The organism is Nonomuraea sp. NPDC050404 (assembly GCF_040655495.1).
Classification (GTDB): Bacteria; Actinomycetota; Actinomycetes; order Streptosporangiales; family Streptosporangiaceae; genus Nonomuraea.
Genome location: NZ_JBFAKB010000024.1, coordinates 1 through 196,585 on the forward strand (window position 1 = coordinate 1; position 196,585 = coordinate 196,585).

The 196,585-nt window shown below is 70.1% G+C and carries 176 protein-coding genes and 1 pseudogene; 94 read left to right on the forward strand and 83 right to left on the reverse strand.

Annotated elements, in window-relative coordinates; all coding sequences use genetic code 11:
• The first annotated feature begins 167 nt into the window (after positions 1–167).
• The 5 genes from AB0I81_RS46350 (at position 168) to AB0I81_RS46370 (ending at position 7,546) form a co-directional block, all read left to right on the forward strand.
• A complete protein-coding gene (locus tag AB0I81_RS46350; RefSeq protein WP_360672021.1) occupies positions 168–2,390 on the forward strand; it encodes a glycoside hydrolase family 6 protein in 2,223 nt (740 codons plus the stop codon).
• Positions 2,391–2,501: 111 nt separating this feature from the next.
• Positions 2,502–3,977: a sulfatase gene (locus tag AB0I81_RS46355; protein ID WP_360672024.1), complete on the forward strand. Its 1,476-nt coding sequence runs from the start codon at positions 2,502–2,504 to the stop codon at positions 3,975–3,977.
• Between the two features lie 141 nt (positions 3,978–4,118).
• Positions 4,119–5,432: an MFS transporter gene (locus tag AB0I81_RS46360; RefSeq protein ID WP_360672027.1), complete on the forward strand. Its 1,314-nt coding sequence runs from the start codon at positions 4,119–4,121 to the stop codon at positions 5,430–5,432.
• 9 nt (positions 5,433–5,441) lie between these two features.
• Complete coding sequence (locus AB0I81_RS46365; protein ID WP_360672030.1) at positions 5,442–6,107, forward strand: response regulator transcription factor; 666 nt, start codon at positions 5,442–5,444, stop codon at positions 6,105–6,107.
• Between the two features lie 116 nt (positions 6,108–6,223).
• Positions 6,224–7,546 carry a HAMP domain-containing sensor histidine kinase gene (locus tag AB0I81_RS46370; protein ID WP_360672033.1) on the forward strand — a complete coding sequence of 441 codons (1,323 nt, stop codon included), beginning with the start codon at positions 6,224–6,226 and terminating at the stop codon, positions 7,544–7,546.
• On the opposite strand, the gene AB0I81_RS46375 is transcribed toward AB0I81_RS46370, so the two are convergent.
• Entirely contained in the window at positions 7,537–8,445 is a 909-nt protein-coding gene (locus AB0I81_RS46375; RefSeq protein WP_360672035.1) for a TAXI family TRAP transporter solute-binding subunit, read from the reverse strand. The two genes, AB0I81_RS46370 and AB0I81_RS46375, sit on opposite strands and share 10 nt — an antisense overlap.
• 35 nt (positions 8,446–8,480) lie before the next feature.
• Here AB0I81_RS46375 and AB0I81_RS46380 point away from each other — a divergent pair, with 35 nt between their 5' ends.
• Positions 8,481–9,191 (forward strand): Mut7-C RNAse domain-containing protein, encoded by a 711-nt coding sequence (locus AB0I81_RS46380; RefSeq protein WP_360672038.1) that lies wholly within the window; start codon positions 8,481–8,483, stop codon positions 9,189–9,191.
• Here AB0I81_RS46380 and urtE read toward each other — a convergent pair.
• The 5 genes from urtE to urtA are packed head-to-tail and all read right to left on the reverse strand — an operon-like array spanning position 9,188 to position 13,666.
• On the reverse strand, positions 9,188–9,877 hold the full coding sequence (gene urtE / locus AB0I81_RS46385; protein WP_360672041.1) for an urea ABC transporter ATP-binding subunit UrtE: 690 nt from the start codon (positions 9,875–9,877) through the stop codon (positions 9,188–9,190). The genes AB0I81_RS46380 and urtE overlap by 4 nt on opposite strands.
• On the reverse strand, positions 9,855–10,607 hold the full coding sequence (urtD, locus tag AB0I81_RS46390; protein WP_360672044.1) for an urea ABC transporter ATP-binding protein UrtD: 753 nt from the start codon (positions 10,605–10,607) through the stop codon (positions 9,855–9,857). The genes urtE and urtD overlap by 23 nt, the downstream gene beginning before the upstream one ends.
• Positions 10,591–11,616, reverse strand: a complete 1,026-nt coding sequence (urtC, locus tag AB0I81_RS46395; RefSeq protein WP_360672047.1) for an urea ABC transporter permease subunit UrtC — start codon at positions 11,614–11,616, stop codon at positions 10,591–10,593. Before urtC ends, urtD begins: the two co-directional genes overlap by 17 nt.
• Complete coding sequence (gene urtB, locus AB0I81_RS46400) at positions 11,613–12,461, reverse strand: urea ABC transporter permease subunit UrtB (RefSeq protein ID WP_360672049.1); 849 nt, start codon at positions 12,459–12,461, stop codon at positions 11,613–11,615. Before urtB ends, urtC begins: the two co-directional genes overlap by 4 nt.
• The gene (urtA, locus tag AB0I81_RS46405; RefSeq protein WP_360672052.1) at positions 12,461–13,666 is read right to left on the reverse strand and encodes an urea ABC transporter substrate-binding protein; all 1,206 of its coding nucleotides are present in this window, start codon (positions 13,664–13,666) and stop codon (positions 12,461–12,463) included. The genes urtB and urtA overlap by 1 nt, the downstream gene beginning before the upstream one ends.
• A gap of 189 nt (positions 13,667–13,855) precedes the next feature.
• Here urtA and AB0I81_RS46410 point away from each other — a divergent pair, with 189 nt between their 5' ends.
• The 7 genes from AB0I81_RS46410 to AB0I81_RS46440 are packed head-to-tail and all read left to right on the forward strand — an operon-like array spanning position 13,856 to position 18,908.
• Positions 13,856–14,158 carry an urease subunit gamma gene (locus tag AB0I81_RS46410; protein ID WP_360672055.1) on the forward strand — a complete coding sequence of 101 codons (303 nt, stop codon included), beginning with the start codon at positions 13,856–13,858 and terminating at the stop codon, positions 14,156–14,158.
• The gene (locus AB0I81_RS46415) at positions 14,155–14,466 is read left to right on the forward strand and encodes an urease subunit beta (RefSeq protein WP_360672058.1); all 312 of its coding nucleotides are present in this window, start codon (positions 14,155–14,157) and stop codon (positions 14,464–14,466) included. Before AB0I81_RS46410 ends, AB0I81_RS46415 begins: the two co-directional genes overlap by 4 nt.
• On the forward strand, positions 14,459–16,156 hold the full coding sequence (locus tag AB0I81_RS46420) for an urease subunit alpha (RefSeq protein ID WP_360672061.1): 1,698 nt from the start codon (positions 14,459–14,461) through the stop codon (positions 16,154–16,156). The genes AB0I81_RS46415 and AB0I81_RS46420 overlap by 8 nt, the downstream gene beginning before the upstream one ends.
• Positions 16,156–16,863 (forward strand): urease accessory UreF family protein, encoded by a 708-nt coding sequence (locus AB0I81_RS46425; RefSeq protein WP_360672064.1) that lies wholly within the window; start codon positions 16,156–16,158, stop codon positions 16,861–16,863. Before AB0I81_RS46420 ends, AB0I81_RS46425 begins: the two co-directional genes overlap by 1 nt.
• A gap of 26 nt (positions 16,864–16,889) precedes the next feature.
• Positions 16,890–17,564, forward strand: coding sequence for an urease accessory protein UreG (ureG, locus tag AB0I81_RS46430; RefSeq protein ID WP_360672066.1), 675 nt, complete (start codon positions 16,890–16,892; stop codon positions 17,562–17,564).
• Between the two features lie 11 nt (positions 17,565–17,575).
• Positions 17,576–18,412: an urease accessory protein UreD gene (locus tag AB0I81_RS46435; RefSeq protein ID WP_360672069.1), complete on the forward strand. Its 837-nt coding sequence runs from the start codon at positions 17,576–17,578 to the stop codon at positions 18,410–18,412.
• Positions 18,413–18,416: 4 nt separating this feature from the next.
• On the forward strand, positions 18,417–18,908 hold the full coding sequence (locus tag AB0I81_RS46440; RefSeq protein ID WP_360672072.1) for a hypothetical protein: 492 nt from the start codon (positions 18,417–18,419) through the stop codon (positions 18,906–18,908).
• Here the strand turns inward: AB0I81_RS46440 and era are convergent.
• The 8 genes from era to AB0I81_RS46480 all read right to left on the reverse strand — a co-directional run bounded on the left by era (position 18,899) and on the right by AB0I81_RS46480 (position 24,851).
• Positions 18,899–19,807, reverse strand: coding sequence for a GTPase Era (gene era, locus AB0I81_RS46445; RefSeq protein ID WP_360672075.1), 909 nt, complete (start codon positions 19,805–19,807; stop codon positions 18,899–18,901). The two genes, AB0I81_RS46440 and era, sit on opposite strands and share 10 nt — an antisense overlap.
• A gap of 17 nt (positions 19,808–19,824) precedes the next feature.
• Positions 19,825–20,301 carry an NUDIX domain-containing protein gene (locus AB0I81_RS46450; protein WP_360672077.1) on the reverse strand — a complete coding sequence of 159 codons (477 nt, stop codon included), beginning with the start codon at positions 20,299–20,301 and terminating at the stop codon, positions 19,825–19,827.
• Positions 20,302–20,309: 8 nt separating this feature from the next.
• Positions 20,310–20,630, reverse strand: coding sequence for a cytidine deaminase (locus tag AB0I81_RS46455; RefSeq protein ID WP_360672502.1), 321 nt, complete (start codon positions 20,628–20,630; stop codon positions 20,310–20,312).
• 1 nt (position 20,631) lies between these two features.
• Positions 20,632–21,276: a hypothetical protein gene (locus tag AB0I81_RS46460; protein WP_360672080.1), complete on the reverse strand. Its 645-nt coding sequence runs from the start codon at positions 21,274–21,276 to the stop codon at positions 20,632–20,634.
• Positions 21,277–21,596: 320 nt separating this feature from the next.
• The gene (locus tag AB0I81_RS46465; RefSeq protein ID WP_360672083.1) at positions 21,597–22,892 is read right to left on the reverse strand and encodes a hemolysin family protein; all 1,296 of its coding nucleotides are present in this window, start codon (positions 22,890–22,892) and stop codon (positions 21,597–21,599) included.
• Positions 22,889–23,365, reverse strand: coding sequence for an rRNA maturation RNase YbeY (gene ybeY, locus AB0I81_RS46470; protein WP_360672086.1), 477 nt, complete (start codon positions 23,363–23,365; stop codon positions 22,889–22,891). Before ybeY ends, AB0I81_RS46465 begins: the two co-directional genes overlap by 4 nt.
• On the reverse strand, positions 23,362–24,402 hold the full coding sequence (locus AB0I81_RS46475; RefSeq protein ID WP_360672089.1) for a PhoH family protein: 1,041 nt from the start codon (positions 24,400–24,402) through the stop codon (positions 23,362–23,364). Before AB0I81_RS46475 ends, ybeY begins: the two co-directional genes overlap by 4 nt.
• Before the next feature lie 104 nt (positions 24,403–24,506).
• Positions 24,507–24,851, reverse strand: coding sequence for a histidine triad nucleotide-binding protein (locus AB0I81_RS46480; protein ID WP_360672092.1), 345 nt, complete (start codon positions 24,849–24,851; stop codon positions 24,507–24,509).
• A 277-nt stretch (positions 24,852–25,128) separates the two neighbouring features.
• On the opposite strand from AB0I81_RS46480, the gene AB0I81_RS46485 reads away from it, so the two are divergent.
• Together AB0I81_RS46485 and AB0I81_RS46490 are read left to right on the forward strand one after the other, a co-directional pair.
• Positions 25,129–25,641 (forward strand): SigE family RNA polymerase sigma factor, encoded by a 513-nt coding sequence (locus AB0I81_RS46485; protein WP_125633878.1) that lies wholly within the window; start codon positions 25,129–25,131, stop codon positions 25,639–25,641.
• The gene (locus AB0I81_RS46490) at positions 25,638–26,297 is read left to right on the forward strand and encodes a hypothetical protein (protein WP_360672094.1); all 660 of its coding nucleotides are present in this window, start codon (positions 25,638–25,640) and stop codon (positions 26,295–26,297) included. The genes AB0I81_RS46485 and AB0I81_RS46490 overlap by 4 nt, the downstream gene beginning before the upstream one ends.
• Before the next feature lie 33 nt (positions 26,298–26,330).
• On the opposite strand, the gene AB0I81_RS46495 is transcribed toward AB0I81_RS46490, so the two are convergent.
• The 3 genes from AB0I81_RS46495 to hrcA are packed head-to-tail and all read right to left on the reverse strand — an operon-like array spanning position 26,331 to position 29,223.
• Positions 26,331–27,056: a 16S rRNA (uracil(1498)-N(3))-methyltransferase gene (locus AB0I81_RS46495; RefSeq protein ID WP_360672097.1), complete on the reverse strand. Its 726-nt coding sequence runs from the start codon at positions 27,054–27,056 to the stop codon at positions 26,331–26,333.
• Positions 27,053–28,198, reverse strand: a complete 1,146-nt coding sequence (gene dnaJ, locus AB0I81_RS46500) for a molecular chaperone DnaJ (RefSeq protein ID WP_360672099.1) — start codon at positions 28,196–28,198, stop codon at positions 27,053–27,055. Before dnaJ ends, AB0I81_RS46495 begins: the two co-directional genes overlap by 4 nt.
• Positions 28,199–28,209: 11 nt before the next feature.
• A complete protein-coding gene (gene hrcA, locus AB0I81_RS46505; protein ID WP_360672102.1) occupies positions 28,210–29,223 on the reverse strand; it encodes a heat-inducible transcriptional repressor HrcA in 1,014 nt (337 codons plus the stop codon).
• Between the two features lie 495 nt (positions 29,224–29,718).
• On the opposite strand from hrcA, the gene AB0I81_RS46510 reads away from it, so the two are divergent.
• Genes AB0I81_RS46510 through AB0I81_RS46520 form a run of 3 tightly spaced genes read left to right on the forward strand, consistent with a single transcriptional unit; the run spans position 29,719 to position 31,747 of the window.
• A complete protein-coding gene (locus tag AB0I81_RS46510; protein WP_360672104.1) occupies positions 29,719–30,207 on the forward strand; it encodes a hypothetical protein in 489 nt (162 codons plus the stop codon).
• A 17-nt stretch (positions 30,208–30,224) separates the two neighbouring features.
• Positions 30,225–31,031 carry a DUF3097 domain-containing protein gene (locus AB0I81_RS46515; RefSeq protein ID WP_360672106.1) on the forward strand — a complete coding sequence of 269 codons (807 nt, stop codon included), beginning with the start codon at positions 30,225–30,227 and terminating at the stop codon, positions 31,029–31,031.
• Positions 31,028–31,747, forward strand: a complete 720-nt coding sequence (locus AB0I81_RS46520; protein WP_360672108.1) for a DUF4870 domain-containing protein — start codon at positions 31,028–31,030, stop codon at positions 31,745–31,747. Before AB0I81_RS46515 ends, AB0I81_RS46520 begins: the two co-directional genes overlap by 4 nt.
• A 26-nt stretch (positions 31,748–31,773) precedes the next feature.
• On the opposite strand, the gene hemW is transcribed toward AB0I81_RS46520, so the two are convergent.
• Positions 31,774–32,994: a radical SAM family heme chaperone HemW gene (gene hemW / locus AB0I81_RS46525; protein ID WP_360672111.1), complete on the reverse strand. Its 1,221-nt coding sequence runs from the start codon at positions 32,992–32,994 to the stop codon at positions 31,774–31,776.
• 89 nt (positions 32,995–33,083) lie between these two features.
• On the opposite strand from hemW, the gene AB0I81_RS46530 reads away from it, so the two are divergent.
• Positions 33,084–34,310: a styrene monooxygenase/indole monooxygenase family protein gene (locus AB0I81_RS46530; RefSeq protein ID WP_360672114.1), complete on the forward strand. Its 1,227-nt coding sequence runs from the start codon at positions 33,084–33,086 to the stop codon at positions 34,308–34,310.
• Positions 34,311–34,357: 47 nt separating this feature from the next.
• Positions 34,358–35,617: a glycoside hydrolase family 18 protein gene (locus AB0I81_RS46535; protein ID WP_360672117.1), complete on the forward strand. Its 1,260-nt coding sequence runs from the start codon at positions 34,358–34,360 to the stop codon at positions 35,615–35,617.
• Positions 35,618–35,789: 172 nt separating this feature from the next.
• Here AB0I81_RS46535 and AB0I81_RS46540 read toward each other — a convergent pair whose 3' ends face one another.
• Positions 35,790–36,413, reverse strand: coding sequence for an MOSC domain-containing protein (locus AB0I81_RS46540; RefSeq protein WP_360672119.1), 624 nt, complete (start codon positions 36,411–36,413; stop codon positions 35,790–35,792).
• A gap of 77 nt (positions 36,414–36,490) precedes the next feature.
• The gene (locus AB0I81_RS46545) at positions 36,491–36,763 is read right to left on the reverse strand and encodes a hypothetical protein (RefSeq protein ID WP_360672122.1); all 273 of its coding nucleotides are present in this window, start codon (positions 36,761–36,763) and stop codon (positions 36,491–36,493) included.
• Positions 36,764–37,154: 391 nt separating this feature from the next.
• On the opposite strand from AB0I81_RS46545, the gene ccmA reads away from it, so the two are divergent.
• The 3 genes from ccmA to AB0I81_RS46560 are packed head-to-tail and all read left to right on the forward strand — an operon-like array spanning position 37,155 to position 39,411.
• Positions 37,155–37,778: a heme ABC exporter ATP-binding protein CcmA gene (gene ccmA, locus AB0I81_RS46550; protein WP_360672125.1), complete on the forward strand. Its 624-nt coding sequence runs from the start codon at positions 37,155–37,157 to the stop codon at positions 37,776–37,778.
• Positions 37,775–37,915 carry a hypothetical protein gene (locus AB0I81_RS46555; RefSeq protein ID WP_360672128.1) on the forward strand — a complete coding sequence of 47 codons (141 nt, stop codon included), beginning with the start codon at positions 37,775–37,777 and terminating at the stop codon, positions 37,913–37,915. Before ccmA ends, AB0I81_RS46555 begins: the two co-directional genes overlap by 4 nt.
• Positions 37,912–39,411: a DUF6297 family protein gene (locus AB0I81_RS46560; RefSeq protein WP_360672131.1), complete on the forward strand. Its 1,500-nt coding sequence runs from the start codon at positions 37,912–37,914 to the stop codon at positions 39,409–39,411. Before AB0I81_RS46555 ends, AB0I81_RS46560 begins: the two co-directional genes overlap by 4 nt.
• Before the next feature lie 123 nt (positions 39,412–39,534).
• Here AB0I81_RS46560 and AB0I81_RS46565 read toward each other — a convergent pair whose 3' ends face one another.
• Positions 39,535–40,026, reverse strand: a complete 492-nt coding sequence (locus AB0I81_RS46565; RefSeq protein WP_360672134.1) for a GNAT family N-acetyltransferase — start codon at positions 40,024–40,026, stop codon at positions 39,535–39,537.
• A 40-nt stretch (positions 40,027–40,066) separates the two neighbouring features.
• On the reverse strand, positions 40,067–41,899 hold the full coding sequence (gene lepA / locus AB0I81_RS46570) for a translation elongation factor 4 (protein WP_360672137.1): 1,833 nt from the start codon (positions 41,897–41,899) through the stop codon (positions 40,067–40,069).
• A gap of 56 nt (positions 41,900–41,955) precedes the next feature.
• Between lepA and AB0I81_RS46575 the strand changes: the two genes are divergently transcribed.
• The 6 genes from AB0I81_RS46575 (at position 41,956) to AB0I81_RS46600 (ending at position 50,744) form a co-directional block, all read left to right on the forward strand.
• Positions 41,956–42,942: a hypothetical protein gene (locus tag AB0I81_RS46575; protein WP_360672139.1), complete on the forward strand. Its 987-nt coding sequence runs from the start codon at positions 41,956–41,958 to the stop codon at positions 42,940–42,942.
• Positions 42,943–43,050: 108 nt separating this feature from the next.
• Entirely contained in the window at positions 43,051–43,323 is a 273-nt protein-coding gene (gene rpsT / locus AB0I81_RS46580; protein WP_360672142.1) for a 30S ribosomal protein S20, read from the forward strand.
• 183 nt (positions 43,324–43,506) lie between these two features.
• Positions 43,507–46,560: an ABC transporter permease gene (locus AB0I81_RS46585; protein WP_360672145.1), complete on the forward strand. Its 3,054-nt coding sequence runs from the start codon at positions 43,507–43,509 to the stop codon at positions 46,558–46,560.
• A complete protein-coding gene (locus tag AB0I81_RS46590) occupies positions 46,557–49,136 on the forward strand; it encodes an FtsX-like permease family protein (RefSeq protein WP_360672148.1) in 2,580 nt (859 codons plus the stop codon). Before AB0I81_RS46585 ends, AB0I81_RS46590 begins: the two co-directional genes overlap by 4 nt.
• Positions 49,133–50,059 carry an ABC transporter ATP-binding protein gene (locus tag AB0I81_RS46595; protein WP_360672151.1) on the forward strand — a complete coding sequence of 309 codons (927 nt, stop codon included), beginning with the start codon at positions 49,133–49,135 and terminating at the stop codon, positions 50,057–50,059. The genes AB0I81_RS46590 and AB0I81_RS46595 overlap by 4 nt, the downstream gene beginning before the upstream one ends.
• A complete protein-coding gene (locus AB0I81_RS46600) occupies positions 50,052–50,744 on the forward strand; it encodes an ABC transporter ATP-binding protein (RefSeq protein ID WP_360672154.1) in 693 nt (230 codons plus the stop codon). The genes AB0I81_RS46595 and AB0I81_RS46600 overlap by 8 nt, the downstream gene beginning before the upstream one ends.
• Positions 50,745–51,073: 329 nt before the next feature.
• Here AB0I81_RS46600 and holA read toward each other — a convergent pair whose 3' ends face one another.
• Complete coding sequence (gene holA / locus AB0I81_RS46605) at positions 51,074–52,057, reverse strand: DNA polymerase III subunit delta (protein WP_360672157.1); 984 nt, start codon at positions 52,055–52,057, stop codon at positions 51,074–51,076.
• Between the two features lie 511 nt (positions 52,058–52,568).
• The gene (locus AB0I81_RS46610) at positions 52,569–53,165 is read right to left on the reverse strand and encodes a flavodoxin family protein (protein WP_360672160.1); all 597 of its coding nucleotides are present in this window, start codon (positions 53,163–53,165) and stop codon (positions 52,569–52,571) included.
• A gap of 131 nt (positions 53,166–53,296) precedes the next feature.
• Between AB0I81_RS46610 and AB0I81_RS46615 the strand changes: the two genes are divergently transcribed.
• Positions 53,297–54,559: a LuxR C-terminal-related transcriptional regulator gene (locus AB0I81_RS46615; RefSeq protein ID WP_360672162.1), complete on the forward strand. Its 1,263-nt coding sequence runs from the start codon at positions 53,297–53,299 to the stop codon at positions 54,557–54,559.
• A 195-nt stretch (positions 54,560–54,754) separates the two neighbouring features.
• Here AB0I81_RS46615 and AB0I81_RS46620 read toward each other — a convergent pair whose 3' ends face one another.
• Positions 54,755–57,073 carry a ComEC/Rec2 family competence protein gene (locus tag AB0I81_RS46620; protein WP_360672165.1) on the reverse strand — a complete coding sequence of 773 codons (2,319 nt, stop codon included), beginning with the start codon at positions 57,071–57,073 and terminating at the stop codon, positions 54,755–54,757.
• A 380-nt stretch (positions 57,074–57,453) separates the two neighbouring features.
• Here AB0I81_RS46620 and AB0I81_RS46625 point away from each other — a divergent pair, with 380 nt between their 5' ends.
• Entirely contained in the window at positions 57,454–57,585 is a 132-nt protein-coding gene (locus AB0I81_RS46625) for a hypothetical protein (RefSeq protein WP_360672168.1), read from the forward strand.
• Between the two features lie 506 nt (positions 57,586–58,091).
• Here the strand turns inward: AB0I81_RS46625 and AB0I81_RS46630 are convergent.
• From AB0I81_RS46630 to AB0I81_RS46640, 3 genes are all read right to left on the reverse strand, one after another.
• Positions 58,092–58,505, reverse strand: a complete 414-nt coding sequence (locus tag AB0I81_RS46630) for a ComEA family DNA-binding protein (protein ID WP_360672171.1) — start codon at positions 58,503–58,505, stop codon at positions 58,092–58,094.
• 1,029 nt (positions 58,506–59,534) lie between these two features.
• Entirely contained in the window at positions 59,535–62,294 is a 2,760-nt protein-coding gene (locus AB0I81_RS46635; RefSeq protein WP_360672174.1) for an FtsX-like permease family protein, read from the reverse strand.
• Entirely contained in the window at positions 62,294–63,112 is an 819-nt protein-coding gene (locus tag AB0I81_RS46640) for an ABC transporter ATP-binding protein (RefSeq protein ID WP_360672176.1), read from the reverse strand. Before AB0I81_RS46640 ends, AB0I81_RS46635 begins: the two co-directional genes overlap by 1 nt.
• A 111-nt stretch (positions 63,113–63,223) precedes the next feature.
• Between AB0I81_RS46640 and AB0I81_RS46645 the strand changes: the two genes are divergently transcribed.
• Together AB0I81_RS46645 and AB0I81_RS46650 are read left to right on the forward strand one after the other, a co-directional pair.
• Complete coding sequence (locus tag AB0I81_RS46645) at positions 63,224–64,432, forward strand: sensor domain-containing protein (RefSeq protein ID WP_360672179.1); 1,209 nt, start codon at positions 63,224–63,226, stop codon at positions 64,430–64,432.
• A complete protein-coding gene (locus AB0I81_RS46650) occupies positions 64,414–65,124 on the forward strand; it encodes a response regulator transcription factor (protein ID WP_360672182.1) in 711 nt (236 codons plus the stop codon). The genes AB0I81_RS46645 and AB0I81_RS46650 overlap by 19 nt, the downstream gene beginning before the upstream one ends.
• A gap of 40 nt (positions 65,125–65,164) precedes the next feature.
• Here the strand turns inward: AB0I81_RS46650 and AB0I81_RS46655 are convergent, their stop codons facing one another.
• The 4 genes from AB0I81_RS46655 to AB0I81_RS46670 form a co-directional block, all read right to left on the reverse strand.
• Positions 65,165–65,959, reverse strand: coding sequence for a DegV family protein (locus tag AB0I81_RS46655; RefSeq protein ID WP_360672185.1), 795 nt, complete (start codon positions 65,957–65,959; stop codon positions 65,165–65,167).
• 13 nt (positions 65,960–65,972) lie between these two features.
• Complete coding sequence (gene hutI / locus AB0I81_RS46660; RefSeq protein WP_360672188.1) at positions 65,973–67,181, reverse strand: imidazolonepropionase; 1,209 nt, start codon at positions 67,179–67,181, stop codon at positions 65,973–65,975.
• A gap of 548 nt (positions 67,182–67,729) precedes the next feature.
• Positions 67,730–69,151: a GTPase HflX gene (gene hflX / locus AB0I81_RS46665; protein WP_360672191.1), complete on the reverse strand. Its 1,422-nt coding sequence runs from the start codon at positions 69,149–69,151 to the stop codon at positions 67,730–67,732.
• 99 nt (positions 69,152–69,250) lie between these two features.
• Entirely contained in the window at positions 69,251–69,943 is a 693-nt protein-coding gene (locus AB0I81_RS46670; protein ID WP_360672193.1) for a DUF4097 family beta strand repeat-containing protein, read from the reverse strand.
• A gap of 149 nt (positions 69,944–70,092) precedes the next feature.
• Here AB0I81_RS46670 and aceB point away from each other — a divergent pair, with 149 nt between their 5' ends.
• The 8 genes from aceB (at position 70,093) to AB0I81_RS46710 (ending at position 79,217) form a co-directional block, all read left to right on the forward strand.
• Entirely contained in the window at positions 70,093–71,670 is a 1,578-nt protein-coding gene (gene aceB, locus AB0I81_RS46675) for a malate synthase A (RefSeq protein ID WP_360672196.1), read from the forward strand.
• Between the two features lie 9 nt (positions 71,671–71,679).
• Positions 71,680–73,116 (forward strand): FAD-linked oxidase C-terminal domain-containing protein, encoded by a 1,437-nt coding sequence (locus AB0I81_RS46680; RefSeq protein ID WP_360672199.1) that lies wholly within the window; start codon positions 71,680–71,682, stop codon positions 73,114–73,116.
• Positions 73,113–74,267, forward strand: a complete 1,155-nt coding sequence (locus AB0I81_RS46685) for an FAD-binding oxidoreductase (protein WP_360672202.1) — start codon at positions 73,113–73,115, stop codon at positions 74,265–74,267. The genes AB0I81_RS46680 and AB0I81_RS46685 overlap by 4 nt, the downstream gene beginning before the upstream one ends.
• Position 74,268: 1 nt before the next feature.
• On the forward strand, positions 74,269–75,471 hold the full coding sequence (locus AB0I81_RS46690) for a heterodisulfide reductase-related iron-sulfur binding cluster (protein ID WP_360672205.1): 1,203 nt from the start codon (positions 74,269–74,271) through the stop codon (positions 75,469–75,471).
• 64 nt (positions 75,472–75,535) lie between these two features.
• Positions 75,536–76,279 (forward strand): IclR family transcriptional regulator, encoded by a 744-nt coding sequence (locus AB0I81_RS46695; RefSeq protein ID WP_360672208.1) that lies wholly within the window; start codon positions 75,536–75,538, stop codon positions 76,277–76,279.
• A gap of 16 nt (positions 76,280–76,295) precedes the next feature.
• Complete coding sequence (locus AB0I81_RS46700) at positions 76,296–77,039, forward strand: IclR family transcriptional regulator (RefSeq protein ID WP_360672211.1); 744 nt, start codon at positions 76,296–76,298, stop codon at positions 77,037–77,039.
• Positions 77,040–77,042: 3 nt separating this feature from the next.
• Complete coding sequence (locus AB0I81_RS46705; protein ID WP_360672214.1) at positions 77,043–77,255, forward strand: DUF2277 domain-containing protein; 213 nt, start codon at positions 77,043–77,045, stop codon at positions 77,253–77,255.
• A 54-nt stretch (positions 77,256–77,309) separates the two neighbouring features.
• Positions 77,310–79,217, forward strand: coding sequence for a hypothetical protein (locus AB0I81_RS46710; protein WP_360672217.1), 1,908 nt, complete (start codon positions 77,310–77,312; stop codon positions 79,215–79,217).
• A 219-nt stretch (positions 79,218–79,436) separates the two neighbouring features.
• On the opposite strand, the gene AB0I81_RS46715 is transcribed toward AB0I81_RS46710, so the two are convergent.
• The gene (locus AB0I81_RS46715; RefSeq protein WP_360672220.1) at positions 79,437–79,808 is read right to left on the reverse strand and encodes a hypothetical protein; all 372 of its coding nucleotides are present in this window, start codon (positions 79,806–79,808) and stop codon (positions 79,437–79,439) included.
• An 86-nt stretch (positions 79,809–79,894) separates the two neighbouring features.
• Here AB0I81_RS46715 and AB0I81_RS46720 point away from each other — a divergent pair.
• From AB0I81_RS46720 to AB0I81_RS46750, 7 genes and pseudogenes are all read left to right on the forward strand, one after another.
• A pseudogene (locus tag AB0I81_RS46720) lies at positions 79,895–80,050 on the forward strand (GntR family transcriptional regulator); the annotation flags it as partial.
• Between the two features lie 207 nt (positions 80,051–80,257).
• Positions 80,258–80,659, forward strand: coding sequence for a UTRA domain-containing protein (locus AB0I81_RS46725; RefSeq protein ID WP_360672505.1), 402 nt, complete (start codon positions 80,258–80,260; stop codon positions 80,657–80,659).
• 75 nt (positions 80,660–80,734) lie between these two features.
• Positions 80,735–81,991 carry an ATP-binding protein gene (locus AB0I81_RS46730; RefSeq protein WP_360672223.1) on the forward strand — a complete coding sequence of 419 codons (1,257 nt, stop codon included), beginning with the start codon at positions 80,735–80,737 and terminating at the stop codon, positions 81,989–81,991.
• Positions 81,992–82,062: 71 nt separating this feature from the next.
• Positions 82,063–82,662 carry an RloB family protein gene (locus tag AB0I81_RS46735; RefSeq protein WP_360672226.1) on the forward strand — a complete coding sequence of 200 codons (600 nt, stop codon included), beginning with the start codon at positions 82,063–82,065 and terminating at the stop codon, positions 82,660–82,662.
• Between the two features lie 23 nt (positions 82,663–82,685).
• Complete coding sequence (locus AB0I81_RS46740) at positions 82,686–83,492, forward strand: endonuclease/exonuclease/phosphatase family protein (RefSeq protein ID WP_360672229.1); 807 nt, start codon at positions 82,686–82,688, stop codon at positions 83,490–83,492.
• A 59-nt stretch (positions 83,493–83,551) separates the two neighbouring features.
• Complete coding sequence (locus AB0I81_RS46745) at positions 83,552–84,370, forward strand: NAD(P)-binding domain-containing protein (RefSeq protein ID WP_360672232.1); 819 nt, start codon at positions 83,552–83,554, stop codon at positions 84,368–84,370.
• Positions 84,371–84,401: 31 nt separating this feature from the next.
• Positions 84,402–84,746, forward strand: a complete 345-nt coding sequence (locus AB0I81_RS46750) for a helix-turn-helix domain-containing protein (RefSeq protein WP_360672235.1) — start codon at positions 84,402–84,404, stop codon at positions 84,744–84,746.
• 43 nt (positions 84,747–84,789) lie between these two features.
• Here the strand turns inward: AB0I81_RS46750 and thpD are convergent, their stop codons facing one another.
• The 5 genes from thpD to AB0I81_RS46775 form a co-directional block, all read right to left on the reverse strand.
• The gene (gene thpD / locus AB0I81_RS46755; protein WP_360672238.1) at positions 84,790–85,698 is read right to left on the reverse strand and encodes an ectoine hydroxylase; all 909 of its coding nucleotides are present in this window, start codon (positions 85,696–85,698) and stop codon (positions 84,790–84,792) included.
• 2 nt (positions 85,699–85,700) lie between these two features.
• A complete protein-coding gene (locus AB0I81_RS46760) occupies positions 85,701–86,093 on the reverse strand; it encodes an ectoine synthase (protein WP_360672240.1) in 393 nt (130 codons plus the stop codon).
• Between the two features lie 19 nt (positions 86,094–86,112).
• Positions 86,113–87,360 carry a diaminobutyrate--2-oxoglutarate transaminase gene (gene ectB / locus AB0I81_RS46765; RefSeq protein WP_360672243.1) on the reverse strand — a complete coding sequence of 416 codons (1,248 nt, stop codon included), beginning with the start codon at positions 87,358–87,360 and terminating at the stop codon, positions 86,113–86,115.
• Positions 87,361–87,364: 4 nt separating this feature from the next.
• Positions 87,365–87,877: a diaminobutyrate acetyltransferase gene (ectA, locus tag AB0I81_RS46770; protein WP_360672246.1), complete on the reverse strand. Its 513-nt coding sequence runs from the start codon at positions 87,875–87,877 to the stop codon at positions 87,365–87,367.
• Positions 87,878–88,217: 340 nt separating this feature from the next.
• Positions 88,218–88,637, reverse strand: a complete 420-nt coding sequence (locus AB0I81_RS46775) for a hypothetical protein (protein ID WP_360672248.1) — start codon at positions 88,635–88,637, stop codon at positions 88,218–88,220.
• 92 nt (positions 88,638–88,729) lie between these two features.
• Between AB0I81_RS46775 and AB0I81_RS46780 the strand changes: the two genes are divergently transcribed.
• Genes AB0I81_RS46780 through AB0I81_RS46790 form a run of 3 tightly spaced genes read left to right on the forward strand, consistent with a single transcriptional unit; the run spans position 88,730 to position 91,069 of the window.
• Positions 88,730–89,410, forward strand: coding sequence for a response regulator transcription factor (locus tag AB0I81_RS46780; RefSeq protein ID WP_360672251.1), 681 nt, complete (start codon positions 88,730–88,732; stop codon positions 89,408–89,410).
• Positions 89,407–90,654, forward strand: a complete 1,248-nt coding sequence (locus AB0I81_RS46785; RefSeq protein ID WP_360672254.1) for a HAMP domain-containing sensor histidine kinase — start codon at positions 89,407–89,409, stop codon at positions 90,652–90,654. The genes AB0I81_RS46780 and AB0I81_RS46785 overlap by 4 nt, the downstream gene beginning before the upstream one ends.
• 46 nt (positions 90,655–90,700) lie before the next feature.
• Positions 90,701–91,069: a PepSY domain-containing protein gene (locus AB0I81_RS46790; protein ID WP_360672257.1), complete on the forward strand. Its 369-nt coding sequence runs from the start codon at positions 90,701–90,703 to the stop codon at positions 91,067–91,069.
• Positions 91,070–91,121: 52 nt separating this feature from the next.
• On the opposite strand, the gene AB0I81_RS46795 is transcribed toward AB0I81_RS46790, so the two are convergent.
• From AB0I81_RS46795 to AB0I81_RS46825, 7 genes are all read right to left on the reverse strand, one after another.
• On the reverse strand, positions 91,122–91,892 hold the full coding sequence (locus AB0I81_RS46795) for an endonuclease/exonuclease/phosphatase family protein (RefSeq protein ID WP_360672260.1): 771 nt from the start codon (positions 91,890–91,892) through the stop codon (positions 91,122–91,124).
• Between the two features lie 16 nt (positions 91,893–91,908).
• Positions 91,909–92,583 (reverse strand): HNH endonuclease family protein, encoded by a 675-nt coding sequence (locus AB0I81_RS46800; protein ID WP_360672263.1) that lies wholly within the window; start codon positions 92,581–92,583, stop codon positions 91,909–91,911.
• 52 nt (positions 92,584–92,635) lie between these two features.
• A complete protein-coding gene (locus tag AB0I81_RS46805; protein ID WP_360672265.1) occupies positions 92,636–95,701 on the reverse strand; it encodes a 2Fe-2S iron-sulfur cluster-binding protein in 3,066 nt (1,021 codons plus the stop codon).
• Entirely contained in the window at positions 95,698–95,988 is a 291-nt protein-coding gene (locus tag AB0I81_RS46810) for a sarcosine oxidase subunit delta (protein ID WP_360672268.1), read from the reverse strand. Before AB0I81_RS46810 ends, AB0I81_RS46805 begins: the two co-directional genes overlap by 4 nt.
• On the reverse strand, positions 95,988–97,190 hold the full coding sequence (locus tag AB0I81_RS46815; protein ID WP_360672271.1) for a sarcosine oxidase subunit beta family protein: 1,203 nt from the start codon (positions 97,188–97,190) through the stop codon (positions 95,988–95,990). The genes AB0I81_RS46810 and AB0I81_RS46815 overlap by 1 nt, the downstream gene beginning before the upstream one ends.
• A complete protein-coding gene (locus AB0I81_RS46820; RefSeq protein WP_360672273.1) occupies positions 97,187–99,574 on the reverse strand; it encodes an FAD-dependent oxidoreductase in 2,388 nt (795 codons plus the stop codon). Before AB0I81_RS46820 ends, AB0I81_RS46815 begins: the two co-directional genes overlap by 4 nt.
• Before the next feature lie 83 nt (positions 99,575–99,657).
• Positions 99,658–100,275 carry a GNAT family N-acetyltransferase gene (locus tag AB0I81_RS46825; RefSeq protein WP_360672276.1) on the reverse strand — a complete coding sequence of 206 codons (618 nt, stop codon included), beginning with the start codon at positions 100,273–100,275 and terminating at the stop codon, positions 99,658–99,660.
• Between the two features lie 52 nt (positions 100,276–100,327).
• Between AB0I81_RS46825 and AB0I81_RS46830 the strand changes: the two genes are divergently transcribed.
• Positions 100,328–101,329, forward strand: coding sequence for a helix-turn-helix domain-containing protein (locus AB0I81_RS46830; protein WP_360672279.1), 1,002 nt, complete (start codon positions 100,328–100,330; stop codon positions 101,327–101,329).
• Between the two features lie 44 nt (positions 101,330–101,373).
• Here the strand turns inward: AB0I81_RS46830 and AB0I81_RS46835 are convergent, their stop codons facing one another.
• The 8 genes from AB0I81_RS46835 to AB0I81_RS46870 form a co-directional block, all read right to left on the reverse strand.
• On the reverse strand, positions 101,374–101,670 hold the full coding sequence (locus AB0I81_RS46835) for a type II toxin-antitoxin system RelE/ParE family toxin (protein WP_360672282.1): 297 nt from the start codon (positions 101,668–101,670) through the stop codon (positions 101,374–101,376).
• Positions 101,667–101,969 carry a hypothetical protein gene (locus AB0I81_RS46840; protein ID WP_360672284.1) on the reverse strand — a complete coding sequence of 101 codons (303 nt, stop codon included), beginning with the start codon at positions 101,967–101,969 and terminating at the stop codon, positions 101,667–101,669. The genes AB0I81_RS46835 and AB0I81_RS46840 overlap by 4 nt, the downstream gene beginning before the upstream one ends.
• 40 nt (positions 101,970–102,009) lie before the next feature.
• A complete protein-coding gene (locus tag AB0I81_RS46845; protein WP_360672287.1) occupies positions 102,010–102,933 on the reverse strand; it encodes a glucose 1-dehydrogenase in 924 nt (307 codons plus the stop codon).
• Positions 102,934–103,213: 280 nt separating this feature from the next.
• Complete coding sequence (locus AB0I81_RS46850) at positions 103,214–105,490, reverse strand: tetratricopeptide repeat protein (protein ID WP_360672290.1); 2,277 nt, start codon at positions 105,488–105,490, stop codon at positions 103,214–103,216.
• Positions 105,491–105,509: 19 nt separating this feature from the next.
• Entirely contained in the window at positions 105,510–106,265 is a 756-nt protein-coding gene (locus tag AB0I81_RS46855) for a hypothetical protein (RefSeq protein WP_360672293.1), read from the reverse strand.
• Positions 106,266–106,313: 48 nt separating this feature from the next.
• On the reverse strand, positions 106,314–107,126 hold the full coding sequence (dapF, locus tag AB0I81_RS46860; protein WP_360672296.1) for a diaminopimelate epimerase: 813 nt from the start codon (positions 107,124–107,126) through the stop codon (positions 106,314–106,316).
• A 9-nt stretch (positions 107,127–107,135) separates the two neighbouring features.
• A complete protein-coding gene (gene miaA, locus AB0I81_RS46865; RefSeq protein WP_360672299.1) occupies positions 107,136–108,041 on the reverse strand; it encodes a tRNA (adenosine(37)-N6)-dimethylallyltransferase MiaA in 906 nt (301 codons plus the stop codon).
• A gap of 12 nt (positions 108,042–108,053) precedes the next feature.
• Positions 108,054–108,581, reverse strand: a complete 528-nt coding sequence (locus AB0I81_RS46870; RefSeq protein ID WP_360672301.1) for a methylated-DNA--[protein]-cysteine S-methyltransferase — start codon at positions 108,579–108,581, stop codon at positions 108,054–108,056.
• Between AB0I81_RS46870 and AB0I81_RS46875 the strand changes: the two genes are divergently transcribed.
• On the forward strand, positions 108,580–109,509 hold the full coding sequence (locus AB0I81_RS46875; RefSeq protein ID WP_360672304.1) for a ribonuclease Z: 930 nt from the start codon (positions 108,580–108,582) through the stop codon (positions 109,507–109,509). The two genes, AB0I81_RS46870 and AB0I81_RS46875, sit on opposite strands and share 2 nt — an antisense overlap.
• On the opposite strand, the gene AB0I81_RS46880 is transcribed toward AB0I81_RS46875, so the two are convergent.
• The 3 genes from AB0I81_RS46880 to AB0I81_RS46890 all read right to left on the reverse strand — a co-directional run bounded on the left by AB0I81_RS46880 (position 109,470) and on the right by AB0I81_RS46890 (position 111,804).
• Complete coding sequence (locus AB0I81_RS46880; protein WP_360672307.1) at positions 109,470–110,162, reverse strand: hypothetical protein; 693 nt, start codon at positions 110,160–110,162, stop codon at positions 109,470–109,472. The two genes, AB0I81_RS46875 and AB0I81_RS46880, sit on opposite strands and share 40 nt — an antisense overlap.
• 91 nt (positions 110,163–110,253) lie before the next feature.
• Positions 110,254–110,994 (reverse strand): isocitrate lyase/phosphoenolpyruvate mutase family protein, encoded by a 741-nt coding sequence (locus tag AB0I81_RS46885; protein ID WP_360672310.1) that lies wholly within the window; start codon positions 110,992–110,994, stop codon positions 110,254–110,256.
• A 252-nt stretch (positions 110,995–111,246) separates the two neighbouring features.
• Positions 111,247–111,804: a hypothetical protein gene (locus tag AB0I81_RS46890; RefSeq protein WP_360672313.1), complete on the reverse strand. Its 558-nt coding sequence runs from the start codon at positions 111,802–111,804 to the stop codon at positions 111,247–111,249.
• 425 nt (positions 111,805–112,229) lie between these two features.
• Here AB0I81_RS46890 and AB0I81_RS46895 point away from each other — a divergent pair, with 425 nt between their 5' ends.
• Positions 112,230–112,676 (forward strand): hypothetical protein, encoded by a 447-nt coding sequence (locus AB0I81_RS46895; protein WP_360672316.1) that lies wholly within the window; start codon positions 112,230–112,232, stop codon positions 112,674–112,676.
• A gap of 64 nt (positions 112,677–112,740) precedes the next feature.
• Here the strand turns inward: AB0I81_RS46895 and miaB are convergent, their stop codons facing one another.
• Positions 112,741–114,240 (reverse strand): tRNA (N6-isopentenyl adenosine(37)-C2)-methylthiotransferase MiaB, encoded by a 1,500-nt coding sequence (gene miaB / locus AB0I81_RS46900; protein ID WP_360672319.1) that lies wholly within the window; start codon positions 114,238–114,240, stop codon positions 112,741–112,743.
• A 164-nt stretch (positions 114,241–114,404) separates the two neighbouring features.
• Here miaB and AB0I81_RS46905 point away from each other — a divergent pair, with 164 nt between their 5' ends.
• The 6 genes from AB0I81_RS46905 (at position 114,405) to AB0I81_RS46930 (ending at position 120,734) form a co-directional block, all read left to right on the forward strand.
• On the forward strand, positions 114,405–115,133 hold the full coding sequence (locus tag AB0I81_RS46905; RefSeq protein ID WP_360672508.1) for an amino acid ABC transporter ATP-binding protein: 729 nt from the start codon (positions 114,405–114,407) through the stop codon (positions 115,131–115,133).
• 21 nt (positions 115,134–115,154) lie between these two features.
• A complete protein-coding gene (locus AB0I81_RS46910) occupies positions 115,155–116,033 on the forward strand; it encodes a glutamate ABC transporter substrate-binding protein (RefSeq protein ID WP_360672322.1) in 879 nt (292 codons plus the stop codon).
• Positions 116,034–116,091: 58 nt separating this feature from the next.
• Positions 116,092–116,760, forward strand: a complete 669-nt coding sequence (locus tag AB0I81_RS46915) for an amino acid ABC transporter permease (RefSeq protein WP_360672325.1) — start codon at positions 116,092–116,094, stop codon at positions 116,758–116,760.
• Entirely contained in the window at positions 116,757–117,674 is a 918-nt protein-coding gene (locus tag AB0I81_RS46920) for an amino acid ABC transporter permease (RefSeq protein WP_360672327.1), read from the forward strand. The genes AB0I81_RS46915 and AB0I81_RS46920 overlap by 4 nt, the downstream gene beginning before the upstream one ends.
• 118 nt (positions 117,675–117,792) lie before the next feature.
• Positions 117,793–118,644, forward strand: coding sequence for a glutamate ABC transporter substrate-binding protein (locus tag AB0I81_RS46925; protein WP_360672330.1), 852 nt, complete (start codon positions 117,793–117,795; stop codon positions 118,642–118,644).
• 338 nt (positions 118,645–118,982) lie between these two features.
• Positions 118,983–120,734, forward strand: a complete 1,752-nt coding sequence (locus tag AB0I81_RS46930; protein ID WP_360672333.1) for a prolyl oligopeptidase family serine peptidase — start codon at positions 118,983–118,985, stop codon at positions 120,732–120,734.
• A gap of 32 nt (positions 120,735–120,766) precedes the next feature.
• Here the strand turns inward: AB0I81_RS46930 and rny are convergent, their stop codons facing one another.
• The gene (gene rny / locus AB0I81_RS46935) at positions 120,767–122,383 is read right to left on the reverse strand and encodes a ribonuclease Y (RefSeq protein ID WP_360672336.1); all 1,617 of its coding nucleotides are present in this window, start codon (positions 122,381–122,383) and stop codon (positions 120,767–120,769) included.
• Positions 122,384–123,002: 619 nt separating this feature from the next.
• On the opposite strand from rny, the gene AB0I81_RS46940 reads away from it, so the two are divergent.
• Genes AB0I81_RS46940 through folE form a run of 3 tightly spaced genes read left to right on the forward strand, consistent with a single transcriptional unit; the run spans position 123,003 to position 124,871 of the window.
• Positions 123,003–123,734 (forward strand): 7-cyano-7-deazaguanine synthase, encoded by a 732-nt coding sequence (locus AB0I81_RS46940; protein WP_360672339.1) that lies wholly within the window; start codon positions 123,003–123,005, stop codon positions 123,732–123,734.
• On the forward strand, positions 123,706–124,215 hold the full coding sequence (locus AB0I81_RS46945; protein WP_360672342.1) for a 6-carboxytetrahydropterin synthase: 510 nt from the start codon (positions 123,706–123,708) through the stop codon (positions 124,213–124,215). Before AB0I81_RS46940 ends, AB0I81_RS46945 begins: the two co-directional genes overlap by 29 nt.
• Entirely contained in the window at positions 124,212–124,871 is a 660-nt protein-coding gene (folE, locus tag AB0I81_RS46950) for a GTP cyclohydrolase I (RefSeq protein ID WP_360672345.1), read from the forward strand. Before AB0I81_RS46945 ends, folE begins: the two co-directional genes overlap by 4 nt.
• 159 nt (positions 124,872–125,030) lie before the next feature.
• Here folE and AB0I81_RS46955 read toward each other — a convergent pair whose 3' ends face one another.
• Positions 125,031–126,509, reverse strand: coding sequence for an FAD-binding protein (locus AB0I81_RS46955; protein ID WP_360672348.1), 1,479 nt, complete (start codon positions 126,507–126,509; stop codon positions 125,031–125,033).
• A gap of 87 nt (positions 126,510–126,596) precedes the next feature.
• Here AB0I81_RS46955 and AB0I81_RS46960 point away from each other — a divergent pair, with 87 nt between their 5' ends.
• From AB0I81_RS46960 to AB0I81_RS46970, 3 genes are all read left to right on the forward strand, one after another.
• The gene (locus AB0I81_RS46960; protein ID WP_360672352.1) at positions 126,597–127,628 is read left to right on the forward strand and encodes a methyltransferase; all 1,032 of its coding nucleotides are present in this window, start codon (positions 126,597–126,599) and stop codon (positions 127,626–127,628) included.
• Entirely contained in the window at positions 127,625–128,392 is a 768-nt protein-coding gene (locus tag AB0I81_RS46965) for a hypothetical protein (protein ID WP_360672355.1), read from the forward strand. Before AB0I81_RS46960 ends, AB0I81_RS46965 begins: the two co-directional genes overlap by 4 nt.
• Before the next feature lie 157 nt (positions 128,393–128,549).
• Complete coding sequence (locus AB0I81_RS46970; protein WP_360672358.1) at positions 128,550–129,668, forward strand: cytochrome P450; 1,119 nt, start codon at positions 128,550–128,552, stop codon at positions 129,666–129,668.
• 299 nt (positions 129,669–129,967) lie between these two features.
• On the opposite strand, the gene AB0I81_RS46975 is transcribed toward AB0I81_RS46970, so the two are convergent.
• The 3 genes from AB0I81_RS46975 to AB0I81_RS46985 form a co-directional block, all read right to left on the reverse strand.
• Positions 129,968–130,411, reverse strand: a complete 444-nt coding sequence (locus AB0I81_RS46975; RefSeq protein ID WP_360672361.1) for a regulatory protein RecX — start codon at positions 130,409–130,411, stop codon at positions 129,968–129,970.
• 1,016 nt (positions 130,412–131,427) lie between these two features.
• Positions 131,428–132,525 carry a recombinase RecA gene (recA, locus tag AB0I81_RS46980; protein ID WP_360672364.1) on the reverse strand — a complete coding sequence of 366 codons (1,098 nt, stop codon included), beginning with the start codon at positions 132,523–132,525 and terminating at the stop codon, positions 131,428–131,430.
• A gap of 155 nt (positions 132,526–132,680) precedes the next feature.
• Positions 132,681–133,292, reverse strand: coding sequence for a helix-turn-helix domain-containing protein (locus AB0I81_RS46985; RefSeq protein ID WP_360672367.1), 612 nt, complete (start codon positions 133,290–133,292; stop codon positions 132,681–132,683).
• A gap of 94 nt (positions 133,293–133,386) precedes the next feature.
• On the opposite strand from AB0I81_RS46985, the gene AB0I81_RS46990 reads away from it, so the two are divergent.
• Both AB0I81_RS46990 and AB0I81_RS46995 read left to right on the forward strand, forming a co-directional pair.
• Complete coding sequence (locus AB0I81_RS46990) at positions 133,387–134,667, forward strand: retropepsin-like aspartic protease (protein WP_360672370.1); 1,281 nt, start codon at positions 133,387–133,389, stop codon at positions 134,665–134,667.
• Between the two features lie 39 nt (positions 134,668–134,706).
• Positions 134,707–135,036 (forward strand): hypothetical protein, encoded by a 330-nt coding sequence (locus AB0I81_RS46995; protein WP_360672372.1) that lies wholly within the window; start codon positions 134,707–134,709, stop codon positions 135,034–135,036.
• Positions 135,037–135,057: 21 nt separating this feature from the next.
• On the opposite strand, the gene AB0I81_RS47000 is transcribed toward AB0I81_RS46995, so the two are convergent.
• Both AB0I81_RS47000 and AB0I81_RS47005 read right to left on the reverse strand, forming a co-directional pair.
• Positions 135,058–135,252, reverse strand: coding sequence for a DUF3046 domain-containing protein (locus AB0I81_RS47000; RefSeq protein ID WP_360672375.1), 195 nt, complete (start codon positions 135,250–135,252; stop codon positions 135,058–135,060).
• A gap of 257 nt (positions 135,253–135,509) precedes the next feature.
• Positions 135,510–135,896: a VOC family protein gene (locus AB0I81_RS47005; protein WP_360672378.1), complete on the reverse strand. Its 387-nt coding sequence runs from the start codon at positions 135,894–135,896 to the stop codon at positions 135,510–135,512.
• A 192-nt stretch (positions 135,897–136,088) separates the two neighbouring features.
• On the opposite strand from AB0I81_RS47005, the gene AB0I81_RS47010 reads away from it, so the two are divergent.
• From AB0I81_RS47010 to AB0I81_RS47070, 13 genes are all read left to right on the forward strand, one after another.
• A complete protein-coding gene (locus AB0I81_RS47010; RefSeq protein ID WP_360672381.1) occupies positions 136,089–140,918 on the forward strand; it encodes a DEAD/DEAH box helicase in 4,830 nt (1,609 codons plus the stop codon).
• 193 nt (positions 140,919–141,111) lie between these two features.
• On the forward strand, positions 141,112–141,717 hold the full coding sequence (locus tag AB0I81_RS47015; RefSeq protein ID WP_360672384.1) for a TetR/AcrR family transcriptional regulator: 606 nt from the start codon (positions 141,112–141,114) through the stop codon (positions 141,715–141,717).
• Positions 141,714–142,463, forward strand: coding sequence for an ABC transporter ATP-binding protein (locus AB0I81_RS47020; RefSeq protein WP_360672387.1), 750 nt, complete (start codon positions 141,714–141,716; stop codon positions 142,461–142,463). The genes AB0I81_RS47015 and AB0I81_RS47020 overlap by 4 nt, the downstream gene beginning before the upstream one ends.
• Positions 142,464–142,513: 50 nt before the next feature.
• A complete protein-coding gene (locus AB0I81_RS47025) occupies positions 142,514–144,262 on the forward strand; it encodes a hypothetical protein (protein WP_360672390.1) in 1,749 nt (582 codons plus the stop codon).
• Positions 144,263–144,272: 10 nt separating this feature from the next.
• On the forward strand, positions 144,273–145,061 hold the full coding sequence (locus AB0I81_RS47030) for a hypothetical protein (protein ID WP_360672393.1): 789 nt from the start codon (positions 144,273–144,275) through the stop codon (positions 145,059–145,061).
• 25 nt (positions 145,062–145,086) lie between these two features.
• Positions 145,087–145,764: a GntR family transcriptional regulator gene (locus tag AB0I81_RS47035; RefSeq protein ID WP_360672396.1), complete on the forward strand. Its 678-nt coding sequence runs from the start codon at positions 145,087–145,089 to the stop codon at positions 145,762–145,764.
• A gap of 92 nt (positions 145,765–145,856) precedes the next feature.
• Positions 145,857–147,473 carry an ABC transporter substrate-binding protein gene (locus AB0I81_RS47040; protein WP_360672399.1) on the forward strand — a complete coding sequence of 539 codons (1,617 nt, stop codon included), beginning with the start codon at positions 145,857–145,859 and terminating at the stop codon, positions 147,471–147,473.
• A complete protein-coding gene (locus tag AB0I81_RS47045; RefSeq protein ID WP_360672402.1) occupies positions 147,473–148,432 on the forward strand; it encodes an ABC transporter permease in 960 nt (319 codons plus the stop codon). Before AB0I81_RS47040 ends, AB0I81_RS47045 begins: the two co-directional genes overlap by 1 nt.
• Positions 148,425–149,276 (forward strand): ABC transporter permease, encoded by an 852-nt coding sequence (locus tag AB0I81_RS47050; protein WP_360672405.1) that lies wholly within the window; start codon positions 148,425–148,427, stop codon positions 149,274–149,276. The genes AB0I81_RS47045 and AB0I81_RS47050 overlap by 8 nt, the downstream gene beginning before the upstream one ends.
• Positions 149,273–150,238, forward strand: coding sequence for an ABC transporter ATP-binding protein (locus tag AB0I81_RS47055; protein ID WP_360672407.1), 966 nt, complete (start codon positions 149,273–149,275; stop codon positions 150,236–150,238). Before AB0I81_RS47050 ends, AB0I81_RS47055 begins: the two co-directional genes overlap by 4 nt.
• Entirely contained in the window at positions 150,235–151,197 is a 963-nt protein-coding gene (locus tag AB0I81_RS47060; RefSeq protein WP_360672410.1) for an oligopeptide/dipeptide ABC transporter ATP-binding protein, read from the forward strand. Before AB0I81_RS47055 ends, AB0I81_RS47060 begins: the two co-directional genes overlap by 4 nt.
• A 49-nt stretch (positions 151,198–151,246) precedes the next feature.
• A complete protein-coding gene (locus AB0I81_RS47065; protein ID WP_360672511.1) occupies positions 151,247–153,061 on the forward strand; it encodes a gamma-glutamyltransferase family protein in 1,815 nt (604 codons plus the stop codon).
• The gene (locus AB0I81_RS47070) at positions 153,058–153,804 is read left to right on the forward strand and encodes a sulfite exporter TauE/SafE family protein (RefSeq protein WP_360672413.1); all 747 of its coding nucleotides are present in this window, start codon (positions 153,058–153,060) and stop codon (positions 153,802–153,804) included. The genes AB0I81_RS47065 and AB0I81_RS47070 overlap by 4 nt, the downstream gene beginning before the upstream one ends.
• Here AB0I81_RS47070 and AB0I81_RS47075 read toward each other — a convergent pair.
• The 3 genes from AB0I81_RS47075 to AB0I81_RS47085 form a co-directional block, all read right to left on the reverse strand.
• Positions 153,801–154,886 carry a glutamate--cysteine ligase gene (locus AB0I81_RS47075; RefSeq protein WP_360672416.1) on the reverse strand — a complete coding sequence of 362 codons (1,086 nt, stop codon included), beginning with the start codon at positions 154,884–154,886 and terminating at the stop codon, positions 153,801–153,803. The two genes, AB0I81_RS47070 and AB0I81_RS47075, sit on opposite strands and share 4 nt — an antisense overlap.
• 75 nt (positions 154,887–154,961) lie before the next feature.
• Positions 154,962–155,612 (reverse strand): M15 family metallopeptidase, encoded by a 651-nt coding sequence (locus AB0I81_RS47080; protein WP_360672419.1) that lies wholly within the window; start codon positions 155,610–155,612, stop codon positions 154,962–154,964.
• Between the two features lie 12 nt (positions 155,613–155,624).
• Positions 155,625–156,773, reverse strand: coding sequence for an ROK family transcriptional regulator (locus tag AB0I81_RS47085; protein WP_360672422.1), 1,149 nt, complete (start codon positions 156,771–156,773; stop codon positions 155,625–155,627).
• Between the two features lie 136 nt (positions 156,774–156,909).
• Between AB0I81_RS47085 and AB0I81_RS47090 the strand changes: the two genes are divergently transcribed.
• The 4 genes from AB0I81_RS47090 (at position 156,910) to AB0I81_RS47105 (ending at position 161,598) form a co-directional block, all read left to right on the forward strand.
• Positions 156,910–158,220: an extracellular solute-binding protein gene (locus tag AB0I81_RS47090; RefSeq protein ID WP_360672425.1), complete on the forward strand. Its 1,311-nt coding sequence runs from the start codon at positions 156,910–156,912 to the stop codon at positions 158,218–158,220.
• 2 nt (positions 158,221–158,222) lie between these two features.
• Entirely contained in the window at positions 158,223–159,233 is a 1,011-nt protein-coding gene (locus tag AB0I81_RS47095) for a sugar ABC transporter permease (RefSeq protein WP_360672428.1), read from the forward strand.
• Positions 159,230–160,081 carry a carbohydrate ABC transporter permease gene (locus AB0I81_RS47100; protein WP_360672431.1) on the forward strand — a complete coding sequence of 284 codons (852 nt, stop codon included), beginning with the start codon at positions 159,230–159,232 and terminating at the stop codon, positions 160,079–160,081. Before AB0I81_RS47095 ends, AB0I81_RS47100 begins: the two co-directional genes overlap by 4 nt.
• Positions 160,082–160,143: 62 nt before the next feature.
• Entirely contained in the window at positions 160,144–161,598 is a 1,455-nt protein-coding gene (locus AB0I81_RS47105) for a glycoside hydrolase family 3 protein (RefSeq protein ID WP_360672434.1), read from the forward strand.
• A gap of 117 nt (positions 161,599–161,715) precedes the next feature.
• Here AB0I81_RS47105 and AB0I81_RS47110 read toward each other — a convergent pair whose 3' ends face one another.
• Positions 161,716–162,897, reverse strand: coding sequence for an ROK family transcriptional regulator (locus AB0I81_RS47110; RefSeq protein ID WP_360672436.1), 1,182 nt, complete (start codon positions 162,895–162,897; stop codon positions 161,716–161,718).
• A 145-nt stretch (positions 162,898–163,042) separates the two neighbouring features.
• Here AB0I81_RS47110 and AB0I81_RS47115 point away from each other — a divergent pair, with 145 nt between their 5' ends.
• Complete coding sequence (locus tag AB0I81_RS47115; protein WP_360672438.1) at positions 163,043–163,492, forward strand: Rrf2 family transcriptional regulator; 450 nt, start codon at positions 163,043–163,045, stop codon at positions 163,490–163,492.
• 34 nt (positions 163,493–163,526) lie between these two features.
• Here AB0I81_RS47115 and AB0I81_RS47120 read toward each other — a convergent pair whose 3' ends face one another.
• Positions 163,527–165,611 carry an AAA family ATPase gene (locus AB0I81_RS47120; RefSeq protein ID WP_360672441.1) on the reverse strand — a complete coding sequence of 695 codons (2,085 nt, stop codon included), beginning with the start codon at positions 165,609–165,611 and terminating at the stop codon, positions 163,527–163,529.
• A gap of 176 nt (positions 165,612–165,787) precedes the next feature.
• Here AB0I81_RS47120 and AB0I81_RS47125 point away from each other — a divergent pair, with 176 nt between their 5' ends.
• Positions 165,788–166,819, forward strand: a complete 1,032-nt coding sequence (locus AB0I81_RS47125) for a PP2C family protein-serine/threonine phosphatase (protein WP_360672444.1) — start codon at positions 165,788–165,790, stop codon at positions 166,817–166,819.
• A 192-nt stretch (positions 166,820–167,011) separates the two neighbouring features.
• Here AB0I81_RS47125 and AB0I81_RS47130 read toward each other — a convergent pair whose 3' ends face one another.
• The 3 genes from AB0I81_RS47130 to AB0I81_RS47140 form a co-directional block, all read right to left on the reverse strand.
• On the reverse strand, positions 167,012–168,910 hold the full coding sequence (locus AB0I81_RS47130) for a serine/threonine-protein kinase (RefSeq protein ID WP_360672447.1): 1,899 nt from the start codon (positions 168,908–168,910) through the stop codon (positions 167,012–167,014).
• 98 nt (positions 168,911–169,008) lie between these two features.
• Positions 169,009–170,961 carry a serine/threonine-protein kinase gene (locus tag AB0I81_RS47135; RefSeq protein WP_360672449.1) on the reverse strand — a complete coding sequence of 651 codons (1,953 nt, stop codon included), beginning with the start codon at positions 170,959–170,961 and terminating at the stop codon, positions 169,009–169,011.
• Positions 170,958–172,901: a WD40 repeat domain-containing serine/threonine protein kinase gene (locus AB0I81_RS47140; RefSeq protein ID WP_360672452.1), complete on the reverse strand. Its 1,944-nt coding sequence runs from the start codon at positions 172,899–172,901 to the stop codon at positions 170,958–170,960. Before AB0I81_RS47140 ends, AB0I81_RS47135 begins: the two co-directional genes overlap by 4 nt.
• A gap of 189 nt (positions 172,902–173,090) precedes the next feature.
• On the opposite strand from AB0I81_RS47140, the gene AB0I81_RS47145 reads away from it, so the two are divergent.
• Positions 173,091–173,870: a DNA-formamidopyrimidine glycosylase family protein gene (locus AB0I81_RS47145; protein ID WP_360672454.1), complete on the forward strand. Its 780-nt coding sequence runs from the start codon at positions 173,091–173,093 to the stop codon at positions 173,868–173,870.
• Here AB0I81_RS47145 and AB0I81_RS47150 read toward each other — a convergent pair.
• The 8 genes from AB0I81_RS47150 to AB0I81_RS47185 all read right to left on the reverse strand — a co-directional run bounded on the left by AB0I81_RS47150 (position 173,867) and on the right by AB0I81_RS47185 (position 185,126).
• A complete protein-coding gene (locus AB0I81_RS47150) occupies positions 173,867–174,223 on the reverse strand; it encodes a helix-turn-helix transcriptional regulator (protein WP_360672514.1) in 357 nt (118 codons plus the stop codon). The genes AB0I81_RS47145 and AB0I81_RS47150 overlap by 4 nt on opposite strands.
• Before the next feature lie 286 nt (positions 174,224–174,509).
• The gene (locus AB0I81_RS47155) at positions 174,510–175,001 is read right to left on the reverse strand and encodes a nicotinamide-nucleotide amidohydrolase family protein (RefSeq protein ID WP_360672457.1); all 492 of its coding nucleotides are present in this window, start codon (positions 174,999–175,001) and stop codon (positions 174,510–174,512) included.
• Between the two features lie 3 nt (positions 175,002–175,004).
• Positions 175,005–175,577 (reverse strand): CDP-diacylglycerol--glycerol-3-phosphate 3-phosphatidyltransferase, encoded by a 573-nt coding sequence (gene pgsA / locus AB0I81_RS47160; protein ID WP_360672460.1) that lies wholly within the window; start codon positions 175,575–175,577, stop codon positions 175,005–175,007.
• Positions 175,574–176,983 (reverse strand): 30S ribosomal protein S12 methylthiotransferase RimO, encoded by a 1,410-nt coding sequence (gene rimO, locus AB0I81_RS47165; protein ID WP_360672463.1) that lies wholly within the window; start codon positions 176,981–176,983, stop codon positions 175,574–175,576. The genes pgsA and rimO overlap by 4 nt, the downstream gene beginning before the upstream one ends.
• Before the next feature lie 59 nt (positions 176,984–177,042).
• A complete protein-coding gene (locus AB0I81_RS47170) occupies positions 177,043–177,804 on the reverse strand; it encodes a helix-turn-helix domain-containing protein (RefSeq protein WP_360672466.1) in 762 nt (253 codons plus the stop codon).
• 84 nt (positions 177,805–177,888) lie between these two features.
• Positions 177,889–180,405, reverse strand: a complete 2,517-nt coding sequence (locus AB0I81_RS47175) for a DNA translocase FtsK (protein ID WP_360672469.1) — start codon at positions 180,403–180,405, stop codon at positions 177,889–177,891.
• 84 nt (positions 180,406–180,489) lie between these two features.
• Positions 180,490–181,104: a response regulator gene (locus AB0I81_RS47180; RefSeq protein WP_360672471.1), complete on the reverse strand. Its 615-nt coding sequence runs from the start codon at positions 181,102–181,104 to the stop codon at positions 180,490–180,492.
• The gene (locus AB0I81_RS47185; protein WP_360672474.1) at positions 181,101–185,126 is read right to left on the reverse strand and encodes a HAMP domain-containing protein; all 4,026 of its coding nucleotides are present in this window, start codon (positions 185,124–185,126) and stop codon (positions 181,101–181,103) included. The genes AB0I81_RS47180 and AB0I81_RS47185 overlap by 4 nt, the downstream gene beginning before the upstream one ends.
• A 95-nt stretch (positions 185,127–185,221) precedes the next feature.
• Between AB0I81_RS47185 and AB0I81_RS47190 the strand changes: the two genes are divergently transcribed.
• Entirely contained in the window at positions 185,222–187,693 is a 2,472-nt protein-coding gene (locus AB0I81_RS47190; protein WP_360672477.1) for a SpoIIE family protein phosphatase, read from the forward strand.
• Positions 187,694–187,863: 170 nt separating this feature from the next.
• Here the strand turns inward: AB0I81_RS47190 and AB0I81_RS47195 are convergent, their stop codons facing one another.
• The 3 genes from AB0I81_RS47195 to AB0I81_RS47205 form a co-directional block, all read right to left on the reverse strand.
• Positions 187,864–188,805: an aldose epimerase family protein gene (locus tag AB0I81_RS47195; RefSeq protein WP_360672480.1), complete on the reverse strand. Its 942-nt coding sequence runs from the start codon at positions 188,803–188,805 to the stop codon at positions 187,864–187,866.
• The gene (locus AB0I81_RS47200; protein WP_360672482.1) at positions 188,802–189,764 is read right to left on the reverse strand and encodes a LacI family DNA-binding transcriptional regulator; all 963 of its coding nucleotides are present in this window, start codon (positions 189,762–189,764) and stop codon (positions 188,802–188,804) included. The genes AB0I81_RS47195 and AB0I81_RS47200 overlap by 4 nt, the downstream gene beginning before the upstream one ends.
• A 97-nt stretch (positions 189,765–189,861) precedes the next feature.
• A complete protein-coding gene (locus tag AB0I81_RS47205; RefSeq protein ID WP_360672485.1) occupies positions 189,862–190,656 on the reverse strand; it encodes an NAD(P)-dependent oxidoreductase in 795 nt (264 codons plus the stop codon).
• 136 nt (positions 190,657–190,792) lie between these two features.
• On the opposite strand from AB0I81_RS47205, the gene AB0I81_RS47210 reads away from it, so the two are divergent.
• From AB0I81_RS47210 to AB0I81_RS47230, 5 genes are all read left to right on the forward strand, one after another.
• Positions 190,793–192,106 (forward strand): sugar ABC transporter substrate-binding protein, encoded by a 1,314-nt coding sequence (locus AB0I81_RS47210; RefSeq protein ID WP_360672487.1) that lies wholly within the window; start codon positions 190,793–190,795, stop codon positions 192,104–192,106.
• Positions 192,103–193,032: a sugar ABC transporter permease gene (locus AB0I81_RS47215; RefSeq protein WP_360672490.1), complete on the forward strand. Its 930-nt coding sequence runs from the start codon at positions 192,103–192,105 to the stop codon at positions 193,030–193,032. The genes AB0I81_RS47210 and AB0I81_RS47215 overlap by 4 nt, the downstream gene beginning before the upstream one ends.
• Positions 193,033–193,936: 904 nt before the next feature.
• Positions 193,937–194,716, forward strand: a complete 780-nt coding sequence (locus AB0I81_RS47220) for a carbohydrate ABC transporter permease (RefSeq protein ID WP_360672493.1) — start codon at positions 193,937–193,939, stop codon at positions 194,714–194,716.
• 66 nt (positions 194,717–194,782) lie between these two features.
• Complete coding sequence (locus tag AB0I81_RS47225) at positions 194,783–195,553, forward strand: IclR family transcriptional regulator (RefSeq protein WP_360672496.1); 771 nt, start codon at positions 194,783–194,785, stop codon at positions 195,551–195,553.
• A gap of 13 nt (positions 195,554–195,566) precedes the next feature.
• Positions 195,567–196,475 carry a 5-dehydro-4-deoxyglucarate dehydratase gene (locus AB0I81_RS47230; RefSeq protein ID WP_360672499.1) on the forward strand — a complete coding sequence of 303 codons (909 nt, stop codon included), beginning with the start codon at positions 195,567–195,569 and terminating at the stop codon, positions 196,473–196,475.
• Positions 196,476–196,585: the final 110 nt, after the last annotated feature.

Here is a 196,585-nt window from a genome sequence, read left to right on the forward strand (position 1 = left end):
GACGCGCTGGCCGGCATCCGGTTGATCCCAGGCACCGGCCAGTCACCCCCGGCCATCCCGCAACCCACCGACCTCCAACTCCACCTCCTGGATCTTCTTGACATCGATCCACGAGACCTCCGCTGAAGATCACTCACATGCGGAAAACGGGGCTAGCCTGGATCTCTATGACCTTGGAGTCGCTGAGAGACGGGGATCCTCGTCAGGTGGGGCCCTACACCCTGTTCGGGCGGCTGGGCGAGGGCGGCATGGGGGTCGTCTACCTGGGACAGGGCCCCGACGGCACGCGGGTGGCCGTCAAGCTGATCCGCGCCAGGCTGGGCGCGCAGGCGGACTTCAGGCGGCGTTTCGCCCGCGAGGTGGCCGCCGCCAAGCGGGTCGCCAGGTTCTGCACCGCTCCCGTGCTGGACGCCGACGTGGAGGGGGACGTCGCGTACCTGGTCACGGAGTACGTCGAGGGCCCCAGCCTCAGGGACGTCGTGCAGACGTCGGGACCGCTGAAGGGCTCGGCCCTGGACGGGCTGGCGGCGGCGATGGCGATGGCGCTGCGGGCCATCCACGGGGCCGGGGTGGTGCACCGGGACCTCAAGCCGTCCAACGTGCTGCTGTCGCAGGTGGGCCCGAAGGTGATCGACTTCGGGATCGCGCAGTTCGCCGACGCGGAGATGAGCAGCGAGGTCCTGGGGACGCCCCTGTACATGTCGCCCGAGCAGGTGTCGGAGGGCGCGATCGGGCCGGCCTCGGACATCTTCTCGTGGGGCGGCACGCTGGCCTTCGCCGCCGGTGGGAAGCCGCCGTTCGGTACGGGCTCCGTCCCCGCGGTCCTGATGCGCATCGTGAGCGACCCTCCGGACCTGGGCGGGTTGTCCGGCCCGCTGCGCGACCTGGTGGCGGCGTCCCTGGCCAAGGACCCGGCCGCCCGGCCGACGGCACAGGAGCTGATGGACCACCTGAGCACGGGCGACACGGGCACGGCCGCCCTCGCCGGCCTCCGCCAGGACACCCCGTCGCCGATCCCGGGCCTGACCTCAGGCACGGACACGGGCGGACGGATGGAGCCAGTCACGGACACGGGCGGACGGGCAGAGCCAGTCGCGGCCCCAAACGGACGAGTAGAGCCAGTCGCGGCCACCCACGGACGGGCAGAACCGATCGCGGCCACGCACGGACGGCCGGAACCGGTCGCGGACACCGACGGCAAGGCCCGCGGCGCGGCGCACGCCAACCGGCGGCGCAAACTCCTGACCGCCGCCGTGGCCGTGGTCGTGGCGATCGCCGGCGTTTCGGCCGCCGTCTATCTCCGCGCCCGGACGACCAGCGCGGCGAACACCGGCACCACCGCTACCACCGGCACCACCGGCACCACTGTCCCTGGCCAGAACCCCTTGAGATCCGCCCAGAACGTACGCTTCTACGGCCCGAAAGAGCCAGGCGCCGCCCGCCAGCAACAACTCTGGCGGCAGACCCGCCCCCAGGACGCCGAGCTCATGCGCGCACTGGCCGAGACCCCCCACGCCATCCGGCTCAACCAGCCGGAGATCAGGCCGAGGGTGCGGAACATGGTCGCGGCGGCGAAGCAGGCGGGCGGCGTCCCGGTGTTCCTGGTCAACTACCTGCCCGGCGACGGCTGCCGGCCGTTCACCCCCTCAGAGACGACCGCCTACCACCAGTGGATCGAGGGCATCGCCGCCGAGCTGGGCCGGAGCAAGGCGGTGGTCATCCTGGAGCCCGGCACCCTGGTCAAGGTCCCCGGCCTCGGGGACTGCGCCACGGGCACGCCGGACCAGCGCTACCGCGAACTGCGCCGGGCCGTACAGCTCCTCAAGGCCAATCCGGACACGGCCGTCTATCTCGACGGCAGCCAGAGGCACTGGCCCGGTACGGAGGCCATGGCCGAACGCCTGATCAGCGCCGGGATCGCCGAGGCGGACGGCTTCTTCGTCAACGTCGCCGGCTACCACGGCACGGACTCCAGCGTCGAGTACGGCAAGGCCGTGTCCGCCTGCGTCAGCGTACGGATGAGGACGGGCACGTCGGACTGCCCCGAGGGCCTCACGGCGGACCCGGCGGCCATGCCGCACTTCGTGGTGGACACCAGCAGGAGCGGCGTCCCGGAGCCGTGGAAACCGGCGAAGCAGTACAAGGACCCGCAGACGTGGTGCAACCCGCCGGGCAGGGGCGTCGGCGAACGGCCCACGACCGAGACGGGCGAAGAGCTGGTCGACGCGTACCTGTGGATCGCCCGCGCGGGCACCTCCAGCGGCCGTTGCAGGCGCGGCACTCAGGGCGAGAAGGACCCCGAGCGCGGCGTCGTGTCCCCGTCCATCGGACAGTGGTGGGGTGAGCTGGCGCTGGAAAGGGCGAAGAACGCCGGCCCGCCGCTGCGGTGAGGCCGTTCAGGCGGGGAAACTGACTGAAGCATGTTGCCGATCTTTGCCATGAATGTTTAGCTCTGTGTGTTTGTGCATGGTCACGGCTGCTCCTCCTGGGGAAGGAACCGCATGTCCGCACGTCCGCACTTATTCCGGCTGCTCACGATCCTGCTCGCCCTGACCGTCACGGCCTCCCTCACCGGCGGCACCGTGCGCGCCGGCGCACAGGCCAAGCCCAACGTGGTCGTCATCATGGTCGACGACATGAACACCTACGCCCTGCAGTACCTGGACAACGTGCGCTCGCTGCTGGCGGAACCCGGCACGACCTTCGACAACAGCGTCGTGTCGTACTCGTTGTGCTGCCCGTCCCGTGCGACCTTCATGACCGGCCAGTACGCCCACAACCACGGGGTGCTGAGCAACGCGCTCCCCGACGGCGGCTACCCGAAGTTGCCCGCCGCCGAGACGCTGCCGGTCTGGCTGACCAGGGGCGGCTACGACACGGGGCACATCGGCAAGTTCCTCAACGGCTATGGCCGGGCCAACCCGACGGAGATCCCGCCCGGCTGGGCCGAGTGGTACGGCTCGGTCGATCCCAGCACGTACCGGATGTGGGGGTACACGCTCAACGAGAACGGCGTGCTGCGCACCTACGGCAGCGCCGACGTGGAGGACCCCGCGCTCTACCAGACCGATGTCTACGCCGGGAAGGCCGTGGACTATATCCGGCGCAAGGCGCCCGCCGACAAGCCGTTCTTCCTGTCCTTCGCGCCGCTGTCCCCGCACGGTGAGGGCGCGGGCGGAGACCGGTCGCAGCGCAATCCGCGCCCGGCGCCCAGGCATCTCGGCGCGCTCGACGACGTGACGCTGCCCAAGCCGCCCAGCTTCGACGAGGCCAACGTCTCCGACAAGCCGGCGGCCGTACGCAACCGGCCCAGGATCGACGCCGCGGCCGAGGCGCGCATGCAGAACGTCGCGCTCAAGGGCCGCCTGGAGTCGCTGCTCTCGGTGGACGAGGCGGTGGCCGGCATCGTGGCGGCGCTGCGCGAGTCGGGTGAGCTCGACAACACGCTGATCGTGTTCACCTCGGACAACGGCTGGATGCAGGGTGAGCACCGGATCAGGAACGGCAAGATAGTGCCGTACGAGGAGTCGATCAGGGTGCCGCTGATCATGCGCGGGCCCGGCCTGCCCGCGGGCCGGCACGTCAAGACGCTGGCCTCCAACGTCGACCTCGTGCCGACCATCCTCGACGTCACCGACGCCACCCCCGCCATCACGCTCGACGGCCGCTCACTGCTCCCGATCGTCGCCGACCCCGCCATGATTCCGCGCGGCATCGTGATCGAGAACGGCCCCAGGACCGACGGCGCGAGGTGGTACGCCGGCCTGCGCGCACCGCGATGGAAGTACGTCGAGCACTCGACGGGCGAGCTGGAGCTGTACGACCTGCAGCGCGACCCGTACGAGCTGACCAGCGTGCACGCCGACCCGAGCTACGACGCCACGCGCCAGGCGCTGGCCTCCCGGCTGGCCGCTCTGCGCACCTGCGCGGGCGACGCCTGCCGCCAATGGACCCCGGTCCCCGGCCCCCGTCCCTAGCCGAAAACCCCGCGTACCACTCGATCAATGACCCGAGGTAAAGCGGACGTTAAATCTCCGCTTGCCTCCCTTGTCCGAACATCCTTCTGGCGCGAGGCTCTGACCAGCAATAACCCCCCAAGCGCCCCAGGAGGTTGGTTCGTGAGCAAGGCACGCGTGCCGTGGAAGGCCGTCATCGGCGGCTCCATCGGCAACATGGTCGAGTGGTACGACTGGTTCGTCTACAGCAGTTTCGCCATCTATTTCGCCGCCTCCTTCTTCCCTGAGGGCAACGACACGGCGAAGCTGCTCAACACCGCGGCCATCTTCGCCGTCGGCTTCTTCATGCGCCCGCTGGGCGGCTGGCTGCTCGGCCGCTACGCCGACAGGAAGGGCCGCAAGGCCGCGCTCACGCTCACCGTCACGCTGATGTCGGCCAGCGCCCTGCTGATCGCCATCGCCCCGACCTACGAGGCGGTCGGCTACTTCGGCGCGCTGGTCCTGGTGGTGGCGCGCCTGCTGCAGGGCCTGTCCGTCGGTGGCGAGTACGCGGCCAGCGCCACGTACCTGACCGAGGCCACCCCGCGCGGCCGGCGCGGCTTCGCCTCCAGCTTCCAGTACGTCTCCATGACCGCCGGCCAGCTCGTCGGCCTCGGCCTGCAGATCATCCTGCAGAACACGATGTCCTCCGAGGCGCTGCACTCCTACGGCTGGCGCATCCCGTTCGTGGTCGGCGCGCTGGCCGCCGCGGTCGTGTTCTACCTGCGCCGCAACCTGCTGGAGACGGAGGCGTACGACGAGGAGGAGCGCGAGACGGGCGACGCCCGGCGCGGCACGATCAAGTCGCTGCTCGCCCACAAGAAGGAGGCGCTGCTGGTCATCGCCCTGACGATGGGCGGCACGGTCGCGTACTACACCTACACCACCTACCTCACCAAATACCTCTCCAACACCGCGAACCTCCCCAAGGAGACCGCCACGCTGGTGAGTTTCTGCGCGCTGTTCATCTTCATGTGCCTGCAGCCGCTGGCCGGCGGGCTGTCGGACCGGATCGGGCGCAGGCCGCTGCTGATCACGTTCGGGATCGGGTCGATGGTCGGCACGGTGCCGCTGATGACGGCGCTCGGCGGCGTCTCGGGCTTCGGCGGCGCGCTGCTGCTCTCGCTGATCGGCCTGATCATCGTCACCGGCTACACCTCGATCAACGCGGTGGTCAAGGCCGAGCTGTTCCCGACGCACGTGCGCGCGCTCGGCGTGGCGCTCCCCTACGCGATCGCCAACGCCCTGTTCGGCGGCACCGCCGAGTACGTGGCGCTGTGGTTCAAGGACAGCGGCATCGAGTCCGGCTTCTTCTGGTACGTCTCCGGTTGCGCCGCCGTGTCCCTCATCGTCTACCTGTTCATGCGTGAGACCAGGGACATCGCACTCTCGCGTGCCGAGCAGGCCACCGAGAAGACGCCGGCCGCCCGCGTCTAACCTGGCGTTATGCGAGTTCTGCTGGTCGAGGACGACGATCGGCTCGCCGCCGCGCTCACCACGGCCCTCGCCCGGCACGGCCACCAGGTCACCCGGGCGGGGCTGGCCGTGGACGCCCTGCGCCTGTCGGGGGCGGCCGACTTCGTCCTGCTCGACCTGGGGCTGCCCGACATGGACGGGCTGGACGTGCTGCGCCGCCTGCGCCGGGTCTCGGCGGTGCCGCTGATCGTGGTCACGGCGCGTACGGAGGAGCGCGAGGTGCTGCGCGGCCTGCGGTCAGGGGCCGACGACTACCTGGTCAAGCCGTTCCGCACGGTCGAGTTGATGGCCAGGATGGAGGCGGTGGTGCGGCGCGGCACGCGTCCGCGCCCACTGCGCGACGACGTGGTGAACGTCGGCGACGTGCGCATCGACCTGGAGTCCAGGCAGGTCACGGTGGCCGGGGAGCCGGTGACGCTGACGCGGCGGGAGTTCGACCTGCTGGCGCTGCTGGCTCGGGAGCCCGGCGTGGTGCGCGGCAGGGAGGAGATCCTCGACGAGGTCTGGGGCGACCCGCTGCTGTCGGCCTCTCGTTCGCTGGACGTGCACGTGGCCAACCTGCGTTCCAAGACCGGCAGGCCGGGCCTGGTGGAGACACTGCGCGGCACCGGCTACCGGCTGGGCTCCACGACGTGAACCCGGGCAGGGCCAGGTGAACGCGCGGCTGATGGTCACGTTCACCGTGAACCCGGGCAGGGCCGCGTGAACGCGCGGCTGGTGGTCACGTTCACTGTGAACCCGGGCAGGGCCGGGTGAACGCGCGGCTGGTGGTCACGTTCACCACGCTGATCGCGATCATGGTGGCGGCGCTCGCGGTGCCGCTGGGCTTCGCCTACGCCTCGCACCGCACGAACCGCCTCCTCCTCGACCGCCGCGCCGACGCCACCCGCTTCGCGGAGCTGGCCGACCAGGCCGCGCGCGACGACGACCGCACGGGCCTGGTCGCCGAGATCACCCGCTACGCCGACCTGTACGGCGCCGCCGTCCGCGTACGCGACCGCGACGGCTCCATCCTGCTCACGGCGGGCCGCTTCGACACCGACGAACGCGACGCGCTCCGCCTGGCCCTGTCCGGCCGCACGACCGAGGATCTGCCCACGATCAGCCCGTTCGGCCCGGCCACGGTACTGCTGGCCGAACCGGCGGGCCGGGACGCACAGTTGTCGGGCGTGGTGCTGCTCCAGGCTCCGGCGGACAGCGCCCGGCTGGATGTGACGCTGGTGTGGAGCGCGCTGGCGCTCGGCGCGCTGGTCGCGCTGGCCTACTCCGTCCTGGCCGCCAGGAGGCTGGCCCGCTGGATCCTGCGGCCGGTCACCGAACTGGACCGCACGACGCGGGCCATCGCCCAGGGCCGTCTGGACGCGCGGGCGCATCCGGGAGTGGGTCCGTCGGAGCTGCGACGGCTGGAGGAGCGCTTCAACACGATGGCGGACGCGGTGGCCGGGGCGATGGAGCGGCAGCGGGCGTTCGTGGCCGACGCCTCGCACGAACTGCGCACCCCGCTGACGGTGCTCGGGCTGCGGCTGGAGAACCTGGAGCCGCACCTGCGCGAGGAGGGCACGGCCGAGTACGACGAGGCGATGGCTGAGCTGGACCGGCTGGCACTGCTGGTGGAGGACCTGCTGGCGCTGGCTCGCGTGGAGGCCGGGGCGGGGGTGGCGGGCAAGGAGATCCCGCTGGAGCCACGGCTGGCGGCCTGGCGGGAGGTGTACGCGGCGGCCGGCGTGCACCTCGTAACCGACATTTCAGGAAGCGTCCCCGAGGCCGCGGCCAGGATCGCGGACATCGCCCTCGACAACGCCCAGAAATTCGTCCCTGCGGGCGGCACAGTCACCGTCACGCTGGCCAACGGGATCCTGCGGGTGGCCGACGACGGTCCGGGACTGAGCGCGGAGGAACGCATGGAGGCGCAAGGCCGCTTCTGGCGCTCCAGCGAGCACGCGAACGTCCCGGGCAGCGGCCTGGGCCTGGCCATCGCCGCCGAACTGGCCAGATCCTGCGGCGCCACACTCCACCTCCTGCCCGCCGTACCGCACGGGCTGGTGGTGGAACTGCGTCTCAAAGATCAGCCATAGACCGACCGGTAGTAGCGGGCCGCGCCCGGGTGCAGCGGCACGACTCCGGTGCCGATGGCGTACCGCTCGTCCAGCCTCCCGCCCGGCGCGGACGGGGCCTGGAGCCGGTCACGGGCACGGAAGAGCGTCTCCGTGATCGTGTACGACAGATCGTCCGGCAGCGAGTTCCGGCACATCAGGTAGCTGGGAGTGCCCACGGTCGGCACCGACGCCGGGCCGCCGTACGTACCGGCGGGCACGGAGGCGTGCTCGTACACGGGCCCGAACTCCCGCCGCAACACCGGCACCAGCGGATCCAGCGGCAACAACCGCACGTCGTCGCGGGCCGCCAGCGCGGGCGTCGGCGCCCCGCCCGACCAGAAGAACGCCTCGATCCGCCCGGCCCGCAGCGCCTCGATCGAGGCGTCCAGCTCCAGCCTCGAAATGACCGGCGGCCGTTTCAGCCCGGCGGCGGCCAGCACGCGGGCGGCGGTCACCGCCGTACCCGACCCCTCCACCCCGATCGACACGGCCCGCCCCGCCAGCTGGCCGACCTCGGTGACCTGCGACTCGGTCAGCACGACCAGATGCACGTAGTTCATGTACATCCTGGCCAGGGCGGAGACGGGCTGATGCCGTATGCGCACGGCATCGGCGGCGCTGTCGGCCAGCGCGAACCCGGCGTCGGCCCGCCCATCCGTCATCATCGTCAGATTCTGCACGCTGGCCGCCGTAGCCAGCACCCGCACCCTCATCCCGCCCCGCCGCAACTCCTCGGCCAGCCGATCCCCCAGCGGCCGGTACGGCCCCCCGGCCAGCCCGGTCGCCAGCCGCAGTTCCCTCCCGCCCTCGCCACCTTCCGAGCACCCGGCCGGGACGGCGAGCCCCCCGAGAAGGAGAGAACGGCGAGATATCGACATGAATTCACGTTAGCCGGTGGAACAGAATGAACCTTGTGACGACAGCACGCCTGCGCATCGCCCCCGAACTGCGACTGTTCCTGCCCGCGAGTCGCCGCCAAGAGTGGCAGGAAGTGGCCCCCGACAACACCTCCACCCTGGGCCACCACGTCGAGTCGATCGGTGTCCCGCTGACGGAGGTGGGTCCCATGCTGGTCGCCGGCCGGGGCGTGCCGCCCTCGTACCAGCTCACCCCCGGCGACGTGGTGGACGTGCACCCGATCCCCCGCCCCCAGCAACTGCCCGAGGAGCCGCGTTTCCTGCTGGACGTGCACCTGGGCACGCTGGCGCGCCGCCTGCGCCTGCTGGGCATCGACACCGCCTACCACAACGACATGGACGACCCGGCGCTGGTGGTGCAGGCCAACGAGGAGCGGCGGGTGCTCCTCACCCAGGACCGGGGCCTGCTGCGCCGCCGCGCGCTGTGGCTGGGCGCGTACGTACGCGGCTCCGCCCCGGCCGACCAGCTCCGCGACCTGCTGGAACGCTTCGCCCCGCCCCTACGCCCGTGGACCCGCTGCACGGCCTGCAACGGCGTGCTGGTGCTGGTCGCGAAGGACGAGGTGGAGCCCCAGCTGGAGGACGGCACCCGGCGCAACTACGACGCCTACGGCCGCTGCGCGTCCTGCGGCCAGGTCTACTGGCACGGCGCGCACAGCGGCCATCTGGAGGAGATCGTCAGGACCGCCCAAGCCTGGGCGGGCTAAACGGCCAGCAGGCGCCGTACCTCCTCCTGCTGGAGGTCGTCGGCGACGCCGGTCCTGACCACGTGGCCGCCGTCCAGGATGACGAACGTGTCGGCCAGGCGCAGGGCGATGTCCAGGTACTGCTCCACGAGCAGCACGGCCAGGCCGGCGGCGTGCAGGCGTTCGATGGCCTCCTCGATCTCCAGGATGATCGACGGCTGGATGCCCTCGGTTGGCTCGTCGAGGATGAGCATTCTGGGGCGGGTCACCAGGGCTCGGGCCATGGCGAGTTGTTGTTGCTGGCCGCCCGACAGGTGTCCGGCGCTGCGCTTGAGCAGGGGTTTGAGGGCGGGGAAGATGTCGAGGGCTTCGTCGATGGCGGTCCTGGGCTGTTTGGCGGCCTCCACCGTGACCAGGAGGTTGCCCTGGACGGAGAGCTGGGGGAAGCACTGGTGGCCCTGGGGGACGTAGCCCATGCCGAGCCGTACGCGTTCGTGTGGTTTGAGTTTGGTGATGTCCCGGCCGTCGAAGGTGACCGTGCCCGCCGTGGCGGGGATGACACCCATGACGGTGTTGAGCAGTGTGGTCTTGCCTACGCCGTTGCGTCCCATCACGCACACGAGCTGCCCGGGGCCCACTTCGAGTGACACCCCGAACAGCACGCGCGCGCGACCGTACCCTGACTCAAGGCCGGTTACCGACAGCATCGCCAGCCTTCCTCCTCCCCAGATAGACCTCCTGCACGCGAGGGTCGGCGCTGACCTCGTCCACCGACCCCTCCACGAGCACCCTGCCCTCGTGCAGCACGGTCACCGTCGAGGCGTGCCGCCGCAGGAACTCCATGTCGTGCTCCACCACGATCACCGTGTGGTCGTCGGCGATCTGCGTGAGCAGTTCGCCCGTGCGCTCGCGTTCGTCCTTGGACATGCCCGCCACCGGCTCGTCCAGGAGCAGCAGCCTGGGCCGCTGCGCCAGCAGCATGCCGATCTCCAGCCACTGGCGCTGGCCGTGTGAGAGAACGCCCGCTGAACGCTCGGCGAGGTCTTCCAGACCCGTCCTGGTCAGGGCCTCGGCGACGGCGTCCGAGACACCCTTGCGGCGTCTGGCGAGCGACCACAGCGGCATGCGGAAGCTGGCGGCCAGGTCGAGGTTCTCGATCACGGTGAGCTCCTCGAACACCACCGAGGTCTGGAACGTGCGGCCGACGCCCAGCCGGACGATCTGGTGTTCCTTCCTGCCGATCAGGTCGAGGCCGCCGAAGCGTACGCTGCCGGCCGCCGGCCTGGTCAGGCCGGTGATCACGTCGATGAGCGTGGTTTTGCCGGCGCCGTTGGGCCCGATGAGGAAGCGCAGCTCGCCCTCGGGCACGGTCAGGTCCACGCCGTCGAGGGCGCGGAAGCCGTCGAACACCACCTGTACGTCACGTAGTTCGAGCACGGCGCAACCTCCCGACGACGCCCAGGATGCCCTTCGGGGCCAGCGTCATGACCAGGATGAACAGGGCTCCTTGCAGGTAGAGCCAGCCCTCGGCGAACTGCTCGCTGAAGGCCGTCTTGGCGTACCCCATGACGATCGCGCCCAGCACCGCCCCGGCCAGCGCGTGCCGCCCGCCCACGGCGACGGCGACGACCAGCTCCAGGGAGGGCACGATGCCGAGCAGCGCGGGCGAGATGATGCCGACGACGGGCACGAACAGGGCGCCGGCCAGCCCGGCCATGCCCGCCGAGATGGCGAAGGTGACGGTCTTGACCAGGGCGGGGTCGTAGCCGAGGAAACGTACCCGGTCCTCGCCGTCGCGGACGGCGACGAGCAGGCGGCCGTAGCGGCTGTTGACGAGCTGGCGGGTGGCCAGGTAGAGCACTCCGAGCACGCTCGCGACGACGAGGTAGAGGCCGCGCTGCGTGGAGTCCTCGGCGAGGTCCTGGCCGAACAGCTCGAAGAAGTTGGTCATGCCGTTGGTGCCGCCGGTCAGGCCCTGCTGGCCGACCAGCAGGATGACCATGGCGGCGGCCAGTGCCTGGGTGAGGATCGCGAAGTACGCGCCCCGTACCCGCTGCCTGAACACCAGTGTGCCCAGGACGACGGCGACCAGCACCGGCCCGAGCACCGCCATCCCGAGCGCGAAGACCGGGTTGCCGAACGGCACCCACAGGGCGGGCAGCACCTCCACCCCGCTCCAGCTCATGAAGTCGGGCAGGCCACCCTCGGCCTCGGTGAGTTTGAGGTACATGGCCATCGAGTAGCCGCCGAGCCCGAAGAAGACGCCCTGGCCGAGCGTGAGCATGCCGCCCTTGCCCCAGGCCAGCCCGATCCCGAGCGCGACGATCGCGAAGCACAGGTACTTGGCCAGCAGTCCCAGCCGGAACGGTTCCAGCAGCAGCGGCGCGGCCACCAGCAGGGCCACGGCCACGGCGGCGAAGGGCAGGTGTCGTCTGATCGCGCTCATGTGAGCACCCTCGATCTGAGCACGAACATGCCCTGCGGCCTGATCTGCAGGAACGCGATGATGACGGCGAAGACGATCACCTTGGCCAGCGAGGCGTCCGACCAGAACTCGGCGTAGGAGTTCAGCAGTCCGAGGCCGACGGCCGCGAGCACCGCCCCGCGCAGTTGCCCGAGCCCGCCCGCGACGACCACGAGGAAGGCGTCCACGATGTAGACCTCGCCGAGCGCGGGGCCGACGGGCCCGATGAGCGTCACCGCCACGCCCGCCACCCCGGCCAGCCCGGAGCCGATGAAGAACGTCAGCATGTCCACCCGGCCGGTGTCGATCCCGCTGGTGGCGGCGAGCTGCCGGTTCTGCACGACGGCCTGTGTCCTGCGGCCCAGCCCGGTACGGTTCAGGTACAGCCAGATCGCCACCACGCCCGCCAGCGCGAGCCCCATGATGAACAGCCGGTTGTAGGGCAGCATGCCGATCCCGCCCGACAACCAGGCCGGGGCCGCCACCTGCACGTTCGGCGCGCCGAACAGGTCGCGGGCGAGTTGTTGCAGCACCAGGCTGACGCCCCAGGTGAGCAGCAGCGTGTCCAGCGGCCTGGCGTACAGGTGCCTGATCGCCAGCCGCTCCAGGACCAGCCCCATCAGCCCGGCGACCAGGAACGCCGCCGGGAGCGCCAGGAGGAGGTCCTGCATCAGGTACGCGGTGTAGGCCCCGACCATGATGAACGAGCCGTGCGCCATGTTGATCACGCCCATCTGGCCGAACGTGAACGTCAGCCCGAGCGCGATCAGCAGCAGCACCGCCCCGATGGACAACCCGATGGGAAGCTGGTTGACGAAGGCCGACATCACTTGCCCGCCGCCAGGCCGGCCGCCCACGGGTAGCCCTTGAGGTAGGGGTCGGGCTTGATCGGCTCACCCGAGTCCCACACCTGCTTGATCAGGCCGTCCGGCTGGATGATGCCGATACGGGCGGTCTTGTACATGTGCTGGTTCTCGCCGTCGATGGTGACCAGGCCCTCGGGGCGTTCGAGCTTGATGCCGGGCGCGGCCTTCTTGACCGCCTCGACCTCGGTCGAGCCCGCCTTCTTGACCGCCTCGGCCCAGAGGTAGACGGCGTTGTAGCCGGCCTCCATGGGGTCGGAGGTGACCTTGTTCTGGCCGTACTTGGCCTTGTACGCCTTCACGAACGCCTCGTTGGCCGGCGTCTCGGTGGTCTGGTAGTAGTTCCAGGCGACCGGATGGCCCGCGATGTTGTCCACGCCGATGCCGGTGACCTCCTCCTCCGCGATGCTCACCGACAACACCGGCAGGCTCTCGGCCGTCGCGCCCGCGCTCTTGAGCTGCTTGAAGAAGGCGACGTTGCTGTCACCGTTGAGGGTGTTGAAGACCGCGTCCGGCTTGGCCCCGGTGACCTTGTTGACCAGCGTGGAGTACTCGGTGTGGCCCAGCGGCGTGTACTCCTCGCCGAGGATCTCCATCCCGTTCGCGGCCGCGTACGCCTTGATGATCTTGTTCGCGGTGCGCGGGAAGACGTAGTCGCTGCCCACCAGGAACACCTTCTTCTTGCCCTGCTCCTTCAGGTAGTCGAGCCCGGGGATGATCTGCTGGTTGGTGGTGGCGCCGGTGTAGAAGATGTTCGGCGAGCTCTCCAGCCCCTCGTACTGCACCGGATACCAGAGCAGGCCCTTGTAGCGTTCGAAGACCGGCAACATCGCCTTTCTGCTGGCGGAGGTCCAGCCGCCGAAGACGGTGGCCACCTTGTCCTGTCTGATCAGCTTGGTGGCCTTCTCGGCGAACGTGGGCCAGTCGGAGGCGCCGTCCTCCACGACCGGCACGAGTTTCTTGCCGAGCACGCCCCCGGCCTTGTTGATCTCTTCGATGGCGAGCAGTTCGGCGTCGCGCACGGTGACCTCGCTGATCGCCATCGTGCCGCTGAGGGAGTGCAGGAGGCCGACCTTGATCTCATTGGACTGGGCGGCGGGTTGAGCATCGGTTCCGCAGGCCGCTAGGGCCAGAAGAAGCATCGCGGAGACAATCGGGCGGATGGGCACAGGAGGGTCCTTCCTGGCGACCGGTTCTGGGAGAACGGTGACTCTGCGGCATTTCGCCGGAAGATCCCGAAGGTTAATTGGCGATTGCCAAACGTTCACTTGTTCACAGATGGTTCATCCGCGCGCGGCGAAACCGGGCCGACATGTCACGGCAACAGCTCGGAAACGGCCGGTTCTTAGGGTCCGGCCATGCGGCTTACCTCACACGAGCAGGAGCGGCTGCTCATCCACGTCGCCGCCGGGGTGGCGCGCGAGCGGCAGGCCAGGGGCCTGCGGCTCAACCACCCCGAGGCTACCGCCATCATCGCCTCGTTCCTCATGGAGGGCGCCAGGGACGGGCGCAGTGTGGCCGACCTGATGGAGGCCGGGCGGTCGGTGCTCGGCCGGACCGATGTCATGGAGGGCGTGCCGGAAATGCTGGACAGCGTGCAGATCGAGGCGACCTTCCCGGACGGCACGAAGCTGGTCACCGTACACAGGCCGATCCCGTGATCCCGGGCGAATACGTGCACCCGGAAGGGACGATCGCGCTCAACCCGGGACGCGAGCGGATCACCGTGCGCGTGGTCAACACGGCCGACCGGCCGGTGCAGGTGGGTTCGCACTACCACTTCGCCGCCGCCAACCCCGGGCTGGAGTTCGACAGGAAGGCGGCCTGGGGAATGCGGCTCGACGTGCCCGCCGGGACCGCGATCAGGTTCGAGCCGGGTGTCGAACGCGACGTGACGCTGGTGCCCCTGGCCGGCGCCCGCGTCGTGCCGGGCCTGCGGCCCGAGTGGGCGGGGCCGCTGGATGACTGACATCTCACGCGCCCGATACGCGGCACTGTACGGTCCCACCACCGGCGACCGGATCCGCCTGGCCGACACCGACCTGTTCGTGGAGGTCACCGAAGACCGCTGCGCCGGGTACGGCGACGAGGCCGTCTTCGGCGGCGGCAAGGTCATCCGCGAGTCCATGGGCCAGGCCAGGACCACCCGCGCGGAGGGCGCCGCCGACCTGGTCATCACCGGCGCGGTGATCCTCGACCACTGGGGCGTGATCAAGGCCGACGTCGGCATCCGCGACGGCCGCGTGCACACCATCGGCAAGGCCGGCAACCCCGACACCATGGACGGCGTGGACATCGTCATCGGCCCGTCCACGGAGATCCTGGCCGGCAACGGCAAGATCCTCACCGCCGGCGCCGTCGACTCCCACGTCCACCTCATCTGCCCGCAACTCCTCGACGAGGCCATCGGCTCCGGCGTCACCACGATCGTCGGCGGCGGCACCGGACCCGTCGAGGGCACCAAGGCCACGACCGTCACCGGCACCTGGTACCTCGGCCGCATGCTGGAGTCCCTGGACGCCTACCCGCTGAACTTCGCCCTGCTCGGCAAGGGCAACACCGTCTCCACCGAGGGCCTGCTCGAACAACTCCGCGCCGGCGCCTCCGGCTTCAAGCTGCACGAGGACTGGGGCACCACGCCCGCCGCCATCGACGCCTGCCTGAGCGTGGCCGACGCCACCGGCGTGCAGGTCACGATCCACACCGACACGCTGAACGAGGCCGGCTTCGTGGAGTCGACGCTCAAGGCCATCGGCGAGCGGATGATCCACGCGTACCACACGGAAGGGGCGGGCGGCGGGCACGCGCCCGACATCATCCGTGTCGCCGCCCACCCCAACGTGCTGCCCTCCTCCACCAACCCCACCAGGCCGCACACCGTCAACACGCTCGACGAGCACCTCGACATGCTGATGGTCTGCCACCACCTCAACCCCTCCATCCCCGAGGACCTGGCCTTCGCCGAGTCGCGCATCCGGCCGACGACGATGGCCGCCGAGGACGTGCTGCACGACCTCGGGGCGATCTCGATGATCGGCTCGGACTCGCAGGCCATGGGACGGATCGGCGAGACGATCATCCGTACGTGGCAGACCGCCCACGTCATGAAGGCCCGCCGCGGCTCGCTGGGCGGCCCCGCCGACAACCTGCGCGCCCGCCGCTACATCGCCAAATACACCATCTGCCCCGCCATCGCCCACGGCCTGGACTCCGAGGTCGGCTCCGTCGAACACGGCAAGCTCGCCGACCTCGTCCTGTGGGACCCGGCCTTCTTCGGCGTCAAACCGGACCTGGTGCTCAAGGGCGGCGTGGTGGCCTGGGCGCAGATGGGCGACGCCAACGCCTCGATCCCGACGCCGCAGCCGGTGCTGCCCCGTCCCATGTTCGGCGCCTCGCCGGTCACCGCCGCCGCCACCTCGCTGCACTTCGTCTCGCCCCTCGCCCTGGAGTCGGGGCTCGCGGACTCCCTGGCGGTACGGCGTCGCCTGGCGCCGGTCGCGGACGTACGGCGCAGAGGAAAGTCGTCGATGCCGCTCAACGACGCCCTGCCACGGATCGAGGTGGCCCCGGACACCTTCGAGGTACGCGTCGACGGCGACCTCATCGAACCCGCCCCCGCCACCACCCTGCCCATGTCCCAGCGCTACTTCCTGTTCTGATGCACCCGTCCCTGCTCCTGCTCACCGACTCCCGCCTGCCGGCCGGCGGCCACGCCCACTCCGGCGGCACCGAGCGCGCCATCGCGGCGGGAGCGGTGCACGACGTGCCCTCGCTGGCCTCCTTCCTGCGCGGCCGCCTCCACACGACCGGCACCCTCACAGCCGCCCTGACCGCCGCCGCTTGCACGCATGCGGATGCCGGGAGCTCGTGGCGGGTGCTGGACGCCGAGGTGGACGCCAGGACCGCCTCCCCCGCCCAGCGGGACGCCTCCCGCACCCAGGGCAGGCTGCTCCTGCGGGTGGCCCGCCGGGTGTGGCCGTCACCCGTCCTGGACGAACTCGCCGAAATCCTCCCGAGCCCGCACCACCCCATCGCCCTCGGCGCCACCGCGCACGCCGCGGGCGCGACCCCCGAGGAGGCGGCACTGGCGGCGGCCTACCACGCCGTCACCGGCCCCGCCACGGCCGCGGTCCGGCTCCTCGGCCTCGACCCGGTGGCCGTGCACGCCCTGCTGGCCGCCCTCACCCCGGACCTCACCGCCGTCGCCACCCAGGCCGCCCTGTCCGCCGCCCCGCCCCCGACCTGCGAGAACGCCCTCGGCGCGGAGACCTCCGGCTGGGAGACGCTGCCCGCATACTCCGCGCCGGCCCTGGACCTCCTCGCCGAGCAACACGCACAGGCCGAGGTCCGGCTGTTCATCTCATGACATATCCCGACTGGAAGGACTCCACCATGGGCGCCAATCACGACGACCACCACCACGCCCCCGACGGCCGCGGCCGCGCACTGCGGCTCGGCGTCGGCGGCCCGGTCGGCAGCGGCAAGACGGCCCTGGTGGCCGCCCTGTGCCGCACGCTGGGCCCGTCGCTGTCCCTCGGCGTGGTGACCAACGACATCTACACCACCGAGGACGCCGACTTCCTGCGCCGGGCGGGCGTGCTCGACGAGGAGCGCATCCTGGCCGTGGAGACCGGCTGCTGCCCGCACACCGCCATCCGCGACGACATCGCCGCCAACCTCGACGCCGTGGAGACCCTGGAGTACCGGTTCGGCCCCCTCGACCTGGTCATCGTGGAGAGCGGCGGCGACAACCTGACGGCCACGTTCAGCCGTGGGCTGGCCGACCGGCAGATCTTCGTGCTGGACGTGTCGGGCGGCGACAAGGTGCCGCGCAAGGGCGGCCCCGGTGTCACGACGGCCGACCTGCTGGTGGTCAACAAGACCGACCTGGCCCCGATGGTGGGCGCGGACCTGGGCGTCATGGACCGCGACGCGGCGGCCGTACGCGGCGACCGTCCTGTGCTGTTCACCTCGATCCGCCAGGACCCCACGGCGGCCACGATCGCCGCCTGGGTCTCCGAGCAGGTGCACGCCTGGTCCCACGCCCACGCGACCCCCATCTCGTAGTGCTCCGCCGGATGGACGGACGCCGGGCGATGCGGGCGAGCGCCGCCGTGGCGACCGCGCGGGGCGCGGACGGCCGTACCGTGATGAGCCGCCTGGCCTCCGCGCCCCCGCTGACGCTGCGCCAGACCGGCCCGCACACCGTCCACCTCGTCTCCACCGCGGCGGGCCCGCTCGGCGGCGACAGACTGACCCTGGACCTGTACGTGGCCCCGCGCACCACCCTGGAACTGGGCTCGGTCGCCGCCACGCTGGTCCTACCGGGCCAGGGCGAGTCGGAGTTGCTCGTCACCGCCCGGGTGGGGGCGGGCGCCACCCTGCGCTTCATGCCGGAGCCCACGGTGCTGGCCGCCGGCTGCCGGCACCGCCTCCTGGTACGGCTCGCCCTGGAGGCGGACGCGGACGTGCGGTGGCGCGAGGAGATCGTCTTCGGCCGCCACGGCGAGGAGCCGGGCCGCTGCCACGCCCGCTTCGACGCCACCCGCGACGGCCTGCCGCTGCTGCGCCAGGAGTTCACGGTCGGCGACCCGGCCCTCGACAACTCCCCGGCGGTGTACGGCGGGGCCCGCTGCGTCGGCACCACGTTCCTGACCGCCGCCGCCAAGGAGACCGCGGTGGCCGAGGGCGTCGCGGTCCTGCCCCTGGCCGTCTCCGGCACCCTGGTCTCCGCCCTGGCGGCCGACGCGGTTCAGCTCCGCTCCCGCCTGGAATGGGGCGAACGCACGGCCATCGCGACCGACCCCTGGAAAACCTCCGGAGCCCCGATGGCACGGCTGTCACAGCCCTTACCGCGCCTTGGTGACGACTCCGTTGCGTACGGTGGTGAGCCGCCCGCCCCCGTCATACAGTGATCGTGTGGCCGACGACCTCATGCCCACGCCCGCCCGCCCCAGAACCCGCCGTGGGTACGCCCTGGCCGTCACCGCCGCGGGAGCCCTGCTCGTGTTCTGCGCCGTCCTGCCGTGGGCCGGTCTGCAGGCGACGAGCAGCCTCATCGGCGGCGGCGTGGCCAATGACGTACGCGGCATCGACGACCCGTTCGGCGTCTACACGCTGATGGCCGGAATGGTGACGCTGGGCTGCGGCCTGGCCGGCATGGTGGCGCGCCCCCGGCTCGCCGCCCTGGCCGTCATCCCGGGCGGGCTGGCCCTGGTGGTGCTGGTGATGTTCATCTCCGGGGACGGCGGCGGCCTGCGCGACCGGATCTCGCTCAACCTCGGCGAGTTGCTGTCGATCGAGCCGGTGATCAGGTTCGGCTGGTTCGGCGCGCTGGCCTGCGCGCTGGCCATCGTCCTGCTGTCGGTCCTGGCGTTGTTCCGCCGCCCTGAGGCCGGGGATCAGTCGTAGAAGCCCAGCCGCCGCAGCTGCTTGGGGTCGCGCTGCCAGTCCTTGGCCACGCTGATGCGCAGGTCCAGGTAGACGCGCGTGCCCATCAGCGCCTCGATCTGCTTGCGGGCCTTGGTGCCCACGTCGCGCAGCCGCTCCCCCTTGTGCCCGATGACGATCGCCTTCTGCGAGGGCCGCTCCACGAACATGTGCGCGTAGATGTCCAGCAGGTCGTCACGCCCCTCGCGGGGCAACATCTCGTCCACGACGACGGCGATCGAGTGCGGCAGCTCGTCGCGTACCCCCTCCAGCGCCGCCTCCCTGATCAGCTCGCCGACCATCACCTGCTCGGGCTCGTCGGTGAGCCGGCCGCCCTCGTACAGCGGCGGGGACTCGGGCAGGTGCTCGATCAGCACGTCGGCCACCACGTCGAGCTGCTCGCCCGACTGCGCCGACACCGGCACGATCGCCGCGAACTCCGCCACCTGCGACACCGCCAGCAACTGCGCGGCGATCTGGTCCCTGGTGGCCAGGTCGCACTTGGTCACCACCGCGACGACCGGCGTCTTCTTCACCGCCGCCAGCTTGTCGGCGATGAACCGGTCGCCCTTGCCGATGGGCTCGTTGGCCGGCACGCAGAAGCCGATCGCGTCCACCTCGGTCAGCGTGGACAACACCAGGCTGTCGAGCCGCTCGCCGAGCAGCGTGCGCGGGCGGTGCAGGCCGGGCGTGTCGACGATGATGAGCTGGGCGTCGGGGCGGTGCACGATGCCCCTGATGACGCGCCTGGTCGTCTGCGGTTTGGACGAGGTGATCGCCACTTTCGCGCCGACCAGGGCGTTCATCAGCGTGGACTTGCCGACGTTCGGCCTCCCCACGAAGCAGGCGAATCCGGCGCGATGGTTGTCTGGCGAAGTCACATGTGCATTGTGTCCCATCAGCGGGCGTGTTCACGCCACCAGGCGAACGCCTGGGGCGCCACGTCGGGGGTCCAGGCGGTCGTGTCCAGTGCGGGCACCTCCCGCTCCGTGACCCACCGGAAGTCGTTGATCTCGACGCCGTCGGGCTCGGGCTCGGGGGAGCCGGGGGCGATCACGCAGCCGTAGGCGGCGATCACGTAGGCGACCTGGTGACCGTTGGGGTAGAGGGTGCGGAACTCGGGGCCGCCGTACACGCCGATGAGGCCCTTGACCTCGATGTCGATGCCGAGCTCCTCGCGCATCTCCCTGATCACCGCGTCCTCGGGCCGCTCGTCCGGGTCCACGCCGCCGCCGGGCGCCGCCCACAACCCGACGTCACCGTGCCGGGCCAGCAACATGCGCCCCTCGTCGTCGAACACGAAGGCCGTCACCGACGGCAACATCAGCAGATCGTTGCCGATTTTCTCCCGTAGTCTCGCCAGAAACGGCGACATCGGCATGCTCAGCCTCGCAGGGTGCCGTCGGGGCCGGCCACGAGCAGCTTGCCCGCGCCCAGCTCTGCCGCCACGGCCTCGTCGCCGGGGCTGGGGTCGCCCTCGCTCACCAGCGCCGCCGCCTCCAGGGACCGCGCGCCGCTGGAGATGGCCATGGCCGCCGCCACCTGCACCGCCGACAACGTCAGCGCGGACAGGGCCACGTTCGTCGCCGAGTAGGTGCGGCCGGTCTCGTCACGCACGGCCGCCCCCTCGGCGGATCCGTTGCGCGCCCGCGCGGCGCGGGCGAGCGTGATGATCTTGCTGTCTTCTGGGTTCACACGTTCCAGGTTAGGTGCTGACCATGGATATCGCGGCCTCGACCACCTTTCTGGTACGGGCGCCGTCCACCTCGTTCATCCCCGTGTGCACCACCGACACCAGCGTGTCCCCGACGCGCGACAACACGACGTCCATCGAGTACGGGTAGCCGTTCAGCTGCCCGCGCAGCCGCGCGCCGACCGCCTCGTCCACCGTCTCATACATGGCCTCGCGCACCGCGAGCCTGTCCAGGCGCAGGTCGGTGCCGCTGGAGGTGCGCACTCCCCGGCACTCCTCCATGGCCTCGGCCAGGGCGTCGAGGTGTCCCGCCGCCTCCTCGTTCGCGTACCGGGCGAGTCCCACCCCGGCCTGCTCGCCCAGCCCGTCCCCGTGGTAGCTGACGGCGGCCTGCGCGGTCAGCGCCTGACCCGGCGCCCGCCCGCCGGCCGGCTCCAGCACGGCCCGGCAGTTCCTGTCCGCCTGCCCGAACGGCATCCGCCACGCCTGCTCCGGCCGGACCGTGAATCCGTCGGGCAGGGGTGGCTCCTTGGTGAGCATCTCGCGCAACTGCGCCATGGCCTGCGCGTCGAGGTAGCTCTCCGCTCCCCCGCCCCCGCATCCCGCCAGGAGGCCGGTCACCAGCGCACAGGCGATGATCCCAGGTTTGGCTTTCATGATCCCCCCTTGGATCGCAGCCTCCCCCACCGACGAATGCGGCAATCCACCGGAGTAACCACCTATACGCAAAAAGGGTGCCCCCATCCGGTTTTCCGGACGAGAACACCCTTTACGCCGACCAGCGTCCGACCTTTTGCAGGCCGGGACGCTGTCGTCCCCCCAGGAACACCCTCCGACCGCGAACCCCACCCGGTCTTCGGATGCCTCCCCTTTGGACACCCACCGCACTGGATGTCGTGGTTAGAGAGTGGCGGATCCGGGTTGCAGATGACTTGTAGAACACTTGCGACATGTCCCCACAAGGGGGAAACGGGAGCCTATTCCCGTTCGGCGGCCGCCGGGACGACCTCGTCCTCGGGAGGCTTCACCCGCCGCACCACCACCGTACTGATCCGGTTACGACGCCCCGCCAGGGTCTCCGCCGTCAGCGACAACCCCTCCACCTCCGCCTGCGACCCGGCGATCGGCACCCGGCCCAGCGCATGCGCCAGCAACCCGCCGACGGTCTCCACGTCGTCCACGTCGATCTCGGTGTCGAACAATTCGGCCAGCTCATCCACCGGCATGCGCGCCGTCACCCGCATCCCGCCGTCCGCGATGTCCTCCACCCGGGGCGCCTCCTGGTCATACTCGTCGGTGATCTCCCCGACGATCTCCTCCAGGACGTCCTCGATCGTGACCAGACCCGCCGTGCCGCCGTACTCGTCGATGACGATCGCGATGTGGATCTGACGGGCCTGCATCTCCCGCATGAGCTGGTCGATGGGCTTGCTCTCCGGCACATAGGCGGCCGGACGCATGATCGACTCGATCGACTCCTTGCCACCGCCCTCACCCGACTCGTGGATCCGGCGGGCGATGTCCTTCAGATAGGCGATCCCGACGACGTCGTCCTCGTTCTCCCCCACCACCGGAATCCGGGAGAAACCACTGCGCAACGCGAGCGACAACGCCTGACTGATCGTCTTGGCGCGCTCGATGAACACCATGTCCGTACGCGGCACCATGACCTCGCGCACCAGAGTGTCACCCAGCTCGAACACCGAGTGGATCATCTCGCGCTCGTCCGGCTCGATCATCCGCCGTTCCTCGGCCAGATCCACCAGATCACGCAACTCGGCCTCGGAGGTGAACGGCCCGTCACGGAAACCCTTGCCGGGCGTCAGCGCGTTGCCGAGCAGGATGAGCAGCTTGGGCAGCGGGCCGAAGATGCGGGTCAGGCCGTACACGATCGGCGCGCTGGCCAGCGCCACCGGCTCCGCGTGCTGACGCCCCAGCGTACGCGGCATCACCCCGACCACCACATAACTGATCAGGATCATCACGACCGCGGCCCAGACATAGGCCCAGCCCTGATCGTGCATCAGATCGATGAACAGCAGCGTCGCGATCACCGTCGCGACCAGCTCACAACTCAGCCGCAACAGCAGCAGCAGGTTCAGGTAGTGCGGCGGATCCGTCACGATCGCCTGCAACCGCACCGCACCCCGCCGGCCATCGCGCACGTACTCCTCGGCACGCACCCTGGAGATGCGCGTCAGTGCCGTCTCCGCACTGGCGATCAGGCCACCGATGACCACAAGGGCGATGGCCGACAGCAACCAGCCGTTCACCGCGGGTTGCGCACCCCCTGCCACGACTCGAGGAGCCGGGACTGCAGACCGAACATCTCCTTGTGCTCCTCCGGCTCGGCGTGATCATAGCCGAGCAGATGCAGGATGCCGTGCGTACACAGCAGCTCAAGCTCGTCCGCGGCGCTGTGACCGGCCTCCTCCGCCTGCCTGGCGGCGATGTGCGGGCACAACACGACATCCCCGAGCAGCGCCGGATCGGCCGGTCCCTCGGACTCGCCACGCGCCCCGCCACCCGGACGCAACTCGTCCATCGGGAAGGCCAGCACATCGGTCGGCCCCGGCTCACCCATCCACTTCTCGTGCAACTCGGCCATCGCGTCCTCGTCGACCACCACGATGGACAACTCGGCGAGCGGGTTGATGCCCAGCTCGCCGAGCACATGACCGGCCAGGCCGACGAGGCTCTCCTCGTCGACCCCCACGCCGGACTCGTTGTTGATCTCGATGCTCATGGCCGCCGCTTCCCCCGCTGCTGGATGCCCTTCGGTTCCTGGGCCGCCTGAGTGGCGTCGTAGCGCCCGTACGCGTCCACGATCTCGCTGACCAGCTTGTGCCGCACGACGTCGGCGCTGCTCAGCCGGGAGAAGTGGATGTCCGGAATGCCATCCAGGATTTCCTGCACCACCCGCAGCCCACTGACCGTGCCCGAAGGCAGGTCAACCTGCGTCACGTCACCCGTGACCACGATCTTGGAGTTGAACCCGAGCCGCGTCAGGAACATCTTCATCTGCTCGGCCGAGGAGTTCTGCGCCTCATCAAGGATGATAAATGCATCATTAAGGGTTCTACCGCGCATATATGCGAGGGGCGCCACCTCGATCGTCCCCGCCGCCATCAGCTTGGGGATCGAGTCGGGGTCGACCATGTCGTGCAGGGCGTCGTAGAGCGGCCGCAGGTAGGGGTCGATCTTCTCGTACAGGGTGCCGGGCAGGAAGCCGAGCCGTTCGCCCGCCTCGACCGCCGGCCGGGTCAGGATGATGCGGTTGACCCGCTTCTCCTGCAGCGCCCGCACGGCCTTGGCCATGGCGAGGTAGGTCTTGCCGGTGCCCGCGGGGCCGATGCCGAAGACGACCGTGTGCTGGTCGATGGCGTCGACGTAGCGCTTCTGGTTGACGGTCTTGGGCCGGATCGTGCGGCCTCGTGAGGAGAGGATGTCGAGCGACAGCACTTCGGCGGGGCGGTCGGAGGTCATGCGGAGCATGGCGATGCTGCGCTCGACCGCGTCGGGCGTGAGCTCTCCGCCGCTGCGCAGCACTTCGACCAGTTCCTCGAACAGGCGGACCACGGTGCCGCTCTCGTCGGGGCTGCCGGTGACGGTGATCTCGTTGCCGCGCACGTGGATGTCGGCCCGGAAGGCGCCCTCGATGACGCGTAGCAGCTCGTCGCGGGAGCCCAGGAGGCTGACCATCGGGTATTCATCCGGTATCAGCACCTTCGCTTGAGTCCGCGAGGGAGGTGCTGTGCGTCGGGATTCGTGTAGTTCGGACATGGGCAGGCCAGCGGCCTGATGCCTCCCGGTCTCTTTCGGAGTTCTTCTCCGCCCATCGTATCCGGGAGCAGGCCGATTGCTCGCGCCAATATCACCGCGTCCGGTTATCCGGGCGGCCAGGTGAGGTCGCGCCCGCCGAGTACGTGGGCGTGCACGTGGGCGACGGTCTGGCCGGCGGCGGGTCCGGTGTTGAAGACGATGCGATAGCCGCTGTCGGACACTCCGTCGATGACGGCCACCTCGTGGGCGGTCTTGAGCACTTCGTCGGCGAGCCCGTCGTCGGCCTTGGCGAGGGTGGCGGCGTCGGCGTGGTGGGTCTTGGGGATGACCAGCACGTGGGTGGGCGCCTGGGGCGTGATGTCGCGGAAGGCCAGGGTCCTGCCGGTCTCGTGGACGATCTCGGCGGGGATCTCCTTGGCGACGATTTTGCAGAAGAGGCATTCGCTCACCTGATCACCCTATCGAGCCTGTGCCGTTGGGGAGTCCGTTGTGAATCGGTAATCACCTGTGTCGTGCGGAGTAAGATCAACACGGTTAGGGTGAGTGTGCGAGACTTCAGGTAAAAAGACGATTCAGGGTCGGGCGAGCGCCACCTGGCGAGGACACGACTGGGTAATGCACCCTAAGGAACCGGGGAACCCTCTAGAACCGGAAGAGCGTAAACCCATTGGTAAGGCCGTGCGTCCCACTGATGTGACCACCGAAACCCTACTGGCCGACAGGTCGATGGGGGCGGTGCCGGTCGGGTGGGATGCCGACATGGCCGTTACCGCGCTCTACAGTGCGCACTTTCGGTCGCTGGTGCGTCTCGCCGTACTGCTGGTGCGTGACATTGCAACAGCCGAGGAAGTCGTGCAGGATGCGTTCGTCGCCATCCATGGTGCCTGGCGCAGGCTGCGTGACCCCGACAAGGCGCTAGCCTACCTGCGTCAGTCTGTCGTCAACCGGTCCCGGTCCGTGCTGCGTCACCGCGCGGTCGTCGAGAAGTACGCTCCCAAGGGACTTCCTGATGCCCCGAGCGCCGAGAACGGCGCGATCGGCGAGCTGGAGCGCTCCGCCGTCATCGAGGCGCTACGTGCACTGCCAACCAGGCAGAGAGAGGCGTTGGTCCTACGCTACTACGGTGACTTGTCCGAAGCTGAGATCGCCCACGCCATGGGCATCAGCAAGGGCGCGGTCAAGAGCCACACGGCACGTGGCATGGCCGCGCTGCGATCGGTCCTGGAGACGATGTCATGACCCAGCCGCCCGACGAGTACGGCGATCTGCTGCGCCGTGCGCTCCGCACGGAGGCGGACGCGGTCGTGCCCTCGCCGGAAGGACTGGAGATCATCCGTGCCCGCATCGAGCGGCGGGGTGTGCGCAATCTGTTCTGGTGGCGAGCGGGCGCGGCGGCTGTCAGCGCGGTGCTGGTGGCGGGTGCGATCGTGATGGCGGTGCCTGAGCTGCGTTCGCAGGTGATCGATCAGGCTCCCGTCGCGCCCGCGGGCAACGAGAGCAGTGAGCTGCCGTCCAATTCCTCCACGACCCGCTCGCACCAGCCGCCGTCGAGGGAGCCGGAGCCGCAGCCGCTGCACTCCCAGCCGGTTCTGCTGCCCGACAGTCCCGAGCCGTCGTCGCCGCGTGCGACGAGGAAGGCCGAGTCGACCAGCAAGCCTTCCCCGTCGCCGAGCCCGTCCCCCACCGAGTGCGACTCCTCGCTGAGCGAGACGGCCGAGCCGCCGGCGGACTGCCCGTCGGGGTCGCCCACTCCCACGCCGACGCCGACCATGGAGGAGACGAGCGCGCCGCCGTCCTCCTGTCCTCCCGAGGAGTGCCCGCCGTCCGACGAGGTGACGGAGTCTCCCGTGCAGGCGCCCGGCCCGGCGTCCGAAGTCCCCGTGCCCACGCCCTAGCGGCCGTTCCGGCTCAGGGGTTTCTTCAGGGGTTCACCAGCGTCCCGTACGGCTGAGCAGGACCGCCGCCGCGGCCACGCCCGCCGTGGACGTACGCAGGACGGTCGGCCCCAGCAGCACCGGCGTCGCCTTGGCCGCGTTGAAGGCGGCCAGTTCCTGTTCGGAGACGCCTCCTTCGGGCCCCACGACCATCACGATGTCGCCGTCGGCCGGCAGCGTCACGGTGGACAGCGGCTCGGTGGCCTCCTCGTGCAGCACCAGCCCGAGCGCGGCCTCCGACAGCAGCCGTTCGACCTGCGCCGTGGTGGCGAGGTCGGCCACTTCCGGCAGGTGGAAGCGGCGGGCCTGCTTGCCGGCCTCACGGGCTGTGGAGCGCCAGCGGCCCAGCGCCTTGGCAACCTTGTCGCCCTTCCACTGGGTGATGCTGCGCGCGGCCTGCCAGGGGACGATCAGGTCCACGCCGGCCTCGGTCATCATCTCGACGGCCAGTTCGCCCCTGTCGCCCTTGGGCAGCCCCTGGACGACGACGAGCCGGGGCCGGGGGGCCTCGATCCGGTAGCGGCGCAGCACGTCGAGCCTGAGCGCGTCTTTCAGCGTCTCGCGTACGACGCATTCGGCCACCGTGCCTGCGCCGTCGGTGAGATCGACCCGCTCGCCGGCCCGCAGGCGGCGCACGGAGGCCGCGTGCCGCCCTTCGGGGCCGTCAAGCGTGAGCTCGGCGCCGTCGAGGTGCCGAGCCAGGAAGACGGGTACGGTCACCGGCCGTTGAAGGCGTCGCGCAGCCGGGAGAAGAAGCCCTGCTGCCCGGGGGCGAACTTGCCGGGCGGCCGCTCCTCGCCGCGCAGCCTGGCCAGCTCCTTCAGCAGGTCTTCCTGGGCGGTGTCGAGGCGGTTGGGGGTCTCGACGTTGACGTGGATGAGCAGGTCACCCCTGCCGGACTCGTTGAGCCGCTGCACGCCGCGCCCGTACATGGTGATGACCTGGCCCGACTGGGTGCCGGGCCGGACGTCGATCTCCTCGGAGCCGTCGAGGGTCTCCACGGCGAGGATGGTGCCGAGCGCGGCGGCCGTCATGGGGATCTGCACGGTGCAGTGCAGGTCGTCGCCGCGGCGCTCGAAGATCTCGTGGGGCCGTTCGACGATCTCCAGGAAGAGGTCTCCGGGCGGGCCGCCGCCGGGGCCGACCTCGCCCTCGCCGGCGAGCTGGATGTGGGTGCCGTCCTCGACGCCCGCGGGGATGCGGACCTTGATGGTACGGCGGGTGCGTACGCGGCCGTCGCCGGAGCACTCCTGGCACGGGTTGCGGATGATCGTGCCGAAGCCGCCGCACTGCGGGCACGGCCTGGAGGTCATGACCTGGCCCAGGAAGGAGCGGGTGACCTGGGAGATCTCGCCGCGGCCGTTGCACATGTCGCAGCTGTCGGGATGGGTGCCGGGCGCCGCGCCGGCGCCGTGGCAGACCTCGCAGAGCACGGCCGTGTCGACGACCAGCTCGCGGGTGGTGCCGAACGCCGTCTCGCGCAGGTCGAGCTCGACCCGGATGGTGGCGTTGCGGCCCCTGCGGGCGCGCGAGCGCGGACCGCGGGTGCCGGCCGCCGTGCCGAAGAAGGCGTCCATGATGTCGCTGAACGGGAAGCCCGCCCCGAAGCCTCCGGCGCCCGCGCCCGCGCCTGCCCCGGCGCCGCCGAAGGGGTCGCCACCCAGGTCGTACATCTGGCGCTTGCTCGGATCTGACAGCACCTCGTAGGCCTGCGTGATCTCTTTGAACCGGTCCTGGGTCTCAGGATCGGGGTTCACGTCGGGGTGCAGCTCGCGGGCGAGGCGGCGGTAGGCCTTCTTGATCTCGTCCTGACTTGCGTCACGGCGCACCCCGAGGGTGGCGTAGTAGTCGCTGTTTGCCACTTATCGACCTCTTATGATGCAGCCAGGATCTGGCTGACGTAGCGTGCCACCGCGCGCACGGCGCCCATCGTCACGGGATAGTCCATCCTGGTCGGCCCCAGCACTCCGAGCCGGGCCAGTTGGTTGTCGCCAGAACCGTATCCGGTCGCGACGACGGATGTCCCACGCAGGTAGGGGTTTTCCGAGCCGATGCGCACGGTGAGCGCGGACGGGGTGTCTGTGGAAGTCTCGCCGAGCAGCCGCATGAGGACGACCTGCTCTTCCAGCGCCTCCAGCACATCGCGCAGGCCGACGGAGAAGTCGGCGCCTGCGAGGTTGGCCGCGCCGGCGAACACGATCTTCTCGTCGTGCCGCTCGACCAGCGTTTCGAGCAGCACCGACAGGATCGTCACCGCGGCGGGCCGGTCTTCGGGAGCCAGCCGCTCGGGCAGGTCGGCGACCAGGTCGGGCACGCTGGTCAGGCCGCAGCCGTCGAGGCAGGCGTTGAGCACGGCGCGCAGGTGGGCTACGCGGGCGTCCTCCACCGCTTCCGGGAGTTCGACCACGCGTTGTTCGACGCGGCCGGTGTTGGTGATGAGCACGAGCATGACCCGCCGGTCGTTCAGCGGGACCAGTTCGACGTGCCTGACGGTCGAACGCGTGAGCGTCGGGTACTGCACGACCGCCACCTGCCTGGTCAGCTGCGCCAGCAGGCGGACCGTGCGGGTGACCACGTCGTCGAGGTCGACCGCGCCGGCGAGGAACGTCTCGATCGCCCTGCGCTCGGCCGACGACAGCGGCTTGACCTGTGAGAGCCGGTCGACGAACAGGCGGTAGCCCTTGTCCGTCGGCACGCGGCCCGCGCTGGTGTGCGGCTGGGTGATGTAGCCCTCCTCCTCCAGCGCGGCCATGTCGTTCCTGACCGTCGCCGGGGAGACCTTCAGATTGTGGCGCTCGGCGAGCGCCTTGGAGCCCACCGGTTCGTTGGTGGACACGTAGTCTTCGACAATGGCGCGGAGCACCGCCAGTTTACGATCGTCGAGCACGTGCTCACCTCCTGCCTCTGTCTCTATCAGGAACGCACCTCTTGAAGAAACGAGGTGTCTAGCACTCTGTGTTCCCGAGTGCCAAGTGTACGGCTCTCGCCCACAAGGTGCGATAACACCGCGTCCCATCCTGCTTCTAGCTTCTTGGAAGCGACAGGCCTCAGACTTGCCCACATGACCGACGATTCCCAGCCCCCGCCGTACGGCCCGCCGCCTGGGCAGGGTCCCCACCAAGGTCAGCCGCGTCCCGCTCAGTATGGCCCGCATCCGGAGTCCCAGCCCGGTTACGGTCCGCAATCAGGATCCCAGCCCGGTCCGTGGCCGCCGCCGCATCAGCAACGACCGCCGCGGCACGGCGAGGCCACGCAGTTCGATTTGCCTCCTCAGTACGGACAATACGGCCAGCAAGCCCAATTCCCACCTCCAGCCGCCACAAATGTCATAAAACCCAGCCTGTGGTGGCTCGCGGCCCCCTGGGGCGTGTTCCTGGCGTGTGTGGCGGTCGGCGTGTACTTCCTCGTGGACGGCATGGCGGGCATGACGGGCGTGGCCCCGACGAGGACGTTCGCATCCGGCGAAAGCGTCACGGTACGGATCGACCCGGCGGACCGACCCGGAGTGTTCATCACCGGTGACACTGCGGTCACCTATGACTGCTCGATCAGCGGCGGCCCGGGCCAGGCCAGGCTCGCCAGGACCACGGACGCCCAGACGATCACGGCGGGAGGCGCCGAGTGGGAGCAGTTCCTCGTGATCAACGCGCCGGCCAAGGGTGAGTACCAGCTCACCTGCAGCAACCAGGGGCAGGCCACCGTACGGTACGGCGTGGGCGGCGACCTGTCGGCCGCCGTGGGCAGGGCCGCCGGCGGCATGTTCACACTGATCTTCGTCCCCGCCGGGGGCCTGCTCGTCGCGATCGGCGGCACGGTCACCGTCCTGCTGCTCCGCAAACGCTCCCGAAGGCGCCTTGCGGTCGGCGGGTGATTTGCTACGGTCCCCGTGTGTACGAGGGCGATGTTCTGGCGGGAAATTGGCGGCGGCCGGGCAAGGGCAAGATCCCGAAAGTGCCCGCCGAACTGGAGCTGGTCGTGGAGGACGCCGACAGCGGCTTCTGCGGTGCGGTGGTGGCCTGTGACAAGGAGGCCGTCACGCTGGAGGACCGGTTCGGCAAGCGCCGCCTGTTCCCGCTCGCACCCGCCGCCTTCCTGCTGGAGGGCAAACCCGTGACCCTGGTACGCCCCGCGGCGGCCCCCGCCGGGCCCAGGCGCAGCGCGTCGGGTTCGATCGCCGTGGAGGGGCTGCGGGCCAAGGTGGCCAGGCAGAGCCGGATCTACGTGGAGGGCGTGCACGACGCCGCGCTGGTGGAGAAGATCTGGGGTCACGACCTTCGGGTCGAGGGGGTCGTCGTCGAATACCTGGAAGGTGTGGACGACCTGCCGGCCATCGTCGCCGAGTTCGACCCCGAGCCGGGCCGCCGGCTGGGCGTGCTGGTCGACCACCTGGTGCCCGGTTCCAAGGAGAGCAGGATCGCGGCCGAGATCACCTCGCCGCACGTGCTCGTGGTGGGGCATCCGTACATCGACATCTGGCAGGCGGTCAAACCGTCCGTGCTGCGCATTCCCGCCTGGCCGGACGTGCCGCGCGGGGTGCCGTGGAAGGAGGGCGTCATCGCGGCGCTCGGCTGGCGCATGGAGCCCGCGCAGGCGTGGCGGCGCATCCTCGGTGCCGTCTCGACATACACCGACCTGGAGCCTGAGCTGCTCGGCCGGGTCGAGGAACTGATCGACTTCGTTACGGAGGCACCATGAGCCAGGACCCGCCCGCACCGCCGCCCGACGACGACGCCACGCGCCGAGTCTCCCCCGCCGACCTGCCGCCGAACCCCGGCTACGGGCAGCAGCCCGGCTCTCAGCCCGGGTACGGCTCTCAGCCTGGTTACGGGCCTGGTTACGGTTCTCAGCCTGGCTACGGCCAGCCCACCCCGTACGGCCAGCAGCCCGGTTCCGCGCCGAACTACGGACAGCAGCCGCCCTCCGGCTACGGCCAGCCCGGCGGCTACGGCCAGCCCTACGGTCAACCGGGGAGCTACGGCCCGCCGCCGGGCGGCCAGGGATACCCGCAGCACCAGCCGCCGCCCGGCCACGGCTACGGTTACGCGCAGGGTCACGGCGAGCCGTACATCCCGGGCAGGTACGGCCCCCGCCCCGGCTCCGACGACACCACGATGGCCATGCTGTCGCACCTGCTGGGCCTGCTGGTCTCCTGGATCGGCCCGCTGATCATCTACCTGATGAAGAAGGACGAGTCCCCCTACGTCAGGGACCAGTCGGCCGAGGCACTGAACTTCCAGCTCACGATGTTCATCGGCTACCTCGTCTCGGGCATCCTGATGATCATCTTCATCGGCGCCCTGCTGCTGCCGGTCATTTGGGTCCTGTCCCTGATCTTCCACATCCAGGCCGCCATGGCCGCACAAAAAGGACTGCCGTACCGCTACCCGTTCGCCATCCGCATGATCACCTAGACGCGCCTGGACGCATCCAGACGCGTCTAGACCAGCAGGTCGCGGATCAGGGCGTCTGCCAGCAGGCGCCCTTGGAGGGTCAGCACCATCCGGCCCGACTTGAACGGCTCGGGCTCCAGCAGCCCGCGGGCCAGGGCGGCGGCCACGACCGTACGCGCGCCCGGCGCCACCTCGGCCAGCGGGTAGCCGGTGTCCAGCCGCAGCTCCAGCATCAGCCGCTCGGCGTCGCGGTCCTCCTGTTCGAGCACCTCGCGCGCGTGGGCGGGCGAGGCGCCGGCGGCCAGCCGCTGGGCGTAGGCGGCCGGGTGCTTGACGTTCCACCAGCGGGTGCCGCCGACGTGGGAGTGCGCCCCCGGACCGGCCGCCCACCAGTCGCCGCCGGTCCAGTAGAGCAGGTTGTGCCGGCAGCGCGCCCGGTCGGAGACGGCCCAGTTGGACACCTCGTACCAGCGGAAACCGGCCTCGGCCAGCAGTTCGTCGGCGATCAGGTAGCGGTCGGCGGCCACGTCGTCGTCGGGCATGGGCAACTCGCCGCGCCGGATCCTGGCCGCCAGCCTGGTGCCCTCCTCGACGATCAGCGAGTACGCCGACACGTGGTCGGGCCCGGCCTCGATCGCCGCGGTGAGGGAGGCCCGCCAGTCGTCGTCGGACTCGCCCGGCGTGCTGTAGATCAGGTCCAGGTTGACGTGCTCGAACCCGGCCTGCCTGGCCTCGCGCACGGCCGCGGCCGGCCGGCCCGGCGTGTGCTTGCGATCGAGCACCTGGAGCACGTGCTCGCGGGCGCTCTGCATGCCGAAGCTGATCCTGTTGAACCCGCCGTGACGCAGTTTCTCCAGGTAGGACGGGTCCACGGACTCGGGGTTGGCCTCCGTGGTGACCTCGGCCCCCGGCCGCAGCCCGAACTCGGAGTCGATCGCGGCCAGGATCCTGGCCAGGTCCTCAGGGGGCAGCAGGGTGGGGGTGCCACCACCGAAGAACACCGTCTCCACCGGCAGGCCGGCGTCGCCCAGCACGCGGCGGGCGAGGCGTATCTCCGCCACGACCGTGTCGGCGTAGTCGTGGTGGGAGGCGCCGGGGCCCAGCTCGGCGGCGGTATAGGTGTTGAAGTCGCAGTAGCCGCAGCGGGTCACGCAGAATGGCACGTGGACGTAGAAGCCGAACGGGCGCTCGCCGAGGCCCTTCAGGGCGCTCTCTGGCAGTTCGCCCGAGGTGGGCGCGGGATCGCCGTCAGGCAGGGTGGATGGCACGCCTCCCAGTGTGCCCGGCTCCCAAGAGTGCTCCAATTCGACTGCAAGTACGGCGAGGTCCACTGAATCCCTGACCAAGGGGGAATCGCATGGCAGGCATCGGCATCGTCGGGGCGGGGATCTCGGGGCTCACCCTCGCTCTGCGATTACAGCAGCTCGGCGTCGAGACGACGCTCTACTGCGAGAGCGACGCGGAATCCGTGCGCAAGGGGCGGCTGCCCAACACGGTGGGCCGGTCGGGCCATACGGCGGCGCGGGAGCGGGAGCTGGGCTCCGAGCACTTCCGGGATCCCGGCTCGCTGCTGGGCTACGCCACGCTCTCGATCGCGGGGGATCCGCCGGTGGAGTTCACGGGCAGTTTCGGCGAGCCGTTCCACGTGGCCGACTTCCGGCTGCTGCTGCCCGCGTTCATGGACGACTTCGCCGTACGCGGTGGCGAGATCGTCGTGACCGGTACGGCGCCCGACGCGGCGCAGGTGGAGCGCTGGTCGCGCGGGCACGAACTGATGGTGGTGGCCTCGGGGCGGCGCTCGCTGACCGAGTTGTTCCCGCGCGATCCCGGGCGTTCCCCCTACGATCGGCCGCAGCGCCTGGTGACCGCCGCGCTGTGCCGCGGCTTCGCCTCCGAGACGCTCTTCCGCTACAACATCTCCGGCGGGGCGGGCGAGATCTTCCGTGCGCCGATCGTGACGCGCGAGGGCGTGGTCTCGGCCGTGCTCGTCGAGGCCGTCCCCGGGGGCCCGCTGGAGCCGATCTACCGGACGCCCTGGGACGAGTTGCCCGCCGCGCTGCTCCCTGCCTTCCGTGAGCACGCGCCGCGCCTGGCCGAGCTGGTGGAGCCGGCGGAGTTCGAGATGCTGGGGCCCGACGATCTGCTGCAGGGCGCGATCACTCCCATGGTGCGCCGGCCGGTGGCCCAACTGCCTGATGGCAAGATCGCGCTGGCCATCGGGGACGCCTGGATCACCAACGACCCGATCACCGGGCAGGGCGCGAACCTGGGTTCCAGGTGCGCGTGGATCGCGGCCGAGGCCATCGCGGCGGGCGGCCCGTACGACGCCGCCTTCGGGCGTACCACGGCGGAGCGGATGTGGGAGGCGGGGGCTCCGGTCACCGACTGGACGAACGCGTTCCTGCGGCCGCCGGCCGTGCACGTCATGAGCCTGCTCATGACGGCCGGCACCAGGCAGGACGTCGCCGATCTCGTGGTGTCGCTGTTCTCCGATCCCGCCCACGCCTGGGGGCTGCTGTCGAGCCCCGAGGAGGTCGCGCGGATCATTGACGACGAGGAGCGGCGAGCCTACGATCGCGTCTAACTTATAGGAAAGTTTCCTATATAAGTGCGCAGTTCCGGGAGCCGCTCGTGAAGAAGAAGATCCTGATCGCACTGTCGCTCTTACTCGGCCTCTCGGCGGTCTCCCTGCCCGCCGAGGCGCACGGCGTCTCCGAGACACGCTTCAAACGGGTCGCGTACTTCATCCAGTGGGGCGTCTACGGGCGCAACTATCACGTCAGGGACGTGGACGTCTCGGGCGCCGCGGCCAAGCTCACGCACCTGAACTACGCCTTCGGGTTCGTCAACGCCGAAGGCGCCTGCTACTCCTCCGACCCCTGGGCGGACTGGCAGCGGCCGGTGCCGGCGGAGCAGAGCGTGGACGGGGTCGCCGACGCGCCCGGCCAGGCGCTCAACGGCAACCTCAACCAGTTGCGCAAGCTCAAGGCCAAGCACCCCGGTCTCAAGGTGATGATCTCCCTCGGCGGCTGGACCGGCTCGAAGTACTTCTCCGACGCCGTACTCACCCCCGAATCCCGGGCCGCGCTCGCCGAATCGTGCGTCGACCTGTGGCTGCGCGGCAACCTGCCGGGCCTCGAACCCGGCGCGGGCGCGGGCGTGTTCGACGGGATCGACCTGGACTGGGAGTGGCCGGGCTCATCCGGGGCCGAGGGCAACATCATCAGGCCCGAGGACAAGCGGAACTTCACCCTGTTCGTGGCCGAACTGCGCGCGCGGCTGCGGGCGCACTCCTCCGCGGCGCAACTGTCCGCCTTCCTGCCCGCCGCCGCGGCCAAGATCGATGCCGGGTTCGAGGTGCGCCAGGTGTTCAGGCAGCTCGACTTCGCCACCTTGCAGGGGTACGACCTGCGCGGCTCGTGGGAACCGCAGACCGGCCACAACGGGAACCTGTTCACCGACCGGCGGGATCCGAACCCGGTTCGGTACAGCGTGGACCAGACCGTGCGCGACTACCTCACGCGCGGGGCGCCCGCCCGCAAGCTCGTGGTCGGCGTGCCCGCGTACGGCCAGGGCTGGACGGGCGTGACGGGCGGCGGCAACGGCCTGTACAAGCCCGCCACGGGCCCGGCGCCCGGCAAGTGGGCCCCCGGCACGGAGGACTACAAGGACCTGGTGTCCAAGCCCGGCAAGCGGCACCGCGACCTGCGCACCGGGGCCGTGTGGCTCTATGACGGGAACGAGTTCTGGTCCTACGACGATCCGGCGGTGCTGGTTCAGAAGGCGGCCTACATCCGGCTCAAGGGGCTCGGCGGGTCGATGATGTGGTCCATCGACCAGGACGACGCCCGCGCCTCCCTCACCTCGGCGCTGTACTCGGTCCTGCGCTGAGACGACACCTGACCCGCGCAGCCGTCCGCACGGCCTCATCCCACGCGGACGGCTGCGCACGCCCCTGGGCTGGACGCACGCGATGCGGCTGCGCGCAGGACGTTCGTGATCCCGCACTGACGACATGGCCGGACGCGGCACCTCTCAGCGGCACCTCTCAGTTGAGGACCCGTCAGCCGAGGGCGCGCTCGGCCAGCTTGTCCCACTTGGGGTCGCGTCCGGGTACGGCCAGGATGCGGCGCAGCGCGTCCTGGTCCCCGTGCTTGGCCAGGAATGCGTCGGCCACGCTCACGCCCGTCTCCGGCCGCGAGAGAACCTCCACCTCATCCCCCGGCCCCAGTTCGCCAAGCTCAATCACCCGCAGGTACGCCCCGGGCCGCCCCGCCCGCGTGAAGCGCTTGAGCCAGCCGGGCTCGTCCAGCCAGTTGCGGAACACCACGCACGGCGTCCTCGGCCCGGTGACCTCCAGCACCGCGCCGCCCACCCGCCACCGCTCACCGACCAGGGCCCCGTTGACGTCGAGCCCCGACATGGTCAGATTCTCGCCGAATCGGCCGTCACGCAGTTCCCTGCCCAGCTCCCCCTCCCACCAGTCGTAGTCCTCCCTGGCGTAGGAGTAGACGGCCTGATCCGACGAGCCGTGGTGTTTCCTGTCGGCCCGCTCGTCCCCGGCCAGCCCATTGGCCAGCACCGCGACCCGCTGCGTGATCGGCCGCTTGTCGATCGCCGTACGCCGCAGCTCACCGGCCCATTCGGCGTCAACCGCCGCGCCGGTGTTCACGGAGAGGATGCGCATAGCTGGAGGTTAACCGAGGGCCCCCGACGCCGGCACCTCCATTTCTCCACATCTGGTCATGGTCCGCGCACAGGCCGTCACCCACGCCTGTCGTCGCGGCGGTTGAGTTGGGACTCCTCATCGAAGTCGGCAAGCTTCAGCAAAGTCTCCAGAGCCGCCTGCCGGGTCTCCTCCACCGAGGAGCCCCGCTCGCCGAAACATTCGGCCGCCACGTCCAGCAGGGCCGTCACCACGGCCGCGTCGGGGTAGGGCACGTCGACGAGGACCGTGCCGTCCGCGTCCTCCTCCTCGGTACCCACGTGGAGCCGCAGCAGCCGCCGGGTCTCCTCCGCCACAGCGACCCCCAGCACCGCGGCACGCTCAAATCGCTCAGAAGCAATCACGCCACCCTCCAGTAGCACAGGTGTTCGGTTATAGAAGGTAGACGGTGGCACCGACAGAAACCCTTACGCCGTCGGGGATCCCGAGCCGAAGGCGCACTCAGCAATGCACCTTCAGGACCGATTCGCGACCCGATTCGGGCTCAGATGGGGCTCGGTTCGCAGCCCGATTTACGGCCCCGGTTCGCGGTCCGGTTCGGGGGCCTGGTTCGCGGCCTGGTTCGCGGTCCGATTCGGGGCCTCGTTCGCGGCCCGTTTTGGGGCCTGGTTCAGGGCTCGGTTCGAGGTGCAATTCGAGGTCGGGTTCGGGTGCTGGGGCAGGCGCGCGCGGGGCACGGTCGGCGGTGGATACGCTCGAACGGTGTCCGACTCGATCATCAGTGCGTACGCCCTCACCGTGGAACTCGGCGGCAACCCCGTGCTCCGCGACATGAGCCTGACCGTGGCACCGGGCGAAATCGTGGCCGTGGTAGGCCCGAACGGCTCCGGAAAGTCCACCCTGCTGCGCTGCCTGGCCGGCCTGCAGCCCCTCACCTCCGGGAAGGTCCACGTGTTCGGCAGGCCCCCGGCCGACGACGCCGCCTTCTGGCGCGAGGTGGCCCTGCTCGGCGACGAACCGGCCTGGTATCCGGGCCTCACCACGCGCGAGCACCTGGAGCTGATGGGAGCCGTACACGCCAGGGCCAGGATGACGGTGGAGACGGCCCTGGAGTTGTTCGCTCTCGACGAGCGGGCCGACGCGCCGCCGCTGAACCTGTCCACCGGCCAGCGCCAGCGCCTCTGCCTGGCCTCCACGCTGCTGCGGCCCAGCGAGTTGCTGCTCCTCGACGAGCCGGAGCGCGGCCTGGACAGCGATTTCCGCGCCACCCTCGCCGACCTGCTCGAAGAGTACGCCGAAGAGGGCGGCACCGTCGTCATGGCCACCCACGACCAGGACCTGGCCACCATCGGCCGCCAGGTCGCCCCATCAGGAGTGCCCGCATGACCGGGGCAAGCACCGATGATCGGCCCGAACCCGCCGCCGAAGGTGGCCGCAATACCCGCCGCCACGAACTCGCCGATGGAGATGGCCACATGACCGGGCCGGGCGCCGCGAACCCGCCGTCGGAGGTGGCCGCATGACCGAGCCCAACATACGTACGGTGCGGGCATATCTGCGTTCGCGTGGCCGCGTCCGCGCGGGCCTCATGGATCGCTACGTCACCCTCTTCTGCATGGCCATGTTCATCGCCGTGGCGGGTCAGCCCCTGTCCGTGGCGGTCGGTGAGCTGGCCGTGCCCGGTGACCCCGCCCGTATGGGAGCGGGCGTGGCGCTGCTCGCGCTCGCCCTGTCCGGATTCCTGGCGACGGCCCGCACGGCAGGCCCCGTCCTGCTGCCCAGCTCCGACGCCTCCTGGTTGCTGCTGTCACCGCTGAATCGGCGGCAGGTGCTCAGCCGTACGGCGCGCCTGCTGCTCGGCGTCGCGGTGCTGGCGGGCGTGGTGCTCGGGATTGGGCTGCTGGCCGTGCTGGGCGCGCCCGACCCGCTCGTGTGGCGGGTGCTCGGCGTGCTGGTCGTGAGCGTGGCCGCGACCGTGGGCGGGATGGCGCTGGCCGTGCTCGGACAGGCGTCCCAGTCGTGGAAGTTGTGGCTGACCGGCGCGATCGCCGTACTGCTCGTGCTGGCGGCGGTGGCGGTGACCGGCCAGCTGCGCACGGTGCTGGCCATCGCCGCGAGCGCTCCCCTGCCGGTCCTGGCCACCGCCGCGTCCGGCGCCGCCGTACTCTCAGGACTGCTGGTACGGCAGGCGTGGGCGTCCCTCGACCGCATCCCCACCCACGCCCTCCTGACCTCCTCGACCCGGGCGGGACACGTCGCCGGCGCGGCCGTGTCCCTCGATCCCGGGATGTTGTCCTGGATCGCCGAGGACAACCACTGGCGGACCAGGAAGCTCGGCTCCCGGCGCTGGCCGCCGCTGCCCGCGCCGTTCGCGCTGGCCTGGCAGGACTGGCGGCGCCTGGCTCGCAGGCCCGGCCGCCTGTTGGCCATCGCCGCCACCGCGGCGCTGCCCGCGGTCGTGGGCCAGACGGGCGCCTCTCCAGCGGTGGTCGGGCTGGCCGTGCTGGCGGGCGCGCTGGCCGTGGCGGCGCTGAGCACGTCCGGCGCGCGCAGGGACGCCGACAATCCGGCCCTGGCCAGGATGATCGGCGTGGGCCTGCGACCGGCGCTCGCGGCCCGCGCGGTGTTGCCGGCGCTGCTGAGCGGGGTGTGGGCGGCCGGGGCTGCGGCCGGGATGGCGATCGGGGCCGGGCTTGGCGGTGGGGGGTCGTGGTTGCTCGGGCTGCTGGCCGCGCCCGCGCTGGCCGCCGCCGCGCTGCGGATGGCCAGGCGCGAGCCGGTCGATCATTCCATGCCGGTCCTCGACACCCCGATGGGCAGCATTCCCACGGGACCGTTCATCTGGGCGAGCAAGGGGCCTGACCTGGCCCTGCTCGGATGCCTCCCGACAGCGGTGGCGCTGGCCACCCCGTCGGCCGCCCTGGCCCCGTTCCTCGTGGCCCAGGGGATGATGAGCGCCGTGGTGCTGGTGGCGTACGTGTGGCGAGCGCACGCGAACGGCGGCAGCGCGAAGCGGTAGACGCGGTGTGGCGGGGGCGCGGCCGGCCAAGCGCGCGGAGGTCGGCGGGGGTTGCGGTAGGCCGAGCGGGCGGAAGGCGGCGGGGGTGTGGGAGGCGCGGAAGGTTCGGGCGGCGGGTGCGGGTCAGGCGACGTATACGTCGCTGGGCACGCCGCCGTACGGGATCGTCCGGTCCTTACGCATCCCCGCCCGCTCCGCCACCCGATGTGACGGCACGTTGACGTCCCTGATCACGGCCACCACGGTCCCCCGCCCCTTGCCCATGCGCAGGGCGGCCCTGGCGAGTTCGACCGCGTACCCGTGCCCCCAGGCCGACGGACGGAACCGGTAGTAGAGGTTCAGGACCTCCTCGTCCTCCACGAGCGCGGGACGCAGCCCGCCGAAGCCGAGCACGTACCTCTCCCCCGGCCGCCGTGCCGCCCAGTAGCCGATGCCGCGCTCCTCCCAGTCGGCCAGCCACAGGTCGAGCATGGCGCGGCTCGACTCCAGGTCGGTGACGGGGCCGCTGGGGTGGTACTCGCTCGTACGCGGATCGGAGTGGATCTCGTGAACGGCGTCGAGGTCATCGGCCGTCACCCGGGACAGGACCATTCGCGCCGTCTGCACCACTTCCATGCCTTCAGGGTATTCGGGCCCCAGCACCACCTGAAAGCGGCTACTTCTTGGCCTTGTCCCCCGCGTTCGAGTCGGTGGACAGCGCGGCGACGAAGGCCTCCTGCGGCACCTCGACCCGGCCGACCATCTTCATCCGCTTCTTGCCTTCCTTCTGCTTCTCCAGCAGCTTGCGCTTACGGCTGATGTCACCGCCGTAGCACTTGGCCAGCACGTCCTTGCGGATGGCGCGGATGTTCTCGCGGGCGATGACCCTGGCCCCGATGGCGGCCTGGATCGGCACCTCGAACTGCTGCCTGGGGATCAGCTCGCGCAGCTTCTTGGCCATGTCGACGCCGTAGGTGTAGGCCTTGTCCTTGTGCACGATGGCGCTGAAGGCGTCGACCGCCTCGCCCTGCAGCAGGATGTCGACCTTGACCAGCTCGGCCTCCTGCTCCCCGGCCGGCTCGTAGTCGAGCGAGGCGTAACCCCGCGTACGCGACTTGAGCTGGTCGAAGAAGTCGAAGATGATCTCGCCGAGCGGCAGCGTGTAGCGGATCTCGACCCGGTCCTCCGACAGGTAGTCCATGCCGAGGAGCTGGCCGCGCCGCCCCTGGCAGATCTCCATGATCGCGCCGATGAACTCCGCCGGCGCCAGGATCGTGGACTTGGTGACCGGCTCGAAGACCTGTGCGATCTTGCCGCCGGTGGGGAACTCGGACGGGTTGGTGACGGTGAGCTCCTTGCCGTCCTCCATGACCACGCGGTAGACCACGTTGGGCGCCGTGGAGATCAGCGACAGGCCGAACTCGCGCTCCAGCCGCTCGCGCACGATCTCCATGTGCAGCAGCCCGAGGAAGCCGACCCGGAACCCGAACCCGAGCGCGGCCGAGGTCTCCGGCTCGTACACCAGCGCGGCGTCGTTGAGCTGGAGCTTGTCCAGCGCCTCGCGCAGCTCGGGGTACTCGTCGCCGTCGATCGGGTAGAGGCCGGAGAACACCATCGGCTTGGGGTGCTCGTAGCCGGCCAGCATGTCCTTGGCACCCTTGACGGCCGCGGTGACGGTGTCACCGACCCGCGACTGCCGCACGTCCTTCACGCCGGTGATGAGATAACCCACCTCGCCCACGCCCAGCCCCAGCTCCGCGGGCTTGGGCTCCGGCGAGATGACGCCGATCTCCAGCGTCTCGTGGGTGGCTCCGGTGGACATCATCAGGATACGCTCGCGCTTGCCCAGGTGACCGTCCACGACGCGGACGTAGGTCACCACGCCGCGGTAGGTGTCGTACACCGAGTCGAAGATCAGCGCCCTGGCGGCCGCGTCGGCGTCGCCGACCGGGGCGGGCACCGAGGCCACCACGTGGTCGAGCAGCTCGCGTACGCCCACGCCGGTCTTGCCCGACACCTTGAGCACGTCGGACGGCTCGCAGCCGATCAGCCCAGCCAGCTCTTCGGCGAACTTCTCCGGCTGCGCCGCCGGCAGGTCGATCTTGTTCAGGACCGGGATGATGTGCAGGTCGGCGCTCATGGCCAGGTAGAGGTTGGCCAGCGTCTGCGCCTCGATGCCCTGGGCGGCGTCGACCAGCAGGACCGCGCCCTCACACGCCTGCAGCGACCGGGAGACCTCATAGGTGAAGTCGACGTGCCCGGGGGTGTCGATCATGTTGAGCACGTGCCCGTCCCACGGCAGCCGCACGGCCTGCGACTTGATCGTGATGCCGCGTTCGCGCTCGATGTCCATCCTGTCGAGGTACTGGGCGCGCATGGATCGATCGTCGACGACACCGGTGATCTGCAACATCCGGTCGGCAAGCGTCGACTTGCCATGGTCGATATGCGCGATGATGCAGAAATTGCGGATCAACGCGGGGTCGGTCTGGCCAGGCTGAGTGCGCACCGAAGTCCGTTTCGACAGGGTTGAGGACAAGCAGTCTTCCATGGTGACATGCCCGGGTGATTGCCCGAACCGTCATCCGCCGCGGCCTGCGCCTTCTCGCGCTGGTCGTGGCCATCGTGGTCGCGCTGGCCGGCCTCCTCGCCGCCGCGCTCCGCCTCCAGTTTACCGGTGCCCCGGCAACCTGGGCGAAGAGCACCGGCAACGACGCCTTATGGCTGGGCCACGCGTGGGTGGACGGCCGCCGTACCGAACGTGACGTGGAGAAATTGGCGCAGCGCCTGCGGGCGACGGGCGTCAAGGACGTGTACGTCCACTCCGGTCCTTTCGAATGGGATGGCCGCTTGAACCCCGCTAAATATCCCAATGCCGGAAATTTCATCAAATGGATGCGGCAACACCTGCCCGATATCCGCATCTCCGCCTGGCTCGGCCAGACCGTGAAAAACGGACTCGATCTGGACGATCCCCGATCCCGTGAGAACGTCCTGACGGGCGTGGCCGCCATCATGAAACAGGGCTACGACGGCATTCACTACAACTTCGAGCCCATCGGCGACGACGACACCGATTTCCTCGACCTCCTCGACAGAACCCGGCGGCACACCAGGCTGCTGTCCACCTCCACCCCGCAGATCGAGCCGTACTTCGGCATGCGCCTGACCGCCAGAACCGTGCTGGGCCACGACAAGTACTGGTCGCAGGGCTACTTCAGGCAGGTCGTGGACCGCGTGGACCAGGTGGCGATCATGACCTACGACTCCTTCACCCCGCTGCAGTCCCTGTACGGCGGCTACGTGACCCGCCAGGCCACCCTGGCCCTGGACCTGGTCCCGGAGGCCAAGACCCTCTACGTCGGCGCCCCGGCCTACCACGACCACGGCCTACCATGGGCGGACTACGCCGAGAGCGTGGCGATGGCCGCCGAAGGCGCCCGGCTGGCGCTGTCGGACCACGGCCGCCGCGAGCGCTTCGGCCTGGCCCTCTACGTGGACTTCGCGGCCACGGAAGAGGATTGGCGGGAGTACATGACGCGGTGGCGTTGATTTGAGCAGCCGCCTGAGTTATTGGTACGCTGGGTAACTGCGTGTGGCGCGCCCTCTCTCGAGCCCGCGCGCCCCGTCCATCACCTTAGACTTCACCGAGGCTTCTTCGTGGCGAACATCAAGTCCCAGATCAAGCGCAACAAGCAGAACGAGAAGGCTCGTCTGCGCAACAAGGCAGTCAAGTCCTCGCTGAAGACGGCTGTCCGCAAGTTCCGCGAGGCTGCCGAGCAGGGCGACGTCGCGCAGGCCACGGCCCTGCAGCAGGTCGCCGCCCGCCAGCTCGACAAGGCCGTCAGCAAGGGCGTCATCCACAAGAACCAGGCCGCCAACCGCAAGTCCGCGATCGCCAAGCAGGCCGCGGCCCTGGCCGCCGCCAAGTAAGGCCCGCAAGGGCCGCACTGCAGCGCCGCACCTCTCTTGGGGGTGCGGCGTTCTTGTTTTTGTCGCTGTTCTGTCACGGTTTCGATATCACACCGGCGTATCGGGTGCGTCTCCGTTGCGAAGATCCCTTGCCCCCGCTCCACCCCCTGCCTGAAGGTGCACTAAACGGGCAAAGGGGGACGGATGCGGGGGCCGTTGGTCGTCAAACGGGCGTTCAGCGAGCCGCTGCTCCTCCTGGCCGCGTTCGGCTCGATCCTGCTGGCCACCACCACGCTGGTGGCGCTGACCATGTACGCCTCCTCCATCGCCGACGCCGGTGTGCGCAGGACGATGGAGACGGCCTCGTACCAGCAGACCGCCACCACCATCAGCACCCCTGTGACGGCCGAGACGTACCCGCAGATCGACCGGTCGGTACGCGCCGAGGTCGCCAGGGCCTATCCCCGCCCGCCCGCGATCACCACCAGCTTCCGCTCCGACTCCTACGCCATGCCCGGCCAGGAGGACCAGGAGCGTCCTGAACTGCTCAGGTTCGGCAGCTACGACGGCCTCGACCGGCACGCGAGGCTGGTCTCCGGCGTCTGGCCGAAACCCGGTGATGGCCCTGTCGAGGCGGCGATCTCATTGTCGGCCGCCTCCGCCACCGGGTTCGAGGTGGGGCGGGAGTTCACCACGCGGGGGCGGCTCGACCCGCGTCCGGTCAAGGTCCGCGTGGTCGGCGTCTTCCAGCTCAATGATCCGTTCGGCGAACGGTGGACCGGTGAGCAGTTGCTCAGCCGGGGGGTGGAGCGCGGCGAGTTCACCACGTACGGGCCGCTCATGGTGGCGCGGGACACCTTCGTCGCCCGCTTCGCCACCAACGTCAACGCGACCTGGATCGCCGAGCCGGACCTGCGCACCCTCACCCCGGAGCAGTTGCGCCCGCTGGCCGGTGCGATCGCCGGGGTGGGGCAGCGGCTGACGGCGGGCGGCTGCGCCGGTTGCGTGGCCGTCAGCCACCTGCCCGAGATGCTCACCCAGCTCGGCACCGCCTCGCTGGTCGCCCGCTCGACCATGCTGATCCCGGTGCTGCAACTGCTGCTGCTGGCCGCGTACGCGCTGATGCTCACCGCGCGACTGCTGGCCGATCACCGCCGCATGGAGGTGGCGCTGCTGCGCTCGCGGGGCGCCGGGACTGTGCGGCTGGCGGCACTGGCGGGCGGTGAGGCGCTGCTGGTGGCGCTGCCGTGCGCCGTCGTGGCGCCGTTCCTCGGGCCTCCACTGCTCGCGCTGGTCAACCTGCTGCCCTGGATCAGGGCCTCGGGGGTGCGGCTGGCGCCGGAGGCGGACCTGGGGACGTTCCTGGTGTCGTTCGGGGTGGCGCTGGCCTCGGCCGTGCTGCTGATGTTGCCCGCGCTGGCGGGGGCGCGGCGTACTTACGTGGAGGAGCAGTCGGCGCGCGGGCGCGGCGGCGGGCGCGGGCTGATCGAGCGGGCGGGCGCCGACCTGGCGCTGCTGGTCGTGGCGGGGCTGGCCATCTGGCAGTTGCGGCGCTACGGCGCGCCGGTGACCACGACGGCCGCCGGCGGCCTCGGCATCGACCCGCTGATCATCTCCGGGCCCGCGCTGGCCCTGCTCACGGGCGGCATGCTGGGGCTGCGGCTGGTGCCGCGCATCTCGCGGCTGGCGGAGAAGCTGACCTCCAGGCGGCCCACGCTGGCTCCCGCGCTCGGGGCGTGGCAAGTGAGCAGGCGCCCACTGAAGTACGCGGGGCCGGCGCTGCTGCTCACGATGGCGATCGCGATCGGCATCGTCTCCCTGGCCACCGCCGCCACCTGGCGTTCCTCCCAGCTCGACCAGGCCCGGCACCAGGCGGGGGCCGATCTGCGGTTGTCGGGGCCGCCCGATTCGCCCGAGCTGGGGGCGTTCGGGCGCGGCACGGCGTTCGCGGCGCTGCCCGGCGTCACCGCCGCCACTCCCGCTTTTCGCGGGCAGACCGATGTCAGCGGCGAGAACGCGCTGCTGCTCGCGCTGGACGCGGGCAAGCTGGATGAGCTGTTCCACCTGCGTCCCGACCTGTCCGGGCAGAGCGTCGGGGAGTTGTCCAGGACGCTGGCGGGCGATCGGGCGGGCGGGCTGGCGCTGCCGGGACGGCCGGCCACGGTGACCCTGGAGGCCGAGGTGAGCGCGGATCTGCCGCTGAGGCTGGTGTTGTCCGACGGGCTCGGCGTGTGGCGCGACGTTTCGCTCGGTGTGCTCAAGCAGGGTACGAACCGGGTCGAGGTGGACCTGAAGGCGCTGGCCGGGCGGAGCGGGACGATCACGTACCCCGTCTCGTTGCTCGGCCTGGTCGCGACCGCGCAGGAGAGCACCGCGAACCTGACCCTGAACGGCCTGCGCGCCGACGGCCGGGAGGTGACCGCGCCCGCGCTGACGATGAGCGTCGGCGAGAAGGGTCCCGCGATGACCCCCTTCGTGCGCCGGCCGGAACCGGGGCCGATGCCCATCGTGCTGACCGCCGACCTGGCCGCCTCGCTCAAGCTGGGCGTCGGGCAGAGCGGGAGGGCGAGCATCGATCGCCGGGTCGTGCCGGTCAAGGTCGTGGGTGTGGTGGAGAGCATGCCGACGACCACGGCGGGACAGATGGCCGTGCTCGTCGACTGGGCGACCATGCAGGCGCACGAACTGGCGGCGGCGCAGTTGCCCAGGCCCGCCACCGAGTGGTGGCTGGCCACCGGTGGCAGCTCCGCCGCCGCGCTCGACGGGCATCCCGAGTGGGACGTCACCGCGCTCGACGAGCGGGAGCTGGCGGCCACGCTGCGCGACGATCCGCTGGCCAGCGGGCTGCAGGGGGCGCTGATGCTGGGGTTCCTGGCGGCGCTGGTGTTCGCGGCGCTCGGGTTCCTGGTCAACGCGGCCGTCGCGGCGCGGGAGCGGATGGCCGAGTTCGCGATTTTGCGGGCGCTCGGGGTCGGTTCGCGGCAGATGTTCGGGATTCTGGCCATGGAGCAGGCGTTCGTGGTCGGGCTGTCGCTGGCGGCCGGTACCGGGCTCGCGCTGGTCGTCGGCGTGCTGGTGGTGCCGCACATCGTGCTCACCGGTCAGGCCGCGGCCGTCACGCCCGGCGTGGTGCTGGACATTCCGTGGGCGGCCACCGGGCTGATGCTGGCGCTGGTGGCCGGGGTGCTGTTCGCGATCGTCGCCGGGCTGGCCCGCAACCTGCGCCGGCAGGGGCACGGCCTGCGGGAGGAACATTGAGGATCTGGCTGCTCGCCCGGACGTTGCTGGGCGCAGTGTCGGTGCTCTTCGTGCTGACGCTGAGCGCCTGCCTGCTGGTCTCGGGGCTGCCGAGGGTGACGCAGGGGTCGTACGACGAGGCGCTGCGCCGGGCGCTGGCCGCCGCGCCGGCCGTACAGGCCGACCTGACCGTGACCACGGAGTCGCACGGGCCGGAGGGGGACCTCATCGAACGCCGCCAGTTCGACGCCCGCGAACGCCTCTGGCGTCAGGTCCTGCCTCCGGAGCTGCGCCCGCTGGTCGCCGGTGACGGCCACATGAGTGCCAAGACCTCGCTCACGCCGATCAGCGGCACCGGCGGCTCCACCTACCTCAACCTGGGCTGGTTGTCCGACGCCGAGCGGCGCGTGCGGTGGGTTCAGGGGCGGGAGCCCGGCGCGCCCGGCACGACGCGGCACGAGGGTGAGACGATCCCCCTGTTCGAGGTCGGGATCGTCGCCGAGGCGCTGCGCGAGATGAACCTGCGGCTGGGTCAGACGACGGTGATCGGCGAGAGCGACTACGCCGCCGTGAAGATCGTCGGCGTTTTCGAGGCCGTGAACCCGCGCGACCGTGCCTGGTCCCACGATCCGGACGTGCTGCACGTCACCAAGGTGCAGCCGCCCGGCAAGCTGGACCTCGAAAAGCACATCACCGCGCTGATCTCCGACGCCGGTCTGAGCGCGCTCAGCGGCGAGGGGCGCAACCTGTCCTACAACTGGGTCCTGCCCGTCCGGGAGCGGGCGGCCAGTGCGCTGGCCGTGCCCGGCCTGGCCACGGCGGTCACCGACTTCGAACAGGTTGTGGGACTGCAGACCAACGGCGGTCCCCACCGTCTGCTGACCGGGCTGCCCAAGCTGCTCACCGACTTCCTGAGCGCGCTGTCCACCGCCCAGACCGTGGTCTACCTGGTGCTCGGCGGGCTGCTGGCGGTCGCGCTCGGCGTGATCCTGCTGGCCGTGCAGCTCCTGGCCGACCGGCTGGACCACACGCTGACCCTGGCGCGGGCGCGCGGCGGGTCGCTGGCGCAGGTGACGGGCGCGGCGGCGGCCCTGACAGGGGTGGCGGTGGTGCCGGGGGCGGTGGCCGGGTACGCGCTTTCGTACCTCGTGTCCGGTCCCGCGCTGCCGATCGTGCACGCAGGACCCGTGATCGTGGTGCTCGTGGCCGTCGGGTTCGCCGCCGTGCGCGTGGCGCTGCTGCACCGCAAACCCCTGCACGAGCGGCGCGACGACGTGGCCGCGGCCCGGCCCACCGCCAGGCGGATCACGTTCGAGGTGCTGGTGGTGGTGCTCGCGCTGGTGGGGGCGTACCTGCTGCGGGCCAGAGGGCTGGGCGCCTCGGCGGGGCAGGACCCGTTCCTGCTGGTCGTGCCGGTCGCCCTGACCGTCGCGGCGGCGCTGATCACCCTGCGGTGCTATCCCTACCCCCTGCGCCTGTTCGTACGGCTGGCCGCACGCGGCCGGTCGGCGGTGCCGTTCCTGGGGCTCACCAGGGCGGCCAGGGCGCGTTCCGCCAACGTGCTGCCGGTGCTGATCCTGCTGCCCGCGCTGGCCGTGGCGGTGTTCGCGGCGGTCGTGTCCGACGGGATCGCGAGCACGCAGCGGGTGGCGTCCTGGCAGCAGGTGGGCGCGCCGATCAGGATCACCTCGGAGCTGGAGATCCCGGCGTCCGCGATCGCGCGGGTGCGCGGGCTGGCCGGGGTGGAGCGGGTGGTGCCCGCACAGACCGGGCGGGTGCAGGTCGGGTACGGCGCCGAGCGGGCCGAGGCCATCGCCGTGGACGTGGCGCAGTGGCGGGCGATCCTCGGGGACGCACCCTTCGACCTGCCAGAACTGTCGGACGGGGCGGCTCTCGTCTCGCCCGAGTTGCGGGGGCGGGGGACGTTCGAGATCGGGTGGCAGGCTCGGGTGAAGCTGGCCACCAGAGGGGTGATCGAGTCGGTGCCCGGCTTCTACACCAAGGGCAAGTTCATGATCGTGCCCATCGGCGTGCAGCTTCGGCCGGCCGTGAACACGCTGCTGATCAGCGGGGACGTCTCGCTCGGCGAGCTGGCGAAACTCGTGCCCGCCGGGGTCGTCACGTCGCAGGAGCGGGCGCTCGACGCCATCCAGGACGATCCGCTGACCGGGACGGTGCGCTGGGCCATGGTGGTGGTGACGGTGGCGCTGGCCGCGTACGCGCTGCTCGCCGTCGTCCTGTCGCTGGTCATCGGGGCGGCCGAGCGGGCCAGGGCGGTGTCCTTCCTGCGTACGCTCGGTCTGTCGGAGCGGCAGGCGCAGCGGCTGACCGTACTGGAGATCCTGCCCATGATCCTGCTCACCGCGCTCGTCGGGCTCGGCCTCGGCCTCGGGCTGCCGGCCGCGCTCGGGCCCGCCGTGGACCTGTCGTCGTACGCGGGTGACCTGCCCGTCGGCGACTACTCCCTCGATCTTGTCCTGCCGGGCGCGCTGGCCTTCGGGCTGGCCGCGGTCGCCGTGCTCGGCGCGTACGCGCACACCGCCATCAGCCGGCGTCGCAAGCTCGGCGCCGTTCTCCGAGTGGGGGAACTCACGTGAACCGGACCCTGTCAGAGCTTGAGGCGAACGCCACGCGGGAGAAGGCCGCGTTCGGCGGGGACGCCCATATCGTGTGCGACAACCTCGTGCGCATCTACAAGACCGAGGGTGTCGAGGTGGTGGCCCTGCAGGGGCTGGACCTGGTGATCGACAAGGGCGAGCTGGTGGCGATCGTGGGCGCGTCGGGGTCGGGGAAGTCGACGCTGCTGAACGTGTTGTCCGGGCTCGACGTGCCCACCGCCGGGGTGGCCAAGGTGGCGGGGATGGATCTGCTGTCGATGAACGCCAGGGATCGGCTGCGGTATCGGCGGTCGGTGGTGGGGTTCATCTGGCAGCAGACGGCCAGGAACCTGCTGCCGTACCTGACGGCCCGGGAGAACGTGGAACTGCCCATGAAACTGGCGGGTGGTCAGGGTAAGAAGCGACAGCGGGCGGACGAGCTGCTGGATCTGCTCGGCGTCTCCTCCTGCGCGAACCGCCGCACTTCCGAAATGTCGGGCGGGGAGCAGCAGCGGGTGGCCATCGCCGTCGCCCTCGCCAACTCCCCGCAGCTCATCCTGGCCGACGAGCCGACGGGCGAGTTGGACAGCGACACGTCGGAGCAGGTGTTCGACGCGCTGCGCAAGGCCAACAGGGAACTGGGGGTGACCGTGGTCATCGTGACGCACGACCCGCTGGTCTCGGAGCAGGTGGACCGTACGGTGGGCATTCGCGACGGGCGTACCAGCAGCGAGACGTTGCGGCGCGAGGGCGCCGAGGGGCAGATCATCGCCGAGGAGTACGCCGTGCTGGACCGGGTGGGGCGGCTGCAGCTCCCGCGTGACTTCATGAACGCCCTGGAGATGGAGCGGCGCGTACGCCTCGAACTCGAATCCGACCACATCGGCGTGTGGCCCGCCCGAGAGGAGCCCTCAAGTGACTGACTCGCCCCTGGTCGTGGTGGAAGGGCTGCGCAAGGTCTACCGCGGCGGCGCCAAGGAGGTCGAGGCGCTGCGGGACGTGTCGTTCGCGGTGTTCCCCGGGGAGTTGGTCGCGATCAGGGGCCGGTCGGGCTCGGGCAAGACCACCCTGCTCAACCAGATCGGCGGCCTGGACAAACCGGACTCCGGCCGGGTGGTGGTGGACGGGCACGAGATCACCGCGATGTCCGAGGAGCAACTGCTGGCCGTGCGCCGGGACGTGGTGGGCTTCGTGTTCCAGTCGTTCGGGCTGATCCCGGTGCTGTCGGCGGCGGAGAACGTCGGGGTGCCCATGCGGCTGCTGCGGGTGCCGTCGGCGGAGCGGGAGGCCCGCGCCCGGATGTTGCTGGCCCTGGTGGGGTTGGAGCAGCACGTCAATCAGCGGCCGTACGAGTTGTCCGGAGGGCAGCGGCAGCGGGTGGCGATCGCCAGGTCACTGGCGAACCGGCCGCGGTTGCTGGTGGCGGATGAGCCCACCGGGCAACTGGATTCGCAGACCGGGCGGCAGATCATGGAGTTGTTGCGGGCGCTCGTACGGAGTGAAGGGGTCACGGCGCTGGTGGCCACCCACGACCCGAGCCTGATGACGCTGGCCGACCGGGTGCTCGAGATCAGCGACGGATCCGTACGCGAATCCGCCCTCACCTGACCCATTGCCCTTCAGGGGTGCGGGGGATGCGTCTCGGAGGCGGCGCTCGTTCGGCGGCTGTGCTCCAGGAGTTGCCCGTAGTCGTCGGCGACGCCCCGGAGCAGCGTTTCGACGACGTGCCGGATCTCCCTGTCGCCGACTCATCGCGCCCTCCACTGGCGTCATCGCGCCCGCCGGCGTCACCTCATCCGCTGCGGACGTCGACGCGACCGCTGAGGCCGAACCCGCTGCGGACGAAAGCGCGGGCCCGGCGTGAGAGCGTCGCGCCTCACTCTGGCGCAGAACCTGAACGCCGCGACTTCGCCCTGCGCAGAATCTGAACGCCGCCCCTATCGTCCGGTACGGCTGGCCACGATGACCTGCACAGTGTGCTCCAAAGCGTAAGCCGGGTCCGCTCCCCCGCCCTTGACCTGCTCATCGGCGCTGGCCACCGCCTGGATCGCCTTCGACAGCCCTACCGGCCCCCACCCGTTGAGCTGCCGCCTCACCCGATCCACCTTCCACGGCGGCATGCCGACATGGCTGGCGAGCTGCCCGCCCCGGAGGTTGCGAGGCGCACTGCCGACCTTGGCCAGCGACCGCAACCCACCCGCCAGCGCGCTCACCAGCAGCACGGGAGCGACCCCGGTGCCGAGCGCCCACCGCAACTGCTCCAGAGCCTCCGCCAACCGCCCCTCAACAGCCGAATCGGCCACGTTGAACCCGGTCACCTCGGCCCGCCCCTTGTGATAGCGAGCCACCGCCGCGGCGCTGATTGTCTTGTCCTCGGTGTCGAACACCAGCTGGTTACACGCGGCCGCCAACTCCCGAAGATCGTTACCCACGGCCTCAAGCAACGCCTGAGCCGCGTCACCCGAGATGTTGCGCCCGGCCCGCTTGAACTCCCCCTTGATGAAGTCCATCCGCTCCCCGGCCTTGGTGACCTTGTTGATCGTGATCACCTGGGCACCGGCCTTCTTCACCCCATCGACCAACGCCTTGCCCTTCACCCCACCCGGGTGCGCCAGCACGATCACCGTGTCGTCGGAGGGCTGCTTGGTGTACGCCACGATCTCGGCGATGACCTCTTTCGCCAGATCCTGAGCCGACCGGATCACCACCACGGAGTGATCCCCGAAGAGCGACGGCGAGGTCAACTGCGTGAGCTCACCGGTCGTCACCTTGCTTCCCATGAGGTCATGCGTCTCAGCGCCGGGGGACACGGCCCGCGCCGCCGCCACGACCCCATTAACGGCCCGCTCGGCCAGCAACTCCTCGTCGCCGACAACCAAGGTCACAGGTGCTGGATCGGTTCCCGCCATGTCAGGCAGCATGCCATGCGCCACCGACAACCCGGTACTCGATGCACCTCTCTTCTCCGGCTCACGCTCACGGTGAGAGGCCACGGACGCGGCCCGGCGGACGCCACAGACCCGCATATGGGGTTGACCTCCTGCCCGGCGGCGGCCCGGCGCGGCGCAATCGTGTTCGCCCCCGCACATGGCAGACGCAACAGGCAGGTCGGAGCCGCCCAGACCGTAGCGGGCGGGGCCAGGGGAGGAAGCGGCCGAGCGGGCCGACGCGGAGCGCACGCATAGCGGACAACGGCCAGCTCACACGCAGCAGCCACAACAGCCAGCGCGTACCGAACGTGCCGCACCCGCATAACGAGGCCGAGCTATCTGCCCCTGGCGACCTTTCCGCCCGGTCACCCAACCTGGCGACCTTTCCGCCCGGTCACCCAATCCGGCGATCTTTCCGCCCAGTCACCCAACCTAGCGACCCTTTCCACCCGATCCCCTACCTCGGTGAGCTTGCCGGTCACCACACCCCGTATGCCGCAGATCAGGCAGACCCTCTCGGCGTTCGAGTACCGCGGATCAAGCATGCCTTCTCGGCGACCCTCCTCCCCAGGTGCTCCCCCGTCCGCAGGTCCGCCTCGCTCATCAGCTCAGGCCCTTCATCGACGTTCGACTGCGCGGCGGCCCCCAGCCACACGCCCAGACGGTTGAGGTCGTCGGAAGAGCCGGTGCTCGCGTTCCAGCCGGACTTGAGCCCGAGGCTCACCCAGAGCATGCCGTGCTGGGCCGCGAGCAGCGCCATGTACTCCAGCGTGTGCAGCTTGTCACCGCTCATGGAGCCCGAGTTGGTGAAGCCCGCGGCGAGCTTGTCCTGCCAGGCCGCGTTCGTCCAGCGCGCGACCGAGTCACGAGCGAAGGAGTGGAATTCGGGGCTGGCCGAGCCCATGTAGGTCGGCGACCCGAACACGATCGCGTCCGCCGCGTCGAGCAGTTCCCACTGCTCGTCGGTCATGGCCTCGATGAGCACCGTCTCGGTCTTGACGCCGTCCACGGACATGGCGCCAGTACGTACCGCGTCCGCCAGCCGTGCCGTGTGCCCGTAACCGCTGTGGTAGGCCACCACCAGCGAGATGTCCTCCATGATGAGCTCCCTTCGTCGTCCTGGTGAGCCAGCATCTCGGGCAGGCCCACCCGCGCGGACCACCCGATCGGACGGCTTCGCCCACCCGAAGGAGCAGGTCAGCAGCCCGGGGACCGCATTAACATCGAGACATGGAGGTAAGGAGCCCAGTCCCGGTCGAGGAGTCGTGGTCCACCGCGCTGGCGGGGGCCCTGGAAGTGCTCCGCGCGCCGATCGGGCAGGTCCTGCTGCGGCTGTCGGAGGTACTGTCACCGTTTCTGCGACACGACGGCCTCGTGCTCTACACCGGCGACTGCGTGCTGGCCTCTCCCCTGCTCACGCACGGGATCGAGGGAGTGACCGCCGAGGAGATCGGATGGCTGGCCGGAGTGGTCGGCGTCGCGCGGCCCTGGTTCGGCGAGGCAAGCCTGGCGGGGGTGCGGCGTCCCGTGCTGGCGGCCGCCGTACAGCCGCCGGAGTCGGTGGGCGGGCTGGTCGCGATCACGATGAGCGACGGGACGCCTCCCCCGCCCGCCGTACGGCAGATCGCGCAGCAACTCGTGGAGCTGACCACCCTGCACCTGGCCGACCGGCTCGCCGACGCGGAGCCTGTTCCGGTCGGCGCTTCCACCGTGACCGTCGCAGAGCTCAGCGACGCGCATGCCGCGACGCTGACGTCCCTGCTCGGGGTGTTGCGGGCACGGCGCTTCGATGACGCGACGGCCCGCCGTACCGCGATCGAGCTGGCCGTACCCGCGCTGATCGAGACCCGGGAGGGCGGCGAGCGCGAGTTCGGGGAGGAGACGGCCGGAGACGCATTCGCCATGCTGGCCGACAAACTGTCGCTGCTCACCCGCTACCACGACATCGAACTCGAATTGGCGGCACCGTACGACCGCGAACGCCCGCTCCCCGGCGACGCGGCCAGGACGGCGCGGGCCGTGGGGCGCGGAACGGTACTGGCCCTGCTCCAGCAGGGCAGACCGGGCCGGATCAGGGTCGCCTGGCGGATAGAGGATTCCCGGCTGATCGTCACGACGCGCGACGACGGCCCCGGTACGCTCGCAGCCGACGCACTGCCGGTGTACCGGCTCCGCGACCGCGTGGCGGCGGTCGGCGGCACGCTGACGGTCGACTCCGTGCCGAACTGGGGCACCACCGTAACCGCGTCACTGCCACTCACCTCCGCACCGGACCGGCCGGTGAGCCGCCTGGACACCCTCAACCCCAGAGAACACGACGTTCTCGAAGAACTTTCGCACGGTCACCGCAACCGTCTGATCGCCGAGCACCTGAGCATCAGCGAGAACACCGTGAAGTTCCATGTCGCCAACATCCTGAGCAAACTGGGCGTATCCTCCCGCGGCGAGGCCGCCGCCCTGGCCCGCACCCCCAACGATCCGGCAGCACGTTAACAAGGTGACGCGTGTGCCGCTCTGTCAGCGCGACCGGCAGGTCGCATCATCCTGACCATGCTCGACCCCGCCCCCGCCTGGCTCACCACCCGGTGACCCATCACCGGATACTGAGGGACGCTGGGATTTGTGAGCGGCGCCGGAACCTCAAGATGCCGGGCCATCAGCGTGCTCAGGATTCTCGGCCATGGTCGCTCAGGGCCCGCGTGGAACCACCGCCATTCCTCTCCCTGCTCCTTCTCCTCCTTCTTCCGCTGCCCGTTCAACAACGGCGAGGTCTCCCGACTGATCCGTCCGATAAATGTCGAGGCCAAGGCGTCGGAGCAAGCTCAGGGTGGACGTGGCGGGATGGCCGTAGTCGTTCTCGGCGCCCACGCTGATCAACGCCGCCCGCGCGCCGAAGGAGGCCAGGAAGGCCGGGGATTGCCGGTTTGATCCGTGATGCGGCGTTTTGAGGATGTCGGCCCGTACGGGGAATCGATGCAGCAGATCTTCCTGCGCCTCAGTTTCCAGATCGCCGGTGAGCAAGATCGAGCCTGCGCGCCACCGTACGTGGAGGACCACGCTCGAGTTGTTGATGGCGCTGCCCTCACCCTGCCCGTTCATCTCGACTCCGGTGGCGTCCGGGGCCAGCACCGTGAGCTCTGACGGACCAAACTGCCAGCGGGTCCCCGGCTGGGCCGTCGACGCAGGTATTCGACGGTTTGCCAGCGTGGCCGAGATCCGTGCTCCGGTTTGTTCGGCGGTCCGCTGCGGGCTGACGAGTACCGCTCCCACCCGACGGTCGCGAAGGACGCCAGACAGGCCGTCCACATGATCAGCGTGAGGATGGGTGAGCACGACCAAGGGCACGTCCTCGACACCAAGTCTGCGCAGACACCGGTCCATGGCTACCGGATCCGGCCCTGCGTCCACCACAACGCCTCGGCCCGGACCGGCCGCGACGACGAGCCCATCACCCTGGCCCACATCGCACATCACCATAAGCCACCTCTTGGGAGGCCATGGACTGGCGACAGGACGGATCACCAGCACGGCCACGAGGGCGGCACCGACCGCCGTCACCGCAATGGCACGCCAGGGACGACGGCGCAGGATCGGGATCGCCACGGCCACCGTAAGCAAGAGCAGGCCGAGCCCCGGCAGCCCCGCAGGCCATGGCACGGTGGCGAACGGCAGATTCACCGCCCAGCGAGCGACCGTGATGATCCAGCCGACCGCGTACCCAGCCGGGATCACCAGCAGGCGCGCACCATCAGGCCAAATGGGAGCCACCAGAGCGGCGCCGAAGCCAAGCAGGGTCGCGGGCGCTACGGCGGGCGCCACGAGCAGATTGGCGATCACCGCGACGGGGGTCAACTGCCCCGACATCAACACCAGAACCGGCGTCACAGCCAACTGCGCCGCCGCCGGCACAGCAACGGCCTCAGCCGTCCAGCGCGGAAGACGGTACGGCAGCCGGTGGTGCGGTTCCTCGGTGTGGGTTCCCGAGGATGCTTCCGTCCTTGAGGCTCCTCGGACTCCTGAGGACGGTTCCGCTCCTGAAGCCCCTCGAATCCCTGGGGCCCCTCGCATTCCTGGCGATGCTTCCGTCCTTGAGAATCCTTGGACTTTTGAAGATGGTTCCGTCTCTGGGGCCCCTCGCATCCCCGAGGTCCTTCGCTTTTCTGAGGTTGCTTCCGCCCCTGATGCTTCCTGGGAGGATGCTTGCGTACTTGCGGATGCTTGCGTGCCTGTAGATCCGTCCATTCCTGAAGCTGCTTGCCGCCCCGACGCTCCCGGGGTCTCGGGTACACGGGTTGGGTCGTTTTCCTTTTCCTTGGTCGAACCCGCCAGTTTGTCTCGCCAGCGTGGGGCGAAGATGAGGATGCCGGCGGTGGCCGTGACTGACAGGGCGAAGCCGTAGGAGCGGGCGAGTTCGGGGGCGAACAGCACCAGGAAGAGGACCGTCGCCGACAGGGCCGCCATGCCGTCCTTTGATCGGCCCGTACCCATGGCGATGGCGGCCGCCAGGCCCATGAGGAGGGCTCGGAGCACGCTCGGGGAAGGGCGGGCGACCACCGTGAACGCGAGCATCGCGATAGCGGCGAAGAGCGCCCTTGCGGGGAGGGACAGGCCGATGAGGCGGGAGAGCGCGAGAGTGGCGCCTGCGACGATTGCCAGATTGGCCCCTGATACGGCGTTCAGATGGCTCAGGCCGGCTTCTCTGAGGTCGGCGGTCACCTGTGGGTCCATGCGGGAGACGTCGCCTACGACCAATCCCGGGAGGAGGCCGCGCTGGTCGGGTGGGAGGACGTCGGCAGCGGATCTCAGGCCGGATCTGAGGGTTCCTGCCACTGTTTGTAGGCCAGATGGCTGCGTCAGGACCCTGGGCTGACCTCGGACCAGCAGGATGGCTGCTTCGAGGGTGCCGGGGGCGGGTTTGGCAAGGCGGCCGGCGACTTCTACGTGTTGGCTGGGCAGGAGGGTGCGCCAGGCCCGTCCGGTGGCGAAAACCGTGATGGGAACGTCCACGGCGTGGCTGGTTGTGGATGTCTGGATGGTTTTGAGGCTCGCGCGGACTACGTAGCTCTCCTGGCCGAATCGTCCGCGTCCGTTTGCGTTTGGTCTGCGTTCAGGGTCGTCGGTCAGGGCGATCTGGGCGGTGATGGATGCGTTCTCGGCAGCCAGTGCTGCTGCTGGGCTTGTGGTGAGGGCGTGCGTTCGGAAGGCGACCGAGGCTGCGGCTGCGGCGATGCATATGAGGGTGGCTATGGCGACGTTGCGCCATCCGGTTCGTCCAGCGTCGCTCCCTTCGGTGCGTACGACTGTTCGTGCCGACGGTGAGGCTGAGGAAACTGCTCGCGGGGTTGCTGAGGGTGAGGTGTGTATTTGCGTCGCTGCGGGCGAGGTGGGTGCTCGCGGAATCGTTGCGGGCGGCGTGGCTGCTGCTCCCAGAACTGCTGTGGGCAGGGCTGCTGCTCGCGGCGTCGCTGTGGGAGGGGTGGGTTGCGGTCTCCTGCGAGCCGTCGAGGTCGGTCGAGTGAGCCAGGACGTCGCTGCCGCGCCCAGAGCTGCGGATGCGGCTACCAGCATGCCGGTGAGGGACGAGCAAACGAGGAGGATGAGGGCAGTTGCCCAGGCTGCCACAGCGGGGAGCGCGAGGGGCCAAGCGTGCTCGCGCCCGTCAATGTCCTGCTGTTGATCGGAGCTGAGTTTGGTGTCGGGGTCGGACTCCGAGCTTGAGGCCGGGTCGGGGGCGGGTGCTGAGTCGGGGGCGAGTGCTGGCTCAGAGGCGAGTGCTGGCTCGGAGGCGAGTGCTGGCTCGGGGTTGGGGCCAATGTCGAGGTTGGGAGCCACGTCGAGCCCGAAGCTGGAGGCCGCGGCTGGGGCCAGGGCTGGGGCGGAGGCCGAGACTGGGGCAGAGGCTGGAGTGGGAGCCGAGGCTGGGACGGAGGCCGAGGCTGGAGCGGAGGCTGGGGTGGGGGCCGAGGCTGGGATGGGGGGATTTTTGGGGTTCCAGTGGTTGGCGTCGGGGTGCTGGGTGGGCATGTTAGACGCGGACCTTTGGTTTGATTTCTTCGAACTTTCTTGGGCCGATGCCGCTGACCTCGCGGAGTTGGTTGACGGTGGTGAAGGCGCCTCGGCCGGTGCGGAACTCGACGATGCGGGCGGCCAGGACCTCGCCTACGCCTGGGAGTTGCTCCAGTTGGTCGGGCGTGGCGGTGTTCAGGTCCAGGATGGCGGTTGCCGGGTCTGCGGCGGGGACCACGGGGGATGGTTGGCCGGAGGTGGCGCCGACCACTATTTGCTCGCCGTCGATCAGGCGTCTGGCCAGGTTGAGCGAGCCCGTGGAGGCGCCGCGGGACACCCCGCCGGCGGCTGTTACCGCGTCCGTCACCCGGGCACCGGAAGGTAGCAGGTAGACGCCTGGCTTGCGGATCTTGCCGGCGACGTGGACGGTCACCTTGGCGGTGGGCGACGGCGTTGCGGGTGTGGTTGGGGTGAGCGCGGTTGGAGGTAGGAGGGGCTCTGGTGAGGGCTGCGACTGCCAGAGGAAGAAGATCGCTACGGCTGCTGCGAGTACGCCTACGGCCAGCAGGACGCGTAGACCGGGCTTGCCAGGATCGAGGGCGGGGCTCTGGGAAGCAATGATCTTGCGGAGTGACTGGAGGAGGGAGGGAGACGGCAGAGGGATGGGGGCGCGGTTGAGATGCGGCTGTGGTGACTGGGGTGGCTGGAGTGCTTGGGGTGGTTGGGGTGGTTGGGGTGGCTGGAGTGCTTGGGGTGGTTGGGGTGGCTGGAGTGCTTGGGGTGGCTGAAGTGGCTGCGGTGGTGGCTGGGGTGGCTGTTGTTCGGTCTCTGGCGGGGTGTGGGGAATGGGCTCGTGCGGTGGTGTCTCTTGAGGGGTGGGGAGGCTGTGGTGGTGTTCCCGTGGTTTCGAAGAGGAGTTGCGGCGGTTCGGTGGAGTGTTGGGGCGTCCTTCCCGGGCTGCGGTCACCGTTGTTGTGCCCCAGGGTGGTCGGCGGGGGAGGCGGAGGCGGGCAGGGGCGGTGATCGACCGTAGCCGGGATTCGGCTATGGCTCGCTCTGCCGTGGGATCGGGGGTTCGCACGACCGAGAACGTACGGGGTGGGGTGCGCAGCGGTGGAGCCGAACGGTGTTCTGGGGATGAAGGGCGAAGCAGGCGCTATGGCTGTGGATAACGGCGCGCTGTTCCGGTAAGTCTTTCCTCTTTGCCGGGCGGCGTAGGCAGCTGCGGCTTGGGAGCGGACGGTGCAGGACCGGACGGTGCAGGACCGGACGGTGCAGGACCGGACGGTGCGGGAGGGACGGTGCGGGAGCGGACTTCGTGGGCGGCACGATTGTGAGGCGCTGACGTGGTCAGCGCCTTGCTCCCCCTCCACTCGACACACGCTCGCCCAGGCCCGACTCACCCCCGTCCGGACCAGCCTCACTCCCGTCCGGACCAGTCGCGCTCCCGCCCGCGTCCGTCCTACGTCCGTCCTACGGCGGACCGTACGGCAGGGCGTGCCGCGAGTGCGGCGGCGCAGGCGGCGAGGACCAGGCAGGCGGCGATCACGCCCGAGATGAGTGGCCACGGCACCACAAGGGGAACGTCGGCCTGCATGGCAGTGGCGAAGGCGCGTCGCATGCCCAGCAGCGCGGGCAACGCCACCACGAGCCCCAGCCCGGCCCCGAGCAGCACCACAAGCACCGCCTCGGCCGCCACGGTCCCGAGTACCTGCCGGCCCGTCGCCCCGGACAGGCGCAGCACCGCGAGGTCGCGGGCCCGCCCGGCCGCCGACATCACCATCGTGTTGACGATCGCCACGCCCGCGTAGGCCGTGGACACAATGACGAGGAGCACGGTGGCGATCCACACCAGCCGGTCCTCCTCGGCGTCCGCCTCCGCAGAGTAGGTGGCCAGGTCCACCACCCGCGCACCGGGGCCGGGTGGCGCGATAGCAGCCACGGCATGCACCTCCTGAGCACCGGCGCCCACGACATTCGCCCTTTCAGCAGGGATGCTTGCCTCCTGGGCAGGAGCGCTCTCCAGATCCACTCTCTCAGCAGGGACATCCGCCTTCCCGGCCGGAGCCCCCTCCAGGTCCGCTCCCTCAGCAGAAACATCCGTCTCCCCAGCAGCAGCACTCTCCAGGTCCGCTCGCTCGGCAGGGATGCCCGCTTCCCCAGCCGGAGCCCCCTCCAGGTCCGCTCCCTTGGCAGAAACGCCCGCCTCCCCAGCAGCAGCACTCTCCAGGTCCGCTCCCTCAGCAGTGACGTCCGACCTCCCAGCCGGAGCACCTTCCAGGTCCGCTTCCCCAGCCGGACTCCGCAGGACATACGCCTTGTCGGCCAGGGTCACCGGGTCGTGGTTTCTGAGGAGTTTCCGGGAGAGCAGCACGTCGGCGTCCGCCTCCCGGATCACCCCGTCCACCGTCAACGACACGGAAGTGCCGTCCTCGAAGGACACCGGCAATACCGAACCCGGCCGCAACCCACGCGACTCAGCCAGCCAGTCCGCCACCAGCACCCGATCCTCACTCAGAAGCGCGTCGAGCGACCCGGAAACCACCTGAACGTCACCCTCCCTCTCCAGCAGTTCCGGAGTGGCGCCGATGACGCTCAAAGCGCCACCGTCTGCCTCGAACAGGGCGCTGAACAGGGACGACTCGGCGCCGCCCGCCGACGCGGCCGCGTCCGTCAGTCCGGGTGTGCCGTCCGGGACGATCACCGCGTCCGCCCGGATCGTGGCGGCGCGTACCTCCGCGAAGGCCGCCGCGGTCGTCTGCACCATCCCCGTGATCAGCACCGCGCACCCCACCGTGATCAGCACCGGCGTGGCGGTGGCCGCGGTACGGCGGACGGCGGTCAGCGCGTTCTCCCGAATGAGCATCCCGGTCGCGCCGCGGCCCCGGGCGAGCGGCCACGACACCAGTCGCGCCACCGGCGGCACGATCGCGGGAGACAGCACCGCCAGCCCGGCGATCACCCCCATCGCCGCGACCAGGCCCGACATCACGAACGAGTCGGAGCCGTCCGAGAGGGCAGCGTCAAGAGCGGCCGCCAGGCCCAGCGCGCAGCACGCCGCCCCGGCGAGCCACCGCACGAGCGGCATCGGACGGTCGTCCACCTCGGCCTCGCGCAGCGCCTCCAGCGGGCGCACCCGCGCGGCCCGTCGCGACGCCGACCACACGCCCGCCAGCGTGACGATCACGCCCACCGCGAACGAGCCCGCGAGCGGCAACGGCGACAACCGCACCGCGAAGCCCGGCGGCTCGAAGCCGACCGTGATCAGCAGGTCGCCCAGCACGGGAGCGAGCAGCGCGCCGGCCATGACTCCCGCCGAAGTCGCGGCGACCCCGACCACCAGCGCCTCGCCGTACACCATCCGCCGCACCTGACGCGGCGTCGCGCCGACGGCGCGCAGCAGCCCGAACTCGCGGCGCCGCTGCGCCACCCCCACCGCGAACGTCGAACCCACCACCAGGATCGATACGAACGCGGACAACACGGCCATACCGGTGAGCACCTGCAGGCCGATCCAGCGGGTCCGCTCGTGCTCGCGCGTCTCCAGTGCGCTGCGCCCCTCCCCAGTGTGCACCACGCCGGAGGTGCCGGCCGCCGCCCGTGCCGCCGCGGCGACGGCGGCGACGTCCGCGCCCGGCTCGGTGACCAGGCCGATCGCGCGCACCCCGGCCGAGAGGCGGGCCGCATCGGCGTCGCTCAGGTAGACGCCGGGCCCGTTCACGGTGCCGGACACCGTGTACGTCACCGGTCCGTACACGGTCAGCACGGACACCCGAGCCCCGGGCGCGAGCCCCAGCGACCGGTCCAGCGCCACTTCCCCTTCCCGTGGCGCGGCCCCCGCCGTGAGCGTGTACGGCGCCAGCCTCGCCGCCGACCACGCATACCCCTGGCTGTCCGTCGCCGGTCTGCCCTGAATGACCGGCTGTGCGTAGAACATGCGATCCGGTACGGCCTGCGCCACCCCCGCGATCGCACCCAGCCGTTCCCGAAGCGACGCGACCGTCTCCTGCGACCACGGACGATCCGGGGCGAAACTGCCGTCGTCACGCTCCGCCATGGGCACCGAGACGAACACCTCCGTCCCCGCCAGCCGGACCGGCACCCTCGCCCCGGCCGAGGCCAGCGCCAGAACGCTCATCGACACCATCGCCATGCCGAGGAACAACACGACGAATCCTCCGGCGAAGGAGGCCCACCGCTCCCGTACCGTCGCGAAGGTCATCACGGCGCGCCCTCCAGGGCCGCCATCCGGGCGGCGACGAGTTCGGCGGTCACGGTGCCGGGCCGGCCGTCAGGGGCGGAGATCTTGCCGGTGTACTCGTCCACCACGCGCCCGTCGGCGAGGAAGAGCACCCGGTCGGCGTACGAGGCCGTCACCGGGTCGTGCGTCACCATGATCATGGTCTGTCCGTGGTCGTCCACCAGCCCGCGCAGCATGCCGAGGACCTGGCGCGACGCCCTGGTGTCGAGTTGTCCTGTCGGCTCGTCGGCGAACACCACGGCGGGCTTGGTGATCAGCGCCCTGGCGATGGCCACGCGCTGCTGCTCGCCCCCGGACAGGCCGCTGGGCCGATGTCCGGCCCGCTCCGCGAGGCCGACCTCCGCCAGCGCCGCGCGGATCAGTCCCGGCGGGGCGGCGCGGCCGGCCAGGCGAAGTGGCAGGGCCACGTTCTGCTCGGCGGTGAGCGCGGAGACCAGGTTGAACGCCTGGAAGACGAAGCCCACGCGCTCGCGACGCAGCAGGGTCAGGCCGTTCTCGCTCAGCGAACCGAGGTCGGTGCCGTCGATGACGACCGTGCCGCCGGTCGGCCGGTCCAGGCCCGCCGCGCAGTGCAGCAGGGTGGATTTGCCTGATCCGGACGGGCCCATGATCGCTGTCAGCGTGCCCGCGTGGAAGCTGGCGCTCACCCCGTCCAGGGCCTTCACCGGATGAGCCGCCGTACCGTACAGGCGCTCCACCGCCTCCAGCCGCACGGTCTCCGGATGATCCATCACCTGGGGCGGGCGGTCCCGGCCGTCCGCGGTGCCTGTTGAGTGCATGCGGTCCAGAAAAGCCGCCCGCCCCCTGCCACCGCATTGGCGCAGAGGCGAGAGAAGGGGGTATACCCAGCACTACCGCGCCCGCGCACCGGGATCGGTTAACGTCGGTGCGTGCTCGCCCGTACCGCCCTGTCGGCGATGACCCGCAGGCCGTCGGCGTTCCTCCGCTCGTCGTGGCCTTGGCGTTCGCTGGCCTACCTGCTGGGCAGCGTGCCGCACGCGGTGATCGCCTGCGGGTTCATCTACGGGGCCTACGCCTACGGCGTCGGGGCCGCGACCGTGGCGGCGCTGCTCGCCCTGGCCGTGCTCGCCCTGCCGGCGGCGGCGTTCGAGCGGTGGCGGCTGCGGCTGGTGGACCGGGTGCCCGCGGGCGATCCGCACGTGAGGCCGCCGCGGCCAGGTGCGCGGGCCTGGTTCGCCACCCGCATGCGGGAGCAGGCGACCTGGCGGGAGCTGGGGTTCACGGTCGTCACGGTGTCCGTGATGTGGTGGATGGACCTCGGCATGGTCTCGTCGGCGTTCTGGCTGCCGCTGCTGCTGATGTCGGGGCCGTTCCAGCCGAGCATCGACTGGGTGGAGGGCCTGCCGCTGTTCGCCGCCGGGTTGCTGCTGTTCCCGCTCTTCGCCTACCTGATGGCCGCGTGGGCGGGCACCCGGGCGTTGATCGCGCGGGCCATCCTCGCGCCGGGCGACGCGGAGATCATCCGTTCCCGCGCCCGCCTGGTCGACGCGTTCGAGGCCGAACGCCGCCGGATCGAGCGCGACCTGCACGACGGCGCCCAGCAGCGGCTGGTGTCCCTCAGCATGAGGCTCGGCCTGGCCCGGCTCGACCTGCCGCCGGGCTCACCCGCCGAGGTACAGGTCGCGGAGGCGCACGAGGAGGCCAAACGCGCGCTGGCCGAGTTGCGCGAGCTGATCAGGGGCGTCCATCCCCAGGTGCTCACCGATCGGGGGCTCGGGGCGGCCGTACGCGACGTGGCGGGCCGCTCGCCCGTCCCCGTGGACGTGGACGTCACGCTGCCCGGCCGGTTGCCGACCGCGATCGAGGTGACCGCCTACTACGTCGTGTCGGAGGCGCTGGCGAACATCGCCAAGCACAGCCGGGCAGAACGCGGTTTCGTGTACGGCCGGCACCACGACGACACGCTCGTGCTGGAGATCGGCGACGACGGGGTGGGCGGCGCGGACCCGGCGGCCGGGTCCGGCCTGGCGGGGCTGGCCGACCGGCTCGCCGTGACGGACGGCATGATGACCCTGTCCAGCCCGGCCGGCGGGCCGACGACCCTACGTGTGGAGATCCCATGTCCCGTCTCCGGATAGCCCTCGCCGAGGACGACGTGCTGCTCCGCGAGGGGCTCGCCGGGCTGCTCGACCGGTTCGGGCACGAGGTCGTCGCCTCGGTCGGCGACGGCGAGGCGCTGATCGCCGCCGTGGCCGAGCACGGGCCCGACATCGTCGTCGCCGACGTGCGCATGCCGCCCGGCTTCACCGACGAGGGGCTGCGCGCCGCGCTCACGCTGCGCGCCTCCCACCAGGGGCTCGCCGTCCTGGTGCTGAGCCAGTACGTCGAGCAGACCTACGCGGCGGAACTGCTCGACTCCGACGGCGGCGCGGGCATCGGCTACCTGCTCAAAGACCGCATCGGCGACGTACGGGAGTTCGTGGACGCGGTGGAACGGGTCGCCGCGGGGCGTACGGTCGTGGACCCCGAGGTGGTGCGGCAACTGCTCAGCCGCCGACGCGGGCCACTGTCCCGGCTGACCCCGCGCGAACGTGAGGTACTCGGCCTGATCGCGGAGGGCCGCTCCAACGCCGCCATCGCCCGCGTGCTGGTGGTCACCGAGGCGGCGGTGTCCAAGCACATCGCCAGCATCCTCACCAAGCTCGACCTGCCCCCGGCCGGGGACGACCACCGCCGCGTCCTCGCCGTCCTCGCCTACCTCAGAGGCCGTTCCGAGGCCGTTCCGCCGCCGATCCCTACCTCTGAGCGACGGTCAGGTCCCCACCGCTGAGCGACCGTCAGGTCCCTACCACTGAGTGACGGTCAGGTCCCTACCGCTGGGTGACGGTCAGGCCCAGCATGCCGGGACCCACGTGGACCCCGATCACGGTGCCCACCTCCACCACCCGCGACTCCCTCAGTCCGGGCAGCCGCTTCGGCAGCCGCTCCGCCAGTTCCTCGGCCCGCTCCCGCGCCCCGAGGTGCTGCACCGCCACCTCCACGGCCCCCTCCCCCGCCGCCCGTACCGCCAGATCCTCAAGGCGAGCGATGGCGCGGGCGGCCGTGCGTACCTTCTCCAGGAGGGAGATGCGGCCGTCCACGAGGTGCAGCAGCGGCTTGATCATGAGGGCGGAGCCGACGAGGGAGGCCGCCGCGCCGATGCGGCCGCCGCGGCGGAGGTAGTCGAGGGTGTCCACGTAGAAGAACGTCCGCGTGGACCGCATGCCACGGCGGGCGGCAGCCGCCACCTCACCGGGCGACGCCCCGGCCAGGGCGGCGCGGGCGGCGTCCAGGACGGGAAAGCCCAGGCCCATCGCGATCGAGCGGCTGTCAATGACCTCCACGGGTACGGCCGCGTCGAGGGCGGCGCTCCTGGCGGACTCGATCGTGCCCGACAGTTCGCCCGAGAGGTGGATGGAGACGATGGCCGTGGCGCCGGCGGCGGCCAGGTCCGCGTAGCAGGAGGCGAACCGGGCCGGCGACGGGCGGGAGGTGGTGGCGGAGGCGAGGTCTCCGGCGAAGGAGCCCTCGTCGGTGCCACCCACCTGTACGGGCACCATGGCCACCCCAGGCACAGAACCCAGATAAGCGGTTGAATCCGTAACAACAGCAACCGAGGGCGACATATCCCGAGATTAGCTACTGAACGGGTGTTCCACCCCGCCACACCCGCCGCGGCTTGAGACCGAACGACCAGGCGAAGGCGCCCTCGTGGTCGGCATCCCACTGCACGATGTCGGCGAGCCGGCCGGGAGCGAGAACACCGCGGTCGGGAGCCCCCAGCACGGTGGCGCCACCGAGCGTGGCCGCGCGCAGGGCGTCGTTGACGCTCATCCCGAACGCCGACACCGCCATGGCGATGACCAGGGACATCGAGGTGATGCCGCAGTAGCCGGGGTTGTGGTCGCTGCCGAGGGCGATCTGCACGCCGTGCTTGATCATCTGGCGGACCGGCGGAAGGTGACCGCGCTGCAGCGCGGTGGCGGGGCAGACGACGGCGGGCACGCCGTAGCGGGACATGATCGCGATGTCCTCGTCGGACATGTGGTGCAGCCCGTCGGCGGAGGCGCAGCCGAGCTCGGCGGCGAGCTGGACGGCACCACGGCGGCTGTAGATGCCGGAGTGGATGCGCGGCAGCAGGCCGACGTTACGGCCGGAGGCGAGGACCCAGCGGGACTCCTCGGTGGTGAAGTGGCCCTCGTCGCAGTAGACGTCCACGCTGTCGGCGCCGGCGGCGGCCGCGTCGGCGCACCAGGCGCCCACGGCCTCGACGTATTCGCGCTGCCTGCCGAAGTATTCCGGCGGGACCACGTGCGCCGCGAGGAACGTGACGTGCACCCGCGGCATCATCGGCTCCTTCTCCAGCTCGCGCAGGAGCCGCACGTCGGCGAGCTCGCCGTCGCGGGTGAGGTGGTAGCCGGTCTTGGCCTCGACGGTCGTGGTGCCGCTCAGCAACCAGCCGCGCAGCCGCTCGCGTACGCCGTTGCACAGCGTCCACGGGTCGGTGCCGCGGGTCACGGTGACCGTGGAGCCCACGCCGCCGCCCGCCGCGGTGATCGAGGCGGAGGTGGAGCCCCCGGTGCGGATGGCCAGCTCGGCGTAGCGGTTGCCGGCGTAGACCGGGTGCGTGTGGGCGTCGATGAGGCCGGGCGTGACCAGCGCGCCGCCCAGGTTTTCGACATGGTCGACGTCGACGATGTCATCGACCACGCCGGGCACGCTCTGCGGCAGGTCCGGAGCGCGGCCGACCCAGGCGATGCGGTCGTTGTGCACGAGGATGGCGGCGTTGCTGAGGACCTCGTTCCCGGTCCAGAGGCGGCCGATGTTGGTCAAGAGTCGGACGGTCACCGCATCACCACCCAGCATGACCCCCTGCATGGAAGCAGAACGCAGTGCACGGCCTGTGCCGCGCCCACTGAGTCCGCTCCGGGTCCGGACGACATGGGGGGTCTCCTGCTCTTGTCCGCAACGAAGTTGTGCGGTGTGACCGTATCGCCGGAGGCATGATCCGGCGATTTCAGTTCAGTTACGTTATTTCACATGTCGGGCTGCTGTACAGGGTTATTCGGAAGAAAGACCACTGATCCCAACCATCACGCAGCCCTGTCTCGTCCCCACGGCCCTCGCTGACGACTTCGGCACCAGCAGTCATCATCTGAAACCTAGAACCCAACCCAAAAGGCAGACCAACGTTAGGTCTGGCCAATCCTAGCAATCCCGGGGTTCAGGGACCACTGCCGCTTTTGGGCAGGTCTGCGCTCTTTGAGGCGAGTACCGCCCCGCCGTACCGGTGAGTGAGGATGCAGTGAAGAAAGTGTGACATTTCAAAGATTACACCGATCCAAACGCCGACCGGCCGCCGAAAAGCGGCCGGTCGGCATCCCTCAAAAAGCAGGTCAGAAGACCCGTTCCACCGGCTTGCCGGCCCGCAGCAACTCCTGCGAGAGGCTGGTGGGCACCCGCGCGTGCAGGATCGTCCCGTCCTCCGCGTGTTCCACCGAGAGCACCTCGCCCTCCTTGTGGACCCGCGAGACCAGGTCACCCCTGTCGTACGGCACCAGCAGGTGCACCTCGTGGTCCAGCCGCGGCAGCCGCTCCTCGATGAGCGCCATCAGCTCGGGAATGCCCTTGCCCGTCCGCGCCGACACCACGATGCTGTCGCGTTCGCTCCTGGTGAGGCGGTCGATCACGTCCTGGCCGGCCGCGTCGGCCTTGTTGACCACGATGATCTCGGGGATGTCGGAGGCGCCCTCGATGTCGGCCAGCACCTCGCGCACCGCCGCGATCTGCCCCTCGGGGTCGGGGTGCGAGCCGTCCACCACGTGCAGGATCAGGTCGGAGTCCGCGACCTCCTCCAGCGTGGAGCGGAACGCCTCGACGAGCTGGTGCGGCAGGTGCCGGACGAAGCCGACGGTGTCGGCGATCGTGAACAGCCTGCCCTCCGGCGTGCGCGCCTTGCGCACGGTCGGGTCGAGGGTGGCGAACAGCGCGTCCTCCACCAGCACGCCCGCGCCGGTGACGCGGTTGAGCAGCGAGGACTTGCCCGCGTTGGTGTAGCCGGCGATGGCCACGGCCGGGACCTCGCGCCGCTGGCGCCTGCCCCGCATGGTCTCACGCGAGGTGGACATGCCGCTGATCTGGCGCCGCAGCTTGGACATCCGCTCGCGGATGCGCCGGCGGTCCAGCTCGATCTTGGTCTCACCGGGGCCACGGCCGCCGATGCCGACGCCGCCCGCGGCGCGACCGCCGACCTGCCTGGACAGGTTGCCACCCCAGCCGCGCAGGCGCGGCAGCAGGTAGGAGAGCTGGGCCAGTTCGACCTGGGCCTTGCCCTCGCGGCTCTTGGCGTGCTGGGCGAAGATGTCGAGGATCAGCGCCGTACGGTCGATGACCTTGACCTTCACCGTCTCTTCGAGCTGGCGGAGCTGGCCGGGGGCCAGTTCGCCGTCGCAGATGACGGTGTCGGCGCCGGTCGACTCGACCACGTCGCGCAGCTCCAGCGCCTTGCCCGAGCCGATGTAGGTGGCCGGGTCGGGCTTCTGCCTGCGCTGGATGAGCCCGTCGAGCACCTGCGACCCGGCCGTCTCGGCCAGGAGCTTGAGCTCGAGTAGGGAATTCTCGGCGTCTTCCGATGTGCCGGAGGTCCAGACGCCGACGAGTACGACCCGTTCGAGCCGCAGCTGCCGGTACTCGACCTCGGAGACATCCTGGAGTTCGGTGGACAGGCCCGCCACACGGCGCAGCGCCTGGCGGTCTTCAAGATCCATGTCGCCGGTCTCGAACGGATCGAGCTCGGGGTATTCGTGCATACGTGTCATCTCTATTAGGGAACGTCTGGACACCTCAGTGTCTTCCCACGATGGTGGCATGACATCCCGAGCGCAATCACCTGGTTATCTACGCAGCTCAACACACTGTCAAGCGGGCGTGACGGCCACGTCGCCGGAACCCGCCGTCAGAGAGATCTTGCGCGGCGCGGCGTTGTCCGTCTTGATCTTGACGCTGACGTCACCGGAGTCGGTGTCGGGCTTCACGACGTAACCGTCGTCGGGAACCCTGAGCGTGATGTCCCCCGAGCCGGTCTCCACCCGGGCGTCCTCGGGCGCGGAGACGTACTTGAGCTCGACGTTCCCCGACCCCGCGTACACGCTCACCTTCTTGCCCGCCAGCCCGGCCGAGTCGACATCGCCGGAGCCCATCTGCACGTTGAGCGACCCGGACAGGTCCCTCAGCGTGAGGTCGCCCGAGCCGCTGTCGACGTCGACGGCGAGCCCCTTGGGCACCTCGATCTTGTAGTTGACGCTGCAGCTTCCCCAGTCCGACTGGCATTCGTAGGCCAGTGACAGGGTCTGGTTCCTGACCGGGTGTTCGGGCTTGGGCTTGTTGTCACCGCGCCAGTGAAGGGTCTCGACGACGCGTACGGCGGCGCCGTCAGTCTCGGTGATCACGGTGTCGCCCGAGCCGGTCTCAAGCCGCAGCGCGGTGACCTTTTCGCTCACCTCGTACGAGACCGTGTCCTCATTCCCCGGCCCGGTCATGCTGTCGAGGCCGCATCCGGTCAGCAGGAGGGCGGAGGCCAGCAGGCCGCCCGAGATCGCAATCGTCTTCACCTGATCGATCATGTCCCGGAAATCGCGTGACCACATCGGGGATTCCCCGGATGGCAACCCCCACCTTTGACCCTGGAAGTCCGGGGGAGTAATTTCAATTCCATAATCCAGAACCTATTTTCCATTCTACGGAAAAGGAAGAGGTCCCGATGGAGATCACCGGCCCGATGCTCGACCGGTTCGACGAGATCCTCACGCCGGAGGCGCTCGCATTCGTGGCGGCCCTCCAGCGGGAGTTCGGCGCCAGGCGGCTGGAGCTGCTGCGGGCCCGCCAGACGCGCCAGGACGAGCTGTCGGCGGGTGGCCTGCTCGACTTCCTGCCCGGGACGAAGGAGATCAGGCAGGGCGACTGGCAGGTCGCGCCCCCGGCCCCCGGCCTGGAGGACCGCCGCGTCGAGATCACCGGGCCCGTCGACAAGAAGATGACCATCAACGCGCTCAACTCCGGCGCCAAGGTGTGGCTGGCCGACTTCGAGGACGCCAACTCCCCGCTGTGGGAGAACTGCGTGTCCGGGCATCTCAACCTGCGCGACGCGCTCGACCGCACGATCGACTTCGAGACCGGCGGCAAGGCGTACGCGCTCAAGCCCGACGAGGAGCTGGCCACGGTCGTGGTGCGCCCGCGCGGCTGGCACCTGGACGAGAAGCACGCCACGGTGGACGGCCAGCCGGTCTCGGGGTCGCTGTTCGACTTCGGGCTCTACTTCTTCCACTGCGCCAAGCGGCAGATCGACAAGGGCAAGGGCCCCTACTTCTACCTGCCCAAGATCGAGTCCCACCTGGAGGCCAGGCTCTGGAACGAGGTGTTCACCAGGGCCCAGGAGCTGCTCGGCATCCCGCACGGGACGATCAGGGCGACCGTGCTCATCGAGACCTACCCGGCGGCGTTCGAGATGGAGGAGATCCTCTACGAGCTGCGCGACCACTCGGCGGGGCTGAACGCGGGCCGCTGGGACTACCTGTTCAGCGTGATCAAGAAGTTCCGCACCAGGGGCAGGGAATTCCTGCTGCCCGAGCGGAACGCGGTGACGATGACGGCGCCGTTCATGCGCGCGTACACCGAACTGCTCGTGCGCACCTGCCACAAGCGCGGCGCGCACGCCATCGGCGGGATGGCGGCGTTCATCCCCTCGCGCAGGGACCCCGAGGTCAACGCGGTGGCGCTGGAGAAGGTGCGGGCGGACAAGACGCGCGAGTCGGGCGACGGGTTTGACGGGTCGTGGGTGGCGCATCCGGACCTGGTGCCGATCTGCCGTGAGGTGTTCGACGGCGTGCTCGGGTCGCGGCCCAACCAGCTCGACCGGCTGCGCGAGGAGGTCAGCGTGTCGGCCGCCGAGTTGCTGGCCGTCTCCGAGACGCCGGGCGAGATCACCGACACGGGCCTGCGCAACAACGTGGACGTGGCGCTGCGTTACCTGGCCGCCTGGATGGGCGGGCTGGGCGCGGTGGCGATCCACAACCTCATGGAGGACGCGGCCACTGCCGAGATCTCGCGTTCGCAGATCTGGCAGTGGATCCACAACGACATCACGCTGGCCGACACGGGTCACCAGGTGACCAAGGAGCTGGTCGAGCAGATCATCACCGAGGAGGTGGCGAAGATCGCCATGGAGCCGGGTTACGACGAGAAGCTGTTCGGGCAGGCGGTGACGTTGTTCAAGGAAGTGGCGCTGGACGACGACTTCGCCGAGTTCCTGACTCTTCCGGCTTATGCCCAGATGCCGTAGAAAAGCCAGATGGAGACGCTCACAGCGGCCCTGCGCTCGTTGCTGCCGGACGATTCGGTGATCACCGATCCCGTACGGCTGCGTACGTACGAGTGCGACGGCCTCACCTACCACCGGGCGACCCCCGGCGTGGTCGTGCTCCCGGGCACGGCCGAGCAGGTCGCCCAGGTGGTACGGCTGTGCAACGAGCACGGCGTGCCCTTCGTGGCCAGAGGATCGGGCACCGGCCTGTCGGGGGGCGCGCTCCCCCGCGAGGACGGCGTGCTGATCGTCACCTCCAAGATGCGCGCGATCCGCGAGATCGACCTGGACAACCGACGGGCGGTGGTGGAGCCGGGGGTCACGAACCTGGCCATCACCGAGGCCGTCCGCGACCGGGGCTACTACTACGCGCCCGACCCCTCCAGCCAGCAGATCTGCTCGATCGGCGGCAACGTGGCGGAGAACTCGGGCGGCGCCCACTGCCTCAAGTACGGCTTCACCGTCAACCACGTCGAAGCCTGCGAGATCGTCACCCCCGACGGCGACCTGGTCACCCTTGACCGCATGGATCCCGGCTACGACCTGCTGGGCGCGTTCATCGGCTCGGAGGGCACGCTGGGCATCGCCACCGCGATCACGGTACGGCTGATGCGCGCGCCGCAGGCCGTGACCACGGTCCTGGCCGCGTTCGAGAGCATCGAGCAGGGCGGGGAGGCGGTCTCGGCGATCATCGGGGCGGGCATCGTGCCGGCCGCGATCGAGATGATGGACGCGCTTGCCATCGAGGCCGCGGAGGCCGCGGTGGCCTGCTCCTATCCCGAGGGCGCGGGCGCGGTGCTGATCGTCGAGCTGGACGGGCCCGCCGCCGAGGTGGAGCAGCAGTTCGCCCAGCTCGAACAGATCTGCGCGGGCGCGTTCGAGCTGCGGGTGGCGGCCGGCGCCGAGGAGCGGGCGGCGATCTGGAAGGGCAGAAAGTCGGCGTTCGCCGCTGTCGGGCGGATCAGCCCGGCCTACATCGTGCAGGACGGCGTGGTCCCGCGCACGTCGTTGCCCGCCGTGCTGGCCGCCATCGACCGGCTCTCGGCCGAGCACGGCATCAGGGTGGCCAACGTCTTCCACGCCGGTGACGGGAACCTGCATCCGCTGGTGTTGTTCGACGACGCGGAGCCGGGAGCGGGCGAGCGGGCCGAGGTGGTCTCGGGCGCGATCCTCGATCTGTGCATCGAGCACGGCGGCTCGATCACCGGCGAGCACGGGGTTGGGGTGGATAAATCCCGATATATGCCGAAAATGTTCGGCGAGGATGACCTGGACACCATGCAGCTCGTCCGGTGCGCGTTCGACCCACAGGGGCTGGCGAACCCGGGCAAGGTGTTCCCCACCCCGCGCCTGTGCGGCGAGGTGCCGGGCGTGCGCAAGGGCGTGCATCCGCTGGTCGAGTCGGGGAAGGCGGAGCAGTTTTGATCGACGGGGTGACGGTCAGGCAGGCCGGCGAGGACGACGCCGTCGGCGGCGTGCTCCCCCGCTGGGTCGCGCTGCCGGAGACGGTCGAGGAGATCGCGACCGTGCTGCGGGCCTGCGCCGAACGGGATCTGGCCGTGGTGCCCGCGGGCGGCGGCACGAAGCTGCACTGGGGCCCGCCGCCCGAGCGTTGCGACGTGCTCCTGGACCTGTGCTGCATGAACGAGGTGCTCGAACACGCCGCGGGCGACCTGGTGGTACGGGCACAGCCCGGGGTGACCATGGACGCGCTGGCCGGCGAGCTCGCGGGCAAGGGGCAGGAGCTGGCGCTCGACGTGCCGTTCGCCGAGGACGCGACGGTGGGCGGCACGCTGGCCGCCGCGCTGCCGGGACCGCGCTCGTTCCGCTACGGCACCGCCCGTGACCTGCTCATCGGCATCACCGTCGTGCTGCCCGACGGGACCGTCGCCAAGTCCGGCGGCAAGGTGGTCAAGAACGTCGCGGGCTACGACCTGGGCAAGTTGTTCACCGGCTCGTACGGCACGCTCGGCGTCATCGCGGAGGCCACGTTCCGCCTGCACCCGCTGCCCGCCGAACGGCGCTGGGTCGTCGCTGATCTGGACCCCGCCGAAGTGGGGCCTGTCGCGATGGCGCTGGCGGCCTCGCAGGCCGAGCCGAGCGCGGTGGAGGTGGACCGGCCGGACTCCGGCCCTGTCACGCTGGCCGCGCTGGTGGAGGGCACGGCGGCCGAGGCCAGGGCCGAGACGTTGCGCGAGCTGATCGGCCGGGGTTCTCTGAGCGTGGAGCAGCCGTCGTGGTGGGGGCTGATCGACAGTGACGACGTGCTCATCGAGCTGCGATTCCTCCCCTCGCATCTGGGAGACGTGCTCGACGCGGCGGCCGGCTGGTCGGTGCGGGGCTCGGCCGTGTCCGGGCGGTTGCTCTTGGAGGCGCGGCGGGAGATGGAGCGGGACGAGGTGGCCACCACGCTGACCCGGCTGCGGGAGGTGGCACGGGCGCATGTGCTCGCCGCGCCCTACGAAGGTCTCGACCGGTGGGGGCCGGTGAGCGGGCTGCCGCTGATGCGGCGGGTCAAGGAACGGTTCGACCCCGGGCGCAGGATGTCTCCCGGCCGGTTCGTGGGAGGCATCTGACGTGGACCCGGAACTGATCAACGACTGTGTGCACTGCGGGTTCTGCCTGCCGACGTGTCCCACGTACGCGCTGTGGGGCGAGGAGATGGACTCCCCGCGCGGACGCATCCACCTGATGAAACAGCACGTCGAGGGCACCCCCATCACGCCCGAGATGGCCGGGCACTTCGACGCCTGCCTCGGGTGCATGGCGTGCGTGACGGCCTGCCCGTCGGGGGTGAAGTACGACCGGCTGATCGAGCAGACCAGGGTCGAGGTGGAGCGGCAGCACGTACGCGAGCCGGAGGAGCGGGTCGTGCGCGGCATCGTGTTCAGCCTGTTCCCCTACCCGCGCAGGTTGCGGTTGTTGCGGCCGACGATGTGGCTGGCCGAGCGGATGGCGCCGTTCCTGACCAGGGTGAACCCGAGCCTGGGCGCCATGGCCGCGCTGGCGCCCCGCGTGGAGCACCGGCAGCGCATGCCGCGCCTGGTCAGGGCCAGGGGCGAGCGCAGGGCCGTGGTCGGGATGCTCACCGGGTGCGTGCAGGGCGAGTTCTTCCCGCAGGTCAACGCGGCCACGGCGCGGGTGCTCGCGCTGGAGGGCTGCGACGTGGTGATCCCGCAGAGCCAGGGCTGCTGCGGGGCGCTCAGCGTGCACTCCGGGCGCGACGACCAGGCGAAACGGCTGGCGCGCAGGACGGTCGCGGTGTTCGAGCGGGCCGGCGTGGACACGGTCGTGGTGAACGCGGCCGGCTGCGGCTCCTCCATGAAGGAGTACGGGGAACTGCTCGGGCGGGAGCCGGGCTTCCGGGTGATGGACCTGTCGGAGTACCTGGCCGAGCTGGGCCCCGTCGCGAAGCGGCATCCGCTGCCGGTCACCGTCGCCTATCACGACGCCTGCCACCTGGCCCACGCCCAGGGGGTGCGTTCGCAACCGCGCGAGTTGCTGCGGGCCATTCCGGAGCTGGAGTTGCGGGAGATTCCCGAGTCGGCGATCTGCTGCGGGTCGGCGGGGACGTACAACCTGTTGCAGCCGCAGGCCGCCCGCGACCTGGGCGACAGGAAGGCCGGCGCGGTCGCGACGACCGGCGCGGAGCTGCTGGTGTCGGCCAACCCGGGATGCACGATGCAGATCGCCGCCGCCATGCGGCGGGCCGGTGGGCGGATCAGGGTCGCGCACACGGCCGAAGTGCTGGACGCCTCCCTGCGCGGGGTCCGGCTGTGAGCGACCGGAGGGAGCGAACCATCAGACGCGGGAGCTCGCTCACTGGACCGACGGAGGAGGGCCGGTGAGCGTGCAGTCGGTCGAGCGGGCGCTCGACGTGCTGGAGGCGCTGGCCGATCACGGGGGTGAGGCCGGGCTGTCGGAGATCGCCGCCAGGACCGGGCTGCCGTACGGGACCATCCACCGGCTGCTGCGGACCCTGCTCACGCGCGGGTACGTACGCCAGGAGTCCGACCGTCGTTACGCCCTGGGCGGCGGCCTGGTGCGGCTGGGCGGCATCGCGGAGAGCATGGTCGGGGTGTGGGCGCAGCCGTACCTGACCAAGATGGTCGAGTTGTCCGGCGAGACCGCCAACCTGGCCGTGCTCGAAGGCGACTTCATCGTGTACGTGGCGCAGGTGCCCTCGCCGCGCAGGCTGCGCATGTTCGCCGAGGTCGGGCGGCGGGTGCTGCCGCACAGCACGGCGGTGGGCAAGGTGCTGCTGGCCGGGCGGCCCGCTCCGGAGGCGGTCGCCGTGTTTGAACGGACCGGCATGCCCCGGCGTACCCCGAACACCATTACGGACATGCCCGCCATGCTCGCCGAGCTGGGCACGGTCAAGAGCCGTGGGTACGCCATGGACCTGGGCGAGGAGGAGCTGGGCGTGCACTGCATGGCCGTGCCCGTGGTGGACGGGGAGCGGGTGGTGGCCGCGATGTCGGTCTCCGGGCCCGCCGAGCGCATCGACGCGCTGGACCGGGAGGACCTGGCCGAGCGCATGCGGAAGATCGCCTCCGACTTCGGTAACGAGCTGAGGCCGACCGGCTGACGTATTGTGTTGCGCTATGGGCAACAAGAGCGCGTCCGTTCAGTCCGTTGACCGTGCCGTCACGATCCTGCAGATCCTGGCCAGAGACGGCGCGACCAGAGTGACGGACCTGGCGCAGGAGCTCGATGTGCACAAGTCCACCGCGTTCCGGCTGCTGGCGGCGCTGGAGCAGGGCGCTCTGGTGGAGCAGACCGGCGACCGGGGGCGCTACCGGCTCGGGTTCGGCGTCGTACGGCTGGCCGGGGCCGCGACCGCCCAGCTCGACCTGTCCCGGGAGAGCCGCCAGGTGTGCCTGCGCCTGGCCGAGGAGATCGGCGAGACCGTCAACATCGCGGTGGCGCGGGGCGGCGACACCGTCAACATCTCGCAGGTACGCGGGCCCGCCGCGATCAGCGGCCACAACTGGGTCGGCCAGCTCACCCCCTCGCACGCCACCTCCAGCGGCAAGGTGCTGATGGCCTTCGGCGCGCTGCGGCCGAACGACGACCTGGAGCGCTACACCCCGAACACCATCACCGCGCCGGACGACCTGGCGCTGGCGGAGGTCAGGGAGCGCGGCTGGGCCACCACGGTGGAGGAACTGGAGGTGGGGCTGAACGCGGTGGCGGCCCCGATCAGGGGCGGCGACGGGTCCGTGGTGGCCGCTGTCAGTGCCTCGGGGCCCTCCTACCGGCTGACCTCGGAGCGGCTGGAGGAGGTGGCGGCGCTGCTGATGACGGGCGCGGAGGAGATAAGCCGGCGGATCGGCTATTACGGTTAGGGCATGTGTAGAAGCATCAAAACCCTCCGCCCGCCTTACACCGAGGACGTGACCGAGGAGGACGTGCGGGCCGCCGCGCTGCAGTACGTCAGGAAGATCTCCGGCTTCCGCGCGCCCGCCGCGCACAACGCCGAGGCGTTCGACCGGGCCGTCGAGTCGATCACCAAGGCGTCGGAGGAGTTGCTGGCCGCGCTCCAAGTTCGCGGAAGTCGTTGACAGCGGCTACTCGTGGGAGGACGTTACCCGGTGTAACCCCCCAGAGGAGCTGCCATGATCAGCGGGTTGTACCAGGGACAGGACGGCGACTCCCGGCTGACGCTGCGCGTCGATGTCGACGGCGTCAGGCCGACGGGGCGGGTGAGCGGCGACCTGTTCACGGTGGCCGGCGCGACCACCTCCTACGTCGGCTCGTTCGTGGTGCACAGAGCTCACGTCGTCGATGGCCGGATCCAGGGGCAGGGCGACTTCACGTTCCGCGTGCCGGAACGCAACGTGGCCGTCGTGGTCGCCGACCAGGCCGGGACCGCCGTGGTGGCCGGGCGCACCTATCAGGTCTCCTTCGCCTCTCCCTACTTCCGCAGCGTGGTGCTGGAGCAGGATTCCGTGGTCGGGGCGGTGCCGTTCGTGTCGTATCCGACCGGGTCGCTCCCCGGCCCCACCGGCTCGCCGGCCAGGGAGCTGAGCGTGGTCACGGCGTACGCGGAGGCGGGCGTCGAGCTGAAGTCGGCCGACCCCGGGGTGATCCCGGTGCAGGGCTCCGGCGCTGATCTGGCGTGGGACGACGCCGAGCTGCACCACGCGATGACGCGGCACTTCAGCCAGTTCGGGGACGCGGTGGCCTGGCGGGTGTGGCTGCTGGTGGCCAGCAGGCACGTGGGCGGCTACCGGGGGATCATGTTCGACTACGACGACGCGCACCAGCGGCAGGGGGCCGCGGTGTTCTACGACGCGATCAAGGGGACGACGCCGCAGGCGCAGCGGGCGCAGTTGCGTACGTACGTGCACGAACTCGGGCACGCCTTCAACCTGCTGCACTCCTGGCAGAAGAACCTCGCCACCCCACCCCAGCCCCTCGGCCCCGACGGCGGCTTCGGCGATCTGTCGTGGATGAACTACGTCCAGAACTACCGCCCCGGCGGCGAGCAGGGCTACTGGTCCGCCTTCCCCTTCCAGTTCACCGACGCCGAGCTCATCCACCTGCGCCACGGCTTCTACCGCGACATCGCCATGGGCGCCAACGCCTTCGGCACCGGCGCCGCCGAGATCGCGCCGTTCGAGCAGCCGGTCGAGGACCACTCGGGGTTGCGGCTCGACGTACGCGCCAAGGAGTCGTTCGAGTTCGGCGAGCCCGTCGTGGTCGAGTTCCGGCTCTCCTGCGCGGGCGAGCCCCGCACCACGCACGGCCACCTGCACCCCGACACCGAGTTCACCCAGGTCTCGATCACCCGGCCGGGCGGCAGGACCGTGTTGTACCGGCCGATGATGCGGCATTGTGTGGACACCTCGCCGGACATCCGGCTCGACGGGGGCAATCCGGCGATGTACCGCAGCGCGTACATCGGGCACGGGCGCGACGGCCACTACTTCCAGCAGCCCGGCGAGTACCAGGTCCGCGCCCAGTACATCGCCGCCGACGGCTCCCGCATCGTCTCCCCCGCCTGCCCCATCCGGGTACGCCTGCCCATCAGCCGCGAGGACCACCAGGTGGCCGAGCTGATGCTGGGCGAGGACCAGGGCAAACTGTTCTCCCTGCAAGGCTCGGACTCCCCCGCCCTGCGCTCCGGCAACGAGGCCCTGGACGAGGTCATCAGCCGGTACGGCGGCCATCCGCTGGCCGTGTACGCCCGGCTGGTCAAGGGGCTCAACGCCGAACGCGAGTTCAAGGACCTGACCCCCGGCAACCGGCTACGCGTCCGCCCACCGGACCCCAAACTGGGCATAGAACACCTCACGCAGGTCGCCCGCGAGGCCGACACCGTCGACAACATCACCCTCAACCTGGTGATGCGCCGCCTGGCCAGAGCTGAGGCACGGCAGGGGGATCTGGGCCGGGCGAACGCGGTCATGGACCGAATGGTCGCCACATTCGAGTCCAAGGGCGTCAACCCCGTCGTCCTGGGCCAGATCCGCCGCCAGGCCGAACTGACGAAGTCGGCCCTCAGCGCCGAAACCGCCTGAGCTCGTCCTCAACACACTCATGCTCTGCGACAAGCGCGGCCCACACCCGCCTGGCCTGCGGATACCGGCCGCGCCCGGCCTCCTCCTGACTGTGCTCGCCTCGACGCAACACGAGATACCGACCACCTTCCGAGCACCACTCCAAGGCACCGCAGCAGGAGGTCTCGACGACACGGGTGACAGCGGTGTGGGGCCGGTGCGGCTCCCACCGGATCTCGCTCATCGGCGCTCCCACAACTCGCCGTAGGTCATCCGCCCGGTCCGCGTGTTGCACTCGCCGTAGGCATCGGCGAAACCGCACATCGCCTCGAAGGCCAAGCGGGTGTCCAAGGCGGGCATATCGAACGGGTAGTGCAGCTCGAAGCGCACCTTCAGGCCGCCCGGGGTGTGGTCGATCATGGTGATGAGGTTGAGGTTCGCATTCTTCTTGGAACGTGCCAAACCCCAAGCGAAGAGCTTCACTGCGAGCTTGTGGGCGTCGTCCGCACGGCTGGGAATGCAGCTTTCAAGGAGGCGTTTCACGTGGCGGGCGGCGGCTTCTGCGCTACTCTCCCGCGCGGGATAATCCTGCGTCCACGTTGTCACAGTCACCCACCAGACTCCTGATCGTGGATATCCAGCACCTGCTGTCGGATACCCAGCTTGGTGGCTCGATGTAAGCACGTCAAGCTGTATGGGTGACTGGCGCTGCCGACCATCCGGCTTATGCCCGAGTTGCGGCCGATTTGAGGGCTCGCATCTTCTCTGGCGATCTCGCGCCGGGCGCGCGTCTCCCCGGGCGGCACGAACTGGCCGTGGAACATGGCGTCGCCGAGGGAGTCATCCGCGTAGCCACTCAGATGCTGCTTCGAGAGGGCCTTCTCGTATCCCGCCCCGGCTCGGGAACCTTCGTCCGCGAACGCACCCAGCGCCGACCCCTCATCCGGAGCTGGTTCCAGGACAGGCTCGCGCAGCAGTTGGAGGAGCAGGGCCGCGAGGGCGCGAAGTTCTTCGCCTCCGACACCACCCAGGCACCATCCGGTATCCGAGAACGACTCGGCATGGGAGACCCGGACGCCCACCGCCACGACGTGATGCGTACCGCCTACAGGTTCGCCGCCGGCTTCGACGACACCCCTTGGATGTTGCTCACGAGCTGGGAGCCGCTGAGCCTGACCCGAGGCACCGTCATCTCCTTCCCCGAGTCCGGACCACACGCCGGCCAGAGCATCCCGCACCGCATGGCCGCCATCGGCATCACCGTGGACACCTGGCGGGAGGACGTGTGCGCCCGCCCGGCCTCACCCGACGAGGCCAAGCGGTTCGACATCGCCAAGGGTTCCATCCTGATCGTCATCGAACGCGCCTACTACGCGGGCGACCAGGTGGTGGAGGTGGCCGACATCATCGTGCCCGCCGAGGCCACCAAACTCGTCTACAACGGCCCGGTCGGCGACCGCTGAAGAGGTCGCTTGCCACCGGTACGATCAGCCACGGACAGTTACCCTGGCCGTAACCGGCTTCGGTAGGAGGACACGTTGCTGCTCAGATTCCGCACAGCGAACGTGCGGTCGCTTCGCGACGAGCAAGAACTTTCCTTCGTCGTCCCGGAGGGTGTGCCCACTACGGCAGCGGCGCACGAGCTGAACATCGCGGGAAACCGTCCCGTGCGGGTCTTCCCGCTGGTCGGCATCTTCGGCGCCAACGCCTCGGGCAAGTCGAACATACTCGCCGCCCTGACCGACATGCGTACGGCGGTTCTCGATTCCTACGCCGCCTGGGCCTCCCTGGAGAACATTCCACGGGAACCGTTCCGGCTGAGCCCGAAGTTCGAGAGTGATGCGAGTTTCTTCGAAGTCGATCTGGCGATCGACGGGATCCGCTGGACCTATGGCTTCGAGCTGGGCTCAACGCACGTGCTGGCCGAATGGATCCACAGTTATCCTCGTGGCCATCGTCAGGTCTGGCTTGATCGAGACGCCTCCCGGCCCGAGGTCTACGAATGGCCGGGCGGGCGCGTCAAGGATCGTGCCCAGTTGGCGCGGCGCACCCGGCCGAACGCTCTCCTCCTGTCCACGGCCGGGACGGACAACCATGCTCAGCTTTCGGCGCTGTTCCATTGGTTCCGGCGCAACCTGCGGCTTGTCACCCAAGAGAGCGATCGGGAAGAGCGTGAGCAGCTCACCGTCCAGGAACTGTCGGGCAGCCGCGCGGCGCGCATCAACGAATTGCTGAGGGTCGCGGATTTGGGCATCACCGGCGCACAGGTAATCCGTGACGACAGGAAGCGGCCGAGGGTGAGACTGGCCCACCGGTCGGCGTCGGGTGAGATCTCCCTCGACTGGCGAAACGAGTCCTTCGGCACTCGTTCCTGGTTCGCGCTGCTCGGCCCCTTGTTGATGGCACTCGACGAGGGCGGCGTGCTACTCGTCGACGAACTGGACTCGAGTCTGCACCCGCGCTTCGCAGCCGAAGTCGTCAGGCTCTTCCACGATTCCCACGCCAACCCCAAAGGCGCACAATTGATCTTCACCTCGCACGATTCGTCGCTGCTCACCACTCCCAGCGGTGAGCGACTGCTGGAGCCGGGCCAGATCTGGCTGACGGAGAAGACCCAGGAAGGCGTCACGGAGCTGTACCCCCTGACCGCAGCCGCACCGACCGAGGGCGAAGACCTGATGAAGTCCTATCTGGCCGGATCGTTCGGTGCGGTCCCAGCGATTCTGGAAGGACAGATCGCCCGGCAATTGCTGGTCGCTCGCGAACAAGAGTCCATGGATGAAGGCGAGCAATGACGCGCACGAGGGGGAAGGACGCGTTGACATCCGCTCAACAGCGGCGCGGGCGACGCCACCGAGTCGTTTACGTGTTCACCGAAGGCGAGGTCACGGAGCCTTCGTACATCGACATCATTCACAACCGGGGCAGCTTCGCCGATCCGGCGATCCCGGTTGAGGTGCGGATCGCGAATGCCAGTGCGCCGGGGTCCCAGCGCAAGCCGATCAAGCTGGTCGAGGCGGCGGTGCGTTTGGAACGTGACAAAGCGCGGGAGGCGGAGCGCATCCGGCTGCCAAAGGAGTTCTGGCCCCAGGTGTGGTGCCTTTTCGATCGAGACGATCACGTGGTGCTCGGTCAGGCGCTGAAGCAGGCCCGCGAGGGAAACGTAAGGGTCGCCTTCTCCCATCCGTGCTTCGAGGTGTGGCGGCTACTGCATCACAAGGCAGTCACCGGTACGTTCGGCCAGGTTTGCGACTTGGCGACAGCGCGGCTGCCCTTCGCCAGAAGCGTGGCGAACGTCAAGATCGTGCTACCGGAACAGATCCCGATGGGCAGCTTCGGGTTAGCCAAGAAACGCGCCCTCCAGATGAACGCTGTTCATGAGGACCACTTGCCCTTGCAGAACCGGGATCCGTACACCGACGTCTTCGCCTTCGTCGAGCAGGGACTCGGCATCACGTCCTATTGACGGCGTCAACTAGATTCGTAGCCGTGCGGATCATCTCTCTCAATGCTTGGGGCGGTGCGATGTTCGATGAACTCGGCCGCTGGCTCGACGGCTGTGACGCCGACATTCTGTGCCTGCAGGAGGTGACGCATACCCCGACCGGCCAAGGCTGGACGCGGTTCGATGACGCCGAGCGGTCGTTGCCGCAGCGAGCCGATCTGCTGGCCGACGTCCGTTCGCGTCTTCCCCACCATCACGGCCTGTTCACCGCGAGCGACTCGGGGCCGGTGCGGGATCACGAAGGCGCCGAGCATCGCCAGGACTTCGGGGTGGCCACCTTCGTCGCCGAGGGGCTGCCGGTCGTCGGTCTGCGGTCGGCGTTCGTGCACGGCACCTACATCGACCACCGGGAGTGGCCGAGTGATGGGCGGCCGCGTGCGGCGTTGGCCGTGCGGGTCTTCGACCGTCGGGGGCGGCGGTTCGTGACCGTCGTCAACCTGCACGGTCTGCGGGACGCGGGTGGGAAGGGTGACACGCCTGCGCGCCGCGTACAGGCCGAACGGCTTGTGGATCTGGTGGACGGGGTGCGGGAGGAGGGGGATCTGACCGTGGTGTGCGGTGATCTCAATCTGCTGCCCGGGAGTGAGACGTTCCGGATTCTCGGCGGCAGGCTCGGGCTTACCGAGCTGGTGCGGGAAAGCGACACCAGGACCTCCCGTTATCCCAAGCCCGTACGGCATGCGAGCTACCTGCTCGTCTCCGACCCCGCCGCCGTCAAGCACTTCGAGGTCGTCGCCACGCCCGAGGTGTCCGACCACCGGGCCCTGCTGCTCGAACTTACCCAGAGGTAATCACGCACTTCAAAGTGCGTTCTTGTGGACCGTGACGGCTCCGGTGAACAGTTGTTCCCATGAACACACGAATCAGCATTCTGGGTCTGGGAGCCATGGGGCGGGCCCTTGCGAGCGCGTTTGTCGAGGCCGGTCACGAGGTGACGGTCTGGAACCGTACCCCCGGGAAGGCGGGCGATCTGGTCGGGCGAGGCGCGCGGGAGGCGCGGAGCGTGGCGGAGGCGGTGCGGGCGGCCGAGGTGACGGTCGTGTGCCTGCTGAACGACGCCAGCGTCCGTGAGACGCTCGCGCCGATCGTGGCGGAGCTGGAGGGCCGCACGCTCGTCAATCTCACCAGTGGGTCGGCGGAGCAGGCGCGTGAGCTGGCCGTATGGCTGGAGGGGTACGGGGTGCGGCTCCTGGCCGGGGGGATCATGGCCGTGCCGCCGACGGTGGGGACGGAGGGGGCGTTCATTCTCTACAGCGGGGCGCGGGAGTTGTTCGAGCGGCTCGCGCCCGTGCTGGCTCCGATCGGGCGGCCGCAGTGGGTGGGTGAGGATCAGGGGTTCGCGGCGTTGTACGACATGGCCGCCCTGAGCGGCATGTACGGCATGAGCGCCGGGACCGACCACGCCGTGTCGCTGGTCCACGCGTCGGGCGGCGACGTGGAGAGGTTTAAGCGCGAGGTGCTCCAGCCCTGGATGGAGCAGATGCTCGTGTTCATGGTCGCCGGCGCGGACGTGAGCGAGACCGTTCCTGAGGAGTTCAACGCGGCGATGCAGGCGACCGGCCTGGAAACCATGATCGCCACCTCGGAGGAGGCGGGGGTGCACGCGGAGCTGGCCGGACACCTGCGCGCCTCGTTGTGGCGGATGAGGCGTGCCGTCGCCATGAACTAGGAACCTCGGGTAGAGCCGTTAACATGGGGGAATGCGCAATCCGCCCTATATTTGCGCGCTCGACGCCGCGATGGACGTCATCGGAGGAAAGTGGAAGGCGCTGATCCTCTGGGCGCTGGACGAACGGCTCCGTCGGTTCGGCGAGTTGCGCCGCAGCATGCCCGGCATCAGCGAGAAGGTGCTCGCCCAGCAGCTACGCGAACTGGAGGCGGACGGGGTCGTGCGCAGGACCGTGTTCGACGAGACGCCGCCCCGGGTCGAGTACGACCTCACTGACAGGGGCGTCGCGCTCTACGCGGCCCTCCAAACACTGGGCGAATGGGGCGCCGAGCGCATGCGTGAGCTCGACCTCGCTCCCACGCACGGCAAGGGGTGAGATGTCCAGGCCGGCCGGCACCGAGCCGGCCTGGACACCCGGATCAGCCGCCGACCGGCGTGAAGTCGCGGGCGGCGATGAAGTCGGGGCGGCGCGAGGACGCGGCGAACGGCTGCACGCAGGTGTTCTCAACGCTGTTGAACACGATGAAGATGTTCGAGCGCGGGAACGGCGTGATGTTGCCGTTGGAGCCGTGCATGCAGTTGCAGTCGAACATCGTCGCCGAACCCGCGGCCCCGGTGAACACCTCGATGCCGTGCTTGTCGGCGAGGATGGACAGGCTGCTGGGGTCGGGCGTGCCGATCTCCTGGCTGCGCAGCGACTCCTTGTAGTGGTTGTCGGGGGTCTCCCCGACGCAGGTCACGAAGCTCTTGTGCGAACCGGGCATGATCATTAGCGAGCCGTTGTGCACGTAGTTCTCCGTCAAGGCGATGGAGATGCTCACGGCGCGCATTCGGGGCATCCCGTCCTCGGCGTGCCAGGTCTCGAAGTCGGAGTGCCAGTAGAAGTCCTTGCCGCCGAACCCGGGCTTGAAGTTCACCCGGCTCTGGTGCACGTAGACGTCCGAACCCAGGATCTGCCGGGCCCGGCCGACCACGCGCGGGTCGTTCACCAGGTTGGCGAAGATCTGGCTGATCTTGTGCACCTCGAAGATCGAGCGGATCTCGTTCGACTCCCGCTCGGTGACCGTGCGCTCGTCGGCCAGGACCTTCTCGTCCTTGGACAACCGGCGCAGCTCGCCGCGGAACAACTCGACCTCGTCGGGCTCAAGCAGCCGGTCCACGGACAGGAAGCCGTTGTCGCCGTAGGCGGCCAGCGTCTCGGCGTCGATCGGGCCGTCGCCGGGGGCCCCGTACACGGTCGGGTCCTGCCGGTACAGCAGGGCGGCCTCCGTGCCGACCCTGGTGGGGTACAGGTCGTGCGTGCTTGGCGTGGTGAGTCCTGCGGTCATGGCTACGCATCCTCCTTGATCAGCGGGTAGACGCCGTTCTCGTCGTGCACTTCCCTGCCGGTGCAGGGCGGGTTGAAGACGCAGACGGTGCGTACGTCCGTGTGCGCCCGCAGGGTGTGGTGCTCATGGCCGTCGAGGAGGTACATGGTGCCCGGCTCGATCTTGTGCTTCTCGCCGGTCTCCTCGTTGGTGAGCTCGCCCTCGCCCTCGATGCAGTAGACGGCCTCGATGTGGTTGGCGTACCACATGGCGGTCTCGGTGCCGGCGTACAGCACGGTCTCGTGCAGGGAGAAGCCGACCTTCTCGCGAGCCAGCACCAGCCGCCGGCTGCGCCACGTCTTGGCCTCCACGTCCCGTTCGGTTCCGGTGATGTCGTTCAGCGAGCGAACGATCATTCGTGTCTCCTTCCAGTGGTCAGGCGAGGACGGTCTTGACCGAGTCGTTGAGGATGTCCAGGCCCTGCGCGAGCTCGTCGGCGGTCGTCGTGAGCGGCGGCAGCAGCTTGACCACCTCGCTCTCGGGGCCGGAGGTCTCCATCAGCAGGTTCCGCTCGAAGGCCGCGGCGCACACCTTGGCGGCGTCGGCGGGCTCGGCGAACGCGATCCCCTGCGCCAGCCCGCGCCCGCGCGTGCCGGTCACGGCCTCGGGATGTTCGGCGGCGATCCGGTCCAGGGTCTGCTGCACCTGCTCGCCCTTGACGATGGTCTGCTTCTCCATCCCGGCGTCGGTCCAGAAGGAGTCCATCGCGGCGGCCGCGGTGACGAAGGCGGGGTTCGGGCCGCGGAACGTTCCGTTGTGCTCGCCCGGCTCCCACACGTCCAGCTCGGGCTTGAGCAGGGTGACCGCGAACGGGAGCCCGTAACCGCTCAGCGACTTCGACAGGCACACGATGTCGGGGACGATCCCGGCCTGCTCGAAGCTGAAGAACGGCCCGGTACGCCCGCAGCCCATCTGGATGTCGTCGACGATGAGCAGGATCTCGTGCTGCTTGCACAGGTCGGCCAGGCCGCGCAGCCACTCCGCGGTGGCCGCGTTCAGCCCGCCCTCGCCCTGCACGGTCTCGACGATGACCGCGGCCGGGGTGTCCAGGCCGCTGCCGCTGTCCTCCAGCATGCGCTCGAAGAACAGGAAGTCCGGCGTCTGGCCGTCGAGGTAGTTGTCGAACGGCATCGCGAGGGTCTGCAGCGGGATGCCCGCGCTCCTGCGTTTCATCGAGTTCCCGGTCACCGCGAGCGCCCCGAGTGACATGCCGTGGAAGGCGTTGGTGAAACTCACGATGGTGTTGCGGCCGGTGACCTTCCTGGCCAGCTTGAGCGCGGCCTCCACGGCGTTCGCGCCACCCGGCCCGGGGAACTGCACGCGGTAGTCGAAGCCGCGGGGTTTCAGAATCACGTCCCTGAACGTTTTCAGGAACTCGCGTTTGGCGACCGTGTGCATGTCAAGGCTGTGCACGATGTTGTCGTCGCTCAAGTAGAGCAGCAACTTCTCTTTCAGCACCGGGTTGTTGTGCCCATAGTTGAGAGTCCCGGCGCCGGCGAAGAAGTCGAGGAACGGGCGCCCGTTCTCGTCGTAGAGATGGCTCCCGATGGCCTTCCTGAAGACGGCCGGCCAGCTTCGGCTGTAGCTGCGTACCTCTGATTCAGTGCTTTCGAAAATATCCATTGGTTCAAATGCCTCCTGACTGGGCCGCCTGATCGAGGGGCCCGATTCGATAGAGCACTTCAGCCTGATGGCCTGTGGGGAACAACTCCTCGCCGAGCAGTGGCCGCCGTTCCAGGTGCGCTCCGCGGTCGCGGGCGAAGGCGGTGAACAGCCGGTCCGAGGCGAGGTTGTCCGGCGTGATCGTGGCCTCGATGAACCTGCATCCGGTGCCGGCCAGGTAGCCGAGCATGCGGCCGGCCAGCGCGCGGCCGCGCCACTGCTCGTCCACCGCGACCTGCCAGACGAACAGCGTCTGCGGATCCCGCGGGCGGACGAACCCGGTGACGAAGCCCCGCACGCCGCCGTCGGCCCGCGCCACCACGGAGGTGGTCGCGAAGTCCCGGCACCAGAGCAGATAGCTGTAGGGAGAGTTGAGATCAAGGCTCTTCGAGTCACGCGCTATGCGCCACAACTCCTGACCGTCCTCCAGTCGAGGCGGTTCCAACGTCTCGGTCGAGGACGCGTGTGCTGACGACATGGGATTCGAACTTAGCGAATCCGTAACGCGGAGTAACTCGCCGAAAATACGTTCGCGGTTTGAGTCTCGAAGCCCGGGGGTAGAGCAGTTGGATTTCCCGTTTCCACCGGGTGATCAGGCGGCGGAGAGTCGGCCGGATTCCCGGTCCGACCAGGGGCCGGGCACCCCTTCTCGGGCCTTTCGGCAGGAGCCCGGCCGGGCCGGCCGCTCAATGGGCATCGTGATCTGGGCCACTCGTTGAGCGCGGTGTGATGGCAAAACTATTGAGAGATAGATCACACCATGCTATTGCAAACCGATAACGGTCGATAAGCGTCTGGTTTGATCTCGGTAAGGAGGCTTACCCGATCCGGGAAACGGGGACGCCGCCGGCGCACGTGATGGTCAGCTCGACCTCATCGCCCTCGTCCGGCTCGAACTCCACCTTCGCCTCCCGCGCCGGCCCCGGCTCGACCTCGTCCACCGAGTAGTCCTGGGCCGGGCTCCACCTGCGCAGCGTGGCCAGGTCGCCGTCGCACGAGGCGATCACCGTGCCTCCCGGGCTGCGGATCAGCTTGCTCTGCGCCGTCTGCGAGGGGGCGGCGCGCGCCGGGTCAGGGGTGCGGGCGGTGGCGGTGGCCAGGGCCGAGCGGATCTCCGGCCCGCTGAGCACGTGGCTGTCGGTGCCGGTGAGGCCGTTGCCGAGCAGGCTGATCACCGCCACGGCGGCGACGGTGGCGGCGACCGCGGTGGCGACCCAGGCCGCGACCAGCTTCTTCATGGAAATACGTTCTCCCACGTACGGCTAAGGCCAGGTTAAGGCGACGATAAGGGCGCCCAGTTCATCGCCCGGGAGCGTCTAGCTTCTTGTATATGGCGGACATCCTGCTCATCGAGGACGACGTGGCGATCCGTACGGCGCTCAGCCGCGGCCTGCGGGAGCTCGGCCACGCCGTCTCCTCCTCCCCCACGGCGCTGGAGGGGCTGCGGCTGGCCGTGCAGGACCGGCCCGACCTGATCGTGCTCGACCTGGGCCTGCCGGACCTGGACGGGGTGGAGCTGCTGCGCATGTTGCGCGCGGTCAGCCGGGTGCCGGTGATCGTGGCCACGGCCCGCGACGGCGACGCCGAGATGGTGCCCGTGCTGGACGCGGGGGCCGACGACTACGTGGTCAAGCCGTACAGCGCGGCGCAGCTCGACGCGCGCGTGCGGGCCGTGTTGCGGCGGGCGGGCGGGGCGCCGCCGGAGGAGCCGCTGGCGGTGGGGGCGCTGCGGGTGGATCCGCGGGCGCGTACCGCCTCGCTCGACGGCGGGCAGCTGGATCTGACGCCGCGCGAGTTCGACGTGCTGCACTATCTCGCGACGCGGCCGGGCGAGGTGGTCACCAAGCGGGAGTTGCTGACCGAGGTGTGGCAACTCCCCTACGGCGGCGCGGACAAGACCGTGGACGTGCACCTGTCGTGGTTGCGCAGGAAGCTGGGCGAGACGGCCGCCGAGCCGCGCTATCTGCACACCGTGCGAGGGGTCGGCGTCAAGCTCGTCGAGCCGTCATGAGGCGCTGGCTGGCGCTGCTCGTCGCGGCGACGACCTCGCTGGTGCTGATCGCCCTGTTGGTGCCGATGGCGCTGCTGATCAGGGCCGTGGCCGAGAACGGGGCGATGAGCCGGGCCACGTCCGCGGCCGAGTTCGTCGCGGTCGCGGTGGGCACCCCCGACCTGGAGCTGGCCGTGGAGCAGGTGTCGCGGCCCGTGACGGTGTACCTGCCAGGCGACCGCACCGTGGGCGTCAAGGCGGACTGGTCCGACGCCGTACGCCTGGCCGCGACGGGGCGCAGCGTCACCGCCGAGGCCAGGGGCGGCAGGGAGGTGCTGGTCTCGGCGCAGTCGTCCGAGGGGACGGCCGTGGTCAGGGTGTTCGTGCCGGACTCCGAGCTGATGCGCGGAGTGCGGGAGGCGTGGCTGGCGCTGCTGCTGCTCGGGATCGGCCTCGTCGCGCTGGGCATCGTGCTGGCCGACCGGCTGGCGCTGGCCGTGACGCGGCCGGTTGACGGGCTGGCGCGGGTGTCGCACCGGCTGGCCGGCGGCGACCTGACGGCCAGGGCCGAGCCGGGCGGGCCGCCCGAGGTGCGCTCGGTGGCGCTGGCGCTCAACCATCTGGCGGGACGGATCGACGAACTGCTGGCGGCCGAGCGGGAGTCCGTGGCCGACCTCTCACACCGGCTGCGGACGCCCCTGACGGGCCTGCGGCTGGACGCCGAGTCGTTGCGGGACCCTGAGGAGGCGGCGCGCGTACAGGCCCGTGTGGACGCTCTGGAGCGCGCGGTGAGCGCGGTCATCACCGAGGCGCGGCGGCGCTCTGCCGGGCGCGAGTCGTGCGACGCGACGGCGGTGGTGCGCGAGCGCGTCAGGTTCTGGTCGGTGCTGGCCGAGGACCAGGGCCGCGAGGTGTCGATCGCGCTGCCCGGCGGGCCGCTGCCGGTCGCGGTGGGCGCGGAGGAGCTGGCCGCGTGCGTGGACGCGCTGCTCGGCAACGTCTTCGCGCACACTCCGGAAGGGGTCTCCATGGCGGTACGGCTGGCGCGCGAGGCCAAGGGCGCGCTGCTGACCGTGGAGGACTCGGGACCCGGGTTCGAGCCCGAACTGCTGGAGCGGGGCAACAGCAAGGGCGGCTCCACGGGGCTCGGCCTGGACATCGCCCGGCGTACGGCGGAGTCCTCCGGCGGCGGCCTGACCGTCTCCAGGTCCGAGCGGCAGGGCGGCGCCCGGGTGGACGTGCTGCTCGCGTTTTCGCCGTCTTAACCATCCTTTAGCGCACGATTACCAGGGATCACGATTGCGTAGAAGCATGCAGATCACGAAGAAACTCCTCGTTGCTGGAATCGTCTCCCTGGCCGCCACCGGCGGCGCCGTGTACGCCACCGCCGCCTACGCCACCTCCGACTCCGACGCCGCCGTCGCGCAGGTCGCACCGAAGGTCACGGCGGAGCGGGCGATCGGGATCGCGCTCAAGGAGGTCCCGGGCTCCTGGGTCAGCGAGCTCGACTTCGACAACCGCGGCAAGAACGCCGACGTGTGGGAGCTGGAGCTGACCAAGGGCTCGGAGCGGCACGAGGTGGACGTGGACGCGGCCTCGGGCAAGGTCACCAAGCAGCAGGCCGACCAGGATGACAACGACGACGACAACGACGGGGACGACGACAACGACGACGACTGATCCTGGGGGAAGCACCGTGCCGGCCCGCCATCGGCGGGCCGGCACTGTCATGTCAGCGAACCATCCGCATGACGATCGGCCGGTGGTCCGACAGGGTGGTCGCGAGCACGGAGCCGCTGGTCGTGGTCATCCCGCGGGTGTAGACGTAGTCGATGCGGGCGCTGCCGTGAGTGGGCTTGTTGGCGTGCTTGCCGCCGGCGTCCAGCCAGCCCGCGTTCCTGAACCGCTTCGACAGCGGGTCCGCCGGCTGGGCGTTGAAGTCGCCGGTGAGCACCAGCGGCGAGCGGTTGCCGAAGTAGTCCAGCACCTTGGCGGCCTGGGCCTCGCGGCGGCCGACGGAGGTCTGCGACAACCCCGGCGACAGGTGGGTGGTGAACACCCGCAACTGCGCGCCCTCGCCGAGGTCGAGCTTGACGCCGGCCAGGGAACGGTTGACGGGACAGGTCGCGAACTTCGTGAGCGGGATCGTCACCCGCTCCACGATCTTGTACGACGACAGGATCGCGTTCCCCGCCTTACCCGGCTGCGGATCGTCACAGGGCCCGACGTCGTCGCCCGCGCCGAAGTGGGCGTTGTCCGTGAGGTCCCAGCCCAGCTCGTCGGCGAGCTGACGCACCTGGTCCGCCCCCGGCCTGCGGTGCACCTCCTGAAGGGTGACGACGTTGGCGCCGCTGTCGCGGATCACCTTGGCGATGGCCTTCATGTCGGCCGTCTCGCCGCGTACGTTCCAGTCGAGCACCACCACGTTCGCGGCCCTGGCCTGCGCGGGCGCGGGCGGCAACAGCAGAAGGGCGGATAAGACGATCACCGGGCTACGTCGCATGGCTCGTGATCTTACGTCAGCAACCGTCCAGAATGCCTTGCATCGCGTCCTTCTCCGCAGAGGTGACCCAGAGCTCGTACTTCGCCTTCACCTCGACCTGCTTGGCGATGTAGGTGCAGCGGTAGGACTTGCGCGGCGGCAACCAGGTGGCGGCGTCGGAGTCGCTCTTCTGGCCGTTCAGCGGGCCGTCCACGGCCATGAGGTTCAGCGGGTCGTTGGCGAACTCCTTGCGCTTGGTGTCCGACCACTGCTGCGCGCCCTTCTGCCAGGCGTCCGACAGCGGGATCACGTGGTCGATCTGCACCGCCGTGCTGGTGTCCTGGCCGCGCTTGAACTTGATGGTCTTGCCGCTGTACGGGTCGTCCAGGGTGCCGGTCAGCACGATGCAGTCGTGGGTGCCGGACTTGAAGGTCTCCTCCTCCAGGTCGCGCTTGAGTATGTCGTTGCGGGTGTCGCAGCCGTTGCGGTCCACGTCGGACCAGGCGGGGCCGAACTCGTCGCGGTCGAAGCCGGTCTTCGGGGCGCGGCCCTTGACGGCCAGGTCCTTCAGCTTCTTCTTGGCGTCGGAGATCGTGGCCGAGTCCGGTTTCGCGTCATCGCCGCCGCCCGTGGACCGCGCCGTGTCGAGCCCTCCGCAACCGGCCAGCACCGCAACTGTGGCCAGACCGGCCATGAACGCCCGTACCCGCACGCCCGCTCCCAGACTTTCGTCGATGTTTTCGTAAAGTCTAGGTAATGCCCCGTTATAGCGCTTCTACGGCATCCAGCAGCCATTCCGCCAGGTATTTGGTGAAAGACGATCTGACGTAGACGCGGTAGACGTGGGGGGCGGGCCGTTCCAGGATCACCGAGGTCTTGCCCAGCAGGGTCTGGGCGTGGCCGGGGAAGACCGACGGGTGCAGGTCCAGGGGGCAGCCGGTGATCAGGACGTCCTCGGCGGCGGGCCCGGAGAGCTCAAGGATCGTCCGCTGACCCGACACGTCCACCCAGCCCGGCCGTGGCGGGATATTTCCGGAAACGAGCCACCAGGATGGGCCCAGTCGCAGGCCGACGCCCGGGTCCGTGCCCCGCACCTCCCACATGGGCTCGAACGGCACCTCGCGCAGCCGTACGGACTCCGTGCCCGCCGCCTCGAACCGGTCCGCGAACGCGGCGGCCGGGCTCTCCGCCCGGAACCCGGTCTCGCACTGCAACCCTTCCGCCGTCAGCGGCTCGCCGTCGCGGCGGGCGTTGCCCGGGTCATAGAAGACGGGCTCCACGACGGTGACGGGATCGGCCGACTCCCCCGACACGGCCGTGAGCCGGTCGCCGACCGCGACGTCCCTGGCCAGCGCCAGACCGAAGGTGCGGCCGAGCGCGGCACTGCGGTAGCTGGAGGTCACGTGCCCGAGCATCGGGCCCCCGCCCTCGGCCGGGATGAGCTGCGCGCCCTCGTCGACCAGGGTCGCCGGATCGTCGGGCAGCAGGCCGACCAGGCGCTTACGGCCGGGGCGGGCGGTGTCGGGGCGGGCGTGCGAGCGTTTGCCCACGAAGTCCGGCTTGCGTTTGGAGACGATCCACGACATGCCCAGGTCCTGCGGGGTGACCGTGCCGTCGGTGTCCTGGCCGACGATCGCGAAGCCCTTCTCGGCCCGCAGCACGTGCATGGTCTCGGTCCCGTACGGCACCGCCCCCATGGCCAGCACCGCCTCCCAGACCGTCCTGCCGTACGCCCAGGGCACGTTGACCTCGTACGCCAGCTCCCCCGAGAAGCTGATCCTGAACACCCTGCCGGGCACCCCCAGCACGTCGATGTCCGCGTACCGCATGAACTCCAGGTCCAGCGCCCCCGGCGCGAGCATCGCGATCACCTGCCTGGCCCGCGGCCCCACGACGGCGACCGTCGCCCAGTGGTCGGTGACCGAGGTGAACGACACGTCCAGGTCCGGCCACTCCGTCTGGTGCCACTCCTCCAGCCAGTCGAGCACCGCGGCCGCGTTGCCCGTGGTCGTGGTCATCAGGTAGTGGTCCTCGGCCAGCCTGGTCGTGGTGCCGTCGTCGAACACCATCCCGTCCGCCCCGCACATCAGCCCGTAGCGGCAGGCTCCGACGGCGAGCGTGGAGTACATGTTCGTGTAGACCCGGTCCAGGAACGCCCCGGCGTCGGCGCCCCGGATGTCGATCTTGCCGAGGGTGGAGGCGTCCATGGCGGCCACGGCGGTGCGGGCCGCGTGACACTCGCGCCGCACGGCCTCCTCCATCGGCTCGCCGTCCTGCGGGAAGTACCAGGAGCGCTTCCACTGGCCGACGTCCTCGAACACCGCTCCCCTGGCGACATGCGAGTCGTGCATGGCCGTGGTCCTGACGGGGTCGGACAACTCGCCGCGGTCGCGGCCGGCCAGCGTGGCGAAGGAGACCGGCGCGTACGGCGGCCGGAACGTGGTCGTGCCCACCTGGCCGGGAGCCGCGCCGAGGAGGGCGGACATGATGCCCACCACGACCGCGCCCGAGGTCTTGCCCTGGTCGGCGCCGGTGCCGGCGGTGGTGAAGCGCTTGACGTGCTCGACCGAGCGCATCCCGGTCCCGGTGGCCATGGCCAGGTCGCTCACGGTCACGTCCCGGTGCAGGTCCACGAAGGCGTCCTGGCCTTCGACCAGCCACAGCGCGGCGGGCGGGCGCAGGGGCTGCTCGTCGCAGTCGGGCACCCGCAGCCCGTACGGGTTGTCCCCGGCGGCCTCGGCTCCGGCCGCGTAGCCGTCCACGATGGCCTCGCGCGTCCCGTACAGGCCCCTGCATGCCCCGGCCGACCGCTCAGCCTGGGCCGAGGCGTCCGGCACGAACGCCTGCAACTCCGCGTCGAACCTGAGCCGCCCCTGCGACTGGCTGAACAGGTGCACGGCCGGGTTCCAGCCGCCGGCCACGGCCAGCAGGTCGGCCTCGACGTGCCGCTCCCCGATGAGAACGCCGTTCAGCACGCCGTCCGCGTCGCCCGTCGTGCCGGTCACCACCTGGCCGTCGCGGGGATCGGCGACCGCGACGACGGACACGCCGGCCGCCTCCAGGTCGCGGGCCGCCTCGTAGCCGGAGTCCGCGCAGGCGAACACGACGGCCCGCCGCCAGGGCGCGACGCCGTACCGGTTGGCGTACGCGCGCGCCGCCGAGGCCAGCATCACGCCCGGCCGGTCGTTGCCGGGGAAGGCGGGCGAACGTTCGTGCGCGCCCGTCGCCAGCACCACCCGGCGGGCCCTGATGTGCCACAACCGCTCGCCGCGCGCCCGCCGCTGCACGGCCACCACGTAGTTGTGGTCGTAGTAGCCGACGGCGGTCGTCCGGGTGAGCACCCTGCCCGGCAGGTCGAGTCCGGTCACCCAGTCCAGCGCGGGCGCGCCGTCCAGGAGCAGGCGGGAGTTCAGCAGGTCGCCGCCGAGCCTGGGCTGCTCGTCCACGAGGATCACCCGCGCGCCCGTCCGGCCCGCCGCCGTCGCGGCGGCCAGCCCGGCGGGGCCGCCGCCGACCACGAGCACGTCGCAGTGCAGGTATCCCTTGTCGCAGCGCCTGTCGTCCGGCGCGTCCAGGTCCACGCGCCCCTTGCCGCGCAGGCTCCACGCCTCAAGACCGTCGTACAGCTCGACCGTCGTGGCCGCCAGCATCGGGTCGGAGCCCACCCTGACCAGGGCGTTCGGCTCCTCGGGACCGGCCGTGAAGATCCCGCGCGGCCGGCCCAGGTCCACGCTGCGGCCCACCACCCGCACCCCGTCCCGCAGCAGCGCCGCCGCCAGCGTGTCACCCGGTTCGCCCCGCATCGGGCGGCCGTCGAACGTGAACCTCATCGTGCCTTCCGAATCTCGTGAGTGCCGGTCCGCCGCGACTCGTGAGCGCCGCTCTGCCGTATCTCGTGGGTAACGGTGTGCCTCTCGATGTCGAACCAGGTCCGGCAGCCGTGCACGTGGAACCAGCGCTCGTGGAACCAGCCCTTGGGGTTGTCGCGCACAAAGACGTAGGCCGCCCACTCCGCGTCGGTGGTCTCGTCGGTGGGGTAGGCGATCCCGGCCTGGCCGCCGTAGTGGAACTCGTTCTCGTCGCGGGGGCCGCAGTGCGGGCAGTCGATGAGCAACATCAGTGCGCCACCGCCGCCGCGCCGTGCTCGTCGATGAGCGCCCCCGTGCTGAACCGCTCCAGCGAGAACGGCTCCGCCAGCGGGTGCGGGCGTTCCTCCGCGAGCGTGTGGGCGTAGACCCAGCCGGCGCCCGGGGTGGCCTTGAAGCCGCCGGTGCCCCAGCCGGCGTTGATGTACAGGCCATCGACCGGGGTGCGGCCGATGATGGGCGAGGCGTCGGGGGAGACGTCCACGATGCCGGCCCACGTACGCAGCACGCGTACCCGGCTGAAGATCGGGAACAGCTCCAGCGCCGCCGCCATCTGCGCCTCGATCACGTGCACGCCGCCGCGTTGCCCGTAGGAGTTGTACGCGTCCACGCCCGCCCCCATGACCAGCTCCCCCTTGTGGGCCTGGCTCACGTACACGTGCACGGCGTTCGACATGACCACGCAGTCGAGCACCGGCTCCAGCAGCTCCGACACCAGCGCCTGGAGCGGGTGCGACTGCAGCGGCAGCCGGACCCCGGCCTTGGCGGCCAGCATGGAGGTGTGCCCGGCCGCGGCGAGCGCGACCTTCCCGGCGGCGATCCGGCCGCGCGAGGTCTCGACGGCCGTCACGCGGTTGCCGGTGAGCTCGAACCCGGTGACCTCGCAGCCCTGGATGAGGTCGATCCCGTACGCGTCCGCCCTGCGCGCCAGCGCCCAGGCCACGTGGTCGTGCTTGGCGATGCCGCCGCGCCGTTGCAGCGTGGCGCCCATGACCGGGTAGCGGGCCCGCGCGGAGACGTTGATGACCGGGCAGAACTTCTTGACCTCCTCAGGCTCCAGCCACTCGGCGTCCACACCATTGAGCCGGTTGGCGTTCACCCGGCGCCTGCCCTCGCGCACGTCGCCCAGGTTGTGGGCCAGGTTGAGCACGCCGCGCTGGCTGAACTGCAGGTCGTAGTCCAGCTCCGCGCTCAGGCCCTCCCAGAGTTTGAGCGAGTGCTCGTAGATCGCGGCGCTCTCGTCCCACAGGTAGTTGGAGCGGATGATCGTGGTGTTGCGGGCCATGTTGCCGCCGGCCAGCCAGCCCCGCTCCAGTACGGCGACGTTCGTCAGGCCGTGGTTCTTGGCCAGGTAGTAGGCGGTGGCCAGGCCGTGCCCGCCGCCGCCGACGATGACCACGTCGTAGGCGGGCTTGGGGTCGGGGTTGCGCCAGAGGAAGTCGGGGTGGCTCAACGCCTGATCTTCTCCATCCCGGGGTCGTACAGCGGCTCGGCGGCGACCTCCGCGGGCACGCGGCGGCCAAAGTAGGAAATTTCCACGTGTGTCCCGGGTTCTGCCAGCTCGGCCGGCAGCCAGGCGTAGGCGATGGGGCTCCGGATGGTGTGGCCGTAGGCGGCGCTGGTGACGTACCCGACCGTGCGGCCCGCGTGCCTGACCGGCTCCTTGCCCATGACGACCTCGCCGCTGAGCAGCGGCACCAGCTTACGCGTCACGTCCCTGGTCAGGGCGTCCCGCCCGATGAAGTCCTTGCCGTCCTTGACCGCGAACCCCAGCCCCGCCTCGTACGGGTTGTGCTCGGTCGTCATGTCCACGCCCCAGAGCCGGTACCCCTTCTCCAGGCGCAGGCTGTTGAACGCGGCCCGCCCGCCGGCGATCGCCAGCCCCGGCGCCCACAACGTGTCCCAGAGCTTGAGCCCCATGTCGGCGGTGGTGTACAACTCCCAGCCCAGCTCGCCCACGTACGAGACCCGCAGCGCGAGCACCGGCACCTGCCCGACATATCCGGACTTGCAGCCGAAGTAGCGGAAGTTCTCGTGCGACAGGTCCATGTCGGTCAGGCCCTGCACCAGTTCCCTCGCCCGCGGCCCCCACACGCCGACGCAGCAGGTGCCGGGCGTCAGGTCGCGCACCCGCACCCCGCCGGGCGCGTGCCTGGTCAGCCAGTCCAGGTCGAGGTTGCCGTTCGCGCCGATCTGGAACGTGTCCTCATCCAGCCGCGCCACCGTGAGGTCGGACCTGATGCCGCCCTTGACGTCCAGCAGCAGGGTGTAGGTGACGGAACCGGGCTTCTTGTCCACGTTGTTGGTGGTCATCCGTTGCAGGAACGCCGCCGAGCCGGGCCCGCTCACCTCCAGGCGCTTGAGCGGGGTCATGTCGTAGAGCGCGACGCCCTCCCTGGTGGCGTGCGACTCGGCGGCGGCGATCGGCGACCAGTATCGACCGGCCCAGTCATCCCGCCGCTCCGTCCCCAGGGACAGCTCGTCCCGCAGCAGCGGCAGGTTCGACTCGAACCAGTGCGGCCGCTCCCACCCCGCCGCCTCCAGGAAGACCCCGCCCAGCTCCCGCTGCCTGGGATGGAACGGGCTGGTACGCAACGGCCGCGGCGACTCCATCGGCTGGAGCGGATGGATGATGTCGTAGACCTCGACGAAGTTCTGCTTGCCGCGCTCCTCGACGAACGCGGGCGACAGTTGTGCCCGCTCGAACCGGCTGAGGTCGCACTCGTGCAGGTCGTACCCGGAGCGCCCGTCCACCAGCACCTCGGCCAGCGCCCGCGCCACCCCGGCCGAGTGCGTCACCCACACGGCCTCGGCCAGCCAGAACCCGTCGAGGTGCGGGGCCTCGCCGATCAGCGGGAAACCGTCGGGGGTGAAGGAGAAGATGCCGTTGATGCCGTCCTCGTACTTGGACTCGGCCAGCGCGGGCAGCAGCTCGACCGCGTCCCGCCAGGCGGGGTCGAAGTCCTCCTCGGTGAACGCCTGCACCGAGGGCATCGTGGTGGACTTGGGGCCGATCTCGTCCTGGGTGACCGGCATGGGGCGGTGGGCGTAGGAGCCGATGCCGATGCGGTCGCCGTGCTGACGGAAGTACAGGTCGCGGTCCTGGTGGCGGAGGATCGGGCCGTCCTTGAGCACGCCCAGGGGGCCTGACTTGGCGTACTGGTGCGCCAGGGGCAGCAGCGGCACGCTCAGCCCGGCCATCTTCCCGATCGAGGGCCCCCAGAAGCCGGCGGCGCACACCACCACGTCGGCGGGAATCGTCCGGTACTCCCCCGAGACCATGACCGCGACTCCGGTGACCCGCCCGCCCTGCTGCTCGACGCCGACCACGGTGTGTCCTGGCAGGAACCTGGCCCCGCGCTCTGTCGCCCGCTCCGCCTGGACCCGCCCGCAGGCGACCGCCGCCGCGAGGCCGTCGCTCGGCACGTGGAAGCCGCCGAGCACCTTGTCCTTCGCGAGCAGCGGCCACAACCGGGCGCACTCGCCGGCGTCCAGCAGTTGCCCCTCGACGCCCCACGACTCGGCCCAGCCGTGCTTGCGGTGCAGGTCGGTCCAGCGCTCGGGGGTGGTGGCCACCTCCAGCCCGCCCACCTGACGGAAGCACTCGCCGCCCAGAGCGGTGTACTTCCCGACCGTGTAGGCCGCGAACTCGGTCATCGTCTTCGACGGGTTGGTCTGGAAGACGAGGCCGGGGGCGTGGGAACTGGATCCGCCGGCGGCGTAGAGCGGGCCCTGGTCCACGACCGTGACGTCCGTCCACCCCCGCTCGGTGAGCTCATCGGCGAGGGCACAGCCCACGATGCCGGCTCCCACGATCACCAGACGAGGTCGGCTCATGGCGCCTCCGGTTGTTCCTTGATACGCAACACACACCGGACTACGCAACGAACGATAAAGTCCCGGACCCGCCGGAACAAGGGCTACTTAAGCGGCGAGGTGTCCCGCGCCAGGAAGGTCACCCCACTGACGCCGGGCACGACCACTTCCTCGAACCCGAGCCGGTCGTAGAACGCGCGCGCCGGCGTATTGTGCGCCGCCATGCCCAGGTGCACGGCCGACACCCCGGCCTCCCTCAGACCACCCAAGAACGCCTCCATGAGCCTGCGCCCCCACCCCTTGCCCTGCCAGTCCGGCAACAGGTCGATGTGCAGGTGGGCCGGGTAGGCCCCCAGCTCGGGCAGGTCCATCCGCTCGGGCCTGAAGTGCAGGGCCAGCATCATGTCCTCACGCGTGGCGGGCGGCTGCGCGGGCTGCGGCAGCCCGGCGCGCGGGATCCACTCCTCCCGGTAGCGGCGCACGAACCCCGCGGTGTCCGCGGTGCCCACGATGTAGCCGACCGCGTTGCCCTCCCCGTCGTCCACCACGTGGGCGTGCCCGGGTTCGAGTATCACGTACGGGGCGGCGAACAGCTCACCCATGAGCCGGTCGGAGGAGTAGTGGCCACGGGCGTCGCCTCCGGCGTCGGCGGTGCGCACGCAGATGTCGTAGACCGCGTCCAGATCCCGGGACTGGTACGAACGCACGTAAGGGGAGATCATTCGCGACAACGTACCAGTACGCTGGCCTGGAATCACCGCGTGGGAGAGCAGCGTGGGAAAGGGCGACATGGCGCAGCGGCGCTTACTTGAAGGGCTCGGCGTCACCGTCGCCGAGGAGACCGCCTACCGGGCCCTGCTCAGGCACGGACCCGCGGCGCTGAGCGAACTCGCCGCCGAGACCGGCTCGTCCGCCGCCGCCATCCGCCGCATGTTGCCCAGGCTGGAGGACCTCGGCCTGATCTCCCGGGTGGCCGGCCGTCCGCTGCGCGTGATCGCCACGCCGCCGACCATCGCCATCGACCTCCTCGTGGCCCGCCGCCAGGAGGAGCTCACCCACAGCAGGGCCGCCGCCGCGCTGCTGGCCACCGAGGTCGCCGAGCGCGGCGGGCCGCATCCGGAGGAGGTGCTGGAGGTGGTGACCGGGCGCGACGCCGTGTCCAGGCGCTATCTCCAGCTGGAACGCAACGCCACCAAGGAGATGCTGGTCCTGGTGCATCCGCCGTACGCGGTGGACATCAGCGACGACCAGGAGAACCGCCGGCGCGCGGCCCGCCGGGGCGCGCCTGTCACCCGCGGCATCTACAGCCCGCTGGCCTTCGAACAGCCCGGCATGCTCGCCCACACCCGCCGCGCCATCGCCGACGGCGAGCAGGCCAGGCTCGGGGAGGTGCCGGTCAAGCTGGCCATCGCCGACGCCGGCACCGCCATCCTGCCGCTGGTCTCCGACGAGGACCGGGCCGTGGAAAGCGCACTCGTGGTGCACCCCTCCGCCCTGCTGGACGCCCTGGTCGGCCTCTTCGAAACACTGTGGCGCGCCGCCGTACCACTGCGCCTGTCACCCGAAGGGCTGGCCCAGGACCGCGAGGGCCCCGACGAGGAGGTGCTGGCCCTGCTCGCGGCCGGCATGAAGGACGACGCCATCGCCAGGCAACTCGGCCTGAGCCCACGCACGGTGCAACGCCGCGTCCAGGTCCTGTGCGAACGCCTGGGCGCCAGAACCCGCTTCCACGCCGGCTTCCTGGCAGCCCACCACGACCTGCTCAGCGGACCGTGAATGCCGTTGCCCTTTGACGACGGATGCAGCGAGCCCGCCCAGCATCAACGCCGATGGTAGGCATCAGCACGGTGCCGGATATCGAGGACGTGCACCTCACGCGGCTGCTGTAGATCGTGGATTTCGTAGAGGATCCGCCACTCTCGCATCAGCCGCGCGCTGTAGATGCCGTCAAGAGGCTCCTGAAGCTGCTTGCCTACTCTGTAGGGATTGCCGATGAGAGGGCCAAGGATGAACTCGACTGCTCCGCGAGCGACATCGGGTGGAAGCTTGTCGGAGATCGCACGTTTGGCGGCAGCACCCAGAACCGGTTCAAACGGCTCTTGGGCCGATGAGGTCACTGCCGACCATCTAGCAGACTGCGGATGGCATCCTCACCGCGGGGACCTTCACCGCGGGCGATGGAAGCGCGTGACTCGACGATGGCATGCAGCGCGTCACTGTCGGAGAGCACTTCGATGGTCTCGCGCAGACGCGCGACCAGGTCGGGCTGATCAGCCGGTACGACCGCGGCCAGTCGCCTTCCTTCGCCTGTCACGGTTATCACCTGGCCACGAGCGGCCAAGGCCACGGCCTCATCCCATCGTTCAGGATGGGCGTGCAACTCCTCCAGAGGAATTTCCTGCGCCGCTTCGCTCATATCTCCATGGTAGTTCCCACGCTCGAGAGAAGCATGCCAACTAGGTGATCAGGATCCCGCCGTCCACCGGCAGCGTCACCCCGGTGATGTACGACGCCGCGTCGCTGGCCAGGAACACCGCCGCCGCCACCAGTTCGGCCGGATCGCCCGCGCGCTTCATGATCACCCGGAACTCGGTCATCTGCTCCAGATAGCCCGGCTTGTACTGCTCGGTCATCTCCGAGGCGAAGAAACCGGGCTCCAGGCAGTTGACCCTGATGCCGCGCCGTCCGGTCCACTGCTGGGCCAGGTCGCGCGTCAGCCCCACGACGCCCGCCTTGGACGCGCTGTAGGCGGCCTGCGGGAGCCCGGCGGTGGTCTCGCCGAGCACGCTGCCGATGTTCACGATCGAGGAGCCTGGCCGCATGACCCGCGCGCACGCCTGCGCCATCCAGTACGTCCCGTGCAGGTTGACCTCGATGACCTGGCGGAACTCCTCCGGGGTCTCCCTGAGGGCGGGCACGGCGGTGCCGATCCCGGCGTTGTTGACCAGCACGTCCACACCGTCCATGGCCTCCACGGCGGCGGCCACGACCGCGTCGCAGTCCTCCGGCCGCGAGACGTCCGCCTGCACGGCCAGGCACCGGCGACCGGTCTCCTCGACCAGGCGCCGCGTCTCCTCCAGTCGGTCCTTGCGCCGCGCGCAGACCACCACGTCGGCGCCCGCCTCGGCCAGGCCGCGGGCGAAGGCCACGCCCAGCCCGGCCGAAGCCCCGGTGACGATCGCCACCTTGCCGTCGAGCCTGAACCGCTCCAGCACGCCAGCCCCGCTTCCCCGGCCGAAACCACGCCGCCCGGCCGCCCTCACCTCCGACCGGAACCACGACGCCCCGGCCGCGCTCACCTTCACCAACTGCTCAACCGGTCGGGCCGCCTTCGCCCTGCCGTCTTGGCCGGGCACCCGCAGGCCCGTTTCACCCGTCACTGCCACTGACCCGGCAGCCTCCCCTGCTCACCCCCGCACTTCGGCGAGGGCCTCAGAGAGGGGCCCGCTCAGGTTAGCGAAGGTCTCAGGGAGAGGGCTCGGCCAGGTGTGCGAAGGTCCTCCCGAAAGAGTCCCTCCAAGGCGGCCCAAGTAAGGGCGGCCCCGCAAGCAGGTCTTGCCGAGGAGCCGAGGAGCTGCGGATCCCGCCGAGGAGCGGAAGAGGACCGGGGAGCGGAAAGGTGGCCCGCTCGCGACGAAGCCGCGCGAGCGGGCGACCACCCTAGAGTCCGTACTCCTTGGTGATGCGCTCGTGCCGCTCGACCTCGACGTCGATCTCCCGAGCCAGATCGAGCCAGGCCAGCGGATGCACCCACCGCTCGGTGGCGTCGTCGAGCAGGGCGTCCACCTCGGACGGCGACACGTCCGGCGGCACCGCGACCCAGCCGAACACGCCCGGCAGCTTCTCGCCGCTGGTCGGGTGGTTGACGGTGTAGTTCTCGTCGCTGTAGACCCACATCGGCCAGCCGCGCTCGGCCATGACCTCGGTGTATTCCGCCCAGTCCTCCTCGCTCGGCGCGGCGCCGTCGAAGAAGTAGCTGGTGTACCCGCCGGGCCGCAGGATGCGCACCGCGGCGAACGGCGGCACGAAGTTCTGCTGCTCCTCCGGGTCGTCGGGGACCGGCTCAAGGAGCTGCGGGTCGAACACGACCAGGTCACCGGCGTTGTAGTCCATGCCGCGCGGCTGCGGCAGGGCCAGCCTGGCGGTGGCCGGGCCGGTGCGGATGGACAACACCTGGCGCTGGCCGCCGTCGGGCGCGGGCAGGATGAGCCTGATCAGGCCCATCTCCTCCTCGATCGGCCCTTCCTTGGTCTTGATCGGCATGCCGATCTTGGCCGCGCCCTTGCGTACGGTGTCCCAGTCCTCGGCCGAGGTGGCCATGACGACCATGCGCCAGACGTCCTCGTCGGTCAGCTCGTCGAGCACTTCGAGCAGGACCTCGGCGCCCCTGGCGTTCTGGTCGAGCTGCTGGGCGGCGCCGGACACCAGGCGGCGGGCGTCGATCCCGGCCCCGGCGTGGATGGCGTGCTCGCCCGCGTCGACGGTCTCCTGCCAGCGCTCGCGGGCGCTGTGCAGCCTGGCCAGCGTGAGGTGCTGGGCGGCGTGCGGCAGCAGCGCGGCCATCTGCTCCAGCCGCTCGTCCTGGCGGGCCTCGATGAGCAGCGTGGTCAGGTAGGCCACGTCGTCGGACTCGGCGGTGGCGACGGCGCCGGTGTCGACCAGCATCTTCCAGTAGATGTCGGCGCCGGTGGCCGGGTAGCCGAGGAAGCCCAGCGTGGTGGTGTGGCGGCGGGTGGCCTCGATGTCCTCGCCGGACAACGGGGCCAGCCAGCCGACCCACTTCTCCGGGTCGGCGTTGAACCCGTCGGCGGCGTCGAACAGGCCCACCAGCTCTTCGCGCGGGCCGGGCGCCGCGGCCTCGTCGGTGGCGTCGGCGGCGGCCCGCAGCGCGGCGACGCGCTCGGTCAGGTCGTCGCTCTCACGCAGCTCGGCGATGCCGGACTCGGCCAGGTCGGCCAGCAGCCTGGCCTGCCACACGCCCTTCCTGCCGAGCGCCAGCTCGCCCGCGACCAGCGCGAGCTCGACGCGGGCGCGGTAGGCGCCCATCATGCCGTAGTAGTCCATCCACTGGCGCACGACGCGGCCGAGCTGCCAGGTGTTGGTGATCTGCGAGGAGCCGGCCAGCTTGCCGACGGCCTGCGTCCACTCGACCCACACGCGCGGGTGGTCGCCCACCACGTCGAGGTCGGGCAGCGCGTCCACGGCCTCGGCGATGCGGTCGAGGGTGGCCAGGATCATCGCCCGGCGCACGCCGTCGCGGTGCTCCTTGGCCACCGGGTCGTCGGCCTGGAACTCGGCCGCGGCCTGCAGCGCGGCCAGCGCGTCCTCGGCGCGGCCGGCGGCCAGCAGCGCGCGGGCGCTCTCGGCGCCGAGCTCCCAGCTCGCCTCCCGCCCGGCCGTCTTCAGCCGATCGACGGCGGACTCGGCGTAGCTCACGGCCTCGCCCGGCTTGCCGGCGTCGATGAGGGCCGCGACGTACTGGGTCACGAGCCCCGAGAAGGCCGGCTTCTCCGGGCTCACGTCCTCGATGGCCGCGCCGAGCTTCTCCAGCCGCTCGGCGGCGTGGCCGGGGCCGTCGGTGTTGGCCCAGGCGATGGCCAGCGCCTCGACCGCGGCCGGCGCGGCGGGGCACTCGCTCATGTCTTCGCGCTCGGCGAACGTGAGCAGTTGCCGGGCGTCGTCCACGGCGACCGCGCCCTGCGCCCGGTCGCCGATGCGGCCGATCAGGTGCCAGTAGCGGGCGTAGAACTCGAGCCACGGCAGCTCAAGGGCCTCCGCCTGCTGCGCGATGGCCGGGGCCATGACGTCGAGCTGGGGATAACGGCCCTCATAGGCCTGTGCGGGGAGGTCTCCCAGCGCCATGGCGAGGCCAACGTTGCCCGCCTCGGAAAGCTGCTGCTGGGTATCGCCGACCCAGGCCCAGATGTCCACGTCCATGAGGAGTCAGTCTGCCAGGTCAACGAGCGTGCCCAAAACGCAGAAGCTCGATCAGCTCGTCCGATTCGCTGTCCGTCAAGACCGAAAATACCGGCGCCATGAGGTCGTCCGTGGTCTCCTCCACCGCCGCGCGCCGCGCGATCACGTCGGGGCCCGGCTCGGTGTACGGCTCCGGCCAGGTGAAGAACCTGGCGATCGCGACACCCTCCGAGTCCCCGAACGGGGTCCCCGAGTGCCGCGAGGCCAGCGTCGCCTCCAGCGGGTGCAGCCCTGCCGCGAGCACGGCGTTGGCGTGCAGGCCGCCGCGCAGTTCGCGTACGACGTGCATGAGCTGGACGGCCCTGGCGGGCGGGTCGTCGGGCAGCGGCACGGCCCGCCACCCGGCGAACAGCGGCGCCCCGGCCGGCGAGGCGCGCTCGACGACCGGCTGGAGCAGTTCGGCGATCCTGGCGCAACCGTCGTAGTCGCCGAGCTTGCGCCTGCCCCATTCATGGCACGCCTTGGCGTAGACCTCGACGGCCCGCTCGGCGGAGAGCTTGCGGGCGCCGTTCCAGGACTCCTCGACGTGAGCGTGCGGGAAGAAGACGGCGACGGCGGTGACCACGTCGGCCTCGCACTCGCCGAGCACGCCGCAGCGCCCTTTGAAGTAGAGCTCGCGGGGGCCGAGGCCGTACTCGGCGCAGAGGGCCTTGGCCTCCCTGGAGACCATGAATCCGCCGCCGAGCTGCCCGATCGGCGTCTTGACCTGCACTGCGGTGGTGCGTGGGTCTGCCATGTCCACCTCTCAGTTCACGAAGTAGACCCAGCATCCCCCATCAGAACTTCATTCTGCAAGCATCAGCTCGCCGCTGGCCACGATGATCGCCGGCCCGGACAGGTAGCTGGTGTCCTCGTCGAGCACGACGGTCAGCGTGCCGCCCACCACCTCGACCGTCCACGTGCCGGTCGTGTCGCCCGACAGGTGCGCGGCGGCGACGGCCGTGGCCACCGCGCCCGTGCCGCAGGCGCGGGTCTCACCCGAGCCGCGCTCGAAGACGCGCATGACGGCGCGGCTGGTGCCGACCGGGTTGAACAGCTCGATGTTGACACCCGTCGGGAAGACGCCGGTGTCGAAGCCCGGCTGGTGGTTGAGGTCGAGCTGGACGACCGGGTCGCCGATGGCGCAGGCCAGGTGCGGGTTGCCCATGTCGACGCAGAGGCCGGTGTACTCGTGGCCGCCCACGGTGGCCACGCTCTCGCCGCCGACCGTCGGCTTGCCCATGTCCACCGTGATGTCGCCGTTGACCTCGACGTGGATCCCGCGCAGGCCGCCCCTGGTCGCCACCTTGAAGTCGGCGGAGTCCTCAAGCCCGGCGTCGAGCAGGTAGCGGGCGAACACGCGCACGCCGTTGCCGCACATCTCGGCCATGCTGCCGTCGGAGTTGCGGTAGTCCATGAACCACTCGGCCGCCGCGGCCTGCTCGGCCACCTCGTGGCTCTGCTTGGTGCGCGCCACTCGGAGCACGCCGTCGGCGCCGATGCCGGCCCTCCTGTCGCAGATCTTGGCGACCAGCGCGGCCGACACATCGACCTCACCGTCGGGATCAGGAAGGATGACAAAATCGTTCTCGGTGCCGTGCCCCTTGAGAAAGCGCATTGTAGGAGTTTATTCGTACGGGTGTCCGGCGACTCGCGCGAGGGACCGCTCAAGCAGGTCCGGGGCGTCGTAGGGCAACCAGCAGACCCGCGGATCGCGACGGAACCACGACTCCTGGCGGCGGGCGAAACGCCTGGTCAGCCTGACCGTCTCGGCCATCGCCCGCTCCTCGCTCCACTCCCCTTCCAGGAAGCGGACGACCTGCGCGTAGCCGAGCGCCCGCCCGGCCGTACGCCCTTCGGCCAGCCCCTGACCGAGCAGCGCGCGTACCTCGTCCACCAGGCCCGCCCGCCACATGCGCTCGACCCGCAGCTCGATCCGCGCGTCCAGCTCCGGTCTCGGCACCTCCAGCCCGATCTGCACGCTCGGGTAGACCGCGTCGTAGGACGGCATCGTGGCCGAGAACGGGCGCCCGGACAGCTCGATCACCTCCAGCGCGCGCACGATACGGCGGCCGTTGCTCGGCAGGATGGCCGCCGCCGCAGCGGGGTCCTGCTCGCGCAGGCGCTCGTAGAGGGGGAACGGACCCGTCTCGGCCAGCTCGGCTTCGAGCCTGGCCCTGATCTGCGGCTCGGTGCCGGGGAACTCCAACTCGTCGATGGCCGCCCGCACGTACAGGCCGCTGCCGCCGACCAGCACCGGCACCTCGACCGCGTCGATGACCGTCCTGGCCAGCTTCTGGTACTCGGCCACGCTGGCGGTGACGGTCACGTCCCAGACGTCGAGCAGGTGGTGCGGCACGCCGCGCTGCTCCTGCGCCGTGAGCTTGGCCGTGCCGATGTCCATGCCGCGGTAGAGCTGCATGGAGTCGGCGTTGACGCACTCGCCCCCCAGCCGGAGGGCGAGGTCCACGGCGAGATCTGACTTTCCTGCGGCCGTGGGGCCCACGACGGCGATGACTGGCTGCTGGCGCACACGACAAGTTTGCTAGAGATCGAGCAGTGTCGGCGGCAAGTATCCCTCATGGGTGAGCAACCACCGTTTGGTCTCCACGCCCTCGCCGCCGCTGAACCCGCCCAGCCCCTTGCCCGCCGCGATGACGCGATGGCACGGCACGAAGATCGGGATCGGGTTGGAGCCCATGATCGAGCCGATGCCGCGCGCGGGCACGCTGGAGCCGCTCAGCGTGGCCAGTTCGCCGTAGGTGACGGCGGTGCCGTACGGGACCCGGTGCAGGGCCCGCAGCACCCGCAGCCGCGAACCGGCCATCAGCCGCCAGTCGATCGGCGTCTCGAACGTCTTCAGCTCGCCGCGGAAATAAGCGTTCAGTTCGGCGACGGCGAAGGCCGTACGATCCGCATCATGAACTTCAGCCAGGTCGAGGCGCCCGGCCAGCTCGGCGCGGGTCCCCCAGCCCGACGCGACGAGCCCGGTCTCGCTGAGGGCCAGCACGAACGTGCCCACCGGCGTCGGCACCTCGGCGAAGGTCACCCTCTCCTCTTGGGCAGGCATCATGTCCTCACGTGAGCTCGTGGTGCTGGGCACCTCCAGTGCGGTGCCCACCCGACACCGTAACCACAACGGCTACTTTCTGCGCTGGGACGGTCAAGGCTTCCTCTTCGACCCGGGCGAGGGCACCCAGCGGCAGATGGTCCACGCCGGGCTGAGCGCCAACGACGTGCACTGGCTCTGCGTGACCCACTTCCACGGCGACCACTGCCTGGGCGTGCCGGGCATCGTCCAGCGCATCGCCCGCGACCGGGTCAGGCATCCGGTGCGCGCGGTCTTCCCCGGCTCCGGCGAGGCGTACTGGCGCAGGCTCCGCCACGCCGCCGCCTTCGCCGACACCACGGTCATCTCCGAGCATCCCGTCTCCGGCGGCCTGGCCGGCCTCGGCCCGCTCACCGCGCGCCGCCTGTCCCACCCCGTCGAATCCTACGGCTACCGCGTGCAGGAGCCGACCGGCCGCCGCATGCTCCCGGAGAAGCTGGCCGCCCACGGCATCCGCGGCCCGCAGATCAGCCAGTTGCAGCGCACCGGGTCCGTGCGCGGCGTCACCCTCGACGAGTGCAGCGTCCCGAAACCCGGGCAGAGCGTGGCGTTCATCATGGACACCCGGCTCTGCGACGCCGTGTTCGAGCTGGCCTCGGGGGTGGACCTGCTGGTGATCGAGACCACGTTCCTGTCCTCGGAGCAGGCGCTGGCCAAGGAGTACGGGCATCTGACCGCGTTCGAGGCGGGGCTGGTGGCGGCGGACGCGGGCGTGCGCAGGCTGGTGCTCACGCACTTCTCCGAGCGGTACGGCTTCGACGACGAGCCCTCCTTCACCAAGGAGGTACGCCGCAGCTTCGACGGCGAGGTGGTCCTGGCCCGCGACCTGATGAAGATCCCGGTGCCCAGGCGTCAGGTCGTCCACAGCCCGGCGAAGTACCCCACCCCGTAGGGCGCGCAGGACATCAGCAGCCGCCCGTCGTACCTGCCCGCCCCCGCCGCACCCGCCAGCACCTGCAGCGCGGCCCTGCCGCCCACCCACAGCCGGTCGGCCCGCGCCGGGTCCAGCGCCGCCAGGACGCCGGGGTCACCGGCCGCCAGCGCCTCCCCGATCGCCTCGTTGTACGGCCCGGCCTCCTCGTCATGCCTGCCGGGCGCCCCCGAGCCGAGGCAGGCCGAGCCATCAACCATGACCAGCAGCGCCACCCGTTCGCCGCTCTTCCCCAGCTTCTCCCCCAGTGCCCGGCACTCCTCCGCGCTCGCGTCGAAGGCCACCGACCGGCAGGCGTCGGGAGCGTGATCGCCGCCCGCGATCAGGTGGGGGTCGGGAGCGTGATCGCCGCTCATGAGCAGGCGGGCGACGGTCAGGGACAGCGGGAGCACCGGCTCGCCGCCGCCGATCGTGCGGTCCACGCCCCATGGGCGCAGGCTGCCCGCCGCGCCGCCGTCGTACGTCCGCGTGCTCTCCGCGCCGCCGACGGCGATCAGCACGTCGGGACGGGCGTCGCGCAGCGCCGCGATCGCGGTGTGGCAGGCGGAGCGGAGGTCGGGCATGGCCAGCACGACCAGCGGGGTTGGCGGGCAGACGGCCGCGGCGACAAGCACGGGCGCAAGCGTACGTGGCCAGACGCCCAACCCGGATCCCGGGCCCCGCCCGACCAGCCGGAATCGCTCGGACTCCGGCGGTTCTGTGCGCTCAGAACGGGTCGTGGCCCTGGCGTACCTTCTCGAACAGGCTCTGGGCGTAGGCGTAAGTCGCCTCGTGCGGGCCGCTGCCGAAGCTCACCCTGGCCACGCCGATCTCCGCCAGCCGGGCCAGATCGTGCATCCCCGGCCTGAAGTAGATGTTGACCGGCCCGCCCACCTCACCGACCAGCGCCCGGATCTCGTCCTCGTCGCCCAACCCGATGGGGTACACGCAGTCGGCCCCCGCCTCCAGGTAGCGCCGCCCGCGCGCCACGGCCTCCTGTCTGGACGCCGGGCCGCCCAGGTAGATGTCGATCCTGGCGTTGATCACGAGCGCGTCACCCGCGGCGGCCCGCACCTCGGCCAGGAACTCCGCCTGCTCGCCCGGGTCCACCATCTCGCCGCCGCCCGCCAGGGAGTCCTCCAGGTTGCAGCCCACGGCTCCCGCCTCGGCCAGGCGTGCGGCCAGTTCGGCGGGCTTGAGCCGGTACCCGCGCTCGACGTCGGCGGTCACGGGCACGTCCACCACCCTGGCGATGCGGGCGATGGCCGCCATCATCTCGCCGACCGGGGTCTGCTCACCGTCGTCGTAGCCGAGCACGCGGGCGACGGCGGCGCTGCTGGTGGCGACGGCGGGAAACCCGGCCTCGTGTACGGCACGGGCGGAGGCGGCGTCCCAGACGTTGGGCAGGACCAGCGGACTTCCGGGGACGTGCAGGGCACGCAGTTCGGAGGCGTCGTGAGTCGTCATGCCGCGACTGTACGAAGCGGGGTGGCCCCCGACGAGGTCCAGTCCCGTTCATAAACGGCAAGCCACTTCCTGCCCTCACGCCACAGAAGCCCGCCTGCACGCCACAGAAGCGCACGGAAGCCGCTTTCACGCCACCAAAGCGCACGGAAAGCCCGCCTTCGCGCCACTGAAGCGCACGGAAGCCCGCCTTCGCGCCATGGAAACGCCGCGGAAGCGCCGCGGAAGCTCAGACCTCAGCCGCCGTGCGGTCTTTCAGCAGCCGCCCTTCGCGCACTGGCCGCTGACCGTGCCCGCCGGGCCGTCGGCCGGGTTGTCGGTGTCGGCGGGGGTGTCGCTCCCCGAGGACTGCGGCGAGGAGGGGCGCGTCGTCGCCGGCTTCTTGCCGTTGCCGGTCTGGGTGGTGCCGCCGGAAGGGTCCCTGCCCGTATCGGCGGCGTCACCAGGGCCGGGGTCGGCGACGTCGCCCATGCTGCCGTCGTCGGGGGCATCGGTGGACAGGTCGTCCCCGGGCGACTCGGCGGTGACATCACCCGTGGTGGCGTCCTCGCCCCCGAGATCCTCGTCGCCCGCCTGCTCCTGGCCGCCGCCGGTGCTCTGCGCGGGTACGGGCCCGCCGCCCTGCCGGGCCGCCTCACCCTGGTTCCCGGCCAGCATGTATCCGGCGCCGCCCGCCGCGATCACGGCGACGAGCGCCGACGCGGCGATGATGAGCGTCTTGTTGTTGTTCTTCTTCGAGTTCTTTCGCGAAGGCCTATTGTCTCCGGGCCCGACCAGGATCTCCTGACGATCCGGCTCCGTCGGATCTTGCATGGTGATTACAGCTCCCTGCGGTCGTATCGGGGAAAGCTCGCCGGCTTCCGCGGGTGATGGACCACACTAGCCGCAACAGCTGAATGCTCGCACACCAATCACAAAGGAATCACGACTTGTCCCGGCTTAGATCCATTTCCCCAGGTAGCCGCATCCCCCTCGGACCTCTGATCGGAGTCGTCGTGGTGCTCGCCACTGCCGGGGCGGGAATATTCCTGGCATTCACCAACTCACCTGACCCTTCACCACAAAGTCATCCGCAAAATGATCGGGAAACTCCACTTACCTCAAGATCGAATTCTCCGAAACCAACACTCTCGGCGTCGAACTTGACACAAACAGCAACAGTCGAGCCTTCGCCGACACCTTCCGATGGACCGATCCAAAAGCAGGCGTCCCAGCCGGCCGACGTCATACTCGGCCCGTTGTCGCCACCCTGGGTCGAGGCCGTGCCGCCGTGGGAGGCCATCTCCGCCGTACCGTCAGTGGCCGCGAACCCGCTGGCCACGCCGCTCCTCCCCGCGGCCCGCGAGAAGTCCCCGCCGCCCGGCCACGACGGCTTTCCGGTACGCCCTCTCCCCCCGCTCCAGGACCACCCGGCCCCTGCCGGCCCACACGGCTCACCGGCACCACAACAACCGCCGCAGGCCCCGCCGCGAGAGCACCCCACGCCGGAACGGCCGCAACCGCAACATTCCGCGGTGGAACGGCCGCAGCCGCGGAATCCCTCAGTGGAACGCGACCGGAACGCCGACCCACCACCGCCGCCACCGCCTCAGCAGGCCCGCAGCCTGCCGAACAACCCCTGCGCCACCTTCAAGGACTTCCGCAGCGGGCCCTGCAACGCCGTGCTCAACCGCCTCACCCGCTGAACCGGTGCGCAACGCAGAGGGGCGGCCCCGGATGACCGGTGCCGCCCCTCGGAAAACCTCAGCGTCAGTGCGCCGAGCAACCACCCGTGGCCACCGGCAGCGGTGCCGGCCGGCCGATGGCGGGCATGCCCAGCAGGACGCCGGTGCCGCCGCTGCCCTTGCCGCCCTGGCGAGCCTCCCAGGCGTCTCCCGCCCGGGTGCGCCGTACCCCCAGCACGGCCCCGTCCGCCACCAAATGGTGCGGCGCCGCGTACGTCACCTCGACCGTGACCATGTCGCCCGGCCTGGGCGTCTCGGCGGAACCCACCGCGAAGTGCACGAGGCGGTTGTCGGGGGCGCGCCCGGACAGCCGGTGCGTGGCCTCGTCCTTGCGGCCCTCACCCTCGGCCACCAGCACTTCGAGCGTCCGCCCGACCTGCTTCTTGTTCTCCGTCCAGGAGATCTCCTCCTGCAGGGCGACCAGCCGCTCGTAACGCTCCTGCACGACCTCCTTGGGCACCTGGTCCTCCATGGTGGCCGCGGGGGTGCCGGGCCGGATGGAGTACTGGAAGGTGAAGGCGTTGGCGAAGCGGCTCTGCCTGACGACCTCCAGCGTGCCCTGGAAGTCCTCCTCCGTCTCGCCGGGGAAGCCGACGATGATGTCGGTCGAGATGGCCGCGTCCGGCATGGCGGCGCGGACCCGTTCGATGATGCCGAGGTAACGCTCGGCCCGGTAGGAGCGCCGCATCGCCTTGAGCACCCGGTCCGAGCCCGACTGCAGCGGCATGTGGAGTTGGTGCATGACGTTGGGCGTCTCGGCCATGGCGGCGATGACGTCGTCGGTGAAGGCGGCCGGATGCGGTGAGGTGAAGCGGACCCGCTCCAGGCCCTCGACCTCGCCGCACGCGCGCAGCAGCTTGCCGAAGGCCAGCCGGTCGCCGAACTCCACCCCGTAGGTGTTGACGTTCTGCCCCAGCAGCGTGACCTCCAGCACGCCCTGGTCCACCAGCGTGCGCACCTCATTGAGCACCTCGCCGGGGCGGCGGTCCTTCTCCTTGCCGCGCAGCGACGGCACGATGCAGAAGGTGCAGGTGTTGTTGCAGCCGACGGAGACCGACACCCAGGCGGCGTAGGCCGACTCGCGCTTGGTGGGCAGCGTGGAGGGGAAGACCTCCAGCGACTCCTTCAGCTCGACCTGCGCCTCGCCCTCGATGCGGGCCCGCTCCAGCAGCACCGGCAGCGAGCCGATGTTGTGCGTGCCGAACACGACGTCGACCCACGGCGCCTTGCGGACGATCTCGCCCTGGTCCTTCTGCGCCAGGCAGCCACCGACGGCGATCTGCATTCGCGGATTGCGGGTCTTGGCCGGTCTGAGGTGGCCGAGGTTGCCGTAGAGGCGGTTGTCGGCGTTCTCCCGCACGGCGCACGTGTTGAACACGACCACGTCGGCCGCCTCCCCGTCGGGAGCGGCCACGTAGCCGGCGTCCTCCAGCAGGCCTGACAGCCGCTCGGAGTCGTGGACGTTCATCTGGCACCCGTATGTGCGCACTTCGTATGTGCGGGCGCCCTCCTGAGTCACAGTCATGGCATGTTCAAGGGTAGTCGTTGTGCGGCTTGCGACGGCCCTAACCGATCTAAAAGGCCAGCTTGATGGCGTGATGTGATCGGATCGGTACCGCTCGGTTAGTGCGTAGCGCTCCAAGTCCCTCTACGTTTTACTCCATGACGGAGAACGGCGACGCCACTCCACTGGTCCAGATGGAGAACGTCAACAAGCACTTCGGGACGTTGCATGTCCTGAAGAACATCAACTTGACCGTCTCTCGTGGCGAGGTTCTGGTCGTCATCGGCCCTTCGGGCGGCGGGAAGTCCACTCTCTGCCGCACGATCAACCGGCTCGAGACGATCAACGACGGCAAGATCATATTTGATGGCCAGGTACTGCCCGAGGAGGGCAAGGCGCTGGCCAAGCTGCGTTCCGACGTCGGAATGGTCTTTCAGTCGTTCAATCTGTTCGCGCACAAGACCATCCGGGAAAACGTCACCCTCGGCCCGATCAAGGTGCGCGGCGTCGCCCGCGACCAGGCCGACAAGCGGGCGATGGAGCTGCTGGAACGGGTCGGGATCTCCGCGCAGGCGGACAAGTATCCCGCCCAGCTCTCCGGCGGCCAGCAGCAGCGCGTCGCGATCGCCAGGGCGCTGGCGATGAACCCGAAGATGATCCTGTTCGACGAGCCGACCTCCGCACTGGACCCCGAGATGGTGCAGGAAGTGCTCGATGTGATGATCGGGCTTGCGCGTGACGGCATGACGATGGTGGTCGTCACGCACGAGATGGGGTTCGCCCGCCGGGCCGCCAACCGGGTCGTGTTCATGGCGGACGGGCAGATCGTCGAGGAGAACACCCCCGACGAGTTCTTCACCAACGCGCAGACGGACCGTGCGCGTGACTTCCTTTCCAAGATCCTCACGCACTGAGAAGCATTAGGGCAGGTAAACATGCAGATGCGTCGTACGGGAGCAGCGCTCTCGATAGCGGCCCTGGTCGCGGGTCTCGCCGCTTGCGGCGGCGGCGGCACCGGCGGCAGTGGTGGCGGGGAGTTCGCCACCGTGGCCGACAAGGTGGCGGGTGGCGCCACGATCGTGGTCGGCACCAAGTGGGACCAGCCGAGCCTGGGCCTGAAGCTGGCCGCCGAGCCCGAGGGCTTCGACGTCGACGTGGCCAGGGCCGTGCTCAAGGAAGTGGCCGGCGGCAAGGACGTGCAGATCCAGTGGAAGGAGTCGGCCTCGTCCAACCGTGAGCCCTTCCTCGCCAACGGCACGGTCGACATCGTGTTCGCCACGTACTCGATCACCGAGGAGCGCAAGGCGAAGGTGACCTTCGGCGGCCCCTACGTCGTGGCCCACCAGGACGTGATGGTCCGCAAGGACGACGCCACGATCACCAAGCCGCAGGACCTCGTCGGCAAGAAGATCTGCAAGGCCGCGGGCTCCAACTCCTACAAGCGCATCACCGACCCGCCCCCGGACGGCGAGCTCGACCTCGACGCCACGACCGTCGACGCCGGCAACTACTCCGAGTGCGTGCAGAAGCTGTCCGGCAGCAACCTCGACGCCGTCACCACCGACGACCTGATCCTGGCGGGCTTCGCCAAGCAGGCCGGCGGCGACTTCAAGGTGCTGGGCCAGGGCTTCACGGACGAGAAGTACGGCATCGGCCTGAAGAAGGGCGACACCAAGACCTGCGAGGCCGTCAACAAGGCAGTGAAGACGCTGTGGGACAACGGCACCATGAAGACGCTGCTGGACAAGTGGTTCGGCGGCATCCAGGGCCTGAAGGTGTCCGAGGCCGCGCCGCCGGCCGAGGGTTGCGCCTGATCCTGCCAGAGGCGGCGGCCGGGAACCCGGCCGCCGCCGTCATATGCGGTGGAGCACGATGGACGAACTAATCAAGTACGCCCCCGATCTCGCCGGGGGATTTCTGGAGAACGTCAAGCTCTCACTCGTGGGCTTTGTCGTCTCCATAATCCTCGGCACGATCCTGGTGGCGATGCGGGTCTCACCCACGCCGGTCCTGCGCGCTGCGGGGACCGTCTATGTCAATGTGGTGCGCAACACCCCGCTCACGCTGGTGCTGGCGTTCTCGGCGCTCGGTCTGAGCGACCAGCTCGGCCTGGTGTTCTCGGACACGCCGATCGTCAACTCGTTCTGGATCGTGGCGATGGGACTGTCGTTCTACACCGCCGCCTTCGTGTGCGAGGCGCTGCGCGCCGGTGTGAACACGGTGCCGATGGGCCAGGCCGAGGCGGCCAGGGCGATCGGGCTGACGTTCATGCAGTCGCTGAGGTTGATCGTCCTGCCTCAGGCGTTCCGCGCGGTCATCGCGCCGCTGGGCAGCGTGATCATCGCCATGATCAAGAACACCACGGTGGCCACCGCGGGCGGCTTCCTCGCCGACTCGGCGGCGGTCATGAAGATCACCTTTGACACCACCGGCGCGTCGATCCCGATCTTCCTCGGCATCGTCGTCGCCTTCATGGCCCTGACCATGCCCATCGGGTACTTCACCGGCTGGTTGTCACGACGGCTGGCGGTGGTCCGATGAGCACCTCGGTGCTGTTCGACGCGCCGGGCCCGCGCGGGCGGGTGCGCAACCACCTGCTCACGGCGGTCAGCTCCATCCTGGTCCTCGCCGCCCTGTACGGCGTCTACCGTGGTTTCGACGCCAAGGGCCAGTTCGAGCCCAAGGTGTGGGAGTGGATCCTGCTGCCCGACACGTGGCAGTACTCCATCATCCCCGGCCTGCTAGGCACATTGCAGGCGGCCGCCGTCTCCGCGTTGCTCGCGGTGGCCTTCGGCGCGATCTTCGGCCTGGCCAGGCTCTCCGACCACAAGTGGCTCCGGGTCCCGGCCGGCGTGGTGGTCGAGGTGTTCAGGGCCATCCCGCTGCTGCTGCTGATCTTCTTCATCTTCTACCTGGCGCCCCAGCTGATGGGTGGCGGCGACTACGCCTTCTTCGCGGTCGTGCTCGGCCTGACGCTCTACAACGGCTCCGTGCTGGCAGAGGTCGTCAGGGCCGGCGTGAACGCCGTGCCGAAGGGGCAGTCGGAGGCCTCGTACGCGGTGGGCATGCGTAAGAACCAGGTGATGCGGCTGGTGCTGCTGCCGCAGGCCATCACGGTGATGATGCCCGCGATCGTCAGTCAGCTCGTCGTGTTGCTGAAGGACACGGCGCTCGGCTACATCATCGCCTACGTGGACCTGCTGAACACTGGCTTCAAGATCCTGCCGGCCGGTCACCGTGGCTCGCTGATCCCGGCCGCGATCGTCATCGGCATCATCTACGTGGCGCTCAACATGTCGCTCAGCTACCTGGCCACGCGGCTGGAGCGGCGCAGCAGGCGCAGCCGCAAGACGGCGGCGCGCCCGGTGGCGGCACCCGGCTCGGCCGCGGTCGGCGTGGGCGCGAAGCAGGGCACCGAGGGCGGCGGCCTCGGGCCTTCCAAACCGCTGGAATGACCTTCACGGGCGGCGGGGGCTGTTCCCCGCCGCCCGTGTCCCCATAGCTGTCCAAGAAAGTCCCACGAGTGGGTCGGCGACGCGCTGAGCCACGCCCGCACGGGTTACCCCTAGTCGGATGAGCATGCGTGAGGCGGGGGCGGCCATGGTTGTGGGCATGGTGGTGACCTTGGCCGGATGCGGCGGCGGAGGCTCCTACGCCACCGTCGCGGACAAGATCAAGGGCACCGGTACGGTCATCGTCGGCACCAAGTGGGACCAGCCGAGCCTGGGACTGAAGCTGGGCGCGGAACCCCAGGGCTTCGACGTCGACGTGGCCCGGTACATCGTCGGCCACATCGCCGGCGACAAGCAGGTCAGGATCACTTGGCGCGAGTCGCCGTCGTCCACCCGCGAGGCGCTGCTGCAGAACGGCACCGTGGACATGATCGTCGCCTCCTACTCCATCACGAAGGCCCGCAAGCCCAAGGTGACCTTCGGCGGCCCGTACGTGACCGTGCCCCAGGACACGATGGTCCGCGCCACCGACACGAGCATCCGCAAGGTGGACGACCTGCGCGGCAAGCGGCTCTGCCTGGCCGAGGGCTCCAACTCCTACCGGCGCATCGTGGACCCGCCGCCCGACGGCAAGCTGGACCTGCCGGCCAAGCTGGTGCCCGCCGCCAACTACTCCGACTGCGTACGCAAGCTCGCCGACGGCCGGCTCGACGCGGTCAGCACCGAGAACCTGGCGCTGGCCGGGTACTCCGAGGCGGACCCCGGCCGGTTCCGCCTGCTCAACGACCCGATCACGGAGGAGAGGTGGGGCGTCGGGCTCAAGAAGGGCGACACCAAGACCTGCGAGGCGGTGAACCGGGCGGTCGCCGCGATGTGGCGGGACGGCACGGCCGGGCGGCTGCTGCGCAAGTGGTTCGGCCGAACGAACCTCAACCTCCCCTCCGCCCAGCCGCCCCCCGAAGGCTGCCCCTGACCGGACCTCCCGCGCTGGGCCGCACAACCCGCCGCGGGGCCTCCCGCACTGGGCCGCACGAGCCGCCGCGGGGCCTCCCGCACTGGGCCGCACGAGCCGCCGCGGGGCCTCCCGCGCTGGGCCGCACGAGCCGCCGCACCCGCGCAGGACCCGCCGCACACACGCCCGGAGCCCTACGGACCCGCCGGGCACCGCCCTCAACTGTGCGAACTCACCTCAACTGCGGAGACCGGCCCGCACTCCGGCCGAACTTCCGGCAGGATGCGGGTATGCCTTTCTGGCCCTCCCCCATTTCGACCAAAGACGTAGCCGGTTCCGGCGTGCGCCCCAGTTGGCCCATGGCCAGAGACGGCCGGGTGTGGTGGACCGAGGACCGTCCCGGCGAGAGCGGGCGTACCACGATCATGTGCCGCACCGCCGACGGTATCCACCGTGACCTGCTGCCCGCCCCTTGGTGCGCGCGGACGCGGGTGCACGAGTACGGCGGCAGACCGTACGCCCCGACCCCCTCGGGCGAGGTCGTCTTCGCCAACCTGAAAGACCAACGCCTGTACCTTCTGGGCCATAACGGCGAACCGAAACCTCTCACCGACGAAGGCGACGACCGCTACGCCGACCTCCAGGTCCACGACGGCCAGATCTGGTGCGTTCGCGAGCGCCACTCCGAAGACGGCAAGATCACCAGGGCCGTGGTCTCGATCCCGCTGGACGGCGGCGAGCCCCGCGAATGGGCCACCGGCCACGACTTCTACGCCTCACCCGCCCTATCCCCCGACGGGCGACATCTGGCCTACGTCTGCTGGAACCACCCCCGCATGCCCTGGGACGGCACCGAACTACGCGTCACCACCCTCTCGGGAACCGGTGGCGAGTCGTGGACGGTGCGGGGCGGCCCCGAGGAGTCCGTGCTGGCCCCGGTCTGGAAGGACGACTCGCGGCTCTACCTCGTCTCGGACTCCTCAGGCTGGTGGAACCTCTACGAGGTCGGCCTGCGCGGCGAAGGGGCGCGGGCGGTGTGCCCGGCCGAGGAGGAGTTCATGGCTCCGCCGTGGCGGTCGGGCGGGATGCCGTACACGATGCTCGCCGACGGACGCCTCGCGGTCCTGCACGGGCGCGGCGACCTGCGGCTGGCCGTCCTCGACCCCGCCTCGGGCGCGCTGACCGACCTCCGGGGCCCCTACACCGGCTGGGACGCGGCGCTGACCGCCGACGGCACGTCCGTGACCGGCATCGGGTACGCCGCCACGGTCCCCCGCTCGGTCGTCACCGTGGACACGGGGACGAGCGGGCACCATTCACTCAAATCCGCCGTCTCATCCCTCCCCGACCCCACCTACCTGCCCGTCCCCCGGCCCGTGCTGATGGGAGGGGTCCACGCGTTCCTCTACCCGCCCCACCCCCCGGCCGCCGAGGGCACGCCACCCTATGTGATCTTCGTGCACGGAGGGCCGACCGCCCACGCCGACACCGCGCTCGACCTGGAGAAGGCGTTCCTGACCTCGCGCGGCATCGGCGTGCTCGACCTCAACTACGGCGGCTCGACCGGCTACGGCAGGGCCTACCGTGACCGGCTCAAGGGGCAGTGGGGCGTGGTGGACGTCCGGGACACGATCGCCGCCGCCGGATGGCTGGCCGCGCAGGGCCTGGCCGACCCCGCCAGGGTCGCGGTACGCGGCGGCAGCGCGGGCGGCTGGACGGTGATGGCCGCATGTTGCCGGTCCGACGTGTTCGCCGGCGGCGTGTCGTACTACGGGGTCAGCGCCCTGGCGCCGCTCGCCGCGCACACCCACGACTTCGAGTCGCGCTACGTGGAGTGGCTGGTCGGGCCGGAGGACCCCCAGGTGTACGCCGCCCGCGAGCCCCTGGCCCTCGTGGACGGGGTGACCTGCCCCATGCTGCTCCTGCAGGGACTCGACGACCCGGTGGTGCCCCCCGAGCAGTCCTCGGCGTTCGCCGACGCGCTGTCCGAACGCGGCGTGCCGTGCACGTACCTGTCCTTCGAGGGCGAATCCCACGGCTTCCGCCGCACCGAGACCCGAACCGCGGCCCTGGCCGCCGAACTGGCCTTCTACCAGCAGATCTTCTCGTAACCATCGGCCGAAGGGCTCAGCGGGCGAAGGGCTCAGCGGGCGAACTCGGTCGCCCGCGACTCCCTGACCACCGTGATGCGGATCTGCCCCGGGTAGGTGAGCTCCTCCTCCACCTGCTTGGCCACATCCCTGGCGATCACCTGAGCCTGGATGTCGTCGATGGCGTCCGGCTTGACCATGACGCGGATCTCCCGCCCGGCCTGCATGGCGAACACCTTCTCCACGCCCTCGTACGACTGCGCGATCTCCTCCAGCCGCTCCAGCCGCTTGACGTACGCCTCCAGCGACTCGCGCCGCGCCCCGGGACGACTCCCGCTGATCGCGTCGGCGGCCTGCGTGAGCACCGCCTCGACGGTACGGACCTCAACCTCGTTGTGGTGCGCCTCGATGGCGTGCACCACGTCCTCCTCCTCGCCGTACCTGCGGGCGATCTCCGCCCCGATCAGCGCGTGGCTGCCCTCCACCTCGTGGGTGAGTGCCTTGCCGATGTCGTGGAGCAGGGCGCACCGCTTCATCAGCGTCTGGTTCATCTTCAGCTCGGCGGCCATGATGCCCGCGATGTGCGCGGACTCGATGAGGTGCTTGAGCACGTTCTGCCCATAGGAGGTGCGGTAGCGCAACTGCCCCAGCAGCAGCGTCAGCTCGGGGTGCATGTCGGTGATGCCCAGCTCGACCAGGGCGTCCTCACCGGCCCGCGCGCACAGGTCCTGTACCTCCTGGCGGCTGCGGTCGTGCGCCTCCTCGATGCGCTGGGGGTGGATGCGGCCGTCGAGGACGAGTTTCTCCAGCGTCAGCCGCGCGGTCTCCCGCCTGACGGGGTCGAAACACGACAGCAGCACCGCTTCCGGCGTGTCGTCGATGATCAGGTTCACCCCGGTCGTGGACTCGAAGGCGCGGATGTTGCGCCCCTCACGTCCGATGATCCGGCCCTTCATCTCATCGCCGGGCAGGTGCAGCACGCTGACGACCGATTCGGCCGTCTGCTCCGCCGCCAGCCGCTGCACGGCCAGCGTCACGATCTTCGTGGCCCGCTTCTCGCCCTCCTTGCGGGCGTCCCCCTCGATCTCCCTGACGATCAGCGCGGCCTCGCGCTTGGCCTGATTCTCGATCTCCTTGACCAGCTCGTTCTTGGCCTGCTCGCCCGTGAGCCCGGCGACCCGTTCCAGGATGACCCGCCGCTCCTCCTCGACCTGGAGCAGCTCCTCGCGGCGGTCGGCCAGCTCGACCTCGGTCTCGCCCAGTTTCCTGTCGCGCTCGGCCTGCCGCCTGGCCTCCTCGTCCAGCCGCTGCTCCCGCTCGGCCAGCCGGGCCTCCCGGCGTTCGAGGTCGGAACGCAACTCCTTGAGCTCGGACTTCAGTATCCGGCTCTCCTCCTCGACCTCCCGCCGGATCTGCGCGGCGCTCTCGGCGGCCGACTCGGACCTGCGCAGGATCTCCTCGGCGTCGCTCTCCGCCTTGTGGCGGATCTCCCGCGCCTCCTCCCGCGCATGGTCAAGCTCCTCGTGTACGGCCTGCACCTGCTCGGGGCTCGGCTTGCCGGTACGTGGCAGGCTGCCCGAGGTACGCCTTATGACGACGAGAAGCGCGACGATCATCCCGAACGCGAGCACGAGCACCGCCACCATCAGCACCACGACCAGCGGCCCCATGTGTGCCCCGCCCTCCTCGCGTCGTCAAGAACTCATAACGCGGCCACAAAACGGGAGGGGTCACAAGCGCGCCACGAAAAGCCCGGCCGGCCTCATCGCCAGGATCGATGTCAAGCCAAGCCTGATGGGGCGTCGACTGCGAAAGCCGACGCCTTGCCTGTCTCGATCAACCAAGCTCGTTCGTCCGTCGTTCACCGGTATGGCAATCCGCGCTGCGCGGAGTAACTCCTCACTGCCGTCGAGGTTATGCGTCGAACAGGTCACGAGCAAGCAAACGCGTCCTCAAGCGTGTCTTACGGACCTGCATCTCCGTGTTCGGCCGCATCTCCCCCACTTGCTCCTGCTTTGCCCTCCGGGGCGGCCACCCAGCACCCAGTGTCACTATCCGTGTTTAAGCAGCTACAGATGGGGCATGAGAGGTATGCGTCGCCCTCCTTGACGCGAACAAAAATCCCCAAGCAGCCCATCCTCTGCTTCGTGCAGCGCCGATACCGCAGGCCGCACCGCCTGCCTGTTCATTCGGTCCCCGAGACCGCTGGGCGACTCTCTGCGTCGAGACGCCGGGTGACTCCTCGCCCATGGCCAATCGGCCGGAACCAAGTTGCTTCAGGAGGCCTTGGTGAATCTCCCGACCGGCGACGCGGACGCCGACCTCGCGGTCGTGCTCTTCTCCGGAGGGCTCGACTCCACGGTGCTGGCCACGCACTACCGCCTGACCCACCGGCTGCTACTGATCTCCTTCGAGTACGGCCAGCGGCACGGCGCCCGCGAACTGGCCGCCGGGCGCGAGATCGCCGCACACCTCTCGGCCGAGCACCACACGGTCACGGTGCGCGATCTGGGCCCGCTGCTGACCGGTTGCTCGCTGACCGACGACCGCGAGAACGTGCCGACGCTCGCCCCTTCAGAGGCAGCGCTGCGTTCGATCACGATTCCCAACCGCAACGCCTTCATCACCGACATGGCCGTGGCCGTCGCGATGGCGCGCGAGGCCGAGGTGGTCGCGCTCGGCGTGCACCACACGCACGAGGGTTATCCGATGCCGGACGCCCGGCCCGACTTCTTCGCCGCCTACCAGGAGATGGTGCGCCTGGCCTCGCGCGGGTTCCGCACGCCGCGGGTGGAGACCCCGTTCCTCGGCATGCAGAAGGAGGACATCGTCGCCTACGGCCGGCAACTGGACGCGCCCATGGACAAGACCTGGACCTGCTATCTCGACCGCCCGGTCCACTGCGGCGTCTGCCTGGCGTGCCTCACCCGCAGGAGCGCGTTCTCCCGCAGCGCGACACCCGACCCGACCGTCTACGAGAACGAGGTGCAGGATGACCCATCAGATCCGTGTCCGGCATAACTTCGAGACCGCCCACCGGCTCCCCCACCTGACCGGCAAATGCCTCAACCTGCACGGGCACTCGTGGTGGGCCGAGGTCTCCGTGCGCGCGGAACGGCTGAGCGAGGACCAGACCGTCGTCGAGTTCGGGGCGTTCAAGCAGGGGCTGCGCGCGTTCATCGACGAACATCTCGACCACGGCGCGATGCTGGGCGCGGGCGACCCGCTCGCCCGCCTGCTGGCCGCGCACGGCAGCAAGGTCTACCTCTTCGGCACACCCCCTTACGCGTACGACCTGCCGCATCCCACGGTCGAGGCGGTGGCGGTGCTGCTGGCCAGGGCCGCCCAGGTGATCCTGGACGGCCGGCCGCGTGCCGCCGGGGCGGTCGTCAGCCGGGTCACGGTGGCCGAGACGCACGTCAACGCGGCCGAGTTCGTGCCGCCGCCCGGCTTCCCCGGCGACCGGCCCGACCTGCGGATGTCAGCGGCGGCGGCGTCGTGACCGTCGAGGACGCACCCGAGATGGTGACGCGGCACGACGCACCCGAGATGATGGCGCAGGACGACGCACCCGAGATGGTGGCGCGGGACGACGTCACCGACCAGGCCTCGCTGCACGCGCGGCGCATGATGGCCGCGCTCGACCTGCCCCTGGACACCCCCGGGCTGGCGGGCACCCCCGCGCGGCTCATCGCGGCGCTGCGCGAGCTGACCGCCGGGACCCGGGAGGACCCCGGCCGCCATCTGGAGGTCACCTTCCCCCCGGAGGCCGACAAGCCGGGCATCATCGCGGTCACGAACCTGCCGTTCATCTCGCTCTGCGAGCATCATCTGCTGCCCTTCGTCGGCAGCATGACCGTCGCCTACCTGCCCTCGCCGGGCGCGCCCATCGTCGGGCTGTCCAAGCTGGCCAGGATGGCACAGGGGTTCGCCGCCCGGCCGCAGGTGCAGGAGCGGCTGGGCGAGCAGATCGCCGAAACCCTGCACACCCGGGTCGACTGCCTGGGCGCCGCCTGCCAGGTGGCCGCCGAGCACTTCTGCATGACCCTGCGCGGCATCAAGGCGGCCGGCGCCCGGATGACCACGGTGCACCTGAAGGGCGCCTTCGAGCGGGATCCTCTCGTCCGCGAGGAGTTCCTCCGGCTACGCGGCTCCTGACCCCCGCGACCGGCCCGCCGGGCCGCCTCGCGGGTCGCGGCCGCCTCGCGGGTCGCGGCCGCCTCCCCACGTCGCTGCCTCGCCACGTCGCTGCCTCGCCACGTCGCTGCCTCGCCGTCGCGTTGTGGCGTCGTCGCACTGTCGTGCCGTACGCGCGCCTCAGCGCTCGTAGCGGCCCCGCGCCAGGACGCCCGCCGGGTCGAACGCGTCCTTCAGCCGCCTGAGCACCTCCGGCGGACCGCCGGCGGACATGTGGTCGATGTCCAGCCGGTACGGCCGCCAGCCGTGCTCGGCGAAGCGGCGATGCAGCAGGTCAAGGGCCCGGTGCGCCGAGGTCGCCGCGCTCGCGGGGAACCGGCAGGACACCGCGAGGTCGATCACGTCGCAGGAGATGGCGTTGACCGTGGGATGCCAGCGCGTGCCGGTCTCCTCACCCACCTCGCGCACCAGCACCCGCGCCCGCGCCACCGCCTCGCCGCGGAACGGCAGCAGCGGCAGGAAGAACAGGTAGCCCGCACCGCCCGGGTTGGCGTCGATGCCGTCGGACCGCGTACCGAACCAGCGCTCCAGCACCAGCTCGTTACAGCTCGGATCGCCACCCAGACAACGCCGCAACTGCTCGGCAAGCTGCTCGTCGTCGGCGGATAGACCGCTCTCCGGGCCGCGTTCCAGGCCGCGCAGGCCGCGCTCCGGGCCGCGTTCCAGGCCATCCCCGAGGCCGCCCGTGAGGCCGGGGACCGGGTCTTCGAGGACGCGGACGTCGTCGAACAGCCCACTGTCGGCGGCCCGGCGCAGCAGCAGCCCGCACGCCACCGCGGCCAGCCCCGGATCGCCGTCCACGCAGCAGTACGCCACACACTCCTCACCGTCGGGCCGCTGATAGATCTTGAGCACGCCGCTGACCAGCCGCTGCGCGCGGCAGTCGCGCAGCTCGTCCACTGCCGCCGCCAACCGGGCGGCCCCGAAGGTGAGCCGGACCAGCCGGAGCGCGCGCGGGCGGGGCAGCAGCCGGATCACCGCCGCGGTCACCACGCCGAGGTTCGACTGCGCGAACAGCGGCATCAGAGCAGGGCCCACCTCGTGCCGGTACGGCACCACGCGGCCGTCGGCGTCCGGCCAGCTGCCCAGCCGTACCAGCTCGCCGTCGGCCAGCACCACCTCCAGCCCTGCCACGTCCTCGCACCGCTGACGGCGCAGCCCCACCCCCCGTTCCACCGCGTTGCCGATGATGCTGGTGTGCGCGGAGGAGGCGGTGACGTTAAGCATGTACGGGCTGCCGCACAGCAGCTGCGCCAGCCTGCCCTGGGTGACGCCGGGCTCCACCACGGCGGCCCCGGCCTCCAGGTCCAGCAGCCGCACCCGGTTCAGCCGCCGCAGGTCGAGCACCACCGCGCCGTCATGAACCGGCTCACGCGAGCCCAGCCCCCAGTTGTGCCCGGTGCTCAGCGGATACAGGCTCACCCCGGGGACGGCCGAGGCGACGATCTCCCGGACCTGTTCCACGTCCCGCGGGCACAGGGTGCCCAGCAGCCGTCGCGTCCGGAACATGCCCACGTTCGCCCGTGCGTCCAGCTCGGCTTCGCCGCCCTGATCGAGCCGGCCGGCCCATCGCCGCAGCCAGCTCTCCACCTCGTTCATGCCACGCTCCTCCCTCCGACGTGGTCCTTCCTCAAGCATCCCCTCTCTTTCCGTAATCGAATGACTACACATGGGTATCACACGGGTATGTTTCCTGAACCCGGGCATCCCCTGATGCACCCGTGGGCCCTACGCGTAGCGGCGACGCTGCGCCTGTCCGACCTCATGGCCGAAGGGTTGTCCCATCCGGAGCAACTCGCCGCGCGCAGCGGCGCCCACGCCGGTAGCCTGGAGCGGCTGCTGCGCTACCTCGTCTGCCGGGGCTGCTTCACCGAGCCCGAGCCGGGCCGGTTCGCGCTCAACGAGCAGGGCGAGACGATGCTGAGCGACCATCCGTCCGGGCTGCGCGGCCACCTCGACTTCGACGGGCCGTTCGGCCGTACCGACCAGGCCATCTCCCACCTGCTGAGCACCGTACGCACCGGGCGCTCTGCCTACGCGCAGGTGCACGGCCGGTCCTTCTTCGACGACCTGGCCGACGACCCGGAACGCTCGGCCGTGTTCGACGACATGATGAGCCGCCGCCTGGCCATGGACCTCCCCCACCTGCTCGGCGCCTACGACTGGGCGGGCGTGGACAGTGTCGCCGACATCGGCGGCGGCACTGGCGACCTGCTCGCCGCGCTCCTGGCCGCCCACTCCCACCTGCGCGGCACACTCGTCGAACGGCCGTTGACCGCCGAACGGGCCGCCCGGTCCCTGCGCGAGAAGGGGTCGGCCGGCCGCTGTGAGGTCGTCGCGGGCGACTTCTTCGCGCCGCTGCCGCCAGGACGGCGGGTGTACGTACTGCGCAACGTCCTGCACGACTGGGACGACGAACGCGCGACGGCCATCCTGCGCAACTGCCGCCGGGCCGCCGGGCACGACGGCCGGATCCTGGTCGTCGAGATGGTGATGGGGGACGGCGAGGACGCGCTCGCGGCGACCGCGCACGACTTGTTCATGATGCTGGTGTTCGACTCCGCGGAGCGCGACCTCGGCCAGTTCGGGCGGCTCGCCGAGGACGCGGGGCTGCGCCTGGCCGCCACCAGCCCCCTGCCCTCGGGATCCTGGCTACTGGAGCTGGTCCCCGCGACCACGTCGTCAGAGCCGGCTCCCGCGACCGCGTCGTCGCCATGAGCGCGGTCGGCGTCTACTACGACCTCTGCCAGCGCCTGATGGGCCCGTGGCGTACCAGAATGTTGAGCGGGGCCGAGCTGTGCGAGGTCGGCCGGATCGTCTACGGCCGGCCCGAGGGCTTCTCCCTGTACGGCGTCGGCGCGCCCGCCATGGAGGCCGCCGGGATCCGGATCCTGGGCCGCACGGCCGCCGAGTGCTGCGTCGACACGATGTCGCTGGACGTCGCGCACGCGGTCGCCGACCTGCACCTCCACCGGGACGGGGGCGACGAGCCGCTCGTCGCGGAGCTGTTCTGCGGCTCGGGAAATCTGGGCGTGCATCTCGGCCGGGTGCTCGGCCTGCCGGTGTACGCGGCCGATCTGGATCCGCTCATCTACCGGGCCACCCGCCACAACCTACACAGCGTCGGAGCTCCGACCCGGCTCCAGCTGATCGACTACCGCGAACTCCTCCCTGAGCTCACCCCTCGCGGGCCGGCCGACACCTATATCATCGAACCCCCTTGGGGGCCCGCCATCTCTCCCCTCGGACTCGACCTGCTCGGCACCTCACCCCCCGTACCGGAGATCCTGGCCGACATCCTGCGGGCGCGTGACGGCCGCCCGTGCCTGGTCGGGATCAAGACCATCGACCGCATCCGGCACGACTCCCTGAACGTCGCGTTCGCCGGCGCCCACCACCTCCGCACCATCACCGGCGAGCCGCCGTTCCCCGATGCCTCCCGGATGCAGTTCCACTTCTACCGCCTCGGACCCGGCACATGACGGCGGCGAGCCACGCCCACTGCCTCGTCACGGTCGAGCGTACGGTGACCGCCGCCTCACCTTCCTCATCGGGAGAGACATGCCAGCCCAGCACCCGCCGCCCTTCCCTTTCGCCGCCTCGAACCTGTTGCGCCCTGCTCCGGCATGCGCGCGACTCGTGCGCGAGAGCCCCATCTCGCGCGTCACCCTGCCGAGCGGCGACCCCGCCTGGCTGGTCGTCGGCTACCAGCTGACCCGCACGGTCCTGTCCGACCTGCGTTTCAGCAAGCAGGCGAGCACGCGCCCCGGCGCCATCACAGGGCTGCCCATCACCGAGGGTTCCGAGTCGATCTTCTCCAGCGACCCGCCCGCCCACACCCGGCTGCGCCGCCTGATCGCCGGCTCGTTCACCTCGCACAGCGCCCAAGCGCTGCGCCCCCGGATCGAACGGCTGACCGACGACCTGCTCAACGAGATGGAACAGTCCGGTCCTCCGGCCGACCTGATGACCCAGCTGGCCTTGCCGATGCCCATCACCGTGATCTGCGAACTGCTCGGCGTGCCGCCCGACGACGCGCCACGCTTTCGCGCGTGGACCAACACCATGCTGAGCCTCGACCCGAACCGGCGCGACGAGGTCAGAACGGCCACGGACCACCTCTGGGCCTACCTCGGCGAGCTGCTGCGGGACAGGCGCCGGCACTCCGCGGACGACCTTCTCGCGAACCTCCTCCGGGTACGAGACGAAGGCGACCGGCTCGACGACGGCGAACTGCTCACCCTCGCCATGACGCTGCTGACCGGCGGCTACCAGCTCCTGGGCACGCACATCGCCCACGGCACCGTCCATCTCCTGCGCGTACCGGAGGTCTACCGGCGGATCGGCCACGATCCGGAGCTGCGCTCACAAGTGATCACGGAGCTGCTGCGCTACACCCAGAGCGGCGGCAGCCTCGGCTCACTGCGCATCGCCCTGGAGGACGTCGAGCTCGGCGGAACCCTGATCAAGGCCGGCGAAGCGGTGGTGCCGCTGCTCAACGCCGCCAATCGTGACCCCCGTGTGTTCGACCTCCCCGACGAGCTGCGGTTCGGCCGTGAACCCGACCAGCACCTCGCCTTCGGCCACGGCGTTCATCGCTGCCTCGGCGCACACCTCAGCAGGGTCGAACTGGACACGGTGATCGGCGCGCTCAGCCGCCGCCTGCCCACCCTGCGTCTCGCCGTCAGCGAGGAGGAACTGACCTGGCAACACACCTCGACGTTCCACCTACCTGTCGAGCTGCCAGTGAGCTGGTAAGCCCCAACCCCGCTGCCCCTTGGTCGCCCAGGCCACCTCTGGGACGTGGGGGCCTTCAGACACTGAGGGCCTTCAGACGCTGGAGAATTCTGGACGCTGAGAAGCCTTGGGGCACTGGATGCCGTCAGGCATTGGGACCTTCTCAGACGCTGAGGGGCCTTCAGACACTGAGGGCCTTGGGACGCTGAGAGGCCTTGGGACGCTGAGGGACCTTCAGACACTGAGGGCCTTGGGACGCTGAGAACCTCAAGGGCTTCCGGGACGGAGATTTCGGGGAAAGCCCTCCGAGAAGGCCCTTCTCAGGGAAAGTCCTCCTCCATCTCGATGCCTTCCTGTTCGAGCGCCTCCCTGATGATGCGGAAAGCCAGGCCGGAAGGGTAGCCCTTGCGTGCGAGCATCCCGGCCAGCCGACGCGTGCGGGTCTGCGGATCCAGGGACCGGGTGGAGGCGAGCTTGCGTTCCACCAGCCGCCGGGCCGTCTCCGCCTCCTGGTCGGGGTCAAGCTGCTCCACGGCCTCGTTGACCGTGTCGCTGTCCACGCCCCGATGGCGCAACTCGGCGGCCAGCGCGCGCTTGGCCAGACCTCGGCCGTGATGCCGGGAATCGACCCAGGCCGCCGCGAAGGCCTCGTCGTTGATCAGCCCGAGCTCGGAGAACCGGCCGAGCACCGCCTCGGCTGCCTCCTCCGGCACGTCCCGCTTGCGCAGTGCCTCAGCGAGTTGGGCACGCGTCTTGGGCGCCATGGTGAGCAGACGCAGACAGATGGCCCGAGCCGCCTGCTCGGGATCGACCTCGCGCTTCGAGCCGGCCGATGTCTCACCATCAGACCCATCGGACGACCATCCTCGCCCACGACCCCCCTTGCGAGCCTTCCTCCCAGATCGCCCGCCCCTGCCATCACGCCGACCGCCGTCTCCCCCGAACAACTCAGTCCCGCCATCAGACTGTTCGGCCGTCCCGCCGAACAACCCAGTCTCACCGCCAGACTCGCCGGTTGTCCCGCTGAACAGCCCAGTCCGATCATCAGACCGATCGGCTCTTCCGCCGGACGACCCAGTCCCGCCATCAAGCCGGCCGGCTCTTCCGCCGAGCAATCCGGCCCTGCCGTCATCGTGTTCAGGCTCTCTGGGGAACCACGTTGTCGCCTCGTCGGGCTGCCGCGTTCCCCCGCCGAAGCGCTCAGCTCCGTCGTCAGGCTCAGACCCTGCACCGAACGGCTCAGGCCCTTCGTCAAACTGCCCCGGCCTGCTGCCGGACTGCCTGAGCCCTCTGCCGGAACGCCCGGACCTGCCGCCGGAACGCCCAGCCCGCTTGCCGGTCCCTCCGGATCGGCGTCCTGTGCCCGATCGCGGCTTTTCGTCGTCGCCCGGCTCGGCCGCGAACCAACTGCTCCCGGCCAGCACTTCGGAGTGCCAGTCGTCCCCGGGCCGCCGCTCGGACGCGTCTTCCGCACGAACGCCGGTGTCGCCCTGACCGCCAGTGTCGCCCTGAATGTCCGGACTGCCCTGAGCGTGTGGGCTGTTCGGGGCGGGGTGATCTTCTGGGGGGTTCTGGTCGTCCGAAGGGGCCGGGGTGGTGGAGGGGGGATCGGTGGCGCGCATGCGGATACGTTGTTCGCGCCACTCATCCACCGATGGCCAGCCGTCCGCCGCGGAGCGAGCCAGGTCGCGTTCGCGCCGTGAAGTGTGGTCGGGCCCGGCGCCCCGGTCTGGTGAGTGGGGCGCTTGCGGCCGGTCCATGCTGCTCATATGGTCGGCGATCAGACATCACCCGGCTTGGGGGTGGACTTCGAGCCACGGCCGGAAGAAGCGGCGGCCGGGGCTGGGGCCGGAGCGGCGACCGGCTCGGCGGGAGCGTCGAGGCGCGGGCCCACGCCCAGCTTGTCCTTGATCTTCTTCTCGATCTCGTTGGCCATGTCGGGGTGGCTCTTCAGGAAGTTGCGGGCGTTCTCCTTGCCCTGGCCGAGCTGGTCGCCCTCGTAGGTGTACCAGGCGCCGGACTTGCGGACGAAGCCGTGCTCGACACCCATGTCGATGAGGCCGCCCTCACGGGAGATGCCCACCCCGTAGAGGATGTCGAAGTCGGCGACGCGGAAGGGCGGGGCCATCTTGTTCTTGACGACCTTGACCCTGGTGCGGTTGCCGACCGCCTCCGTGCCGTCCTTGAGGGTCTCGATGCGGCGGATGTCCATGCGGACCGAGGCGTAGAACTTCAGCGCCTTACCACCGGTCGTGGTCTCGGGGCTGCCGAACATGACGCCGATCTTCTCGCGGAGCTGGTTGATGAAGATCGCGGTGGTGCCGGTGCTGCTGAGGGCGCCCGCGACCTTGCGCAGCGCCTGGGACATGAGGCGGGCCTGGAGACCGACGTGGCTGTCGCCCATCTCGCCCTCGATCTCGGCCTTGGGCACCAGGGCCGCGACCGAGTCGATGACGATGATGTCCACGGCGCCGGACCTGATCAGCATGTCGGCGATCTCCAGCGCCTGCTCACCCGTGTCGGGCTGGGAGACCAGCAGGGCGTCGGTGTCCACCCCCAGCTTCTTGGCGTATTCGGGGTCGAGGGCGTGCTCGGCGTCGATGAACGCCGCGATGCCGCCGGCCCGCTGGGCGTTGGCCACCGCGTGCAGGGCGATCGTGGTCTTACCGGAGGACTCGGGGCCGTAGATCTCCACGATGCGGCCGCGCGGCACACCTCCGATGCCGAGGGCGATGTCAAGGGAGATCGACCCCGTGGGGATCACCTCGATGGGAGCGCGGGCGTCATCGCCCAGCCTCATGACGGACCCCTTGCCGAACTGCCGCTCGATCTGAGCAAGCGCGGTCTCGAGGGCCTTCTCGCGGTCGTTGATAGCCATGGGAACTCCCCCTGGAGGGTCGTGGTCCGATCAGTCGAGTGAAAGCTACGGCCTGCCACCGACATTTTCTGCCGTAGTCGGGGAAGACGTGGCCCGGCTCTGTCAATCGTAGCCGAACGACTGTTCGATCACAGCAGGAACACGCAGGTGGCCCGTCAATCGTCCCCCTTCGGGGCGGCGAGGAGGCGGAGCGCCACGGGGAACAGCTCAGGAGGGCAGCGGTCGGGGGCGAGCAGCGCGAGCAGGCGCATGCCGACGTCCAGGGACTTCAGAATCGCGTCGGCCTGTTCGTACGGCAACTCGGCCAGCCCGCTGCCCGGCGCGGCCAGCGGGTGCCTGTCGCGCTCGACGGACGGGAACATCAGGGCGACGAGCTGCTCGCGTACGGCCGGATTGCGGGTGGCGTGGACCATCAGCTCGACGCTCATCTGGGCGAAGGTGTCCTGGTCGCCCGCGTGCACCCGTTCGACCCAGTAGCGGCCGAACTCCGCCGCCAGTTCGCCGGCGTCGCGCCCGGAGTGGAGCAGGCGGTCCGCCTGAGCCTTCGCCTCCTGGCCGAGACGGTGCCTCATGACCTCCAGCAGCAGGTCCTCCTTGCCGTCGAAGTTGGAGTAGACGGCCCCCTTGGTGAGCCCGGCCTCGGCCGCCACCTCGTCGAGGGAGGCACCCTGCACCCCACGCTCCGCGAACACTCTTTCCGCGGCCTCCAGCAGCGCGAGCCGATTGCGTTCGCGCTGCTCCTGCCTGCTGAGCCGTTCCGCCGCCACCGCCACGCTCCACGATCTCGCCTGTTGACATCCCCAAGAGTATCTGAATACTGAGCGGTATCTGAATACCAATCAGTATTTGAAAGGTGAGCACATGGACATGAAGCGCCGCACGTTCGTGAAAGGCGCGGTTGCGGGGCTCGTCGTCGGCGGCGCCGTCGCGCAAGCGGCCGCCGCCGAGGGACGAACCGGGCGGGACACGACTCCGGCTGCTCTGAGGGGCCCGACTCTGGAGCGGGCCGGCGAGTTGTTCCGGGCAGGTGACTTCGACGCCGCCGACGCCCTCTACCGGCGGGTCCTCATGACCGACCCCAACCACGTGCACGCACTCGCCCAGCACGCCTACCTGACCCTCCTGGCCAACCGGCTCCCGGCGGCCAAGCGCCTGCTCAGAAGGGTCCTGCGCCTCGATCCCGGCCACGCCCGGTCGCTGAAGAACCTGGGGGACGCCCTGTGGCGGTCCGACGAGTTCGCGGAGCTGGCCGCCCTGCTTCCCTCGATCGCGCAGGACGCGCCCACGGCGACGCCCGAGCAGCTCAGGAGCTTCGCCGGGCGCACACCGTACGAGATCTCGGGCCCCGCGACGACCAGGATCCCGTTCGCGGCCGAGGACCCGCTGCCCATGATCGAGGCGTCGCTGAACGGCGCGCCGCCCGCCCTGTTCTTCCTCGACACGGGCGCGTTGTTCGCGCTCAACCAGGACTACGCCGACCGCCTCGGCATCCCCACGTACGGCTACACCACGGGCCGCACGGTCTACGGCGAGCACAAGGCGTACCAAGGGCGCGTGGATCGTCTGACCATGGGCGACGGCCTGAACATCGGCCAGGTGCCGGTGCACACCATCCCGGACGCGATCCGGCTCACCGCGCCCGACGGCAGGCAGACCCAGGGCGCGATCGGCACCAGTGTGCTGGCCCGCTTCCTGGCCACCATCGACTATCCGGGCCGGGCACTCGTCCTGCGCCGCGACAGACGCCCGCTCATCCGGGCGGAGCACAGCGCGCCCATGTGGTTCCTCGGAGACCATTTCCTGATCTCCCACGGCACCGTGAACCACCTGGACCGGATGGCGTTCTTCGTCGACACCGGCGGCGGCGACATCGGCTTCACCGCTCCCCGCTCCACCTTCACGGCGGCCGGGATCGACGTCCCACCGGGCGACGGCCCGCATCCGGTGACCCTCGACCGGGTGACGCTCGGCACCGCCGCCCGCCGCCGTGTCCCCGGCCTGGCGGGGGCGTTTCCCGGCTGGTTCGAGGACGGGTTCGGCTTCAGGATCGGGGGTCTGCCGACGCACGAGTTCTTCAAGCCGTACGCACTCACGTTCGACTTCGGACGCATGCGCATCCTCATGGACACCCCGGCCGGATGACGAACCCGACCGGTCGCCTCCTACGTGTTGTCAGGCTCAGTGAGCTGGGGAGACTCACTGCAGGACGACCACTGGAGGCGGCACGTGGCGAGCGGCTACACCGGGGAACGACGCGTCCATCTCGAAGCACTCGCCGAACTGTTGCCGACCCATGGCCTGGTCAGCCGCATGGTCGGGGGCGATGACCCGGTGTTGTGGGTCTGGCACCCGAGCACCGGCCGCCAGACGATGATCTTCGCCACCCCGTCGCACCACGGCTGGCAGTTCCTGTGGTCGCCGGGCGGGCAGTGCGCGGCCGACGATCCGGAGCGGACGGCCGCCGCGCTCCGCGAGGCGCTCGACCTGACCACCCGGCGGCCACCGGACTGATCCCGGCGGCCGGACAACCGTCTAACGAAGCTTGGAGGAGACGTCCACCACCTGGCAGACCGCGCGCCACACCGTCTTGGCGCTCTCCCCGTCGGCCAGTGCCTGCACGACGGTGCGGCCGCCCAGCGGGGCGATGACGTAGTCGCGGGCCCACGACTCGGCGTAGGTTTCGCCGAAATGAGCGTTCATCCGTCTCCAGAACTCGGTGAGGCGCATGAACCAAGTATGGAAGCGCCGCAGGCGTGGGTAAGACATCCCCATGCCAAAGACCCCCAAGTCTTCACCCCCGAAGACAGCCAAGACGAAGGCGAACCGGGCCAAGCGTCGCCGGTTACTGCTCGTGATGCGGCAAACCGTACAGAAGGAGAAGGCAGAGCGCGCTGAAAGGCATGTCGGCATCAGACAGGAGCCGCGTGCGGGCAAGCCGCGCACGCGCAGGGCGTCACGACGCTAGTCGCCACACCCGCGCGAGGTCACAGCACCCGCGCGCCGTACATCTCACCGAGATGGTCGGCGAGCAGCTCCAGCCGGGCGCCGTCGGGGTCCTTGAAGTAAATGGAGGCGCCGCTCTCTATCTGGTGCGGCACGCCGGCCATCTCCAGCTTTCCGCGCAGTCGCTCCCACGTGGCCGGGTCGACCGAGATCGCGATGTGGTGCAGCCCGCCGAGCACTTCCTTGTACGGCTCCAGGTCGAGCCCGGGAAAGTCGAAGAACGCGAGCAGGTTGCCGTTGCCGATGTCGAAGAAGAAGTGGTTCGAGCCCTTGTAGTCGCGATTCTCGATGATCTCCGTCAGCGGGAACTCCAGGAGTTCCTGGTAGAACTCGATGGTCCGTTCCACGTCGGACGAGAGCAGGGCCATGTGGTGGAGGCCACGCGCGCTGCTGGACGGTCGGTGCGGTAACACGTATCGCCGACGTATCTCCGCACGGCGGGCTTCGATGGCCGCGTAATCGATGGTCACGGTCGCTGTATGTCCGCCAGGGCACCCCCTCAATCGCCTCACACCGCGCCAAATGCGTTTTCTGTCGGTCGCACGAGGCACTATGTGCTGGTGAGCTCCCTAGACCAGTTCAGCCAGGTGACCAGGCAATGGTTCGCCGGTGCCTTCCAGGCGCCCACGGCCGCTCAGGAGGGGGCGTGGGAGTCGATCTCGCGTGGCGACAATACCCTGGTTGTCGCGCCCACCGGGTCCGGCAAGACGCTGGCGGCGTTCCTGTGGTCGCTCGACCGGCTGGCCGCCGACGATGCCGGGAAACAGGCGCAGGATCGGCCGGGGACGCGGGTGGTGTACGTCTCGCCGCTCAAGGCGCTGGCCGTGGACGTCGAGCGCAACCTGCGCGCCCCGCTGGCCGGTCTGAAGCAGACGGCGCGGCGGCTGGGCCTGCCCGTGCCGGAGATCTCGGTGGCGATCCGCTCGGGCGACACCCCGGCGCAGGACCGCAGGCGGTTCGCGGCCAAGCCGGCCGACATCCTCATCACCACCCCCGAATCGCTGTTCCTGCTGCTCACCAGCCAGGCGCGGGAGGCGCTGCGGGGCGTGGAGACGGTGATCGTGGACGAGGTGCACGCGGTCGCGGCCACCAAACGTGGCGCCCATCTGGCCCTCACCCTGGAGCGGCTCGACGCGCTGCTCGAAAAACCGGCGCAGCGGGTGGGGCTGTCGGCGACCGTACGGCCGGTGAGCGAGGTGGCGACCTTCCTGGGCGGTACGCGGCCGGCCACCGTGGTGCAGCCGCCCTCGGACAAGCAGATCGAGGTCGAGGTCGTCGTCCCGGTCGAGGACATGACCGAGGTGGAGGGACGGCCGCAGGGCGGGCCCGCCGAGGCCGACGAGTTCGCGCCCGAGCCCACCAACCGGTCGATCTGGCCGCACGTGGAGGAGCGGCTGTTCGACCTGATCGGCACGCACAGCTCCACGATCGTGTTCGCCAACTCGCGGCGGCTGGCCGAACGGCTGTGCACGCGGCTCAACGAGCTGGCCTACGAGCGGCAGCACGGCTCGGCCGACGCCATCGACCTGTCGATCTGGGAGACCCCGCCGCAGGACGAGCACGGCCCGGAAGACGGAGTCCCGGAAGACGGAGTCCCGGAAGACCGTGCCCCGAGAGACGGAACACGGCCGGAGGACGCCGGAGGCACATGGCGGGAAGGCCCGCCCGGTGGGCCGCCGAAGCGGATGCCCGCCGAGATGATGGCGCAGGCCGGGGCGAGCAAGGGCGTCGTGACGGAGATCGTACGCGCCCACCACGGCTCGGTCTCCAAGGAGGAGCGGGCACAGATCGAGGAGGCGCTCAAGTCGGGCCGCCTGCCCGCCGTCGTCGCCACCTCCAGCCTGGAGCTGGGCATCGACATGGGCGCGGTGGACCTGGTGGCGTGCGTGGAGGCGCCGCCGAGCGTGGCCAGCGGGCTGCAACGCATCGGCCGGGCCGGCCACCAGGTGGGGGCCGTGTCCAAGGGGGTCATCTTCCCCAAATACCGGGGCGACCTGGTGCAGACGGCCGTGGTGGCCGAGCGGATGCAGAGCGGCCTGATCGAGGAGCTGCGCTATCCGCGTAATCCGCTCGACGTGCTGGCCCAGCAGATCGTGGCGATGACCGCGCTGGACGAGTGGACGGTCGAGGAGCTGGAGAGCCTGGTCAAGCGGGCCGCCCCCTACGCCACGCTGCCGCGCACCGCGCTGGAGGCCACGCTCGACATGCTGGCCGGGCGCTATCCGAGCGAGGAGTTCGCCGAGTTGCGCCCGCGCATCGTGTGGGACCGTGTCACCGGCACCCTCCAGGGGCGGCCCGGCGCGCAGCGGCTGGCGGTGACCAACGGCGGCACGATTCCCGATCGGGGCATGTTCGGCGTGTTCCTGGTGGGCGAGCGCGCCTCCAGGGTGGGCGAGCTGGATGAGGAGATGGTCTACGAGTCGCGCGTCGGCGACGTGTTCGTGCTGGGCGCGACCTCCTGGCGGATCGAGGACATCACCACCGACCGGGTGCTCGTCTCGCCCGCCCCCGGGCAGCCGGGCAAGCTGCCGTTCTGGCACGGTGACGCGCCGGGGCGGCCCGCCGAGCTGGGCCGGGCGATCGGGCAGTTCCTGCGCGAGCAGGCCAAACAGGACTCGACGGAACGGATGCGGGCGGCCGGGCTCGACGAGTTCGCCTCGGGCAACCTGCTGGGCTACCTCCGGGAGCAGCGCGAGGCCACCGGCTACGTGCCGGACGACCGTACCCTGCTGGTCGAACGCTTCCACGACGAGCTGGGCGACTGGCGCGTGGTGATCCACTCCCCCTACGGCGCGCGCGTGCACGCCCCGTGGGCGCTGGCGATCAACCGGCGGCTGCGCGAACGCTACGGCATCGACGTGCAGGCCGTGCACTCCGACGACGGCATCGTGCTGCGCATCCCCGACACGCTGGCCGAGCCGCCCACCGACGTGGCGGCCTTCGACGCCGAGGAGATCGAGCAGATCGTCACCGAGGAGCTGGGCGGCTCGGCCATGTTCGCCTCCCGCTTCAGGGAGTGCGCGGGCCGGGCGCTGCTGCTGCCGCGACGGACGCCGGGCAGGCGCAGCCCGCTGTGGCAGCAGCGGCAGCGGGCCGCCCACCTGCTGGGTGTGGCCTCGCAGTACGCCTCGTTCCCGATCGTGCTGGAGACGATGCGCGAGTGCCTGCAGGACGTCTTCGACGTGCCGGGGCTGGTGCAACTCATGCGCGACATCGCCGCGCGCAGGGTGCGGGTGGTGGAGGTGGAGACGTCGCAGGCGTCGCCGTTCGCGGCCTCGCTGCTGTTCCACTACATCGGCGCGTTCATGTACGAGGGCGACGCGCCGCTGGCCGAACGCCGGGCGCAGGCCCTGGCGCTGGACACCACGCTGCTGGCCGAACTGCTCGGCCAGGCCGACCTGCGCGAACTGCTCGACCCTGACGTCATCTCCGACAGCGAACGTGAGCTGGCCAGGCTCGACCGGCCGCTGCGCGACCTGGAGGACCTGGCCGATCTGCTGCGCTCGCACGGGCCGCTGCTGACGCCCGACGTGAGCGTGCGCGGCGGCGATCCCGCCTGGCTGGAGGAGCTGGAACGGACGCGGCGGGCGATTCGGGTACGCATCGCGGGCGAGGAACACTGGGCCGCCATCGAGGACGCGGCCCGCATGCGTGACGCGCTGGGCGCGCCGCTGCCCGTGGGGCTGCCGCACGCGTTCCTGGAGCCGGTCGCCGATCCGCTCGCCGACCTGGTCGCGCGGCATGCCCGTACGCGCGGGCCCTTCCACGCCGGTACGGCCGCCGCCAGGTTCGGGCTGGGCGTGGCCGTGGTGACCGACGCGCTGCGGCGGCTGTCGGCGAGCGGACGGGTGCTCAGCGGGGAGTTCCGGCCCGGCGGGCGCGGCGAGGAGTGGTGCGACGCGGGTGTGCTACGCATGTTGCGCCGCAGGTCGCTGGCCCGGCTCCGCAAGGAGGTCGAGCCGGTCGCACCCGAGACACTCGCCCTGTTCCTGCCCGCCTGGCACGGCATCACCGCTTCCGAAGGAGCGGCGGGGCGGGGGGCGGTTGGGGCGGCGCGGGCGATGGACGCGCTGGTGCGTTCGATCGAGCAGCTCCAGGGGGCCGCCGTGCCGGCGTCCGCGCTGGAGACGCTGGTGCTGCCCTCGCGGGTGCCCGGTTACCATCCGGCGCTGCTGGACGAGCTGACCTCGTCGGGCGATGTGATGTGGGTGGGGCAGGGGTCGCTGCCGGGCGGCGACGGGTGGGTCTCGCTCTACTTCGCCGACACCGCGCCGCTGCTGCTGCCCGAACCTGCCGAGATCACCATGACGCCGGTGCACGAGCAGGTGCTTGAGCTGCTGGGCGGCGGTGGCGCGCTGTTCTTCCGGGGGATCTCCGATCAGCTCGGGTCGCTGGACGACGCCACGCTGGTGGCCGCGCTGTGGGACCTGGCGTGGTCGGGGCGGGTGTCGGGCGACACGATGGCCCCGCTGCGGGCCACGCTCGGCACCGGCCGGCCCGCGCACCGGCCCGCCACGACGCGGCGCCGCAGGGCCGTGCTGCCGAGCAGGTCGGGGCCGCCGACCGTGGCCGGGCGGTGGTGGCTACTGCCCTCGCCGGCCGCCGACGCGACCCAGCGCGCCCATGCGCAGGCCGAGGTGCTGCTCGAACGGCACGGGGTGGTGACGCGCGGGGCGGTGACCTCGGAGCGGCTGCCTGGCGGGTTCACGCCCGTCTACCAGGTGTTGCGGGCCTATGAGGAGAGCGGGCGGTGCCGCCGGGGCTACTTCGTCGAAGGGCTCGGGGGCGCGCAGTTCGCGCTGGCGGGAGCGGTGGACCGGATGCGCGCGATGGCACCAAGCATCGCCCCGACCTCCGAGGCCCCCATGGACCCCAGCCCCGAGACGGGCGGCTTCGGCTCCGGTGCGGCCGGCTCCGGTCCCGGGGCGGGCGGCTTCGGCTCGGGTGCGGGTGGCTCCGGTGCGGGGGCGGGCGGCTTCGGTTCCGGTGCGGGTGGCGGTGGGCGGCGTGGGTCGGGGGCGGGGCGGCGGGCCGTGGTGCTGGCCGCCGCCGACCCGGCCAGTCCGTACGGCGCCGCGCTCCCCTGGCCGCAGCGCGCCGGTGAGGTCGGGCACAAGCCCGGCAGGAAGGCCGGCTCGCTGGTCGTGCTCGTGGACGGCCATCTGGTGCTCTACGTCGAACGCGGCGGCAAGACGCTGCTGTCGTTCACCGACGGCGAGCGGTTGCGACCGGCGGTGGACGCCCTGGCCCTGGCGGTACGTGACGGCGCGCTGGGCAAGCTGACCGTCGAGCGGGCCGACGGCGCCTCCATCGTGGACTCCCCGCTGGCGGAGGCCCTGGAAGCGGCCGGCTTCCACCCCACACCACGCGGCCTGCGACTACGCGCCTGACCGAAGCCGCCGCACCTCGCAGCCTGCGACTACGCGCCTGACCGGAGCCTGCACGCCCGGCGGCCTGCGGCTACGCGCCTGACCGAAGCCGCCGCACCCGTGGCCTGCGGCAACGCGCCTGAACGAAGGCGGCACGCGGCGCTTCGCGACCCCGCCTTCCCAAAAATTTGAATGGCCGTTTAAAATTTTGAGCGTGCCGCCAGAAAGTCGAACGTTCATTGAAGAGGCTCGCCGCGCCCAGATCATCGAGTGCGCCATCGAGGTGCTCGCCGAGCACGGCTACGCGCACACGACCATGGCCAGGATCGCCAAGCAGGCCAAGATCAGCACCGGCGTGATCTCGTACCACTTCGGCGGCAAGGATCAGCTCACCCAGGCGGTCGTCGCGGAGGTGGCCAAGCTGGCCACCGACCTGATGGTGCCGCGCATCCTCGCCCAGCCCACAGCAGCGGAGGGCCTGCGCGCCTACATCGAGAGCAACCTCGACTTCATGCGCGAGCACCGCAAGCCCCTCCTGGCCCTGGTGGAGATCATCACCCACATGCCGGGCGAGGCGGGCGGGCCCGGCCCGTACGCGGGGCAGGAAGAGGTCGCCATCACCGACCTGGAGAAGCTGCTGGACTGGGGGCACAAGGCCGGCGAGTTCCGCGAGTTCGACACACGGAGCATGGCCATCGCCATCCGGGGGGCGATCGACGCGGTGCCGGGCCGTCTGCTCAACAACCCCGATTTCGACCTTGACCTGCTCACCCGTGAGCTGGTCACCACTTTCACCATCGCCACCAGGAGGCAATCATGACAGCGGCCTTGGAGATCACCGGCCTGGCCAAGACCTTCGGTGAGAACATCGCGGTGGACCACGTCGAGCTGACCGTCCCGCAGGGCTCCTTCTACGGCCTGGTCGGGCAGAACGGCGCGGGCAAGACGACGACGCTGTCCATGGCGGTGGGCCTGTTGCGGCCCGACGCGGGCACGGCGCAGATCTTCGGGGCCGACGTGTGGTCGGATCCGGCCAGGGCCAAGCAGCTCGTCGGCGTGCTGCCGGACGGGATGGCCATGCCCGAGCGGCTCACCGGTCGCGAGGTGCTGACCTATCTGGGGCTGCTGCGCGGGCTGAGCAAGGAGGTGGTGGCCGGGCGGGCCGAGGAGCTGCTGTCGGTGCTGGAGCTGGACGGGGCGGAGAAGACGCTCGTGATCGAGTACTCGACCGGCATGCGCAAGAAGATCGGCCTGGCCACGGCGCTGCTGCACGCGCCCAGGCTGCTGGTGCTGGACGAGCCGTTCGAGGCGGTGGACCCGGTGTCCGCGGCGACGATCAAGGGGATTCTGCGCGGTTTCGTGGCGGGCGGCGGCTCGGTCGTGTTGTCCAGCCACGTGATGGCGCTGGTCGAGCAGCTCTGCGACCACGTGGGCGTGATCGACAAGGGCCGGGTGGCGGCGGCGGGCCCGCTGGACGAGGTACGCGGCGCGGCCACGCTGGAGGACAGGTTCGTGGAGCTGGTCGGCGCCGGCACCACCGCCGCGAGGGGGTTGTCATGGCTGTAACGATCACCGACGCTGCGAGGGGACCATCCGTAGCGATCACCATGGCCAGGATGAAGGTGGCGGTCCTGCGTCACTCGGTCAAGGGCCAGCAGGGCGGCATGATGGCCTCGGCGGGAGTGCTCGGCGCCCTTCTGGCGGGCGGCACGATCTTCCTGGCCTTCCTGGACGGCGACTGGCTGCCGGCCGCGTACGCCGTCTGGATGCTCGGCTGGATCATCGGCCCGGTCTTCTCCGGCGGCGGCGACGAGACGCTGCGCCCGGAGTTCTTCGCGCTGCTCGGGCTGCGACCGCAGCGGATGGCCGGCGGGCTGCTGGTGGCGGCGTTCGTGGGACTGGCCCCGGCGATCAGCCTGCTCGCGCTGGCCGGGCTGATCGTCGCGGGCGTACGAGAAGGCGTCGAGCACGGGGCGCTGACCGGCGTCGTGGCGGTGCTGGTGGCCGTGCCGGCGATGGTCATGCAGCTCGCGGTGTTCGTGCTGCTGTCGAGGGTGACTGTGGCGCTGCTGGGCCTGGCGCTGAACTCCAGGCTCGGGGCGATCGGCGCCGGGGTGATCAACGGGGTGATTCTCGCCTTTCTGGGGCAGAGCTGGATCTTCGCGATAGCCATGGGCCAGGGACGGGAGATCCCGGCCTTCGTCCAGTTCCTGCCGTCTGGGTGGGGGCTGCTGGCGGTGCGCGGGAACTACCTGGCACTGGCCGCGATGGCGGTGCTGATCGTGCTGCTGCTGGCGGCCTGGGCGGCGCTGCTGACCAGGCGGACGGGCGCGAACCGGACGCCCTCGGCGCGCGGCCGCCGGCCGATGCGGGCGAGCACCCCGCACGGGGCCGTGGTGGCCAAGGAGCTGCGTACGTGGACCCGTGACCTGGTGCGCAACCATCAACTCGCGTTCGCGCTGACCTACGGCGTGTTCTTCGCGGCCTCGCCCCTGGTGCTCGGCATCCCGGACATGTTGCCGCTGGCAGGGCCGATCTTCATCATGATGGCGGCGGCGATGACCGCCAACGCCTACGGCGCGGACGGCACCGCGCTCTGGCTCACCCTCATGACGCCGGGCGCCTCCGACGTGCGGGGGCGGCAGCTCGCCTGGCTGGCGGTGGTCGGCCCGGTCGCGCTGGTGCTGGCGGTGGTCTTCACCGCGGTCGCGGACGGCTCCTGGCCGCTGGTCTTGTCCGCGACGTTCGCGCTGCTCGGCGGGGCCGTGGGTCTGGTGGCGCTGCTCTCGGTCACCGGGCTCGTGCCGGGCATCGACCCGAAGAACCGGGGCGGCAACCCGCTGCGCACGAGCGAGGACGACGGCTCGGCCACCGGCATGGCGTACCTGATGCTGTTCGTCGTGGCGCTGACCGCCGTGCCCGCCGTGCTGGTGGCGGTGTGGTTCGGCTGGTGGGGGGTGCCGGTCGGGCTGCTGACGGGGGCGCTGTGCTGGTGGGGGCTCGGCCTGCCGGCTGAGCGGCGGCTGGCGAGCAGCGGGCCGGAGTTGCTGCACCTCATGCGGACGGGACGCCACCCCGAGGGCGACAAATCGTCGTCGTTCAAGGTGCCGGACAACCTGTCGAAGACCCAGCAGACGATCGTGTGGATCTGCCTGTCCCTCGGCGCGATCCCGCTGATCCCGCAGGGCATCCTGGCCGCGGTCTTCGTCTCCAACGGGCAACTCGGGCACTCCTGGTTCCTGGCCACGCACATGCCGCCCGGCCTGCGCTATCCCGTGGCGATCGGCTTCATGCTGATCGGGGCGGGCATGTACGGCACCGGCGGCTGGTTGTGGCAGCGCGCGAAGAAGGCCGAAGCGGGGTAATAACCGCCGTATGCGGCCACTGGCGCGATTACGCGCGGACCTCGGAACCGGCAAGAACCTCGAAATCTACGTGACCGCGCTCATCGCCCTGGTGGTGGGCGCGCTCGGCGTCTTCGACATCGTGAACCCGAAGGTCGTGGGCGCCGCCACGCTGGCCACGCTGGCCCTGGTGGCGGTGAACGCGCTCGGCCCCCGCCACCAGGTCGCCGACCTGGAGAGGCAGGTCGGCGACCTGGGCCGCATGGTGGAGGCCAAGCTGTCGGCCCAGAACTTCCTGAGCGAGGGGTCAAAGGAGCTCACGACGCGCGTCGCGCGCGCGAACGACATCCGTTTTGTCGGAATAACGCTCAACCACACGGTCCGCGCCTACGTAGACATGTTGCAGCAGCGCCTGGAACGAGGGGCGTCCGTCAAGGTCTTGTTGATCGATCCCACGGGCACCGTCCCGGAGGAAGCGGCCAAGCGAAGCCTGGTCCCCGATCAGCAGGACGTGTTCCAGCACCGCGTCAGGTCCACCTTCTATATCCTGCGCGACCTGCGCCTCAAGGGACGGTTGGAGGTACGGCTCCTGCCCTTCGTTCCGGCGTATCTCATGGTGATACTGGATCCCGCCGACGACGACGGCCTTGTCCACGTCGAGCTGGGCATCCATCGTTCACCCGGCCCTTCCCCTGGCTTCACCCTTGCCAGCCACCACGACCACGCCTGGGTCCGGTACTTCATGGCCGAGTTCGACCGCCTCTGGGAGGCGGCGAGGGAGGTTACGGACGCCGACTGGCATCCGACCCAACGTCCCTAACTTCTTGTATACGATAAATCCCTCTATGACTGATATGACGCTGGGCGGGGCCCACCAGACCTTGCGTGACGAGGTCACCCAGGAGCTGCGCCGCCGGATTCTCTCCGGTGAGCTCGCCCAGGGTGAGCGCCTGATCGAGGACCGGCTGGCCGCCGCGCTCGGCGTCTCGCGCAACCCCGTGCGCGAGTCCATCCGCGTACTGGCCGCCGAGGGCTTCATCCAGGTCGTACCCCGGCTCGGTGCCACGGTCGCCCGCCTGTCGGCCGACGAGGGCGAGGAGCTCTTCGACGTGCGCATGGCGGTCGAGGGCCTGGCGGCGCGGCTCGCGGCGCGCAAGTGTTCCCCCGCCTCGGTCGAACGGCTGCGCCGGGTGCTCGACCAGGCCAAGGAGGCGGTGGAGAGCGGCCGCCTCGAAGAGGTGGCCGACCTGAACACCGCCTTCCACCTGGCCGTCGGCGAGGCGGCGGGCAACTCCTACCTCGCCCTGATGATGAAGCCGATGTTGCAGCGGGCCCAGTGGATCTTCAGTCAGACCGCCGCCATTCGCGGCCCGCACTCATGGCAGGAACATCTGAGCCTGTGCGAGGCCATAGAGGCGGGCGACGAGGACGAAGCCCAGGCCAGAGCCATTGCCCACGTGGCAGCGGCCAGGCGGACGTTCCTGCAGGCCACGGGCCTTAGGACAAAACACCCAAACGATTAGGAAACACTCAGATAACGACATATGGTTACGAAACACCTCTGAAATGTCGAATCTTGTATACAGTCTCCTAAACGTTTTCAACGGAGGCCCCCATGCGACCGTCCCCCAGGTTCGCCGCGGCGCTCGTCGTCCTTCCCCTCGCCCTGGCGGCTTGTGGTGGAGGCGGTTCGAGCAGCGCGCCCGCGGCGCCCAGTGAAATATCCAGCGCCTCGGCCGACAACCGGCCGGTCAAGGGCGGTGGCACGCTCAACATCGCGCTCAACGCCGACCCCGACGCGCTGGACCCGAGCATCTCGACCACGCTCGTCGGCCGCGAGGTGTTCGCGAGCATGTGCGAGAAGCTCTACGACATCGACAAGTCCTCCAACCTGGTCCCGCAGCTCGCCGAGGCCATGCCCGAGCTGTCCGGCGACGGCAAGGAGGTGACGATCAAGCTGCGCGAGGGCGTGAAGTTCAACGACGGCACGGCATTCGACGCCGCGGCGGTCAAGAAGTCGCTGGACCGCCACCGTACCTGGGAGAAGTCGGCGCGCGCCGCCGACCTCGCGGCGGTCTCCGACGTCGCGGTGGCCGACCCCACGACCGTCAAGCTGACCCTGAAGCAGGCGTTCACGCCGCTGACCGCGCAGCTCGCCGACCGCGCCGGCATGATCATGTCGCCGAAGGCGCTGGAGTCCGAGGGCGACAACTTCGGCGCCAAGCCGGTGTGCGTCGGGCCGTTCAAGTTCGCCGGCCGCACCTCCGGCAGCCAGATCACGCTGGACAAGTCGGCGGACTACTACGACGCGGCCAAGGTCAAGCTCGACAAGCTCGTATACAAAATCATCGTCGACCCCAACGTACGGGCCGCGAACCTGAAGTCCGGCGACGTGCAGGTGGCCGACCAGCTCGCCACCAACACGGTCAAGGGCGTGCAGACGGATCCGAACCTGAGCGTCGTGGCCGGTGGCGGCCTGGGCTACTACGGCTTCCAGATCAACATCGGCAACGTCAAGGGCTCCACCGCCAAGCCGGGCGCCGTGGACACGCCGCTGGGCAAGAACCCGCAGCTGCGTGAGGCGTTCGAGTTGTCACTCGACCGGGACGCGATCAACAAGGCCGTCTACAACGGCCTGCACGAGGTGGACTGCTACCCGGTGCCGCTGGACAGCAAGTACCGGCCGCAGGACCTGACGTGCGCCAAGCGTGACCTGGCCAAGGCCAAGCAGCTCGTGCAGGCCTCCGGCGTACAGACGCCGATCCAGGTCTCGATGGCCACCCCGAACGACGCCGTCAACCAGCGCCTGGCGCAGGTCATCCAGTCGATGGCCAAGGAGGCCGGCTTCAACGTGACCGTGCAGACGGCCGAGTTCGTCAGCGTCCTGGAGCAGGGCAAGGCCGGCAAGTTCGACGTCCTGCTGAGCGGCTGGTCGGGCCGGGTGGACCCGGACGGCAACCTCACGAACCTGGTCACCACGCAGGGCAGCAACAACTACGCCGGGATGTCCGACGCGGGCATCGACGACCCGATCAAGCAGGCCGCCGCCGAGACCGACCCGGCCAAGCGCGCCGAACTGTACGGCGCCGCCATGAAGAAGGCCGCCGAGCTGCGTGGCGTCGTGTACCTGTACCACAACAAGTACTACCTGGGCCTGCACAAGACCGTCGCCGGCGTCCAGTACTTCCAGGACGGCCTGCCGCGCTTCATCACCGCCGGGTTCGCCGCCTGATGTTCTGGTTCATCCTCCGGCGCTGCGGGTCAGCCATCCTTGTGCTGTTCCTGTCCAGCATCCTGATCTTCCTGGGCATCCGGGCATTGCCCGGTGACCCGGCCACGGTCATGGCCGGCCAGGAGGCCTCGCCCGCCGCGGTCGAGGCCATCAGGAAAGAGTTCGGCCTGGACAAGCCGCTTCCCGCGCAGTATCTGGACTACGTCGTCCAGACCGTCACGGGGAACTTCGGCCGTTCCACGCAGGACCAGATCCCCGTGGCCGACATCCTGGCCGAACGGCTCCCGGTGACGCTGGAGCTGTCGGCGCTGGCCATGCTGGTCGCGATCGTCATCGGCGTGGGCGCGGGCATCGTGGCCGCGGTCCGGCGGGGCAAGTTCGCCGACTACGTGGCCACCGGGTTCGGCCTGGCCGGGCTGTCGATCCCGCACTTCTGGCTGGGCCTGCTCGGCATCCTGCTGTTCGCGGTGACCTGGCAGGTGCTGCCCGCCTCCGGGTACGTCCCCTTCACCGAGAATCCGGCCGAGAACCTGCAGCGCATGATCCTGCCCGCGCTCGTGCTCGGCACCGGTTTCGCGGCGATCCTGATGCGGCAGACCCGCTCGGCCATGCTGGGCGCGCTGTCGGCCGACTACGTCAGGACGGCCAGGTCCAAGGGCCTGTCGGAGGCCAAGGTCGTGGGCGCGCACGCGCTGCGCAACAGCCTGACGACCGTGGTGACCGTGCTCGGCCTGCAACTCGGCGCGCTGATCAGCGGCGCCGTGGTGACCGAGCAGATCTTCGTCATCCCGGGCTTCGGCAAGCTCACCGTGGACGCGGTCCTGACCAGGAACTACCCCGTCATCCAGGCGGTCGTGCTGGTCACGGTCGTCGGATACGTGCTGGTCAACCTGCTGGTGGACATCGCCTACGCCTATCTCAACCCGCGGATCCGCCTGTCGGGAGGGCGTCATGACTGAAGTGACGGTACGCAGGCGGGGCAGGTTGTGGCGGCGCTTCAGGCGGCGGCCGATGCCGATGGCCGGGCTGGTGCTGGTGGTCGCGTTCGTGCTGCTGGCGCTGGTCGGCCCGTTCGTGACCGGCGACCCGTCCGCGCAGGACTACATGGCCACGCTCGCTCCCCCGTCGGGCGCGCACCCGATGGGCACCGACGACCTGGGCAGGGACGCCCTGGCCAGGATCGCGCACGGCGCCCAGGTCTCGTTGCAGGCGGGCGTGTTGTCCACGCTGCTGGCGATGGTCATCGGCATCCCGATCGGCCTGGTCGCCGGGTTCTACCGGCGCTGGCTGGACCCGATCGTGATGCGCCTGGTGGACGTGACGCTGGCCTTCCCGTTCCTGGTGTTCGCGGTCGGCCTGGCGGCGATCATCGGGCCCTCGCTGAAGGGCGTGGTGCTGGCGCTGGGCTTCTCCCAGCTGCCCGCCATCATCCGCATCACCCGCGGCGAGGTGCTGGCGGTCAGGGAGATGGACTACGTGGCCGCGGCCATCGCCGACGGCGCGGGCGACGGTCACATCATCTTCCGTTACGTGCTGCCGAACTGCCTGAGCCCGCTCATCGTGCAGGCCACGGTGGCGATCCCGGCGGCCATCATCGGCGAGTCCACGCTGTCGTTCCTCGGCCTGGGCGTGCAGCCGCCGACCCCGTCGTGGGGCGTGATGCTGACGACCGCGCAGCAGTACCTGAGCGACGCGCCCTGGCTGGCCATCTGGCCCGGCCTGATGATCGCGCTGGCCACGTTGGGCTTCAACCTGCTCGGTGACGGGCTGCGCGACGTACTGGATCCGAGGAGCGCCCGATGAGCCTGCTGGAGATCACCGACCTGAAGGTCGGTTTCAACACCGAGGACGGCCTCGTCCAGGCGGTCAGGGACATCTCGCTCACCCTGGACGAGGGCGAGATCCTCGCCCTGTGCGGGGAGTCGGGCTGCGGCAAGTCGGTCACCGCGATGTCGGTGCCCAGGCTGCTGCCGCCCGACACGACACGGTTGTCCGGCTCGATCAAGCTGGACGGCCGCGAGCTGACCACGCTGCCCGAGCCGGAGATGCGCAAGGTACGCGGCAAGACCGTCTCGGTCGTCTTCCAGGAGCCGATGACCTCGTTGAACCCGTCGTTCACCGTCGGGTACCAGATCGCCGAGGTGCTGCGCAGGCACGAGGGCCTGTCCCGGCAGGCCGCCGCCAAGCGGGCGGTGGAGCTGCTGGAGCTGGTCGGCATCCCGGCGCCGGCGCGCAGGATGAAGGAGTACCCGCACCAGCTCTCCGGCGGCATGCGGCAGCGCGTGATGATCGCCATCGCGGTGGCCTGCTCGCCCCGGGTGCTGATCGCCGACGAGCCCACCACGGCGCTCGACGTGACGATCCAGGCGGGCGTGCTGGACGTGTTCCGCGACCTGCGCGACCGGCTCGGCACCGCGATCATCCTGATCACGCACGACCTGGGCGTGGTGGCCGACATCGCCGACAAGGCCGTGGTCATGTACGCGGGCCGCGCCGTCGAGCAGGCCCCGGTGTCGGAGTTGTTCGCCAACCCGCGGCATCCGTACACGCTGGGCCTGATGAGCGCGCTGCCCTCGGCCGCGGTGGACGGCCGCCTGGCGGAGATCCCCGGCATGGTGCCCTCGCCGATGTCGGACCCGGACCAGTGCGCCTTCGCCGACCGCTGCCGCTACGCCCAGGCGGACTGCCGGGCGTCCAGGCCCCCGCTCGAACACCAGGCCGACAAACATCTGGCGGCCTGCTTCCACCCCGGAGGTCAGTCGTGATCCTGCGGATCGACAACCTGGTCAAGCACTACGGCCCGGTACGCGCCGTGGACGGCCTGTCGCTGGAGATCGGCCAGGGCGAGGTGCTCGGCCTGGTCGGCGAGTCGGGCAGCGGGAAGTCCACGGTCGGCAAGTGCGTGTTGCGGCTGACCGAGCCCACCTCGGGCACGATCGAGCTGGGCGGCAAGGACATCACCCACCTGTCGCGCCGGGCCATGCGCCCGCTGCGCAGGGACGTGCACATGGTCTTCCAGGACCCGTTCTCCTCGCTCAACCCGCGCTTCACGATCGAGCAGATCGTGGGCGAGCCGCTGCTGCGCCACAAGGTCAGCGACCGGCGCGAGACGGAGCGGCGGGTGGCGGCCATGCTGGAGAAGGTCGGGCTGCGCCAGGAGATGCGCAAGCGTTTCCCGCACGAGTTGTCCGGCGGGCAGCGGCAGCGGGTGGGGCTGGCCAGGGCGTTGATCCTGGAGCCGAAGCTGGTCGTGGCGGACGAGCCGGTGTCGGCGCTGGACGTGTCGGTGCAGGCGTCGGTGCTGAACCTGATCACCGATCTGCAGCGGGACATGGGCTTCTCGTGCCTGTTCATCACGCATGACCTGTCGGTGGTGGAGTTCCTGGCCGACCGGATCGCGGTCATGTACCTGGGCAGGATCGTGGAGTCGGGGCCGACGGCCGAGATCTTCGCGGGGCCGCGGCATCCGTACACGCAGGCCCTGCTGTCGGCGGCGCCGGTGGCCGATCCGGTCGCGCAGCGGGAGCGGCGCAGGATCGTGCTCGGCGGCGACGTGCCGAGCCCGATCGACCCGCCCGCGGGCTGCCGCTTCCACACGCGCTGCCCGCTGGCCTTCGACGAGTGCCGTACCTCCGAACCCCTCTTGAACGACCCACGTGGCGGCGGTCATCCGGCCGCGTGCCACCTGGTAACGGCGGACCGTGTCCCCGACGCGGCCAAGTAAGGAGAGAGTCTTGTTCACCACCAGGCCCGAGCTGTCGGGCGACTTCGGCATGGTCGCCAGCACGCACTGGCTGGCCTCGGCCGCCGGGATGGGCGTGCTGGAGCGCGGCGGCAACGCCTTCGACGCGGCGGTGGCCGCCGGGTTCGTGCTGCAGGTCGCCGAGCCGCACCTGAACGGCCCCGGCGGCGAGGTGCCGATCCTGCTGTGGAGCGAGGCCGAGCAGAAGGTGTCGGTCGTGTGCGGGCAGGGCACGGCCCCGGCCGCCGCCTCCATCGAGCGCTTCGCCGAGCTGGGCCTGGACGTCGTGCCCGGCACCGGCCTGCTGGCCGCGACGGTGCCGGGGGCGTTCGGCGGCTGGATGTTGATGCTGGAGCGCTGGGGCACCTGGTCGCTGGCCGACGTGCTCGCGCCCGCGATCCACTACGCCGAGCACGGCGTGCCGGTGCTGGAGCGCATCTCCGGCACGATCGCCTCGGTCGAGGGCCTGTTCAAGGAGGAGTGGCACACCTCGGCGGCCACGTGGCTGCCCGGCGGGAACGTTCCCAAGGCCGGCACGAAGCTGGCCAACCCCGTGCTGGCGGCCACCTACAAGCGGCTCGTCGCCGAGGCGGAGTCGGCGTCGGGCACCCGCGAGGGGCAGCTCGCCGCGGCCAGGAAGGCGTGGTACGAGGGCTTCGTCGCCGAGGCGATCGCCGAGTTCAGCGCCACGACGGCGTGGCGGGACAGCTCGGGCGAGGTGCACGGCGGCCTGCTCACGGGCGACGACCTGGCGGGCTGGTCGGCCACGATCGAGGAGCCGCTGACCTACGACTACCGCGGCCACACCGTGTGCAAGACGGGGCCGTGGGGCCAGGGCCCGGCGTTCCTGCAGCAGCTCGCCCTGCTGGACGGCTTCGACCTGGACGGGATGGACTTCCTCGGCGCCGACTACCTGCACACGGTGACCGAGGCCGCCAAGCTGGCCTTCGCCGACCGCGAAGCCTGGTACGGCGACACCGACGTGCCCATGTCCGGTCTGCTGAGCGCGGCCTACAACACCGAGCGGCGGCGGCTGATCGGCGACCGCGCCAGCCTGGAGCTGCGTCCCGGCGCCCCCGGCGGGCGGGCCCCCCGGCTGCCCGTCTTCCCCGACCCCGGCACCGCGAGCAACGCGCCCGGTCTGTCCGGTTCCCGCACGCCCCAGGGGGTCGGCGAGCCGACCGTGGCACGCTCTAATGCCGGTGAGTCGACCGTGGCACGCTCTGATGCCGGTGAGCCGACCGTGGCGCGCGACGGCACGGTCAAGGGTGACACGTGTCACGTGGACGTCGTGGACCGCTTCGGCAACATGGTCTCGGCCACCCCCAGCGGCGGCTGGCTGCAGAGCTCCCCCACCATCCCGGGGCTGGGCTTCTGCCTGGGCACCCGGGCGCAGATGTTCTGGCTGCAGCCGGACGCGGCCACCGCGCTGCGTCCCGGCACCCGCCCGCGTACCACGTTGTCCCCGTCGTTCGCGCTCAGGGACGGCAAGCCGTGGCTGGCGTTCGGCACGCCCGGCGGCGACCAGCAGGACCAGTGGAGCCTGAACTTCTTCCTCTCCCTGGTGCACGGCAGGCTGAACCTCCAGGAGGCGATCGACGCCCCCATGTTCCACACCGAGCACTTCCCCAGCTCGTTCTTCCCGCGCGGCTCGCGTCCCGGCGTCATGCTCGTGGAGGACCGGGTGGACGCCGGCGTCATCGCGGAGTTGCGGCGGCGCGGGCACGAGGTCGAGCCGCAGGGCCCGTGGTCGCTCGGCAGGCTCAGCGCGGTCGCCCGTGACGGCGATTTCCTCAAGGCCGCCGCGAATCCGCGGGGCAACCAGGGCTACGCAGTCGGCCGATGACACTTCCCGACCTGCTCTTCCTGCTCGGAGCCGGCCTGCTGGCCGGTGTGGTGAACGCGTTGGCCGGGGGAGGAACCCTGATCTCCTTCCCCGCGCTGATGGCGATGGGTTACCCGGGCCTGACCGCGACCGTGACCAACGCGGTGGCGCTCTGGCCCGGCTATCTGGGGGGTGTGATCGGCTACCGGGCCGAGCTGCGCGGCCAGCGCCGCAGGGCCACGCTGCTGTCGGTCACGGCCGTGGTGGGGGCCTGCGGGGGCAGCGCGCTGCTGCTGCTCACGCCGGGCAAGTTGTTCGAGTCCATGGTGCCGTGGCTGGTGGCCTTCGCCAGCCTCGCCCTGCTCGCGCAGCCGTGGTTGCGCAAGCTCTTCGGCGGCGAGCAGGACGGCCCGACCAGCAAGCTGGTGTACGCCGGGGTGTTCCTCGGCGGCTGCTACGGCGCCTACTTCAACGGCGGGATGGGCGTGGTGCTGCTGACCGTGCTCGGCATGTTCCTGCACGACAACCTGCATCGCGTGAACGCCGTACGGGCCGTGCTCTCGCTGGTCATCAGCTCGGTCTCGGTCGTCGCCTTCTCCCTGTTCGGCCCGGTGAACTGGCAGGCCGCGGCGGTGATCGCACCGGCCAGCCTGGTGGGCGGGCTGCTCGGCACCCGCCTGGCCAGGCTCATGCCGGCCAAGGTGCTCAGGGGCGTGGTCGTCGCGTTCGGCCTGGGAGTGGCCGCCGCCCTCGCGCTGCGCTAAGCCACTGTCGCCTCTATGAGATCGTCCACGACCTCGTTGAGGTCATTGCCCTTCTCGTACGCCCTGCGCTGCCGCATGGCTCCCGACCCCTTGCGTACCAACCGGTCGAGCCCCTCCTGGATGAACGTCAGATCGCCGGCCTCCGCCAGCGCCGGGCGTGCGTGCTCCAGGAGGCGCCCGGCCATCACCACGGCCGGCACCAGCGTGCCGTGCCGCACGTCCAGGCTGTCGCCCTGCAGCCCGTCGCGGGCGGCCCGCCAGTAGGCGGCGCGCAGCACCTCCGACGGGACGGGCAGCCCCCGGTCACCGCGCTTGACGGCGGTCAGCGCGGTGACGACGAGCGCGCGGATGAGCCCGATCAGGGTGAGGCTGTCGGCCACGTCGAGCGGCACGTCGGCCACCCTGATCTCCACGGTGGGCAGGCGGGGCGAGGGACGCGTGTCCCAGTAGACGGTCTTGGCGTCGAGCAGCGCGCCCGACTCCGCCAGCGCCCGCAGGGCCACCTCGTAGGCTGCGAAGGACGGGAAAAAGGGCGGCGCTCCCGACACCGGCCAGCGGCCCCAGCTGATCACCCGCCAGGACGCGTAGCCGGTGTCGCGCCCCACGAAGAACGGCGAGTTGGCGGCCAGCGCGATCAGCGTCGGCAGCCAGGGTCTCAGATGGTTGCCGACATAGACGGCGTGCTCGGCGTCCGGCACGTCCACATGCACGTGCAGGGCGCAGATGCTGATCTCGTCCTGCAACGCGCGGTAGAGCACCTTGCCCTGGTGGTAGCGGTCGTCGTCGGTGAGCGGCGGCGGCATGACGTTGCCGAGGACGGGGATGCCGCTGGCCACGACGGCCAGGCCGCACGAGCGGGCGGCCCCCGCGACCTCCTTTCGCGCGGCGCGCAGTTGCGAGCCCAGCTCGCTCAGGTCGGCGGAGGGCGCCGTGCGGGCCTCCACTTGGAATCTGGTGATTTCGTGCACCACGTCAAGGACGTCGGTCGCCGCTGCCAGAACCTCGGCGGCCCGGGGGGTCACGTGGCGGGTGCGGGGATCGACGATGAGGTATTCCTCTTCGATCCCGATGAGCGGAACCATGCCCACACCTCGCTGGGAGTCCAACCCTCTGTACGGGAGTTGTGCCCCTACCTCACCCCCCGGAAAACCCGGTTGTCAGACGGTGAACTCTACGGGGCCGTACAGCGCGTGCCCGGCCTGGGTGGACATCGCCCAGTAACGGTCTCCGTACGACCAGTGCCACCACTCGGTGGCGTAGTTGATCAGCCCGGCCGGCTCCAGGGCCGAGGCCAGGAGCTTGCGATGGGCGCGGGCGTCGTCGGAGATGTTCGGGGCGGCGGTGAAGCAGGCGCCGTCGCTCTGCTCCGGGTTGTCGTTGACCTGGGTGCCCATGTCGTATTCGACCCCTTCCGGGCTGCACAACGTCAGGTCCACGGCGGCGCCCGCGGTGTGCGGCGCGACCTCGACCGGGGAGACATAACGGCTGGCCGCGACGTAGGACTCTTCAGGCGGCAGGTGCGAGAGCGTGGCCCGGTACTCGTCGAAGATCTGGCGCTGGGTGGCGACGGGCCGGTAACCCTCGACGATCAGCAGGTGGTAGCCGTCGGGGAGCAGGCTCTCGGCGTGCTCAAGGCGCCGCAGCACTCCCTCGCGCAGGTGCCTGTACGCACCCTGGTCGTCGGCCATGCGGGGGTCCACGCGCAACCGCCCGGTCACGTCCGCCAGCGGTTCGCCGCTCTCCCGCACCGGGATCGAGGTCACACGGGGGTCGGAGATGAGCACGACATCGTTCGGGGTCTGCCACATGGGCAGAAATTCTCACACAGTGTCGGAGAAAACCTGCTCCCGGGCCTGTTCAAGGGCCGCCACGAGGGCGCCGCGCAGCACCGGGTTGCCGCCCACCTGGCTGGCGACGACGCTCGGCCGGCTGGGGCACACCTGGGCCACCGCCTCCTGTACCTTGGCCGCCAGTCGCTCGCCGCCGGCCCTGCCGATGGCGCCGCTGAGCACGATGAGGCCCGGGTCGAGCACGACCGTCACGGCCGCCGCGCCCAGGGCCAGCCGGGCGGCCACGGCGTCCAGGTAGCCGTCGTCGCCGGCGCGTACCAGGTCGGGCACCGTGTGGCCGCTGACGCCGTGCTCGGCCGCCAGTTCGCGCAGGGCGTCGTGACCCACCAGGCGCTGGAAGGAGCCCGTCTGCGGCCGGGTGACGTCGATCGGCAGCGGCTCCCCGGGGACCGGCAGCCAGCCGATCTCGCCCGCGCCGCCGGTGATGCCCCGGTGCAGCCTGCCGCCCAGCATGACGCCGAGACCCTGGCCGACGCCGGCCCAGATGACCACGAAGTCGTCGCGGCCGACGGCCGCGCCGTGGCGGTGCTCGGCCAGCGCGACCAGGTTGACGTCGTTCTCGATGGTCACCGGTACGCCGAGCGTCTCGCGCAGGCTGGCCAGCACGCCGACGTGCCAGGCGGGCAGGTCCACCGACAGGCGCACGTCCCCGGTGAGCGGATCCACCACGCCTCTGGTGCCGATGACGAACGCGCGCAACCGCGACAGGCCGATGCCGGCCGTGTCGCAGGCCCGCCGTACGGCCGCGTGCACCGCTTTGACCGGATCGCCCCCGTCTGAGGGGTTCACCGTGATCTCCACCACCACCCGGCCTGTGATGTCCGCCACACCGACTGTCAGGCTGTCGGGCAGCACCTCCAGGCCGGCGACGTAGGCACTGGAGGGAACCACGGCGTACAGTGCGGCGTGCGGCCCCCTGCCGCCCGCCCGCTCGCCCGCGACCTCCACCAGCCCCCGATCCTCCAGTCGTGCCAGGAGCTGACCTGCGGTTACCTTGGACAGGCCGGTCCGCTCGCCGAGCTCGGCACGGGTGAGAGGGCCGTTTCCGAGGAGCAGTTCGAGCGCCGCGCGATCGTTCAGACGGCGCAGCAGCCGCGGCGTTCCGGGGTCTCTGCTCATCGACGCACCCTTCTCGTCACGATCGGCTAACGAGCGTTTCTTTTAATAAAGTTTCTTGTTAGTTTACCAGCATCGTTCGGCATTGACGATCAGCCTGGTGCGGACCGTAGGCCGGCACCCGGGAAGGGAGAACCCTGTGAGGATCGCGAAGATCACAGCCACTACGGTCACCACGGCCGCGCTGGCCTTGGGCCTGGCCGCATGTGGCTCCGGCGGAGAGCCCGCCACGTCCTCACCCAGCGCCGCGGCCTCCGGCTCCGATTTCGCCGGCAAGACGCTGACCGTCTGGCGTCTTGGTGACAGCAACCCGGCCGCCGCCAAGTACATGGAGGAGCTCAACGCCGAGTTCACCAAGACGACCAAGGCCCAGGTCAAGCTGGAGTGGATCCCGTGGCCCCAGGTCGCCGACAAGTTCGCCGCCGCGGCCACCGGCACCGGCCCCGACGTGACGGAGATCGGCAACGACCAGGTCCCGATGTGGCAGAGCCAGGACGCCCTGTCGCCCATCACCGACATCGCCCAGGCCGATGACCGGGCGCAGATCCCGAAGAACCTCTACGGCTACGAGACCGTGGACAACGAGATCTACGCCGTGCCGTGGGGCGCCGGCGCCCGCGCGGTGCTCTACCGCAAGGACTGGTTCGAGGACCTCAAGATCGAGATCCCCAAGACCTGGGACGAGCTCGTCGCCGCGGCCAAGAAGATCCAGGCCGAGAAGAAGGGCGTGGACGGCTTCGCCTTCAACGGCGGCTCCGACGCCAACCACCTGCTGGCGGCCTTCGCCTGGTCCGAGGGCGGCGAGTACGCCGTCAAGGAGGGCGACAAGTGGGTCGGCAAGCTGACCGAGCCCGGCTTCGCCGCGGGCTTCGGCACCTACACCGGCCTGGTCACCGACGGCCTGTCCAACAAGGCGAACCTGACGCACGACACCACGCACATCCGCACCCGCTTCGCCAACGACAAGGTCGCGATGTACCTCACCGCCGCCTGGGACCTGTCGGGCATCGAGGAGGAGTCGAAGGGCAAGCTGAAGGGCGACAAGATCGGCTTCTTCCCGCTGCCCGCCAAGAGCGGCGGCGTGGCCCCCTCCTTCTTCGGCGGCAACGACATCGCGCTGTGGGGCACCACCGAGCAGGCCGAGCTCGGCAAGGAGTACATCAAGCTGGCCACCAGCAAGACCTGGGCCGACCGCTACGCCAAGGAGGGCGGTCTGCTCCCGGTCTACCCCGACACGCTCGCCGCGATGAACGAGGACCCGGCACAGGGCCCGTTCGCCCAGGCGTTCGCCAAGGCCAAGGCCTTCCCGGCGGACTCCAACTGGACTGAGGCCGACGCGACCAAGGCCGTGCTGCAGAACGCCGCACGGGCGGTCATCGAGGGCAAGAAGGACGCCACCGCCGCCCTCGCGGACGCCAACAAGGAACTCGAAGAGATTCTGAACCAGTAACGATGGCGGACACGACAACGGTCACCCGGGGCAGGGGTTCCTCCCCCGCCCCGGGACACCGGCGCAAGAACGCCGGGCGAGCGCGCGCCAGCGGACTGCCGGTCTGGAGCATCCCGTACGTCCTGCTCATACCCGGTCTGGTGGTCATCGCCGGGCTGCTGCTCTACCCCATGGTCCAGCTCGCCATCATGGCCTTCCAGAAGGTCGGGCTGGCCCAGGTGAGGGGCACCAGGCCCGCCGAGTGGGTCGGGCTGGAGAACTTCGAGAAGATCCTGTCCAACGACATCTTCTGGTCGGCCCTGCGCAACAGCCTGGCCTTCGCCTTCTTCGGCGTCAGCCTCACACTGATCGTCGGCACCGCCGTCGGCGTGCTGCTGCACCGCCTCGGCAGGAAGATGTCCCTGTTCGTGGTCATCGGCTGCATGTTCGCCTGGGCCGTGCCGCCCGTGGCGCAGGGCGTCATCTGGCGCTCCCTGTTCAACGCCGAGGCGGGCATCGTCAACTGGGCGCTGGACCTGCTGCCCGACTGGCTGGCCGCCCCGCCGGCGGGTCAGGCGAGCTGGGTGGGCACCCCTTGGCTCAACGACACCCTGTCGCTCTACATCGCGCTGGTCATCTGCGTGGTGTGGGCCGGGTTCCCGTTCATCGCGGTCTCGGTGCTGGCCGGGCTCAAGGGCATCCCCGCCGAGTTGTACGAGGCGGCGAAGGTGGACGGTTCGAGCGCGTGGCACACCTTTAGAAAGATCACGCTGCCCATGCTCAAGCCGGTCTTCGCCGTCCTGACGATGTTGTCGATCATCTGGGACTTCAAGGTGTTCAGCCAGCTCTACGTGCTCATGGACGGGCCGACCAACCGTGACGGCTTCAACCTGTCCATGTACGCCGTGGCCGAGGCGTTCAAGCCACCCCAGAAGCTGGGCACCGGAGCGGCGATCTCCATCATCCTGACGATCATCCTGCTCATCATCACCGTCTTCTACGTCAGGCAGATCGTCAAGCAGGAGGAGATGTGACCCCGCTCGCCCGCAAGAGGCTCGGCAAGGTCCTCCTGAACGGCGCCGGCCTGCTGGTCTTCGTGTTCGCGATCTTCCCGGTCTACTGGATGGTCTCGACCGGCTTCAAAGAGAACGACCAGATCTTCACCACGGAGTTCATCCCGTTCCCGACGCACTTCACCTTCGAGCACTTTGAACGGGTGCTCACCGAGGGCGTCGCGAACAACTCCATCTGGCTCTACATGCGCAACAGCGCGATCGTGGCGATCGGCACCGTGCTCATCGGCTCGACCTTCGCCCTGCTGTCGGCCACCGCCATCGCCCGTTTCCGGTTCAAGGGCCGCGGCGTCTTCCTGATGGTGCTGCTGGTCGTGCAGATGCTGCCGTCAGAGGGCCTGCTCATCCCGCTGTACATGATGGTTAAGCGGGCCGGGCTCGGCGACCAGTTCCTCGGGCTGATCGTCACCCAGGTCGCGCTGACGCTGCCGTTCGGCGTCTGGATGTTGCGGACGTTCGTCGCCGCGGTACCCAAGTCGCTGGAGGAGGCGGCCTGGATCGACGGGGCCGGGCGGATGACGACGTTCTGGAAGGTGCTGTTCCCGCTGGTCGCGCCCGGCCTGGTGGCCACGAGCATCTTCTCGTTCATCACCGCGTGGAACGACCTGGTCTTCGCCCTCTACCTGATGTCGGGCTCGGAGGGGTACACGATGCCGGTGGCCCTGCAGTTCTTCTTCGGTCAGGAGGGCGTCGACTGGGGCGCGATCATGGCCGGGTCCACCATGATGACGATCCCGGTCGTCATCTTCTTCCTTCTCGTGCAGCGCCGCATGGTCCAAGGGCTGACGGCGGGCGCGGTGAAGGGCTGACACATATCCGTACGGTGCTGCCGGCACCGTACTCGATCCTGCCTGAAAACTGATGAGGAGCCATGAGTCAGAGTGATCGGGGGCTGCGCCGTCTCGCGGCCGGCACGCTGCTCGTCGCCTTCCAGGGCACCACGGCGCCCGACTGGGTGCTGCGCGAGTTGGAGCAGGGCCTGGGCGGCGTCACGCTCTTCGGCTTCAACGTGGCCGACCCCGGCCAGGTGCTCGACCTGACCACCGCGCTGCGCGGCGCCGGGGAGCCCGTCATCTCGCTCGACGAGGAGGGCGGGGACGTGACGCGGCTGGCCTACCACGTCGGCAGCCCGTACCCGGGCAACGCGGCGCTGGGGGCCGTGGACGACGCCGAGCTGACCCGCAGCGTCTACCGGGCCATCGGCTCCGAACTGGCGGCCTGCGGCATCAACCTGGACATGGCGCCCAGCGCCGACGTCAACACCGAGGCCGACAACCCGGTCATCGGCACCAGGTCCTTCGGCACCGAGCCCGCGCTGGTCGCCAGGCACACCGTCGCCGCCGTCGAGGGCCTGCAGTCGGTGAACGTGGCCGCCTGCGTCAAGCACTTCCCCGGCCACGGCGCCACCCGGGTCGACTCGCACCTGTCCGTCCCGGTCGTGGACGTCGGCATGGACGTGCTGCGCGAACGGGAGCTGGCGCCGTTCCGCGCGGCTATCGGCGCGGGGGCCAAGTCGGTGATGACCGCGCACGTGGCGGTGCCGGCGTTGACGGGCCGGACGCCCGCCACGCTGTCCGGCGCCGCGCTGACCGGGCTCCTCAGGGGCGAGCTCGGTTACGACGGCGTGGTCATCACCGACGCGCTCGACATGCACGCGATCACCAAGAGCGTCGGCCTGGCCGGTGGCGCCGTGCTGACCGTGGCGGCCGGGGCCGACCTGCTGTGCCTGGGGCCGCTGCCGACGTACGACGACGTGCTGGCCATCATCGCCGAGCTCGTCTCCGCCGTGCGGGAGGGGCGGCTGCCCGTGGAGCGGCTGGAGGAGGCCGCGGCGCGGGTCGCGGCGCTGCGTACCTGGGCCGCCGCGCCGGAACGGGTCGCGGCCGAGCAGAACGTGGTCGGCCTGCACGCCGCGCGCCGCGCCGTACGGCTGACCGGGGCCGCCGAGCCGCTCGTCCAGCCGCTGGTGATCGAGGTGGACACGCCGCCGACGATCGCCGTGGGCGACGTGCCGTGGGGGGTGGGGCCGTGGCTGCCCGACGCCGAGATCGTCCGGGTCAAGCCCGCGGCGGCCGACGCGCCAGGGCTGCTCATCAAGGCCGCCGACCGGTCGCTGGTCGTGGTGGTCAAGGACGCGCATCGTCATCCCGAGAGCAGGGAGCTGGTCTCCGCGCTGGTGGCGGCCCGTCCCGACACGACCGTGATCGAGATGGGGCTGCCCGTGTGGCGACCGGACAGCGCCGCCTACATCGCCACGTACGGCGCGGCTCGCGCGAACGCGCAGGCCGCGGTCGAACTGCTCACACCCGAGCCGCTCACGGCCTGAGCGGTTCGAGGGCTCATAGGGCCGCTCACAGGCCCCGAGGTCCGCTCACAGGCTCCGGGGACCGCTCACACAGACCCCGAGGGCCGCTCATACAAGCCCCGAGGGCCGCTCACGAGCTCAGGGGGCCAGGAGTTCTTCACGGGCCTGGTCCAGGGCGGCCAGTACGGCGCCGCGCAGCACCGGGTTCTTGTCGGTCACCGTCGTGGTGACCACCTGGGGGCGTACCGGGCAGATCCGGGCCACCGCCTCCTCAACCCGGGACGCCAGCGCGGCGCCACCCGCGAGCCCCACCTCACCGGCCAGCACCACCAGCCCGGGGTCGAGGATCACGCACACCGCCGCCGCGCCCAGGGCCAGCCGCTGCGCGATCTCATCGAGCAGCGGCTCACCCCTGGCCCCGGCCGCCACCGCGACCTTGACGCACTCGGTCGCGCTGCCGGCCGCGAAGCCGTAGCTCCGCGCCAGCTCCGTCACCGCCTCCGCGCTGACCGTCGACTGCAGGCCGCCCGCCAGCGACGGCAGCCGCCCGGGCTCGGTACGGATGTCCTCGGGCAGCGGCACCCCCGGCACCGGCAGGTAACCGATCTCCCCCGCGCTGCCGGACCGCCCCCGGTGCAGCTTGCCGCCGAGCATGATGGCCAGCCCCAGGCCGCGGCTGGCCCACAGCAGCACGAAGTCGTCGATCCCCGCGGCCGCCCCGTCGGAGCGCTCGGCGATGGCGGCGAGGTTGACGTCGTTCTCGATCGTCACCTCGCGTCGCAGGTCGCCGGCCAGCGCCTCGTGGATGCCCTCGTGCCAGCCGGGCAGGTCGAAGGAGAAACGCACGTCGCCGCTGCGCGGATCGACCACGCCGGGGGTGCCGATCACCACGCCACGCAGCTTGGAGATGCTCACCTTGGCGCTGCGGCAGGCCTTGACGATGGCCGCGTGCACCGCGGAGACCGGATCGTCGTGGCCGCCCGGATCCACCGTGACCTCGGCGATCGTGTGGCCGTGGATGTCGGCGACGGCCGTGGAGATCAGCCCGGGGCCGACCTCCAGACCCGCGACGTACGCGCTGGAGGGGATCACCGAGTAGAGCGCCGCGTTGGGGCCGCGCCCGCCGGCCTGCGCGCCGACCACCTCGACCAGGCCGCGTCCTTCGAGCCTGGCCAGCGTCTGCGAGGCCGTGACCTTGGACAGACCGGTCAGGTCACCGATCTGCCCCCGCGTCATCGGGCCGGTCGCCAGCAACAACTCCAGGGCGGCCCGGTCATTGATCTCCCTGAGCAATCTGGGCACACCAGGGCGTCGCTCCACGCTGAATCCCACCGTCAAATCGAAAAGGTTGTTGGAAGTTTAGCGCCGTCAAAGGCCATGCGACGGCTGCCGTATTCGGCATCTCCTGCCCCGTTCTGGCAACCTTGCGCCTAACCAGTGTTGACCAGGAGGGATAATCGAGAACATGCGCCTATCCGCTCGTGTCGACTACGCCCTTCGTGCCGCCGCAGAACTCGCCGCAGCCGGTGCGGGCCCGACTACCGTGGGCGAGCTCGCCAAAGAGCAGGACATGCCGCCCAAATACCTGGAGAACATCCTGCTGCAGATGCGCCGCGCCGGGCTGGTGCGCGGGCAGCGCGGCCCCGAGGGCGGCTATGTGCTGGCCAGGCCGGCCGCCGACATCTCGCTGGCCGACGTGATCCGGGCCGTGGACGGCCCGCTGGCCAACGTACGCGGCGAACGGCCCGAGCACGTCGGCTACCGGGGGCCCGCGGAGGCACTGCAGCAGGTGTGGATCGCCCTGCGGGCCACCGAGCGTTCGATCCTGGAGGAGGTCACGCTCGACCAGGTCGCCTCCGGGGCGCTGCCCGAGCGCATCCGCCAGCTCGCCGCCGACCCGGCAGCCTGGGACTGACACCTGCCCTTTCAGCCTTAGCGGCCCTGCCCTTTCAACCCACGCGCCCGCCCAGCGCGTAGGAGACCTCGGAGTCCAGATCCGCCTCCCGGCCCGCCTGGAAGGCATCGAGGTAGGCCCGCTCACCGAGCACCCCGAGCACCTGTTTCTCGCAGGCCTGGCGCGCGGCGATGAGCTCCGGCGCGCCGAAGTGCTGTTTGCCGACCGTGTCCCAGATCTGGTCGGCCAGCCCGAGCATGCGCGCGGCCCGCTCCCCCGCTCCCGTCGCCACCGCCGCCGGCGCCAGCAGGTCGATGGCCATGGCCATGCCCACGCTGTCGTGCAGGCGCCACTTGACCTCCAGCCCCGCCTGCGCGTACTCCTGCGCCCGCGCCGGCCGGTCGCACGCCAGCTCCACCTGGGCACGCAGGACGTCGCCGTAGGCGCGCTGCCAGCGCTCGCCGTACTGGTCGCACAGCCCACGCAGGCGTTCGAGCGTGGCGATGCCCTCCTCGAAACGGCCGGTCATCGTCCTGGCCATGCCGTAGGCGGTCAGGGCCAGCAACATCGGGAAGACGTAGATAGAGCCGGCGGCCCTGGGGATCACCTCGTCGCCGACCTCGATCGTCCGCTCGCAGTCGCCCAGGATGATGCTCGCGCACATGATCGCGCACCGGGCCATCAGCGCCGACTCCACGTCGCCCAGCCGGTCGGCGTCCGTCACGCACTGCTGCGCCAGCTCCACCGCCAGCGCTCCCTCGCCCTGGCACACCAGGGCCAGGCTGCAGGCCCACATCACCTTGTTGCGCGCGGGGCCCGGCTCGCGGTCCTGTTTCAGTGCCCGTTCCAGGTAGTGGCGTCCCTCGGCGGGGAAGCCGCACGGATACCAGAAGAACCACAACGACCCGGCCAGATCCAGCGCGACGTGCCCCTCCGGGCGGGCCAGCGAGAACTGCAGCGCGGCCCGCAGGTTGTCGTGCTCGGCCGTCATCCTGTCGTACCAGAGGTACTGGTCGGGGCCGATCCAGCACAGGTCGCCCTCGCGGGCCAGCGCCAGGTAGTAGTCGCGGTGCCGGCGGCGGATGCGCTCCTCCTGGCCCAGGTCCCGCAGCCAGATGGCGCCGAACTCGCGGATCGTGTCGAGCATCCGGTATCGGTCACCGGCGCCCGTCGGCTCCCAGATCAGGATCGACTTGTCCGCGAGCGACTCCAGCAGTTGCGGGATCTGCCAGGCGGGCAACCGGTCGTCGGCGCACACCTGCTTGGCCGCGGTGGGGTCGATGCCGCCGGCGAACACCGAGACCCGTGCCCACAACAGCCGCTCGGCCGGGGTGCAGAGCTGGTGGCTCCAGCCGATCGCGGTACGCAGGGCCTGGTGCCAGGGCGGGTCGGCGCCGTACACCTGATGGTCGGTCGTGCCGAGCTCCTTGAAGCGGTCCTCCAGCCGCTCGGCCAGCCGCTCGGGGGTCACCTCGCGCAGCCGGGCGGCGGCCAGCTCGATGGCCAGCGGCAACCCCTCCAGCCGGCGGCACACGCGCAGCACGGCCTCCAGATTGCTCTCGTCGATCTTGAAGCCGGGAACGCTCGCCGCGGCCCGGTCGAGCAGCAGCGCCACCGCGTCGTTGCCCTGCCAGACGTCGTTGACGGGGACGGGCAGCGGCTCCACCGTGAAGACCTGCTCGTCGGCGCAGTTGAGCGGCCGGCGGCTGGTGGCCAGCACGCGCAGCCCGGGGGCCGCGGCCAGCAGCGTCTCTATCGCGCCGGCGCACGCCTCGGTCATGTGCTCGCAGGTGTCGAGCACCAGCAGCAGCTCACGTCCCGCCAGGTAGTCGGCCAGCACGTCGGTCACCGGGCGGGCGCTCTGGTCGGCCAGCGGCAACGACTCCGCGATCGCGTACGGCAGCGCGCTGCCCTCGGCCAGCGGCGACAACGTCACCAGCCAGGCCCCGTCCACGAACTCCCGCTGCAGCGCGGCGGCGGCCCGCAGGGCGATCCTGGTCTTGCCGACCCCGGCCACTCCCGTGACGGTCACCAGCCTGGCCTTGCCGAACAGGGTGCGCAGGGCGGCCACCTCCTCGCGACGGCCGATCAGTTTCGTGCTTTCCGCGGGGAGATTCCCCTGATACTTGCCCGTTTGCATGATCGTCACCTCACAGGACTCGCCTTGGCTCACAGTTTGCCGGAACCGCACCCGCAACGTGACTAAAAGTGAGAAGGTGACTACTCGTCCATAGTTTCCCCTGAGGAGTTCCCATCCCCCGGCAAATCTCGGTCAGGAACCGGCGCCGGCTGCTGCCGGCGCTGCTGCTGGCCGAGGTGGGCCTCGCGCTGGCGGACGCCGCTTACGCCAGCGTCTCCCTGTCGGCGCTGCTGCTGGCCGGGCCCATGCTCGCCGCCCACCTGCTGGGCGTGCGGGCCACCGCGGTGGCCGCCGCGACCGCGCTGGCCATGGCGCTGCTGGTGCCCGCGATGGACGACGGCTCCGAACTGCCGCACCACCTGGTACGCGCGCTGATCGTGGTCACCGGCGGCCTGTGGGCCCTGGTGACGGCCAGAACCCACGCCCGCCACCACGCCGACCTGAAGCGCATGACCCGCATCGCGGAGTGGGCGATGATCCCCGCGCTCCCCTCCGAGCTGGGCGGCGTCAACCTGGCCGCGCACACCCGCTCGTCGGCCGACTCGGCCCGCATCGGCGGCGACCTGCACGACGCGGTCGCCACGCCCACCGGCCTGCGGCTGATCATCGGCGACGTCAAGGGCCATGGCCTGGACGCGGCGCATCTCAGCGCGAGCGTGCTGGCGGCCTTCCGCCGCACCGCCGCCACCGCGCCCGATCTGGCCGCCCTGGCGCTCGACCTCGACGCGGGCATCGCCCCCGTCCTGGAGCCGGAGGATTTCGTGACGGTCCTGCTGGCCGAGTTCGTGCCGGGCGGGGTGCTACTGGTCAACTGCGGTCATCCCGCCCCCGTACGCATCGACGCCCGCCTGCGCGCCCTTCGCCCGCCCCGCCCGTGCCGGCCGCTCGGCCTGTCCCCCGATCCGTACGTCTGGCGGGTACGCCTGCTGCCCTCCGACCGCCTGCTCCTGTACACCGACGGCCTGACCGAGGCCCGCGACTGCGAAGGCTCCGAACTGCCCTTCGACGAGCGCCTGCACGCCGCGCTGACGCAGCCGACGCTGGAGGAGTCGCTGCACGACCTGCTGGGCCTGCTGCGGCGGCACACCGAGGGCTCGTGCACGACCGTGGTGGACGACCTGACGCTGATCCTGGCCCAGCCCGCGCCGGTCCGGAAGTCACCCGTCGCGGCGCCGGTCAGCGAGGACCGGCACGACCGGACGGACTGACCTCCGGCATCAGGAGGCGGGTGGCGCCGATCCGGTGATTAAATCGCGGGCCTTGAGCACGACAGGGGTGATCGGGGTGTCGTAGTTGCTCAGAATGACCGCGATCCAGCCGAGGTCGGGGAAGGCTCTTCGGCGGCCGACACTAAGAGCCCGGGCGTTTCCTTCGTGTTATCGAGCGGGGCATCCGGCCGGTCACTTCCTCGTGAACCAGAAGGTGACCTTGTCGAACTCCTTCCTGGGCGCGGTGACCAGGGTTCGGACGGGCTTCCCCGTGGCGTCCGCCATGATGACTTCCGCCTTCTCGCTGTCGCGGGTGATGGCCAGGATGTGGCGCTCGTCCAGCCAGCCGTGGAAGCTGCCGTCTTCCGGCAACCGGATCTCGCCCTTCTTGGCCCCGGTCCGCTCATCCCAGAAGCAGATATTTCGCGATTTCTTCGGACATATCGTGTTAAAGATGGTGCCTAGGGTCGTCGTGACCGTTCCGCCGCCTGTCGGCACTCCCACTTCCGGCAGGCTGCGCAGGACCCGGCCGTTCAGGTCCAGCACGCGTACGGCACCGTCCGGCGCCTGCTGCAGGACGCTGTTGCCGTCCGAGCCCCATCTATACCTGGCCTCGTCCGCACCCGCCGTCTCGGTGATCTTGACCGAGCCCGTGACGGCATCCAGCACCGCGAAGCCCACGGCCCGCTTCTCGGACCTGTCCTCGACGGTCGCCAGCAGCCGCCGTCCGTCGCCGGACCAGAACAGCGCGTACAACGTGCGGGACGGCTCCACGGCCGGCACCTCGCGGTCCTGGCCGATGGCGCGGTCGAGGAGGCGGATGGACTCGAAGTCGATTCCCCTGGAGCGCGCGATCGACGTGGAGCCCACGAAGCGGCCGCCCGGCGAGGCGACCGGCTGCTCGAAACTCCCGAAGAAGGTGAAGGCCCCCGTGGCGGGGTTGCGGATGTGGGTCTCGGAGCCGGTGCGCAGGTCGAGGTAGGAGGAGACCCAGACCGGGTCGGCCGGGTTCTCGTGCAGGACGATGTTCCCGTTCGGCAGCTTGAGCTCCGACACCGACGTTCGCGCCATGGCACCCGGGCGCGGTGTCGGCAGCGGCACCGGGGCAGGGGCGGGTGGTCGCGGGGCGGGCACCGGGCGCAGCAGGAGCACCGCGACGGTGACGGCCACGGCCAGGCCCGCCGCTCCCGCCACGAGCGGCCACCTCCTGCGGCGCGGCGGGGCCGCCGACTGCTGCCCCTCGGCCAGCAGCCGCTGCTCCCCGGTGTTGCGCAAGGCGCGTTCGTCGCGGTGTCCGAGCAGGGTGAGCAGCGCCCGCGTCGCGGTGGGCCGCGCCCCGGGATCCTTGGCCAGGCAGCGCGCGGCCAGCTCCCGCAGGTCGCCGTCGAGGTCGCCGAGGTCGGGCTCGGCGTACAGGATGCGACTGAGCAGCGCGGGAATGTCACCCGTCCCGAACGGCGGCCGCCCCGTGCCCGCCGCCACCATGGTCCCGGCCCAGGCGAACAGGTCGGCCGGGGGCCCGACCGGTCCCCCGCCGAGTTGCTCGGGCGCCATGTACGGCGGCGTCCCCACGAGGTGCTGCCCGGCGACCTCCGTCTCCTCCAGAGCCCTGGAGATGCCGAAGTCGATCACCCGGGGCCCGTCCCTGCTGAGCAGCACGTTGCCGGGCTTGAAATCCCGGTGCACGACCCCGGCCTGGTGAATGGCGGCCAGCGCGGTCAGCGTCCCGATCGCCAGCCGCCGCAGCTCCGCGCCGCGCAGCGCGCCCCGCTCCGAGATCACCTTCGCCAGCGCGGGCCCGTCCACGTACTCGCTGACCACGTACGGCGTGCCCTGGTACTCGCCGCTGGCCAGCACCTGGGCCGTGCAGAACGCCTTGACCCGCCGCGCGTAGCCGACCTCCTGCCGGAACCGCGCCCCCGCCTCCGGATCGTCCAGTCCCGCGCCCAGCATCTTGATCGCGACCCGGCTCCCGTCGGGCGACTCACCCAGGTAGACGACGCCCTGACCGCCCGCGCCGAGCCGGCCGACGACGCGATGGCCGCCCACCTCGGCGGGATCTCCCGCGCGTAAATCCGCGATCTCAGGCATGCCCCGCTCAAGCCCTCCGTCAAGGCTCAGTTCTGATCGTCATTATGGCCGCCAACGCCGGCGAGGACATCCTCGGACCGCCACTGTTCGCCCCATGGTCATCGGCGGGTGAACCACAACGCCACCTTCGCCAATTCGGCGGCGGGGCCGTCGGCGAGCACGCGCACGGACCGCCCCTTCACATCGGCCAGGAGCACTTCCGTCCTCTTCGCGCCCGTTGCCGTGATCATGATGTGTTCGTCGTCCAGCCATCCGCTGAAAGATGATCCCTTTTCAAGCTTGATCGTGCCTTTCGGCTGGCCGGTTCCCTCGTCCCAGAAACACACGTCCGTGGCCGCCTCGCCGGTGCACTTCGTGGCGAAGACGGTGCCGAGCGTCGTGCGTCGCGCCCCGCCGGGCAGCAGTTCTCCCTTGCCGGGAAAGGTGCGCCGGGCTCTGCCGTTCGGGTCCAGGACCCGGATCGTCCCGTCCTTGGTCTCGTGCAGCACGGTCTTGGAGTCCACGCCCCAGGCGTACACGCCCCCGCCGCCCTCGGCCTCGGTCCGGTTGACGATCCCGGTGACCGCGTCCACGATCACGAAGCCCACGGACGTGCTCGGCGCTTCTACCTTGTCGTAGACGGTCAGCAGCAGCCGCCGACCGTCATCCGCCCATGTCGGTGCGTACAGCGCGGCGGGTTTGTCCACCGTGCGGAGGTGACGGTCCTGTCCCGTGCTTCGCTCGCGCAGCCGGATGGTCTCGTGGTCCTGCCTCTGGAGGCGAGTGTCCGACAGGGAGGCCACGTACGCGCCCCCGGGAGAGATGACCGGCTCCTCCCAGTTGCCGAAGAACGCAAAGGTCCCGGTGGCGGGGTCTCGTGCGTACGCCGGCATCGTGCGGCCCTCGCCGTCGCGTTTGTCATGGTAGGAGGAGACCCAGACGGGGTCGGCGGGGTTCTCGTGCAGGGTGATCCCGGTTCCGGGGAGCTTCAGCTCAGACGTCGAGGCGAGCGCCAACCGCCCCTGCCGCGCCGTCGGCAGCGCCTTCAGCGGCGGTGTGGCCGACAGTGTGGCCGACGGCGCCTGAGTGGGCCGCGTGATCATGATCGCGGCGGCGACCGCCACCGCCACGGCCGCCGCGCCCGCCACCTGAAGCGCCCGGCGCCGCAGGGCCGGGGACGCCGTGAACGGCTCGTCCGGGCCGGACGTGGCGGGCCGGGCGGACTGCCGGCCCTCTGCCAGGAGCCGTTGTTCGGGTTCGGTCATGGTGGAGGGTACGTCGTGGCCGAGCAGGGTGAGCAGGGCTCGTGTCGCGCTGGGCCGGGCGGCGGGATCCTTGGCCAGGCAGCGCACCACCAGCTCCCGCAGTTCGCCGTCGAGCCCGCCCAGTTCCGGCTCGCCGGTCCTGATCCTCGGGACCAGGAAGGACAGCGGGCCCGTACCGAACGGCGGCCGTCCGCTCACCGCGCACACCATCGTCGAGGCCCAGGCGAACAGGTCGGCCTCAGGACCGACGGGCACACGATCGAACTGCTCCGGAGCCATGTACGGCGGCGTCCCGGCCAGAAAGTCCTCGCCCGGCTCCGACTCCTCCAGAGCACGCGAGATGCCGAAGTCGATCACCCGCGGCCCGTCCCTGCCGAGCAGCACGTTGCCGGGCTTGAAATCCCGATGCACCACCCCGGCCCGGTGGATGGCGGCCAGCGCGGTCAGCGTCCCGATCGCCAGCCGCCGCAACTCCGCCCCGTGCAGCGTGCCCCGCTCCCGGATCACCTGGGCGAGGGACGGCCCTGCCACGTACTCACTGACCACGTACGGCGTGCCCGCGTACTCGCCGCTGGCCAGCACCCGAGCCGTGCAGAACGCCTTGACCCGCCGCGCGAAGCCGATCTCCTGCTCGAAACGCTCCCGCGCGTCCGGATCGTCGAGACCCGCGGTCAGCACCTTGATCGCGACCCGGGTCCCGTCGGACGACTCGCCCAGGTAGACGACGCCCTGCCCGCCCTCGCCCAGCCGCCCCAGGACGCGGTGGCCGTTGAGCCGCGCGGGATCGTTCGCCGTCAGAGGGTTCACGAGGCCGGCACGGGGGCGAACTGCATGAGGGCACGGTCCTTCACCACGTCACCCAGCACCCGCTTCGTGGCACCGAGGTAGTCCACGATCTTGATGACCTCGGTGTCCTTCTTCTTGCCCGGGTCCTGCATGATGAAGTGCTGCTCGTTGAACCAGCCGAGGAAGCTGCCCTTCATGTCGCTGGGCATGGTGGCCAGCCGGGCGCCTGTCTTGACGTCCCAGACGCAGATCTCCTTCTCATTGGGGCAACGGGTCGCGAACCTGTTGCCCGAGGGTGAGAACCAGTCGTTGCCGATCGGCATGCCGACCCAGTGCATCGTCTTGATGACCTGGCCGGACATGTCGTAGAACTCGATGCCGCTGACCTTGCCGTCCCAGTACCCCCGCACGACCGAGCCGTCGGGGGCGAAGGCGAAGGTCAGGTTGCTGCCGCTGGTGTACTCCGTCTCGACGTGCACGGCCTTCCTGGCGGCCACGTCGACGACCACGAAGCCCACGAGCCGCTCGGGCTTGGCCGTCCTGTCGTACACCGACAGCAGCAGTTTGCCGCCGTCCCTCGACCAGACGGGGGTCATGCTCTGCAGGGGCTTCTTGACCGTGCTGACCACGAAGGACTCGCTGGTGGACATGCTGACGAACTTGACCTGGTCCAGCTCGGAGGTCTGGAACTTCAGCATGGGGTTGAGCGCCACCCAGTCGCCACGGGGCGACAGGAGCGGTTGCTCGGCGGCGCCCACCGCCTTGAACGTGCCGCCGCTGTCGCGGGCGAAGGCCGTGTACTTGTCGCTGCCCGCCATGTAGGCCGACACCCGTACCGGATCCTTGGGGTGTTCGTGCATGGTGACGCCGGTCTCCGGCAGCTTGGTGTCGGTCGCGGCCTTCTTCTCCACTTTGAGCAGCGGCGCGATCGCCTGGGACGAGGTGATGGTGGGGGCGGTCGAGGCGCTGGGACTGGCGGACGTGGTGGCGGCCACCGTACCGGTGGACGGCCGGCTGCCGGACACGGCGTAGACGCCCGCGCCCGAGACGAGCGCTCCCACGACGAACGAGGCCGCCAGGGCCATGACGCCGAACCTGCGCCCGGAGCGTCCCGTGTCCCGTCCGTCCGCCGGAGAGGGCCCGGTGTCGCGGGCCGGCGGCTCTCCGGCGATCGGCACCCGCCCGGTCAGGAACGTCGACTGGCCGACCAGCCGCAGCAGCACCTCGTTGGCCGCGGGACGCGCGGCCGGATCCTTGTTCAGGCACTGCACGATCAGCTCGTGCAACTCGCCCAGATCGGGCAGGTCCGGCCGGCCGTTCAGTATGCGCTCAACGGTCGCGCTCATCGACCCGCCGTCGAACGGCGAGGCTCCCAACACGGCGAACACCATGGTCGCCGCCCAGGAGAACACATCGGCGGCCGGCCCGGCATCGGCGCCACGTAACCGTTCGGGCGCGGTGTAGGCGGGCACGGCCACTTTCCTGGTGGCGACGGACGCCTCCGCCATCGCCTGTTCGAGCCCGGCATCGATCACCCGGGGCCCGTCGGGGCCCAGCAACACATTTCCCGGCCGGATGTCGCCGTGCACCAGGCCCGCCTGATGAACGGCCACCAGCGCGGTGATCGTCCCCACCGCCAGCCGGTAGAGCCCCACCTCGTCGAACGAGCCGCCCGACTCCTGCAACGCGGGCCCGTCCACGAACTCGGTCACGAGATAGGCCCGCTCACCGGACACTCCGGCGGTCAGGATCTGCGCCGTGCCGACCGCGGACATGGACCGTAACGGCTCCATCGCCCGCAGGAACGGCTCGGGCTCCATCTCGGACGGCATCAGCCGCACCACGACACGTTCCCCGGCCCTCGACTGCCCGACGAACACCTCGTCCGCCAGCCGCCCGGTCAGCCGATACTCCGCCACCTCGGCGGGATCCCCCGCGCGTAAACCCGCGATCTCAGGCATGCCGTCATTATCGGGGGTTCTCATCTCACGCTGAAGCTTTTTCTGTCACGGCCGTGCCGAGGTGGCAGCCACCCGCCGCACCTGGCAGATGACCTCCGGGAATACGGCCTCTGACCGCCACGGGGCGCGCGCACTCTTGGTGAAACGAGCGCTTGGGACTGGTGCAGAAAGTGCCTCTAAACTGGGGAAATGCCCGAAGGAGACGCCGTCTACCGCGCGGCCGCACGGCTGCGGGGCGCGCTGGACGGACATGTGCTGACCCGATCCGACTTCCGTGTCCCCCGCCACGCCACGGCCGACCTCACCGGCAGAACCGTGCTCACCACGCTCGCCCGGGGCAAACACCTGCTCACCCGCGTGGAGGGCGACCTCACCGTGCACACCCACCTGCGCATGGAGGGGAGATGGCTGGTCGCGCCGGCCGGTCGCGGGCTGCCCCCTGGCGATCTGGTGAGGCTCGTCCTGGCCAACGAGCGATGGCAGGCGGTGGGGGTCAGGCTGGGCATGGTGGATCTCGTCGGCACGGCCGACGAGGCACGGCTGGTCGGCCACCTGGGGCCGGACTTGCTGGGCCCCGACTGGGACCCGGATGAGGCCGTGCGAAGACTACGAGGGGCACCCCGCAGGACCATCGGGGAGGCGCTGCTCGATCAGCGCAACCTGGCGGGGATCGGCACGATCTATCGCGCCGAGACCCTTTTCCTGCGCGGCATCTGGCCGTGGCGGAAGGTCGGGGAGATCGAGGATCTCAACGGGCTTGTGTCACTCGCCCAGCGGCTGCTGCACGCCAACAAGCGGCATGCGGGCACGGTGACCACAGGTGATCGCCGCCCGGCGAATCAGACCTGGGTCTATGGCAGGGCGGGGAGGCCCTGTCGCCGATGCGGCACCCGCATCAGCCGTGGGGAGATGGGGGCGCGCCCACAGGAACGGCTGATCCTGTGGTGTGCGAACTGCCAGCCGCGTTAGGCAGCCACCATGTCTTTGACCTCGGGGAACACGGAGTCGCCGATCGACCCGGGAACCGTCTCGGAAAGGGGCAGTCGCTCGTGCTCCGGCACATCGGCCAGCACAGGAGCGGCCTGAAGCTCGGCCAGCGCGAACTGGTCGGACACCTCACGCAACACCTGCGAAAGCGGCACCCCGAGCGCGCCGCAAATGGACGCGAGTAGCTCGGACGAGGCCTCCTTCTGGCCGCGTTCCACCTCGGACAGGTAGCCGAGAGAAACCCTGGCAAGCGTGGACACCTCGCGTAGCGTGCGCCCCTGCCGCACCCGCAACCGCCTCAGCACGTCGCCGAGCAGCTGACGCAGCAGAATCATCTGTCGCTCCCTCCCCGGCGCGGATGTCTTCACCACGCCCCGCGCGATCGAATCGTGCCGCACTTTGGTCTTCTTCGCTTCGTACATACTCCTCGCCGTCATCACTGGGCGTCGCCGCCCCCGGACCGCCGCTCGTGGCTCGTTGCGCGACTCATCAGGCCCGCCTGCCGGGCGCTCGGTGCTTGCAGTTGGCTCACGGACCTCACTCACAGCTCCACCGTACCCGTATCCACCGACACCGCGTCAGACCGCACATCGCATGTTCGCTCGGGACGTAACACGGTAATCACCCGGAATGTTCCCCTATGTTCGCCTTCAGCACACCTGACAGTAGATCGACTGCCTCGTCCACCGTCTCTACCCTGATACGTTCGCGCGACCCATCAAGTCTCAATTCCCGGGCCACAATTCGTCCGCCAGGGCCCGCCACGGCCGCGTACACGAGGCCGACGGGCTTGCCGTCCTGCGGCTCCGGCCCGGCCACGCCCGTCACCGCCAGCCCGTACGTGGCCCCGCACAGCCGCGCCACCCCTACCGCCATGCCCGCCGCCACCTCCGGGTGCACGGCTCCCTCGCGCCTCAGCAGCTCCTGCGGGACGTCCAGCAACTCATGCTTGAGATCGGTGGCGTAGGAGACGACCCCGCCCCTGAACGCCCTGGAGGCCCCGGAGACCGACGTGATCGCGGCCCCGATGAGCCCTCCGGTCAGCGACTCGGCCACCGCCACCGTCGCGCCCTGCTCCACCAGCATCCTCAGCATCCCGGCCACATCCGCCATCGGTCACTCCCCGCGCGCCTGCCTGGCCACTTTACGCAGTTTCATGGCTCTGAAGACGTAATCCGCCCCTGTTCCCACGGTGACCACGACGGTCGCGCCCATCACCACCCACCGGACGGGGTCGGGCACGAACGGCAGCAGGTACAGGACGATGACGGCGATCTGCAGCACGGTCTTGACCTTGCCGCCGTAGCTGGCCGGGATGACCGCGTGCCGCAGCAGCACGAACCGCAGCGCCGTGATGCCCACCTCCCTGCCGAGGATCACCACCGTGACCCACCAGGGCACCTCCTGGAGTATCGACAGACACACCAGCGCGGCCCCGATGAGCGCCTTGTCGGCGATCGGATCGGCGATCTTGCCGAAGTCGGTGATGAGGCCGTAGCGCCTGGCCAGCTCCCCGTCGAGGTGGTCGGTGATCGAGGCCACCGCGAACACGACCAGCGCGGCCACCCGCCAGCCGGTGCCGGGAAGGAGCATGCAGACGACGAAGAAAGGGACGAGCACCAACCGGAGGACCGTGAGGACGTTGGCGATGTTCCACGGGCTTACCACGCGGCGCTCGTCCCTCTTCATGGACCGGCCTTGATACGCGCGATCAGGTCAACCCCCTCGGCGTCGACCACGAGCGCGCGTACGATCTGGCCCTTGACCAGACCGATGCCCTGCACCGTGACGGAGCCGTCGACCTCGGGCCCCTGGTGCGCGGCCCTGCCCTCATAGCCGCCGTCGCCCAGGTCGTCGTCGATCAGCACGTCCACCTCGGTGCCGATGCGCTCCTCCGCGCGCTGGGCGGTCAACTCCTCGGCAAGCTCGGTGAGCATCCGCACGCGCTCGTCGATGACCTCCTGATCCAGCTTGCCCGGCAGCCCCGCCGCCTCCGTGCCATCCTCGTCGGAGTAGCCGAACACGCCGATCACGTCGAGCCTGGCCTCCTCCAGGAACCCGACCAGCTCGCCGAACTCCTCCTCGGTCTCGCCGGGGAAGCCCACGATGAAGTTGGAGCGCACGCCCGCCTCGGGGGCGCGCTCGCGGATGGTCTCCAGCAGCCCGAGGAACCGCTCCGGGTCGCCGAAGCGGCGCATCCGGCGCAGCACCGTGCCGCTGGCGTGCTGGAAGGACAGGTCGAAGTACTGGGCGATGCCGTCGGTGCCGGTGATCACGTCGATCAGGCCGGGCCGCAGCTCGGCCGGCTGCAGGTAGCTGACGCGTACGCGCTCGACGCCCGGCACGGCCGCGAGCTCGGGCAGCAGCTTCTCCAGCGCCCGCAGGTCGCCCAGGTCCTTGCCGTAGGACGTGGAGTTCTCGCTGACCAGGACGAGCTCGCGCACGCCCCTGTGGGCCAGCCAGTCGGCCTCGGCCAGCAACTCCTCAGGCTTGCGCGAGACGTAGGAGCCGCGGAAGGCCGGGATGGCGCAGAACGAGCAGCGCCTGTCGCAGCCGGAGGCCAGCTTGAGCGAGGCCACCGGGCTCTCGTCGAGCCGTTTGCGAAGCACGCGCGGCCCGCTGGCGGGCGCCAGGCCCTCCGGCAGGTCGCCGTGGCCGGGAATGGCGGCCGTGGCGGCGCTGGCACGGTCCACCGGCGAGATGGGTAGCAGGGTGCGGCGGTCGCGTGGCGTGTGCGGCTTGAGCGGCTTGCCCGCGAGCACGTCGTCGAGGCGCTCCCCGATCTCGGTGTAGTCGTCGAACGAGATGACCGCGCCGGCTTCGGGCAGCGCCTCGGCCAGCTCGTTGCCGTAGCGCTCGGCCATGCAGCCCGCGGCCACGACCTTGGCCCCGGAGTCGGCGGCGGCCAGGAGCGTGTCGATCGAGTCTTTCTTGGCGGAGTCGATGAAGCCACACGTGTTGACGACGACGACATCGGGGTCGTCGTCGCCCAGCTGCCAGCCGGCAGCCTCGAGTCGCGCGGCCAGCTCCTCGGAGTCGACCTCGTTGCGTGCGCAGCCCAGAGTGATCAGCGATGCGGTTCGGCGGGATGACATGGTGAACACTACGGTATCGGGAGTTGGCCACCACCCGATGCACGGGTTCCCTCGCGTGACTACCGCGCCTCCGCTTTACGCGGTCCGAACGCGCGCCGCACCACGTCTCCCCGGCCGCCGAGTCCCTTCACTTTCTTGCCGTTGACGTGCAGTGTCACGGCTCCCGCGTCGGCGATCAGCACGTTGACCTTCTCCTGCGCGCGCCACGTAGAGGTCTTGCCCGCCTTGAGCGTGCCCGCGTACAGCTTGCGGCCCTGCGCGTCGTGCAGGCTCACGTACGAGGACCGCTTCGCCTTGATACGGACCGTGACCGTGTTCTTCGCGGCGTCCGCGGACGGCGTGGGCGTGGGCGTCTCGGTGATCGGGGTGTTCGGCGGGACGCTGGGCCTGGCCGAGGCCACCCGCACGTCGCCGGTGCGGATCTGGTCGCTGGCGCCGCCCAGCACCCGCATCGTGCCGAAGACCATCACGATGGCCAGCGCCACGCCGAGCGCCATCGTCCAGTTGGGCCCGCGCCGCTCCGGCAGGTGGATCTTCTTGTCGGTCTGGAAGACGGCAGAGGCGGGCATGGGCCGCGGTGCCCCGCCGTTCTGCTGGTCATAGAGGTGGACGGTGGCCTCGGGATCGAGTCCCACGGCCCTGGCCACCGCCCTGACGTGCCCCCTGGCATAGAACGCGCCGCCGCACTGGACGTAGTCGTCCTGTTCCATGCACTGGATGATGGCCTCGCGGATCCTGGTGGCCGCGCTGACCTGCGCGACCGTCAGGCCGGCCGTCTGCCTGGCCGCACGCAGCATGGCCCCGATGCTCTGCTCTTGCACAACGAACCGCCCCCTCACCACCATGGCTACTCTTCGTGGTGATACCCATTCAAGCAGTTACTATTGTGCAAGTACGCATTGGGGTCATTCGCCACGCAGATCGGCCAGCAGGCCAGGCAGATCGTCGGGCTTGACCATCACCTCGCGAGCCTTGGAACCCTCGCTCGGGCCCACCACGTTGCGGCTCTCCAGCAGGTCCATCAGCCGCCCGGCCTTGGCGAAGCCGACGCGCAGCTTGCGCTGCAACATCGAGGTCGAGCCGAACTGGGTGGTCACGATCAGCTCGGCGGCCTGGACCAGCAGGTCGAGGTCGTCGCCGATCTCCTCGTCGATCTCCCGCTTGACCGGCGCCGCCGCCACGTCCTCGCGGTACTCGACCTGCATCTGCTCCTTGCAGTGCGTGACGACCTCGGAGATCTCCTTCTCCGAGACGAACGCGTTCTGGATGCGGATGGGCTTGCTCGCGCCCATCGGCAGGAACAGCGCGTCACCCTGACCGACCAGCTTGTCGGCGCCCGGCTGGTCGAGGATGACCCGCGAGTCGGTGAGACTGGAGACGGCGAAGGCGAGCCTCGACGGCACGTTCGCCTTGATCAGGCCGGTCACCACGTCCACCGAGGGCCGCTGGGTGGCGATCACCAGGTGGATGCCCGCCGCGCGGGCAAGCTGCGTGATGCGCACGATCGAGTCCTCGACGTCGCGCGGGGCCACCATCATGAGGTCGGCCAGCTCGTCCACGATCACCAGCAGGTAGGGATAGGGCTGGTAGACCCGCTCGCTGCCCGGCGGCGGCTGCAGCTTGCCGGCCCGCACGGCCTTGTTGAACTCGTCCACGTGACGGAACCCGGACGCCGCCAGGTCGTCGTAGCGCCGGTCCATCTCGCCCACGACCCATTCGAGGGCTTCGGCGGCCTTCTTCGGGTTCGTGATGATGGGGGTGATCAGGTGGGGGATGCCCTCGTACACGCTGAGCTCGACCCGCTTGGGGTCGACCAGCACCATGCGCACCTCGTCCGGGGTGGCCCGCATCAGGATGGAGGTGATCAGCCCGTTGACGCAGACCGACTTGCCGGCGCCGGTGGCGCCCGCGATGAGCAGGTGGGGCATCTTGGCGAGGTTCGCCACGATGGTGCGGCCCTCGACGTCCTTGCCCAGGCCGACGATCATCGGGTGGTGGTCGGCCTGCGCCACCTGGGAGCGCAGCACGTCGCCGAGCGAGACCAGGTCCTTGTCGGCGTTCGGGATCTCGACGCCGATCGCCGACTTGCCCGGGATCGGCGACAGGATGCGGACGTCGGCGGACTTGACGGCGTAGGCGATGTTCTTCGTCAGCGCCGTGACCTTCTCGACCTTGACGGCGGGGCCCAGCTCGATCTCGTAGCGCGTCACGGTCGGCCCGCGCGTGAACCCGATCACCTGCGCGTCGATGGTGAACTGCTCCAGCACGCTGGTCAGCGCGTTCACCACGGTGGTGTTGGCCTTCGTCTGCGGCTTCGGCGCCGTGCCCAGCTTGAGCGAGGCCACGTCCGGCAGGCTGTACGGGCCCGCCTGCGAGGACAGCACGAGCTGCTCGACCTTGCGCGGCGCGGGCGACGGCTCCGGCGGCTCAGCACGCCTCTCAGCCTCGGGGGCGGGCGTCTCCTCCTCGTCGGTCAGCCCCGGCACGATCTCCGGTGAATGATCCGGCTTCTTACCCTTGTCCGATTCGGCCAGGACGGGCGAGTCGTACGGCTTGACGCCGTCGGCGCCCTCGTTCTCCTCGGAGCCCTTGACCTTGACGCGCTTCTTGGCCGGCGACTTCGGCGACGACGTCTCCGACTGCCGCTCGAACAGCAGGTGCTTCAGCTCGCCCAGCCGCTCCGGGATCCGGTGCACGGGCGTCGCGGTGATCACCAGCACGCCGAACCCGGACAGGAGCAACAACAGCGGGATCGTCACCCAGGAGGGCAGGATGCTCATCGGCGGCGCCGACACGATGAACCCGATCATGCCGCCGGCCTGCGACACCTTGTCCATGCCCTGGCCCTCGCCGGCCGGGTAGGGGGTGTTGTTGGCCACGTGGATGACGCCGAGCACGCCGACCATCAGCGCCGCCCAGCCGATCACCATGCGGCCGGTGTCGGCGTTCTGGTCGGGGTGGCGCAGGTAGCGCCAGGCCAGCAGGCCGAGCAGCAGCGGCAGCGCCCAGGCCAGCGAGCCGAACACGCCGCGCACGGCGCCGTTGACGACGCCGGCCACCGCTCCCTCGGAGTTGCGCCACGTCATGGCGGCCAGGATGATCGCGCCCGCCAGCACGGTGAGGCCCACGCCGTCGCGGCGGTGGGCGGGGTCGAGCTCGCGGGCGTTCTTGCCCACCGCCCGCGCGGCACTGCCGATGCCGTTGGCGAACAACATCCACAATCCCACGACCAGCTTGCCGATCATGGTGAAGACCCAGCTCACGGGGTCCTGATGAGTCACGGAGGGTTTGCGGCCAGAGGCGGCTCCCTTCGCCCTGGACCGCCCCGCCGACGTGCTTGCGCGCTTGGCGGGGGTCGTGCGAGCCGAGGTCGACCGCTTCGCCGGCCCCTTCGATGCGCTTTTCGGCGTACGGGTGGCCATGATGCCAAAGGTACGACGGAGACACCGCTGTACGCGCGTAGACTCGCCGGTCTCCTGGCATCTCGGCACCTCAAACCTTGCGGATCACTCTTTCGCGCGTACTGTCGAGACCGCCTCGAAGGCCGACTGCATGGCCGCCACCCGATCGGCCAGATCCTTGACCGCCTCCCGCACTCCCTCATCCCCCACCGCGCCGTCCGACAAGCCCGCCAGCCGTGACTCCACCGCCCCGAGCCGCAGCGCGAACCCCGCGAGCGCCTCGTCGTCCTGGACGAGCTGGTGCAGCAGCGCCGCCTGCTCCATCAGCATGGCCGTCTTGCGGAACAACTCCATGAACACCGCCACCTTGGACCGCAGCACCCACGGGTCGAAGGGCTTGGTGATGTAGTCGACCGCGCCCACCGCGTAACCGCGGAAGGCCGCGCCCGAGCTCGGCTCGGTCCCGGTCAGGAAGATGATGGGCACATCGCGGGTCTGGTCGAGCCGCTTGATGTGGGCGGCGGTCTCGAAGCCGTCCATGCCGGGCATGAGCACGTCGAGCAGCACGACCGCGAAGTCGTTGCGCAACATCAGCTTCATCGCCTCGGGCCCCGACCTGGCCTTGAACAGCACCTGCTGCAACGGGCGCAGCACGGCCTCCAGCGCGACCAGGCTCTCGTCGTTGTCGTCCACCAGCAGGATCTTGACCTGTCGGTTCATCGCTCATCCATCCGTTCGCCCGCGAGCCATCCGCGCATCACCTCCAGGAGCTGGTCGAGGTCCACGGGTTTGGGCACGTAGTCGGAGGCGCCGCAGGAGATCGTCTTCTCCCGGTCGCCCGGCATCGCCTTGGCGGTGAGCGCGATGATCGGCAGGTCGGCGAACCTGGGCATCTCCCGCACGGCGATCAGCGTCTCGTAGCCATCCATCTCGGGCATCATCACGTCCATGAGGACGAGCGCGATGTCCTCCTCGCGCTCCAGCGCCTCGATGCCCTCCCTGCCGTTCTCGGCGTAGACGATCTCCATGCCGAGGCGGCCGAGCACGTGGGTCAGGGCGTACACGTTGCGGATGTCGTCGTCCACGATGAGCACCCGGCGGCCGGTGAAGGCGGTCCCGAGCGGGCCGTCCTTCAGCTTGATGAGGCTGGCGGCCGACGGCCACGGGTCCTCGCCGTCCGCCTGCCAGTCGGCCTGGGACGTGCGGGACTCGGCCGTCTCGGCGGGTGGCTCCGGCTCGCCCGCCACGCTGGCGGCCGGGCACCGGGCGGGCACGTACAGCGTGAACGTGCTGCCCCGGCCCGGGCTGCTGCCCGCGTGGATCTCGCCGCCGAGCAGCCGGGCGATCTCGCTGCTGATCGACAGGCCCAGGCCCGTGCCGCCGTACTTGCGGCTGGTGGTGCCGTCGGCCTGCTGGAAGGCGCCGAAGATGGCCGGCAGCTTGTCGGCGGCGATGCCGATGCCGGTGTCGCGCACCGCGAAGGCGATCATCGGCCGTCCGTCCGGATCCGGCCGGTCCTCGGCGACCGTGACCGTCAGGCGCACCTCCCCCGACGCGGTGAACTTGATCGCGTTGGACAGCAGGTTGCGCAGGATCTGCTGGAGGCGGCGCTCGTCGTTGTACAGCTCGCGGGGGGTGCCGGGGCCGATCTCGATCTCGAACGTGAGCCCGCGGTCCACGGTGAGCGGGCGGAACGTGGCGTCCACGTACTCCAGCACCTTGCTCAGCGGAAGCCGCTCCGGCCGCACGTCCATCCGCCCGGCCTCGATCTTGGACAGGTCGAGGATGTCGTTGATGAGCTGCAGCAGGTCGCTGCCGGCGTTGTGGATCGTGCCGGCGAACTCGACCTCCTGCTCCGACAGGTTGCCCTCGGGGTTGTCCGCCAGCAGCCTGGCCAGGATGAGCAGGCTGTTGAGCGGCGTGCGCAGCTCGTGGGACATGTTGGCCAGGAACTCCGACTTGTAGCGGGAGGAGGTGGCCAGCAGGTGCGCCTTCTCCTCCAGCGCGGCGTTGGACCTGCGCAGCTCGGCCTGCTGGCGCTGCAGCTCGTCCGAGCGGCCCTGGAGCTGCTGGGCCAGGCGCTGCGACTCCGACAGCAGGGCCTCGGTGCGGGAGTTGGCGATGATGGTGTTGATCGCCACGCCGATGGTGACCACGAACTGGTCGAAGAAGGCCAGGTGCACGTCGCTGAACCGGCTGAAGGAGGCCAGCTCGATCACGCCGAGCACGTTCTCCTCGAACACGATGGGCAACACGACCACGCTGGCGGGCGCGGCCTCCCCCAGCCCCGAGTGCACCTTGATGTAGCCGGGCGGCACGTCCTCCAGCAGGATGCGCTTGCGTTCCAGGGCGGCCTGCCTGATCAGCCCGGGACCCGGGGTGCCGGGGCCCGGCAGCACGTCGTGGGCGGCGCCGTACCCGGCGATGAAGGCCAGCGCGCCGTCCAGCGAGTCGGCCTCGGCCAGGAAGAAGGCTCCGTACTGGGCGTTGACCAGCGGCGTCAGCTCGCGCAGGATCAGGTCGGCCACCTCGACCAGGTCCCGGTGCCCCTGCATGAGGCCGGCGATCCTGGCCAGGTTGCTCTCCAGCCAGTCCTTGGCGCGGGTGGTCTCGCGCAGGTTGGCGACCATGAGGTTGACGTTGTTCTTCAGCTCGGCGACCTCGCCCTTGGCCTCGACGCTGATCGAGCGGCTCAGGTCGCCCTGGGCCACGGCGCTGGCCACCTCGGCGATGGCGCGTACCTGGGTGGTGAGGTTGCCGGCCAGCTCGTTGACGTTCTTGGTGAGGCGCTCCCAGGTGCCGTAGACGCCCTCGACCTCGGCCTGGCCGCCCAGCCTGCCCTCGGAGCCGACCTCGCGGGCCACCCTGGTCACCTCGGAGGAGAACGACGACAGCGTGTCGACCATGGTGTTGATCGTGGTCTTGAGTTCGAGGATCTCGCCCCGCGCGTCCACGTCGATCTTCTTGGACAGGTCGCCGTTGGCCACGGCGGTGGCGACCTGGGCGATGTTGCGTACCTGGCTGGTGAGGTTGCTGGCCATGAAGTTGACGTTGTCGGTCAGGTCCTTCCACACCCCGCTCACCCCCCGCACCTGCGCCTGACCGCCCAACCGGCCCTCAGTGCCCACCTCACGGGCCACCCGCGTCACCTCGTCGGCGAAGGCGGACAGCTTGTCGACGGTGGTGTTGATGGTGTCCTTGAGCTGGAGGATCTCGCCCCGCGCGTCCACGGTGATCTTCTTGGTCAGGTCGCCGTTGGCGATGGCGGTGGTGACCATGGCGATGCTGCGTACCTGGCTGGTGAGGTTGCTGGCCATGAAGTTGACGTTGTCGGTCAGGTCCTTCCACACCCCGCTCACCCCCCGCACCTGCGCCTGACCACCCAACCGGCCCTCCGTACCCACCTCACGCGCCACCCGCGTCACCTCGTCGGCGAACGCCGACAACTGCCCCACCATCGTGTTGACGGTGTCCTTGAGCTGCAGGATCTCGCCCTTGACGTCCACGCTGATCTTGCGGCTGAGGTCGCCCTGGGCGACGGCGGTGGCGACCTGGGCGATGTCGCGGACCTGCTCGGTGAGATTGGAGGCCATGAAGTTGACGTTGTCGGTCAGGTCCTTCCACACCCCGCTCACCCCCCGCACCTGCGCCTGACCACCCAACCGGCCCTCCGTACCCACCTCACGGGCCACCCGCGTCACCTCGTCGGCGAACGCCGACAACTGCCCCACCATCGTGTTGATCGTGTCCTTGAGCTGCAGGATCTCGCCCCGCGCGTCCACGGTGATCTTCTTGGACAGGTCGCCGTTGGCCACGGCGGTGGTCACCTGGGCGATCGAACGCACCTGGGTGGTGAGGTTGGAGGCCATGAAGTTGACGTTGTCGGTCAGGTCCTTCCAGGTGCCGAGCACGCCCTTGACCTCGGCCCGGCCGCCGAGCTGACCCTCCGTGCCGACCTCGCGGGCCACCCTGGTCACCTCGCTGGCGAACGCCGAGAGCTGGTCCACCATCGTGTTGACGGTCAGCTTCAGCTCCAGCAGCTCACCGGTGGCCTCGACCGTCACCTGCCTGGTCAGGTCGCCCCTGGCCACGGCGGTGGTCACGACCGCGATGTCGCGCACCTGGGCGGTCAGCCGCCCGGCCATGGCGTTGACCGCCTCGGTCACGTCGCGCCAGCTTCCCGACATGCCCTGCACCTTGGCCCGGCCGCCGAGCCTGCCCTCGGTGCCGACCTCGCGCGCCACCCTGGTCACCTCGCCGGAGAACAGCGCGAGCTGCTCGACCATGCGGTTGACCGCGTTGCCCATCAGGCGCAGGCCGCCCCGCAGCGGCCGGCCGTCCTCCTGCAGGTCCACCCGCATCGACAGGTCCCCGTCGGCGACCGCGTTGAGCACCCTGGTCGCCTTGGCCGCCGGGATGACGAGCGCGTCGATGAGGGTGTTGACGGCGGCCACGTTGACCGCCCAGCTCCCGGTGCCGGGGCTGGGACTGAGCCGCTCGTCGAGCCGCCCGCGCCTGCCCACCTCGGTACGCAGCCGCAGCAGCTCGTTCGACAGGTGCTCGTTGCGGTCGATCACCTGGTTGAAGGTGATCGCCAGCTCGGCCAGGACGGGATCGTCCGGTGGCTCCAGCCTTGTGCGGCAGTTGCCGTCCCGCAGCCCCTGCAGGGCTACGAGCAGGGGACGCAGGGCCGACGGGTGCAGCAAGCCCTGCGTGTACGGGGAATCCAACTGCGCGACCATGGCGGCCTTCTTCACAACTGGAGGTATCAGCGGCATCAGTCTGCCACTCTGAGAGTGACCGAACTGCCACATCGAGTGATGTTCTAGGACGCAGAGTGGACACGACCCGGGTGTCGAGCACGGCCTTCGACGGCACCGCCCATGCACCGGCGCACGCGCGCAAGTTCGTCCGCCAGGTGCTGGGCGAATGGCGCCTGAGCCATCTGGCCGAGGACGCCGTGCTCCTGACCAGCGAACTCGTCACGAACGCCGTAGTGCACGCGGGCACAGGCGTGGAGCTGACCTGCCGCCTGGACGTGGACGCCAGCCCGGCGAAACTCGAGATCGAGGTCGACGACCACCACCCCACCCGCACCATCCCGTCCGGCCCTTCCGGCCACTCGGCCTCGGGCGACGATCCCCTGGCCACGTCGGGGCGCGGCCTGGCGCTGGCCGGGATGCTGGCCGACGCCTGGGGCGTCACCTACACCAGGACCGCCAAACGCGTCTGGGTGCGCATGGAGCTCAGCGAGTGCTCCGAGCTGCCCGAGCCCGTGCCACTGCCCGGCCTCATCTCCGGCCCCGTCGCGGCGCCGCTGGACACCCTGCACGTCGGCGTGGTGGTCTCCGACCTCGACGGCGTGGTGGAGTCCTGGAACCGCGAGGCGGAGCAGTTGCTCGGCTGGCCCGCCGAGCAGACGATCGGCCGGTCGCTGAAGGAGATGGTGGCCTGGCGCGGCCACGGCCCGTACGCGCTGTCGCTGGCCGACACGCTGGGCCTGGGCCGCTGGCGGGGCGAGGCCCGCATGCGGCACGTGGACGGCGGGCTCGTCCCGGTCTACATCTCCCACCTGCGTACCCGGGGGCACGCCGGGGAACGCCGGTCGATCTGGATGATCGTGGCCAGCGACCACCGCTACGTGCTGACGCCGCCGCCCGCGCCACTGCGCAGCGAGCCCGGCCGGCGCATCAAGGACCTGCTGGACCAGGACATGCCGTTCGCGGAGCTGCTGAGCACGATCGCGCAGATCGTGCAGGTGGCCAGCGGCGGCGACGCCTCGTACGTGCTGCTCTGCGCGGAAGGCGGACGGCGGTTCGGCGTGGCGGCGGGCGCGGGCGCGACCCCCGGACTGGTCGGGGTGCTGGCCACGGGCGTGTTCGGCGCCGACCGCAAGGCGCCGGCGATGATCGAGGACCTGCTGGCAGGCGACGTCGAGCTGGCTCAGCAACTGCGCGCCAGGTCGCTGGCGTGCGCGCCGCTGCTGGTGTCCGGCGAGGTGGTCGGCTACCTCGTCGTCACCGCCGCCCAGCCGAACCGCTTCGACCAGGAGCTCACGGTCAGCCTGCAGCACATCGCCGACCAGGTGGCGATCCCCGTGCAGCGCGAGCGGCTGGCCGAGCAGGACCGCGCGCACCGCGGCCGGCTGTCGTTCCTGGCCGAGGCCGGCGAGTTGCTGGCGGGCGTGCACGACGAGGAATTGATCGCGGCGCTGACCGCGCAGCTCGTGGTGCCCAAGATCGCGACCTGGGCGGCGGTCTATCTGACCGATCTGACCGGCATGACCAGGCTCGCCCATGTCTGGCACAGCGAGGAGAGCCACAACGCCGATCTACGCAAGTCGCTGCCCGCCATCCCCCGTACCGCGCTCAACGAGGTGAGCTGGCCGGTGGGCCCGGAGTCGGTGCTGGCCTTCCCGCTGCTCACCCAGGGCCGCTCGCACGGCGCGCTGGTGATCGGGCGGGCCGAGCCGACGCTGCCGCTGGAGCTGGCCGACCTGCTGGCGGACCTGTGCCGCCTGGTGGCGCTCAACCTGCACACGGCCATGCTGTACGCCAGGCAGGCCACCACCTCCCGGGTGTTGCAGCGCAGCCTGCTGCCGATGCGCGTGGCGCCCATGCCGGGGCTGGAGTCCGCGGTGGTCTACGAGCCGGCCGAGGAGGGCGCGGACGTCGGCGGCGACTTCTACGACCTGTTCACGGTGGGCGACCACTGGTGCTTCGCGCTGGGCGACGTGTGCGGCAGCGGCCCCGAGGCGGCCGCGGTCACGGGTCTGGCCAGGCATGCCGTACGCCTGCTCGCCAAGGAGCACTACACGGTGGCCGACATCTTCGACCGGCTCAACCACGCGCTGCTGGAGGAGGGCGAGGAGGGCAGGTTCCTCAGCCTGCTGTGCGGGGAGCTGACCCCGCTCCCGCAGGGCGGCGCGTTGTGCACGATCGCCTCAGCCGGCCATCCGCCGCCCCTCCTGCTGCGCTCGAACGGCGAGGTCGAGGCCATGGCGACGCCGCAGTTGCTGCTCGGCATCGAGGCCGGCGCCAGGTTCTACGTGGAGTCGTTCGAACTGGCGCCGGAGGAGGTGTTGTTGTGCGTCACCGACGGCGTGACCGAGCGGCGCAACGGCGACCGGCTGCTGGACGACCGCGACGGGCTGTCGGCGCTGCTGTCGGGGTGCACGGGGCTGAGCGCGCACGCGGTGGCCGAGCGGGTGCGGCACGCCGTGGAGACGTTCGCCGCCGAGCCCTCCCAGGACGACGTGGCCCTCCTGGTGATCAAGGCCTCGGCGGCGCTGCATCAGATGAACCGGTAGGTCCCCCGCCTCAGTTTCCGACGGCGAGCCTCAGACTCCGACGGCGAGCTTCAGACTCCGACGGCGAGCCTCAGACTCCGACGGCGAGCCTCAGACTCCGGCCGCGAGCCTCTGACTCCGACGGCGAGCCTCAGACTTCGGCCGCGAGCCTCAGACTTCGACGGCCTGCGTCAGATGAAGCGGTAGGCCGTTGTGGAGGTGTAGCGCTCGCCCGGCCGCAGGACCGTGGAGGGGAACTGCGGCTGGTTGGGCGCGTCGGGGTAGTGCTGCGTCTCCAGGCACAACCCGGCGAACGGCCCGTACGGCGTGGCGACCCCGTCGAGCATGCTGCCCGAGTAGAACTGCACGCCCGGCTCGGTGGTCGTGACCTCCATGGTCAGCTCGCCGCCGGTCACCTTGGCCCGGCCGCCTTCGCCGTTGAACACGAAGCAGTGGTCGTAGGCGCCGTCGTACCGCGCGCCCACCGCGTGCGGCTCGGTGAAGTCGAACGGCGTGCCCTTGACCGGCGCCAGCTCGCCCGTGGGGATCTTGTTCTCGTCCACCGGCAGGTAGTGCTCGGCGTCCATCTGCACGACGTGGTCGAGCACGTCGCCGCCACCCTTGAGGTTGAAGTAGCTGTGGTTGGTCAGGTTGACCACCGTCGGCGCGTCGGTCTCGGCCGTGTAGTCGATGCGCAGCGCGTCGTCGGCCAGCGTGTAGGTGACCGAGGCGGTCAGCGTGCCCGGGTAGCCCTGGTCGCCGTCGGGGCTGGTCAGCGTGAGCGTGACGGAGGAGTCCGTGCGCTCGGCGATCGTCCACACCTTGCTGTCGAAGCCCTCGGTGCCGCCGTGCAGGCTGGCGGGGCCGTTGTTGGCCGGCAGCGTGAACTCGACCCCGTCGAGGGTGAAGCGGGCGTCGGCGATGCGGTTGCCGTACCGGCCGACGACGGCGCCGAAGTAGCGGCTGCGGGTGAGGTAGTCATCGAGCGTGTCCAGCCCGAGCACGACATTGACCCCGGACACCTCCAGCGTGCGCACGATGGCGCCGTAGGTCAGCACCTCGGCGCGCAGCCGTCCCGACGACAGCGCTACGCACTCGACCTGCTCACCCGACGGCAGTGTTCCGAAGTTCATGTCTGTGCCCTTCCCGTGGACTCGCGGACTATGAGGGCGGTGTCGAGGGTCACTGTCGCGCCCTCGCCCCCTGATTGCAGCAGTAGATCGACGGCCATCCTGCCCGCCGCCACGGCGGGCATGGCCACCGTGGTCAGCTTGGGACGGTTGAGCCGTCCCGGCAGGATGTCGTCGAACCCGATCACACTTATCTGGTCTGGTACCCCTATCTCCATCGCCGACAGCCCCTCTATGAGGCCGAGGGCGACAAGGTCGTTGTACGCGAGCACCGCGCTCGCGCCGCAGGCGGCCACTTCGGGGGCCACGGCCAGGCCGCCGGCCTCCGTCGGCTGGTTGGGACCGAAGAAGACCAGGTCGAGCCCCTGCGCCTCGGCCGCCACACCCTGCATCTCGTTGCTGGTCCACGAGCCGATCGGGCCGGACACGAGCGCGATCCTGCGGTGGCCGAGCCCGGCGAGGTGGTCGAGGGCGAGCTTGGCGCCCTGGGCGACGTTCATGAGGACGGCGGGCATGCCCTTGATGCGCCGGTTGATGACGACGAACGGAACGTCCTCCGCCAGGCGCTCGATCATCTTGTTCGACAGCCGGGGGCTGCACAGCAGGACGCCGTCCACCTGCTTGGTGAACGTCCTGATCAGCTCCTCCTCGACGCGCGGGTCCTCGTCGGTGTCGGCCACGAACACGTGGTAGTCCCGCCCCCTGGCCTGCGCCTGGGCGGCCTTGATGAGGGGCGGGAAGAACGGGTTGGAAATGTCGGCCACGATCAGGCCCATGTTGAACGTGCGTCCCGTGGTGAGCGCCCTGGCCGCCCGGTTGGGGCGGTAGCCGAGGTCGTCCGCGGCGGCCAGCACGCGGCTCCTGGTGGCAGGATTGACCAGGTGCGGCGCGGAGAAGGTACGGGACACGGTGGACACATGGACGCCGCAGGCGCGGGCCACGTCCTTGATCGTCGCCGCCATCGCCGCCCTCCCTTGCAAACGGTTGCCAGATCAAACCTTGACGTTTGTGCTTGGCGCCGTCAAGGTTCTTGCAACCGGTTGCTGACAGGTCAGGGGGTCACCATTTGCCGCCGAGCTCGTTCACGGTGAAGATGCCGCCGGCGTGCCTGTGCACCGGGTCGGACAGATCGGGCTCGCCGTGCTCGGCGAGGAGGGCCGCGGTGAAGGGTTCGGAGGAGTCGCGCGAGACGTACCCGATGGTCTTGCCCTCCTCCAGCGACCACCAGCGGCGCGGGTTGTCCGAGACGCCCCAGACGACGTGGTAGCCGGGCGCGGTCAGGCCCGCCTCGACCAGCCTGGTCAGGTCGTCGGCGGAGATCCACGTGGCCAGGCCGCGCGTGTCGACCGGGCCCTCGTTGCAGGTGCCGAGCCGGACCACGGTCACGTTCATGCCGAAACGGTCGTGATAGAGGCTGCCCAGGGCCTCCATGACGACCTTGCTCACGCCGTAGAAAGTGTCAGGCCGCGGGAAGGCGTAGTCGGGCAGATCCTCGCCGTTCTCCGGCCTGGGATGGAAACCGGCGGCATGGTGGCTGCCCATGAGCACGACGTGCTCGACGCCCTCCTTCCGAGCCGCCTCAAGCAGGACCTGGGTCCCGTTGATGTTGGCGTGCACGATGTCGGCCCAGGGATGTTCCCTGCTCTGGCCGCCCAGGTGCAGCACGGCGTCCACACCCTTCATCGCCTCGGCCACGGCGTCCTGGTCAGCCAGATCGGCCGTCACCCACTCCTCCCCAGGGCCTGTTTCGATCGGATTGAGGTCGGAAAGCCGCAGCGTGCGGCCCTCACGGGCGAGACGCGGCCGAAGCAGCGTCCCGACCTTTCCTGCGGCCCCTGTCATGAGAATGCGCATGCATCCATGATGTACACGAACCTGACTGAAATTCACATCCTTGAATATTGACCGTGAGCCATGCCACTAGTTACGTTCACAGGCACACATCCAAGTCCACGACTCTCGTCCACATATGTGAACAGGAGGCGGTCTGATGTCACGTCGTCTGCTGGGAGTCGCGATCGTCACGACTCTGGCCGTTGGACTGACAGGCTGCGGTTCCGGGGAATCAACATCGGCCTCGGACAAAACATTAGAGATCTGGATCCGACAGGCGGCCGATTCAGAGTCCGCCAAGACCGCCAAGAAGCTCGCTGACGCTTTCACCAAGGCCAGTGGAGTGCAGACGAAAGTCGTCGCCCTTTTCGACGACTTCGAGACCAAACTGAACCAGCAGGCGGCGCAGAAGCAGCTGCCCGACATCGTCATCAACGACACCGCCCAGCTCGGCAACATGCAGACGCAGGGCTGGCTGCAGGAAGTCGACAAGGCCACGCTCGCGGGTGGCGACCAGCTCGCCGAGACCGCCTGGAAGGCCGCCACGGGCAGCGACGGCAAGTTCTACGCCGCCCCGTTCTCCGCGCAGTCGTTCGCGCTGATCGTACGCAAGGACTGGCGCGAGAAGGTCAAGATGGAACCGCCCGCCACCTGGGAGGATCTGTCCAAGCTGGCCGTAGCGTTCACCGAGCAGGACCCCGACGGCAACGGCCAGAAGGACACCTCCGGCTTCGTCGCCCCCGCGGGCACCAAGCGCGGCTACGCCTCCTGGTACGCCTCCTCCCTCATCTACGCCAACGGCGGCGACTTCATCAAGTCCGCCGGCAACGGCAAGTTCACCTCCACGGTGAGCGACCCCAAGACCGTCGAGGCCGTGCAGTACCTGCAGGACCAGTTCTGCAAGACCAAGACCGTCAACCCCGGCGCCGTCAGCAACGACACGACCGTCACGCACGAGGTGTTCGAGAAGGGCCAGGGCGGCATCTACGTGGTGGGGCCGTACGTGCTGGCCAGGTTCGTCACCGCCATCGGCGCCGACAAGATCGAGGTCCTGCCCGTGCCCAAGGGCCCGTCCGGCGGCCCGGGGACGCTCGGCGAGGGCGAGAACGTCTACATCATGGCCGGGTCCGAGAACCAGGACGCGCAGAAGAAGTTCGCCGAGTTCGCGATCTCTCCCGAGGGTCAGAAGATCGGCATGAACAAGGACGCCAACGGCGCCATCGTCCGCCTGCCGGTCAACACCACGGTGGACATGGCCGCGGAACGTCAGGATCCGGGCTGGAAGGTGTTCCAGGAGTCGTACGCGAACGCCGTCTACGCCCCGCCGGTGCCCAACTGGGCGCCGATCCGCCAGACCTCCGCCGACAGCATCAACGCGGTCTGGGCCAACTGCTCCGCCGACGTCAAGACGACGATGGATGAGCTCAACACCAAGCTCACCCAGGAACTGCAGAGCCAGAAAGCGTCATGACCTCCACCATCGCCCCGGCACGCCGCCGATCGGCGGCCCCCGGCCACCCGCCCAAACTGGTGCGGTGGCGGGGGCCGCTGATCGCCTGGCTGTTCCTGGCGCCCGCGCTGCTGCTCTTCCTGTACTTCAAGTTCATCCCGATGTTCGTCGGGTTGTGGAAGAGCCTGTTCAAGGTGCAGACCTTTCTCGGTGACGAGTGGGTCGGCGTCCAGAACTACCAGACGATCATCAGCGACGAGGAGTTCGGCGCGGCCATCTGGCACAGCGTCGTACTGGCGCTGGGCACCACGGTCGGCTCCATCGTGCTCGGCCTCGGCCTGGCCCTGCTCATCGAGGGACCGGCCCGGTACCTGTGGTTCATCAGAACCGCGGCCTTCCTGCCGGTCGTCACCACGATGGCGGCCGTGGCCGAGGTGTGGCGCATCATGTTCCACCCCGCCGACAGCGGAATGCTCAACGTCGTCATCGGCTGGGTCGGCATCGATCCGCAGCCGTGGCTGGCCAGCGAGGACTCCTCGCTGTGGTCGATCATGCTGATGAGCATCTGGCGCGGCACCCCGTACGACATGATGATCTTCCTGGCCGGCCTGGTCGGCGTGGACCGCACCCTGTACGAGGCCGCCGCCGTGGACGGCGCCTCGACCTGGCGCCGCCTGCGGCACATCACCCTTCCCGCGCTGCGGCCGGTGTTCTGGATCCTGTTCACGCTGGCGGCCATCCGCGGGCTGCGGGTGTTCGTCGAGGTGTACGTGTTGACGAACGGCGGGCCGAACGGCTCGTCCGAGGTGCTGATGACGTTGATCTACAAGCTCGGGTTCCAGAAGAACGAGCTGGGGGTTGCTTCGGCGGGCGGGATCGTGTTGTTCCTGGCCACGCTGGCGCTCACCGTGGTCGTGCAGATGTTGCGCAGAAGGCAGACGACATGAGGCCGAGCCACGAACCCGGCCCCACAAGCCGGCCCACCCGCACCTCGCCCTCCCTCTCCGCGAAACCCGACCTCGCTCCGCACAACACCGCCCTGCGGTTCCGGATACGCGGCACCACCCCACATCCCCTGACCCACAACACCACCCCGCAGCTCCGGATATGCGGCACCACCTCAGACTGCCCGACGCGCGGCACCACCTCAGGCTTCCCGACGCGCAACGCCACCCCAGGCTTCCCGGCACGCAATGCCACCCCAGGCTTCCCGACACGCAACGCCACCCCAGGCTTCCCGACACGCGGCGCCGCCTCAGATTCCCCGGCACGCCGCGCCGCTTTTGACCTTTCGACCCACGGCACCACCCCCCGCCTCCCGACGCACGGCACCACCCCCCGCCTCCCGACGCACGGCACCACCCCGCGCCTCCCGACGCACGGCACCATGCCGCTCTTTCCAGCGCGCGGCACCACACCGCGTCTTCCGGCAGCCGACGCCCCACCGCACACCCCCCTGCACATCCCGCCGCACATCCCACCGGCCGACAGCACACCGCTCCCCCACCCAGGCCACCCCGCGCAACCTGGCACTTCACCAACCATGAGCGCGCCCTTCGAGACCCCTCGGCCCGCCGCCGCAAGATCTCACACCGGACGCCGCTCCCCGGAACCCGACCCCGGACGCCGCTCCCCGGAACCTGACACCGCCCCGCCCGGTATGTCGCAGATCCCGACCCTGACCACAGCTGAGCCCACGAGCACCAGCACAACCACGGCCACCAGCGCCCCGCCAACCACCACCATCAACCCCCTCAGGAGGCAGGCGTCATGAGGTTCGACAGCGCCTTGGGCCTGGAATCACGTCGGGGACCGTTGGCGATATTCGGAAAAATCATCATTTACGGCCTCATGGTGGTCGTCTTCACCGGACCGCTGGTCGGGCTCCTGATGAGCAGCTTCAGCAAGACCCTCGACCCGACCTCGTTCTCCTTCTGGCCGGACGAATTCACCCTAGAGAACTTCATCCAGGCCGCGGACAAGAACGTCTACCTCTACCTGCTCAACTCCTTCATCGTCGTGGGCTTCGGACTGCTCCTGCAGATGCTGGTGAGCGTCTTCGCCGCGTACTCACTCGCCCGCAAGAAGTTCCGCGGCATGACGTTCGTGATGCTGCTGATGCTCACCACGATGATGCTCCCCGAGGAGATCATCGCGATCCCCCTCTCCCTCGTGCTGGCCGACCTGCCGCTGTTCAACATCAACCTCATCGGCACCTACGCCGGCATGATCCTTCCCGTCGGCGCCTGGGGCTTCTCCATCCTCGTCATGACCGAGTTCATGAAGGAGGTGCCGGTCGAACTGGAGGAGGCCGCGCGCATCGACGGCGCGGGTGAGCTGCGCATCTTCGCCACGATCATCGTGCCGCTGTGCCGCCCGGCACTCGGCGTGATCGGCGTCTTCGGCTTCACCATGATCTGGGACCAGTACCTGCTCCCCCTGATCGTCGCGCCGGAGTCCGACATGTGGACACTGCCCATCGCACTGCGCTCGCTCCGCTCGGACGAGGAGGTCGGCATCGGTGTGCTGCTCGCGGCCTCGCTGCTCGCGCTCCTGCCCTCGATCATCGCGTTCCTGGCGTTCCAGCGGCAGTTCATGCGTGGTCTGACAAGCGGCGCGGTAAAGGGATAGTTGTCCATATATCTGGACGGCATCCAATATTCTGGATGCCCGAAGCCGCCGAGGATACGAGATGGGATGAGCATGGAGCAGCCCCCGCTGGTCAAGTCCGCGGAGCGGACCGTACGCATCCTGGAGACGCTGGCCGAGTCGCACGACAGTTTGACACTGTCGGAGCTCCAGCAGCGGACCGGCTTTCCCCGCAGCAGTCTGCACGCCCTCATGCGGACACTGGTCGAGCTCAACTGGGTCGAGACCGACTCGGCCAGGTCGGCGTTCGGCATCGGGCCGCACGCGCTGCTGACCGGCACGGCGTACCTCGACAAGGATCCCGCGCTGCCGTTCGCCCAGGACTGCCTGGAGGACCTGCGCGACGAGATCGGGCAGACCGTACATTTCGCCCGCCGTGACGGGGCGCACGTGCTCTACCTGGCGACCAGGGAGTCACGCGAGGCAGACCACATCATCCCCAGGGTGGGCCGGCGGCTGCCCGCGCACGTCACGGCGCTCGGGCAGGTGCTGCTCGCCCAGCTCACCGATGACGAGGTCGGAGCGCTGCTGCCGCAGCCGCTGACGGCGCTCACCGAGCACACGATCACCGACCTCACCAAGCTCACAGGAGAGCTCGACCAGGTACGCACGAGGGGCTGGTCGTACGAACGCGAACAGGGCACGCCGGGCTTGGCCTGCGTGGCCGTGGCCGTCGACTACCGCATCCCGGCCACGGACGCGATCAGTTGCTCGATGCCGTCGGCACTCGGCCCCGGCGGGATCGAGCAGATCACCGACGCGGTAATCAGACACACCCGCAAGCTGGCTGCCACTCTTCGCAGGGAGGGCATCCGCTAGAAAGGATTCGTTGATGCGGCTAGACGGCGTTCTCTTCTTCCCGGTGACCCCCTTCGGACCCGACGGCAGCCTCGCCGAACCCATCCTGGCCCGCCACGTCGCCCAGGGAGTCGCGGCCGGAGCAGGAGGAGTGTTCACGGCCTGCGGCACCGGCGAGTTCAGCGCCCTGGACCTGGCGGAGTACACCCGCGTGGTGTCGACCGCGGTCGCGGCCACCGCCGGCCGCGTCCCCGTCTTCGCGGGAGCCGGCGGCCCACTCCCCACCGCCCGCTCCTTCGCCCGCGCCGCCGCCGAACGGGGCGCCGACGGCCTGCTCCTGATGCCTCCCTACCTGGCGACAGGCCCCGCCAACGGCCTGATCCAGTACGTCCGCGAGGTCACGGAGGCCGGCGGCCTGCCCGTCATCATCTACCAGCGCGGCACCGCCCGCTTCACCCCCGAGTCAGTAGCCACCCTGGCCCGCGACGTGCCCAACATCATCGGCTTCAAAGACGGCCTGGGCGACTTCGACCTACTCCAACGCATCATCCTGACCGTACGCCGAAAAACCCAGAACAACTTCACCTTCTTCAACGGCCTCCCCACAGCCGAACTGACCGTACCCGCCTACCGTGGCCTCGGCGTGACCCTGTACTCCAGCGCAGTCTTCGCCTTCGCCCCCGAAATCTCCCTGGCCTTCTACAAGGCGATAACAGGCGGCGACGAAGTCCGCGCCCAACACCTCCTGACGGACTTCTACCTACCGCTGGTAGAACTACGCGACCGCGTACCCGGCTACGCAGTCTCCCTGATCAAGGCCGGCGTACGCCTCCGCGGCCTAAACGCCGGCAGCGTACGCCCCCCACTGGTAGACCCAACCCCCGACCACCTAGAAACCCTCACTCAAATCCTCAACAGCGGCCTACAAATAGCCCACACCTAACCCACCCCAGACCCACTAGTGTCCTGGTCCAGAAATTCGAGCGCAGTAGCGGCCGATGGCGCTGATGATCTGGTCGGCGTTCTTGGTCCAGGTGAACGGGCGGGCGTTCT

Bases quoted from the DNA above. Each gene is read 5' to 3' on its own strand.
- AB0I81_RS46855 (WP_360672293.1), bottom strand. From the start codon at position 106,265: ATGGCAGACCCACGCACCACCGCAGTGCAGGTCAAGACGCCGATCGGG.
- AB0I81_RS47180 (WP_360672471.1), bottom strand. From the start codon at position 181,104: ATGAACCGACAGGTCAAGATCCTGCTGGTGGACGACAACGACGAGAGC.
- AB0I81_RS47080 (WP_360672419.1), bottom strand. From the start codon at position 155,612: ATGTGGCAGACCCCGAACGATGTCGTGCTCATCTCCGACCCCCGTGTG.
- AB0I81_RS47025 (WP_360672390.1), top strand. From the start codon at position 142,514: ATGAAGGTGGCGGTCCTGCGTCACTCGGTCAAGGGCCAGCAGGGCGGC.
- AB0I81_RS46750 (WP_360672235.1), top strand. From the start codon at position 84,402: ATGCGCAATCCGCCCTATATTTGCGCGCTCGACGCCGCGATGGACGTC.
- AB0I81_RS46530 (WP_360672114.1), top strand. From the start codon at position 33,084: ATGGCAGGCATCGGCATCGTCGGGGCGGGGATCTCGGGGCTCACCCTC.
- AB0I81_RS46850 (WP_360672290.1), bottom strand. From the start codon at position 105,490: ATGGACGTGGACATCTGGGCCTGGGTCGGCGATACCCAGCAGCAGCTT.
- AB0I81_RS47020 (WP_360672387.1), top strand. From the start codon at position 141,714: ATGACAGCGGCCTTGGAGATCACCGGCCTGGCCAAGACCTTCGGTGAG.
- AB0I81_RS47210 (WP_360672487.1), top strand. From the start codon at position 190,793: ATGTCACGTCGTCTGCTGGGAGTCGCGATCGTCACGACTCTGGCCGTT.
- AB0I81_RS46425 (WP_360672064.1), top strand. From the start codon at position 16,156: ATGCACCCGTCCCTGCTCCTGCTCACCGACTCCCGCCTGCCGGCCGGC.
- AB0I81_RS47140 (WP_360672452.1), bottom strand. From the start codon at position 172,901: ATGCCTGAGATCGCGGGTTTACGCGCGGGGGATCCCGCCGAGGTGGCG.
- AB0I81_RS46485 (WP_125633878.1), top strand. From the start codon at position 25,129: ATGGGGGCGGTGCCGGTCGGGTGGGATGCCGACATGGCCGTTACCGCG.
- AB0I81_RS46805 (WP_360672265.1), bottom strand. From the start codon at position 95,701: ATGAGGTTCACGTTCGACGGCCGCCCGATGCGGGGCGAACCGGGTGAC.
- AB0I81_RS46825 (WP_360672276.1), bottom strand. From the start codon at position 100,275: ATGATCTCCCCTTACGTGCGTTCGTACCAGTCCCGGGATCTGGACGCG.
- AB0I81_RS46890 (WP_360672313.1), bottom strand. From the start codon at position 111,804: ATGCAAGATCCGACGGAGCCGGATCGTCAGGAGATCCTGGTCGGGCCC.
- AB0I81_RS46710 (WP_360672217.1), top strand. From the start codon at position 77,310: ATGATCAGCGGGTTGTACCAGGGACAGGACGGCGACTCCCGGCTGACG.
- AB0I81_RS47205 (WP_360672485.1), bottom strand. From the start codon at position 190,656: ATGCGCATTCTCATGACAGGGGCCGCAGGAAAGGTCGGGACGCTGCTT.
- AB0I81_RS46760 (WP_360672240.1), bottom strand. From the start codon at position 86,093: ATGATCGTTCGCTCGCTGAACGACATCACCGGAACCGAACGGGACGTG.
- AB0I81_RS47085 (WP_360672422.1), bottom strand. From the start codon at position 156,773: ATGAGCAGAGACCCCGGAACGCCGCGGCTGCTGCGCCGTCTGAACGAT.
- AB0I81_RS47070 (WP_360672413.1), top strand. From the start codon at position 153,058: ATGACACTTCCCGACCTGCTCTTCCTGCTCGGAGCCGGCCTGCTGGCC.
- AB0I81_RS46435 (WP_360672069.1), top strand. From the start codon at position 17,576: ATGGACGGACGCCGGGCGATGCGGGCGAGCGCCGCCGTGGCGACCGCG.
- AB0I81_RS46355 (WP_360672024.1), top strand. From the start codon at position 2,502: ATGTCCGCACGTCCGCACTTATTCCGGCTGCTCACGATCCTGCTCGCC.
- AB0I81_RS46990 (WP_360672370.1), top strand. From the start codon at position 133,387: ATGGACATGAAGCGCCGCACGTTCGTGAAAGGCGCGGTTGCGGGGCTC.
- AB0I81_RS46930 (WP_360672333.1), top strand. From the start codon at position 118,983: ATGGCCAGAGACGGCCGGGTGTGGTGGACCGAGGACCGTCCCGGCGAG.
- urtE (WP_360672041.1), bottom strand. From the start codon at position 9,877: ATGCTGTCGGTAACCGGCCTTGAGTCAGGGTACGGTCGCGCGCGCGTG.
- AB0I81_RS46640 (WP_360672176.1), bottom strand. From the start codon at position 63,112: ATGCACTCAACAGGCACCGCGGACGGCCGGGACCGCCCGCCCCAGGTG.
- AB0I81_RS47230 (WP_360672499.1), top strand. From the start codon at position 195,567: ATGCGGCTAGACGGCGTTCTCTTCTTCCCGGTGACCCCCTTCGGACCC.
- AB0I81_RS46560 (WP_360672131.1), top strand. From the start codon at position 37,912: ATGACCGAGCCCAACATACGTACGGTGCGGGCATATCTGCGTTCGCGT.
- AB0I81_RS46420 (WP_360672061.1), top strand. From the start codon at position 14,459: ATGACTGACATCTCACGCGCCCGATACGCGGCACTGTACGGTCCCACC.
- AB0I81_RS47200 (WP_360672482.1), bottom strand. From the start codon at position 189,764: ATGGCGGCGACGATCAAGGACGTGGCCCGCGCCTGCGGCGTCCATGTG.
- AB0I81_RS46650 (WP_360672182.1), top strand. From the start codon at position 64,414: ATGTCCCGTCTCCGGATAGCCCTCGCCGAGGACGACGTGCTGCTCCGC.
- AB0I81_RS46870 (WP_360672301.1), bottom strand. From the start codon at position 108,581: ATGATGCCTGCCCAAGAGGAGAGGGTGACCTTCGCCGAGGTGCCGACG.
- rimO (WP_360672463.1), bottom strand. From the start codon at position 176,983: ATGTCATCCCGCCGAACCGCATCGCTGATCACTCTGGGCTGCGCACGC.
- AB0I81_RS46375 (WP_360672035.1), bottom strand. From the start codon at position 8,445: ATGTCGATATCTCGCCGTTCTCTCCTTCTCGGGGGGCTCGCCGTCCCG.
- AB0I81_RS47050 (WP_360672405.1), top strand. From the start codon at position 148,425: ATGACTGAAGTGACGGTACGCAGGCGGGGCAGGTTGTGGCGGCGCTTC.
- AB0I81_RS47065 (WP_360672511.1), top strand. From the start codon at position 151,247: ATGGTCGCCAGCACGCACTGGCTGGCCTCGGCCGCCGGGATGGGCGTG.
- AB0I81_RS47055 (WP_360672407.1), top strand. From the start codon at position 149,273: ATGAGCCTGCTGGAGATCACCGACCTGAAGGTCGGTTTCAACACCGAG.
- AB0I81_RS47075 (WP_360672416.1), bottom strand. From the start codon at position 154,886: ATGGTTCCGCTCATCGGGATCGAAGAGGAATACCTCATCGTCGATCCC.
- AB0I81_RS47225 (WP_360672496.1), top strand. From the start codon at position 194,783: ATGAGCATGGAGCAGCCCCCGCTGGTCAAGTCCGCGGAGCGGACCGTA.
- AB0I81_RS46655 (WP_360672185.1), bottom strand. From the start codon at position 65,959: ATGTCGCCCTCGGTTGCTGTTGTTACGGATTCAACCGCTTATCTGGGT.
- hflX (WP_360672191.1), bottom strand. From the start codon at position 69,151: ATGACACGTATGCACGAATACCCCGAGCTCGATCCGTTCGAGACCGGC.
- AB0I81_RS46920 (WP_360672327.1), top strand. From the start codon at position 116,757: ATGAGCACCTCGGTGCTGTTCGACGCGCCGGGCCCGCGCGGGCGGGTG.
- AB0I81_RS47035 (WP_360672396.1), top strand. From the start codon at position 145,087: ATGACTGATATGACGCTGGGCGGGGCCCACCAGACCTTGCGTGACGAG.
- AB0I81_RS46785 (WP_360672254.1), top strand. From the start codon at position 89,407: ATGAGGCGCTGGCTGGCGCTGCTCGTCGCGGCGACGACCTCGCTGGTG.
- AB0I81_RS46840 (WP_360672284.1), bottom strand. From the start codon at position 101,969: ATGAGCGAAGCGGCGCAGGAAATTCCTCTGGAGGAGTTGCACGCCCAT.
- recA (WP_360672364.1), bottom strand. From the start codon at position 132,525: ATGGCTATCAACGACCGCGAGAAGGCCCTCGAGACCGCGCTTGCTCAG.
- AB0I81_RS46780 (WP_360672251.1), top strand. From the start codon at position 88,730: ATGGCGGACATCCTGCTCATCGAGGACGACGTGGCGATCCGTACGGCG.
- AB0I81_RS46700 (WP_360672211.1), top strand. From the start codon at position 76,296: ATGGGCAACAAGAGCGCGTCCGTTCAGTCCGTTGACCGTGCCGTCACG.
- dapF (WP_360672296.1), bottom strand. From the start codon at position 107,126: ATGCGCTTTCTCAAGGGGCACGGCACCGAGAACGATTTTGTCATCCTT.
- AB0I81_RS46915 (WP_360672325.1), top strand. From the start codon at position 116,092: ATGGACGAACTAATCAAGTACGCCCCCGATCTCGCCGGGGGATTTCTG.
- AB0I81_RS46365 (WP_360672030.1), top strand. From the start codon at position 5,442: ATGCGAGTTCTGCTGGTCGAGGACGACGATCGGCTCGCCGCCGCGCTC.
- AB0I81_RS46635 (WP_360672174.1), bottom strand. From the start codon at position 62,294: ATGACCTTCGCGACGGTACGGGAGCGGTGGGCCTCCTTCGCCGGAGGA.
- AB0I81_RS47105 (WP_360672434.1), top strand. From the start codon at position 160,144: ATGAGTCAGAGTGATCGGGGGCTGCGCCGTCTCGCGGCCGGCACGCTG.
- AB0I81_RS46925 (WP_360672330.1), top strand. From the start codon at position 117,793: ATGAGCATGCGTGAGGCGGGGGCGGCCATGGTTGTGGGCATGGTGGTG.
- AB0I81_RS46795 (WP_360672260.1), bottom strand. From the start codon at position 91,892: ATGCGACGTAGCCCGGTGATCGTCTTATCCGCCCTTCTGCTGTTGCCG.
- aceB (WP_360672196.1), top strand. From the start codon at position 70,093: ATGGAGATCACCGGCCCGATGCTCGACCGGTTCGACGAGATCCTCACG.
- AB0I81_RS46585 (WP_360672145.1), top strand. From the start codon at position 43,507: ATGCGGGGGCCGTTGGTCGTCAAACGGGCGTTCAGCGAGCCGCTGCTC.
- rny (WP_360672336.1), bottom strand. From the start codon at position 122,383: ATGGGGCCGCTGGTCGTGGTGCTGATGGTGGCGGTGCTCGTGCTCGCG.
- AB0I81_RS46565 (WP_360672134.1), bottom strand. From the start codon at position 40,026: ATGGAAGTGGTGCAGACGGCGCGAATGGTCCTGTCCCGGGTGACGGCC.
- AB0I81_RS47000 (WP_360672375.1), bottom strand. From the start codon at position 135,252: ATGCGCCTCACCGAGTTCTGGAGACGGATGAACGCTCATTTCGGCGAA.
- AB0I81_RS47120 (WP_360672441.1), bottom strand. From the start codon at position 165,611: ATGCAAACGGGCAAGTATCAGGGGAATCTCCCCGCGGAAAGCACGAAA.
- AB0I81_RS47145 (WP_360672454.1), top strand. From the start codon at position 173,091: ATGCCCGAAGGAGACGCCGTCTACCGCGCGGCCGCACGGCTGCGGGGC.
- AB0I81_RS46350 (WP_360672021.1), top strand. From the start codon at position 168: ATGACCTTGGAGTCGCTGAGAGACGGGGATCCTCGTCAGGTGGGGCCC.
- AB0I81_RS46955 (WP_360672348.1), bottom strand. From the start codon at position 126,509: ATGAACGAGGTGGAGAGCTGGCTGCGGCGATGGGCCGGCCGGCTCGAT.
- AB0I81_RS46790 (WP_360672257.1), top strand. From the start codon at position 90,701: ATGCAGATCACGAAGAAACTCCTCGTTGCTGGAATCGTCTCCCTGGCC.
- ureG (WP_360672066.1), top strand. From the start codon at position 16,890: ATGGGCGCCAATCACGACGACCACCACCACGCCCCCGACGGCCGCGGC.
- AB0I81_RS46450 (WP_360672077.1), bottom strand. From the start codon at position 20,301: ATGTCGCCGTTTCTGGCGAGACTACGGGAGAAAATCGGCAACGATCTG.
- AB0I81_RS46475 (WP_360672089.1), bottom strand. From the start codon at position 24,402: ATGTCCGAACTACACGAATCCCGACGCACAGCACCTCCCTCGCGGACT.
- AB0I81_RS46680 (WP_360672199.1), top strand. From the start codon at position 71,680: ATGGAGACGCTCACAGCGGCCCTGCGCTCGTTGCTGCCGGACGATTCG.
- AB0I81_RS46965 (WP_360672355.1), top strand. From the start codon at position 127,625: ATGAGCGCGGTCGGCGTCTACTACGACCTCTGCCAGCGCCTGATGGGC.
- AB0I81_RS47045 (WP_360672402.1), top strand. From the start codon at position 147,473: ATGTTCTGGTTCATCCTCCGGCGCTGCGGGTCAGCCATCCTTGTGCTG.
- AB0I81_RS46775 (WP_360672248.1), bottom strand. From the start codon at position 88,637: ATGAAGAAGCTGGTCGCGGCCTGGGTCGCCACCGCGGTCGCCGCCACC.
- miaB (WP_360672319.1), bottom strand. From the start codon at position 114,240: ATGACTGTGACTCAGGAGGGCGCCCGCACATACGAAGTGCGCACATAC.
- AB0I81_RS46975 (WP_360672361.1), bottom strand. From the start codon at position 130,411: ATGGCGCCCAAGACGCGTGCCCAACTCGCTGAGGCACTGCGCAAGCGG.
- AB0I81_RS46885 (WP_360672310.1), bottom strand. From the start codon at position 110,994: ATGACGACTCACGACGCCTCCGAACTGCGTGCCCTGCACGTCCCCGGA.
- ectA (WP_360672246.1), bottom strand. From the start codon at position 87,877: ATGTCGTCAGCACACGCGTCCTCGACCGAGACGTTGGAACCGCCTCGA.
- AB0I81_RS46945 (WP_360672342.1), top strand. From the start codon at position 123,706: ATGACCCATCAGATCCGTGTCCGGCATAACTTCGAGACCGCCCACCGG.
- holA (WP_360672157.1), bottom strand. From the start codon at position 52,057: ATGCTGCCTGACATGGCGGGAACCGATCCAGCACCTGTGACCTTGGTT.
- AB0I81_RS46490 (WP_360672094.1), top strand. From the start codon at position 25,638: ATGACCCAGCCGCCCGACGAGTACGGCGATCTGCTGCGCCGTGCGCTC.
- urtB (WP_360672049.1), bottom strand. From the start codon at position 12,461: ATGTCGGCCTTCGTCAACCAGCTTCCCATCGGGTTGTCCATCGGGGCG.
- AB0I81_RS47115 (WP_360672438.1), top strand. From the start codon at position 163,043: ATGCGCCTATCCGCTCGTGTCGACTACGCCCTTCGTGCCGCCGCAGAA.
- AB0I81_RS46610 (WP_360672160.1), bottom strand. From the start codon at position 53,165: ATGGAGGACATCTCGCTGGTGGTGGCCTACCACAGCGGTTACGGGCAC.
- AB0I81_RS47095 (WP_360672428.1), top strand. From the start codon at position 158,223: ATGGCGGACACGACAACGGTCACCCGGGGCAGGGGTTCCTCCCCCGCC.
- AB0I81_RS46460 (WP_360672080.1), bottom strand. From the start codon at position 21,276: ATGAAAGCCAAACCTGGGATCATCGCCTGTGCGCTGGTGACCGGCCTC.
- AB0I81_RS47215 (WP_360672490.1), top strand. From the start codon at position 192,103: ATGACCTCCACCATCGCCCCGGCACGCCGCCGATCGGCGGCCCCCGGC.
- AB0I81_RS47155 (WP_360672457.1), bottom strand. From the start codon at position 175,001: ATGGCGGATGTGGCCGGGATGCTGAGGATGCTGGTGGAGCAGGGCGCG.
- AB0I81_RS47220 (WP_360672493.1), top strand. From the start codon at position 193,937: ATGGTGGTCGTCTTCACCGGACCGCTGGTCGGGCTCCTGATGAGCAGC.
- pgsA (WP_360672460.1), bottom strand. From the start codon at position 175,577: ATGAAGAGGGACGAGCGCCGCGTGGTAAGCCCGTGGAACATCGCCAAC.
- AB0I81_RS46810 (WP_360672268.1), bottom strand. From the start codon at position 95,988: ATGTTGCTCATCGACTGCCCGCACTGCGGCCCCCGCGACGAGAACGAG.
- thpD (WP_360672238.1), bottom strand. From the start codon at position 85,698: ATGACCGCAGGACTCACCACGCCAAGCACGCACGACCTGTACCCCACC.
- AB0I81_RS47030 (WP_360672393.1), top strand. From the start codon at position 144,273: ATGCGGCCACTGGCGCGATTACGCGCGGACCTCGGAACCGGCAAGAAC.
- AB0I81_RS47130 (WP_360672447.1), bottom strand. From the start codon at position 168,910: ATGCCTGAGATCGCGGATTTACGCGCGGGAGATCCCGCCGAGGTGGGC.
- AB0I81_RS47040 (WP_360672399.1), top strand. From the start codon at position 145,857: ATGCGACCGTCCCCCAGGTTCGCCGCGGCGCTCGTCGTCCTTCCCCTC.
- AB0I81_RS46615 (WP_360672162.1), top strand. From the start codon at position 53,297: ATGGAGGTAAGGAGCCCAGTCCCGGTCGAGGAGTCGTGGTCCACCGCG.
- AB0I81_RS46820 (WP_360672273.1), bottom strand. From the start codon at position 99,574: ATGAGCCGACCTCGTCTGGTGATCGTGGGAGCCGGCATCGTGGGCTGT.
- AB0I81_RS47195 (WP_360672480.1), bottom strand. From the start codon at position 188,805: ATGAACTTCGGAACACTGCCGTCGGGTGAGCAGGTCGAGTGCGTAGCG.
- AB0I81_RS47185 (WP_360672474.1), bottom strand. From the start codon at position 185,126: ATGGTCGCGCAGTTGGATTCCCCGTACACGCAGGGCTTGCTGCACCCG.
- AB0I81_RS46875 (WP_360672304.1), top strand. From the start codon at position 108,580: ATGTCCTCACGTGAGCTCGTGGTGCTGGGCACCTCCAGTGCGGTGCCC.
- AB0I81_RS46910 (WP_360672322.1), top strand. From the start codon at position 115,155: ATGCAGATGCGTCGTACGGGAGCAGCGCTCTCGATAGCGGCCCTGGTC.
- AB0I81_RS46520 (WP_360672108.1), top strand. From the start codon at position 31,028: ATGAGCCAGGACCCGCCCGCACCGCCGCCCGACGACGACGCCACGCGC.
- AB0I81_RS47005 (WP_360672378.1), bottom strand. From the start codon at position 135,896: ATGGCCCTGCTCTCGTCCGACGTGGAACGGACCATCGAGTTCTACCAG.
- AB0I81_RS46555 (WP_360672128.1), top strand. From the start codon at position 37,775: ATGACCGGGGCAAGCACCGATGATCGGCCCGAACCCGCCGCCGAAGGT.
- AB0I81_RS47150 (WP_360672514.1), bottom strand. From the start codon at position 174,223: ATGATTCTGCTGCGTCAGCTGCTCGGCGACGTGCTGAGGCGGTTGCGG.
- AB0I81_RS47175 (WP_360672469.1), bottom strand. From the start codon at position 180,405: ATGGCCACCCGTACGCCGAAAAGCGCATCGAAGGGGCCGGCGAAGCGG.
- AB0I81_RS46540 (WP_360672119.1), bottom strand. From the start codon at position 36,413: ATGCGCATCCTCTCCGTGAACACCGGCGCGGCGGTTGACGCCGAATGG.
- ectB (WP_360672243.1), bottom strand. From the start codon at position 87,360: ATGGATATTTTCGAAAGCACTGAATCAGAGGTACGCAGCTACAGCCGA.
- AB0I81_RS46410 (WP_360672055.1), top strand. From the start codon at position 13,856: ATGCGGCTTACCTCACACGAGCAGGAGCGGCTGCTCATCCACGTCGCC.
- AB0I81_RS46725 (WP_360672505.1), top strand. From the start codon at position 80,258: ATGGGAGACCCGGACGCCCACCGCCACGACGTGATGCGTACCGCCTAC.
- AB0I81_RS46705 (WP_360672214.1), top strand. From the start codon at position 77,043: ATGTGTAGAAGCATCAAAACCCTCCGCCCGCCTTACACCGAGGACGTG.
- AB0I81_RS46745 (WP_360672232.1), top strand. From the start codon at position 83,552: ATGAACACACGAATCAGCATTCTGGGTCTGGGAGCCATGGGGCGGGCC.
- ybeY (WP_360672086.1), bottom strand. From the start codon at position 23,365: ATGAGCATCGAGATCAACAACGAGTCCGGCGTGGGGGTCGACGAGGAG.
- urtC (WP_360672047.1), bottom strand. From the start codon at position 11,616: ATGAGCGCGATCAGACGACACCTGCCCTTCGCCGCCGTGGCCGTGGCC.
- AB0I81_RS46960 (WP_360672352.1), top strand. From the start codon at position 126,597: ATGTTTCCTGAACCCGGGCATCCCCTGATGCACCCGTGGGCCCTACGC.